Consider the following 230,686-nt stretch of genomic DNA (forward strand, 5'->3'; position numbering starts at 1 on the left):
AAATATAATCGAATCTAGTTCAGCAATAATGAAAGAAGCCAAAAACAAGCGCTGGATTTCTCCACCTGAAAGACTCGGTACTTGCCTTGATAGTGACAAATGATACAGACCGATGTCGACCAAACATTGAAGTTTAGTCACGATCTCCCGTATCAAATGCTGTCCTGATACATTTTGCAGCTGATTTAGTAAAAATGAGAGAAGATCCTTAATGTACATTTGCTCAAGGTCCGTGATCGTTTTGCCGCCTATCCGCGTATGCATTGCTTGTTCGCCAAGACAGCTGCCTCCGCATTTGGGACAGGTGATATGCTCCGCCTTGATTCCCCATAAAATAATTTCTTTATCTTCCGAGTTATGCCGCATGTTCTTACTTGTATAGTGCTTATGCATTTCATGAAAAAAAACGACCGCCCCGACAAATCCGGATTTCCGGCAGCCGTACTTAAACACCGTCAGCTGTTCCTCAGAAAGTGAGCCGATGGCTTGGTCAACATCGATATGATGCAGGTCGCAGAACTTCTTGAAACTGCTCCGGTGATGCCGGTGTTTCATCAAAAAACCATCGAACAGATCCCGGATCGGCATATCCGGCCGAACGATCGCTTCCTCGTCAATCAGATGGTAACGCCCCGTACCCAGACATTTAACGCACATGCCCTTAGGCGAATTCTTCTGGAACATTTCCATCGTCAAAGGGAGATTATCATCGTATTCGCTTTCCCTTTGACCGCAGGATGCAAACAAAACGGCCAGCATATTGCTAATCTTGGTCCGGGTTCCAACCGTGCTTCTTGGATTCGACTGCCGGATGACCCGCTGTTCTACCGCCACGGTTGGAGAAAGGCCGGTAATGCTTTCGAAACCCGGGGATGCCTCGACCATAAACTGCGCTTCCGAAAACAATAAATACCTGCGCTTCCCTTCTTCATATAACGTATCAAAGGCAAGGCTGGATTTTCCGCTTCCCGAAACTCCTGTGATCACCGTGAGTTTGTTGCGGGGAATGCGGATGTCAATATTTTTCAAATTATGGATGTTGGCGCCTTTAATTTCTATGTATTCGCTCATGACTCCCTCCAAAGGGTTGTATCAAGCACATAGGGGCATTCATTGGTCATAATCTTTTCATAAACAATACCCGATCTCCTCCCTTGCCATCATAATCAAGATGTATATCAACGCCATCCACGATTTTATCTCCCTTTTCGATCACAAACCCCATTTTCTTGTGGTAAGCTATCGAGCTCTTATTGACTGGAGAAGTTACGCAGCGGATGTTTTCAACACCCCTAATCTTTACCGCGTTAAAAAAAGTTTCATAAAGTCTTCGACCAACCCCATGCTCACGATACTGCGGGTGCACGCCAACAAAATGAATATAAGCTTCTTTGTTTCGCGATTGGGATATAAAACCAATAAGAAAGCCTATTACTTCTTTGTTATCTTCGACGATATAACTGGTATCTTGAAAATGATCAAAAAACAGCTTCGGTAACATATCAGCCATTTGGCGGCCATTCCACCAATCATTGAGGACCGAAATTATCAGTTTATAGTCCGAAGATTGCACATTCCTTATATTCATCCTAGATCACCTCTTCATTTCATCATTGACCTAATTACGATAAATAAATTTTGCATTTCCCCCCAGCATATAATCGTATTCAAACAATTGAATCGTCCGGTCTCTCAATCTATGTTTAATTGCGGACTGCATGTTAATTAGGCCCTGGGATCCGATATTGTTGAGGGAATTCCCCTGAAAAGTCTCTTGCACAAAATCGGATTCTTTCAAGTGATACTGAAGCCAGCCTTTTTGGGATTCAATCAGTAACTTTTTCTCTTTTGGATTCAGTTTGGCCAGCAGTTTTTTGTAGATTGCATTTAATTCTTTATCCCATAGGTCGGCATATTTTCCCTCTAATTGAATCCCTTTGTGCGTTGAATAATTTGGGGAATCATAAACCTCATCCGCTTCTTTATTATAAGCGCGGTCAATAGGATTGGATTGGATGAGCTTCGTAAATTCATTCGATAAGTCGTACGAGCCATAGCTTTCCCTTGAATCAACATACGAATAATTCTCTTTACTTTCAATCTTATTGTTCTTTGATGCGGTAATGTTCGAATTGGAGGAAACTTTTTTAGTCTGTTGTACTTTATTATGAATTTGCGGTGAAGAAATTTCCGTTGTATCCTCGTTTGCCGTATTTGTGCATCCAACCAGTGCTGTCATGATTAGAGTCGATAACATGATTTTTGTTTTCATCATTTCATTTCTCCCTATCAACTTATAAATTTTCCTTCATAATCGCCTTAAGCCGTTTGATTACCGAGTGAACCGTAAGTCTATGAAAAGTAACCAGCTGCCGTTTATAAATAACCCCAAAAATTCCATACGGAGTCGGGGATAATTCCATTAATTCTTCTTTGCTTTTCAGATCCATGATTTTAACATCAAGACCTAGTTCCTTGGCACCTTCCAAAACATTCTCTGTCGCTATGTCCACGAATGGGCACTGGTTCGTGCGTAATATTGTTAGTTCATTGGATGCTTTCAATCTTTCCTCCCAATCATTTGGAAAAAAAGGAGACGGAGCAGCAGCCTCCAATTTATGTACTAACAGCTCAAATCCATGCGGAGCTTCTTGAATGGTAGAAAAACCATTTTTCAAAAAAATATCTTTGCTTGGGAGCCAGGATGTACCTTGATTAGTAACTACCGCAACACCATATTTATTTTGCTTTCTTGCATCTTCAATGCATTTATTTAGAAGTGCCGTTCCATAACCCTTTCCGGCAATATTTACCCATAAACAATGGATGATCAGGTAATTGTCTGCATAAATCACTCTGGATGAAGTTTCTGAGGCTGTATACTCTATGAATCCGGCTTGCTTTCCATTCTCCAAAAGTTTTATATATTTTAATCCGTATTCCATCTGGTCTTTTAACCAATTGTTTTTATTTTTATATCCATCTGCATGAGGTTTACTCCTTAAGCAATATCCGCTAAGTTCTTCAATATTTTCATGATTCAGCTCAGTCAATTGAATGGTTTGCATGATTCAGGCACTCCTCACTTTAAAAACAATCATATGAATTTAAGGGATTCGTAAAGTGTCTCGTTGAATTGAGTCTGATCCTCTAAATAGTTTTCCGGTGCCGTAGCCTGAATTGCCCCGCTTTTAAAATGATGCTGCCCTTCGTACCATTCCGTTACAATCTTATTGTCTTGAATCACTATTACCGATGATGCTGAAGCGCCATATTTGGCTTGGGCCTCTTTGGTATAAGAAATCAAAGAAGCAAATTTATTGTTAAGAGCGATCGGCCAGTCCAAAAGTTTCATCTCCCTATTTTTTGAATTACAAAAGAGCTTTTACCTAATCCCATATTTGATCTAATTTGTCTGAGTAAAATTCGATAGCTTTCTTATATGACTGAATCCCTGTATCATTGCTTGTTTCAGCTAGCAGCCTTAATAAAATTTCCATAGCATTGTTGTATTCTTTAAGGTTATATTGGGCCATTGCCAATAAGACTTGATATTCTCTTTTTTCCGGAGATTCATTCATTGCCTCTTCTAATATTTCCTTGGATTCTATGTACATGCCTAAAGTGCGATAAGTGCTTCCCAGCCCTAATAATGCGCCTTGTCTTTCTTCTCCTTGCAGCCCTAATTCCAATGATTTTTTGTAAAAAGGGATCGCTTCGCTTTCTTGTCCCATAGCGTCATGCACCCATGCACATTGGTACCAAACGGATGGATTTTGAGGATCCTGTTCAGTCAAAGCCAGCAGCAATGTCTGGGCTTCTTCAAGTTTTCCGGTTTCTCTAAGTTTAATGGCCTTGGCTAATTCGTTCATCGGTCTCATCCTTTTGCGATTTGCATATTTTATTATCTGATAATCTAATAAGTTTATTATTATATACATTCAACCTGGCTTCAAAAGCATCTCTCTTATTTTCAAAATCTTTTGTCCATCTATACATCATTTTCAACATTTCCATATCGGGTTTATAGTTACATTTCTCAATACCAAGATTTTGTTTAATGAACCGGGTAAAAATCCTTATTCTACGCTTCCATAAAGGTGGATCTAGAAAAATGACGGTATCTGCCATATCAAAAAGACATCGGTACGACCCTCTATCTGTTCCTTCAAATATCCATTGCCCCTTACTGTCGATTTCTCTAATAACCGCAACTTGCTCTTCTGGTGTACGTTTATTTCTTCCTTCTGCTGTTTGATGATGCACTATGCTGTCCAGTTCATACCATGGTATATTCATCTTTTTTGATAATTGTCTCGCCAGAGTCGTTTTACCACTAGCTACAATGCCAGTGATGTAGATTTTCTTCATGCCGAGCTTCACCTATCCAATCCGTTCTAATAATCAAGAATAATCCCCCCTATTTCCCTCCTAGAAATTAGAGAGGTTTTGTCCTGTACGAGATACTTGATCTTCTCAGCTTTTATTAACTCTTATTTTATGTCCAAAAAGTTTAAGGCAGCGTCGGTTAATCTTACTTGTTGCACAAATTCATCCTATATACTCCTCCTTCACCAAGAAAATCGTTTCTCGACAATCCTTCTTCTCCAAGTATTATTCGATAATTTGTTATTGTTCCATCATGAGAAATAACAAAAATTCTTTTGTATTTATCTTCGATCCAATCTATAAGTTGCCTTGCATACTCCTCAAATATATCTTGATCAATTTTATTAATTCCGTTTTCCCAGCAATTCAAATTTAGATCAAGAATCATTACGTTCCCATACAAATCCTTGATCTCAACTTTTGAATAGATTTGATCACAATTTAAAAAGGGAGCCCCAGCAGACTGAGGGAACATTCTTGGACCAACAAGCGGAGTAATTATGAAGTTGATATTATCCGTAAGCATCATTGCAGTTTCTATTGTTCTCTTTGTTGGACTTACAAGAATCAAGTCGTCAGCACTAAATGTTATTTGTTCACGTAGTTGATGGACCTGCATTTTACCGTATTCTGTAAGTCCAGGATGCGAAGTATTTAACTGATTTGGATAGTCGAGGAGATGTTCTCCATGCCCATGCCGAATAAATATGAATTCCATTGAAACCACCTCCAAACCAAAATAACTAACATGCCTTTAGGTCTCTTCTTGAGTACCAAAAGCAAAGCCTACAGCTTACATACGATTTTATAAGATGTCAGATCCTTCTTCGTATTCTTACTATGTTGTTTCCATATAATTCTTCTCTTTTAAATATTCCTCAATATCATTTTTGGTTTTCTCAAAATATGTGTTTTCATGCCTTCCATAATTAAAAAAACCATGTTCCATATTTTCATAAATCAGAAATCGAATTTCATTCCCAACTTCCTGCATTTGTTTAATAAAATCTTTATTCTGTTCGTACAGCTCATCTTCTGTCCCACACATCCAAAGCGTGGGTGGCAAACAATGTTTGATATTATGTTTAGGTGAGATCGTTGCTGACATCTGTACTAATTTAGGATAAAGTCTAGTCATAATATCAATTGCATCCATTCCCGCTGCAAAAATAATAAGTTCACTCACGTTATAGTCATTTGTTGCATTTACCTCATCTTCAATCTCAGGGAACATGAATGCAGATATGGTAATATATCCTCCAGCCGATGCACCGCAAACAATAATTCGATTAGGATCTATCCCCAATTCAAGATAATGATCCTTTACCCAACGTATACTTGACTTAACATCGCATATTGCTTGTATCGGTGTAAAATCATTATCAGATCCATTCCGATAATCAACACAAATGCTTACAATTCCTTTGCCCGAAAAGTAATTGGCTTGATGTTGAAATTGAATCGGGGTTATCGGATTTTTTTTAAAACTCCCACCATTAAAAAATAATAAAGCTGGTCGATGCTTCGCTTCTGCATCTCGATCAAAAACATATAAATATAAATCCCTATGTGTCTTCTTATAGACTCTTTCCAAGACTGGAAAATCAAATTTACAATTTTTCATTTATCCTCCCAAAGAATATAAGTTGGCCTCTCGCATTCACAACGCGAGCCAGCCTTGGATAGCTTCTATCTTAGGCTGGCTCGGTGCTCTGAGTATCTTCCATGATTATACATCTAACAGTCAAAGGGTGAAAGCAGGTTTGGTTGTTCGCCTGACTCCACTTCTCTGAGCTTCCACTTCTTTTAAATTACAAAATATATCTCTTAATTACTTCTTCACCCCATATTTGAACTTCAATGTATCTTTCCGGTCCTTGATCCCCCATCTTATTCCAATCTTGCGGAAATCCAAATTCCTCTATAATCTTTCTAATTTCTTTTTTGGTATATACCTGTTTTCGATATGGCTTGTTGTCCGGATATCTCATTGTGGGAAACAAATCCCCATATGTAAAACTAATAGATTCATCAAAAAATTCATTCCATTCAATTGCGAGACTACTAGGTTTTTTATACCAAGTCTTAAGCCAATCACAGGATTCTAAAGTCATGTAGTGAGGAAAAGAATTTGTTGGTTTCCCACCTTTTTCAATGAATTTATTACGGGCGACCTCCTCTAATTCTCTTCTTATCATTAAATAATCATCAGATCTTTTGCTGGCAAAAGTATTTCCTTCGTATTTAATTTGATTTGAAATTTTAGATGCTTCTTCGATTGTTAAACTAGAAAGATTCCTGAACGGTCCCATTTCTTCTTCAAAATAGTGATATAAATAATATGTCATACTTATATTCCTTTTTTTTGGGGATTTGATCTAGAGTTTTCATGTTCAAAACACTTGATATGTTTTAATGTCGTCAGTCACGATAGCGGTGGATTTGGCAGTATCACGTTCCAAAGAAAAATGGGTCTGCAATCGTTTCTTTATCCCATAATCTTATTGCCATTCTATACATAGCTTTCGCATGTATACGATCATGCCATATAAATCTTCGAAGCACTTTTCTTAAAGACCATTCCTCACCATAACTTCCCCTGTATACTGGATTAGCTAAATATCCGTCCATCGATTCAATTGCCTTGAATGCATTCTTTCTATTGTTCGCAATATTACTAATGTTATTTAAAGCTACTTTGATTTCACCAACATAATAACTTGTGACATTGTTCGTGTGCTCATACATCTCTTTTGCAGTTCTGGGAATGGCTCCATAGAATGTCTTTCTTTCATCCAAAGAAGTTATGTCTTTGTTCGGTATCGATTCATACATACACAAAAAATCTTGCGCTGATTTTATTCCGAGTAATTTTAATTTTATGTATTCGTCTTCAGATAAAGGTTCTTTTTCAGTTTCAAAAATAACATCGGAATCAGCATCGCATATTCTTAGACTGCTCTTTTTTTTCTGAACAATTTTATCTCCCAGGTTATAATTAGCAATTTGAATGCCAGCCCATTTACAGTATTTTTTAATTTCTTGCGGAAACTTTGAAAGTGCTTCATCCCGGGTCCGACCCCTTACAAACGCTCCAGGAAAACTGTTGGAATAGATTAAATACCCCTCATCATTAAATTCCATTACGAGATCATTTCTCATAAAGATAAACTTCCTTCTCATTTAGGATCAAAAAAAGGTAGGTTGTCTACTGAAACACCATCAGTCGCTTCTTCGCTACTGCAATGCCTCGAACCCTCTTCTATATAAGTTGAACCAATGATTATGAACGAAGGAGGCAGCCGGTTGAAATGTTCTTTCGATCGCTGCCCGCTCCCAGATTCCTATGATTTGAGCCTATCAATGGTAGAAATCCACTCACAAAGCGAATGCTTACGATGCTAGCTTTCCTGTGGAAAGCATTTAGGCGAACGAAGCATATGCTTCCGAAGCAGCTTTTTTTCAAAAAGCTTTCAGCCTCTCCGTAAATCTTTCTCCCTCTTGCCTATCCCTTTTCATTTTTTTAGTTCAACTTATATAGTTTCCCCCGAAGCGTGATCTTTCGGTTTCAACATCCGGATAATACACTTTCAGTTATCAGATGTCATGTGCCTTCCTTTGCCTAACTTTATAGATGTTTCCACCATATACCTGCACACTCTGGAACAGTCGACCATTGATTAACCGAGATCTTCTCTGCAATATCATCTCCAAAGAAAAAAGCGGTGTTTTCCCTCGCCTCTTCCACACTATTGAATTTATAGTCTGTTCGTATCCATTTCTTATTAAATCCATATTTCTCTTGAAGTGCTTTATAATAGTCGGTTAGAAACTCAGGCGGATTGGGTGATTCGGTACCAGTGCCTAGGGTCTCAATAATCACAATCGTACCAGCCGGCTTTAAAACCCGGTTCATTTCAGAAATAATAATTTCTAAATTTTCTTCCCAATTCATATTGCCCGAATTAGTTAGATAACTAATACTCCATCCGGAAACGACAAGATCAAATGCTTCATCTGATATTGGCAATTGTTTATGATCTGCAATTACAGTCTTCCAATTACGGGCTATTCCTTGTCCCATTAACTTATTATTTAATAGAGCAAGCATAGAAGAAGAAATATCGGTGCAAACCAATGATTTTGCTTCCTTGGCAAGAAAAACTGACAATCTCCCTGATCCTGCCCCCAAATCCAGAATATCCAAGCCGTGAAGTGGCCTTATTTCACCAATAAATTCAGATAAATCTGGTTGTTTACTGATCATAAATTCGTATGCGTCTGCTTGATTTAAATAAATCTGCTCATGAGTAGCCAAAATAATGCTCCTCCTTTTCTGTTGGTTAATGTTTTGCACGTGATTTTTGATAACATTCTTTATACTCACGAACCCGAGAACTTTTTTACCAAAATATTAATCCATTTGATGCAACTCGCCATCCTTGACTTGTATGTTCAAAATCAAGAATCGGGGATCCGTCTATAATGACACCATCAAGTTCATAATGAAATTGGATCTTGACCTTTGCCGTACTTCCATTCTGTTGAATTGTTACATCTTGAATGGAATCTTCTGATTTTGAATTGTATCCTCCATCAAACAACTCGACAAGGACACCTTCTTGATCATTATGTATATTAAATTGTTCTATCATTTCGTCCATATATCGCTGAGTGAAATATGGTTTAAGTTTATTTGTTATATCAGTGCTTGTTGTTGCATCACAAATATAAGAGTAATAATGATCATTTGAATTAATCCCTCCGCATTGATCATGAATCTCTTTTGTGGGATCCAATCGACCGAAAACTACAATAGAAGATAATTGGTTCTCACCTTCAATAGCTAGTCTAACAGCTTCTTCCTTCGTTAATTCATTTACAACAACTTCAGAATTGTTCCCTGTCAATAATGTTTGAAATAACGTTATTAGAATCATTATTAGTGCCTTCAAATTAATCCCCCACGTATTTTTGTATTTTTGTTGTGATGGTTCATATAACGTTGGTGCAATCACAAATCCTTGCTTGGCTTAAGCTTCCAACCGTACAGCACAATGTTCGTCAGCAGGGTTGGAGTCTTGATCAGTGCAAGATTGTCTCTTTGAACTTACTACTTTACTCCCCCCTGGAACCAAGGGCCCTGTTAACCTTCCGAAACTACATATAGATGCTCTTATCTTAGGCTGAGTTATTTGTTGCCTGAGCTTTCTTCCACGATTATACATCTGACAACCAAGAGGTGTAAGCCCTGGTGCGTAAATACACTGTTATATTAAGTTCGGGTATATAAGGTCAACTTGGACTGAAAGATAATTATTCTATCTTTGTTGCTATAATACATGCTTCTCTTTGAGTTAATAATATTTCATTAGCAAACATCTTGGGATGGTTCAACCAATAATCTCTTACTGGATCTGGCCTTCCCTTCCATTCATCTGGCCAATATTCTTCTGGTGTTAAGTCATCAATGAGTAAGAGCCCTCTTGATTCGATAAGGTTATATAGTAATTCTGCTTCTTCTTGTTTTGCACTCTTTACATCAACGAAAACAAGTTTAAAAGGTCCCTTATCGAGGACAGCCTTCCAATCATCACATATGAAGTGTACGTTTGATTGGTCTATCACACCTCTTACATTGTCAATTTGCTCATTACTTATATCAATTGAATATAAATCCACCTCAGATGATAAGGCTGAAATTATCCAAGCTGTACCCACTCCATAACCTGTTCCAATCTCCAATATATTGCCATGAGTAATTTGACCAACTAATGTACATAAAAGTTTTCCAAAATGATCTGTACAAGAATTAATAAAATTATTCTCTTCAGCTAATTTCTTACATAAGATGACCAGATTAGGAATGTATGAGTTTGAGCTATATTTTTCTGCCATTATCTCTAACCCTTTCATAATTTATTTTGATTCAACTTGAGCAGACCGAGAAGCGGCAGAGACTCTGCGTTAATGTGATGTTATCCATGATCAATATGCATCATTAAATCCCCCTAACTAAGTATATTACATGAATTCCCAATTAGGTTTAGGTATTCACGAAACAACCCAGCCTTAGATAGCTCTTATCTTAGACTGGGTCGTTTGTTGTCTGAGCCTCTCCGATTATACATCCGGCAAGCAAGGGTCGATAGCCTTGCAATGTGAATAGGTTGTTAAAGGATATCACTCTTCAAAGTTAATATCTTAAAGAGTAGGACACGTGTAGGGGCTCAGCTTGTACCAATGTTGGCTGAGCCCCGATGGTATAGTCTGGTATGCTTAAGGAAACTAAGTTCGTTGATTCCCCGGTTCCCTACATATAATATATGAATTCCCTGCTCATGCTCGACATCAGCATAAAAAGCGTGCTGCAGAAGCAGCTTAATTGTTTTCTGCTTTGGATCGCTTACTCCATTTCATACGGCTTTAATGACTGTGCCGTAAAGTGGTAAAACGCCATGGCATCCTCCCCATTGGCAAAACCGGCCTGTGCCAGCTTGTCGCTGCCTCCGCCTTTGCCGCGATAATCGGCTAGATGCTGCTTAAAAAAAGCACCGCAGGCAAGTTCGCTCTCTTCTCCTCTGGCGAGGAGCACTTTGTTGTCCGCATTGGACGCGAAGAGTACGATAACGTCAGCTTTGTCGGTGAGCTTGACTGCCAGGTTCTGCATATCCTTCAGCGGCTTATCCGCAAATGAGTGCTTGATCAGGCTGCCCTGACGGTCCGCCAACAGCTTCTCAACTAGGTACGCGTCATTCTCGGCCTTCACGGCGTTCAATTCAGCCTGAAGCTGTTTCTGCTCCTGATCCCATTTCGCAATCCGGTCCATAATCTCTTCCTTTGCGGTATTGAACCTGGCCGACAGGCTGCCGAGAATGTCCATTCCAGTGTTAAATTCTTTTAACGCACGATAGCCGCATTTAAAATAAATACGCGTATGTCCCTTCTGCTTCTCTGCCCTCAACAGTTTGATCATTCCGATCTCACCCGTTGCGGAGACATGTGTGCCGCCGCAGGCGTTGTATTCGATACCTTCGATTTCAACGATCCGGATATCTTCGGTTACCTTCGGCTGCTTCACCAGCGGCAGGACGGCAGCCTGCTCCCGGCTCACAAAGTAATTCGTTACCTTTCGGTTAAGGTAAATCTGATCATTTACTTCCAGCTCCAACATCATCAGCTCGTCCTGAGGCAGATCAGATCGTGCGATATCAATGGTGGCATAATCCTGACCCAGGTGGAAGCTGAGCGTTTCCGCCCGGCATGCCTCCAGACACATGGCTGACAGCAGATGTTGGCCGCTATGATGCTGCATATGGTCGAACCTCCTACCCCAATCCAAACGGCAGCCAACCTCTTCCTTCTCAGGAGAACGCTCGACTTTATGCAGAATTTCTCCTTCTTCCTGAACGACATCGAGAACGGGAATTTTATCGATCCACCCCAGATCACAGGGCTGCCCTCCGCCGTGCGGATAAAAGGCTGTCTCCTCCATTACCAGATATGTTCCGTCCTCCCGCTCCAGTTTGCGTGTGATTCGTGTCTCCCACTCCCGGATATAAGCGGATTCGTAATATAATTTCTTCGTCATCTTCATGTCCTCACTGTTCCAGGTTAAATTTTCTTTAATCTAGCTTACTACAAAACAGTTCCACAGCGCCAAATGCACCTGAATGAAAAAGACCGCCTGCCAGCGATGCGAACAGCACGGTCTTCGTGAACAATGGGTAATACCCAATAGTGTCATTCCTCTTCTCAATATGAATGATAGCTCCTGATGTTGACGACACGTCCCAGCTTAGATAGCTCCTATTTTAGGTTGGATCGCGAAAAATCTCTTTGAAAACAACCGTATGTTACGTAGCAATCACATGCTGCATGTCTTCGCTGCTTTCTAAAAAGCCTGACCGCTCCACATAATACAAATCATAGCTGTGTTGCGTATTATTTATCGATTTATATACTTGCTGTTTTATATCATTTCCTAATTTGACGTACTGTAGTTTTTCTACCGCTTTCTTCGATCGAATATTTTGTTTTCGAACTTTCAAATATATCGTTTCGATATGATGTTCAAGAAACAGTTCGGCAAAAAAAGATTCCTTCGCTCGTTGGTTATAACCTTTTCCAAAATAAGGAGCCCCAATCCATGTGGCCAAGAAGCCCGTTTGATTATCAATATTATATAGATCAATGGTACCGATGGGATGTCCCATCTCATTAAGAATTGTTCTAGAGATACATGTCCCTTGTTCTTCTTCAACGATCAGCTGCTTGGTCATAAATAAATATTCTTCGTAAGATTGGCATTTATAGCGGACATAAGGAAAAACTACAGGATCCATCATTAAGTTATACAGTGAATGGCATTCATGCAAATCACGTTTTTTTATCATTTTAATCGCCACCTAGTCCTTTTGATTTGCGACATCAAACATTTTAAGTATATAAAAGGACTTGGGGGATTATATGAATTCTACATTTTCTTAGTGTAAAATGCATCTTTGAAACTAAAAGTTTGATTCACTTATTTCTTGCCAAATTCACCGATCATGTAATCCTTTTCCATCGAGAATTTGCCGAATACATTTTTCAACCCTCGACTCCCGAGCTTTGGATTGCTTAGGTGCAGAAAAATATATAGCGTATGCTCTTTGCCGCCCCGGCGTCAATGCGTAAAAGGCTGTTTTCAAGGCAGGATTTTCATCTAATTTATCTTGAAATTCTTCAGGAATATCGAGTTCTGTATTTTTGATTTCTACTTTCAAACCGGCTTTTTCCACTTCAATGGCTTCATCAATATAGGCTCTTAATACGGGTTCCATCTGAACGATTTCTTCGGTATTGTTAAACCGAATCTGGCGTCCTACTTTCGTATTCTCCCCCGTTTTGACTAGAATGCCATGGGGATCAGTCAACAAAGCACCTTTGAAAAACAGAAGCGCAAAATATTCTTTAAATCCTTGTATGATCACGATGTTACTATCCTGGAACGTGTAACAAGGTTTACCCCATTTCAATTCTTCGGTCAGCTGACAGTCAAGCAGGATCGTTCTCAATTTCTCCATTTCTTCATGCCACTTTGTGGCTCTACCTACAACTGCGTCAACCTTGGGATTCATTTTATTACTCACTGTCATGTTAGTTCTCCTAATTGTTTGATATCGTGATGACTAAGTGTACATAAATAATTGTTTACAGAAAATCGTTTTATGAATTGCGTCTGCCTTCAATTAGTTATCTTTAAATTCAGCTGTTCATACAGTTCTTCCATTCTCTCACTTGCAATTACATAAATTTCTTTATTCTTTAATATTATTTCGATGCCCTTGTTCCCTTTAACCATTAAGCCTACTTTCTGTCCATTAAATCTTAAGCCCCAGCCGCCAAATTCTAGTAGGGGGTTAATTGATACAACTTTACAACTTCCAATTTCATCCAACCTAATTTTCTTTTTATAAAAAGGCAATAAACCTATAAGTAATCTTTCACTATTTAATTCAATTTTATATTTGATCGAGTAAAATGCTGCCGGAAAAATAATTCCGAATATAACCCACAATATCAGTAGTGTAATATCATTGGCTGGTTTTGAACCAAAAGGTTTTCCCATAATGATCTGAGTAAAGGCGCCAACCCACATGAGGATAGAAATTGGTGCTATGATCAGCCATATCCAGTAGCTGAATCTTTTAACTTCTTTATAAGTTATAAATACATCATCTGACTTAACCACGAAATATGCTCCTTTTTATTAATCTTGCAGATGATTTCACCTAACGTTATTGTATTCATGACGTCCTACGACTTAAGGCGATGAAGTTTCTTTAAATCTGTCCTGATATGTCCGGATGAATACTCTTCCCTGTAACTGAGCTGTATCTCCGAATCCCGCTTCTAACTCTGCCGGACCGTGGACCAAATTTAAACTATCCTCTCTGAAATCCACCCTCTGAGTGAATGATTTGTCCTGTGACCCATTCAGCTTCTTCACTTGCAAGGAAAGAAATTAATTTCGCCGCATCTTGAGGTAATCCAACTCTTCCCTTTGGAGATTTAGTCAAAATATGAGCTTTGATCTCATCATTCATCCAACCCGTATCCGTTGGACCAGGATTCACCGCGTTTACAGTAATACCTTTAGATGCGACTTCAGCGGATAGTGTTAATGTAAAGGCATCAACTGCACCTTTGGTGGAGGCATAAGCAATATTCCCCGCCATCGGCCCAAGTGATTGTCCCGACGTTAGATTTATTATTCTGCCTCCCCTAGAGCGGTCAAAACGACGGGCAAATTCTGCACTTAATAACATCGTTCCCTGGATATTAATTTGATAATGTTTAGTAAGTATCTCAGCCGATAAATCTTCATAACTGACATCAATAGAATAGGTCGCATTATTGATTAAAATAGAAGGCTTCCCAAGCCTTTCTTCAACCGAATTCATCAAATTAACAGGTGAATTTGAGTCTGAAAGGTCAATTTCCAGCTTCTCACAACGTACTCCGTATTTTTGTATCATTTCTTGTAAAATAGCGGGTTCATCCGTGTTCATACCCCATGGCATTTCCATATCGTATGCGCTCCAATAAGTAAAAAATACATCAACACCTTTACATGCAAGTTCTTTACATATCGCTGCCCCAATACCATTGAGCCTTGACGCTCCAGTTACTATAGCTATTTTATTGTTACTAGACAATTCTGTCATCTATATACACACTCCTTAAAAATAAACACAATTAAATTCTTGAACGAAGTAAAGAAAGAAGCTCTTCATATATACCAGGATTTGCACAAACCATTTCTTCTCCGTATAATTCAGGCGGATAACCCGTAGGTACTATTCCGACATGGCCAGTCATTGCTCCAGCTTCACGCGCGATGAGACCTGCTGCTGCGACATCCCATGGAGCTAGACTTTCTGTATGTGCGTCTAGATGTCCGGATGCTACATAACAGATATCTACTGTTGGAGCAGCGAAACGACGGATGTCCCTACAGTGTGTAGTTAAGAGATTGACTCTGGCAAGAGCCGAATGTACTTTTGCTTTATCGTGCGGGAAACCAGTACCGATTATCGAATCTGACAAGGAGCCGATTCGAGGAACCTGAAGCTTTACACCATTACATAAAGCTCCTTCTCCTCGAATGCCTACATAGGTAACACCCAAATTTGGAGCATGCACAACCCCTGCCCAAACTATGCCATCAACGGCTATGGCCACGGAAATAGCAAAATGAGGAAGTCGATGTGCATAGTTTACCGTTCCGTCCAAAGGATCAATAATCCAAAGAGGACCTTCGAAGAGATCTTCAGTCAAAACTCCATCGGTGGTTTCTTCCGAAAGAATACCATGATCCGGATAAGCGCTAGTAATTGCCTCACGAATAATCTGGTCAGAGGCAAAATCTGCCGAAGTTACAAGTTCTCCGGCGTTTTTATATGTAACTTCTATATGAGACTCTGTTTGTAGTTCGGTGATTTTTTTTCCGGCTAAGCGAACTGCCTTATCTGCGAAATTTGCCCATTCAAGTGCTTTATCTTTCATTCGTTCATTACCCCTCCCTATTTTATTTATGCCTCTCTTACAAGCAATCATTGATTTTCCTATAGCGTCCCCGCATCTATGACGCGCCCCAACCTTAGATAGCACTGTCTTAGGTCGGGGCTTGTGTTAGCCCCATGTCCACATTCAATTTCTCTAAATTAAGTCTGTATTGTATAAGTTGGTTGTCTATTCCTAAGTATTCTTCACTACCAATTCTACTAACCTCTTTGAATCCTATTTTCTCGAGCATTTTTCTGGATCTAATATTCGATTCGTGTGTTTCTGCGTCAAAAACAGTAATCCCTAAATTCTTTGAAGCGTAGTCTATCATAGAGTTGGCTGAATGAAATCCAAGTCCCTTTCCCCACAACGTACTCTCACCAATTGCAATCCCTAACTCAGCAGAATTACCTTTAATACAGGCCAGGTCAGCATATCCAATTAACTTCTCGTTGAATTCTATTCCCATTCGAATAAAATCTTCAGACATATTATTTACGCAATTCAGCCACCATTTATATAATTCACTGGGGCTTCTATTTTTCTCCCATCCATTTGCTGAACAAAAAGAGTCATCCTTGCTCCAAATTAGGACATCGTTATAATCATCTTCAGTTAATTGTCTTAGTTTAATTGAGGCTGGAATGTTATTTGTTTCCACCTAGTTTCACCTAACTTTCTACAGTTACAAGCTCTAATTTATTACGTTTTCATATGTGTCGGGATTTTCTTGGATTTTCTCAGCCAATCCCCAAATAACGAAGGGCGGCCGCGATGCGGTTAGGTAGAGGGATGTTTCCGGCTGATTGCGCTTCCAAATTGATTAATCTAGTTTCCCTTTACATTCCATACAGACTCTAGTTCAATGTTCAAAGTACAATTATTCATATCATTCATCATAAATATTTCACCTTCTGAAACCACTGTTCCTATTTTGTACATCCGATAAAAAGCTTTGTTTTCCCTTATTTCGACAATCAGCCTATCTATAGAATCTAAATCAAAATGTTTTTTATTTTCTTCCAATTCTCCGAACCGAATCACTAATGATTCATACGTCCCATATTGTTGAGTATGTTTAAATATTTCATCATGAATATCATCCATAAATTTGTTATAACTTTCCCTATCTCTCCATATTCCAAAAATGTGAGCCTTCAGAAAACTGTTTGTGCGTTCCCAACCCCCAAATTGTGCAACCAAACCAGAAACATGAGAAAGTAATTCCCACCTAGATTGACTGGTCGAAAAAACGTCTTCTTTTGCTTTATCCACATTGCATTCTACCCATTTGAAATACATGTGTCACCTCAAATAAACTTTGATCTGCAACTATTTCTTCTAACTCTTATTCTAGGAATCTCGCAATATTTCCTTTATCCGGAGAAACTTACAAGACATTCACAATACCCATCTAATATTGACAGAATATAGTTCGTGGAATTATAATCCATACTAATCCATGTATATTACTGAGATTTAGAATTTTACATAAACGCCAACTCACACGGAAAAGGAGCGTAATCATATGCCAAATGTTCAAACTTTCAAAGCCACTGCAAATGAAAATGCTGAATCCGTAACCAAATAAAAAGCGGGCTGCAAAAGTTATATAAAACTAATTTTGCAGCCCTATCATTTCATTTTGCTTAGTCATTTATCGTTTTCCGACAAGGAATCCCCTTAATCTCTTGCCTCCCAAGGGAGTTTCGTATCGCCCCACAATTCGAAGGACCAATCAACATCCTTGAATACTTTATTAACGACCGTACGTGTTAAAGTCAACTTGGAGGGAACATGGTCCATTCCGCGAATGTAAAACTCTGAATCGTGAATGATGGTCATGTTTCCGGCTGACGCTGGATTATAGCTCATCGACTGAATCGATACGGGGTATTCCTGCCCTTTTTCATCAACAGCTACCCACGTTTCATTTTCGACTTGATTTGCATATATTCCATCTGACTTCAGAGTTAATTCTTTGGTGCCTGGGGAATTTGATGCCTTAAGCTCATAGCCCGAGAATATCACCTTGTCACCCTCTCCTATAAAGACCGCCGGTTCTGTTATCAGCTGAGAAGGTTTAATGACAACGGAATCCTTTTTATTAATCGGTAAAGAGTATCCGTCGAGTACAAAACGAATGTCCTTGCTTTCCGGCGACATAACGAGGGGCTGAATCAAATCGGTAAAATTCTTCTCTTTGGTGCCCTCATTCATTTCTGCTGCTTTTATTAACGGCTCAATCGCCCCCGTTTTACCAAAGTCAAATTCCTCCTTCTCCCCTTGCGCATTCATCGTTTCCAAATGATAAAAGATACCTATTTGCTTACCGGACGGATCCGCAGCAAGTTTGGATAGCTTGTCATCCATTGAAGCAGCGTAATCGAGCCTGATCCCGTTTGGCGTTCGGATTACGTTTTTGGCTGTGATCGACAGACCATCCGGTGAAGTATATTGCTGATTCACATTTTTTTCAACGGACCATTTTTTCGCTTCCCGCATATCAAGATCGAATTGAAAATGCCAATTGACCTTCATAGGTTCTCGGGTCGGATTCTTCTCTGTAAAAATTTCAATTTGATCTATGTCACTTCTTACAACGATGGTGTCAGGCACAGGTCCTGTGAATAAATACGTATATTCTTGTATCCCTGGATAGGAGTTTCCCAAAGCATTTACTCTTCGGGCCACTTCATTCCCCTGAAAGTCCGTAATATGGAAGTCATCACCTTCCCGCAAGGGCGACTGCAATCTGCTTCCGTCCGGAGCCGTCTGCCGCGTCGAAATCACGATCCGCGAACGGTCGAAAAGCACATTCTCAATTTGAAATGTATAACCTTTGTCCTCAACTTTAATGCCCGGAGTGTCTATCAACCCAAGCGGTTTCGATATATTATAGTCGTTGTACCAAACCCAATCCTCCATTCCAGGCGGATTCTTTTCTTCAGCTGTCTTCGGCTTTGGTTGAAACACACTCATAGCCTGATCCTGGAACTGAGTCTGCCATATCGCCGAAACTCCCGCCAAGATGATTACTGCCGCGGTTGTCCCCGCAATCCATCCCCTTATTCTGCGCTTGCTTCGTGCTGCTGTAATATGATCAAATATCTGCGCTTCATCCGTGCCGCGTACCATCTCGACGTTCTCCAGTTTCTGCATGACCTGGCTTGTGAAATCGGCATCCGGGCCTTCAGCGAATAAGACATCGCTCCAAGTCTGTTCTTCTTGATCAGAAAAAGATTTCATATGCCAACTCTCCTTTGTTTTCCAACTCTTTCTTCAGACGCCGCTTGCCGCGATGCAGCGCATTCCGGACTTGTCCCATGCTGAATCCGGTTATTTTTATAATCTCCTCATAAGATAATTCATTTGTATACTTGAGAAGCAGGACCAATCGGTAGTTTTCAGGCAAACATTTTAAATGACGATAAATATCCCGCTTCATTTCTTTTTCCAAAACACTCTGCTCCGGTGTAATTCCTTTATCCGTTTCTTCCATTCCTTCCACTACATCAACCGGGATAGGCCTGCGTTTTCGCAAAAAATCTTTTGTTACATTAACTGCTATAGTGTATACCCAAGCGCTTAAGCTGCTTCCCTCCTGGTAACGGGGGAGAAACCTGTACATACGTATGAATGTTTCCTGCGCTAAATCCTGTGCATCCTGATGATCGGCCCCCATCCCGCGGATCACTCCATAGACCTTATGTTTATAACGATCTACGAGCGCGGAAAACAACTGCTTATCATGATCGATGATGCGCCGGATCAAATCCGCCTCTTGTTGTGAATCCATACTTTTCCTCCTGACTTGTTGTTCATCTCAATCTAATAACTCCACAAGTCTCTTATACTTCTCACTTTGCGTTAATTATTTTTGGATTTTAGTATACGGAAGCGATCCGGAAGCCTAATTGATGCGCTTCATTAACTTCCAGCTCAAAGCAGACCAAACGGTATTGTTATATCGGCAGTTAACCTGCTTTTAGTAATGCCTTGAAGTATTTCGTAATCCGGTCAAAGAAAAATGCATCCAAATTTTAGAGTATCTTAAAGATTAATTAAGGTTCCTTTCAGGTTGGCTGTTTACAATATGACTAGGCTGAAACCCTTACCTCCCGTAACGATCGCATATGACAAGCACTAAAAATTAGGAAAAGAGGATTTTAACCATGAACATAAAGCGAGTGATGATTGTCGGAACGATGGTAGTTATTATGTCTTTCGGAAGCACCGCGTTAAGCGGCTCCATCACAAGCGCAAGTCCTGCAACAAAGTTTTCTTCGACTGGCATTGCAGACAAAGATAAAGATGATCTGTTGGAAGCACTTAATCAATCGTCCGATGAGGAATTATATGAATCCTTGTATGAAGGCAAGTCCCTGAATGACATTGCGTCCGAACAGGGCGGAAACATCGCGAGTGTCATCCAAATCCAGATGGCTCAGCTTACGCAGCAGTTGGATGAACGTCTGCGCAGTGGCAACATTACCGCTGAACAGTATGCCGCACATAAGGAGGAACTCAGAGAAATCGTTGAACAGAGCGTCTTCACTTCCTTCGGTTAACAGAAGGTACATAAAGACGAAAACCTTTCATATTAGAAACTGTATGTTCAAACTCTCATCAAAAGGATAGAAAAAGGACTTTCCCTGCATTCGTATGCATCTTGGCCAATCGGCCTGACCCGGGGAGAGTCCTTTTTGATGTAAATGCTTCTTCTAATCTAGACTAAAAGTCCATGCCAAGCCGGTTTCCAAACGGATCTTCAAATATTCCGCTGCTCATCCATGTTTTGCTCTGATACGGACTGAGTAATCGGATTGTTAATAGGTATTAACTATAACATCTATATTTTATATATATTTTATTAATAAGATCAAATGAAGGATAATGGTCGTAATACCGATAACGGGAGTGATGATGATGAGTTCGATCAATCAATGGCAGCCGGAAGTTTATGACCAAAAGCTTGGATTCGTTTCGGAGTATGGCAAAGAGATCGTTACGTTACTTAATCCTCAAAAGAATGAGCTAATATTGGATCTTGGCTGCGGTACGGGTGACCTTACCTATGAAATTTCCTTATCGGGTGCCAAGGTCCATGGTGTGGACGCATCCGCGGATATGATCCGCAAAGCACAAGATAAATACCCTTCCCTTCATTTCGATATTGCAGATGGGCAGCAGTTTCATACCGAAGTGCTTTATGATGCCGTATTTTCGAATGCTGCGCTTCATTGGATGAAGGATGCTAATGGGGTGATCCAGAGTGTATGTCATGCGTTAAGGCCCGGGGGGCGATTTGTTGCGGAGTTCGGAGGAAAAGATAATGTAAAAACGATTGTTGACGCTATGATCGATGTACTTACAGAGGAATATGGGATCGACGCCGCAGCGCGAAACCCATGGTATTTTCCAAGTATCGGCGAATACTGCGCGCTGCTTGAACGCCAGGGATTCACGGTGCGTCTGGCCCATTATTTCGACAGACCCACGAAACTTCAGGACGGCGAACAAGGTCTGCTCAGTTGGTTGGCTCAATTCGGGGATGATTTTTTTCAGGGATTTACAGCCGGAGAAATCAGTCATATCTGCCGTATCGTGAGCCGGAGGGTTAATTCAAAGCTATGGCATGATGATGCTGTATATGCCGACTACAAGCGAATTCGCGTTATTGCCGAGAAACCCATCCACGCGACATAGAGGATTTCCCCAAGTTTCCTCGAATACATGAAAATATACGTTTAAATAGCCGCCCCGCTCATGGGACGGCTTCGCAATTTCTATTTTGACGATCGCTTGGAAGGATGAATCGTATCGATGAACAGCAGGCCGTCATATTGATCGCGGATGATCATTTTTTCCTCCAACTTCCCCCATGCTTTAGCGATTCTGGGTGTAAACATCCATGACGTTGACGGTTCCAACTTGGCCCCGCTCAAGTCGATGAATTGGAACGGATGTCCCCCCGCCTTTAAAATATCCTCCATGCTGCCTGTTTGGTGAGGTAAAGAAACGGACTCGACTTTTTGATTGTTCAAATTGGAGCTTCCCTGATATGCATATAACCCGATGACGTAATGTTCTTTTTTCAGCGAAAACGGCAGCATCTCCCCCATCGTCGGATAAGGATGATTGTTAAAATCAAAACCGTCATGTTCGGTAATCATCGTGGAGTTATGTTTCCGCACATGGTAATTATGTCCCCAAAAGATGATTTTTTTATCCGGATATAAACGTTCGGCGAGCCAAGCCGCATTATTGGCCATCTGCTGATCACGAATATAACTGGCTTCTTTGATTTGATTTTCCGGTTCTATCTGAGCAAACAGCTTTACCATATGTATTATATACGTATCCACCATATCGATCCGGTTCTGCAGGACGCGTTCGAGCGACGGAACCAATTCCGGATTCGCCGGGTAGGCTTGCTGCAGCTTCGTTTCATTTTCTTTAACGAATTGCTGGATCAAGCGATATTTTTCGATTAGCTGCGTTTGTTCGCGGTTGAATTGCTTCAGATCAGTGTACGAGTGCATTTTTACATACCAGCGTTCCGCTTCTCCAAAATCTGCGGCCTTCCCTTGATCTATACTTGAAAACCATTTCTCTACGAAGGTTATAAACGAATTGGATGTCCCCTGCACATCCACTCCGGTTAAAATCAGCGGATGCTTTGATTTGCTTTGCTCAGCTATATATTCGAATAGCGGCAAATTTTCCTGTACATGCCATACGCCAAAAATCGATTTTTCCATTGTATCTTGCGGTTTATCATGATTAATTTGCGCATACGCAGTAGATGCATCCGCCAAATTGGATTCAAAGGCCAGTACACTGTACCCCATTTGTTCATGCAAAAATTTCACCAAACGCACCTTGGCCAAATTATATTCCGATGCGCCATGCGATGCTTCGCCAAGACTGATCATCCGCTTATCCTTCAGAAGGGACTTAAGAAATTGCAAATCAGGATAGGAATCCGCTGAGCTGTTCCGATTGCCGGTCAACTCCGGTTTTGCGGCGATGGCAATGGCCTTCGCATTTTTCTTGACCCACTGCTTCCACAAGTCGATGTTTCCTTGGTCCGTTACAGATGCTTTATTACTGTTACCGGTGTTGCTCCCTGCAGCCCCCGCAACCCCTGACAATAATGAGGATACAATAACCAGTGCAGCTGCACTCATCACAAATTTCCTTTTCCAACCGATCATTTGATTCACCTTCCATGAATGTCTTGTTATCTTCATAGTTTCAGCATACTAGGTGAACTTTAATATGTGGGGAGATTTCGTTTAAAGTTTGTTTAAAGTTTATTTTGAAAATGTAATTAAGTTGGTGAAGCAGCAAAAAGCCGCCGAGGTACTTAGCGGCAGCTTAGTAATTAAACTTGATAATTTAGACTATCCCTCAAACTCACCCGGAAGATTCGCAATAAAACCAAAGTGGTGTGCAAGGATTTCGACAATACGCCTTGATGCTTGTCCGTCCCCAAAGGGATTACCTGCATTTGCCATCCTATTGTATAAACTTGAATCATTAAGAAGCCGAGCGGTTATGTCATAAATAGAAGACTCCTCCGTTCCCGCTAAATATACAGCATTAGCCGTAACAGCCTCCGGTCTTTCCGTCGTATCGCGCATCAACACAAGCGGCTTTTTAAAAACCGGAGTTTCTTCCTGAAGACCGCCAGAGTCGCTTAAGATAAGATGGGATCGCGAAATCAGGTTAATCATGTCAGGGTATTCAATCGGATCAAGCAAATGTATTCTGTCATGACCTGAAAGCTTTTTGAATGCAATCTCACGCACAGTTGGGCTTAAATGAACCGGGTAAATGACGGAGACATCGGGGTGCTCATCGGCAATGCGCCGTATGGCAGCAAACATTTTTTCCATTGGCAATCCATAATTTTCTCTGCGGTGTGCTGTTACCGTGATGATTTTCCCTTCATGTTGGATCAAGCTGTTCAGTTTCGTTTCATTAAATTCGTAGTCCGGCTTGCTGGTGTATATGGCAGCATCTACGGCAGTTTGCCCTGTGATAAAGATATGTTCGCTATTATAGCCTTCTTTGATTAGATTATCCTTGCCTACTGATGTAGGTGCGAATAATAAATCGGTTACGACATCAACGAATGAATGCTTCAGGTAAATTAGCCGTCCTACTAAAATAACCCCACAAAGAGTATCGGAAAGAAGTCCGGCGCCTCTTACAGAGGGGCGCTTTTGCCAAGCAAAAGTACTGAGTGACGTGTAGCCTTTGAAGCTTATTCCGATTACTTTGCTGGGACCCCGGAAGTTTATACTGATATGTTAAAAAAAGCCGCGGTACACGCAGCTTCTAATGTCTATTCGAATCAAAGTTCATCCGCGATCCCAAGCAGCGCAATCCCGATAATTACTAGGACAATCACCGCATACTGCGTCCTGGTTAGTCTCTCTTTGAGGAAAATACGGGATAAGATCACCGAAAAGATACTGTAGGAAGCAATCAGAGGCGCTGCTATAATGGCGTTGCTGAACATCGCAAATACGTAGAAAAACTGTCCGATCGTCTCGCAAACCGCAGCATACCCTTTGACGCGTTCTTTGAAGAGATGAAACGACTGTTTTTTGACGAATTTCAGGTATGTATATGCCAGCACGGCACACAAGAAAAAGGTGAATTCATATGCGAGCAGGGCCGAATCTTGGCTGATCAGCTTAAGCTCATCCAAATAAATCCCATCGGCAAAAGTCCCAAGCCCATCAATGATGCAGTACAAAATCGGAAACATGATCGCCATCATGCCGATTTGATATTTTTTATCGATTTGTTCGGAACTCGCTTTTAGGGCTCGTTGTTCAGCAGCTTTCTCCAGGATGGCGATTCCAATCACGCCCAAAGTGATAATCGTCACGCCCAACACTTCAACGACGCCAAGTTTATGGGTGAAAAATATGAACAACAGGATCGACGTCACTGCTCCGGAGGAATTTTGCACAGGCGAAGCGATGGATAATTCCATATACCTTAAACCTATATATCCGATCGTCATCGATAAAATATAAAGTGCGGATACGGGCGAATAACGCAATAAATCGATAGGATCGAAGCTTATTCCTTTGACGAGCATATAAACCGTGGCATGAATCCCCATTACCAGACCTACCATAATGACGATTTTAATATGGCTGAACCTGTCGTCGCTGTCGCTGCCTTTTTTGTAAAATAGATCCGCACCTCCCCAAGCAAAAGCGGTCAGTAAAGCAAACATAAACCACATGTCAGTACTCCTTGCTGAAATTTATTGCCTAAAGCTTTATTATTATAGGCGATGCAAGATACTGGATGTCAACCACAGGATTCATTGCATGTAGGATTAAATTGCGTCATCAAGCATGAATATGAACAAAAAAAACAGCGGCCCTCATCCCTTCAATCCGTCATATCCGACCCGCCTACAACCCCGTTTTCCATAAAACAAGTGATGCCAATGCAAAAAAATGACCTCTTATGTAACGTAACAGAAGTCATTTTTATAACTCAGCATTATTTTAGGAACGATCTATCGACCAAGGTCCTACAGCGAAATCAAATCACGAGACAGCTTGTTCAGCCGCTCGCAGCCGTTATCCGTAACAAGCACCATATCTTCGATCATAATGGCGCCAATGCCATAGCCGTAATATGGCGTCTCCAAACAGATAACCATCCCCGGATGAAAAACGCCCTCCTCCGATGGGCTCAAGAACGGGGCTTCTTCGGCCGCGAGACTCAAACCTGCGCTATGTCCCAGATGACCGCGGTTGTAATTGGGAAGGCCTGAGCTGCGGATCACATGCATGGCTTCGTCAAATGCTCGCTTCATCGGCTGGCCCGGTTCGATGAGTTCCAATAATCGGTCATGTCCGGCCCGCAGTGCGCCGTAAATACGCTTCACCGTGTCAGAGGGAGATCCAAGCACGAAAGTGCGGGCGATATCCGAACCGTAACCGGCAACATCGACGCCGACATCGAATTTGATCAAGTCGCCGGGTTCCCCCGGACGAGTATCAAAAATATGCGCCGGAGCGAAATTTCCACCGACGGAAATCATGTGGAACCGGGATGGTGCCCCATCCGCATGGGTCAGCAAAGCAAGCCGGAAAGCGTCGGCAATCTCGGCCGCCGAGCTGCCGGTACGGATTCCCTTGATCGTTTCGGCGATGCCGATTTCGGCAAAAGCACAGCTTTGGCGCAGCTGATCGATTTCCCAAGGCGTCTTGCGCGCCCGCAGCTCAGTCAGAACCAAGCCGGCTTCCGTCAGTTCAAGTCCCGGAACGGCTTCACGCAGCGCATTTACGGCAGGGCACCTCATGGAGCTTAGCTCCACGGCTACCTTGCCGCTGGTAATTCCATGCTCAGCCAGAACCTCGCTCAGCAGCCCGAACATCTCATGGATTTGATGTTTATCAGGCCGTTTGCCTTCGTATCTCGCGCCTCGGAGTCCGAACGGATCGTCAACGTCGACCCAGGTCGGGTACGTTCGCAGCTCGCATCCGGGCAAATCTGCCGATATGCCCGCAGCCTCGAATTCATTCATGATGATCACCGTGCTGCGGGATGGATCTCGAAACATGACCGCAAGGGCAACCTCACTCATGCGCAATGTATACATAAACGTACTCGGGTGCCCAGACAAGTAATAGAAATTTTCGCAGCTTGATGCCACGATCGCTTCTATGTTCTCCCGCTCCATGATCATTCGGGCACGTTCCGCAACATTTTTCAAATGCTTCTTCTTATCGTAAACCATTTTGTCAACTCCTTCGAAGCGCATTTGCTATTCCGCTTCCGGTTCGCTCGCGAGCTGCCGCAAAAATTTGCGGGCCCGTTCCGTCTGCGGCTGATCGAAAAACCGCTCCGGCGAACTTTCTTCCTGAATTTTTCCTTCGCTCATAAAAATAACCCGATTCGCCACTTCACGCGCGAATTTCATTTCATGGGTGACGATGATCATCGTCATCCCTTCCCTGGCCAACTTCTTCATGACCGCAAGCACTTCTCCCGTCAGTTCGGGATCCAGCGCCGATGTGGGTTCGTCGAACAGCATGATTTGCGGCTGCATGGCGAGAGCCCGGGCAATCGCGACCCGCTGCTGCTGGCCGCCGGATAACCGGGAGGGGTATTCATCCTTTTTATTCAGCAGCCCGACTTTGGTGAGAAGCGATTCTCCGATTTCGACTGCCTCGGCTTTATTCATATTTTTCACCATCATCGGCGCCATAGTGACGTTCTCCAGTACGGTCATATGGGGAAATAAATTAAACGACTGGAACACCATGCCGGTTAAGGTCCGTACTCGCCGCACCGCCGCCTTTTTGGCTGCCTCGCTCATCGAAGCGTCCCAAGAGGCATCCCCAATCCGGATCGATCCTGCATCCGGGACCTCCAGCCCGTTTAAGCAGCGCAGCAGCGTGCTTTTGCCGGAACCGCTCGGTCCGACCAGAACCAGGATTTCACCGGAATCGATATGCAGGTTGATATCGCTGAATACAGTTAGTTCACCGAAACTTTTGCCGAGATTGTTTACCTCAATCATGTATATCACACGTCCTTAATATGCTTTTGCTAAACGGGCCTCGATACGGTTCAGAATGAAAGAGAAAGACACGCTCATGACCCAGTACATCAGAGCAATAGCCACAAAAAAAGGCATGGCGACATAATATTGGGCAACGAGCAGTTGTGCGGAGCGCAGCAGTTCGGTTACGGTAACGATGGATACAAGCGACGTCTCCTTCAGCATCCCGATGAACGTATTGCCCATCGGCGGGATCGCAACGCGGGCCGCCTGCGGCAGCACAACCCGGCGCATCGTTTGCCATGGCGTCAAGCCCAGGGAAAAAGCAGCCTCTGACTGTCCATTAGGCACTGATAAAATGGCACCGCGGAACGTCTCGGACAAATACGCCCCGACGTTAATGCTTAGTGAAATGAAGGCCGCCGTGAGCGGTCCAAGCGTTATTCCGAAATCAGGCAGTCCGTAATAGACAATGAAAATTTGCACCAGAATTGGCGTACCCCGAATCAGAGAGACGTAACCTTTAGCCAGATTGCGAACGAGCACATTTCCTTTTAAACGGGCGATCGCAACGATGATTCCGATAATGAGTCCGAAAAACATGGGAACCACCGTAAGCAGCAGTGTGTAATACGCACCCGTCAAAAGAAATTGGAAGTTCTTGAAAACCAGTTCCATTGCCAGAATCCTCCCGCCTCTTACTCTTTAGATGTTAGGATCGACATCAAACCATTTATGGAAAATCTCTTTGAATGTGCCGTCGGTTTTCATCTCGTCGAGCGCTTTATTGATGGCATCCAGCAGTTCAGGGTTATTTTTGCGAATTGCGATGCCGGCAAAATCTTCTTTAATCGGCTCTCCGACCGCCTTTACCGTAAAGTGATTTTTTTCAATCAGCGGCTTGATAGCGAAAACGTTATTAATGGTTGCATCGATGCGGCCGACGTTCAGATCCTTCAGAGAGGTGATGACATCGTTATACGTGGCAATGTTGAAATTGCCGACCTTTGGCATCACGACGTCGCGCAAATATTTCTCATCGTTGGTTCCAAGCCCAACGCCAATCTTTTTACCCTTGAAATCATCGATGCTTTTAATCGCCGTGTTATCACTTTTCACGATTACGTTCACGGCATTTTTCACGTAAGGCGTCGAAAAGTCCATCGTTTTTTTCCGGTCATCGGTAATCGTTACCTGGCTGACAAGCGCATCGTATTTATCCTTTTGAAGTCCTTCGATCAGCCCGGAAAATTCACCGGTTATGAATTCCACCTTCACGCCGAGACGTTTGGCCACTTCTTTGGCAACATCCGCATCGAAACCGTCGACTTCATGTTTTTCATTCAGAAAGTTATACGGAGCATAGGTGCCCATAAGCCCGATTCTGATCGTTCCGGCCTTTTTGATTTTCTCAAGCGAATTCGCGCCATCTTGGGCCGTCTTGCTTCCGCATGCAGCGAGTACAAGGGAGAGAACAGTGAGCAGCAAAGTGGCTTTGACGAATTTTTGCAGTTTAACAGACATTGATAGCATCCTCCATTTGTGTATGACCATGTATAGGTCTTCATTAAATTAAGTAAATTATCCGAGCAGTCCCCGGAATTCGAACTTCGCCGTTTCTTCAGCTATTTCAGACGGAGCATAGACAGACTTGAAATCAACATCATTCATCGGTCCAAACAGCCATTTGGATAATACGCCCGTAATTAAACAGACAAGTATGTTAGCCCGAAGCGGCAGATCATTCGTGCGGGGAAGCATGCCTAGCTCCATCGCCCGTTGAATGTTGCTTTTGAACGCATCTTCGAAAGCAATCCATGTTTGCGAGACGGCTTCCCGTATTGGAGTATCGGCGCCTTGTCCTTTGATGAGAAGCAGAGCCATCAGCTCCCGGTTTCGGTCGGCGAATGTGAACAAATGCGTGAGCAGCCGCGATGACGACCTCACCATATCGTCTTCCGTACCTGCATGTTTGCGGTAGCCTTGTGCTATGACTTCTATTAGCTTCTCTTTTCCGTCTTCAATTAATTCCAAAACGAGCTGTTCTTTGCTCTGAAAATACCAGTAGAAGGTTCCTTGCGACACGCCTGCAGCTTTGACCACATCGGATATTTTCGTGCTGTGGTATCCTTTGCAGGCTAATATCTTCAGAGCAGCTTCGATAAGTTGAATCCGGCGTTCCGGATCTTGTTTGGGTGTGGCAGCCAGCACTCATCGCCCCTCTCACTTGACTGACGAGTCAGTTAATTATAATTCCGATGGGATTACTATATTTTAAAGTCGGCTTTGTGTCAAGCAGCAAAATTCCCGATGCAGAGCCGTTATTTGAAAAACTCAAATAAAGTCGGAGTATTTAGTGGGTGCTTATATTAACGCGTTTTTCTGCAAGGATTCGCTGCGGCAATTCTATGTACGGCTGGATTAGCATTACTGGCGGAAGTTTTCCCGCAAGAAGAGAGAGGAAAAGCAATGGGGATGGCAATGTCGGGTCAAACTGGAGGGCATGTTTAGTCTAGAGTAAAGAGGGCAGAGAATTTCTGCCCCTCCTTATCAAATCGTACTTGAGGTTTTCCCCCATACGGCTTTCCGTGTTTGTCATTCATGTGCATACAAATTATAATAGCGTTTTGAGTCCACATTGACTCGTCAATTAGCGTTATCTCCTGGACCGTACCCTTTGAAAAGAAAAAACCTCTACATATTGCGGCGGTATTGCCCGCCCACCTCGTACAGCGCATTCGTGATCTGTCCCAAGGAAGCGACCCGCACCGTTTCCATCAGTTCCTCGAAAATGTTCCCACCCTTAAGCGCAACCTGCTTCAAGCGATCGAGCGCACCGGCGCATTCGTTTTGGTGCTTCGACCAGAATTCGCGAAGGCTGGCAATCTGGGTCTCTTTTTCCTCTTCCGTCGATCGGGCCAGTTCGATTTCGTAGGACGTTTCGTCGGCATGCGGATTGACGAACGTGTTCACGCCGATGATCGGCAGTTCGCCGGAATGCTTCTTGTGTTCATAATAGAGCGATTCCTCTTGGATTTTGCCGCGCTGATACTGGGTTTCCATCGCTCCCAATACGCCTCCGCGCTCATGAATGCGCTGGAATTCGCGGAGCACGCTCTCCTCTACAAGGTCGGTGAGCTCATCGATAATGAAGGAACCTTGCAGCGAATTTTCGTTTTTCGCGAGCCCGAGCTCCTTATTGATGATCATCTGGATGGCCATAGCCCGCCGTACCGACCCCTCTGTCGGCGTCGTGATCGCTTCATCGTAAGCGTTCGTATGCAGGGAGTTACAGTTGTCGTAGATCGCCATCAGCGCCTGCAGCGTCGTCCTTATATCGTTGAAGTCCATCTCTTGCGCGTGCAGAGAGCGGCCAGACGTTTGAATATGGTACTTCAGCTTCTGGCTTCGCTCGTTGCCGCCGTACTTATCCTTAATGACCGTCGACCAGATCCGGCGCGCAACCCGCCCCATAACGGTATACTCCGGATCGAGGCCATTGCTGAAAAAGAACGACAGATTCGGCGCAAAGCTATCGATGTGCATGCCGCGACTTAAATAATACTCCACGAACGTAAAGCCGTTAGCGAGCGTAAAAGCCAGCTGGGATATCGGATTCGCTCCTGCCTCGGCAATATGATAGCCGCTGATGCTGACTGAATAGTAATTGCGCACCTGATGGTCGACAAAGTACTGCTGGATGTCCCCCATCATTTTTAAGGCGAATTCAGTTGAGAAAATGCAAGTGTTCTGCCCCTGATCCTCCTTGAGAATATCCGCTTGAACTGTACCGCGCACCGTCTGCAGCGTGTAGGCTTTAATCGATGCGTACTCTGTGGCGCTCGGCTGCCGCCCGTTTTTCGCGGCGAACGCTTCAATCTGCTGATCGATCGCTGTGCCCAGGAACATCGCCAAAATCATCGGCGCAGGGCCGTTGATCGTCATTGATACGCTCGTGGAAGGATGGCACAGATCGAAGCCGGCAAACAATTTCTTCATATCGTCGAGCGTGCATACGCTGACGCCGCTGTTGCCGATCTTTCCGTAAATATCGGGACGGTAATCCGGGTCTTGTCCGTACAGCGTGACGCTGTCGAAGGCGGTAGACAGTCGCTTGGCTTCGTCGTTTTGGCATAAGTAATGGAAGCGGCGGTTCGTTCGCTCCGGCGTTCCTTCCCCGGCAAACTGGCGCTTCGGATCTTCACTTGTCCGCTTGAACGGGAATACGCCCGCCGTATAGGGGAAGCTGCCGGGCAGGTTCTCTTTGAGGAGCCAGCGCAGGATTTCTCCGTCATCCTCGTATTGCGGCAAGCTGACGCGCGGAATTTTATTGCCGGACAACGTTTCGGTGTACAGCTCGGTGACGATTTCTTGATCCCGAATCTTGGTGACGAGCTGGTCCTGCTGGTACGCTTCGCGGAGCCTCGGCCACTCTTCCAGCTTGGCCCGGCATTCCGGAAGAAGCTTGGTTTCATACAAGGCGATCATCGCATCCAGCTTCGTGATAAAATCGGCCGCCTCCGCTTGCGGCAGCAAGCTCCCGTTTTCCGACTCTGCCAATCTCTTCGTGCCCCTCAGTTGAAATAGCTTGCGGGCGATCGAAACTTGCTTTTCCATGTCCTTTTTATATTGGCGGACCGTCTGTACGATTTCGCCCAAGTAACCGGTGCGCTCCGGCGGGATGATCATGTTTTTCTTCGTGACCTTTTGAACCTTATCAGGGTATCCTGCTAACCAGCTGCCGCCGGTTTTGCGCTCGACGATGTGCATCAGATTCGCGAACAGCACGTTCGTGCCCGGGTCGTTGAATTGGCTCGCGATCGTCCCGAACACCGGAAGCTCTTCGTCCGGCACGTCGAACAGCTCCCTGCTGCGCTTGAATTGTTTCCGTACGTCACGCATCGCGTCTTCCGAACCGCGACGATCGAACTTGTTGATGACGATCAAGTCGGCATAGTCGATCATATCGATTTTTTCCAACTGCGTAGCCGCTCCGAACTCGCTTGTCATCACATACATTGACACATCGCCAAGCTCGACGATGCCGGAGTCGCCCTGTCCGATGCCGCTCGTTTCGACGATGACGAAATCGTAACCGGCAGCCTTCACGATGGCGACCGCTTCCTTCGTGGCCGAGCTGAGCTCGGTCTTCGATCCGCGCGTCGCTAAGCTCCGCATGTATACGCGAGGGTTATTAATCGCGTTCATACGGATACGGTCGCCGAGCAGTGCGCCCCCAGTCTTCATCTTGGAAGGGTCGATCGAGATGATGGCGACCGATCGTTCGGGGAACTGCTCGAGAAAACGCCTTACAAGCTCATCGGTGAGCGAGCTTTTACCCGCTCCGCCGGTTCCCGTGATGCCGAGCACAGGAACTTTCGGGATGTCCGCTTGCAATTGCTTCATAATCGACGTAAAGGATGAATCCGCATCCAGGCGGGACTTATCCGCGCTGTCCTCCGCAAGAGTGATCAACTTCGCGATCGCTCCCCAGTTTTTACGCTTCAAGCCTTCCTGTATGCTATCCATCTGTTTCGGCGTCTTGAAGTCAGACTCCCGCAGCATATGGTTGATCATGCCCTGCAATCCCAGCTTGCGTCCGTCATCCGGAGAGAAAATTTTGGCGATGCCGTATTCCATCAATTCTTTGATCTCCGAGGGGATAATGACACCTCCACCGCCGGCAAAAATTTTAATATGGCCCGCTTCCTCTTTCTGAAGCAAGTCGTACATGTACTTCAAATACTCGACGTGGCCGCCCTGATACGAGCTGATGGCAATCGCCTGCACATCTTCCTGAATCGCCGCATTCACGACCTCGTCGACGGAACGGTTATGGCCTAAGTGGATGACTTCCGCGCCGGATGCTTGAAGTATGCGTCTCATGATGTTAATCGACGCGTCATGTCCGTCGAACAAACCGGCGGCCGTAACGAAACGCACCTTGCAAACAGGGCGGTAAACCTGAGTTTCCACGTGCATTCCCCCTAATCCTTAAGTAAATATCCGGATATGACCAGACGTTGAATCTCATTCGTGCCTTCGTAGATTTGCGTAATTTTCGCATCCCGCATAAAACGCTCCACCGGATATTCGCGCGTGTATCCGTAGCCTCCAAACACTTGAACCGCTTCAACCGTCACCTCCATCGCAATATCGCTGGCGAACAGTTTCGACATGGCCGATTGTAAGCCGTAGGATACGCCCTGGTCCTCGCGCCACGCAGCCTGATATGTCAGCAATCGCGCAGCTTCGATTTTCGTCGCCATATCCGCCAGCTTGAATTGGATCGCCTGCAGCTTGCTGATCGGCTTGCCGAACTGCACGCGCTGCTTCGCATATGCGGTCGCGTGATCCAATGCCCCTTGCGCGATGCCGAGCGCCTGCGCCGCAATCCCGTTTCGGCCGCCATCGAGCGTCATCATGGCGATTTTGAACCCTTCGCCGACCTTACCGAGCAGATTCTCCTTCGGTACGCGGCAACCGTCGAAAATGACTTCCGTCGTCGAGGACGAACGGATGCCCAGCTTCTTCTCCTTCTTCCCCACGGAGAATCCCGGGAAGCTTTTTTCTACGATAAAAGCGGCGATCCCTTTGTGCAGGAGTTCCGGATTCGTCTGAGCGAACACGATAAAAATGTCGGCATAACCGCCGTTCGTAATAAAAATTTTGGAACCGCTCAGCACCCATTCGTCGCCTTCCAGCGCCGCCGTCGTCTTCATGCCGGCGGCATCGGACCCGGAGCCCGGCTCGGTTAAGCAGTATGCGCCCATACTTTTTCCGGTGGCCATCGCACGCAAATATTTCTGTTTTTGTTCCTCCGTGCCGAACTTATACACCGGCCATCCGGCCAATGACGTATGGGCGGACAGCGTGACCCCGATGGACGCATCCACGCGGGACAGCTCTTCCACTGCGATCACATAGCTCAAGTAGTCCGCTCCCGCGCCGCCGTATTTCTCCGGCCAAGGGATGCCGCAAATGCCGAGCTCGGTCATTTTATGCCAAATGCCCATATCAAAGGACTCGTCTTCGTCGCGCTGCGCAGCCGAAGGGCCGCATTCGTTCTCGGCAAATTCCTTCAGCATGTTTTGCATCATTTGATGTTCTTCCGATAATTGAAAATGCATGTTTTACAATCCCCCTTCTTACTCGCCGAGAACATGCTTCGAAATCACGATTCTTTGAATTTCGTTTGTTCCCTCATAGATCTGCGTCGCTTTCGCATCACGGAACAGCCTCTCGACCGGGTATTCCCGTGAATATCCGTAGCCTCCATGGATCTGAACCGCCTCAATAGCCGCCTCCATTGCGGTATCCGTACTAAAGCGCTTCGCCATAGACGCTTCTTTGGAGCATTTGAGCCCGCGCGATCTTAAATCGGCGGCTTGGTAGACGAGCAATCTCGCTGCTTCGATCTGCGTGGCCATGTCCGCTATCTTGAATGCAATCGCCTGATTGTCCGCAATCGGCTTGCCGAATTGATGGCGCATTTTCGCATAGCTGACCGAGCTTTCTAGAGCGGCCTCCGCGATTCCCAGCGCCTGGGCGGCGATGCCGATTCGTCCCGCATCGAGATTGCCCATGGCAATCATGAGCCCTTCCCCTTCGCGGCCCAACAAATGTTCTGCAGGCACTTCGGCATTCTCGAATATCAATTCCGTCGTGCTGGACCCGTTCAGGCCCATTTTTTTCTCTTTTTTGCCAATCGTTAAGCCGGGGGTACCCTTCTCCACGATAAAGGCCGATATTCCTTTCGTTCCTTGGCTGGGATCCGTCACGGCAAACGTCATGTATACGTCGGCGTATCCGCCGCTCGTGATGAACATTTTCGACCCGTTCAAAATATACCGGTCGCCGCGCTTCTCGGCTGATGTGCGGATGCCTGCAGGATTCGAGCCTGCGCCCGGCTCCGTCAGAGCAAATGCTCCCAGATACTCTCCGGAAGCGAGCTTCGGGATGAATGCCCGCCTCTGTTCATCGCTGCCGAAATAAAGAATCGGGTTCGTTCCTAAGGAGGAATGCACCGATAAAACAACGCCTACCGCTGCGCTTACTTTTGAAATTTCATGGATGGCGATAATGTATGAAGTAAAGTCGCTGCCCGCTCCGCCCCATTCCTCCGGGATCGGAATGCCCATCAGACCTTGCGCGCCCATTTTTCGCACGATCTCCAAAGGGAATTCGTCATGCTCTTCCATCCGTTCAATAAAAGGCGCAATCTCTTGCCGGGCGAAATCTCGCACCATTTGGCGGATCATGCTTTGCTCGTCTCTCAGATGCTGACCCACGTTAGCTCCTCCTTTATGAGGTTGTTCAAAAAGTCCCGCTTTTGATAAGAAAAACGTCTATTGACGTACTGTCACAGCAGACAGACCACCTTTTGCTGTAGTTTTTCTTGCGATATCAGGATGCAAATTCCTTTGAAGTTTATACTTTCTGATATCTAAAGAAAAACGTCTATTGACGTACTGTCACAGCAGACAGACCACCTTTTGCTGTAGTTTTTCTTGCGATATCAGGATGCAAATCCCTTTGAAGTTTATACTTTCTGATATCTAAAGAAAACCAATCGAGGCCAATTAAGGATGAAGGGCCGCGATTCAAAGGTAGGTTTTCTTGCGATATAGAATTTCATCAGCGTAGCTAGATAACGAATAAAATTCTATATCTAACACGAAGTAAATCGGGAAGCTGGCTCGACATCGAATCTTGAATTCAGCCGGGCCTAAGCAGATGCTTACGAAGTATGTTTCCTCCGGAAACATTTCAGGTGCTCACGTACCCACTACAGGCAGCTGCTTACGAAGTCGTTTTCTACGAAACCGTGTAGCTCTGCTCCTTGCGTCCCTGGCTTCATCCAACTGAAGCGTTTTGAAAAAACGCACATCGGAAGCAAATGCTCTGGTGCTGAAAACCGTCCTTTTTGAACACGCACTTTATGACTTATTCATAGATGTAAAAGCCGCGACCGGATTTACGCCCGAGCCAGCCCGCTTTGACGTATTTGCGGAGCAGCGGGCATGGCCGGTATTTCGAATCGCCCAGTCCTTCATGCAGCACTTGCATGATATACAAACACGTATCCAATCCGATAAAATCGGCCAGCGTCAACGGCCCCATCGGATGGTTCATTCCCAGCTTCATCACTTCGTCAACCGCTTCAGGCGTGGCGACTCCCTCGAACACGCAATAGATCGCCTCATTGATCATCGGCATGAGAACACGATTGGAGACGAAGCCGGGAAAATCGTTCACTTCAACCGGGGTCTTGCCCATTTTTCTCGAGAGGTCATCCACTATCGCATACGTGCTATCTGCGGTTGCCAAGCCACGGATGACCTCGATCAGCTTCATGACCGGCACCGGATTCATAAAATGCATGCCGATTACTTTAGCCGGACGGTTCGTAACGGCGGCAAGCTCCGTAATCGGCAGCGAAGACGTGTTGCTTGCCAAAATGGCGTGCGGCGGACAGATTTCATCCAGCTTGCGGAAAACGCCCGATTTCAACTGCATATTCTCGGTGATCGCTTCTATGACAAAATCCACGTCGCCTGCGTCCGCCAAGTCTGTAGACTGTGTGATACAGGAAATAATCGCGTCCATCTCTTCCCGACTTTTGCGGCCTTTTTCCACATCACGGGCAAGGTTCTTCCGTATAGTCTGAAAGCCTTTTTCAACAAATTCCGGTTTCGTATCGTTCAGCACAACTTGCAGGCCTGCAGCAGCCGCAGCTTGCGCGATGCCACTGCCCATTTGTCCCGCTCCTATTACCATAAGCTTATGAATCGACATAATTCCCTCTCACTCCCCTAATCAACCTGGACCAATATCGCATCGCCTTGCGCAGCCCCGCTGCAAATCGCGGCGATGCCGAGTCCTCCGCCACGCCGGCGCAGCTCGTATATGAGAGTCATCAAAATGCGTGCTCCGCTCGCCCCGATCGGATGGCCAAGGGCAATGGCCCCGCCGTTGACATTTACCTTTTCAGGATTCCAACCTACGAGTTTGCCGCTGGTCAGCGTAACCGCCGCAAACGCTTCATTGACTTCAAACAAATCGATATCCTGCAAGGCATACCCCGTCTTCTTCAATAGTTTCTGGATCGCTAAGCCCGATGCTACGGCTATATAGGGCGCCTCCATCGCAATGGCCGCATGCCCGATAATCGTAGCCAGCCATGGTTTGCCTATCTCCCGAGCCTTCTCTTCCGACATCAGCACAAGCGCGCCCGCTCCGTCGTTGACGCCTGGCGCATTGCCTGCCGTCACAGTGCCGTCCTTTACGAATACGGGGGGCAATTGCGCCAGCGCTTCGATGGTGGAATCTTTCCGTGGCGCTTCGTCCGTATCAACATTGATCGGGTCTCCTTTGCGCTGCGGAATCGAAACGGAGACAACCTCGTCTTTCATTCTACCGGCCTCAATCGCTTCGATCGCTCTCTGGTGGCTTCTCAGCGCCCAAGCATCTTGGTCGGCTCGATGAATGTGGTATTCCGCTGCAACCGTACTGCCGTGAACGGCCATATGCACGTTGTTGAACGCGCATGTCAGCCCATCGTGCACCATCAGATCCTTCATTGCAGTGTCACCCATACGTGCTCCCCATCTGGCGTTCGGCATCGCGTAGGGGGCGTTGCTCATGCTTTCCATCCCTCCTGCTACGATGATGTCGCTATCTCCCGCGCGGATGATCTGATCCGCCAGCGTAACGGCACGCATCCCGGATGCGCAAACCTTGTTAATCGTTTCTGTAGGCACCTCCCACGGCAAGCCTGCTAGACGCGCTGCTTGGCGGGAAGGGATTTGACCGGCGCCCGCCTGCAAAACCATGCCCATGATGACTTCGTCCACCTGGCTCGGCTGAAGCCCGGCCCGGGACACCGCTTCGCGAATCGCGATGCCGCCGAGCTGAACGGCCTGCATGTCTTTCAAGGAGCCTCCGAATTTCCCGAAAGGTGTTCTGGCGGCGCTGACGATAACCGTTTTGTTTTTGGACATCCTCTTAGGCCCCCTTTCTTTTAATACAGCTTTGTATCTCCACTGTAGCTTTCAATTTTTGACTTCACGCTTTGCAGGAAACGGCCGCAAATGAGACCGTCAAGCACCCGATGATCCAATGAAAGGCAAATATTCATCATATCGCGGATAGCGAACATGTCGCCATGGGCGACGGGCCGTTTTTCGATAGTTTCAAAGCTCAGGATGGCGGCTTGCGGCTGGTTAATAATCGGCGCAGAGAGGACGGACCCGAAGGAACCGGTGTTATTGACCGTAAACGTCCCGCCCGAGATATCCTCCATCGTCAGCTTGCCTGCTCTGCTTTTGACGGCTAAATGATCCACCGCCTTGGCTAATCCTAATATGCTCTTCTGGTCGGCGTCCTTGATGACCGGGACGAATAGGGCGTCTTCCGAAGCCACTGCGATCGAGACGTGAATCGCCTTCTTCACGATGATGCAGTCGCCCGCCCACTGCGAGTTCATGAGCGGAAACTCCTTGATCGCTTCTACAACCGCCTTGATAAAAAACGGCATAAACGTAAGAGCGACGCCTTCCTGCTTCTTAAAATCATCCTTGATTTGATTGCGGAACCGAACGAGATTCGTCACGTCGCACGAGACCATCATCCATGCATGCGGCGCGTCATGCTTGCTCTGGACCATCCGGTTCGCAATCGTTCTACGTACGGACGTGATCGGAATAACTTTATCATCCTGTTCTACTTGATTAGGCTGGTTAACGACGTTTTTCGGACTCGATGGACCCGACGGAACTGACGGACTCGGTGGACTCGATGGACTTGGCGCTGAATCGGCTAGAGGCTTCATCTTTTGAACCGCTGTCTCTGGCACAGGGGGTCTCTGCTCCTTGTTCTTGTTTTCCACAAACTCCAGAACGTCCAGTCGGGTAATCCGGCCCCCGGCTCCCGTGCCTCGGAGCAGGGAAAGGTCAATGCCGTACTCCTGGGCCAGCTTCATTACGGCAGGCGAGAAGCGCTGCTTCGTTTCCGCCGGGGCTGTTGCAGCGGCTGCTTCCCTAACCGGCGGCAATTGCGCTGCCGGAACCGACTCCTTCGGCGCTCCAGACGCCGCCGTTTCCGCCGGCGCCGCTTCCTCATCCGTCGCAATGTAGCAAATCAGGCTCTGCACCGCGACGGTTTCGCCTTCCTGCACGACAATCTCCGCAATTGTCCCTGCGGCCACGGAGGGCACCTCGGCAACGACTTTGTCCGTCGTCACCTCACAGATCGAGTCATACTTCTTGACCCGATCCCCAACCTTAACCAGCCACTTGGAAACGGTGCCTTCCGTTACGCTCTCCCCAAGTTGGGGCATAACCACTGGCTCTGCCATGATTGCCTCCTTTACTTACTTTATGAGGTAGTTCAAACAATCCGCTTTTGATAAGAAAAACGTCTACTGACGTACTACCACAGCAGACAGACACCTTTAGCTGTAGTTAGTTTTTCTTGCGATTTCAGGATGCAGATTCCTTTGATGTTAATACTTTCATTCATAAGCGGTGCCACGAAACGGCATGATTGTCTGATATCTTAAGAAAACCTTTATCGAAGCCACTTCAAGGATGAGCGACCGCGATGAATAGGTAGGTTTTTATTGCGGTATAGAATTTCATCAGCGTAAACAAGTTAAGTTGAACCAATGATTTTACCAAGGATGAAGGCATCTGAGTAAAAGTTTCTTTCGATCGCTGTTGCTCCCGGATTTATATGCTCATCCATGTTTGAAAGCCGCTCACAAAGCAAATACTTACGATGCTAACGGACACCACGACCGCTAAGTGGCTAAAAATAGCCGTTTTTACATTCTAACGGACACCACAGCGCTTAACTGCCCATAAACACCATCAAAAGCGAGCTTTTTCACTAAATAACTGTAGCTGTGTCCGTTAGAATCAAACATGGCCTGACGGTCACCACCATATATGAAAAATGGGACTTGCGTTCTTGCCCACTTTTTGAGGTACTTAAGATAGATGGATCAGAGGTCGGTTATATTTTGGAGACACACTCCGTGTTAGAATCGGACCCATTGCAACCACGAGAATCGCCGATTGTTACTACGAGTACGCGTATAAAGTGTCATCTTGTACAAGGTTGCATGATCTGTCTGTACAAATCTTGAAACCTCGAAAGGAGTTGTTCCTCTTGGATGCAATTTTGGAACGATGTGCCGGTCTAGATGTTCATCAGGATAACATCGTAGTCTGCTTGCTCTCCGGTCCGCTGGAGAAAAAGCCATCGAAAGAAATTCAAACATTCGGGACGACCACGAAAGAATTGCTGCAATTGCAAGAGTGGCTTCTGGCTCGGGAATGCACACATGTAGCTATGGAGAGCACAGGCGTGTACTGGAAACCCATATGGAACGTTTTGGAGGACACGTGTGAGTTGACCTTAGCCAACCCAACGCGTATCAAGAATGTTCCAGGCCGGAAGACCGACTACAACGATGCGGAATGGATCGCTCGGTTGCATCGCAGCGGATTAATCGAGAAGAGTTTTGTACCTCATAAAGACATTCGCGATTTGCGTGACTTGACTCGTTATCGGCGCAAGCTCCTCCAGAATGTGACCCAAGAGAAGAACCGGGTTCACAAGATCTTGCAAGATGCGAATTTGAAACTCACCACCTTTATGAGCGACATTTTTGGGGTTTCCGGTCGAGCGTTGCTTGAATCCATTGTCAATGGCGAGGTGCTCGATGAGAAGCAAGTTCGAGACATGGTCAAGTCGACACTAAAGCGTAAGGTCCCCAAACTCATGGAGTCGTTGAATGGACGATTACGCATCCATCACCGTAATATGATCCGAAGACATCTGGAGCATATTGTGTATCTCGAGAAGGAGATTGTGGAACTGGAAGCGGAAATCGATTCTCTGCTTACGCCTCATCACTTGGAAATGGAATTGCTGGACACCATTCCTGGGATCAACCATGATGCAGCGGCGAGCATCGTGGCCGAATTGGGTACAGATATGTCTCAATTTCCATCCGATGGGCACGTTTCTTCATGGGCCGGGGTATGCCCAGCCAATCATGAAAGTAACGGTAAAAAAAAAGAAAAAAGAACCAACGAGGAAGTAGAGGGCTAAAATCGGTTCTCTGCCAATGTAGTTGGGCAGCGATACGTAAGAAAGACTCACGGATCGCTGCGGTGTACTACAGGCTGGTCAAACGTATGGGCAAACAAAAGGCCATTATGGCGGTTTCACATTTACTCTTACGCATGATCTACGTCGTCCTTCGCGACAAAGTGCCTTACGAGGAACTGGGTGCAGACTATTTGGGTAAACGCGAGAAGACTATTGAGTACTGGATTCGTAAAATCAACCAGATGGGCTATAAAGTTGAGATTCATGAGCTGAATCTAACATAGACCCATATTTTGGAAGTTCAATCAAACAGAAACCTTTTTTTGCTTTGGCGCGCTTTCACACTTTAATGCGCGAAGTTATTTTTCGTATAAAATCATAATGGTTGAAATTGCACACAATAGCGGCTGCTGTGTCCGTTAGAATGTTGTGTAACTTTGCAATGGGTCCGTTGTGCTCGTCAGCATCGCGTCATAGAGTACATCTGTAACGTGTACACTTCATTGTTTTGTAGACCTAGCCCCGACAGTTACCTCAATTATTTTTATACGAAAATGTGCTTTTGCGTTTTGAGACAAAACCCATAACATTTTCATCGTTGGTGGTGACCTTGAGGTCATGTGGGCTTCTAACGGACACCACGATTTCGTATAAATTTTCAACCCTCTTGCCTATTCCTTAGCCCTTTCTTTAGTTCAACTTATATAGCTGACTTAGAAAGTCTATATCTATCGCGAAGCAAATCAAGAAGTAACCAAGGCATCGAATCTTGAATTCAGCTGGGCCAAGTATATGCTTACGAAGTATGGTTCCTTCGGAAACATAGGCTAAAGCGGTTTGATAAAACGCACTTCGGAAGCATAGGCTTTAGTGCTGAAAACCGGCCTTTTTGAATACGCACTTTGTGAATACGCACTGTGTGAATACGCAGTCTATTTAAAATTCAGCCAGTTCTTTCATCGCTTCGTAAACTTTGTCCGGATTCAGCATGAAGAACTTTTCCATCCCTCCGTTATAAGGCATGGCAGGAACATCGGGACTGCCTAGGCGCCTGATCGGCGCATCGAGGTCGAACAGGCACTCCTCCGCTATGACGGCCGACACTTCCCCTCCGAGGCCGCCTTCTTTATTATCCTCGTGCACGATCAGCACTTTTCCCGTCTTTTGCGCCGCTTCTATGATCGATTCCTTATCAAGCGGATAGAGCGTACGCAAATCAAGAACATGGGCGCTATATCCGTCTTCCTCTTGCAACCGTTCCGCCGCCTGCAGAGCAAAATGCAGCGTCATCCCGTACGAGATCACCGTCAAATGTTTGCCTTCGCGCTTGATATCCGCTTTTCCGATCGGCACGACATAATCGCTTTCCGGCACCTCACCTTTAATCATGCGGTAACAGCGTTTGTGTTCGAAGAACAGCACCGGATCTTCATCGCGTATCGCCGCTTTCAACAAGCCTTTTACGTCATACGGAGTGGAGGGAGCTACGACCTTTAAGCCGGGCACGTTGCAAAACATCGCCTCCACGGATTGCGAATGATAGAGCGCGCCGTGAATGCCGCCCCCGTATGGCGCCCGGATGACCAGCGGGCAGTTCCAATCGCCGTTCGAACGATAACGCATTTTGGCGGCTTCGCTCACGATCTGGTTAACGGCCGGCATGATGAAATCCGCGAACTGCATCTCCGCCACAGGCCGGAATCCGTAAGCCGCAGCACCGATCGCCACGCCGGCTATCGCCGATTCGGCAAGAGGTGTATCCAGCACGCGCTCCTTCCCGAATTGTTCATACAGCCCTTGCGTTGCTTTAAACACGCCGCCCTTAAAGCCTACGTCCTCGCCCAACACGAACACCTTCGGATCCCGAGACATTTCCTCGCGAAGCGCTGAATTTACCGCATCGATATATGAAATGACCGCCATCGTTTCTCCTCCTTATTCGGCATAAACGTGCTTCAGCGTCGATTCCGGCGCCGGAGACGGTGCGTTCTCAGCATATTCCGTCGCCTCATCCACTTCCTTCGCGACCCAATCATGAATTTCGTTCTCGATGGAATCGTTCAGCACTCCGGCTTCTCTCAAATAACGGGTAAAAAGAAGAACGGGATCTTTCTTCTTCTCTTCCTCCACTTCGCCTTTCGGCCGATAATGGCGATCGTCGTCATCCGAGGAGTGCGGCGTAAAGCGGGCGCAGCGCGCTTCGATCAGCGTCGGTCCCTCGCCTCTTCTCGCCCGGGCTACCGCCTCTTTCATAGCCGCGTACACTTCAAGCGGATCGCTCCCGTCGACACTGACGCCTGGAAAGCCGTACGAGGCGGCACGGTCGGCAATGCTTTTGCAAGCGACCTGCTTGTCATATGGGACGGAAATGGCGTATCGGTTATTTTCACAAAAGAAGATGACAGGTAGCTTGTAAACCCCGGCGAAGTTCGCGCCTTCGTGGAAATCGCCCTGATTGCTGGAGCCCTCGCCGAACGAAGTGAACACGACGAGATCCCTGCCTTCCATCCTCCCTGCAAGCGCCAGGCCTACGGCATGAGGCACTTGGGTCGTTACCGGGCTGGACCCCGATAGGATCCGATATTTTTTCCCGCCGTAATGGCCTGGCATCTGCCTGCCTCCACTATTTGGATCCTCCGCCCGGGCGAATGCATTAAGCATCAGATCCCGCGCCGTCATCCCGAATGGAATAACTACACCCATATCCCGGTAATAGGGGCACAAGTAATCTTTCTTTCTATCCATGGCATAGGCCGCACCGACTTGGGCCGCCTCCTGTCCCTGGCAAGAGACGACGAACGGAAGCTTGCCGGCACGATTAAGGATCCATGACCGTTCATCGATTTTTCGCGCCAGCAACATGTCCCGGTACATGCCAAGCGCCTGCTGGTCCGTCAAACCCAAAGCGTGATGCCTGTTCAACATTCCTTTCTCCATCGCAATGCCCTCCTTCATTTTCTTGACCTCTATACATGAATGGCTCGTTTATCGACAGCCAGAGCCGCTTCCCAGACGATTTCCGCGAGCGATGGATGCGGATGGATCGTGCGGGCGATTTCCCATGGTGTTGCATCAAGCACTTTAGCGAGTGCGCCTTCTGCGATTAAATCCGACACATGCGGGCCGATCATATGAACGCCGAGCAGGTCGTCCGTCGCTTCATTGACGACAAGCTTCACAAAGCCATCGTTCTCCCCGTAAATCAACGCTTTTCCGAGCGCTTTGAACGGGAACGTGCCTGTTTTCACGGAAAATCCCGCTTCCTTCGCTGCTTGTTCCGTCCAACCGATACTAGAGATTTCCGGTCGGCTATACGTCGCTTTCGGAACTTGCGTATAATCGACCGGAAGCGGGGCGAGACCAGACATATGCTCAACGGCGGATATACCCTCAGAAACCGCCACATGCGCCAGTTGCAAGCCTCCAATCACGTCTCCTATGGCATAAATATGATTTTCAGCCGTTTGAAAATGCGCATTCACCTGAATCGTGCCACGTTCAACGACTACCTCCGTGTTCTCGAGGCCAATGTTCTCAACGTTCGCCGCACGACCAACCGCAACCAGTATTTTTTCCGCCTGCAATTCGATCGGTCCTCCGTCACGCTCGGCTTGAATCGTTACTAAATCCCCTACTTTCCGAAGCGTATCCGGCAGCACTTTTGCGCCTGTGTGAATGGCGATTTTGCGTTTTTTGAAGAGGCGCGCCATCTCTTTGCTGATGTCGGCATCCTCCAGTGGAAGTATGCGCTCCGCGAACTCGACGATCTGCACCTCCACGCCCAAATCGCTCAAAAGGGAAGCCCATTCGATGCCGATCGTTCCGCCGCCGATCACAAGTACCGAGCGGGGCAGCCGTTCCAACTGCAGCGCTTCATCGCTCGTCAGCACGTGCATGCCGTCCGCTTCCAGCCCGGGAAGCTGGCGGGGCCTCGAACCCGTTGCGATAAGCAGGTGCTTCGGCACCAAAATATCGGACTCTCCATCCGCACAAGTGACCGCCACCGCACCGGCAAGCGGGGAAAAGATCGACGGTCCCATAATCCGGCCTTCACCATGGAACACCTCGATGTTTCCTTTTTTCATCAAATGTTGAACGCCTTTATACAGTTGATCCACGATGCGTTGTTTCCGTTCCTGCATACGCGTAAAATCAATCGAAAAATCGCTCACCTTCACGCCGAATGCATGACTTTGGGCAACGGTGTGGAGCACCTCCGCCGAACGAAGCAGCGCTTTGCTCGGTATACAACCCCGATGAAGGCAAGTTCCGCCGAGTTTGTCTTTTTCAATCACGGCTACTCGCATACCCAATTGACTCGCGCGAATAGCGGCTACATAACCGCCCATCCCCCCGCCTAATACAACCAAATCAAACTCGTTCCCTGCCATCGCTACGTTCCTTTCATCTATGTTCAGTTGTTTAAATTTGTAAGCGCTGTCACATTTTTATGGTATCACTATAAAAAAACTTTATAAAATACCCGTTTTATATGCGGAACCATGCTATTTAGGTATGCATATTAGCATATTAGGAAATGGCATGGACGGTGCCGATGGGACATGGAACTCTATACTCCAAAATAACCCTACAAAGTGGAGCCTATGCTTCGATGCTTATTCCAAATACTTTGCGGGGACCCCAAAAAGCTTATTAATTCTACAATGTAAAAAAGACCACTGTATGAGTGGTCTCAGATTGTCGAGAAACCCCGTCCATTTTTATAGGTACAGGGTTTCTCGCATTTTTAAGGTGTGCATAAATTTAAGAAAAAAGGGTGTCACCCCCCGTTTTTCGAGGCGATCCAGGCGGATCGCGATCTTTTCGTTTCTGCAAGCCTTTACAGATTGGTGAAGTTAAATAACCAGAATAACCAGAATCAAGTACAACTACTTCTACTTTAAAGCCAAATCTTTCCTGTTGGCGATCCAAACATGACAAATACGGCGTGGAATCATGTACATTTCCTGGGTTAACATGTACATCTGTAATCATATTGTACTTCGGATCAACCGTACGGTGATCCAAATAAAAGAATCCCTCCGGCTTTCCGTCTCGAATCATAATCGTATCTCTATCGTATCTCTATCGTATCTCTATCGTATCTCTATCGTATCTCTATTGTATTTCTATCGTATCTCTATTGTATCTCCAGTATCTCTAACGAAACTACAGATCGCTATTGCTTCAAAAATAAAAGCAAGTCGATTTTAACGAAACTACATATCGTTATTTGGGATAAAAACAGCCATAAAGGCGATTATTTAGCTCAATAGCGATACCCTGTTTCGTTAAAATTTTCAGTGACCGTTTTTGGCGCTAATAGCGATACCTCGTTTCGTTAGAGATGATTTATATACTTGCCTATATTGGCGATCTATACGGTATCTCCCTCGTCTCTCTATCATATCTTATGTATTCTACCGTATCTCCAGTATCTCTAACGAAACTACAGATCGCTATTGCTTCAAAAACAAAAGCAAGTCGATTTTAACGAAACTACATATCGTTATTTGGATAAAAGCGGCCATAAAGGCGATTTATTTAGCTCAATAGCGATACCTTGTTTCGTTAAAATTTTCAGTGACCGTTTTTGGCGCTAATAGCGATACCCTGTTTCGTTAAAATTTTCAATGGCCGTCTTTGGCGCTAATAGCGATACCTCGTTTCGTTAGAAATGGTTTATTGGCTTAGAGATGGTTTATTGGCTTTCATAACAGTCTGAGACCACTCTATGAGTGGTCTCAGTAGTCTTCGTTTGCCCTCGAAGGTCGATTTGTGGCGACGGAGTGTGAACATATAGGTTTCCTGCGAGATGTTTGAGCTTAGGAAACCTATATGTCACACGGGAGTTCGCTATCACTGAGTTTCGAGGCAGTTACAGACTGCTCCTAGAGCGGTCTAAACGTATCGATAAGTGCTTGCGCGCTTTTAGAAAGGTAGCGGTTCTTCAGCCAGACGATGCCGACCTCGGATTGAAAAGAAGTGTCCGGGAGATCGAGCATTCTAATTTCTGATATCGGGAAAGAGGACATGACGGACTTCGGCAAAATCGTTGCGCCGATGCCTGCGACGACAAGCGCGATAATAATGGCCACGCTGGAGCATTCACAGATCGTATTCGGCTCGAACCCGAAGCGCCTGCACTCGTCTACGATTCTTTCATGCAATCGGATCGTCTTATCGCTTTTTAAGGCCAGCAGCGGCATGTCTGCAAGCCCCTTCATCGGAAGGGAGGTTTGCGCATTGTAAGCCTCCCACTGCCTGGGCATCACGACGACGAACGGATCCGAAGGCAGCGGCAGAACCGAATATTTGCCGGGATCGTAGTTCGACTCGAACGGAAGGCGCGTAATGACGAGCTCGATGCTCCGGTTTTCCAAATATTCACCGAGCGTGTAATGGTCGCCCTCCAATATCTTAAAATGGACGCGCGGATACTTCTCGCGAAAGTCGCCGATTTTTTGCGGAATCAATGAAATACAGGAAAAAACGGAGCCGATGGATAATGTTCCTTGCAGCCCGTTTTCAATATCCTTCACTTCATTGATCGTTTCGTTGAAATAATGCAGCAGGCTTTCCGCTCTCCGCTGCAAGCTTTCTCCGGCCGGAGTCAGCTTCATCTGCTTGCCGTTGCGGTCAAACAGCGTGACGCCGAGCTCCTGCTCCATGAGTTTAAGCTGCCGGCTCAAAGGCGGCTGCTCCATATTTAACGCTTTGGCGGCGCGTGTAATTTGCTCTTCTTTGGCAATGACGAGAAAATAGCTCAACTGTCGAATGTCCATGATATCGTCCCCTTTCAAACTGTGTCAGAAAGAGATGCTTATCGCCGGGCGTTCATACGGCTGGATATCTGGGCTGAGCTTAAGCTTGAACGATTTGCCGCGAACGGATGCGGTTCTCGGCGAGGCGATCCGCCGCCAAGTACGATGGTATCCCTTCGTGTCTCGTGATATCGAAAATTTGCGTGAGGGTATTGTAAATCTCTTTTACTTTAAGAAAGGCCCGCTCCCGGTCGTAACCATGCCATTCTTCCGCAATATTAATGACGCCTCCTGCATTGATGACATAGTCTGGTGCATACACAATGCCCATGCTATGAAGCTGTTCACCGTGCCGCGCTTCCTTTAACTGATTGTTCGCAGACCCGGCAATCACCTTCGCCCGCAGCCGAACGATCGTATCATCATTTATTGTGGCACCCAGCGCACATGGGGCGTATATATCACAAGGGACGTCATAAATCTCGTTCGGATCGACGGCCTTGGCGCCAAATTGCTCGACGGCTCTCATAACCGCCTCTTTATTAATGTCGGTCACGATCAACTGCGCTCCTTCTTCATGAAGGTGCTTACATAAATGGAAGGCAACATTGCCTACGCCTTGGACGGCTACCGTTTTCCCCTCTAGTGAGTCGGAACCGAACGCTTCTTTGGCGGCGGATTTCATGCCGTGATAGACTCCGAAAGCGGTTGCAGGTGAAGGATTCCCGGAAGAACCCTGGCCCGATTTGCCCGCTACATACTTCGTTTCTCTAGCTATGGTGTCCATGTCTTCGACCGTCGTACCGACATCCTCCGCAGTAATATACCGACCGTTCAGGCTCTGTACAAAACGACCGAATGCGAGAAGACTGCCTTCGCTTTTGTCTTTTTTCGGATCGCCGATGATGACGCTCTTCCCTCCGCCAAAGTTCAGCGAAGATACGGCATGCTTATAGGTCATCCCTTTGGCCAAGCGCATCGCGTCTTCGATGGCGGCGTCTTCCGATACATAATTCCACATCCTTGCGCCGCCCAGCGCAGGCCCAAGCGTCGTATCGTGTATCGCGATGATCGCTTTGAGTCCCGTCTTCTTGTCCTGGCAAAAAACAAGCTGCTCGTATCCGTCCAGCGTCATCGTTTGAAAAAGTTCCACGTCGATTCCCCCTCTTTAAAAATAACCGCTCTTGCGATTTCCAAGAAACTTACCAAAGGTCAATTTAAGCTTATGCAAAAAAGCGTTCACTCCTAGTATAACTTTTAATCGCGGGGAGGTAAATGATGGAAACGACTTGGCAAACGCTTCGGAACCACTCAGCAGCAGGCGGCGGTCAGCCATTTGAGATGCGCAACATTGAGATAGTTGGTCGGCTCGTTTGAGCAGCAGCGCATCCGGCTCCTCCAGCAGCAGCTTACCGAGCAGCAGATTCGTGCGCTGCCCATCGATGAGCTTTGCGACGTCGCTCATGCGGTTTCACGCAAAAAAAGAAGGACGCTCCCCTCGTCTCAGGTCCTTGAGGAGCGTCCTTCTTTGGCAGCATTTTAAATTCTAGAATGATCTATCTCGAAGCGGCAGATGAAACGTCGTCTGCTCCAACCCCGGATAAAAACCAAGGCGGTAATATAAAGCTTCTGCCGAGTTCCCAATAGTGACGAAAAGACGAATAACATCATATTTCTCCTTTAATACCGTTACAGCCTTCTTTAATAACTTTGTCGCGAGCTGCCTGCTGCGGTATTGGGGCATGACGGCAATATTCGATACTAACGGAAGATCTTCCCATAACGATATCAAACACACCGCAACGATGTTGTTATGCTGCTTGTCATAAATAATGGTGGACGCCGATTTCAAAATCTCATCTTGGTTATGTACAAAGTAATATTCAAGTGCGGTCCTCTGACTGTCGATAGTATTATCTCCAGGATAACCGATGCGATCGATGTCTGAATAGGATTCATGCAGCATTTCAGCAATTCGATCGATCTGATCCATGCCGGGTGCGACAGCTTCAAATTCCTCTCCCCACTCTTGCGGCTCAAATATTTCCGTGGGTCTGATCATAACGCGCCTTGATTCTGAAGGCAAAAAGCCCAAACGCAAAAAATGCTCAGTTTCATACGGCAGTATCCCGAATGCTTCTATTGGCTTGCTCGGATCAGAGCAGTGGATCAGAAACTTTTTTAATGGAATCAAAACCCGCAATATATCCTGAAAAGGCGTTTCCAAGAAAAAAGACGATAATAAGTTGGGTTCGATGCATACCCCACCGATCCGACGGTTCTTGAATGTAATCCAATAGCAAGGAGCATCCTCAGCGAAAATCGATATCCGCCTTTCCCAGCTCTGTCTGAAAAATATATTTTCCCGATATATAGTATAGTGGATTGCAAATTCTTTTAAGTCGGCTTTTACGATCTCGATCTCGTTATCTAATACGTAATGTGAATTCAGAGCCACAGTAAATATTCCTCCCCAGTCTCGTTCAAGTCAAGTTGATTATAGCAGGATGCATTCAATTGATCTGGGTAGAGTTTATTTCCTAATAGAATTTGTGTGTAAAAAATCCGTTTTATTCATCCAGCTGATTGATTATAATCTTGTCATGATGATCTTTGGAAGGACTGCTGCCTATGAAAAAGCATACCCGCTTCACTTCATTCCCGCTAATCTCGGTTTTGGACCTTTTTTCGCCCGAAGACCGGGTTTGGTATAAGAAAAAAAGAAACATTTTTCGGATCGCAATAGTCCTGATGTGCCTGGTTGGTATGCTGGTCACCTTTTTGAAGTATACATCCGGCGAACGAGAATATTTATGGATCAGTACTGCTGGCTACTGCGGCGTTCTGCTCGTATTCAGCTATATTTTTACATATGTAGTTAGCAGAATGCGCCTAAGGAAATTAGGCATGACCAAAATGGATTCGATGTTCCTCATCTTCCTCGTCTTATTGTCCCTATTTCCGCTGATCATGCTCGGCAAAGTCACGGCGGATATAGCCCAAGGCCCGATCGATAGAGTAGTCAAAATTGTGGACATGTGGGATCCCAAAAGGGGAGGAGATCGAGTCAGCACAAGCGAAGGCAAGGAATACGAGATCGCAAGTCGGGAAGTGGTCATCAGAGTAGGGCACACCTATCGCATCAAAGTGCTGGAACATTCCAAGTTAATCCTAGAGGCAGAGGAACAGCGTTAGAGCCCCTGAGTCGTTTACTCTTTCACTATCGAACCAATCATTCGTCAAGATGCTATTTTGCGCCGGATCCAGGCGGCCATCAACAGCAGAATCGGAAAAAGAAACAAGAAGCAAATGGAGTATCCCGCCCCTCCCGTCGGAAAAAATTGCAGCATCTGCTGAAAATTTTTCGCGACCCATATGCTGAATCCGCCGATCAGCAAACCGACCGGAAACACAAGCAAACGGTAGTCCTTAAGCTTGAGCCATTGTGACGTACTTTGCACAAGCGTGAAATACCACATGGAAATTTGGACGAATCCGCCCAATATCCATAACGCCATCACAATGGCCTCCACATGCGAAAAAAAATCCGAGATATTGATGTAACGCGACGCAGATAGAAAAGGAAACGTCAAATTGGCTGTCGCTTCCCCGTACATAAACAAACACGTAAAGTTCGTAAGCGCCATCGTCAGCATCATGAACAAAACAGCAAACATGCCCGCTTTCAGGCCGTTATCTTCTTTTCGCACGAGCGGATAGAATGAGGAAATAAACCAAAACTCCATAAACCATAATGAAGGCTCCAAAGAACCTTTTAATGCAGGGTTGATCCCTCTGCCGAAAACCGGAAGAATATTCGAAAAGCGATACTCCGGCATTAAAAACAGGAAAATGGCCAGCACAAACAAAAAGAAAATCGGCCCGAAAATAAGCGCGAACCTGCCGATCACTTCCACGCCTGACCGCACGGCGAACGAACATGTCAGCACAATGCTGGCAATGATCATCACCAGCGGCGTTTGGGACAAAAAAGCTTGTACGATAAATTCGGCGTACTCCCGGGTAATTAATCCGATGGCGTCGATTTGAAAGAAGATAATAATAGCGCAAATAACGTTTCCCAATACGCGGCCGAATACGCCTTTTACCTGCTGTATCCATGTTTTGCCCGGATGCATGCGATGAATCCGCCATGCTATCCATACATTAACTACACCGAAAATGGATCCGAGTATCGGCGAAATCCACATATCCTGGCCTGCAAACATGGCTGTAAACGAGGGTACGACAAGGATTGAGGTGCCTCCAACCATCAGGTACATCATCAACCCTAATTGCACGCTTGAAATTTGCTCTTTATTCATCCCGGCTGCCCCCTATTCCACAAATTTAAACATCGACCAGATCGGCCGGAACACGTCATTGATCAGTTCAGTCGGCCCAGGCAAGCCGGGGACAAACATCAGCAGAAGAGCAAGTCCCCATCCCGCCGAGGCAACCACCGTAAATACGGCCTTCTCCTTCATTTTCCCGGATTTCATTCGCGGAAATTCATATAGGAACATTACCGCGACCAACAACGTGACCAATATTATTTTTAATACGATCATTGATCTTCCCTCATTTAAAGCTTTTTCCGGAAAAACCGGGCCATAATATTTTTACGTTTGCTTCAGCATGTATGTCGATCTCCGAAAAAATCTCGTTCCAGCGTTTTTGCTCCTTGGTCCATTGTTTCGGGTATTTTCTCCAAAAGGCATCCGCTACCCCGAATACATCGGCTTTGGCTTCTCTTTGAATCAAACGAAATGCCGATTCGATCCGCTGGCCGATTTCCTGATTGAGCTGCGCTTCCAAACGCGGCAGTTCTGCCGGCTTCATTACATTCGCACGGGATGCGTTCTGCAGCACGCCACCTTCCCCTTCTACGCGCACGGTAACGCTCCAGCGGTTTCTGTCGATCCGGGGGATGAGTTTTGTGCGGCACTTGACGACACGTACGGACATCAGTCCGTCCTCCCGGCCTTTGTTTTCTTTCACTGGAAACGTAACGTTGAACACTTTCAGCTCACCACGGATCAGCTGCGTCTCCCGCTTCAACATGTCGCTAAATTGAGCCGTCAGTTTCCCTCCCTTTAGCACGGCTGCTCCGGATATATAGGGAAAAACATTGCCGCCCGGTCCCTCTTTCTTTTCGATGAGCGGAACCATTGCGGCTTTGGCTCTACCTGTAAGCATATCGTTCAAGTCCCTGAGCGAAACGCCGGTTCCAACCGAAAGGGTGGCCATTTCGCGAAGCGTCTCGGCGCTGTCCCGTTCAATCCGCGTATTCATGCTCAGAATATCCTTGGCTTTTCCTTTACTGATGAAGACATATGCCCGCTCGCGGGGCTGCGGATGGCGGAAGAGGAAATCCATCTGGTCGATGATACCTTTTTTAGCAAGCTGTTCACCGAAAACAAATACTTCGCCATGGCCCCAGAAAACTTTGCGCGGCAGCAGCTCTTGCAGCCTTGAAGATGCATCGGCAAAATCGGTTCCGCTCGCGCTCTGGACAATAAACGTGTCGCTGCCAGAATCGCTGCTATTTATGCCTGATCCCCCTCCGCTCGTTTGGTTCGGCGTAAATACCTGCACCGATAGCTCAATGGTTCCGTTTTTACCGGCATCAAGACTAGCTGCCATAATCAAAGCCAGATCATTTACTTCCGTGCGGTCCCAGCAGCCTCCGAGCAGTGGGATCATCAGAAGCAGGATAGCCGTCCGAATAAGTTTTCCGATCCGCTTCATGAGTTGCGTCCTCTCCGATCCGGCCCAGGGCGTTGGCCTGAACTCTGACGTTGCCGGTTCCAGTATCCCGTTCTCGGTCTTATGTTCATTTTCCAGAAGGGAGCACGAACCAGAACATCTTTCAGTTGATTGACATGCGTAAAACTGGTCACCGTGACATACGGTACTCCAAATGACCGCAACGCAAACAGATGAGTGAGGATAAGCGTAATGCCGATCATCAATCCAAAAAATCCCAAAAATCCTGCCAGCAGCATCATGGGGAATCTTAGCAGGCGGATGGCGATTCCAAAATCAAAATGCGGGATCAAAAAAGAAGCGATGCCTGTAATCGCCACGACCATCACCATAGGCGACGAAACAAGTCCCGCCGAGATCGCGGCTTGTCCTATCACCAGCGCTCCCACAATGCTTACAGCCGAGCCGATTTGTTTCGGCAGCCTTACCCCAGCCTCGCGCAAAGCCTCAAACATAATTTCCATCAATAAAGCTTCCACGAGCGCAGGAAACGGGATTTGCTCCCTGGATTTTGCCATGTTGAGCAGGAGAGTTGTCGGGATCATTTCTTGGTGAAATGTAACGATGGCAACATAAAAGGACGGGCCAATCAGGGCGAGGAAAGCAAAGAAATACCGGAGCCAACGGATAGCCGATCCGATGAAGTAGCGCTGATAATAATCTTCGGGAGAATGCAAAAACGAAAATATGGTTGTAGGCGCAATCAAAGCAATTGGCGTTCCCTCGATCAGAATGGCTGCCTTCCCCTGCAAAAGATTAGCCGCAACTACATCCGGACGTTCCGTCGTCTGCATCTGGGGAAAGGGTGAATAAGGATTGTCTTCGATCAGCTCTTCAATATTTCCGCTCTCCAGAATACCATCCACGTCAATGCGGCCCAGCCTTTCTGTAATTTCCGAAATCAGCGCCGGATTAACAACCCCTTGTATATAAGCAATCACGACCTCGGTTTGGGAGTACCGCCCAATCTGCATGGATTTCATCTTTAAAGAGGGGGATCTAAGCTTCCGGCGAACCATGGACGCATTAACAAGCAGCGTCTCGATGAATCCTTCACGCGGACCACGTACCACGGACTCTGCTTCCGGTTCCGTAATCGAACGTTTCTCCCATTTGGACAAACAAAGCGATACCGCCTTGTCCTCTCCATCCATCAGCAGCACAGGGTTTCCGTCTCCAATTTCAGCAATTGCCTGCTCAATGGTTTTCACTTGATAAAAGGACGAGATGGACAATCGTGCACACAAGCTATCAAGTCCACCGCCTTCGTCCGCCGTCTCGCGCAAGGCCGGTTCAAGAACATGTTGATTCATTGCTTCGGTATCTGTCATCCCGACTGTGTAAACTACTACCGAAGGAGTTCTGACGTAATTGAAATCATGAAATACAACGTCAAAGCAATCTTCATATTTTTCCTGAAGTCGCTCCATATTTTCACTTAGCCGGGTAGAAAGGGCTGTTTCTTTGTTGTTTTGCATCGGGCACTCCCCTCCGTAGCAGCTACATCAAAAACTTTGGCTTCAAGGTTGGATATGACCCACCCATCTGCCGATAATACTTTAGTATGTTCTAAAAAAAATGGAAAATTCGGTATATTTTCAATATTTTTCTGTTCCATAGACTGTTTCGCCAGCAATACATCCCTTGTGTAAGTCAAAGGAAAACGTCTTTCGGCCTAACGATATCGCAAAAAAGGGAACTGCAGCATGGTTGCATACAGTCCCCCGGAATCACTGCAAAAAGTTAATATCCAGCGCAAATAACATCCCTCTGACGGTAGAAATCGCCAAGTTGGTCCTGTTCATAAGCGTAACCGGCTCGGATCAGCAGATCTTCCCTACCCCTAGCGGCTACCAATTGCAAGCCAACGGGGAGGCCCTCGCTAGTTAGGCCGCATGGAATGGATATGGCAGGCGTTTCCGCCATGTTAAAAATACCGGTATATCGGGTCATCGCATCGAAAATGCTCTCGGTGTATGAGCCAAAATGCACCTCGTTGACGCCAATTTTTCTTGCCGGAAGCGGGATCGTAGGCGTAGCCAACACATCAATGCTTTCCCTGAACAACCTGTCGAAGGCATTTATATACATTTCTTTTTTCTTCAAAGCCTCTATATACCGCAAAGCTGTTATTTTCAGCGAGGATTCCAGAAGAGCCCTTGCATCCTCCCCATACTGGGACAAACAGCATGCCATCCGGCTCTTGTGAATAAAACCCGCTTCCGATGCGGCAATGGTTAGGGAAACATCGGCGTTGCCTGCGATAAAGGAAACGTCCGTATCGATCAGAATCGCGCCAAGCGACTCCAGGGCCTCCAAAGAATCTCGATACAACAAGTAGGTCTCCGGATCGATATGCTCGTTGAAATAACTGGTCGGCACGCCAACGCGCAGACCGCGAATATCCCGTTTCAACTCCTGCAGATATGATTGCTTCGTCATAACCCCGGCAATAATCGCCATATCCGTCATATTGGCCGTAAGCGGACCTACATGATCCAATGTCCATGACACATAAAACACACCTGCGGTCGAAACTTTGTTGTAGGTTGGTTTCAGACCGATAATGCCGCAGGAGGCTGCCGGAATCCGTACGGAACCGCCGGTATCCGTGCCGATTGAGGCAACGGTTAAATCGGCCGCTACGGCGGCTGCAGATCCTCCGCTTGAGCCGCCGGGCGTATATTGCGGATTCCAGGGATTATGGACAGGACCATAATGAGGATTGTTGGAGGTGATCCCAAGCGCGTACTCGTGCAGGTTGTTTTTACCCAACAGAATGGAATCTTGGAGGAGAAGCTGCTGTACGATCGCCGCATTTTTATGTGGAATATGCTGCGCATCGATCGATGAGCCGTTTGTCGTACGAATGCCTTTGGTCGCAATATTGTCTTTATAGGAAAGGGGAATGCCGTACAGAAGTCCGATCTGTTCACCTGCTTTCGCCTTCGCTTCCACGATTTTTGCCTCATTAAGCGCTCGTTTTTTTGCGACTGTAATATATGAATTCAGCACAGGGTCTTTGGATCGAATCCGTTTCAAATAGTTTTTAGTGACTTCATACGGAGTAAACCAATGTTTAGAATAACCGGCTTGAAGCTCCATAATTGATTTTCTGCCCACTACCATCTCTCCTTTCTAATCCGGAAAAGCCGGGGGATTCAACGCGAAACATTCTCCCAGCCATTCTCTCATTCACTTTATGCGGAAAATGATAGATTGGTATGGTCAGACTTCCTCCGAAATGAAATTGGATATATTGATAGAGAAATCAGAATTAAAAAAAGACCGCCCAAATATTCAAAAGGGCAGCCCAGGTATTGCAGCTATGTAAAATGACTATTTTAAGGAGTCCAGCATTTTCTCGAATTTGCCGGGGCTCATGATTTCATGGGTCACAAACTTTCCGTTATAAAACATGCTGAATGTAGTCCATATCGCTGGCGATTCCTGCGCTTCTTCCCTTGTGCTTATGCGCTTGGTACGAAAAGGAATTTCTCTGTGATCTGCAACACGTCGGAGATCATCCAGCACTCCTGCGGCAAACGGACATTGCGCCGTATAATAAATGCAAATCCCCTCATTCAATGCCGGTTGGGGTTGGGCTGAACGTATAAACGCTGGATCGGCGCCATTTTCATTCCATTTCTGGACGAGCAATACGAAATAAGGATCGGCTTGATCCGCCACAGTAAATCCCATATGTTCAAAGTAGCGTTTATCGCTCAGGTAAGGCATCTTTTTCGAGCTCGCAATATGAACGATTCCATCCATTCCCAGCGATTCTGCATCTTTCCTGCATTGTTCGAGCAATTTTTTGCTGTGACCGCTGCCCTTGTGACGCCCGCTAACCCAGAGACAATTGATATACATGTAATTTGGAGCATTAATCGGCACCCATGCCTTATCGGCAGGCAAATATTCGATAAAAACCTTGGCGCGTTCGTCAAGCCGGTGAAATTTTAATCCCTCCTCCATCCGCTCGCATAACCACTGTTTCTTTTCCTGTACAGCCTGCTCATATTGTTTGGCCCCGAGAGCGCAGCAGATATGTTCATGTCCGATGTTTTCTTTTGTAATTTCCAGGTATGCCATATGTATGCTTGTCCTTTCTAGATATATTTTTTCAGTGCAATCGCCTATGACTACCCCTTTATTATAACAATATAAATTTGTATTTTATGGGATAAGAGTCATATCCTCCTTAAAATTTGCGTACATTACATTGAATTCTAGCAAAAAAGATATAATACGATGTATAAATTACTATATACCATATATTCCCTTCCTATCCTATCCATTCTTTAAAATAAAAATCAAACGCGGATGTTCGAAGAGCCATTCATTGTGTACAGACGAGACGATTATACCCTTGTTTGCGAATTTCGATTTTTTTTAAAAGAGAGGTGAATAATTGTGGTTTACGATGCGATTGTCGTAGGGGCCGGACTTGCGGGTCTAGTGGCAACAGCTGAGATGGCGGATGCCGGCAAAAAAGTATTGTTATTGGACCAAGAACCCGAAGCCTCATTGGGAGGACAAGCATGGTGGTCTTTCGGAGGGCTGTTCCTGGTGAATTCCCCCGAACAACGCCGGCTGGGCATCAAGGATTCCAAAGAACTGGCATGGCAGGATTGGATAGGATCAGCGGGATTTGACCGGGATGATGAAGACTATTGGGGGAAGCAATGGGCCAAAGCTTATGTTGAGTTTGCTTCCGGCGAAAAACGCGAATGGCTGCGCAGTCTCGGTGTTCGTTTTTTTCCGGTGGTAGGATGGGCGGAACGTGGAGGATATCTTGCGGAAGGACATGGCAATTCCGTACCGAGATTTCATATTGTTTGGGGAACCGGTCCCGGGTTAGTTCGACCATTTGAATATAAAGTGCGTGCAGCGATTGAAAAAGGTTTGGTTGATTACCGGCCGCGCCACCGCGTTGATGAACTGTTGACTGTTGGCGGCTCGGTCGTCGGCGTTCGCGGTTCTATGCTTGAACCAAGCAAGGCTGAACGTGGTGAAAAAAGCTCACGCGTGGAAATTGGCAACTTCGAATTCCATTCCGAAGCTACGCTCGTATCGAGCGGCGGCATTGGCGCTAATTTCGATCTTATTCGCGATCATTGGCCTTCGCGTCTCGGCGCGCCACCTAAGCATATGATCTCCGGCGTTCCCGAGCATGTAGATGGAAGAATGCTGGCGATTACGGAAAGGGCCGGAGGCCTGATCGTGAATCGGGATCGGATGTGGCATTATACGGAAGGACTTAAAAATTGGAATCCGGTCTGGGCCAATCATGCCATACGGATCATTCCCGGACCTTCCTCGCTATGGTTTGATGCCAAGGGCCGGCGTTTTCCCGCTCCTAATTTTCCCGGGTTTGACACGCTCGGCACGCTTGAGGCCATCCAACGGACGGGCTACGATTATTCCTGGTTCATTCTGACGCAGAAAATCATAGAAAAAGAATTTGCTCTTTCCGGCAGCGAACAAAATCTTGATATTACGAATAAAAGCATCAGGCAAGTGCTATCCCGGATATTGCCCGGCCCCCCTCCCGCTGTGCAGGCTTTTATGGATCAAGGCGAAGATTTTGTTATTGCCCATCAACTTCAGGATCTTGTTGCCGGAATGAACAAGCTTACCGGTGACCATTTGCTTCATTTTGAAGAAATCGAAAGACAAATCATCGCAAGAGACCGGGAAATGGAGAACAAGTTTACGAAAGACCTGCAAATCACGGCCCTGCGCGGAGCCAGGAAGTATGTCGGCGATAAGCTTATTAGAGTTGCCGCGCCTCATAGGTTTTTAGATGCCAAAAATGGTCCGTTAATCGCTGTCCGCCTAAATATTCTTACCCGCAAAACGCTCGGCGGCCTGCAAACCAATTTATCCGGCCAGGTATTGAATTCCGCTGGTTCTCCCGTCAAAGGCCTATATGCTGCAGGAGAAGTATCCGGTTTTGGAGGCGGCGGCGTTCATGGATACCGTTCCCTTGAAGGCACATTTCTTGGCGGCTGTTTATTTACCGGCAGAGTGGCTGGCAGAGCCATAGTTAACGACCGAAGATAAAGTATAGACGCTTCCCTGCAAGAGTTGAGCAGCCTATCCCCATTTATATATACGCTCAAAGATAACTTCAAGCAAACAAAGAAATCGCTCCTTGCCTAACGGCCGGCATTTCAGCAGCCAGTTCAGCAAAGAACGATTTATTTTTTACTTTATCTGAGCAAATTAGCTTAAGCATTTCCAGCTTTCATCCGCTAATCGCCTTTAATCGATCCAGGGTTTAAAACGCCCAGTTTCCATTCCGGAATATCGCTTCTTTTCGGCCATCCTGCGTAATTCCGTCAATGGAAAGCTCTGCGGAACCGATCATAAAATCGACATGAGTCAGACTTTTATTGACCCCATGCTTCGCCAGTTCCTCTCCATCCATGTCGGTACCGCCCTCAAGGGTTACAGGATAAGCTTGGCCAAGCGCAAGGTGGCAGGAAGCATTCTCATCGAATAAAGTATTGTAAAAAATGACATTCGAGTTTGAAATCGGGGAATCATGAGGAACCAGTGCTACCTCACCAAGATATTTTGCCCCGTCATCGGTATCCAAAAGTTTTTGCAGCGCTTCGGCTCCCTTGTCAGCGCTAAAGTCAACGACTTTGCCATCCTTGAACGTCAGTGAGAATCCATCGATAATGACGCCGTTATTGTTAAGCGGTTTCGTGCTGCGCACGGTCCCGTTTACGCCGTCTTTGTGCGGGAGCGTATAGACTTCTTCTGTCGGAATATTAGGATTAAACCAAACTCCGCGCGTATTCTCTTTGGCTCCGCCAAGCCAGAGATGTCCTTCCGGCAGATCAATCGTCAGCGATGTGCCCGGAGCTTCATATTGCAGCTGCTTATAACGTTTGTCATTCAGGAAAGCTACCATTTCGCTCAGCTTCGCATTATGCTTGCCCCATGCATCAACCGGATTTTCCCGGTCAATCCGCGTTGCATCGATAATGCGTTCCCACAATTTCTGTATCGCCGTTTCCTGGCTTTCGCCCGGGAACACCTTGCTTGCCCATTCAGGGGTAGCATAGGAAATCAAAGTCCAGGCATTGTGGTGGGACATCAGATAACTGCGGTATTTGTTTAATGCGGCGGCGGCCGTTTTGGCAGCGGTCGCAATCCGCGACGGATCCGCTTCATTCAGCAAATCCGGATCAGGCGAATAAATTTGGATAAAAGCAGCGCCTTTCTCCGCGTATTCCTCCATCGCTTTGGCACGCCACTCCGGATATTCGGAGAACACTTCTTCCGGTGCATGCAGGTATTTAATCTTGGACAACTGATCATCGTTGTATTCCACATGGACATTATGGGCGCCTACCTTGTAAGCATGCAGAGTAATTTGCCGGATCAGGTCGGCTGCTGCGATCGGTCCCATCACGACCACGGTCTGGCCGGGCTGTACATTTACACCTACCTTGACGGCGAGCTCCGCATAATTTTCCAACTGCTGTTTTGTAGGATACATTTTTATTCCCCCAATTCGGTAAAAGTAGCTACTTTATTATATTCCTTACCAAGTGGTGACTTCCACATTTATTCGCTTTCCAGGAATGTATGCTCAAAATACGCTTTGAAATTCAGATCGAGCCAATTAACCTTTTCCTTTTTCTTCTTTAGGTTCAGGGATGCATATGCTGAACACCTCACTTAATGGATTTTATCAAGCCAGATTCCCTTAGGTCAATTTAGCAACAATCTATACGAAAACAGCGTTATTTTAAGACAAATTATGAATAGAAATTCAAAATAACCCTACAAAGTGACGTGAAGCCTTTAAAGCTTATTCCGATTACTTTGCTTGGACCCCGGAAGTGTATACTTTCGATATGTCAAAAAAAATCCGCGCTTGGGCGCGGACTGTAAGTAGAAATATGAACCTGGTTGTGGTCTTAGGCTTTTAATTGCAAATCCGCAGCCGCCGGAAGCGTGACAAGGGCGGTAGTTCCCTCTCCTTTGACGCTCTGAAACTCCAAACTTCCGCCAACCGCCTGGATAATCCGAAAGGTCACCATCAGTCCGAGCCCGGTTCCATTCAACTTGGTCGAATAAAATGGGTTTCCCAATATCGACAGTTGTTCGGGCGACATGCCTACTCCGTTATCTCGGATTCGGATGCACACATGATGAAAATGCCGATAGGCAGCGATGGAAATTCGTCCTTTTGACGCTGAAGTCGCGTCGATAGAATTCCTGATGATATGGGTCAGTGCTTGTTTTATTTTGGACCGATCTGCCTGAATCCATAAATCATCTTCTGCTAACATCTCCAAATCCACATGGTTCGCCTGCGCGGCAGGTTCTATTTCTTCTTTGATTTGGCCCAAAATAACGGACACCGGGAACACTTCAATCGTCTCCAGCTGCGGTTTGGCGTAATTCAGGAAATCATTAATGATGTATTCCATACGGTTCAATTCCATCATCGATATTTCCAGATACTTTTTGTTTTTCCCTTCCGCGTTCCGCATCGATAGCTGCAGGAAGCCTTTGATCGAAGTTAGCGGAGAACGAATTTCATGCGCTACGGATGCCGCCAATTGGCTGGTTACGTTCAACTTTTCAGTCCGGATAATTTGTTCTTGCATGCAGATCGCTTTAATGGTCACTTCCATTAAAAAAACAGCCAAACTCATCGTAACCAATTGCAGTAAGAAAACCTGCAGCATAAAGAAGCCGGAATAAGACTCGTTCATTTGTTTTGTCAAGATGAATCCGCCCCAAGAAACGATAAAAGCAGCAGTAGTTAACAAGATGCTAGTAATAAATCGGAATTGCGGAGATTTTTGGTTAAAACGGGCGGCAAAAGGATACGCAGCAGCGCAGATCAAGAGTGAGGCTATGAAACCGATAAAAAAATCATCCAAACCAATCAAAAAACGGCACATAACAAAAGAAATAAAGGAAATGATGCCGCCCACATTACCCCCATACAAAACAGCAATGATTAACGGTATGCTTCTGAGATCGCCGTCAAAATCATTCGTAATATTCGATGGGAAAAGCATGGATAACACAATTGCGATTCCGCAGCATAGCCCCAGAAGCATCTGCCGCCGCTGATCTTTTTTAGGATATAAGAGTTTATAAGCTTCAAAAGCCCATTTCCTTATATCTCGAGAAAAACTACCATCAGCCGCGGCCGGTCTTCTTTCAGGATATGTCGATGGATGTTCGTTCTTATAGAAGTTATGGTTTGTAATGCAGATCAATTGGTATAACAATAATGGAATCAAGATATCAAGTATATCCAGCAGCAGATCTTTTATCATAACCTCCCTCCCAAGTTCATTTATTCGACTTCAGGAGGCTTTTTCCCTTTTATTGTAAAGAAAAGAGACGGCCGCATGTTTTAACAGACCGATATTTAAAAAACCCACCTTTTCCAAGATGGGTTCAAACGAGAGGATAGATAGAAACCTGCATGCGTAAAAATAAAATTCTGAAAAAAACTGCTATTACGACTCCAGTACCTCTTCCTTCGGTTCCGGAGTCATCTTCTTAGCCAAAAATACGGCTACGACAATCGCCGTAATTCCGCCGACCAGCTTCCCGACAATCATCGGGAAAATCATTTCCTTCGCAACCCCGGCCGTAAAGCCAAGATGATCGCCGAATACAAACGCGGCCGACACCGCAAAGGCGACGTTGATGACCTTGCCCCGCGCATCCATGTCTTTCATCATGCCAAACATCGGAATGACGTTGGCAAGCGTAGCAACCAGGCCGGCTGCCGCAATCTCATTCATGCCGAGCAGCTTGCCCAGCTTCATCAGCGGTTTATTAAACACTTTCGTAATCACAAATACCATAGCAAAAGCGCCGGCGAGTACAATGGCAATATCACCAACGATTTTGATTCCGTCTTCAACCGGAGCAAGCCCCGGAATGATGGTAATCCCTGTCAACTGCTGCGTGATGCCCGCTGCGAGTCCCAAGGTCGCTACAATGACGATGAATTGCCCAAAGATCGTAAACCCTTTGATCATGCCTTGCGGGAACTTCCACAATCCAAGCACAATCAGTACAGCAAACAAAATGATTGGAACCAGGTTGGACAAAATCATTGTGATCGAGTAACCGGCAACCAAACCGCCGATCAAGCAGCCGAGCGGGATGGTTACGATACCAGCCAGAACGCCGGTAGCCAAATATTTCTGGTCTTCCTTTTTGATAATGCCAAGCGCGACCGGAATGATAAATACAATCGTAGGGCCAAGCATAGCCCCCAGAATCGTACCCGCGAATAAACCCGCTTCCGGACTCTGCGCCAGTTCTTGGGCTAGCGAGAAGCCGCCCATGTCATTCGCCAGCAGCGTTGTCGCAAACATGGCAGGGTCTGCTCCCAATGCGCTGTATACAGGAACGACGATCGGACTTAGCACTTTAGCCAGGACCGGAGACAGGCAGATGATTCCCACCATGGCGAGCGTAAGCGACCCCATGGCCATAATCCCTTCATCGAATTGATGCCCCAATCCGAACTTGTACCCAATGCACTTATCAATCGCACCGAGAATCATGAAAATAACCATGCCGTAAATGATAATTTCATTAATCTCCACGTACATGCTCCCCCATTCTTTCGCTATATGATCCAAAGCAAACGATTATCTTACTGCTCTGGAAACTCCCTACCGGAAGTGTTGTATGATTTCCTCGGACGGGGAACGAAGCACCGTATGATGAATAATCCGCTTTGGATCCATGGAGGATACAAACACTTTCATCCCCTGCTCGACATCGCTGACACTTCCCGTGAACACGGCGAGGAATTTGCCGCCAATCGCCATGCCTAAATTCATTTTTTTCACATGAATGTCGCATTGCTTCAAAGCTTCGTTTAACGCAAAAATCCCGGAAGACACCGTCGCTGTTTCCACAATTCCAAGCGCATCCACAGGCTGGGAAGATGAACGGCGTTTCAATCCATCGATAATATCGGTATGAACGCCATGCAGTTCAAAGTCGCTGATCCGGAACTCGCCGGCTTCCGTCTTAGCCGTCTCCATCGCAGCCTGCACATCTGCAGTATCGCCGCTCATGATGATCAGAAACTTTCCCGGACAGATCGGCTTCATATGATGCACTTCAACAGGCGAAGTCTTCAGCATACGATCCGCCGTCTCGTAGCCTTTGCTAATGCTGCGCATCTCAACAACACCTATTGCACTAATCATGTGTCACCTCGATTGAATCGACGATTCCCACGATGACCGCATCAACGGGTACGTCTGAATTGGCAAACGATGTCCGTGCCGCACTTCCGGTCGTAACCAGCACCGTATCCCCTATGCCTGCCCCGGCATTGTCCGCAGCGACAAAATATTCGCCTGTGACGGATTCATTGGCATATGATAACGGTTTGACCACGAGAAAGGCCATCCCGTTCAGCTTATTATCCTTGCGGGTAGCCCACAGGCTTCCCATAACTTGTCCCATGATCATAGTTTCACCTCGCCCGTTATCTTCTTCGTACCTGCATCCGCTGCATGCGCAAGTAATCCTGAGCAAGCGGCGTAATGATACTATGCCGGTCTATCACGATTTCTGTCCGGTTCTGCAGACGGTACTTTTTCACTTCCGCTTCGGTAATGACCCTGCGGTTCAATACTTCCGGATCATCCGGCACTTTATCGGATTTGGAATGAGGATCAGCCTGCATGTCCATAGGCCGGCCTTCGTCCATACAAGCCGAAAGCAGTTCCGCTTCTTTGGCCATCCGGATTCCGTAATTGCTCAGCTTGTCCGCAAATTCATCGTACATCTTGTACAGCAAAACAGGCGCCGTTGACTTGTATTTGCGGTAAAGCAAACCTTCTTCGAGCGCAATTACCTTTCGTCCTTTCAGCAGCATCGTCAGCACGAACCGTTCACGCGGGCCAGCGCTTATGCCGTTCGCAAGGTGGGATAAAAGCTGAATGCATATGGTAGGAATAATCAGCACATCGCAATCTCTGAGCGCCTCATCGTAATAATGCACCTCATAATATGGCTTCAGCTTTTTTTCCAGTTCCGGCAGCGGTTCCGCAGTCAGAAGTACTGCTTGCTTTTTGGATGCCATCGGCTTCCCCTCCGCCAGTCCCAGCCGTTTCATCACCTCGGCCGTTACGGCTTCGATAATCGCGGCCCGATCCAGAGCTTCTATGTTCATTTTTTCACGCTCCTAAACCTGGATGCCCTACTTCAAAATTTTCCCTTTCGTGCCTTTCGTAAAGCCGCATGCATTTGCTTCGTCATAGTCGATATGCATGTAAGTTTCATAGTTCGGGCTCACTCGTACCAACACATCGTCAAAAATAAGCGGACGTTTGCCATACACTTTTACCTGTACGATTTCACCGTTTTTCACGTTGTATTTCTCCGCGTCTTCCGCTTTAACGTGAATATGGCGCTGTGCTGCGATAAGTCCCCGTTCCAGCCGAATCATATTGCTGCCGGAAGCGACGACGATTCCCGGGGTTCCTTCAAGCTTGCCGCTTTCTCTCACCGGCGCGGGTATTCCGAGCACGACCGAATCCGTGAGCGATACCTCTACTTGCGATTCTTTACGTTCCGGCCCAAGCACGACGACATTATGCAAAGAGCCCTTTGGCCCGATCAGCGTCACGCGTTCTTTGCAGGCATATTGCCCCGGCTGGGAAAGATCCTTGGCTTTCGTCAGTTGATATCCCGTGCCGAACAAGGCATCGATCGTTTCCCGGCTCAAATGGACATGTTTGCCGGATGCTTCGATTTCGAAGCAGGTTTCATCCTGTACCCGCTTGACTACTTCATTAATGATGCTCTCTACCAGTTGGTTATCCACCTTAGTCACCTCATCAGTTGTACTCTCCAACACGGATGCGGAACATAATAATCCAGAACAAGGAAGACAGCCTGTTCAGTGAACGAATGATATCTTCGCGCTCTGCATCTCCGTGTTCCTTCTTAAAGGCTTGATAAGCCAGCAGTTCCGTCTCCCTCGTCAATGTGCGCAACGCATTTATGACAACAACCGCTTCGCCCATATCATAGCTGGGTTGAAAATGTTCCAGTCCAAAGTATTTCTTGGGAAAATGGGATTGCTCCCTGAGTTCCTTGGGATTCAGCCCAAGCAAATGAAACTCCTCAATGCTTTCGCTCAGCACTTCGCACCGTACGATCCGCCTGACGAATTGCAAAATCTCTTCCAAATCCTTGACTAGCTTGGTCATATTCAGCTTGAAGCAGCTGATTTGCGCTTCCAATATTTTCGTTTCCAATGAGTCCAGCTTGCCGCGGAATAATATCCGTGGGTGATCCTTAAAAACAAGCATATTTCCATATAAATGAGTCATATGCTCAGGCTTCGCTTCCAAAAATCCGCCGTACAGCGTCCGAAATCGCTTTTTCCCGCCGGTTGCCGGTTCAACATCAAGGTTGGTCGTAATTTGAAGCTTAACTTCCTTTTGCGGCGTCGGTTCTTGCGCTGGTACCGATGCCGGTACCGGATCATTCGCTGTATCCTTATCCGTCTCGGAAGCTTTCACATACCGCAGTTCAATCTGATGATCGGTTAAAAAGCTTTTGGCCGATGGTGTCAGTATTGTTCCAACAGCTGCCTCATAAACCGCAACATCCTTCAAATTCCGATATCGAAAATGCTTTCGCAGCTCGCTTTCCGTAATCACAGCCATGTTTTCACATCCTTCTAAGGCGAATGCGTGATCATATTCCCTTACGCGATCGTCCGAACCGTTCCAAGCCGTGGCAATTCGCCTTCGCCAGAAGCGGAATGCGGGCTCTTACGCCCGCATTCTGCTGTCTTCCTCATCCGGCTTGTCCGGGTTAGTTTTATTCTGCCTTTGTCTTCGGCAGGATTGCGTCCACTTCGGCATGCGGTCTTGGAATCACGTGCACCGACAGCAATTCGCCAACACGTTCTGCCGCTGCTGCGCCTGCGTCGGTTGCTGCCTTGACTGCGCCCACATCGCCGCGAACCATAACCGTTACGAGACCTGCACCGATTTGCTCTTTGCCGATCAACGTAACATTCGCTGCTTTCACCATTGCGTCTGCCGCTTCGATTGCTCCTACCAAACCTTTCGTTTCTACCATTCCCAATGCGTTTGCGTTTGCCATGATAAAATTCCTCCTAATAATTTGTAGTTATATTGAATTTTGGGGTTACCTATAATGGGTTGTTCGTCTTGCCAATGAAGACTGCGAAAACTTACAATTTTTCAAGAATGCGTGCCACAATCATGTCGATAAGCTGCTCTTTGTCTTGAGGAAGGCTGCATCCCGTTTTCGGCTGCGATTCTTCCTTCTCCTCCGCCAAATCTTCCATCTCCATCAGTCCATAAGCAACTCTGCGGATGTTGAGCAGATTCAGCGGGCTGATGTTGTCGGATGTGGAGCTTCCGCCTACCGCGCCGCATCCCAGCGTAAGCGCCGGCGCAAGTGCTGTCGTTGCGCCGATACCGCCAAGCGTGCCCGGCGTATTGACGAGCAAACGGGATACCGGTTTTTTCAGGGCGAACTGTCGTACAATCTCTTCATTTTCGGAGTGAATGCACATCGTATGGCCCGCGCCTTCTCCATTCAGAATTTCGATGCAGCGTTCGCATGCAGCTTCCCAGCTGTCTTCGGTGTAGAAGGCCAGAATTGGGGCCAGCTTCTCGCGCGAGTAAGGTACATTGCGTCCTACGCGGGTTTCTTCTGCGATCAGCACGCGAGCTCTAGCAGGAATATTCAGTTTTGCCAGCTTGGCGATATGCTCTACGCTGCGACCCACGATTTGCGGGTTCATGGTGCCATTGGCCCGCATAATGAATTTGCCAAGCTGTTCGGCTTCCTCTGCGGAAAGGAAATAAGCGCCTTGCTTTTTGAATTCGGCCACAACCGCTTCCTTGCTGCATGCTTCGACGACGACGGATTGCTCCGATGCGCAGATCGTGCCGTTATCGAAAGTTTTGGAGTCCATAATGCGTTTAACGGCAAGCGGAATATTCGCGCTTTTCTCGATAAAAGCAGGGCCGTTGCCCGGACCGACGCCAATAGCTGGCGTACCGGACGAATATGCGGCCTTAACCATCGCCGTTCCGCCTGTTGCAAGGATCAAGGCGACATCGTTATGCTTCATCAATTGATCCGTTCCTTGAATTGTCGGAACCGTCATGACGCCGATGGCTCCTTCCGGACATCCAGCTTGTACGGCGGCCTCGCCGATAACCTTCACCGTTTCCAAAATGCATTTCAGCGCATTCGGATGCGGGGAGAATACGATGCTGTTTCCAGCTTTAAGCGCGATAAGCGTTTTGTATATCACCGTCGAAGTCGGGTTGGTGGACGGAATCAGACCGGCGATGACGCCGACCGGAACGGCTACCTCCATCAACTTGTTCTCTTTGTCATCTTTCAAAATGCCAACAGTTTTCATGTCCTTGATGGACTCGTAAACTTGCCGTGAAGCAAAAGCATTTTTGATGATCTTGTCCTGCCAACGGCCGAAGCCTGTTTCCTCATTAGCCATTTTCGCCAGCTTCTCGCGATTCTCGTAACCGGCATCGGCAATCGCCTTGACGATCGCGTCGATTTGCTCTTGCGTCATGGCGGCGAGCTTAACTTGCGCATCCTTGGCTTTCTTGATCAGATCACGGACTTCTTGAATGGATCTCAGGTCTTTATCCAATGTTTCCATCAATATTCCTTCTCCCTACTGCATTTTTACATCGATAGATGCTATCTGTTTTCAATTGTGTCAGTTTTATTCTGCATGCTCCGATTTACGAGCTTGCTTTTTTGGACTTCTTTCCGGATTTGGCTGCCGATACCTGCTTCTTCTGCACGTGTGGTTTACTGTCGTTACGCTTGCTTTTAAGCGTTTCGGCCTGTTTTTTATCCGGTATTGTTGTCTTATCAACGGCATCCTTCCGTTCGGGAACCAGGTTCACCGCGGCTTTTATAGCTTCTGTTTCCTTGAAGGCGGATGCGGATTTCTCCTCCGGTTGGGTTTGAATCCTCTCCGTTGATGAAGGTTTCTGCTCCGGCTTGGCTTCAGCAGCATTCGCTGCATTTGGTTTCAGTACCTGGGGCCGAGCCGCATTTGCCGCTGTGAGGTCTTCAGCACTTGCCCCTCCTTCGGATACTACCAAGTCTTTAGAAGCAGCAGCTTCTTTCAAAGCCTGGTGTATGGCCTCATCGGCAGCGCCGTCTGACGCTGCGATTTGTTTAGCATCGTCGTCAGCTGTTTTCGCAATTGGTTTCTGCTCCTGTACATCCATAATTGCGACTGCTTGACGCGGACTTTCGTCAGCATCATCTTGTCCTTCGACCATAGCTGCCGTTTCCTCATGCATTCTGGCAATCACATGGCGGGTCAGCAGCACATTTAATTGCTTTGCCATCTCCGCTCCCGCTTCAACGGCGGCTTGCACAGCTCCAACATCACCATCCAGCTTGACTGTCACCAATCCGCCCTGAATGATCTCCACGCCGATGCAGGTAACGCTTGCCGCCTTTAAAGCGGCATCCGCTGCGGCGACTGCACCCAAATACCCTCTGACCTCGACTAGCCCTAATGCGCTATGTCTCATGGGCTGTTACCTCAATAACTCGTCGGGTTGTCCGCGACGAACTGGACAGCGTCCGCAAAGGCATCGCATGCCGCTTTGCAGGCCGATTGGCTTCCTGTCAGAAGTCCGCCGGCAAAGTTGGTTTCGGAAGGCGGGCCGAAGAAGGCGGCAATCGTAACATCGGCGGCCTTCAGCGCAGCATCGAGGGCATACATCGCTTCCAGCGGCGGAGCGATCAGGTATGCCAGCGCCTCCCCTTCCTGTATACCTGCTGTCTCGGATAAATAAGAGCCTGTGCGGGATACGCAATGAGCGAAATAAGTGATGCTGCCATCGTCGTTTGCGCTAACGAAATAAGCTCCGCTTTCGATAAAATCAACGACGGCATTTAATCCGCTCCGCACTTCCTCCGGATTTGGCCCGGCCAAAATCCCGATGACTTCGCCCGCCAGCTTCGTCGAAGCATTGGCTGATCCGGCATACATGCTTCTTGCATACACAACATCTACAGCGGCTGCTTTTGTCGCTTCATCCAGGGCTGCATAAGTTACATCGTCAATATCAGCAGTAATGATACCTAAACTCTTATGGTGCGGCTTCAACTCAAGCTTGTTTGCCATATCCAGGCTTACGTTGGAAATGAGCTTCACGCCAAGCACCTGTGCATGAATCGGATCGTTTCTCATACGTACCTCCTAGCCCTTCCCTATAATTTCAGGTCGATCCCCGATGCTTTACGGTCAATCATTGTCTTGATCAGTTCGGCAATATGCGCCCCTGCTTCTACCGCAGGCGTACCGCCGGAATGAATGTTGGAGATAACGGTACGTCTTGCTTCGGGCATGCCTACTGTCGGTTTATAGGCAATGTAGGCGCTCATGGACTCTGCCGTCACAAGTCCAGGACGCTCGCCGACGAGCAGACATACGACATCCGCTTCCGTTACATCGCCGATCACGTCCATCGAAGGAACCCGGCAATGCTTGACGAATAAAATATTGCCTGCGTCAATCCCGTACATTTTGAGACCTTGAGTAATGGAAGGAATGATATCGCGCAAGTTGGCTTCGATTGCTGCCGAACTCAATCCATCCCCAACCATAATTTGTACCTTTGCCTGTTTGGTTGTATGCTGCTTAATGTACTCGATGGTTTCTGCCGAGAACTGGCGTCCCAGGTCCGGGCGCGTAATGTATTCGTCTTTATCCCGGCACATCGTAACAATCGGCACAAGGTTCATTTCCTTTACAAAATCCTCGGATACATAGGAGAATACGGCATCTTGGGCTGCGGCATGGTCAGCGCGGAAACGCAGCGATGTAATCGTCTTATACCGCGGGCCTGCACGCCATACGCCCAGACGGGCTGGTGTCTTTGCTTTCATTTTCATATATCCTTCGCGGTCCTCCGGATCAGGCACAAGCAGCAGCTTGCGAAGGTTAATTTCCGTAATATCGTCCAGGCATTCGCCGTCGTCAACCTGTACCTCTTCAGGCACATTCGCTTCTTTGGCATCTGCTTTCGGCTCCACGTTGTTTTCATGTTCCGGTGATCCGGCTGCCACTGCTGCTGCAGGCGTCGCCGTTTCTTGCTCTGCCTTGTTTCCAACCATCTCATTCAAAATCGATTCAATCATCGATTTCAGATCTTTTTCGTTCATATGAGCTTCCTCCTTTCCTTACTTGAGAAATACTGACGCGTCCCCGGCTTTTTTGGTCAGTTTGCCGTTTTCGATAAAGCCCATTTTCTCCATCCACTGTTCGAACTCCCGAATTGGACGCAAGCCCAGCAATTCGCGCAGCGTTGCCGTTTCATGATATCCGGTCGTTTGATAGTTGAGCATGACATCGTCGCCATGCGGGATGCCCATGAAGAAGTTGCAGCCTGCAGTAGACAGAAGAACCGCCAGATTTTCCAAATCATTCTGATCCGCCTTCATATGGTTCGTATAACAAGCGTCACAACCCATCGAGATGCCTGTCAGCTTGCCCATGAAGTGATCTTCGAGGCCGGCACGGATAACTTGCTTCGCATCGTACAAATATTCAGGTCCGATGAATCCGACGACAGTATTGACGAGGAACGGATTGTACCGCTTCGCGAAGCCGTAGCAGCGCGCTTCCATCGTCACCTGGTCGATGCCGTGATGGGCTTCCGAAGATAGCTCGGAACCTTGCCCCGTTTCGAAATACATGACGTTCGGCCCAACGACCTGGCCTTGTTGCAGCACAAGCTGCTGTGCTTCTTCGATCGTGGCCGCATTGAAACCAAACGCTTCATTCCCTTTCTGCGAACCTGCGATCGATTGGAAAATAAGTCCTGTTGGCGCACCGCGCTTAACAGCTTCCATCTGGGTGGTAACGTGAGCGAGCACGCAGGTTTGCGTAGGAATTTCCCACTTCTGCCGGAACTCCTCGAACCGTTTCAAGACACGCGTCACGCTTTCCACGGAGTCGTCGACCGGGTTGAGGCCAAGCACTGCATCCCCGATCCCGAAAGTCAAGCCTTCCATCAGAGAAGCCATGATACCGTCGGGATCATCCGTTGGGTGATTCGGCTGCAGCCGTGCCGATAGCGTGCCCGGACGCCCGATCGTCGTATTGGCATGCGCCGTAACCCGGATTTTCTTGGCCCCGTAAATCAGGTCAAGATTCGTCATGATTTTCGCAACCGCAGCGATCATTTCCGCTGTCAGTGCACGGGAGATGCGCTTGATGTCGCCTTCCGTTGTATTCTCGTTCAAAATCCACTCCCGCAGCTCTTCTACGGTCCAGTTCTGAATTTCACTGTAAATGCGCTCGTTCACGGCATCCTGAATGATGCGGGTTACTTCGTCCTCTTCGTATGGAACCGCCGGATTATTGCGCAGGTCCGACAATTTGATCTGGGAAAGAACCACCTTGGCGGCTACGCGTTCTTCTGACGAAGCAGCTCCCAATCCGGCCAGCGTATCCCCCGATTTTTCTTCGTTGGCTTTTGCCATCACTTCCATGAGCGTTTTGAATTGATAGACTCGGCCAAACAGTTTCGTTTTTAAAATCACAAAAGCTCCTCCTTCCAAATGCAGCTCGAATTGATGAAACTCGAATCGTTAATGTGAGACTTTTAGTGAAAAACAAGCGTTTTAATAACGACAGGCAGTACCTTGCCATCCGCAATCGGCTTGCCGATGTCGATATAATCGCCGTTGTCCACCTGTACGCTGTCGATGCAGATGACATCTTTCTTGTAATCCAGCAGCCTGTAAAGGGTTTGCCCCAACACCTTCGCCAGATCGTAATGAACAATTACGATCAGCGGATACTCCCGCTCCAGCAGTTCAGACATCCCTTTGTGCAAACCCTGGGCGTATTTCTGAACCTCCTGAAAGCTCGCATTTTTCTTTCCTTCAATCGCAATGGCCACCCGCTGCAAATCACTGTTCAGCTTGAACCACTCCAGCTTGTCGGCGATGGCTTTCGCCAACTGCTCGCTGCTTCCCGACTCGTCGGCTGCAGCAAGCTTCAGGATCGGTATATTTTTGATCGGGAAGCTTTCATCCGTATAGGTAATCGTACTCCCGCTGATCTCAGTTGTATGGGATCCAGCTCCGACAACGGTTGCCCGGATGGTTTCGGTTGAACGGGCAACGGTAAGCTGCTGGGTAAGCGAGGAAGCGGCGATTGCTCTTCCAAGCAAAATACCAATGTCTCCGAATTCGAATACGTCTCCGGTGGCTTCATGATAAATGTAGTCCGCAACCCCTCCGGAGAAGGAAATGCATGGGATCGGAAGGTCCAGCTTCAGGCCTTTGTTTGTGACGATGGTGTCATAAAAGTCTCCGGGTGGTCTGATGCCGACGCTTTCTTCGAGCAGCTTGACCATTTCGCCGATAATCGGCTGGAGATCATCCGGGGTGACCCGCTGACCTATAGTTAGACGGAATCCCCTACGCTCGGCAAGTTGCTTGATCTTAGGCGCGATATACGTGATTTCATGCGTACTTTGATCCACCTTGATCAACCGCCCCCCAATATCCAGGCAGCCCGTATCCAGCAGATCGCCATCGTCGAATAATGCCAAATTGCTTGTGCCGCCGCCAATGTCGATGTTGACGATGGAAGTGGAATGCTCTTTGGAATACGTATGGGCACCTGCTCCTTTGGCGGCAATAATGCTCTCCAAATCCGGCCCTGCAGTTGCGACCACGAAATCGCCGGCAAAGCCGCTAAGCGACAAGACCGCTTCATTGGCATTTTCTTTGCGTGCAGTCTCGCCCGTGATGATGACCGCTCCTGTCTGAATATCGTCCTTGCAGATACCTGCCTTCTCGTATTGCTCCTGTATGAAGGACTGAATCTTCAACATATCGATCCGGTTATCTTCCAGCACGGGCGTAAAGCAAATGTCGCTTCGATAGACGACTTCTTTATCCGTGATAACCAGACGCGGCACCGAAAACGAAGAAGCCATGTTTTGAATATGAAGCTTCGACAGCACTAGCTGGGTCGTCGAAGTTCCCATATCGATGCCAACGCTGAGCAACTGCTCTTCCATTTTGTTCACCCCCTGGCTTGATTCTGATCAATCGGACTACAACTTAAAGTGCGTGTTCAAAAAGGTCGGTTTTCAGCACCGAAGCTTATGCTTCCGATGTGCGTTTTTTCAAAACGCTTCAGTTGAATGAAGATAGGGACGCAAGGAGCGTACATTGGGGTACGTGAGCACCTGAAATGTTTCCGGAGGAAACATACTTCGTAAGCATCTGCTTAGGCCCTGCTGAATTCAAGATACGATGCCGAGCCCGCTTCCTGATTTACTTCGTGTTAGATATAGAATTTATTCGTTATCAGCGGATGCTGATGAAATTCTATATCGCAAGAAAACCTACCATTGAATCGCGGTCGCTCATCCTTGGATCGACCTCGATTGGTTTTCTTATCAAAAGCGGACTTTTTGAACAACCTCTTAAAGAATGCAAAAAGGCTTAAAGTGACAACCTCCCGGATATACCGGTAAGGTTTACTTTAAGCCTCATCGCTTTAAAGACTACGCCCTTGTAGTCCAATTGATTATTTTTTGAACGTAAAAGTCACTGTTGTACCCGTGTCGCCGGATACGATCGAGAGCTTTCCTTTCAGCTTGTCTTTGACATAGCTGCGGACAATCGACAGCCCCAAGCTTTTATGCGAAGCTTCCAAGGCAATGAACCCGGCTCCGTCATCCGCTACGACGACCGTCACCAGCCCGCCTTCAACTTTTGTCTTGACGGTGATTTTCCCCTCCGAACAATTGCCAAACGCATGCTCATAACTGTTATGCAGCAGTTCGCTAACAATTAATGCGACGGTTACGGTCCGATCGCTGTCCAAGCAGATGCTTTGCTCCGAAGCGATTTCCATCTTGATGGCATGGCAATCAACAAAACAGCGCTCGATATTGGATGCAATCAAACGGATCACATCCATGAGATCCACTTCCGCTTGGATCTCCGTCGATAACAATTCATGGGTTGCCGCGATCGCGAGTACCCGGCTGACGCTGTCATCAAGGCATTTCTTTGCCTCGGGGCTTTTGCACTGCCGTCCCTGAATACGCAGCAAAGACGCTACCATCTGCAAATTATTTTTTACCCGGTGATGAATTTCGCGGATGGCAACCGATTTGGAAACGATCTCCGCTTCCTTGTTTTTAATCTCGGTCATGTCATGCAAAATAACGCCTACGCATAAATCCTTTTCCTCAATGAACAAGCGTTTCACCTGATAGTAACGTCCGGCGGCTTTCACTTCCACCGTAAGCGGACAACATGGCGAGGATGAATGCTGACTCATGACCTCGGAGAACATTGTCTGATCAAGCGACAAATTATCGTAATGCAGACCTTGGATATCTTCCAAATAACCGAGTTGCCTGTAATATACATCCGCCCGTTCATTTTTCAATTTCAAAAATCCATATTTGTCGAACACCAGAACGGCGTCCTCCAATTGATTGATAATCGAATCCTTGAACTGCAGCATTGCCGCCAGCATGGAAGACATTTCCCCATCCACCAATGACGTCCGCTGCATATTGAAGTGGGCTTGTATATTGTCCCTGATATCTTTTTCATAGATCAGGACGGCAATGACACCTGATTGATTTTTAATAGGATATACCGTTTGCCTAACCAGATGGTTCTCCTGAGTATTAGCAACGAGCCCTTGCGACATAATGCCTGTTTCCAGCGTCCGCAGAACGCCAGGTTCATTCTCGCGCAGCGCCCTTTCTCCCGTTACCGGAAACTGATACACCGATCTGCCTTGGCACGGGCTGCGATGATAGACTACGACGGCTTCGTTCGCCACGCAGGACAAAACGTCGATGAACACATCATCTTCCACCTCGGTCATTTCAAATGACTCCGCTATTTCGCAGATCCGGGCTATATCCCCATCCGACAATCCGGTATGAAGGCTGCACAACTGCCTGATCCGCTCTTTGAAATCAATCATAGGAGATGACGATGGTGCTTGCAATTTCAATCATTGGACATCGCCGATCCATGCTTAGTTTGCGCAGGGTTTGATAGGCTTCCTCTTCCGTATAGCCGTTTTCTCTCATTAATATGCCTTTTGCTTTCTCGACCGCTTTGCGCTCTTCCATCTTCTGCGTCAGCTTTGAGAGATCCTGTTCCAGCTTCCGGATTTCCTTGCCTTTGGCTATCGTCACTTCCACCATAGGAATGAACGACTTTTCATCAAGCGGCTTTACCAGATAACCAAGCGCACCGACAGAGGATGCTTTTTCAATCGTCTGTTTGTCGCTGTAGGCGGTTAAAAGGATGATCCCGCCCGCCAGCTGCTCTGAAAGAATTCGTTTACCCGCCTTGAGCCCATCCAAAATGGGCATTTGAACATCCATGATGACGAGGTCGGGCAGATGCTTCTTGCATAATTCGATAGCTTCAAAGCCATCGGAAGCTTCGCCTACTACATTGTAGTCCGCCTCCTCGAGCATCTCACGAATATCCATTCTTGTAATAGGTTCGTCATCGACTATTACAATTTTTCCATTCATGCGTCATGCACCTCATTGTATGTCGTTATTTGCTTGTCTGATAAAGCCTGTACTATAATCCCAGTCGTCTACCCCTTCAAATAATCTTGAAGGGCATCCACTCCCACATTCTCGATCGTCGAGACTTCAAAAATCCGCTCCACGCCTGCCGCCACTAAATGTGCTCTGGCCTGCGCGAGTTCCTCTTGCGACTTGGCCAGTTCGACTTTCGTGACCACTCCGATAACCGGCTTGGCGAAAACCGTCGCAAAGGCCGGCGGGAAATAGCTGTCTTCTTTCGTGCAATCCTGAACAAGCCCGATGACATCGGCATCTACGCTGGAAACTAACAGCATTTTGTATAAATACCGGTTCTCGATGCATTCTCCCGGCGTATCAATCGCCTGGTCGAATGTTTCGACGGCTTGCGTCTTTTTGTAGGCAATTTCCTCGCCGTGCAGCCATTGGCACAACGTGGTTTTGCCCGATCCTGTACTCCCGGCAAAAATGATTTTCTTCATAAGCTTCTCCTACGTTTTTGTAATATTCGTATTAGCCGAGAAGCCCAATATATTCTGCAATCCCAGCAGCACTTCACTGATTGCAGATTCTACTGATGATACATCGCCCGTAATGACGAGTGAACCGCTGAATCGGTCGACAAAACCGATTTGGACACCGGCCGCCTTTGTTGCGATATCCGCTGCAATGATGGAAGCTTCGCTTGGCGTTATCGTCATGACGCCGATGGACTGATGTTCTTCGTTTCCGAGTCCCAGCTTCTTGTAGATATCCGGGTTCGGGTTTGCAATAATGTGAGCCAAAGTGACCTGTTTGCCAGGTACATACTCCTGAATCACACGTTGTTTCTCGGCTCCTTGTTCCATACTCCTCATCTCACTCTCTATCAAAAACACTAAAAGAGGTTGTTAAGAAAAACGTCTATCGACGTATTTTCATAGAAGACAGACCGCGCTTAGCGGATGTTTTTCTTGCGATTATAGAATTGTTCAGCTTCGCTGAAAATTTATAAATTCTATAATCTTCAAAAAGTCACTGCAAAAAACAATAAAAGCCCCTTAAAAGTCCACGCGGAATTTTTAAGAAGCCACTTTGCTTTGATTTGTATGCAACACGCCGTTGTGTTACTTTTACTATATTTGAATATTGCAAGCGATGTCAATACGAAATCCGTCAAAATTCGACTCGGTTTTAGAATTGAAACATTTTGTTCAAAATTTGAAGCACATCCTCTGCCGTAGGAACGCGTGGATTTGTTGCAGTACATCCGTCTTTCAGCGCGCCTTCGGCGATCGAAACTCTCATTTCCTCAAGCAAAGCTTGATCCACGCCACATTCCCGCAGCGTTTGCGGCATATTCAATTGTTTCTGCAGCTGTTTGATCGCCTGCACCAGACTCCGGACGCCGCTCTTCGCATTTGGTGCGGATAACCCCAAGCTTTTGGCAATATCGGCATACCGAACCGCTGCTCTATTGCTATCCTCCTTACCGTAACCCGGCTTGTAATCGGCATTAAATTCGATGACATGCGGAAGGAGAATCGCATTCATGCGTCCGTGGGCAATTTTGAATTTGGCCCCTGCCACATGCGCAATCCCATGATTCAGCCCAAGCGACGCAATATTGAACGCCATCCCAGCGATGCAGGAGGCATTATGCATTTTTTCGCGCGCCACAAGATCATTTCCGTCCTTATAAGCACGCGGCAAATAAGCAAAGACCAGCTTCATCGCTTTCTCGGCCAGCGCATCGGATATATCATTGGCTTTGGTGGATACATACGCTTCAATCGCATGCGTCAGCACATCCATGCCGGTATCCGCCGTGATGAAATCCGGCACGCTTTTGACGAGTTCGGGATCCAGAATCGCTTCTTGCGGCAGCATGTCATCGGATACAAGCGGATACTTGATGTTTTTCTGTTTGTCGCTAATAACGGAAAATGAAGTAACTTCCGAGCCCGTTCCGCTTGTTGTCGGGATAGCAATGAACGGGATATCGCGCTGGTCAAGCAGCTTTTGCGCGAACAGCTTCATCGCTTTAGCCGCATCAATGGCCGAACCGCCGCCAATGGCAATGATCAGATCGGTGTTGAAGGAGCGGAGTGCCTCGACGCCTTCCGTGACGACTTCGATCGGCGGATCCGGGACAATATTGCTGAAAATATACTGCTCGTTGCTGCTGTGCAGGCGATCAAACACCATGTTGATCATTCCCGACTTCATCATAAACGGATCCGTGACGATGAACATTCGTTTATTTCGCCATTCCGATAGGCGATCCATTGCGCCTTGCCCCATATAGAGGTCGGCTTTAATCGAAAGTTTATCCATGTAAAGCACCTCCAAGAAGTAATTGCAACAAAAAAAGAGGCCGTTCAAAGGGAATTCCCCTTCAAAAGCCTCTTTGCTTGTTATCATGTGTGCACGCCATTGTGCAGCTTCGTATGATTAAATTTTGCATTTATACTGTACACCGTCATTCCGATCTTCGTCAACCGCTTCCGGAACTTGTCCTTAGATCAGACACAATAACGGCAAAAATTCTATAAATTAAAAAAAGGGACATGCACCCCATTGTGCATATGATTCTTCGTCACTGGAGAATCCCCCCGTTTGCGGGCAATACCTCATTGTACATGTTCGGTTTGGCGAACACCCGGCTGTGGCCAACAACATTGTCGGCAGCCTTTGCAGCAAATAAAAAAGCCTAGCGAGGCGGATCGTCACTAGACTTGTAAACCAGCCACTTTCGCCTCGAAATGACTGGTCTCTCCAAAGTTACTAGACAAAAGACCTGACTTAAGACCGATCATTCGGTCTATCACAGTGGCGGGACCGCGTTGGATTTGCACCAAACTTCCATTGCCTATAACTTTTTCTATTGTACATGACGTGAATGGAAGCCCATTCGACATCATTATAGCATAAACGACTCGTTTGGCAATATAAAATTAGAAAAATAATACGCAAAATAACGCAATCAATCAATTCCCTGCGCTTTCATATTTACTCAGCCCCTTTTTAAATATCCATCCTGCCAAAATAACCGTGTATACGGCTACCAGAGGGGTCAACATGCCCCAATAAGCCCAGCTCCCTTTGCCGAACAAGTAAGAGGCCGGGAAAAAGCTGATAAAAGCAAATGGAACAATGATCGTAATCAGCAGCTGCACCCCAATGTTGTAGATACTGATCGGATACTGCGCCAGTTGGCCGAGGGTATGGATGGTGTGGGCAAAGGAAGTATTCGAGCTTCCGGTCCAGAAGGTTTGACAGTTGGCCGCAAACAAGATGGAAACACGTATGACGACGGCAGACGCTAAAAATAAGAGGCTTATAAGCACCTTGCTGAGCGTCCAATCCAAATGAATATGCTGCAGCGATTGAACCATAATAACTCCGCCGACGATGATAGAACCCATGCCGCCAATCCCGATATTTGACGTAAACACCTGCAGAATCGGCGAGATAGGTCTAAATAAAATACGGTCCATTTCGCCTTTATTGACCAAACCTCCTAATACCCACATACCATTTAAAAATAGTGACTGAACGCCTTCAATAAAAAAGACGGCGGCATAAACAAAAGCAACTTCCCAAAACTCCCAGCCTTGAATATTCGGGATCTTTTGATACACGACCCAGAGAAAGACGATACCTAATAACTGCGTGACCGTTCCCGCAAACAAAGATATAACAAAATCCGCCTGGTATGATACGATCGCTTTGATTTGTTGGCTCATAAGCCGGTAATAGATATATAACGACCTAGCTCGCCGCATTTATTTCCTCCCCCCAATTATCCCCCGTTTATCGTAACTTGGCGTACCGCCCAGACCCACAGCCATTTTCCCAAGGTCCATAAAACAATTCCCCAAAAGATCTGTATGCCGATCTGTCCCCAGGCTTCAAGTCCGATCGCCTTGCCCAGATAAATCGATGCCGGGATGTGTACAATCCCTTGAAAAGGCAATAGTCTGCTGATTCCCGCGAGCCACTCCGGGAAAAATGCAAACGGTATCAAAGCTCCCGAGAAAAAATTGGTTAGTGCCGCCCTCATCCAGGCCACACCTATTCCGTTCGCTGTCCAAAAACAGAACAGACTGGCCAAATATATAATGCCAAACTTAATAAATACGGACAGGGCCAGGCTCAAAATAAACAAAACTCCGGATTGAAGCGAATCAGGCATCACCAGGCTTTTCGTACTTAGCAGCAGCGCTGCGATCATGATTGCCGCAATGCATCCTTCCATCAAACTTGCGCCAGCCGTTTCGGCGATCCGCGCTTTTTGAAAATCCAGGGGCTTGAGCAGATCCATCGCTACGTCGCCTTTAATTATCTTTCGTGAAATGCTCGTTTCCGAATACCAGGAGATCAGGGAGTTCGTAAGGTATGTAATAAAAATATAAGCTTTCATTTGCTCCCAAGTAAATCCGGAAAGCTGCTCCCTTTGATCGAAGATCGCCTGCCATAAATAAAACATTGCAATAACAAAAATCAAACTTCCAAGCAAACTGATAAAGTATGTAAAACGGTAAGCGATTACATTTTGCATCGAAACTTGGGCTAGTTTGATGTATTTTTTTGAGGCCATCATGCCCACCTGCCCTCGTTAATGACGAGCTCGCCATCGTATAGCTTGCGGATCACATGATCAATCTTAGGTTCATCGATATGAAAGTCGCTTACATTCCCGTTCTGCATCATATAGCCTGCAATTTCCCCCGCTGAAATCTGAAACCTGTTAAAACGGACCGAAAAACTTGTTCCTTCATCATTTTCGAGAATAACGCCAGGCAGTTTGGATATTACGCTTTGCAAATCCTTGATCGGTTCGTCAACCTGAAAATGGATCGTTCTTTCTTGGGCAAACAGATCCTTCATCTCCTGAAGCTCTCCGTCATAAATGATCCGTCCATGGTCGATGATAATCAGGCGTCTGCATATTTCTTCGATATCCTCAAGGTCATGCGTTGTAAGCATAATGGTTGTGCCTTGCTCCCTGTTCATTTCTTTTACGAAACGGCGTATGCGTTCTTTGACTGCAATGTCCAGCCCGATGGTCGGCTCGTCGAGATAAACAATTTGGGGATTATGTAAAAGGGCGGCAGCCAAGTCGGCGCGCATTCTTTGCCCAAGCGAGATTTTTCTGGCGGATAGGTGCAGGAATTCGTTTAGTCCGAGTAATTCTACGAAGCGGTCCAGGTTCTGCCGGTACATAGGAGCCGGAATCTCATAAATATCCTTGATCAATGAAAAAGATTCTATTACAGGGAGATCCCACCACAGCTGCGTTCGTTGACCGAAGACAACTCCGATGTTTTTGGCATTTTCAATCCGGTGTTTGCTTGGGGAATTCCCGTTGACCATGACTTTGCCGGATGTGGGAACTAAAATGCCTGTGAGCATTTTGATTGTTGTAGATTTCCCGGCCCCGTTGGGGCCGACGTACGCTACGGACTCACCGCTCTCAATGTTCAGATTGATTTGTTCGACGGCTGTTTTTTCGCGGTAGGCTGGACGAAATAAATGTTTAATGGCACCTTTTAAGCCCGGTTCTTTGATTGGCACTTTGAATTTTTTGGTTAGCGACTCAACTTCAATCAAACTCATGAACCTTCAGCCTCCTCAATTTTTAATTTCTGTTTCGCATGTTTGAAAGCACCTTTTTCGCAGCCATTCTCCCATTCGGCATTCCGTTTTGCGATACCTCTACCAACTTGTCATAAGCCGGTAAATATCTATGGTATCCCAAAATCTCGCAAGCCCTTTCTTGCACATACATATCTTCATCATCCAGAAACGGAATTAAAGTATCCAGTTGATTGGCGGGGGTTAAAGCCATGATGGAGAACATCATCTGACATCTGGGGTCATCATTCGGTTGATCGGAAAACAGCCACTGATTCAGTTCTTGAATGCATTGTACGTCTGCATCGATATCCTGAGGATTTGCTTCAGATCCTGTCGGGTAGTCTTTTGTCAGCTCATCCCAATCCAGATCCGCATTTTGCTCAAGCGCTGCAATAAATGTATGTAAACTTCTAAAGGCCGGAGACAGGTCGGTTTCTTCATGGCTGACATAACAAACTCTATATTTAATCGGTCCCTGATAATAAAATCCAACATAATTGGAGTTATCATCAGTCCATAGCGGAATAATATTCTGAAACTCTTCAATATCAGACATAAATTCCATAAGTTCGGTAATCTCGTCTGTATTCATGATTCTCAAATAAAAGTCATTGTCCTGCTGCTTTATGACATGCGATTTCAGGGCATCGATTATATCGTCAGGTAAATCCGCATTCCATTTTTTCAAAAGATTTTTAATTTCCATGATCTGCTCCTCCCATCTAGCGTTAGATTGTCATCAATATTCCATGACCCAATATTTCTCCCCATCCTTCTCTTCTTCCACTACCTTCTTCCAGCCATTTTTCTCGTAGAATTTCAACGCTTTGTGATTCTCGGACACGCATTTCAAACGCGCGGGCCGATTCATTTTCTCGATCGAGGCAGACAGCAGTTCTTTGCCGACACCTTGGCCGGAAACCTCGGGATGAACAAATAGCAGATGGATGAAATCATCGGGCAAATATAAAGATGAGAAACCAAGAATTCGACCATCATCTTCTGCCAAAATGATGTATTCATCCGCGGTCTGTTTATCGAAATCTTCCAAAGCCATGCCTTCCTGATTCGCCCAATAGAAACTTTGTCGCCGGGATGCAAGGAATACGTTTCTAAGTTCAGGATAATCAGATTGATTTGCTTGTCGTATTTGCAAAATTTCTCACGCTCGCCTTCTAAGTTAATTGAAATGATAATGAAGTTACACAGTATTGTAACAGAGTGGAATAAGCAGATGTAGCGCAAAATGAAAAAATCTTTTGAGCAAAAGGAAAACCGCCTTCGCAGGCGGCTCCTAGAATGAATTTTTCTCGCTTGTATCAGATTCCTTGAGATGCTTAAGGGCATACGCTGTCGTCATCGTGATTTTGTCAGGCATGTCGTTGATCGGAAACCACCGCACGTCGCCAAGTGCATGAGGTTCTTTATTTTGCACGTCTCCGGCTATAATATGGGCCAAAAATGTTGGCGCCACGTAATGCGTATCTTCCGATGGAATGATATGATTGGTAACGCAAAGCAATTGATCAAGTCCGATTTCGACGTCTAATTCTTCTTTAATTTCGCGTATTACCGCATTTTCTATCGTTTCCATGTAATCAACTTTGCCCCCGGGCAAGCTCCAGTACCCCGCCTCAGGCGCTCTTTTCCTCAGCACGAGCAAAATGCGTCCATGCTCATCTTTAACAACGGCTCCAACGCCGACTTTTGGCGCTCTTTCAGTATTCAATGTCTATATCTGTCCTTTCAAAAGCTATTCATCCGACAAACTATAAAAGTTGAACTAATGATTAAACGGATGAAGGCAGTTCAAAATAACTTCCTCGCTAATTCGCGGCTTCACGGCCAAAAACTTCGATTTGGCTCAAAGCCGGGAACGGAGAAGGATCATCCGACTTGATAAGTTCTTTTATGGTTACCCGCTCCACTTTTCGTGGCGCAAGCTTAAAAGTTTGCTTCAGATGGGTTTTTACCAAATCCAGCGTTTCCTTACTGCCGTCCGAGAAAGCTAACGTAACCCGCTCCCAATAATTATCATGTGGAAAATCCGCCCGGATCGTCAATGCAACTTTATCGATTTCTACGGTTCTGCCAAAATCCACGGTCATTTCCGCATCGTCTCTTTGGTTGATGCCCCAAGATTCAAACGGCCATTTTCCGTGGGAGAAGTTTACGCAGTTCCCGTTGATTGCATTTCGGGCTGCGAATACGGATTCGCCGCGAGTTTCCACGTTGGCGAAAGCATGAGGGTAACAAGTCGCGTTTTCATGCTGATCATATACATTAAGCGCCAAGTTTCTATAAGCATTGATTTCGTCTTCTGTGGCTAAACGTGCAGTAAGCGTATGTAAATCACCCATAAATGTTTTTGGGGAATAAGATATCTTTTTTTCATCAAAAGGAATGACGAACCGGAACTCTTTTCCAGCCAAAAAAACAAATGCAGGATCCATTGCATCATCAAGCTGTATAACCAGATATGAGTTTTCATTTCCGCTTTTCAAAACAATCTGGTCCCCAGGCTCATAAGCCTTCTCATACACCAGGTGAGCTTGTCCCTGATCCGAGGCGGTTGCCTGTACCGTACCATTCGCGCTTTGAACTTCGAGCGTAAGTTGAGTCATGTAGCATTCTCCTAATCTAGTAATATATTTGGATTGCATCTCCATCTTATCGCATATCATCGCCATTAAGCCAGCTAAAACATGTATTCGCTTTATTTTTTTAGATAAGGCTGCTTGCAACCGAAGGATTGACAGCATTAAAATCTTCTCGCTCTGTAGGCGCCTGTTCGTTACGTTTACTGAAAGGCAGTATTAGACTATAACAACATACATAACAAAAAGTAAGGAGGAAAGCCATGAGCAGGCAAGTCATTATCAATGCGGATGATTTCGGCCTATCGCCCGCCGTCAACAGCGGAATTGTGAAAGCCTACCAGGCTGGCGGCATTACCAGTACTTCCATGATGGTCAACATGCCGGGCTTCGGGGATGCCTTGCGACTTGCCCGCTTACTGCCGGGCCTCGGGGTTGGTTTGCATTTTAACCTGACCTATGGGGTTCCCGTTTCCGATCCCGGAAGCGTACCTTCGCTAGTCAGACCGGACGGCTCATTCCATGACGTAAAAAGCATATGCAACCGGGATGTCGCCGATGTTGAAAAAGAGCTCGAAGCGCAGTGGCAGCGGTTTGTGGAAACCAGTCTTTTCCCCACTCATTTGGATTCCCATCACTTACTTCACCAAAATGATCCTTTTATTTATAAGGTCATGGCCACAAAAGCAGTGAAGGAAAACGTTCCGCTCCGAAGATCGCAAATTGTTCATCCATTCCCGGATCTGGCATCCCCGCGGATGACCGATTCAATCCTCCTTGATACCTACGGAGATGCCAAAGCCATGGAGCGGTTATTTCATTATTTGCGTTCTCTTCCAGAGGGCATTACCGAGATTGTATGCCATCCTGGACACGTAGACGAAATTCTGCGAACGATCTCCGAGTGGACGGACATTCGCGAACGGGAGCTATCGGTGTTCGCCGATCAGGAAGTTGTACGAGTAATCAAAGCCTTTGATATCATCCCGATCAACTTCAAAGCGCTCAAGATCAAACCATTCCTATCCGAAGATCATCAGCAGCGTGCATCACGTCCGGAAAAAAGCTTAACGCGTCTGCGCCATCACGACTCTATAGGCCGACATTCTGCATTTGCACAGGATAGCAGAACTATATCCAAAAAGCGGGGATCTACGCTTCATTCTTCAGCCCGAAACCGAAAACGAATATAATCGAAAAAAAGGCGCTCCCAAAAATTCGGTGCCAGTTGATTAACAGCCTCATTCCCCGGCAACAATAACGAAAACAATTATAAAATGAGGTTAAATAAGTGAAGACCAAAATCGCAGATTTCATCAGAAATAACGGTATTGTATGGAAAATGCCGCTTGCTGCAGCACTGTCATGGGAAGCTGCCAAATGGGCAGGATCTAACCATCCCTACTTGGCTCCGCTCACAGCCATTTTGTGTATTCAGATAACGGTCAGCAAGTCCATTCAATTTGCCTGGCAGCGCGTTATCGGAACGATAGCCGGCGTTCTGGTGACTTCGTACATAGCGCCTTATATCGGCTTAAACGGATGGAGTATTGGTCTTCTTATGCTGCTTGGATCCATCATCGTGTGGCGGATGAACTTGGATCATGCTGTTACGATCCAAGTTGCCATCAGCATTTTATTGGTGCTGTATTTTCAAAGCAAAATGCCAAGCTATCCGTATGACCGCATTCGCGATACTGTAATCGGCGCCGTTGTTGCAGTTCTGATTCACATACTGCTGTTCCCTCCCGATTCCATAAATACGGCCAAACAAAAAATGATCCGTTTTGCGGATCATTTAACCGTTCTTTTTTTTAAGACTGCAGAGTGGGTAGAAGACGGCTGCTCTACGAGTAAGGCTCCGACAATCGAGAAGGAATTGCAAACCTTATTTCAGAAACTTCATCAAGCGACTACCGACTTAGATAAGGCTAACCAAAGTTTGCGTTACAACCTGCTAGCTCAGAAAAAACGCGCTGCCATCGATGAGCTGACCCGTCAAATGGACCAGCTTCGTTCAAGTTTTGCGAATCTTTCGGACATGATTCGTATATTCATCAAATGGTCCAAAAGCGGCAATTTTTCGAAAGAAGATGGGCGGATTTGGGGGGATCACTTGAATACGTTAGGCTTGCTCGTCAAAAATTGGAAAACCATGTTGGATGATTCCAAGCAGACAATGTTCGAACCAACTTCGGCCTCTTTGGCGATCAAAGCACCTGCGCATATGGCGAACGAACAATACCCCCTTGCTTTGTATATGAATGCGGAACAAGTCGTTCAAGATTTCCAAAAAAACATTTTTTTCAATAAAAACTCATAATCCTTCTCTGTATCCACATCCAAAAACAAGTCCGGGTTATTGAAGTCGATGCAAATTCCCGGACTATCCTTGCGGATTAAACGCCTTGCTCCCTCATCACCTTGTAACCGAAGAAGATCCGGAAACATTCGATGATTAAATATTACCGGCGGTTTTGCCAAACCATCCGCACCTGCAGCTGCGTAATGAATGCTGTCCTGCAGCTGCTGCTTATGATAACGATCGAGCAATTCATCGATCATCCCCGTTGTCATCAAAGGCTGATCCGCCAGAAGAACCATCGCTGCTTCTGTTCCCATTGCCATTGCAGCCCGTATGCCGCACCGCAGGGAGCTAGATTGCCCTGATTGAGCATCAGGGCAGTAGATCAATGACCATTTGCGAAAGATCTGATTCTCATAAAATGAGTCGTCGACCCAACCCGCCTGGGCCTCACCGGAAATGACCAAAATATAATCTAATTTAGAATGAAGTGCCGCAGCCAGACCGTAATTCCCTAAACGCATAGGCCCCAGCGGCAGCCCAAGCTTATCCGAACCCATTCGTGTACTTCGGCCTGCAGCCAAATAGATACCGATAACCGAGTATTGGCTCATAAGCTGCAGCGACTCTTTCTTTGGGTTCTATACCTCTGAATGACTTCCGCAAGAATGCTTACGGCAATTTCTTCCGGTCCGTCTGCCCCAATCGGCATTCCTACGGGAGAGTGCACAAACTGCGGAATCGCCCTGCCGTCAAACAAAAGTTCCGTTCTGCGCTTCGAACCCAAAATACCGAGGTAACCAAGCGGCAGCTCGGACAGGATACGGATCAGCTGCCGGTCTCTCCTAAGATTATGGGTCATGACAACCACGAAATCGCTCGCTGTAATGTGAAACATACCCGCCGTTTCTTCCGGAAATCCCAGTATAAGCGCTTCCGCATCCGGAAAATAACTTCGGGCGCATAAAAGCGGCCTCCAATCGGTAACAGTTACGGAGAAACCCGTGGCTGCGGCAAACGATGCAAGCGGCCTGGCATCCCGCCCCGCACCGAAAATGATCAATCTCGGTTTCGGCGCATACGTATGGAGGAATATTTCCTCTTCCAACGATGAGAGCGCCTTCATCCCGCTTTTCCCCATACCGCCGGAAGCCGCCATGGCTGAAAGATCCTCCTCAGGAACATCACCTTTCCATTCGCCAAACAGATAGCGGTCGTCGGTCAAGAAGCCATACCCGGAAACCGAACGGTCCGGGTTGATTTTTTTGATGAGAATGACCTCATGTTGCCGATCCAAGCATTCCTTCAATTTACGCAAATGAGTGCCGAAAACGTCATTGACCGGTTCCATCGCTACGTGAACGATACCGCCGCAGCCCGTTGCTTCGCCCCATGATAATGGGTCGGAAGATTGCATGTCGAATTCATAAATGCGGGATTCGCCCGTTTCCAATATTTCCGGCACTCGCTCTGCTAGATCGGCTTCAAGACAGCCTGTGCTGAGCATCCCAATTTGCGATCCGTCTTCAAAAAACAGCATGGAAGCCCCTTCTTTGCGGTAGGCGCTGCCATTCACATGGATAATGGTTGCCAGCACGCTTCGCTGATCGTTACGCTCCATGGCTTCCAGTATGCGATGAATGTCTTCCAACCCCATCCTCCTTCCCGAGCTTGCCGGGTACCAGTTTCTCTGCGTTTTCGGACGTAAAAGCGGACATGACCGCTTCATGAATTTCTTCATAGGACGTGCATCTGCAAATATTCGATTCAAGCCATAACCGGATCGTTTCATCATCTGCACCTGGATGGGCATCCAGCAATCCTTGGCAGTTCATAATAAAGCCGGGCGTGCAATAACCGCATTGGAAAGCTTGTTTTTGAACAAAAGCTTGCTGTACGGGTGAATCGACCAGGCCTTCGGCGGTGGTGATGTTCTGTCCCTCAGCTTCCACCGCAAGCATAATGCAGGATTTGAACGGCAATCCGTTCATGATAATCGTGCATGCCCCGCAATCGCCATTCTCGCAGCCGGGTTTGCATCCGGTTAATCCAAGGTGATCCCGAAGAGTATGTAATAAAGTTTCGGACGCACGGACCCTTATCGTTTTCTTTTCGCCGTTTATTCGCATTTCGACTGAATACAGACTCTTAACGTTCTCAGGCATGCTTCACCTCCCTCCCAATGTATCCAAGGCTTCTTCCAGCGTTAGTTTCAGCACAAATTCCCGGTACGCGGCGGATCCTTCGGCATTCGACACAACCTGCGCCGGGAGCTTTGCGACGGCCCGATCCATTTTTTCCTTTAGCGACAGCGTCGGGTCGTTCAACACCTGCTCAATTGCGGCGGAACGGAAAGGAAAGGCGCAAACGCCGCTAAACGCCACGCGAATCTGATCATCTTTCCTCAAAGCAGCCAACGTAACGAGGGGATAAGCGACGTTGCCGATCAGCCGTTTTTTGGCATGAAAGTACGGCAAGGATACATACACCCGGTCCGTTTTGATTTGCACAAGAAATTCCCCGCTATTTAGCTTTAAATGTTCTTTGAACACCTCATGAATAGATACCTCTTTCATTCCCTCCTGACCCGCTATGAGCACGTGACTGTCGGCCAACAATAACGGGAGAACGGCCTCGCGATAATGAATGATCCCCGAGATGTTCCCCCCGATCGTAATTTTATTTCGCGCCGTTTGGTCGGCGACACCCTGTGAAGCTTCGCTGAGCAGCGGAAACGGATTTGCCGCGGATAAGACCGACAACGTGACGCAGGATCCAACAACCAGCTGATCTTTATGGAATTCCATTACGCCGCATTCCGGTATGGACTTCAAATCAACTACCGCTCGAGGTTGAATTAAATTCCTTCGGGCCCGCGTGATAATTTCCGTTCCCCCCGAATAATAGACAGGACTCTTTCCTTGTGTATGCAGATGCTGGAATAATTCCACTGCCTCCATGACGGAAGCCGGCCGATAATATTCGAAATCAAATGGGATCATGAACCTTCCTCCAGATTCTTTCCGGCGTTAGGGGCAGCTCGTTAAGTTCGGTGCCGGCGGCGGCGGACAAGGCACTCGCCAATGCCGCTGGCATGCCGATAATGCCGTGCTCGCCGATTCCGCGCAGTCCATATGGCGCTTCCAAATGCGGGGTCTCGACAAAATCAACGAAATACGCCGGCTGCTCCCCGTACCGGATCAGCTTATAGATTCGCAGCTGCGTATTTGAGACGATGCCTTTATCGTTGAACAGAAACGTTTCCCTGCTGGCCAAACTGAGCCCCATGCTCATGCCTCCTGTTAATTGACCGCGCGCCATCACCGGATTGATCACTTTCCCGGCATCAATGACCGTAACCGCTTTGATGATCCGGTAGGTAAAATCCCTTGTATTCAATTCCACTTCAACCGCCTGTGCGCCCACGGTCCACTCCGGTCCGGGATTCCCTCTACCCGTTTCAGGATCCAGTTCTGTAATATCGCGCATCGTATAGCTTCCCCGGCCGATGACCTGGCTTCCTACCGTTCCTCCTTCCGGAAGCTTGTATCCGTGGGCGATCGTTTCAATGTCAATCCCGATGTCATGCGCATCCTTGCAATAGACCCTTCCGCCTCCAACTTCCAATTCTTCCGCCGGGCGCTTCAGCGCAAATGAAGCCGTACTCTTCAGCTGTTCGATCGCATCGTCAGCCGCCTTCATCAGCGCGTTGCCAACCAGAAAGGTACTTCGGCTCGCCACGGTTTTCCAAAGCTGGGGTTCGGTTTCGGTATTTACGTCGGTTGAAATATGGATCTTTCGCTCATCCATTCGCAGCCGTTCGGCCAGCATTTGCGTGAGCGCCGTTCGGGTGCCTTGACCGATCTCAACGGCTCCGCACAGCAAATTCACGCTTCCGTCGGCATTAAATATTACGACAGCCCCTGCCCCGGCATCCGCCGGCGTATTCGAGTTTTTCCAGAAGCAGGACACTCCCATCGCCTTGATGAGATAGCCTTTGGATTCCACGATGCTCCTGTCATCCCACTGGATGATTTCATGCAATTTTGCTATGCACCTGGGCAAATCGCCCACCTTGCTTCGGTTCAACAAAGTTTGCGTCGGGGTCGTATCTCCTGGCCCAATCGCGTTATGAAAACGAAACTCCAAAGGGTCCATCTGCGCTTTTTGGGCCAAGGCATCCATGGCTCTTTCCATCGCGAACGTTAGCTCCAAATGTCCGAATCCCCGAAAGGAGGTTGAATAAGGGTGATTGGTATACATGCATAACGAGTCGCAATGGAGGTTATCGATACGGTAAGGCCCTGTGCAATCGGTGGCTCCCGCCCGACTCATAATAACTCCGCGGTCCGAATAAGCTCCGCCGTCAAACAAATGCATAATTTCAGCGGCGGCAATTTTGCCGTCCCGGGTGCAGCCCAGCCTGATTCTGGATTCGAGCCCGATATGAACCGGAGACGAGACCATATCCTGCTCCCTGGAATTCACCAGTTTTACAGGTCTGCCGTTAGCGGCCCTCGAAGCCAAAAGGGCGAGAAACTCCAATTGGATTGCAGCCTTTCCACCGAATCCTCCTCCGACCAACGGGGTATGGACATTGATTTTGTGAAGCGGGATACGAAAATAATGGCTGATTTGCTTCCGGATGATATAGGGGGATTGCGAAGCGGAATGGATATTCACAGTTCCATCAGGCAGGATTTCCGCGATGCTGCACCTCGTTTCCATGGCGGCATGATCGGACTGCGGCAAACGGACATGAACTTCGACGGTGTGTACGCTTTGCTTCCAGCCTTCATCCATATTTCCTTTGCGGATCCTGGTGCGGTTGGCGATGTTCGTGCCCGGCTCGGGGTAGACTGCTTCTTCTCCATGGTATGTAGCGAGATGTTCATGAATAAGGGGGGCATTTTTCTGATAAGCTTCGCTGGGGGAATGCACGATCGGCAGCGGTTCGTATTCGACTTTGATTCGGAAAGCGGCCATTTCTGCAATATATTCCGAATCGGCGACGACTACAGCGACAGGCTCGCCATAGTATCTCACTTTGTCGATGGCGATCGGCGGCCTGTCTTCCAGCGGGGACCCCGTCAATACCGGAAAATATTGCCCCGTAATAATCGCTCTTACTCCGGGAATGTTCCAAGCCTGCGAGGAATCAATCGATTTGATTTTGGCGTGAGCATGCGGGCTGGCCGCGAGTTTGGCATACAGTAACCCTGGCCTTGTGATATCGTCCACATAGCAGGCCGTTCCGGTCACTTTTTGCCATGATTCCTTCCTCGGAACGCTTTTTCCGACTGATGAACGGTCCATGGCTCCCTCCTTGGATCTTGAATTAAACAGATCAATTCAATTACTCCTCAGACTATTAATATGGGGGAACGATTTGTCCTTATTAACCAAAATACAATACAAGCGCAAAAAGAAACCGTTCTTTGGAAATGAATGCCCATCCAAAGGAACGGTTTTTTTTGCACTTTCAATATTCATGGATGACATTGCACCCTATGAATTTAGAAAAACATTATTGGTGCGAATCGGTAAAAATTTGCCAGGTAACGCCAAACTTATCGATTACAATGGCGTAAGCAGGACTAAAAAACGTCTCTTGTAGAGGCATTTCAACTTGTCCGCCTTCTTTCAAGGCTTGGAAGAACTGGGATGACTGTTCTTTGTCGTTGGATGAAATACAAATGGTGACCTGGTTTCCGGATTGATGTGGTTGACCGGGAAATGTATCGGAAAACATAATGACATCTTCCCCGATTTGTATCGTTGCATGTGATACGAGGCTTTTGGCTTCCGCCGGTAAAGGCATTTCAGGGTTTTCCGGCATTTCTCCAAACGTTTGTTTAAAAGCAACTTTGGCACCTAATGTCTTTTCATAAAATTGAATCGCTTCAGTTGCATTACCGTTCATAACGAAATATGGTATCAGTTTAACAGCCACAGCCAAACAACCTCCTATGTTCCCAATATATTTTCGCTTCTACTTTCTCAAATCAAGACCTAGTATAACACTCGATTGTAAAATCAATACCAAGATAGTTGAAGAAAAACCTTATGACAAATTCAGTTTTTGTGATTATCCAAATCCATTTTCGGAAATGACTGTATAAGGAATCATTTGCGCATATGGAGATGAATCATGGATAGCATTTGGGAATACTCTGTTAGGACCTTATTAAGTTTTGTGATTTTGCTGATATTAACCAGGCTTTCTGGAAAAAAGCAATTAAGTCATATGACGTTTTTCACCTATATTACAGGCATTGCGCTTGGCAATATAGCCGGTGATACGATCGTCCATAAAGATATACCGATCTATGCCGGTATTACCGGAATGACATTGTGGACTATACTGACGATTTTCATAGAGAAAATATGCCTTAAATCGCCTTGGCTTAGGGATATACTCGATGGGGAACCGGCAATCGTCATCCAGAAAGGCAAAATACAAACCAAAGCCATGGCTTTGAGCAAATTAAATATGGACGATTTAAGCATGCTGCTTAGGGAAAAGGACATTTTTTCCATTCGGGAAGTTGACTATGCGATTCTGGAACCCAACGGACAACTCAGTGTCTTAAAGAAGCAGGAAAACGACTATCCAACCAAAAAGGATATGAAAATCCCTACCCAAGAGCGCTTATATCTCCCTACTAAGCTTATTGTCGATGGCAAAATCATGGAGCAGAACCTAAAGAATCTGCATTTCGATCACGATTGGCTTGATCAGCAAATTAAAAAGTTAGGGGCGAATTCCGTTCAGGAAGTATTTTTTGCCGAGCTGCAAAGCGACGGAAGCGTTTATCTGGATAAAAAACAAGAGCAGCAAAACGGATAGCGCAAGGCTGCAAAAAAAGGGCGCAAGCTCTAGCCATGCGTGTCAACTTTTTTTCGCGCCCTGTCTTTTTGATCGACTAAGCGATATAAAATATGCTTTTACCCGCTAAAAAAGGATTGCAGTAATTGGCGCATAGCCGTGGCATCCGTTCACGCATCCAGGCATGCACGGATTCATTCTCCATCTGAAAGGCATAATATCCGATGATCGCAACCAGCATAAAACCTTCAATCAATACCCTGTCGTCTGTATGCATGCCGCTGTGCCCGTAATATCCTTCAAGAAAGATGTCCCGATGGTCGGCAGGAATCATTTGCGCACCCATAGCGGCATCCAATAAATAATACCCTGTACCGAAAAAGCCAAAATCAATAAAGCTCATTTCTCCTTCAGCAGTCACGATCACATTGCCCATACCCAGATCGCCATGAATAAGTCCCCATGTTTCGGCCGTTTTTCCTTTTTCCTCAAGCCGGGAGTTAATCAGCCTAATCGTTTGTTCAATGATCGCAACATCCGCAGACGTAAATAATCCCCGCTCCAGCCCCTTATGAATAATTTTGACCATCTGATTGTTATAGGGGATCCCTTGGCTAGGTCGCTTCTCCAAACCGTCATGTGGATACTCGCGGAAAAATGAATGGAGCTCACCAAGCTGATGACCAAGTTTTCTGACCACTTCACGTTCGATCAAGTCTTCCTTGTTCAGATCCCTTCCTTTCAGCCACGTCAACAGTGAGCAATTTAAACGGACTCCATTCTGTTCGATGACTGTAATCAACTCTCCATCAAGATTGCGCAGCGGCTGCTGAGCCGTAACACCGCTTCGGGATGCCAATTGTTCAAGCATTTGCAGTTCCCCGTGCAGTCCGTCGTATGTATGCTGTAACCCTGCCATCCCATCTTTGACCGGCTGGTGAATCCGCAGCAAATAAGAGTTCCCTTCAGCGTCATCCACCCTGTATGTTCGATTCTCGTTATGCCTCAGAAAATTTAACACAGGCTGATGAAGATCATACCTGTTTAAAATACCGTAAATGTCTTCATCTTTCATTGAAAGCATCCTTTCTTGCCCATTCCGACTTCAAAATCCCATATTGATATTCATCCACCCATTGGCCTTTCGACATATAGTTTTGCAATAAATGCCCTTCCCTTCTCATACCCACACGTTCAAGCACGGCAGCGGATTTGCGGTTCCGGACGTCCGTAAAGGCGATGATTTTATGTTTTGAAAGTGAATCAAAAAGATAATGCAGAAGCATGCGGACAGCTTCAGTCGCATAACCCTGCCCCTGATACTCTGGCGCAAGTGTAAAGCCGATTTCAACGATGCGTGGTTCATCCAACGTATGAAGCGCACAATCTCCTATGAGTTGATCAGTCTCGTTTAAAGCGATCGCAAACTGGAACCAGCTTCCGGGAATATCCGGCTGATGTTGGATCTGTTCCTTTACAAACGCTTCCGCTTCGTCGTATTGGTAATTCTCCCATGACTGGAACTTGGCGACTTCCGGATTCGAACGGTACAGATAAAAAGGCTGCGTATCATCCATTCGAAATCTCCTTAACATTAAACGGCTTGATTTTGCAAAAACTTGATCGTCATTTTCCAACGTTTTAACCTCCGGCTCTTGAATATATTTGCGATTCAACCATTTGAACATATGTTCATTCTAACTGTTATGCGTATTCAAAGGGAAGACCGCTTTGAGCCGTAATCACTCAGCGGCCTGGCCGGCATGCGCAAGCGACAACAATATGAGCACTAATCCCTGCCCATATAACGTCGGATAGCACGGAATTTGATTATAGGCCGGAATATTCGGCATTACAGGCGTTCCTCCGGAAACGCCTTGCACTGTTCCTTCCAGATCGATGTACTTCTTCACGCCTTGCAGCGTATTCCGAACAGCTTCTTTATACGTATGATCCAACCAGCCCTTTCGAATACCGGCTAACCATCCCGCCGCAATCCCCGCACTGCCGGACGTTTCCTCGGCAAATTCGGGTTGATCCAATACAGTATTCCATAAACCGCTTTCTCTTTGGTATTGCCTCAAGCCTGCTGCTAGTTGTTGATAGCGCTCTAAGATTTCCTCAGACAGTTGGGTCAGATCATTGATTTCTTCGGCAATCCAGGGGCTAGCCAGGAGAACCCATGCATTGGCGCGTGCCCAACGGGCGGCAGACATATGATTCCCTTCGGCGCCATTCCAACCGTGAAACAGCACACCCGTCTCCGGATCCTGAAGCAGCCGCAAATGGACGAGCAATTGGAATTCCGCTTCTTTGGCGTATTTGCTGTCTCCGGTCAACCTTGCAAGTCTGGCCAAAAAGATGACCGCCATAAATAAGGTGTCCGCCCATGCTTGTTCGGAAAATTGGGCCTCCTCCGTAACGGTATGCTCAAAGGCGCCTTCACGGGTGCGGGGCGCTTCCGACAGCATCCAATCTCCGATCTTCGTTGCGGATTCCAAATACCATCGTTCCCCGGTGATCCGGTACAATGCCGGAAAGATCGCATACGGCGCCATCGAATTGATGACTTTTACCTGATCGCTTTTATGCCTGTTGCGCTCCGTCCACTGCCGCAAATAATCAATCGCTTTGGGATCGCCTGCCAATTGCCCGTAGGCAAGGATTGAAATAACTCCGACCCCCGGTACCCAGTCCCATTTTTCAATATCCATTCCCCAGTCGCTTGCCGGGGCATCGATCATCCGGTGAAATACGCGTTCCGCCAATTCCTTGAATTGATTTTTCATACTCATTTGCCCACTCCCTAACCAAGATTAACTACCTAATGCGCTTCAATTAATGGCGCCTGATTTAAATGTAAAGGATTTGATCCTGCCAGGCTTGGTTTCTTGTACAGAAATTATGGGGATTTTTCCATAAACTCGGGAGAGCTTTCGCATAAAACATGATAAAATTTACTTACTCCCAGCAAGTGAGATTTGAAGCGCCGCACGATGCCGGTTCACCATGTCTATCATCTTATTTTGGGAACAGGAGACTTCATATCATGGACTCAAGTTATATCCCTACTGACTATCGAATGGATGACGAAACAAATCGCTTTCTGGATCATTTTCCTGTCCATTGTTTTTTTCGCAGCGGTATGATCGGCCAAAATAAGATGCATGCCCATCGGGGCTATGAGCTCTATTTTTGCATGGAGGGTTATGGCAAGCTGCTGGTCACAGATCGCATGTACTCATTGCTTCCAGGCGCCGTTGCCATTATCAAGCCGTATGTTCTGCATCGGCCATCTGTTGTCGGAACGAAACCTCTGCACCGAGTCGTGCTTGCGCTGGATGAACATTATGTACAGACATTCGACCCGTTGCCGGGAATGAAGCGCTGCGTTGACATGGTGTTCGCCGAACCGCAGCCCTTCTGGCAATTAAGTGATGAGAAAATGTTGGCAGCAAGAAGGATTCTGCAGCAGCTTGCCCGGGAGATTACCGAACGGCCGGATTTTTACGAAACAGCTATGCTTTCTCTGCTTGCCGAATTATTCGTCATGCTGGCAAGAGAACAGCATTCCACTTCCAGTGCGAACGATCATGAGGACACCGCGTTTCATTTAACTGAGCGCATTTTAAGTTATTTATCCGCTCATTATGCCGACCCGATTGAGGTCAGCCGTTTGCATGAACGCTTTAATGTCTCGAGGTCGCATATGTACGAACAATTCAAGCAGTCAACCGGCTACTCCTTAAACCGTTATCTAACGATATATCGTATCAATCAGGCCAAAAGGCTTCTTGTAGATACACCACTCCCTGTGACCGAGGTTGCTTCCGCCGCCGGTTTTGGCGATCTCTCGCATTTCTTCCATACGTTCAAAAGCGAAACGGGCATAACGCCAAGCACGTTTCGCAAGCAAAATCGGAACGAATGATACCCGCATTATTAAACGGATTGCCTAGGGCATTCGGGGAGTTTTTCATGCTTCGCGCAAGATTTCCTGAATGTGAGCCGGATGCGCAATGCATGCCCCAAGGAAACAAAAAAAGCCTTGTCTCCTGAAAATCCAGATGACAAGGCTTTTTCGCAGCAATCAATATGTTATTTTGCTATCGCTTTTTCGCTGCCAAGCGAATTCCTCTGCAATCGTGGAATCAGGGCATAGGCAAACGTAAATATCGGACTTAGCCACAAAAAGGTTGCATAAGGTATATATTCGACAACCGGTACCCCAAGGGTCGCAGCAAAAAAGGCGCCGCTCACGCCCCATGGAATCAGCGGGTTCACCAGCGTGCCGCAGTCTTCCAACGTCCGTGATAATGTCTTCGCCGGAAGAGTTCTGCGGGCATATTCATCCTTAAACATTTGGCCAGGCAGCAGGATTGAAAGATACTGCTCGCCTGTCATGGCGTTGACCGCGATCGATGACGCGCCTGTCATCAGGACGATGCTGCTGCTCCGCTTCAACGGCTCGACGAGTTTACGGAAAAAAGCTTCGATAACGCCGCAATGCTGCAGCAAACCTCCCAGTGATAACGCAATGAGGATCAGGGATACGGACCACATCATCGATTGCAACCCGCCACGGTTAACGATGGAAGCTACCGTTTCGTTTGCAATCGTGCTTTTGTAACCATTCTGCATCACGTTAAACCAGACGTCGACGGCCGTCTGATGCTGAATAAGCGCGGTCACGAGGAGTCCGGTAACGATTCCGGTAATCAGTGTCGGCAGAATCGGAATCCGCTTGAAGGAACAAGCAATAACGGCAAACGGCGACAACAAAGTCAGCCAGTGGATATGGAAGCCGCCTTGCAAAGCAAGTTTGATCTGATCGATTGAAGTTAGATCGACGTTATCGGCCTTGGGCGCAAACAAGAAAAAGACGGTGGTTGCGACAAGCGCCGGCACGGTTGTGTACATCATGTTGCGGATATGAGTGTAAATGGAAACGCCTGCCACAGCAGGGGCAAAATTCGTCGTATCGGATAAAGGCGACATTTTATCGCCAAAACAAGCTCCGCATGCGATCGCTCCGGCTGCCAAGGTCGGCGAAACGCCCGTCGTCATGGCAATTCCCATAAAAGCGACACCAACGGTGCTGACGGTTGTAAACGAGCTGCCGGTAAACATCGACACAACGATGGTGACATATAACGCGCTGATTGCAAAATAATGCGGTTCAATATAATCCAATCCGTAATATAAAATCGTCGGCACCGTTCCGCTCATCATCCATACGGCGATCAGAATCCCGATAAGCGAAAGGATGAGAATCGGCATAATGGCCGTTTGGATGCCTTGAATAATTGCTGATTCAAGCTTCTTCCACGGAAATCCATAGATGCGCAGCAAAGCGGCCGTACCAACGGTCGTTGCCAGCAACGGGAGATGCGGCTGTGCTTTTAATAGAAAGATGGATAGAAACAAAAATGCCAGAATAAAAACGATGAGAATGATACTTTTGGTAAAACTAAGCTGTCGTTCCATGATGAAAAAAGACTCCCTTATGCATTGTTTTGCGGATGCAGCTATATATCCTCGATCCGCTAATGAAAATAAGATGATGCTTCATATTTGCTTTTTGGCTTTTTCGCTTTTTGGCGTAGAAGCACAGGGGTACTATATACGATACGAACCAATGAGTCAATGTTATAAGTTTACATATATGGTGTTTTTACATGCTGAAGAAATGAATACACATAGCGAAAACCGGGCTGTCCCCAAAGTAGGTTAGTAGTTTGCTGATCAGACGAATTAGAAACGGTTGGGTAACCCAAAAGTGACGAGCAGAGCTTGTTCTGCATCGACGCATTGCGAAGTCACACAACACTCTAACGGACACAGCTGACGCTATTGTAGGCAATTTCGACCATTGTGATTTCTAACGGACACAGCTGCAGTTATTTAGTGAAAAAACTCGCTTTTGATGGTGTTTATGGGCAGTTAAGCGCTGTGGTGTCCGTTACATTTTTAAAATAGCTGTTTTTAGCCATTTAGCGGTCGTGGTGTCCGTTAGAATCGGAAGCGTAGGCGGAGGCCGCAGTTCATACTGTCCCAAAATGATGCTCAAAGTGATCCTTTACGTTTACCCGCAAATGGTTTACTTTTGCCGTGGCATCGAAAAGCTGCTGCAAGAAAACCTCCTAGGGCAACAGTCATTCCGGAGTTTCTCCTTGCGAGGGCCAGAGAAGGTCCACGCCGAGTTTGGGATTGTGGCTTTGGCCCACAATCTACCGAAGGTGGCGGGCATCCGCACCGCTGCTTTCCTGCAAAAGCGACAGAACAAAAAAAGTTGGACGGAAAACATGACGTTTTCCCGACCAACTTTTTATTTGGGGGACTTATTGGACAGCCCCTTAAAATGAATCTATCATTTTATTTAACGTAGTAATGAAGCGGATAAGTGCGGTATGCCGCCGGAGGCATTTTCTCGGAAGTGTAAAAACCTGCCGGTGCCTGAAGCAAATCCGGAATGCGGTTGACGACCGTTGCGCAGGTCAGCTCTACTGTTGCCGGCTGCGTAATGTTCACGACGGTTTCAGGTTCGCCTTTAATGACCCAATCGTTGTGGTCCACTTCGTCCTCGGCATATACTTTACCGATACATTCCGTGACGATCACCGGTCCCTGATGGGTAACGGTAGTAACCACTGCGGACATGCCTGTAGCATCGCCGGCCGGAATCGTTTTGCCAAGCGTAGCCGAATCGAGATCCTTTTCATGCGTCATCGGAACCAGCTGTTGATCCATCGATTTGATGGTCCAGCCGAACTGGGAACACAGCCATTCGTTGGCGTTTCTCATAAAGGACGGAAGATCGTTGTTGCTGGCAATCTTTTCGTCGAATTCCTTCAGCGTCAGACCCGCTCCATGAACTTCCGCAAGCGCGATGCCATACTCTTCGACGTTGTAGCTGGATTTGCCTTCGATTCTCGTAATTTGATGCGTTGCTCCCGCCAGTGCGGTAATCAAATTGCCCCAGAATACATCTTGATACCCCGAACCGCTCAAAGTGCAGTTATTGTCTTTGGCTAGCCGGTCCAAGCGATTTGTCAGCGCCGGGGAGGTCGTCCAAGGATAAAATGCTTCTTCGCATGTGCTGATTGCGTTGACGCCGTGACGGGCAGCCAATTCAAAAGCGCTGTACGTATCCGTCATCAAACTGGTGGTCGAGATGATACATACGTGCGCGTCGCATTCCTTGAATACTTGCTCGGCATCGGAACGGACGGGAACGTTCAACTTCATGCCCAGTCCTGCCACTTCGCCTACGTCTTTGCCGACAACACTCGGATTCATATCAATTGCCCCTACGATTTCCGCGCCTTTTTCATGCAAATATTTCAGGAAAACCTGACCCATTTTACCGCAGCCATACTGAATCACTCTAATTCTTTCATTCATGTGGACAACCTCCTAGATTGTTATTTATTTCACATACTATGTCTTTGATGAATCTTGGGAGCTCCTATGTCCTTATCATAAACTCTATAGTAACTATAGAGTCAAGCCTTTTTGACCGGTACTTGCAGTTTCATAAACATGTTGCGTTCATCATGATGAAAAATCGGCAGTTCCACCACTACTTCGCAAATATAATCCCCGATGATTTCATAGCCATGCTCATGCACGTAATCGAATAATTTATGCGCATACTCACGTTCGCGAAAGAAGCTGTCGCAGTATATGCACAAATAGTCATGCTCAGGGATGATCTCAACGCCAGACTGCATATCAAAATCGTCGTCTACGAACAGGAAAACCTCTGTCGATTCAAACAGCCCCTGCTCCATCGTCTTCTGACGGATAATGGAACCGACATTGCAAAAATAAGCCATTGGCAAATGATTAACGATTGCTTGGGACCGCAGCTCCCGCAGTATATACTCATACGTTTCGAGCGTATTTTCATAAATATTGACTTTGCTGTCGTAGCAATAAATTTTACGCGCGGGAATATGCTGCGAGGTGATTAACCCGTCCTCCGGCGCATTCATGTAAGTATCGTAATTTTTAATGCTGACCTGGACCGCCTTTTTCATCTGATCCAGTTCCGTCATTTTTCGTTCAATGAGGTCCGCTTGCTGACGCAGCATTTCAGGGATCGATTCCACGTCCTCCTTGTCGAACCAATCTTTGATACGGTCCAAGGACATGCCTAAATATTTCATATAATTAATCATGTCCAGCCTCGCGCATTGCTTGATTCCATAATAGCGGTATCCCGTATTTTCATCGACATATTCAGGTTGTAATAGCCCAAGCTTCGCATAATAACGCAGCGTCTGCACAGAGGTATGGTTCAATTCAGCCATGCGTCCGATCGATAATTTCTCCATATCAATAAATCCTTTCATTTCTGACATGTTGATTCTATGTATGCCCGGGCGAAGTCGGATGTTTCGCCAAAAAATCAAGGACAAGCCTGTTAATTTCTTCTTTTTGTTCGATACTTAAAAAATGCCCTGCCCTAGGGACCGTTGCGGTCGTAATATCGGGAATACGGCTTGCTTTTGCCAGAACATCCGGGATAGCTTCACGGTAAATGACCTCATCTTCCCCGACGATGAACAAGGTAGGCACCTTTAGTTGTGACAGTTCTTCATCCGAATAGACAGTCGGAAGCAGCCCAAGCTTCGGCTTGCAATTTTTGTAACTGGCCGTAATCAAAGCTCTGTAGGACATAGGCAGCAGATTCAGGTTATGATGCGGAGACATGCACCAAGTAAACGCGCGATCGATCATATACTTGGTCGGGAACATGACGGCCGGGATCATATGGAAATAAAACATCCTGGACAGCGGCGCAAAAGAACTTGCGGGTGCAAGCAGCCCAAGCGAACGTAACCGTTTCGGATAGGCCATCGCAAAATTCAAAGCCAAAAAACCACCCATTGAATGTCCCAATAGATGAAAGTCATTGAGCTGCAGCTCCGCAGCCAGTTCCTGAAGCCACTCTGCGGCTGCTTCGTTGCTTGACATCTGCTTCAAGAGCATGCTTTTGCCAAAATCCCCCGGTACCTCAATGCAGTTCACGTAATAATAGGCAGACCACTCTGCGATATTGGGACTCCACATCAGCGAAGTCGCGGTCATGCCATGAATGAGCAGCAAAGGCGGTTTCGACACATCCCCGGATTTGATGATATGAGTCATGCCAAAACTGGTTGTGACAAAGCAGGATTCATAAGGAACCGGCCATTCGGTAAGCGCCTGGTCATAAGCGGCTGTAAAGCGAGCTTTATTCTCATCGTTTTTAAATATAGATAACACCTTCGTATCCATTGCTTCACTCCTTTACGAAACGGGTATCCGTGAACATTCTCAAAATTTGCCCGATTTGCGGAAATCGTTCCAGCGACGGATACGTCAAGCGGGTAAAGACTACACCGTTCAGCAGCGAGGAATACATCAATGCTTGCCCCATCGGATCTTCCTGAATGAATTCGCCAAGCTTCTGACCTTCCTGAAACAGATCTTTCAGCAAATCCAAAGTTTTGGCCGAATATTCCCTCGAAATCGCTAAAGCTTCCTCCGGTACCGTCTTGGATGTATTGGTCTGCAGCGCAATCAGAAAGAAATGACCGCTTTCCCTTGGGGTCGCAAAAATCCCTTCCGTCATGGCTTTTAATCGTTCATATGGACTGCCGCTGCTCTGCACAGCGCGCCGAATCGTTTCATAGGAGGTCATAAAAGCAGTCTTCGCCAACTCGATATAAATGTCTTCTTTGGAAGAAAAATAATGATAAATCAAACCGTGGCTGAGCTCGGCCTCCCCTACGATATCGCTGATTTTCGTACCCGCATAACCTCGTTCCCCAAACACTTTCGCTCCGGCTGCCAGCAATTGCTGTTTGCGTCGATCCCGAATCTGTTGATTCTGTTCGTCAACTCTGGGAGACATATTGCACATCCTCCTTGTGGTCAATGCTATGTATAAGGCAATCTTATTGATTATTGATTAAAAAGTCAATCTAAAAAGTGAATGTCTTCTATTCACCTATACCCCTTCATTGCCATGATTTTGAAAGTGTAGTAATGTTGAGTCGTTGCACATACATCTTTGCAAACGAAATCATAAGTTGGGGGTTGTTATCCTATGGCGAAAACATCTTATATACCTGCTTCTGTCGAAAAATTAACGATCATGAATGAACCGCAGCATTGGAGTGTGGCGGAAGATGATCTGCTCGTTCGGACGCAATCCGAAACGGATTTCTGGCTAAAGACCCATTACGGCTTCGAAGTCATGAACGGACATGTCTTTTATGAAACGACTGAAACAGACTTCGCAGCAGAAGTTTCCCTTAGTATGACACCCCGGTCAACCTATGACCAGGCCGGATTGTTTGTTATTGTGTCGGAGAACTGTTGGCTTAAAACATCGCTTGAATACATACCGGATGGACCATCGCATTTGGGGGCGGTCGTTACGAATCATGGTTATTCGGATTGGTCCACGCAAAATTACGACAACGCGCATGTCTTGAAACCTTTGGCATTCCGGATCGAACGCAAGCAAGGCGATTATACCGTATTGGCCAAGACACTCCGTAATCCTGACGAATGGGAACAGATCCGAATCGCCCATTTGCATGAAGATTTTGATGCTGCTCCCGTTAAAGTGGGCATTTATTGCTGCAGCCCCACCCAGGATGGCGGTTTCGAAACACGTTTTCACTCTTTTTCTATCGAGAAAAGATAGCTAGCAGCTATCCACTATGCCAAACACCAAAAACGCTGGCGCCCAAACTTTTGGGTGAACAGCGTTTTTTGCAGTGTATTTTTTATAACAGCGGTGAGATCAACCGCATTAGGGATTCCAATATCCGTTTGAGAATGCTTCGTTTCTGGAAGGAGTCCCATGTGATGCGTACGGAGTCGTTGAAGTCTTGTTCAAAATCGCGTTTAATATCCAAAACCGTTTCGGATTCATACAGTACCGCCGCCAGTTCGTAGTTCAGCTCAAAGCTGCGGATATCCATATTGGCTGTGCCGATTGTGGCGATTTCATCATCAACCAGCACGATTTTGGCATGCATAAACCCATCCTTATAATGATAGATAGAGGCCCCTGCCTTGAGGAGCGGCGTAAAATAGGATTGAGAAGCCTGGTCGCTGATCACGCTGTCGCTTTTTCCCGGATATAAAATACGGACATCGATTCCGGCCGCTGCAGATAACCGCAGCAAAGTTAATGTTTCCTGATCCGGTATAAAATATGGCGTCGCGATCCAGAGAGACTTTTTCGCAGATGTCATAACGGCTAACAGGGCATTGCGGATGCTCGTATCATCCGAGCTTGGGCCGCTGGCCACGATCTGAACGGCACCTTCTGTTTGTACCCCATGATCCGGAAAATAGGATCTGTTCATATAACCATCCCAGGAATAATTGCTATTGCCGCTTGTCGCATAAAGCCAGTCTTCCAGAAAAATAGCCTGCAGTTTATAGAGTGCTTTCCCTTCGATTTTCAAGTGACTGTCGCGCCATACAGGAAATTTTTTGGAACGGCCGAGATATTCATCGCCAACGTTAAGGCCGCCTGTAAAACCAATCACACCATCAACAATGACGATTTTGCGGTGGTTACGGTAATTAACCGTTTCGAGAAGCCAAGGCGAAAAAATGGGATCAAACTCGACTACTTCGATTCCGGCGTCTTTCATCGGCTGCAAGAAACGTTTGCGCAGTTTATTGCTTCCGAGGCCGTCAAAGAGAAAACGCACGATCACGCCAGATTCCGCTTTTTGTATCAATGCGTCCCGAATAGCTGTACCGATCTGGTCTGAACGATAGATATAATATTGGATATGGATATGATGCGTGGCATTTTCAATGGCTTGCAAAATTTCTGAAAAGGTCTTGTCGCCGTTGGTCAAGAGCTCGGTTTTTGTATCCGTTGCAACCGGACCGCCGCCGAATCTTTGGATAACCTTGGTTAAATAGTCCGACTTCTCGCTTAATAAAGATGATGGAGCCAAATTCAAACGCCTTCCCGCCAAAATCTCCCGGAATAACTTCCTCTGTTCTTCCGCCCGGTGCAAATGCTTTTTTCGTCTCCAGCGGCTTCTTCCAAAAAGCAGATACAACAGAACCCCGATCGCCGGCAGAAACGCTAATATTAAAAACCATGCCAATGTGCTTTGCGGCGAACGGTTCTCCATAAAAATGATGAAACCAATGCCTATAAGGGATAGCGGCCACAATATACCTATGAGCGTTGACAAGCGTATCACGGATCTGTTCATGGCAAAAAGACCGAGCAGCACAATGATAACCACTATTACGATTTGAAGGACGCGATTTTTCATCTGTAGTAAAATCCACCTTATTCTCGATCTATATTTCGTTCATGCTGTCAGCCCCGCGGGAATCAGTGGCATAAGCAGAGTCATAGCTGGCCCGCGACTCTACAACTTGATCATAATTCACTCTTCCCCACTGCCTTAGCTCTTTCATCGGCTGAAGCAGCGTTTCCCCGAGTGGGGTTAGCGAATATTCGACGCTTGGAGGAACTGTTGGGGTTATGTGTCGTTGAACCAGCCCATCGCGCTCCAGCTTGCGTACCGTCTGGGTCAGCATTTTTTTGGAAATCCCCTCGACCCTCCGGAGTACTTCTCCATATCGGATTTTCCCGTTTTCCATGGCATAAATAACAAGTGCGGTCCACTTATTGGAGATAATGTCAAGAACTTTGCTATAACCGCAATTGGATAACGAAATATCGGGTTTTCTTGCTTTCGATGAAGATGGCAATTGTTTCCCTCCCGTGCGCCTTAGAGTATCCAGGACACCTTAAAGTGCCTACTTATATCATTCTAATTTTTGTATTAAGGTATGTCTATACCAGCATAGCAGCAGCTTGCGCAAGATCTGCCATGGCAAAGGCACCGCCGAGGGGCGATCCGGACGTTCCAAGAGCGGGAAGACACGCACCCGATAAGGGTTATCGTGTACTAGATTTAATCGATGGGAAGGTAATGAAACATGACGAGTATAATTAAAACGCGTCCCAAATTGTATGTATTGGATAACGGCCGAATGAGCATGGATAAAAACTGGATCATCGCCATGCATAATCCGGCTACAATAAATAATCCGAACGTCCCGACGCAATTCGTGGAATTTCCGATCTATACGGTATTGATCGATCATCCTGAAGGAAAAATCTTGTTTGATACAGCCTGCAATCCAAATTCCATGGGCGACCAAGGACGCTGGGCCCAATCGACTCAACTGTCGTCTCCTTGGGTAGCAAGCGAAGAATGCTACTTGCATAATCGGCTTGAACAGCTGCATGTAAGGCCTGAGGATATTAAATACGTCGTTGCCTCCCACTTGCATCTGGACCATGCAGGATGCCTCGAAATGTTCACAAACGCGACCATTATCGTCCATGAGGATGAATTTAACGGAACGCTGCAATCCTACGCCCGTAATGAAAAAGAAGGCGCCTACGTTTGGGCAGACATCGATGCATGGATCAAAAATCGGCTGCAGTGGAAAACGGTCAAACCTGGCGAAGATAATCTGGATCTGGTGGATGGCATCAAAATCTTGAATTTTGGAAGCGGCCATGCCTGGGGAATGTTAGGCCTCCATATTGAAATGCCGGAAACGGGCGGGATCATCCTCGCTTCCGATGCCATTTATACGGCGGAGAGTTACGGTCCTCCAGTTAAGCCTCCCGGCATTATTTATGATACGATCGGCTACCGGAACGCGGTTGAGAAAATCCGGGCTTTGGCAACCCGCACGAATTCCCAAGTGTGGTTCGGGCATGATGCGGATCAATTCAGCCATTTGAGAAAATCGACTGAAGGATATTATGAATAGACAGATCATCTATCGTTTATAGCGAAAGCTACGTTTGAAAAAGCAAGAAGACCGCCAGAAATTTGGCGGTTTTCTCATTTATTTTACTTGGAATGAAACGCAGCACCCTCTTCCAACTCGATCACTTCGCTCTGTACATGAATTGAAAGCGCCATGAAAAAGGCCGCAAATGAAATACATTCATCTACGGCCGGCAAATCAAACGTATGCATTTTGCAAATTGCTCTTCCCAATGCCCTAAGTTTTCTTCATCCAATCCTTATTTCGCCACAATATAACCTTCCGCTTTAAGCAGTTCAGCGATCAGAACGGCTCCGCCTGCTGCCCCGCGCAATGTGTTATGGGACAATCCCACGAATTTATAATCGTATAATGAATCCTCGCGCAGTCTGCCTACCGAAACCCCCATGCCGCGCTCAATGTCGCGATCCAGTTTGGTTTGCGGTCTGTTTTCTTCTTCAAAATACGTAATAAACTGCTTCGGTGCGCTTGGCAGACCCAATTCCTGCGGACGGCCCGCAAATTGGCGCCAACGCTCAATGATTTCTTCTTTCGAAGGTTTATTTTCGAACGATACGAAAACGGTAGCCAAATGACCATCCGTAACAGGGACGCGAATGCATTGAGTCGTAATCAGCGGCGAGCTGGCTTTGACGATTTCCCCGCCTGAAACATGGCCCCAAATGCGCAGCGGCTCCTGTTCGCTTTTCTCTTCCTCCCCGCCGATATACGGGATGACATTATCCAGCATTTCAGGCCAATCGGTGAAGTTTTTGCCTGCTCCCGAAATGGCTTGATAAGTGGATGCAACTACTTGCGTCGGCTTGAAATCAAGCAGTGCATTCAGCGCAGGCACGTAGCTTTGGATGGAGCAGTTCGGCTTCACGGCGATAAAACCGGTTTTGGTTCCGAGACGTTTTCTTTGTGCGGCGATGACTTCAATATGCTCCGGATTGATTTCCGGAATGACCATCGGAACGTCAGGCGTCCAGCGATGAGCCGAATTGTTGGAAATAACAGGCGTGCCCGTTTTGGCATAAGCTTCTTCCAAGGCCCGGATCTCATCTTTTTTCATATCCACGGCGCAAAATACGAAATCGACGTCAGCCGCAACTTCCTCTACCTTCGCGGCATCCTGAACGATAATATTTTTAACTTTCTCCGGAATCGGGCCAGACATTTTCCATCTATTTTGGACGGATTCTTCATAAGTTTTGCCTGCCGATTTGCTGCTGGCCGCAATGCTTACCACTTCAAACCATGGATGTTCATCCAACAGCTGCACGAAGCGCTGCCCAACCATGCCTGTTCCTCCGATAATACCCGCTTTAAGCTTTTCTGACATGTTAGCTCCAATCCTTTCGTTGATGGCATCTCATTTTGTTTGCATCCGCCCATACGGGCCAATGGCCAAAACCTTCTCTGTAGATAACTATTCAAACCATTAGAAATGGGTGTACCTAAATTCAATTATAACGCACATTTTTGATCATATAAAAAAATCCCACCCCCAAGACCGTAGCCTCAGGGACGAGATCTGCATTCTCGTGGTACCACCCCGGATTCGCCAATATGTCGCCATACCAGCCTCTTCAAGTACAGCATTCAGATAGCATATACTTTAGCTCTGTAACAGGAGCTCCTGGCACATCATCCCCTTTATAAATCGGTTCCGATGTGCTGCTCAGAGTCTTTTTTCGATAAAACATTCTTTGCTCCTTTTCAGCGTAGGGGAGCTCTCTGGAAAAGAACGCATTTACCTACTCTTCTCTTCATCGCATTTGATATTAATGATTATAATAATAAAAAATCACCCGGAGGTAAATATATTTTTTCATGCTTTGCGTTCAACGTACTTATGAAATCAGTCATGAATTGTTGACAATCTCCTTTTATCCAACTTTACTAGCTTTATAGCGTTATATAACACAGGAGGTGCAAAGATGAAAAAAAGCTCACAAGCCATATTATTTTGCTTATGTGCCGTTATTTGGTTGTTCCCGGCAATCAACATCGCCTCGGCCGAGACCGGTCCGGAACCCAAAGTCGTCATCAACAACTTCCCATTAGCTGCGGCGGATGTAATATCCCAAAACAATCAGGTGTACTTTAGCCTTACCGAAGCCAAAAGACTCGGTAACCTGACCATAACGTGGAAAAATGCCTCAAAGCAAATATTTATCAAAGATGGTAATACCAATTTATTGCTGACCATCAATCAAGTGACGGCTCACAAGAACGGCGAGACCATCAAACTGGGCGCTGCGCCATTTATCCATAACGGAAGAACCATGGTTCCGCTGCGTTTTGTTTCGGAAGCGTTTGACAGCTCGGTGTTTTGGAATACTTCCACGCACACCGTCTTTATTGCAAAGGCAAGCCCTAAGCTCATTTCGGATGTTCAAAGCGGATCGCTCAGCATCGCCAGAAGCGCAGCCATTAATCTGCCACGTGTATCCCAACTGACAAAAAGTCTTGAGCCGTCTTGGGAAGCGGCAAGCATGCAATATTATTTTCCCAAAGGAGCCTATGATCGTTTTATTGAGGTGAACAATAACTCCATCGGTTATTACCAGGTTTCGAAAAACATCGCTTTCCTGAAATGGCAGGCCTTGATCGGAGATGAGACAAGCACCGAAAATAATCCTTATTTTATTAAAAGAAACCTCATCAACGAAACAGGAGTGCTTCCTTCATTCGATAGTACGGAATTCGCCTCTTTCCGCTATATGCCACAAGCCGGCTCAACCGGATACAGCCTGATTCAGAAGGACAATTGGGAAAACGCCATTTTCAAAGATGCATCCCTGCCGCAGGCAAGAGTGAATCAAAACTACATTATTGTGAACATTCCGGAAGAATAAAACAAGATATACAGCTATTGAAATAACCCCACAAAGTGACGTGTAGCCTTTGAAGCTTATTCCGATTACTTTGCGGGGACCCCGGAAGTTTATCTTTGATATGCTGAACAAGCCGCATTGGATGATCCAACGCGGCTTGTTAGGCAGTCACTTATTGGTCAAACTACGCTGTGCGCGTTTCAGGATGCGCATGGTTTCTTTCGTTCGGGATTCTTCCTCCCATGTCCGGCAAACTTGGAGAACCCATTCTGGCTGCGATTTCCCGGCATCGTTCAACCAGTTTCCAACCGAATCCTGAACGTATTTCGACGGATCGGATTTGACTATCTCAAGCAGCGGCAGCGCCATCTCCGGATTTTCTTTCAGTGCTGCGATATGTTTGGCCCACACTCCTTGCGGGCGCGTCACTTCAATGGCGAATCTTCGAATATTGGCGTTATCGTCACGGGCCCAATCGGATAGTATTCGAATGGACTCCTTGATCTCTTTCGCAACGGATTCCCTGACAGCCATCCATCCGATTTCACGCACGCCAAAATGTTCATCGGCAGCAAAAAAACGGATTCTTTGCAATTTCTGATCTAATGTAAGTTGATCCAAACCTACAATGTAGGCAGCCCAGCATCTGACGCTATCCGAACGATGAGTAGAGAGCACGTCCATAATCTCGGTTCGTTTGGGCTCTGGCATTTGGTACAGCAGTCGAAGCCATTCACTCGCAATCGCCGGGATGGTTTTCATGATCTTCGCGGGAATATTCTCCAATTCGGCTAACATGGTCTCTGAATGCTGTTGTAGCCCGAGCTCGTTCAGGACATGGAGCAGCAGGGTGATATGGTCGATTGCCAGCCATTCAGTCAGGTTTACCGTTTCGAGCCGTCCTTGCTGCAGTAATTGAAGTAATTCTTCAGGAATGTCGCTAACCTTTTTCGCTCCTTTTCTGCCTATGTATGCACATGAGTCGGGAAGCGATTGATTTTTATCGATGGTGATGCACCTGCCTTCTGCATTGGTATATTAACGGCACTGCAGCCTGGCCTGCTGCCAAGCCTATTTCTTTTCCAAAGAATACCCGCTTTCCATATAAAAAGATGTAATGTGAATAACAACTTATTGATGCTCCATGTTCAATTGCTCGCAGTGTATATAAATCGTTCGGAAATCAGTCTTGATCGCTTTCGCTTCCGCAAGTTCCTGTAATGCAAGCGTGACGGCTTCCCTTGATGCACCAACAAGGTGGGCGATCTCTTGATGGGATAATGGGATATCGATCTTATAGTAATCGCCATCGAGTTGGTCACGCTGGACGCCAAATTGGCGGGAAAGCTTTTGAAATACATGCATGATTTTATCATGAAGCCGCCCGAGCGCCAGATTTTGAGCGAGACTGCTCATATGCGCCAAACGTTCGCTTAAAACTTTAAGCATATTCAACATAAAACGCGGATGTTCGACCAGGAAATTTTCGAATCGTTTTTGATCGATCATGCAGATATCGGATTCTACAATTGTTTCGATAAATACGTTCCGGGTTCCTAGCGAGATGCCGTTTAGTTCCCCAAAAACATTGCCTTCGCTCAATAGATCAAGCGTAAATTGCTTCCCTTCGGGATTGATTCGGTATAGACGGACCTTCCCTTTTTTGACGAAGTACAACTTTTCACGAAAAGATTCCGGGGTTTGAATAAACGTCTTTTTCGGATATGTCGTTATTGAGGTGAGTTCATCCATTACGATTAAATCTTCCTCAGATAATGCATGCAGCAAGTTAAACTGCGATAAGTATTGGATTTTGTCCATTTTCCCCTCCAGGAATGAGATCAACCCCAGTATAATACACATGTATTTTATCATAAGCGGCTAGCCGGAATTTAGGGAGAAACGATAAATCAAACCAGTTCATATTGAGTTCATAAACATCATGTAATCTTGGTTTCATTCCACTAAAGACTAGAAAGAAATGAGGGAATTTGGAGTGAAATCGAAACACAATAAACTAATTCTAACAGGTCTCATCATCGGCCTCATCTTTGCCGAATTGGATGAAACGGTTGTGTCAACGGCGATGCCGACCATCATCCGGGACTTGCATGGGCTCGCTTTATACGGATGGGTGGCCGGCGTTTATATGCTGGCGGCAACCATCTTCATGCCGATCCTTGGGAAGCTGGCCGATATATACGGCCGTAAGATCATTTATTTAACTTGTATGGGGCTTTTTATCACGGGGTCGATCATCTGCGGGCTTGCACCATCGATGACCGTGCTGCTTATCGGTAGAGGCATTCAGGGGATTGGGGCTGGCGGGCTTATGCCGCTTGCCATGGTTATCATAGGCGATGCTTACCCGCTTGAACAGAGGGCCAAAATCCAAAGCTTGTTTGGACCGATGATGATCCTGCCGCAGCTGCTTGGGCCTACGGTGGGCGGTTATCTGGTCGGCCATGTCAACTGGCATTGGGTATTCCTGATTAACATACCTGTCGGTTTGATTGCCGCTCTCGTGCTTGGCATTGGGATGCGTGAATCCCGCAGCGATGAGAAAAAATCCATTGATTGGCTTGGTTCTTCCGTCCTGACTCTGAGTTTGCTGTCGCTGCTGATGTCGCCCGTCATGGTGGATAATCAAGGGTTGGCTTGGTCTTCCCCGCTGATCGTTGGCATGCTGATTCTAGGTGTTCTGCTGCTTGGGCTGTTCATCTGGATTGAAACGCGCGTGAAAGAACCGATCATTCCGCTGCATTTGTTCCGGAACCGGAATGTGGCCGTGATGTCGCTGATCGTATTTATTCTGATGCTCGGACTGATGGGCGGCATTGCGACATTCCCGTTTTTTGCCCAGAACGTGATGGGCTTAACTCCGACAGAATCGGGTTATCTAATGCTTGCTTTTATGGCGGGAGCCATTCCGTCAAGCATCGTTAACGGTTTTCTGATTACCAAAGTGCCGTACCGCAATCTGTTTATCATCTGCTTCATCCTGCCGGTGATCGGGATCATCATGCTGACTCAGCTCAGCGTCCATGTATCCGTCGTCTATATCGTTGCTGCGTTTTTCATTCTCGGTTTGGGGCTAGGCGTGTTGTTTGGCGGGGACAACCTGATCATTCAGGAATCCGTCTCCAAGGACAACAGCGGAATAGCGATCAGTACGGTGGGCCTGGTTCAATCCCTTGGGACAACCATCGGACTGAGCATTTTCGGCAGCATGCTGGCCAAACATGTGAAAGATGGCGTGTCGTCTGTCGCTGACCTGCTGCCTGCAGGAAGCGCCGAGCATATGGCCACGGGCGGCATTCCGAAAGGCCTGGCGCCGGAGCTTCTGCTAAAGGTACAGACGGTCTTTGTGGACGCATTCCACAATATATTCCTGATTGCTTGCGGATTTATTGTTGCCGCATTCTTCATCTGCTGGTTTCTGAAAAAAGGAGTACTCGGCAGCAAAGAACAGCTGCCAGAGGTTTCGCAAGGATAAGGCGTAGAAATTGTTTGCGCCGCCTGTTAGTTCACGGAGGATTCTAAACATTCCTGTGTAGGCTAAGAAAATGGTCTTTGAAAAAAAAAGGAGCGCCTCGTATGATAGGGGTGAGACGGGTCAAATGCCCTAAAAACCTATCAGGAGGCGCCTACTATGAAGTTTACTCGAATTGAAGTTACAAATCAACGGATTGAACGAATTACCACCCAGCACGCTATCGTGGGGATCGACATCGCCAAAGAGAAGCACGTCGCTCAAGTGACCAACTTCCGCGGTATCGTACTCACGCGTCGGCATCTGACCTTTGCAAATACGCTCGAAGGCTTTGAGAGGCTGATGCGCTTTACCCAAGAAGTACAGAAGAAGCAGGGATTGACATCGGTTATCGTCGGCCTCGAGCCGACCGGACACTACTGGTTTAATCTAGCCCATTGGCTGCGGAAACAAGGAATCGAGGTCGTCCTGGTGAACCCAGTCGTGACGCATCGCAACAAGGAGAACCGTGACAATAGCCCGTCCAAAAACGATGCCAAGGATGCCCTAACCATTGCCGATGCGGTCAGCCGCGGCTTCTATACCGAGTTTACCCCGCAAGCAGGCCAATTGGAGCAACTCAAGACGCTGATGAGCGATCGGGAATTCTGGGTGAAATATGCTATCAGTTTGGGTAATCGCATCGTCCGCTGGATCGACATGTACTTTCCGGAGTTCCAGCTTGTTTTTAAAGACTGGAAGGCCGAGCGCTCGTTGGCTTCCCTGCGGGCTTTTCCTTTACCGTGCGAGTTGCAGGACCTGAACGCCGATGAAGTCATCCAGCGCTGGCACGAACAAGGCATGAGACGCCCGGGTGGAGTTACCGGGAAAGCGAAGGCGGTCCAACTCATCCAGGCGGCCAAACGCAGCATTGGCCGTACCGAGGGATTGGAGCAGGCAAGGCGAGATCTGCAGCGCCTGCTGACGGCGTACGACCAGATTACAAGCCACCTGCAAGAGATGAAGGAAGAAGTCGAAGCGCTGCTAGGGAAGATCCCCATGGCCAAACAGTTGCAGAGCATCCCCGGGATGGGCCCGACCACGATCGCAGCCTTGCTGGGATTCGCCGGCGATCTTGGTCACTATGCCCATGGACGGCAGCTCTTGCGCCGCGCCGGGCTCAATCTGGCTGAACGAACCTCCGGCAAGTACAAAGGTCAGATCAAGCTCTCCAAACGCGGAGACAGTGCGCTGCGCAAATATTTCTTTTTGGCTATGCTCACCTTGGTGCGTGAAAACCCGGACTTCAAACGGTGGCATGAACACAACTTGAACAAGGGCATGAAGAAGATGGCTTCGTTATTCAAATTAATCGGCAAGCTGGCCCGGATCGTCATCGGGATGGTCCAGCGTGGAGAAACGTATCGCCCTGAGATCGGTGTGAAGCAGGCCGCCTAACCCCGAGGATTCCTATCGATCCCGTAGCACCTGTCGCCCCGTCGTATTACGAATATTGTCTTATTCGCAGGATCTCTAATATGCACAGAGAACCGAGTGCCAGTTTCGCAAGGGCATAGACCCGTCACCTAAACGCTATCGGTCTCCACGCCTTGGGTAGGTATGACGAAGGAATGGAAGGACAATGATCCGTTGAGACATGGGAGGGTGAACCTCCAAGGGCCAAGTGGAGCGTGCAGTATACCAGCACCCACGAAGTGCGTATAAGCGTAGCTTCTGTTCTTGCACGCCCGTTTGTCGAAAAAAGCGGTGTCTACTTCTTCATTCCGGCTCTCGTTCTGTTTTACAAGGCGAAGGAATTCTGCGAATAAGTGAGTATTCATGAGAAAACACCTTAAATACGAGGGACGAAACTGGGTATCGCTATTTAGCCAAAATAACCGTGATTGAGCCATATTTCGGCCTAATAACGATATGTAGTTTCGTTAGATTTGATTTGGCCTCGTTTTTGCGATTATAGCGTGTCACAGTTTCGTTAGCGTTACCTTTGATGAGCATACTTCCACAGAAAAAATAATGAAACCAAACCTCATAGAAGGTGGTTTTCGATTGCTCATGCTTCTACTTTGCACTAACACTTAAAACCCCCATCCAAACCACATCATAGAAGTGATTTGGATGGGGGCTTCTGTTATGCCATGTGGATGATGAACCCTTGTCATCCACCTAGCCGAACCCTTATTTCATCCGTGCGTCCTAACCTTTACATCTGTTTATCTACATCCCTTTACAGCCATTTATCTATCTACATCTGCCCAGACGACGCCTATTGTTTCGCAATTAACTCGACGCTTTGCGTATCCATCACCGGAATCCAGTATTTTTCCAACCTGATGGTAAGGGGCTGCGGATAATCAAGCGCATCCTTGCCGAAATTATAAGTTTTTTCGTCTTTGAAGGTATCCTTTGATCTAGTTAATCCGCCATGACTTACGTTTTCCGACGGTAACCTTTTATGTGTCTCTCCGTTGGCATCCGTGAAGCTGTCATCCAGCGACATGTCGAAGCTTTCCGCGGCCTGCACATGTTCAAGCTTGCGCTCCAGAAAAATTTCTCCCGCCCCCGATTTTTCACCAGGCTCAGGCGCAATGATGCGCAGTAGATCATCCGGCGCTTCTACAATCTCTTTTTTCTGCAAATCAATCACCAGTTTTAATTGATCCTTGTTCACGGCGGAAATGCCAAAAACCTTTAACGAAGCCTTGTCCGGCTGCTCAAGCCGGCTGCGCTTGTAAAGCAGCGTCGTTTGGGATTTATCCTTTAAAATCTCCGTTGGATAATAGATCTTTTCGCTTTGATCTCCGCTTTTCCCGATCAGAACCGGATTGATCAAGTTAAAAACCTGCTTCTCATTTGCCGGATCGTATTCCAGATCGACATAAGTTTGAAGCGGTGTATAAAGCAGTTGGCGCACCTTGATATTTTGCCCTGCGATCGTTAGCGTTCGGTCCGGATAATAGGCTCTTTCCTTATCTTTCAGCATGTTGGTGTCAAAATCAAAGGTAACATCAAACTCCTCTTGGTTTTTGTCTGTCGCGGTGTCCCATATTTTAATGCTGAGCTTCGCGTCTTTATTGTACTTGGCGGTCGGCAATAGATGTGTTGCGTATACATAGTAGCCTGTATCCCCCGCTGGGGTTTCATTACCAATATAGTGATTACCATTATAGCGATTTAGGGTAGCAATCGACTTTGCCCATTCAGACGGTGCTTTCACACCCCCGAATTCAAGCGATTTTTCAATAGGAATGGCAGCACTTTTCGTATGATTTTGTAAACTATACAAAATATATGCAGTTCGCCCATCCGCAACGGCGCCCGCTACGTCGATGCGGTAACCGTTTTTTTCCACGCCAAGTTTGACGGGCTTCACAAGACCTTGCTCCAGCGCGGCCGCAAACCCCTGGTCTCTAGCAGCGGCCTGGCGGAACAATTCAATATCGGTAACGCTTTTGGGACTGGCCGTTTGCACCATTTTTTCATTCCCGCCCGCATCCGGAAATCCCGTAAAAGAAAATACAATGAACACCGCGGCTGCCGCAGCCGCTATAGCTGCTGCCCCATATGAATAAATTCGCCTCATTTCACGCTTCCTCCCCTTCGAAATCCCAGCCCTTACGGCATTAGCAAGCTTCATATCCCGAATCTCTCCGGCTTGTTTTTTGACCCTATCGGAATCCGTCATCAGAACGCGTTCTTCTTTGTCCAACATCATTCGCACGCCTCCTTTAACCTACATATATTTACGAAGCTGCTTCAGGCCTTCCCGCAGCCATGTTTTAATCGTTCCTTCCGGCTTCTGAAGCACCTTGGCGATTTCCGCCGTCGTCATATCCTGGTAATATTTCAGCATCACAACATGCCTGTATTTCTTTTTCATCCGCTCCATCGCCCGTTCAAGGTCGATCCGATCGCCGCTTTTCATCTCTTGTACTGCTTCTTCTTTTATCTTTTCCGAAGGCTGCACGCGTTTTTTGCGCCGGAGCTCGTCCATGCAGCAGTTGATGGTAATCCGGATCAGCCAGGACGTAAAAGCCTGCTCGTTTTTTAGCTTTTTGCGTTTCATCCAGGCTCTGCAGGACGCTTCCTGCACAGCTTCCAATGCGTCCGTCTCATTCCGCAGATAACTGAAGGCAATCGAATACAATCTGCGCTGTTCAGCCGACAAGTATCTGAAAAAAGTCTCTTCATCCATCTGGCTTGTATCGGCAACATGAACGTCCGCCATCGTCTGATCCATCCCCCCGCCCCCTTTCTTGATGTCAATTCGGTCATGGAATCCATGTTCTTCAATAGCTATTTTCATAAGTAAGACGTGGCTCACCGTAAAATAGATTGAAATTTTTTTATTGGAAATTAATAACTCGAATAAAACCCTGTCGGATTGCTGTTTTGCAGCAAGAAAAAAGCAATACGCCAGCTAATGACCAGCTTATTGCTTTTTTAATTTACCATGATTGCGGCCAAAACTAAAAATTCTGCGCCTCATGCATGGCTACAGTTTTTCTATCGACTGTAAAATCCACGGTGCCATCAGTTCGCCAGTTTGATTCAGTATCGGTAGATGCTTTTCGCCGGGAACGATTTGGGTAAAAGACTTTCGGCTCACCTTGGTCGCCAGTTTGGAAAATTCAACTATTTTGGGCGCATCCATAATTTCATCGTCAGCTCCAATCCAAAGTCCAAAGGGCCTGTCGATTTCCGCGACTTCCTTCGAAGGTTTCGTCGGGTTTAATGCCAATGCCATGTTAACGCTGTTGGTTTGAACAAGCCCCAAACCGGAGTTCATCTGCTCTTCCGAATAATTGTAGCGGACAGCTGTCGCATGCCCTTTTAACAAGCCGGCGGTAAGTTTATGGGCAACAATCGCTTTGACGCACACGGTTGCGAAGTTCCCTTTGTCCTCTTTCATCGTTTTGGAGCTCGGGCCAAAGTCCGGCGCAACAAATAGATAGCCTTTTACATTTTGGTGATTCGGGGAATGAATATAGTTGACTACCAGTCCAGCCCCGGCGGAGTGGCCTCCCAAAAAAACGGGCACTCCTGGAAATTGGCGATGCGCGTCATCGATCATCCGGCTGACATCATCATAAACTTGTTGTTCGCTTGGCGCATCCCCGCGAGTCCCCGCAGACAAACCATGCCCTCTGATATCCGGTAAAAACGTCGCTATTCCGTATTGTTGAAGCTGCTGCCCGATAGGCTCATAACCGGCTCCGCTGTTTGCTCCCGATCCGTGGTAAAAAATGACCACTGCTTTGAGATTGGCAGGAACATATCTACGATAAGCCAGACGTAAATGATCTGTTGCTTCCACATATTGAACATGATCCGACGTTAGTCGGTTTCCCGTGCCGGAATCGGACGGTCCAACGCCTTCCGATGAAATATTGGCAACGACGTTGGAAGAAAATTTACACGTTGATAACGGGGTCGCGGCATAGGTGAATACGCCACCTACTAGAATGATCATGATGGCCAGAATCATTAACACTATTCGCTTGGCTATTTTCATATAAGCCCTCCTTTTTGCACAATGCCGCTTTCGTCCTGATGTCGGCGAAGGCAAGAATTTTTCCCGGTAGCGTCAAATGCAAAAACCAATCTCCGCGGACTTTATTTTGTACGGAAAGCTGCCTACTTAAAACTCAATATCTCTCCCAGAGATATAATGTCACTTTGTACGGCCGTTGTCAAATTATTTAATATTAAATTTAAATGATTTCTTTCATAATTACTGGCACATTCCCGCAAAAAAAAGAGAGGTTGAGCCCCCCCTCCTGGCTATTCATTCTGCTTTGAATTTTGCCATATATCAATTTCCACCCTGCGTTTCTTCACTGGATTTTCCCTTTGGTACGCCAGCGAGACCATACACCTGATCATAGGCGTCAAACATTTTGCGGGCGATCGGCGCGGCGCTGTAAGATCCAAAACCACCTTCAGGAATGACAACCGCGATTGCCAGAACCGGATCTTCTTTAGGCGCAAACGCAATAAATACCCCGTTATCGATCATTTTACCCCCAACGCTTTGTTGGGATGTACCTGTCTTGCGGGCAAAGCTGTACGGAAAGCCTTCAAATGAGGATACGGATGTTTTCATTCCGCGTTTGATGACATCCCAGTAGGTTTTATCAAAGTTGACCGTACTTAACACTTCCGGCCCGAATGTTTTAATGATTCTCCCCTGATGATCGGTAATCTTGCTCACGAGCTGCGGCTTCAGACGTTTGCCTTCATTCGCCAGCATGACGGCATATTGGGCCAGTTGAAGGGTCGTATATTTCCCCTGCTGCCCAAAGGAAGCATAAGCCATGGCAGATTGAACGCTGCCCGCTTGCTTCACGTTAATGTATTCCTTGCGTCCCTTCCATTCTCCAGGCAGGCCGCTGCCTGTGCTAATGCCCAGGCCAAATGAAGTCATGTAACGATCCCAAACATCAATACTCTTGGAGCCGTATTTTTGATATAACTTTAATCCAATCTCGTCGATCATAAACACATTGGAGGATTTCTCGAGCGCACGCGCGGGATCCATTCCACCGTAAGCATGGCCTTGTGCGTTCTGCACGCGAGTCTTGTGCCCTTCCTTGCCAAAGTATGTCGCGCCAGTATCCGTGTAATACGTATTGGGTCCTATTAATTTTTCCTCCAGCCCAATCAATACGCTGAGCGGTTTGATAACCGAACCTAACAATACGACGGATTCAGGATGGCTTCCTTGCTTACCTGGATTAAATGAACGGATCGCGCCATTCTGATAGATGTTTTGAATCTGCTTCCAGTTTGCCGGCGTTACGCTCCCGGTCTCCCAAATGTTAGGATCATAATCAGGCATGCTGGCCATGGCCACAACGTTCCCCGTCTTCACTTCCATCGCGACTGCAAAACCAGTCGTTGCATTCGGATGAGTGCCGCCTGCAACCGGATGGGTCTGGAGCCAGTTCAACTGCTCGGTAATTGCTTGTTCGGTCTTTAGCTGGATCTCCTTGTTGATCGTGGAATGAATGTCGTAACCTTTCTCAGGTGGAATGATATCCTCGATTTCTTCCGGCATATTGCGGGGATTTATCGTGACTTTTTTATAACCGTTTTTACCGCGCAATTCATCTTGGTACATCAGTTCGAGGCCGTCATAACCAACAAATTCAGGCTCCGAGTAGATCAGTCCCGGATCCTGCGTTTGATCGCTCCGCTCTGATTCATCGATTTTTCCGTACTTATCCAAACTTATGGACCCGCTATACGTTCGAATATATCCAACCGTTTGTACGGCAACAGTATCCGGGTCATAGCGGCGCACGCTTTCTTCCTCAATGGCTATACCGGGAAAATCCGATCTATGCTCTGAAAAGTAGGCGATTTCCTGATCCGTCAGATCCATCTTGATCCGGCGGGGCATGTAACCTGCATACTTCTTGAAATCCAAATCCATAGCGTTGATCAGTTCTTCCTTTGTCAATTTCTCATGATCCGGACTGCCGGATTTATTAAATACCGCCAAAAGTTCATCGGCGATTTTCTCGGCTTCTGGCCGGTTTTTCATCCCATTTTTCTGGCTGTAATCCTTCATAAGTGTTATGTACAGGGAATGAGTAGGCTCAGAGTAAGCAAGTTTGACTCCCGCAGCGTCATAAATCGTTCCGCGATTCGGCGGAAGCGGCACATTTTTAACGATGTTGCTGGCTTCCTTTTCCGTTAACGTCGGCCCCTCAACAAACTGCAAAACGGCAAGCCTGATAATCATGACGCAGAAAAGTATAAACGTGCTGAAGAAAAATAGATTTATTCTTAGACGTGAGTTCTTTTTCTTGTTCTCTTCTTCTTCCTGTGTGTGTTCCGACTTGTAATCGCTCATGTATAATCCTCCTTCCTGCCTGTAACCCAGCATTGGAGTAAATAATATAATTTACTGTAAAGACAAACAATGGAATAAATCTGATGAAATTATCATGATGTTGCTAGATATAACCCCACAACCGGAAATTTTTAAGTTCTTATATAGCAAAAAAAGCCGCGATTTAACGCGGCCTAACGAGAGTTATGATCACTTGATCCATGCTTTTGACAATCAATCCTATTGAATTTTCAGCGACATTAAAAAAGCGGCGAAAAGTATGCAGCCCCCTGCAAAGAAATGGCGCAAACCTCGTCCGCCTGCTTCCTGATCGATTCTACCATATGTGTAAACGCCCAAGTAAAGAGTACACGATTATCTTTCTTTTGTTTCGTTGTCCTTTGTTTCCGTTTTAATATATTGGATCGGATAATACTCCGTGCCAAGCAGCATTCTCCGTCCCTGGAACTCATCGTACAGATTCACGCGAATGTTTCCGCCTGCAAGTTTTTGGTAAAGGCTGTTTTTTAGCGTTGTGTTATATGATTTATTATTCCCGATGGTCCAATCTGTCCCAGGCGTCAAAGTGATCTCGGTCGACTGGTCAAGCGGATCGATGAATTCCAAAACAATTTTATGCTCATACGTTCCGGTTTCGAAATCCCCGTTTTTGGTCAATGTATACCGAATCAGCGTTTCCACGACATCCTCACCTTCATTTAATGTTGATTCCGCTTTGTTGATCGAGAGACTATAAGGGAACAAATCTACGTTTTTCAGGTTTGAAACCGGAGGTTTGCCCGAAGGGCTAAGCGACAATCCAAACGCATCGACATACCCGGTTATTGTTCCTTCTGCCTCTGCCAATTTCCCTTCTTCAATGCCCGCGCCTAGATAAAGCACAAGTTTTGATGTATCTACGCTGAGCGGAAGTTTGCTCCAGACGGTAATCAGGTTTTTGCCTTTAGGACTCACGATATTGGATGACTGGCTCACGGTAGCCTCATAGTACTGATTATCATGTGTTTTGTAGAAAGCGACCAGCCGGACCGGTTTGGATTGGCGTGCCTCTTCGCTCGTCATTTCAAGCTCTGTATATATCAAATTCGAATTGCTTTCGCCATAAACGGTTGACTTGCGTTCGCGGATCTCCGCTTTTTTACCCGCTGTCTGAATATGATAGGTACTGCCGGCTGGAGCGGTATTTATCTTACTGCTTAGGGAATGAGCATTCAAGGCAAGGAACGGTTTCGCTTCATCCCCGATGGTTTCTTGCAGAATGATTCTTAACTGATCGACACCCAATGAATAAGGCACATTCGCAAGCACATACATCTCCGCCGTTTCATTCGGAGCGAGAGAAACCGGCCCATTCTGCCCTAACATTTTTGCCGATCCGCTAAGATCATTCATTTCCGTTTTGATTAACGCTTTCAGTGAAGGCATTTGCACCGTACGGGACGATGCATTGCGGATTGCGACTTTGGCTGTGATTTGATCGCCGTCCTCCCAAGGCACGCGCTGATAAGAGCTGAGCTTGACCGCGAATGTCCCATGACTGTTTTCAAACAAGGTTTCAACCCCCGGCACGCTGCTGTTTTCCCGGGAATAAGGAATAGCGTAACGGGCTGCCGGAAAAATGATTTTATCCTGCGCCGGAGGTTCGCTCATTTGCAGCTGCAGCGACCCTTGGTTCAGCTTTAACGGTACATCCGCGCCGAGATCAATGATTTTCTCGTCCAGCGGCTTTAAAGCCAGATTGGCAAGCGCCTTTGCGTCCACCGGAATGCTGTATCCTTCGGCGGTTTTGACGGCAAACTCGTAAGCGGGAAGCGTTACCGGTTTATTTCCAAGATTTTTAAAGCGAAATTGCAGGCTCCATTTGGCGGAACCATTTTCCGCATACATAGTGGCGCCCTTCAGCTGAGTTTCAACCGCATTACCCGCAATCATCAATTTCTTGACGGCGTAATTAGGCACCGTTGAATCCAAAACGGTTACCGCAGGGAGATGAAAGGATTTCACAGGCAGATTTACTTTCAAAACTTCATCTTCCAGCGCCCACTGCAGCTGCATATTGTCCGTTTTCATATAAGAAGGCATCTCCGTCAAATAGTAGATGGTTTTCTTTTCTTGGGGTTGTACTTTAAAGTTGCTGCTGTCATCAGTAAGCGAGAGAGCGAATACTGAACCGCCGGACGACTTTAGGTATGCTTTATAACCGGGATCGCTAAGCGCCTTTGCACCTTGATTGACAAGACTGATGCCCGCCTTGAGATAGGTTTTTCCGTTCATTTGGATTTTTTGCAGGCTTTCCGCTTTCGCCATTACAGGCAGGCCGTTCATCATGATCTTCTGACTCTGCCCCTTGGGAACGACCGTTGAATATTTGTCTGGAACCGTGAATACGCCCAGCCTTTTCTGATAATCGGTGCTGCTGAAATCCCACCCGAATATGGACACTTTTACTCCATCTACTTTGGCCGCCTTGCCAATGTTCGCGTAATAGGTGATGGACTGGCTGCTATGAGCGGGTATCCTTTTTATGGACGAGTCGCTCGTAACCGGTTTACCCTGTACCACCGTCCCCCCTGACGTGGTTATCCTGGAAAAATAATCGATGAGAGCCACACTGCTGCCGCTGTCATTGTTGTAGCGAAGCGTATAGGTCAAAATATTGCCGCTTGGCTGTGCAAAAATATCTATATCCGTCAGCTTTACGCTGACTTTGCTCTTTAAAGCAACCGATCCAAGGCGATCAAGTGTAAATGCGGCTGCCGCAGTTAATTTTGGAGCGGACAACGCTGGTGCTGCATAAGCGCCATATCCGAAAGATTGGCCTAACAATAGTGTGCTAACCAGAATTACTGCATAGGTCTTAACAGGTTTGTACATCAAATCTCCTCCTTGCTCCATCTTCCAAAAAGAAGCAGCACACGCGAGCGGGCTGCTTCTTCACATTTGCGCCATCCTATTCGTTGATAAAAGTTGTTGTCCGGTTCTGGATCAGCTTCGCGACTTCCTCGGCGGACTTTTGACCGCCAAAGAAGGACGCAGACTCTTCCCCGACAATGGAAATCACTTTGCCGTCCAGACCCGCATATTGATCCGCATCTTGAACGATCTGCTTAAACTTCGTAAACGCTTCGTCCGGTACCTTGGCCTCCTTACCTGTTGGCAGTTTGTAACTTCCGCTTTTCACCTTTTCCTGAAGTTCGTCCAGTTTCTTGTTGTTTACGGATGTGAGCAACGAGAAGCCTTCCCTCTCATTCAGCGACTGGGCTTCGTCAGATAACATAAACGAAATGAACTTCCAGGCTTCTTCTTTTACCGGGGATTTAGCCTGAATCCCAAACTGGGATGTTGGAATGATCCGTATGCCTCCAGATTGTCCCGAATGTGGTTTTTGCAGCAGCACCGGATTTTCGAAAGCTGAATACGGGCCGTCAATCAAGTCAGACGGCGACATGATCACGGAGGAATAAAACAATTGATTGCCCATTTTCGCTTCATCGGAAGTGATGACTTTTGCATCATACATTTTTTTGACCTGCTGCAGCAGTTCTATGAATGCCGGCGAGTCAAACTGTACCTTTTTGGCTTCGCGATTCACAAATTCCGAATAACTGTCCACGACCATTTCCTGAAGCGTGACTTCCGGCGGATTATTCGCCAAGGCGTACAACTGCTTTTTGCCGCCCTTATTCGCCTGCTGTATAAGCTGCCTTGATATTTCATCAAAAGTCTTCCAGTTCCAGGTCTTATCATCGATTTTCACGCTGGAATTTTGAATGGCATTTCCGTCACCGACGAAAGGTCTCATGAAATAACCGGAAGGAACTGTGTATAACCCGCCTTTTAATTTCAACGCATCTAAGATACTCATTTTCAAATCATTTTTATTTAACGTTTGATCTTGCTGCATGTAATCGTTCATGTTCAAAAGCAGCTGCTTGCTTACATATTGTTCGTACTCTTCGTTTGGCAGGCTTCCCAAATCGTAGATATCCGCACCTTTGCCTGACAGCAGGGCCGTATTCATCGTTTTTTTGTATTTTTCATAATCGCCCGGATCCCATTTTTCGCCCGCGTTTTTATAGGATTGGATTTGCAGGTCAATATCTGGATATTTTTCTTCGAACTTTTTCTTCAGAGCCTCGTAGAACGGACCTGGCTCCTGAATGGATAATGTAACGACGGTTTTCCCCTCTTTGTTGGTCTGCTTCTCCTTGGCCTGCTCTTTTCCATTGCTTCCTGCATCGCTTCCCGATCCGCATGCCGTTGCGGTTGTCATGATTGCCCCCATCAATAGCATCAAAAGCCATTTTTTCATCGTATGATTTCCTCCCATGTTTTTTGGCTCAATACTGAAATTAGTCCTTGACATTGTGCGAGGTGACCGCTGCGGTTACGGATCGTTCTTCCGATCGCTGCCCATCTCCAAATTTCTTGAATTTTATTTTTCAAAAAGGTAGAAATTCGGAGACAAAGCGTATGCTTCCGATGCTAGCTTTCCTTCGGAAAGCTTTTAGGCGAACGCTCCCGCTTCGTAAGAATCGATTCCGTCCCCTCCGCTACTTTCGCTTTATGGCAAGCACTAATTATGATATTGAACCAATTTTGTTTATAACTGCCTATTGCAATCGAACGCGGTCCCCGTCCTGCAAAGGTTCGCTGCTCTCCAAGATGATGACGTCATCATCATAAATGCTGGCCTGCGTAATCATCGTTTCTTTATCGTTTTTGCCGCCAGTCTCAACTTTGACTTTACGTGCGATAAACGCATTGCCGAGTGCCCCCCGCTGTTCCTCTACCTTGAACACATACTTGCCCTCACGATCCTCATGGACCGCTTTGTTGGAAACAAGCAATCCATCATCAAGCGTGTTTTTCTCGAATTTGACCGACGCCTGCTCGCCGCCTTTTAGCCCGGGATCAGTCACCTTGATGCGAAGTGTTTTTTGCGGGATCATTTCAGCTTTCACTGTCTCTTCGCCGGATGAGTCCTCATAACGTGCATCTGCACTGACGATGTCCTCGATCACACCGGATATGGTTTCGGATTGCTGACTTTTTGCCTTATCGACATCGACATCGATCTCTTCACCGACCTTTATCCCTAAGCTGAGCAATAACTTGGCATCTGCGGATATTTTCAACCGGTATCCCAGACTGCTGTTGATCATAACGACATCCGGATCTCCCGCTGGGGCAAAGCCTTCCATAGCATTCACTTTTGTAACGATTCCGTCGAACGGAGCGGTAAGCTGGTTTTTACTGGCTAGACTCGTCTTCATCTCGTCGATTTTCCGCTCCTGCGCCGCGATATCAAGTTTTCCCTTTTCGATTTCACGTTTAGCGTTCCGGAGTTTGAGTTCGTCCTCTTCCAGCGCTGATTCAATGTATCGGTCTTGCGTGTTTTGCTGTTCGACTTTTTGCTTTTCCAAATTGGTGATCTCGGCATTCAGCTCCTGCTCTGCTGTCATGCTGTCATACAGGATAAGCTTCTGTCCCTTCTTCACATGGTCTCCTTCTTTTACAAAGACCTTTTTGACCTTCCACCCCGTCGTATTCATCAGTTTGACTTCAGATACGGGCGTAAGGACGCCGCTGCCTTCAACCGTAACAGCAATGCTTCCTTTCTCCGGTTTCTCCGTCCCCACTTTCGGTAAAGTCAACGATTGCAGCGTGTTGCTGAAAAAAGTAAAAAACAGCAGCAACCCCACAAAAAAAGCGAATACGAGCAATATGATTCGTTTGCGTTTTTGGTCTGCCTGTTCTTTTCCAAGCTCCATATCCCGTCTTTCTCCTCCTAAAACCTCACGATTAACCCTTAATGCCGGACAATTGAATCCCTTCGATGAAATACGATTCCGCATACAGGAACAGCAGCACCATCGGGGTCATGTACAGCATGGAAGCCGCAAATGCGATTCCCCGCTCCCCGTCATTGATTCTGGATAAATAAACCGATAGCGGCTGCTTGAACGGGTCATCCAAAAAAATAAGCGGCTGCTCGACCATATTCCAATAATCGACGAACAATAAAATAATGAGCGCAGCCAATCCCGGCTTGATCATCGGCAGAATGATTCTAAGAAAGATCCGCCCATGTCCGGCCCCGTCTATTTTCGCAGCTTCAATATAGACATAGGGAATATCCAGCATGAACTGTCTGAGCATAAACACGCCGAATGCCGCAAAAATCCCCGGCAAAACAACCGCATTGGCACTGTTCAGAATCCCAAGCTTATCCGCCATAATATAATTGGGCACAAGCGTTACCTGAAACGGCATCAGCATCGTTAACACATAGATCAGAAATAGAGGATCCCTGCCGCGGAACTTCAGTTTGGCAAAAGCATATGCGGCAAGCGCACTGACCACCGTCTGACCGGCAATAATCGGCACCACGAGCAGTACGGAGTTCCAAAACATCGTGAGATATTTGGGATTGTCCACAAACACCTTGCCATATTGCTCTAAGGACACTTTATCCGGCAGCAATTTCAAATTGACGAATGGAGCCGTTCTATCGGCAGACGCTTCGTTTATTTTCCCAATAGGCCCGTAATTGATTTCGATTTCCTTTGCTGTCGTCAGCGAATTCGTGAACGTAATCACAATAGGAAATAATAACAGGATCGCAATTACGCTCATCACGAGTGTTAATGCGCTTTTTCGAAGCACATTGGCAAGTGGCATTTGATTTCACCCCCTATTCCATGTAGCGTCGATGCTGGCGTTCCAGTGTGAACAAGATGATCACGACCAGCAAAATGCAGCAAAACATCAAGTTTGCCGCCGCAGTCAGCTTCTGTATGTCCAGCGACATGAACATGTTGTTCATGTAGTGCTGCATCATATAAATGCTGTCATGCGGATAATCGCCTGCGATCAAATACGTCTCCCGGAACACTTTAAACGAGTTGATGATCGACATGATGACGACAAAAAACATGGTGGAGGTTAAATAAACCAGCGTAATGCTCCTGAACTGGCGTAATCGTCCCGCTCCTTCGATCTGTGCTGTTTCATAGTAGTCTTTCGGGATTTGCTGTAATCCGGCCAAAAACAAAATGACGTTATAGCCAATGTTCTTCCATAAGTACACGACAACCACCACAACCCGGGCAGCATCCGTCTTCATCCAATCCACGCGGGCAATCCCGAAGTGGCTGAGCCAAGCATTTAAAGATCCGTTCCAATCAAACAGCATCTGCCAGATCATGATAATCGACGCAACGGGTACAACCAGCGGCATCACATAGGCAGTCCGCAGCCATTTCCGAAGATATGTACTTTGGTTCAAGAGCAGCGCCAATCCTAATGACAGGGCAAGCATCAGCGGAACGCTAACCGCGCTGAAATAAAACGTGTTGGACGCCGCTTTGCGGAAGGATTCGCTCGCCAGCAGCTCGCGGTAATTGTTAAGCCCGACAAAATGCCCGCCTACTGTATTGTCCATAAAGGAATAAAATGCGCCCATAACGAACGGGATCAGGTAAAACATCGCGAATCCGACGCCGCTGGGCAAGAGGAACATCATTGCCGCTGATGCATCCTTACGGAGCCAGTATTTCATGGTTGTCCATCCTTTCACTACCTGATGCTAAGGTGTATACAATTTATAAAAATTCCAGTCTATCCAAACCTCCTTCTCAAAGCTCTGCAACCTTTCTACATGCTTAAGAATAAAAAATACTATTTAAATAGATGTGGGGTAAATATTAAATAATCCTTAAATTTCAGACGGGGGAAAGTATCTTTTTAACCAAATCTTTTTAATATGGATAGAAAAAAAAGAAACCCCATACCTTTTTCAAGGTCAGAGTTTCTAAGGGGATATCCTCAAATCTTCTCGCCCGATATAACGCAATCTTCAAGCACAAGCCAGAAATTTTTTTCATCATAACCCGTTACGGTTCCTTCGATTCGATAATCCGGATATAAGAAATTCCATGGCGTACGCTTTCTAAGCTCTTCGTCATCGGTAACTGCATAAGTCTGTTCGTTGATGCGGATGATGATTCCTTGAGGATAAAACATGGCAATCGCTCCGCTGACCCGGTTCCCCGGCGCATATTGCTGCTTGGTGATCTTCCATGGTGCACGATTAGGTTCGGTAGCCTGCCTCCAAATGCTCTCAAATGCTTCTGCATCTATTTCCACGTCACCGTCGTACATCGTCACTTCTTGATCGCTCAACATAAAATCGGGGGTAGTGGAAATCTGGCAGCTGTTCTCGCCCGTAACGACAATTTGGCGGTAGGCGGTTCCCTTTTCATCAATTTCAAAATAATACCATTCATCTTCTTCAATCCCGCGCGCTTGAATATACTTCATTGCCTAATGTTCTCCCCCTTTCCATGTTGATCCGAACGATAATCTCAATACATGATTGATTCCCTGCAAAAAAACAACTACATGCAGATGCGAATCGACGACTCGGCTTCATGATCAGAATTGAACCGAAAACCCGTTAAAACGGTGTATGCCTGTACCGAAACGAACCAAGTTTTTCTCCCGCAATTCCTTTACCGCTTCTTTCACCACGTCCAGCAGTACCGGATCCAGACCAAGGCGGTTATGGCCGCCGTAAATTTTCCCCACTCCGGCAATTCCCGTGATTCTTTCTAGCGAATTTACGAGATCTCCCGGACTGGTGGTCGGATAAAAGGCATATACCGGCGTCTCATCATACAGCAGATCGCCTGTAAATAAGTACCCCCTGCTCGTATCATGGACTGCGATATGCCCTGGAGAATGGCCGGGAGTATGATAGATGACTAATTTCCGCGAGCCAAGTTCGATCTCATCCCCGTCGCGGAGCAAGCCGGTTGGCTTTCCTTGATAGGGGGTATAAGTTGAAGGATGAAATGAAGCTGGTACAGGTCTTGTGATATCACGCGATATATCCTTGCGGATTTGCTCGATCGACAGCTTTTTGATCCCGTTTACCAGCCAATCCTCTTCAGCCTCATGCACATATATTTCATCGTATTGGCCATGGCTCCCAATATGATCAGCATGGACATGCGTTGTCAGTACCATAATGGGCAGATCGGTCAACTGGTCCGTCATGCGTCTCATATTATCAATGCCGAGCCCGGTGTCAATCAGGGCAGCGCGCTCTTCCCCTATGAGCAAATACGAATGCACCTTTTCCCAATGTCCGTATTCGCTGATCGCAAATGAGCTTTCATCAAGCTTTGATACGGTAAACCAAGCATCATCAATGATGATCGGGTGTGGATTGTTTTGTTGCATATGTATTCCCTCCAAAATATTCAAATTCATTAATTGGTAATGTTCTCGTCATCATCCTGAAACGCAATCAAGGACAAGTAGTAACCTTTTTCTTCTACTGATTCTTGAGAATCAGCGGTTTCACTCGTCTGAATTGTGAAATGCTTGTTCATAAGCTGGCGGAATTCCTCCACAAAAGCATGGAAGCTTTCCTCGGTTGCATGAAAACGATAAGTCGAGGCGATATTTTTTCGCCTGGTCTCATTCCTGCTGTCCAAGGCAAAAGATTCGGCCGGCGCGTTTTCGATTTTGGTACGAGTCGCCTCAAGCGTCTCCATAAATACCTGCCGCGATGTTTCCACCAAATCCGCGCTTGGCAGCAAATGATCTTCCGGTATGAACCGGCCGGCTACCGCGCGATAATACTTCTGAACGATTCCGTTTTTCTCTTCCTTGCGTACCACTTGAATGATGCCATGCTTCTCCAGCTCTTTTAAGTGGAAATAAATATTGTTGCGCTGGATACCCAGCATTTCGGCCAACTGCTGTCCGGTGTAAGCTTCCTTTACCAGTTTCATTAGTATTTTCGTGCGGAGAGGATCGGCAATGGCTTTGAGCTGATCATGCGTTTTGATTTTGTAGACACCAGTCATATTCATTTTAACATCTCCATATTTTTTACCGGTAAAATATATTTTACCGTGATATTTTAGAGAGTATCACAACCCTTTTTAATGGTCAATCTTTCCATTCGGGATTGGCTTATCGTTTCCCTGCACTTTCCCAAAAAAGTAAAACAAACGGGGCGACATATACCGTTTATACGTATCTCACTCCTATTTTGCATGATGTTCTAGCAGTCCCTGACCGGTATATCAGTCTCGTATTTTTGCTTTACGGCGTCGTCTCCGTCTTCAGCACGTTTATTGGCGGCAAAATCGCGGCCAATAACGGAATCGGCAAACTACGTTTCATGTTTCTCGTTCAAGCCGTCATTTTGGCTTCGTTATATGTCTCTTCCCGTTCGCTCGCAGGGGCATTAGTCAGCATCTCTTTGATTACTTTGCTCGTTTACGTGATGAATTCCACCATGCAATTGTATTTCATTGATTTGGCCGATAAGCATGTTCCGTCTGCCAGAGATTTGGCATCGTCATTAACGCCCGTGTCCGTCAACGTAGGTATTGCGTTGGGTTCGGCTCTCGGCGGTTTCGTCACGACAAGCAAACAATTGATCGATGTCTCCTGGACCGGCGGACTCGTAGCGGTAGCTGCCGCTGTTCTGACCTGGATCAGCTATCGTTTGGATCATAAAACCCAGCATTCCTATCAACAAAAAGTCATCTTGTTCGGGAGAAGCGATTAAGTGATACAGCATTATACTTCATGATCCTCTTTCCACCCATTTACAGCCGAAATATTGTATGGTAAATTTGTAGTATCTCATATGTCGATACTTAGTTTCACTGTACGAAACAAAAATGTTAAATGAAGTAGATGGGAGGATACGTCCATGGAAAACTCAATCAAAAATCAGGTGCAACAGCAATTCGCCAGAAATGCGGAGAAATACGTCAAGAGCAGCGGCCATGCCAAAGGAGAGGATTTGGCATGGCTTGTTACATGTTCCAAAGCGGATGAAACTATGGATGTACTCGATATTGCAACGGGCGGCGGACATGTAGCCAATGCTCTTGCCCCACTCGTTCGCCATGTGACAGCCCTTGATCTGACCGAGGAGATGCTGAATATAGCAGCCGCATTTATACGGGGGAACGGCCATACTAACGTCGGTTACATCGCAGGCGATGCGGAACGATTACCTTTTTCCGATGCTTCTTTCGATCTGGTTACATGCAGAATTGCCGCTCATCATTTTCCGGATATTCCCGCTTTTGTTCACGAAGCATTCCGTGTTGTCAAACCTGGCGGCAAACTGCTCCTTATTGATAATGTGGCCCCGGAAAACGAAAGCTTGGATCAATTTTACAATGCCATCGAAAAGCATAGAGATCCGAGCCACGTCCGGGCATGGAAAAAGACGGAATGGATCAGCCTTTTGGAGCAAACGGGTTTTCATGTGGAGATGATGGTTTCGTTTCCGAAAACATTTGAATTCCAAGATTGGTGTGAACGCTCAGCCCTCCCTGAAAAAGAAGCAGCAATTCTGGAGAAGAACATGCTTGAGGCTTCGATGGAAATTAGAGATTTCTTCCGCATTCGGACCCATGAAGCCGGCGGAATGTTCAGTTTTTCAGGCGAATCGGTTTATGTGCAAGCAATCCGTCCGATTTAGGAGTGAGTATGCCTGAATACATGATCGAATGTTAATTTTCACAGTAAAAACCGCCAATCGATGATAAACTGCCTCTCAGATGTTAGACACGATCTAACATTGGAGGTGCAGTCCATCGCATGATTGACGGTTTTTTATGCTGCTCTATTTTATTCAGGCTGTGAATCCAATTCAGTAATAGTAACTCGAATCGAAAATTCAGCCCCTTTTACTCCACTCCATCACAAACTCCTGTTGGCCCGTATCTTCATCAACGCCTTCTTCAACTACTTGAAAGCCATTGTAATGATAAAACCCGGTGGCCGCCGTGTTTTTCTTATAGACCCGAAGTTGAATCGTTTTATGTTTTTCTTTTATGTAGTCTAATAATAACTTTCCGTATCCTTTCTTCTGATAGGCTTCATCTACGAATAATGCCGCCAGATAATCGTCAACCATCGATACAAAACCGGCGATCACGCCATTTTGCTCAATAACGTATGACCGCGACATTGGCAGGTATTTCTCGGCCATCTCTTTTTTACCCGACATCCAGTACTCCGGATCAATAAAATCATGGGCTCTCAGTGAACCGGAAATCCAGATTTCCACTAATCTTTGAATCTCATCTGTTTTGGCTGGTCTAATGATCATCTTTTTTTGTCCTCCTGTGTTGTCCGTCAATCTATTAATTATATTTCTTTCCTATGCCTTTGACAGTAGGAACTCCTTTCTAAATGGCCAGTTACTTCACAATCGCTTCAAGAGAAATGAACAATTACGGGTGATTACACAGTGGAATTATGAATTGATTCTTGAAGTCGTTTTTTGGATTTTAGTAAAATCCTATATACAAAAATGACTGGCTGTTCCATCTGGAAAATTGCAAAAGTGCATCTATTTTAGCGCTCCAGGCTACTATGGCTAGAAAGCTTGCAAAAGTGCATCTTTTCCACAGCTTTTAGACATAAACAGACGATTCATGATCAAATTGATGCACTTTCGCAACAATTTTCCATTTCACGCGATAAAATTCCTGAAAAGGATGCACTCTCGCAACATTTTCCCTTTTCACAGGATCAGCTTTCTGAAAAAGCTTGCGCCCTGAATCCATTTCATAATGGATTGATAGTATTTGAACCTAGATGATTAAACTATTGACAAAAAATATGTGTTCCATTTAAAATAAATGATAATGATTATCATTATCGAGTCTGCCCTATCGGGCAAATTATGATCATCATTCAAAATACATAGCCTATGCTAAGGGAGAGTCATATGAAAAAGTATTTTTCTTTGCCAGTTCTACTGCTTGTTTTATTGCTAAGCGCCTGCGGCGGCGGTCAAACGAATGACGCCAAAAACGCGGACCAGATTTCCGGGGAGGCATCCGCTTCAAATTCCGCTGCGAAATCCGACACCTTTACATACCAATCCGAAAACGGGCCGGTCGAAGTGCCAAAAAATCCGCAGCGTGTCGTTGTGCTGACGAGATTTTTGACAGGCAACGTGATGGCGCTTGGGGTCCCGGTCGTGGGCGCAGATGAAATGTCGATCGAAAACCCAAGGTTTCAGGATAAACTAAAAGATGTCGAGGCGGTTTCCGACGAAAGCGTCGAAAAAATCATCGAGCTGAATCCCGATCTCATCGTTGGATTATCCAACATTAAAAACATTGACAAGTTGAAGCAAATCGCCCCTACCGTAACCTTTACATACGGCAAGGTCGATTATTTAACGCAGCAGATTGAAATCGGCAAATTGCTGAATAAGGAAAAAGAAGCTAAGGCATGGGTCGATGATTTTAAAGCACGTGCCCAAAAAGCCGGCGAAGAAATCAAAGCGAAAATAGGCAGCGATGCAACCGTATCAGTTGTTGAAACATTTAATAAGCAGCTTTATGTCTACGGTTATAATTTCGGGCGCGGCACCGAGATTCTCTATAATGAATTTAAGCTTGGCATGCCGGAAAAGGTTAAGGAAGCGACGGCAAAAGACGGTTACTTGGCCCTGTCGACCGAGGTCTTGAAGGACTATTTTGGCGACTACGTGATCTTAAGCAAAAATGCGGATGAGGACAGCTCCTTCCAAAAAACTGAAACATATAAAAACATTCCGGCCGTCAAAAACAATCATGTTTTTGAAGTCGATGCGAAGTCGTTTTATTTCAACGATCCACTCAGTCTGGACTATCAATTGGATTTCTTCATCAAAAGTTTTCTTGGCAAGTAATCCATTGGCGCTTAAATGATATTGTTCGAAATGTGGAAAACGGTGGTTTGCCTATGACGGCGCCGCCGTTTTTTCATTCATTTTATCCAATGATTTTGATATGATGATTTCAAATGTCCAAAATGAGAATAACTCTTTTCTTAACGAAATTGTTCCGGAGGAGGGGGATGTGGTTCTCTTAACATCTGATGAGCCCGCGGCCAATGGAATCCCAATCGCATAGCCCCCCTTTCATTAGGGGATTCGATGCAAAAGAAAGCAGGCTGTCGGAGCCTGCTTTTTCTTCTGTCATATATTCTTTTGTCCATTTATTCTTTTGTCCAGTTATATCTTCAAGGCATATTTTTCCCGCGAAATCCGCGTCGCTTCAACCATGTTGCGCAAGGATTCCACTGTCTCTTCCTTACCGCGTGTTTTCAACCCGCAGTCCGGGTTAATCCAGAAAAGCTTCGGATCCAGCACGCGCAAAGCACGGTCGACCATGCCGGTCATCTCCTTTACTTCCGGAACGCGTGGGCTGTGGATGTCATATACGCCTAGACCGATACCCAGCTTGTAGGTATTTTGCTCAAAGCTGTGGATCAGTTCGCCATGGCTGCGCGATGTCTCGATCGAGATCACGTCCGCATCCATTGCTTCGATCGAATCGATCATATCATGGAATTCACAGTAGCACATATGCGTGTGAATCTGCGTTGTATCTTGAACTGTGCATGTGGTCATGCGGAATGCTTTGACGGCCCATGCCAGATATTCCGCCTGCTCTTCTTCCTTCAGCGGCAGCCCTTCGCGAACCGCAGGCTCATCCACTTGAATCATGCCGATACCTGCTTGTTCAAGCGCCTCCACTTCCTGACGAAGCGCATATGCCAGCTGGTAAGCGATTTGCTCGCGAGGGATATCGTCACGAACGAAGGACCAGTTCATAATCGTGATCGGTCCCGTCAGCATACCCTTTACAGGCCGCCGGGTCTTCGATTGGGCATACTTTGTTTCCTCGACGGTCATCGCTTTCTCAAACGCCACATCCCCGAAGATAATCGGAGGTTTCACGCAGCGGGAACCGTATGATTGAACCCAGCCAAACTGGGTGAAGGCAAAACCCGCAAGTTTCTCGCCGAAAAATTCGACCATGTCCGTCCGTTCAAATTCGCCATGCACCAGCACGTCCAGACCGATATCTTCCTGCAGCTTGATCCAGAGATCGATTTGCTCACGAATGAAACTCTCATACTGCTCTTCGGTCCATTCGCCTTTACGCCACAATTGACGGGCCTTGCGCACTTCTGCGGATTGCGGAAAGCTTCCGATCGTCGTTGTCGGCAAAATCGGCAGCTGCCATTTCTGCTGCTGAACAACATGGCGCTCGGAGAATGGCAAATGGCGTTCCGGTTGCTGGCTGCTGATCGCAGCGACCGTGACTTGAACGTCTTTGCGATTGCGTTCGGCGGATTCCTTAAGCGCCTGCAAATCGCGCTCGTTTGCCGCTAGTTCGTCTGCGATTGCATCTTTCCCCGAAGAAACGGCTTTTGTCAGATTGACGATCTCGTCCAACTTTTCATCCGCGAAAGCCAGTGCATTCTTAAGTTCGGTTATAAGTTTCGTTTCGTTCTTAACCGTAACCGGAACATGCAGCAAACTGCAGGATGACTGCACGATGAGCCTATCGTCCGTTACGAATTGGGTCAATCCTTCCAACAGTCCCAGCTTCTCGTTCAACGAAGCCTTCCAGATGCCGCGCCCATCGACGATGCCCGCACCCAGAACTTTGTCTGCCGGGAAACCATGCTCTTTGACCGACTGCAAATTTCCGGAGAATCCGTGTACGAAATCCAGCCCGATTCCTTTGACAGGCAGCTGAATGATTTCACTGTAATTTTCCACCGACTCAAAATACGTCTGCAGCATAATGTTCAGACCCGGCACTGCTGTGGAGAATTCATCATAAATGGTCTTCAGCCGCCCGCGGTCGGCATCGCTTAATTTCGTAACGAGTACCGGTTCATCCAGCTGCACCCACTTAACGCTTTCCCGCGCAAGATCCTGAAGAACTTGTATATACAACGGCAGCAGGCGGTTCAGCCAAGCGTCCGTTTCCTCTGGAGCAAACCCTTTCGACAGCTTGAGGAAAGTAAGCGGGCCTACGATCACCGGCTTCCCTTCGATCCCGAGCTTTTCTTTCGCTTCGCGGTAAGCCGCCAACGGCTTGTTTTCGGTAATCACCGGTTCCGCCCCGTCCAGTTCCGGAACGATGTAATGGTAGTTCGTGTTAAACCATTTGGTCATCTCGCAAGCCGTTGCTTCTTTCGTCCCCCGCGCCATACCGTAATATACGGACAGGGGCACAATACCGCCTTTGTATGCAAAACGTTTCGGAATCAGCCCGAACATCGCCGCCGTATCCAAAACATGATCATAATAACTGAATTCATTCACCGGAATCAGATCAATGCCTTTTGCCTGCTGTTTGCGTAAATGATCCAAGCGGATTTCCTGAAGACGCCCGTGAAACTCTGCTTCTTCGAGCTTTCCGGCCCAAAATGCTTCGAGCGCTTTCTTCCATTCACGTTCCGCACCAATACGTGGATACCCAAGAACACTGCTAATCGCCATCCTTGTAACAACTCCTTCATCATTCTGTTACAAGAAAGATAACATGTATTCCGAGATATAGTGTAACTGTAATAAACTATATCCAGCTATAGCTGAAGGCTATAGCTGGATTTTCATGGAGATGCTATCGTATTTACCTAGACGGATTCATCCTCCACCACGAAATTCAAGTGCCGTTCGTCCAGCAAAGCCGTACTTCCGAGGTCCGGCTGGTCAACCAGCGTAATGATCGCCTCTTCCGGCGTGCCGTGAAGCTCGAACAGGATAATTTCATTACGCCCTTTATGGAGCAATGGCCCAGGAATATACAAAGCTTGCTGCGGACCGGCCTCCCAATAACGACCTAGGTTAAATCCATTCACCCAAGCGACGCCTTTTTTCCAGCCGTCAACTCTCAAGAACGTATCCCCGATTCTTTCCACATCGACATAACCCCGGTAAAACGCCGGACCTTGAACTTGCTCCCCGCCTTCGGTAAAACTCAACTCAGACAGGGAAGCAGGCTCCAGCGGAAGCGTTCTGATCGTCCATCCGTATTGGAACTGGTTATCGACGCGCACGCCTTCCATGATTCCTTTCGGATCCCGGAGAAATGGTCCGTAGTTTACCCGGCCCATGTTTTCAACGAGAATGTCAAGTCTAGCACCCTCTTTCGACACTGAAATATCCAGTGGCTGCGGATTCCAGCGTTCCACCACGCCAAGCAGCTTTCCGTCCAAGAAAACCTGAGCCCGGTCGCGGACATCCTGAATATAAAGCTTTTGCCCCTTGCGCGGACCTTTAACCCAAGTTGAATACAGGATAAACCCGTAAGATTGTCCGAATTTCTCCATTGGTTGAATATAAGCCTGCTTTACCGGTGTCGACAATGTGTCCAGCTCATCAAACAACGGACTGCATTCCGACAAGGTCACCTGTCCATACGTACATTTGGAAATCGGATCAGGCAGGGAACATCCCGGTTTGATGCCATGTTTCTCGAACACTTCCCTTACGGCTTCATACTTGCTTGTTAAATCTCCCCATTCGGTCAGCATCGCATCATAATCATAGCTTGTCACCGTCGGTTCGTATTTTTCCGGATGATTCGCCCCGTTGTAGAACCCGAAGTTGGTACCGCCATGGAACATGTACATGTTGATTGAAGATCCTGCCTTCAGCATGTCATCCAGCACCTGGCCAACATCAGAAGCCTCCCGGACATGATGGGGTTCCATCCAATGATCGAACCAGCCATTCCAGTATTCCATAACCATTAGCGGATCATGCTCTCTATGCTCCCGGAACTTGGCAAAGGATTCGGCAACGCGGGATCCGAAATTCACCGTCGCATGCACGCCGTCTATCGTACCGCCAATCAGCATTTCATCGGTTGGACCGTCGGAGGTAAAGAGCAGTACATCCACACCTCTTGCAACCAGACCATCGCGAAGATATTCAAGGTAAGAAGTGTCATTACCAAAACTTCCGTATTCATTTTCGACTTGAACAGCCAAAATCGGCCCGCCGTTGGTCGATAGCAGAGGAACCAGCTTAGGAATCAGCACATCATAATACCGGTCCACCTTGGCTAAATAAGCCGGATCATAACACCGCAGGCCCATGTCGCTGTTCTGCAGCAGCCAGGCCGGAAGCCCGCCGAACTCCCATTCTGCGCAAATGTATGGGCTTGGCCTTACAATCACATAAAGTCCCATTTCATGCGCCAGTTGGATAAACGAAGCGACATCGGCCATGCCGTCAAACACAAATTCGCCTTCCTTAGGTTCATGAAAGTTCCAGGGAATATAAGTCTCAACCGTATTAAAACCGCAGGCCTTCAGCTTTTGCAGACGATCTTTCCAATATTCCGGAACGACACGGAAATAATGAATCGCTCCCGACAGAATCCGGAAAGGCTGCCCGTCCAAAACATATTGTCCATCCTTGATTTCCAGCAAAGTCATTTTAGCTCACTCCTGAGTATGTTGTGGTAAAGAAAAAAAGAGCTTTAAAGAGCCATGGCGGACTCTTCAAAGCTCATCAATTTCATATTGCTTTGTTTCTAGCCTTACTTGGATTCTTTTTCGTTAATAATTTTCGTTGCTTCATCGACCATCCATTTTTGCACTTGATCGATCGGTTCGTTGCTAAGCATAAACTTACTGAAACCGTCATCAATGACTTTGGTAAGGTCCGAACCGCTAGTTGTAACCACTTTGGAAGCATCCAAATATTTGATATCTGGGCCAAACAGAGTATTTTTCAAAGATTCCACATCATATTTATCCGTGTTTTTGCCGATCAAGCGGTCGAGCAATTTGTTTTGATCCGCTTTTTTCCAGCCGGAGAACTCTTGTCTTGCATCCGAGTCGTTTGTCGTCATAAAGCGCATCAGTTTAAATGCTTCTTCTTTATGTTTGGATGTTGCGCCCATTGCAAGCTGTCCGCCGCCTACAAAATATTTTCCGCCTTCGTAATCTTTAGGCAGAGCGTTTTGCGGAGGAAGAGGTACCGGTGCGAATGCTGTTTTGAAATCATGCGGGTACTGCTCGACATTGCCCGGATCCGGAATCATGAAGCTTCCTGTAAGAAGCATTGCCGCGCTGCCGCTGAAGAATTCGCTTCGGTAGTTCAGCTTGGCCGCCAGCGTATCCGCATATGTTTTTGCCGACTTGTCCACGGTCTCCATATCCTTGCGGAGTTGGAAGAAATATTTGTAGGTCGGGTCGGACAAGATCGTTGTTCCGTCATCATAGCGATACGGATCTTTCATGACAGTCTGTGCCGGAGCGTTCACGTATAGCTCCCAAGTGTGGAAATAGGTTCCGTACCGTTTGTCGGTACCTTCGCCTTTGGTCAGCTTCTTCGCGTACTCGCGGAAGTCATCCCAGGTCCAGCCGAACTTTGGTACAGCCAATCCGGCTTCATCCAGAGCATCTTTATTGAGCAGGATGAATTGATAGCCGGCCGTCATTTGCATGCCGTAATATTTGTCATCGACCTTAGGGTTGACATAATATTCATCTTCCGGCTTCAGGCCTTCTTTGTCGTAAAATTCATTCAATGGAGCAAATGCGCCTCTTGCTGCTCTTTCGACTACGCCACCTGCGCTTGGCAAGTTAACGACGTCGATGGCTTCACCCGAAGAAATCAAAAAGTCCAATTTTTTCATCATTTCGACGGAATTACCCGGAACAAGCACGACATGCTCAACTTTGATGCCCGGGTTTTGCGCTTCGAACTCCTTCAGCATGGCATCTGTGTTTCCTTCTTGATCCGCATTATCCCAGTTGTAATACTTCAGGGTGATTTGGTCCCCTGATTTCCCTGCATCATCGCTTGACTTGCTTGCAGAATCGGAGTTGCCGCCGCATCCGCTCAGCACTGTGAACAAAGATAACAGCAGACACGTCGAAGCCAAGAAATTGCGTTTGCTTTTCTTTCTCATTTTTCTGCCCCCTACATGGAAGTTGTCCTCGCTTGCAATCTCAGTATAATAATTGGGCACTGCTTGGACGTGCATAATTTTGAGGTAAAAAGATAACTTTTTTGACCTTTTGCGTCTTAGCCTTTTACGCCGCCAAGCGCAATACCGTTGATAACCTGTTTCTGCAGAACAACGAACACAATCAGCAGCGGAATTATGGCGGAAAGCGATGCCATCATCATAATCGCGTCGTTGGTCGTATAGTCATCCCGGAACAGCGTCATGCCGAGCGGTATCGTATACAATTCCTTGGTTTGCAGGAAGATCAGCGGGTTTTGGTAGTCGTTCCAGGACCAAATGAATTTGATGATGGCTACGGTTGCCAGCACAGGCCGGCAGAGCGGAACGATGACCGAGAAAAACGTTCTTAAATGACCCGCGCCGTCGATTTTTGCCGCCTCAATAAATTCGTCGCTGATGCCAACCATGAATTGGCGCAGCAAAAAGGTGAAGTAGATCGAGAACATACTCATCAAAATCAACGCGACATGGGTATCATATAGGCCCAACCAGCGGATCAGCATAAAGCGCGGAATGAGCGTAGCCTGATCCGGAATGATCATAAAAGCAAGCAGTGCCGTAAAGACGATGTTTCTCCCGCGGAATTTCAGCTTCGTGAACGAATATGCCGCCATCGTCGACACAAGCAATGTAACGAAAGTCACGATTATAGCGACTTTGATGGAGTTCATGTATATATGTATAAAAGGTACTTTCCCCATCCAAACCGCTTTGAAATTGTACACCACATTGATGGATTTGGGAATCCACTCAATCGGGAACCGCATGACGTCCTTTTCGAATTTAAAGGCTGACGACAGCATCCATATAAACGGAATCAAGAAGAAAATGGACAATACAGCCATTAAAATTGTAGTGATTATTTTCGTGAAGTTTTTACGGATAAACAGCATAATGTCATCTCCTCCCTTAAGAATCCTCTCTTCTCATTTTCCATGTTGCTGCCGTAATGATCCCGATAATGGCAAACAACAACCAGGATATAGCGGATGCATAACCCATGTTATAGTTCACGAATCCTTCCTCGTAAATCCGGAACACGATTACCGTCGAAGAATTATCCGGTCCGCCTTCTGTCAGGTAGGAGATAATATCGAATACTTTAAATGAACCGATCAGCATCGTTATCAGCAAGAAAAAGGTCGTAGAGCGAAGCAAAGGAACCGTGATTTTGAAAAATTTCGTCAACCCGGTCGCGCCGTCGATCTCCGCAGCTTCATAAAGCTCGCTTGAGATGTTCGTCAGACCGGCCAAATAAATGATAATCGTATATCCGAGTCCTGCCCACGCGCTTATGATCGCGATCGCGATCAGAGACGTCTTCGGATCCACGAGCCATTTCGGCGGATTGGAAATTCCGATGTCCATCAGGAACTGGTTAATCGGTCCAAGCGATGGATGGAATAATGCGCTCCATACGGCTGCAACCGCAATGATAGACGAAATATAAGGGATAAAAAATACGACTTTAAAATAATCCTTAAAAAATACTTTGTTGTGAATGATTACGGCCAGGACGAGTGCGATCGCAATTGGCACAGGCACTGTCAGCACCGTGTAGAGCAGGTTGTTTTTCAAGGCCTTCATAATCGTAGGATCCTGGAACATGTGAATGTAGTTTTCCAGTCCTGCGAATTTAATGCCCGACATCCCTGAAAGCAAATTCCAGGAAGTAAAACTCAAATACAGAGAAAAGCCGAGCGCAAATACATTGAGCAGCAGCATCCCGACAATTTCCGGGGCGAGAAATAACCAGCCGACTAATGCTTCCTTGCGTTTCGGAGTCCAAAATTTTCGAGGATTTTGAAGCTTCTCCGTCGGGTAACTCGGTTTAGCAGCTTCCACTTCGCATCACCTCAACATGAATTAGTTGACTTAATCATAAAGTAAACGAAGTTTCCACAAAGGACGGATTCTGACTTGATACGGGTAAAATTTTGACTTTTCTCTCCATAAAGTACGTGTTCAAAAAGGCCGGTTTTCAGCACCGAGAAGGTTGGATGAAGCTAAGGACTGAGGAGCGGAGCGTACGTAGTGGGTACGTGAGCACCGGAAGGCCTGGCTGAATTCAAGATTCGATGTCGTTCCAGCTTCCTGATTCACTTCGTGTTAGATATAGGATTTATAAGTTATCAGCTACGCTGATGAAATTCTATATCGCAAGAAAACCTACCTATGCATCGCGGTCGCTCATCCTTGAGTTACTTCGATTGGTTTTCTTATCAAAAGCGGACTTTTTGAACATCCTCTTAAAGAAAACGGGACCGTTCCCCTCAATCCTCAGATCGGATCGGAAGAAACGGCCCCGCATCAAATAATTGCCAAAGGCAATCTATCGGGCGTATTTGTTGACGGCATACTTTGTTTTATATTCACTTGGCGTCATGCCGATGTATTTCTTAAACACTTTGGAAAAATAAGTCCGATCCGAATACCCCAGCCCCATCGCAAGCGATTCGAGCGTCTGGCCCGAGGTTTTCATCATCTTCGCGGCGATGGTCATTTTGTATTGATGGACGTAATCCGTAAAATTGACGCCAGTCAAACGCTTAAAATAACGCGAAAAATAGCTGGAGTTCAGGTATAAATAACGCGCCATGTCAATGGACGTGATATTATCGGCTAAATGCTGATCGATAAACTGCTGGATCTGCTGCAATTTAGGCTCTTGTGCGGACGAGACGGCATTCCCTTGTTTATTTTGGGCAATAAAAACCAGCTGCCTTTCGGCAAGCTCAAGCACATCCTCCAAGGTTCTGGCTGCGGAAAGATAGCTGTATCTCGCTTCATCCGCTTTTCTTCCCGAAAACATCATAGCGACGCCGCGCAAAAAAAGAGTGACCTCTTGCACGAACTCATTTGGCTCAAACCGTTTCTCCCGGACTTTGGCGCCAATAGAAACTATCATATCGTGGATGCAATGGACGTCGTTTTTTAAGACCGCGCGTTCCAAGTCCGCTTTATAGGCATCCAATGACCCATGAGGAAACGGCAGGAATACACGCTGCATATGAAGCTGCATATCCGCCACCTTCTGATCGTCGCCCTCGTAGAACCCATGTTTGTGATGAATGATTTGATGGTAGCAGTTTCCGACAGCCCGCAAATCCATTTTATCGTTGACCGTCACGATGTTCAGCTGCAATTTTAAAAATTGCGCTGTTCTTGACCGCAGCTCATCCATATATCTTTGAAAATACGGGCAGACATTATCCGCCAGATTCAGCCGGTAGTTGTATAACACGATCAGGTTGTCCTGATCCAGGAACGGAGTGATTCCTTCATACGCTGCCGAAAGCTCCACCGCGATATTGTAAATGGCATAAGTGATCAGTGACAAATTGTTCCGGACGTACAACGTTTCGTACGAAGAATAGTGGAGATTGACCACTCCCAGCATAAACCAAGGGTATCCCCAGGAAATGCCGATCCCTGCGGCATACTCTACCGTTGACTCGGGATGCCCTCCGTCAATGACTCGCTGGATCAGACCCTGCTTGAATAGTTCTCTATTATAATGCGATGCTTTCTGCCCCATAGGGGCGGATTTCTTCTGCAAAAAGAGAATTGATTTATTTAAGCTTTGTTCCAGTTGGTCCGGCGTCAATTGATCTTTAAGCAAGTAGTCATCCGCATTCAGCTTAACCGCCTGTTGCGCGTAATGAAAGTCTTCGTGGCAGGTCAAAAAGATAACGCGGATATCGGGCTTCATGCTGCGAAAAGCCGCCGCCAGCTCGATTCCGTTTTTCTGCGGCAATCCGATATCCGTAATCACGATATCAGGCCATGTTTCTTTAAAAAGATGCAGCGCTTTGGCGCTGGAATAAGTCGTTCCAACAATGTTCAGCTGAAGCGCTTCCCACTCGATCATTTGCTGCAGTACTTTAAGCATCGGGACATCATCATCAATCAGCATTACTTTATGCATCACATTGCATTCCTCCTTGCAAAACTAACCCCACAAAGTGAACCGCGGCCTTCGAAGTTTATTCCGATTACTTTGCGGGGAGCCCCCTTATCATTAATAAATTCTTTATTGCAAAGAAAGCCTGGTCGAATGAATTGGAATTTGAATCCGGGCCGTGATTCCGTTATGCATATTTGTACCCAGCGAAAGCGTGGCCTCGGGGCCGAATGAAAGCTTGAGCCTTTGAGCGATATTGATCAGTCCGACCCTTTGGTATGAAGGATCCGGTTCGCGATCGCAGTTCAGCAGAAGATCATTTAACCGGCACAGCTGTTCTTCCTCCATGCCTTCACCATTATTTTCGATTTCGATCCGAATACAGTCGTCTTTCTTGTGGGCGGAAATCCAAACCTTCGCATCCGGGTGGTCCACGAATCCATGGACGATGGCGTTTTCAATTATGGGTTGGAGCATCAGTTTGGGAAGCTTCCAGGACTTCAAATCCGGTTCCAAATCGATTGTCAGCTGGACCGGAATTTCATTGCGGATCTTCATAATATCGATATAATGCCGCATCAATTCGCATTCTTCCTGCAATGTCGCTGTTTCATTAAACTTCATGTAGGCGCGGAGCAAACTCATCAAGGAGTCGATAATGCCGCTGTGAACATAATCCTTCTGCAAAATTAAACTGCATTTGATTGAATTCAGCGTATTGATCAGAAAATGGGGGCGGATTTGCATGAACAACGCCTCAAGTTCCATAACCCTTTTCTGTTCCTGCTCCCGCTCGATATCATGAATCAAGCCTTGAAGCTGGTCCAGCATCGTATTTAATGTACGGCTCAGTTCGGCGATATCATCCCGGCCCTTCACCTCAAGTCTCGCATCCAGATTGCCCATGCCGAATTGGCGAACGACCCGCTGCAGTTTTTGGATCGGCCTATGTAACCTTTTCGCAATAAACATCGAGGATATCGAGAAAATAATGAAAAACAGGATAACACCGCCGATCCCCATATAAAATGTTCTAGAAATTTTACCCGTAAAAGCCTCTTTGCTCGCTTCGTATACCAAAGTCCAATCGGTTTTGTCCAGCGTCATTTCCGAATGAAGGTTGGAGTGGGCATAGGCCGTGTTGGGCGGAGCAAGCTCCGTGCTTCCCGCAATCCTGCTGCCCTTGGCGTCAAAAAGAGCAACTTTGCCAAATTCGACCGGCTTCAGCAGTTTTTCAAAATAAGGCTCCGAGATGCCGATCAAGAGAACCGATAAATATTCTTTTTCATGGTCGTCGTAAATGATTCTGGCGATGTAATATGTTCCTTCTTTTCCAGGTTCATCACGCATCATTCCCAACCATTGCAGCGTTTCCGGCTGATTGAAATTGATTTTTTGATATAAAGCGTCCAAGCTTTTATGCATGGCTGACAGATCATCTTCGCCCGACGGAATAATGAAGCGCTTTCGATTCACAAGATACATGCGCGTATTGTTATTTAACGGTTTGGTGGTAATCAGGGAAAAGACGCCTTTAATCTGCGTAAAATTCGTATAATCATCGTATGTGCGCAGCCTGTCCGTATCCGCAAAGTTCTTCAAATAGGTTCTGAAGCTCGTATCGTTAACGATAAAATGGGAAGCAAACGTAACATCATCGATCGTTTTTCCGATTTCATCAATCATGACATTCAAAAAGTTCTCATTTGTTAATTGAAGCTTTTCTACCATCGTTTCTTTAATCAAAACAAAAGAGATCACCGATACGGTTATGATCGGAACAATGATGAACAATAGGAATGACAGCTGTATTCTCTTGTAGTAAGTCAATTTGAACACCCTAAGCTCAGCCTCTTTCTTGCTGTTATGATATTTATGCCTTCCTATCGTATATCGGCAGATCCTCTTTTGTCATTGACTTTATTCAAATAAATCCGTCTCAGAACTAAAAGAACCTTGCATTTTGCGAGGTGGTCGCTACGGTTACGGATCGTTCTTCCGATCGCTGTTGTCTCCAAATTTCTTGATTTTGTTTTTTATAGGTAGAAATTCGGAGACAAAGGCGAACGCTACCGCTTCTTCAGATCGATTCCGTCCCCTCCGCTACTTTCGCTTTTTTTCAAGCACTAATCATGATGTTGAGCCGCTATATTAGTTGAATAAATGAGTCTGCAATGCAGCTCGGAGAAATGTTCTTCCGATCGCTGTTCTCTCCGAATTTTTATGATTCAAGCGTATTCATGGTAGAAATTCGCTCACAAAGCGTATGCTTACGATGCTAGCTTTCCTACGGAAAGCTTTTAGGCGAACGCAGCTTATGCTTCCGAGGTAGCTTTTTTTCAAAAAGCTTTCAGCTTCTTCAGAATCATTTTCCTTAGGTTCAGTATTCTTACGTGGTTCTTCTTTAGAATATTGAACCCACTTGCTTGATCCTTTATCCTTCTGTTCAGTTCAACTTATTTAGATTCCCGCTCGTACCAGTATCCATGAATTCCTTTTTCCATCCGCATCAAAGCCTCCAGATAGAAATAGTCGCCCCAGATCATATAGTCGTCAGGCGATAAACCTCCGTGGACATAATACGATCCGTGCTTGAGCAGTCCTTCGGCATCATCTTCACCAATTGTGGAATACCGCTCAACCAGACTATTCATGGATTTCACAAGCATCTCTTCGAAATAGCTGCGGTCCGGGTCGCCGGCATCCAGATGGGATATCAATTCGACCAAACCTGCCACCACAATGGCGGAAGCCGAGCTGTCACGATAAGTGTCAGGACCTGCCGGAGCATTGAAATCCCAATACGCCACATGATCTTCCGGCAGATGTTCAAGGAAATAACGGGCAACCCGTTTCGATGTGTTCAGGAATAACGGATTTTTCGTATACCGGTATGAAAGGGCAAAGCCGTACACACCCCACGCTTGTCCTCTCGTCCATGTCGAACCGTTGGAAAAACCTTGATGCGTTGCCCCGCCAATCGGTTCACCCGTTTCAGGATTAAAAAAGAATGTATGGTAAGAGCTATCGTCTCCCCTAACCAGGTAACGCCGGGTTTGCTCCGCTTGCTTGATGGCGGCATACCGGTAGGACGGATCATCCGTTTGCTCGCTTGCCCAATATAGCAAAGGAAGATTCAGCAAACAGTCGATAATGATTCTTCCCGCTTCCTTGGGATCATCTTTTGCGCCCCAGGCCTGAATGTAACCTCCAGGTTCGCGCCAGCGTCTCAACAGCACATCTGCCGCTTCCAATGTAAGCTTCCGCGCCTGCTCGTCCTTAGTGACAATCCATTGCGCTTTCGAGGATAAAGAGTATAAAAATCCAATGTCATGATGATCCAGTACCACATGGTTATCCAGGCGTTTCCGGAAGTTCGCCACCGTGGCTTCGGCTGCTTGACGATACCGTTCATCCTGCGAATATTCGTAACATAACCAGAGCATGCCTGACCAGAAGCCGTTAGTCCAGTCCGTATTGTCGTTCAACTCGTATGTTCCGTTTTGACTCACATGAGGGAATTTTGCTCCGAACCTGTCGATATTTTTTAACGTTTTTGATAAAGCGTCTTCTATCGCCTTTGTCCAATCCACTCTAATTCCTCCCCATTTTTTCACCTTAGCGATCCTAAATTAACATCATCATATCGAAAAAAGGCAATCCTAATGGGTTTGAATTTTTGCAGTGATGTGCAATATTTTGACTTTTTTTGTTTCGAAACCGTACTTATTTTGCTTTTAATCCGATTCGGAAGACGCTGCCGGCCGGAATATTGAAACGATAGGTATGGTTCTCTGGATCAACCGGAATCGCTGCACCACGGAAATCGCGGAACTCAAGCGGTATTTCACTGTAAATCACGCATTCCTTTCCAAGCTGGGAAGCGATCTTGGCCTCATGCAGCCGCCCCTCCGACCATTGGATATCAACCGCAAAACCTCCCCTTGCACGCAATCCGGTCACCCGGCCGGCTGGCCATTCTTTCGGCAATGCGGGAAGAAGGCGAATTTCCCCGGCATGCGACTGCAGCAGCATCTCCTGAATGGCCGCGGCCCCGCCAAAATTGGCATCAATCTGAAATGGCGGATGATCGCCGAATAAGTTGGGATGGACGGCTTTACGCAAAAGATTTTGCAAGCTGCTGTATGCCTGGCCGCCATCGCCCAGCCTTGCCCAAAAATTCGCGATCCAAGCCTGGCTCCATCCCGTGTGCCCGCCGCCATGCGCCAATCTCCGCTCTAGCGTATGTCTTGCTGCAGCTCCTAGTTCCGGCATACGATGGGGAATGATCTGTTCTCCCGGATGCAGCGCAAACAGTTGCGAAATATGGCGGTGCCCCGGCTCCGCTTCTTCGTAGTCGACGGACCATTCCATGATCTGGCCGTACCGCCCGATTTGCGGTTTGGGAAGTCTGCTTCGGGCTTGCGTCCATTCCGTTTGAAGCGGTTGATCAAGTCCCAATTGCTCCGCAGCTTCGATACAGGCGCTAAATAGCGCATACACGATTTGAGAATCCATGGAGGGGCCGTAACATAATGAACCGGCTTCTCCTTGTTCCGTTATATAACGATTTTCCGGAGACAAAGAAGGTGATGTGATAAGCTGTCCGGATGAATCTTCCACCAAAAAGTCCAGGAAAAATAGAGCCGCTTCTTTTAGTACAGGATAGGCCCGGTCGCGCAAAAATGCGTCAGAACCGTTATATCGATAATGCTCCCATAAATGAAGCGCGATCCATGCGCCACCTGTCGGCCAAATGTTGGCGGATGTGAATGCCCCAAACACTCCGGTATCGGCCCATATATTGCTCATGGTATGGGCTGTAAATCCTCTCGCGCCGTATAAATCCCGGGCCGTTTTGCGTCCGTTCACGATCAGTCTGTCAATGAAATCAAAAAGCGGTTCATGGCATTCCGCCAAATTCGCCGTCTCCGCAATCCAATAATTCATCTGCAAATTAATGTTCAGATGGAAATCGGACTCCCAAGGCGGCGTAAAGCTTTCATTCCATATGCCCTGCAAATTGGCGGGCAGGCACCCGGGTCTGGAACTTGCGATCAGCAAATAGCGCCCATAATGGTAAAACAATTCTTCAAGCCCTCTGTCCGCCCCACCTTGCCGGTATTTCGCCAGACGTTCCGACGTTGGCAAGTGGCATTGCCCCATATCCTCTTCTTCTAATTCCAGATGAACCCGGTCAAATAATTGCCTATGATCATAAACATGTCTTTGCTTAAGCTCGGCATAAGGTATAGCAGCGGCAAGTTCAGCCTGTTGTACAGTTTCACGAAAAGGATCGCTGTGCCGGAATGATGTTTGAGCAGCAACAATTAACGTCACCGAGTCTGCTTGGCGGATATCCAGATAGTTACCGACCGCCACGGATTCCCCGCCTTCGGTTACGGCATGAATCACCGCGGCATACTGCACACCGTCAGGCCCGGATTGCCCCCTCATGCCAATACTGCTTGCGCTTCTAGTGACTTCGCCGTCAAATGGCCTCCGGCTTAACCTTGCAGTCAAAGAAAGCGCACCCGGTTTGGAAGCGGTGAGACGAATAATCAGCACTTGATCGGCCGCGCTCGCAAATGCTTCCCGGCTGTATTCCGTAGAACCCATCTTATAGGTGACCGCAGCAATACCGGTTTGAAGGTCGAGCTCACGCCGATATTCTGCGGCCTGCTCCTGCCCTTCCAAGCGAAGCAATACATCGCCCAAAGGCTGGTATGGGCCAAAATAATGCGGGGCGTTAGTCATATGTAAAAGAGCCAGCCGTTCGGCCTCCTGCGGTTTTCCTTCCAACAGCAGCTTTCTGATTTCCGGCAGCTTCCCGAGTGCGGCGGGGTTGTCGTTTCCTTTCGGACCGCCGTACCACAGGGAATCTTCATTCAATTGAATCCTTTCCGCCTGGGTTCCCCCGAAAATCATGCCGCCTAAGCGGCCGTTACCGATTGGAAATGCCTCCGTCCATATTTTTGCAGGCTCCAGTTCGATGAATTTACATGAATTACTGCCCATCTTCCTTCCCCCTTCTTTGGTTAAAGGTCACAATTCTTCAATAAACAAATGTGCGTCATTCTAATAAGGTATGATTTTTATGGATGATTTTAATTATAGTAGCATCGCTTTCACTTAAGATAGTGGATTGTTATGGTCATATGGGGGAGTATTTTGACGGGGAATGGGCGTAATTTTGACTATCAGCAAAAAATCCCCTTCATTCGAATTGCTTCGGAATAAAGAGGATGCATCATATCAGTGTTTAAATTTGTTTTACCTGCCAAAGTGCCGGAACATTAGGCGGCTCCCAACCCGGAAGCGATGTATGCGGCTGGCGGCAAATATAGGTTTTGCCTCCATACGCGACTTCATCATTTGCTTTATAGCTGACGTTTGCAGCCCAGCCTTGGGAGTTTCCGCCTCCTCCTGCATCGGTTGTCACGTTGATTGTGGTCCCAGTTGAAATGTTGCCCGCTGCATCCCTCGCTGTCACGGTAAACTGGTAGCTGGTGTTTGGCTCAAGCCCGCTAATCGTCGTATTTGTTCCCGATACATTAACGCTGCTCGCTCCATAAGTAATGGTGTAACCCGTAACGCCCACATTATCTGTCGATGCCGTCCAACTCAAGGAGACGCTGGTTGAGGATTTGGCTGTCACCGTGACATTCGTCGGTGCCGTTGGCGGCTGCGTATCCGGAACCGACGGACTTAGCGCATCCAAATAAGCACGATGACTGTCCGAAAATTCAAAATGGTTAAACTTATCCCAGTTAATGGACCATGTCATCAAGCCGCGGAAATTCGGGTATCCGCTTGCATTGCCGCGCATTTGGTAATTGGACAGCTGCTTGCCTTTGATCAAGGCGTCAAGCGCTTTTTGCACTTCGGCGACGGAAGTGAATCCCCCTCCCGCATTGGGACTGGCCGGCAAACCGAGCAGCACTTGATCCGGGCGGAGAGCCGGAAAGAAGCTATTCGGGTTTTTGGCGACCGGGAAGCCCGTCAACAGCATATCGGCCATCGCGACATGGAAATCGGCGGACCCCATATTATGGTATTGATCATCAAGCCCCGTGATCGGACCGGAGTTATAGTTCTGCACCTGCAGCCAATCGAGAATATCGCGTGTTGCATAGATGACCGGCAAATACGCGCCTGAGCGGTTGTCGCAGCTGATGCAGCTGCCGCCATAGAAAGAATATCCAAGCTGCACGAAAAAGGTCTCCGGCGCCATGGTCAGATAAAACTTATCCGTACCAAAGTGATCATTAATCGTCCGCAAAGCGGTAATCAAATTGACGATCACCGGAGTGGTCGGATTTTTGAAGTCGCTGTCCCCCGCATTCAAGTAAAGCGAATGCCCTTCGAAATCAACATCCAGTCCGTCGAAACCGTATTTCTCAATGATGGCCGTTACGGAGGAAACAAAATTGTCACGGGCCGCCGTACTGGCCAACTGGACTTGACCGTTTGCGCCTCCGATGGAGATGATGACTTTTTTCCCTTGGCTTTGCAGGTATGCAACGTCCGCCTTAAACTCCGCATCGGTGTAATTAAACGGAGTAAACCCGATGGCACCATTCGTAACGCCTGCCGTAGGCTCCGCAAAAGAAACGTTGATTACGTCAAATTTGGGCGACACGTCGCGCAGCTTAATAAAACCCGATCCGTTCTCAAAGTTATGCCAGTAGCCTACAATCGTTTTATTGGCTACCGCTGCATGCGCCTTCGGCGTGTTAAACGACCCGAATAAAAGCAGTGATAATATCAGGACCACAATAATGGAAATTGCCCTTGGCTTGCGAAATGTAAAATGATTAACGCCCATTCTTGGTTCCCCTCCTCATGATGGACAAGATGACAGCGCTTGCAAACTGATTCGAATCAAATAATCAGCGACTTCTCGCCCCCTTTCATGCACTGTGCCTGGTGGATATCTTGGAAGAACTGCTGGCATTTGGCCAAAATTACCGAATTCGTTAGCTGGAGCTATCAAGTTCGCTTAATGGCATTCCATCTTCGCTTGATGAAGATATCATGTTCGCTTGATGGTCATTTCATGTTCGCTTGTCGATGTCGATACCCCTTTCATTATCAAGAAAACGTTATTGGCACAAAAGGGGGAATATACAGTAATCGCGGGGGAAATTCCTCTAGAAGAGTGAGAGAATGTGTTTCGTTTGCTTAGTTCCTAATGAAAGTAATCGTTATTTGAGCAATAACGCGTCTATGCACTCTAACGAAACCACCAATCGCTATTGGAGCAAAATAATGCCTTGCAAAATCTTATCGAAACTAGGGAGCGCTATTCGACCAAAGTGAAGTTCAGAATGCCGGATTTCGACCTAATAACGATATGGTGTTTCGTTACGTTTTATTTCGCCTCGTTTTTGCCACAATAACGTTTTTCCGTTTCGTTAGAGGCGCTTTATCGACGTACTCTCTGGGAAGACAGACCGCGTTTAGGGGATGTTTTTTTTGCGATATCAGGATGCGTTTTCCCCGAAGTTATACTTTTTCATATTTTCAAAAAGGGAGCCGCATGGGCCCCTTTTAATTCCGCTTAAATTTTGACTGACTTTCGAAGTTTGTACACGTGATATTCCCTATTTTCAATTTCGATATCGTCTTGCGGTTCAAAACCGCATTTTTGCAGCACTTTATTTGACGGCTGGTTACGAGTTTGGGCGATTGCAATCAATTCCTGGACATTGGTATTTTCAAACAAATATTTAATTAGACCTTTGGCCGCTTGAGTCGTATAGCCCTTGTTTCTATGTGTTGTGTTCATTTGAGATTCCGTATTGAACCTCTCATGACTAAAGTCACGAGATTCTTGGGAAGAGAGCATACTTGATCGATCGTGGCATACACGACAATCAGCGGTTTCTCTTATTTACCAAGCTATCCCCGTAGTACCTACGGTTCTTTGTGTCTGGTCTATGATAGAGCTTGTATTCTCAATCCTTCAATCAAGATATTTTTGCTCGCATTGATATCACGGTCGTGATGGGTATGACAAATGGGGCAAGTCCATTCCCGAATGTGGAGCGGTTTCTTTCCATCTAGGTGTCCACATTCAGAACAAATCTGGCTTGAGGGAAACCATGGATCTACCTTTACAATTTGACGACCGTACCAGTCGGCTTTGTATTGTAACTTTTCTACAAAACTAGACCAGGATACGTCAGAGATGCTTTTCGCTAATTTACGATTACGCAACATACCTTTTGTGTTTAAGTCCTCTATACAGATCACATCGTGGTTTTTGATGATTTCTGTACTTAACTTATTTAGAAAATCGGTACGTTGATTCATCACTTTTTCGTGGAGTCTAGCGACTTTTCGCTTTTGTTTTTGGTAGTTCTCTGCTTGAAAAAGGTCGATTCCCTTCTTTTTAGCCAGGAAGGCACGACGTGACAACTTACGCTGTTCTCGTTTCAGTTTCTTTTCCATCTGGGCAGTGAATCTATGGTTATCTTTCTTCTGACTATCCGATAGAATTGCAAAATCTGTGATACCTAAGTCAATACCAATCGCGGAATTCACTTTCGGTAGTTCATCGATTTCTTCCTCACACAGGATGGAGACGAAGAATTTTCCACTCGCATTTTTACGAAGGGTAGCGTTAAGTATACGTCCTTTCGGTTCTCGGCTTTTAGCCAACTTTACGAATCCGAGTTTAGGTAGCTTCACGTAGCTTTCTTTGATTTCAATGCTTTGATTCACGTTCTTCGTAGTATAGCTTTGAACGGGATTCTTTTTACTTTTGAATTGAGGCCTTTTATTTTGTTTTTTGAAAAAACGAGAAAAAGAATCCGCTAAGTTTAAAAGAGAGGATTGGAGTGCGATGCTATCGACTTCTTTCAACCAATAAGTCTCAACGTCCTTCTTCATTTTGGGAAGCATAGCAGAACAAGAAGGGTAAGATAGACCTTTTCCTGTATTTGAATAAGCTGTATTCCACATATTTAGAAAGTGATTGTAGACAAATCTGGAACAACCGATAGTTTTAGCGATTAATATTTGCTGTTCTTGATTTGGATAGATCCGAAACTTATAAGCTTTATGTCGAAGCATGGCATTCACCTCACTTCTTATTCGTTTTAAGCTTAACATACGTCAGTTGATTAACATAGCTAAAGCTATGCCTCAACTGAAGCCGATTCATCTGCATGACTTAAGTCACGAGTATTCTCGGCTAATTAATAAATCTCCCTGTTTGGCGGCGACACTTTATCCAGTATTCCCGTACCGCAAACGCCGATAAATTCACCGCTATCTTTGGATATGATACCAAGCCGCAAACGCAATTCACCAATATTCCCATCTTTCGCAACAGCATCCAGGAAGCGTTTATTATCAGGTATTTCATAATCTAGAATCCATTCTTCCCGCTGCTCTTTTGATACGTTCCAATCCAACAAAAATTCATAAAAGTGCGGCTGCCACGTAAGGTGGAACAGATCGTCCAGATCTTCAAAGCGATACTCCCGCAAAATAATATCCTCACACTCGATCGTAAACAGGTTTGAATTGTGATTTTGTAATTGACTCATTTATATCCTCCTAATATATAGAAGGAATACAAAGCAAGGGACATCAAATTCCTGCTAATACGCAGCAAACCCCAAGGATTCACCGCATCATGCGATCCAGACACACTATGCCTTGCATCCTTGTAATTGTAAAATTCATATTCAGATCAAACCATTACAAAGTTGTAGGCACAGGTAGGCCTCCTTCCAAATATATCCTCGAAATTGTAGCAAATTCTACCCGTTAATTCAATAATGGAACTATATAAGTTGAACCAATGATTATGAACGGAAGGAGGCAGTCGGGTGAAATGTTCTTTCGATCACTGTTGCTCACAGATTTCTATGATTGGAACCTATCTTAGGTAGAAATCCGCTCACAAAGCATATGCTTACGATGTTAGCTTTCCTTTGGAAAGCTTTTAGGCGAACGCTCCGCTTCTCCGTAAATCTTTCCCCCTCTTGCCTTTCCCTTTTCATTTTCTTTAGTTCAACTTATATAGTCACTGTTTAAGATTAAAAACAACAAGTTGGGATGGAATATTGGCAAAATGCATTGCGATCAGTACGTACCCGCTGATGTGAAGCTGCCCTCTCCTTTCAAATAACTATCGAAAAATTCCAATATGATCCGATTCATCGTCTCAAGACATTTGTATTTATCAATCTTTGCCTTTCCACCCTGCAGCATATCGGCAAGCATCGGTGAAAATAGAGACAGATCCGTAAGACTCATATGTTTTGCTCCTCGAATATAAACTTTATAAACCTCACCGCCGCTTTCTTCAACCGTTTTGTTACCTGCATAAGTAGAGATGCTATCAAGCTGCGTCCAAACACTATCCGAGTATATATTCAGAAGCGGGATCTTGTAAGCTTGGTGAGTCGATTCAAAATTATTCTTCTCCTTGTTATAAACAATGTCACTGAACAGTGGACCATCAATATTGACAACCGCCGTAACATCATGACGTTCTCTGCCAAGCCACGCACTCGCCGCACCACCCATAGAATGACCGAATACACCTATTTTCTCAGGGTTCACAAGTTGATAGACCTTGTCACTATCGCTTTTCGCTTTTTCAAGAATCGTATCGATGACAAAATTCATGTCGTCTGTTCGCAGTTTCATCCATTTTTGACGGAGTCCGTAGAGTTGCTCCATCGTGTAAATGCCGTATTTGTTGGAATTATTGAATTCCTGCAAATATTCGCTATTAATCGTAGTAATCGTCCCATCATCTGAAGTAGTATAAAAGGAATGATAGGGATGGTCTATCGAGCACACGACATACCCATGACTTGCAAGCTCCTGATATGTAGAGGTGTTGCTAGATTTAATACCGTATGCTCCATGCGAAAATACCAATAACGGATAGGTTCCGTTTGCGTTTTCGGGATACCAAAACTCCACATTCACAAATCTGTTTGCTCCTGTATCTGTAAACTCTTCTTTTCTGTTTTTGTCTATGTAGGTGTATGTCTTCGTTGCGACCCCATACTCCCCTGTAACTTGAGGCAATCTATACTGTGGAAATACGATCGCGGGTGCAGCCGCAATGATGACCAAGATAAACATGATAACGGCACGTCCGATGACTCGACCCCACTTATAAACTTTGTGCTTCTCCTTGCGTCGTAATAACGTCCACAAACCAAGCAATGCCCAGATTAGCAGCAGAAAAGCAAGCGCTATCCACTGAAAACCCCACTCAATGACCGAAACAAGCGTGAAAATTACAAATACTGCAAACGCGCCTATCCTCACCATACCCCTGATTTTTTGCTGATTCGATTGCGTCCATATGCAAAATGCTGCAAAGACTACTTCAAAAACTGCTGCGATCATCACAATTAATATTCCCATTCCCATTCTGCGCCTCCTCTGCGTTTGCCTTGCAGCATCAGCATAACGAATCCTTTTTGCAGCGTAAATATGGTTCAGGGTATGTTGCAGTATGGGTACGGTAAGTTGTAAAAAAGACAGGGTAAGTTGCCCCCCACCTTATTGAACATGTTCTTTTAACTTTTTTAGTTGTTCATTGATTTCATTGGCGACTTTGAGGTCACTCTTCCAAACAAGCAGTTGGACAATGCCGAATATAATGGCAATTTCCAAGGCGAGGATCACATTCGCAGATACCCCTGTAACCCAACCCATCATGTTAGCGAAAACAATAATCACCGCTTCGACAATGATAAAATGAATCAGTATCCGTATCCGCATGCCCTTTTCGCTTGGGTTTGCAAAAAAATCAAAGATATGGCTCGGTAAAACTCCCACCAATGCACAAATCATGAACGCATAAATTTGACGGAAGCCGAGAGAAAATTTAGATGCATCCAGTTCATATATGAGTATATAAATCTGATTAAGCAAAACAATACATATGACAATACCAGCTAATACGAGCAAATAATCTCTTGCAAGTCTTTTTAAAAATTCGGATAATCTCATCCCACGCCCTCCTATTATATTCCCAACATCGTTTTGAGTACCGGCACATATTGACGCGAAACCATCACGCTTTCCCCATTATCCATTCTTGCTTCGAATCTGCCGCTAATGGAGGGCTTGATGTACGATATTTTGGCGATATTGATAATGCTGGATTTCGATGCGCGGAAAAATTTCCTTCCCTCGCATAACTCTTCGAGTTCATATAACTTCTGTTTCGATTCAAAGACCCGATCCCGGCAGTATACAAACACCTTGTTGTCCACCGATTCAAAATAGTACACATCGCTGAAATTGATTTGGTGGATGGTATCCTCATTAAAGCCGATAAGCATCTTGTTTTTAGCTTTGATCCGGCGCAAAAGGCTTAAAATCTCTTCATTGACCTCATGACATCGTATGATGATTTCTTCATCCTGCCTATTGTCGATTTCTTCTATAGATATCTTCATGTCTTAAGTACGACCGCCTTTTTTGTATCAGATCACGCCTTTATAGTGATTTGATGTTTCGAATTGCTTCACAATAACTTTTATCATGTTCATGGTTTGGTCGGGCATCTCATCCGGCTTGAAAAATCCAAAATCCGTAACTTCAACCTGATCCGGTTTTATTTTACCTTTGAATTGTTTTGTGTAATAAGTGATCGCAATATAATGTGTGTCGGCGCCTAGCTGGGATATATAAAATCTAGAATCAGAAAACACTTGAAAATGATTTAAATCATTAACATTGATCTTGATATCAAGCTCCTCGCGCAATTCTCTTTTTAATGCATCTTCCACTGATTCACCAGGTTCAAGCATCCCTCCTGGTAACCCCCATGTATTGTCATGATGTTTAACCATTAATATAGAACCTTCATCATTTAAGAGAATTAAAGTCGGGCGAACGATAATCAGCGGCAAATTTCCCGACCGGTTTCTTAGCTCTTCGATATACATGTTAATCTTTCACCCCCATAATCTCGTCACGTCTATTAATCTATCTTCATCAAATTCCATCCTGTAAATATCCGGTTTGGATGTCGTGAACAAAAACTCAACGTCATATTGGCTGTCAAAGTATCCCATCATTAATGTCATCACTGCTCCGTGAGTTCCTATCGCCACTTTTTGCCCTTTGTAATCTTTCAGGATTTTTTTCAATACGGCTACGGTCCGTTCCCGGCCAATCGTCATGGACTCTCCGCCAGGCAGCGAAGATTCAGGTTCAGCAAACATCTTTTTTACTAACGGATACACCTCGTGATCCTGCAATATTTTATCTTCTCCTGCAAAAACAATTTCTTTAAGATCTTCAATAACCAATACTTCTTTACCTGCAGACCGGGCTGCTTCCTCAATGGTTAAAACGGCTCGTCTATATGGACTTGAAATGTACGTATCGATTCCCTCATCTTTTAGCAGCTCAGTGATTATTTTGGCATCTTGCATCCCTTTATCAGTCAGCGCACGCGTTCTTTCATTTCCTTCGGTTTTTGGGGATTCTCCATGTCTGACCATGTAAATAACTGTTTGCATATAACCTCCGTTGTCATGATCCTGAGATACTCTCAAGAATATTCTTCATTTCTGTAAGCTCTCTAATTGAGACGTAAATTTATCAAATGTTTTGATAAAGTGCTTTTGGTCCTTGGTAAAAATAAATCCTCGTCGTTCGTAGAACCTGTGTGCATTAACTCTACTTGGGTGGGAAAATAATTTAATGCCGGAGTAGCCGTTATTCATCGCCCATTGCTCAAGGCTTTCCATCAGCATACCTCCTATGCCATGATTTCGATATTCTTCTTTAACGACAAAACCTAAGATGTTCACAAGAGAATCAGCAGTAAGCAGCTCATATGGACTTCCATGAATATAGCCGATCACTTTGTCGTTTTGCTCATAAACGAAAATAATATCTTTTGTCTTGCTGGTAATAATTTCGATTTTCTTTCTTACTTTTTCTTCCGAAAATGCATGTAGATTAGGATTAAAGTCCAGGTTCAGCATATAAATATCATGGTAATCCATGATCTGGATTTCCCTGATATTTGGTTGGTTCATGATCTAACACCTCAATTTCGCGAATATAAATAGAAACGCATCAAAACGATTTTAGGCAACATAAATATTTCGACACCGTGTTTGCATACTCCTTGCGTTCGGTATAATCTCATGCATTCAATCAAAGGGTTGCGGTAGCATAATGTCCCATCAATCCTTGAGACATCGGAACGTGTAAATTAAGCACTCTGTAATCCCCCCGTTTACCCAAGCTGGAGGGATTTTTCTTTTTGCAGCAAGAATACCACCCTTCAAAATCTATCGGGGCAAAAAATAAGGCTGCCCGCTGAAGTGCCGAGCAACCTTCTCATAAATTATTTCTTTTTCAGTCCTAATCCCGCCATATAAACTCCGTTAAAATACTCTTCGCCCCCGGTGGATTCCGTATACACATTCATATTCACTACAACGACACGCTGTCCGTCGCGTGAGGCCCTAACGCCATTTACCGATCCGAAAATGCCGCCGCTATGTCCCCATACCAGCTCGCCGTTCGGCATTTTCATCTGATAAATACCAAGCCCAAAATAAGGCACTTCGTCATACCCGGATTTTACCGTGGTGAACATTTGCTTCATTTGCTCCGGTTTCAACAATTTTCCGCCGAACAAAGCAGAAAAGAAGGTGCTCAGATCTCTTCCCGACGAAATCATCTCACCGGAAGCCCCGGCGATGGACGGGTTCAAATCCGTAACGTCAAATCTCTCATTATTGTGATATAAATATGCCTTGGAATGATTAGCCCCCGGTACAACCAGGTTTACGCCCGGACAGAACGTGTTGTTCAACTTCAACGGTTCAATGATGCGTCTTTCGATTTGCTGGGCGTAGGTCGATCCCGTGACTTTTTCAACAATGATGCCAAGCAAAACATAATTAGTATTGGTATACATCAGACCTTTACCCGGCTCAAACAATGGATCATTCTTCAGACCTTTCTTTACAAGCTCCTCCGGTGAATATGTCACCTGAATTCGTTTCAGTATATCCGCTCCTGAACCGTCAAACAGATCCATCGAATAATCATTCAACCCGCTTGTATGGTTCAATAACTGCCGAATCGTCACCTTATTCCCATCATAGCCGTTGCCCTGGACCAAGCCCGGAACCCATTTTTCAACCGGATCGTCAAGATTCAGCTTGTTTTCGCCAGCCAATTGCAGAACCACCGTCGCTATAAATGTCTTGGTCAAACTTCCGATCCGGTAGCGATAATCCGCCTCCATTTTACGTCCTGTGTTGACATCTGCGATGCCGGACGCGTATCCCTGATATTTACCATGGTCATATACATAAGCGATAGCGCCTTGTACATCCGGCCTTAGCAGCTTGTCCAATTCCTTCTGAACATTGGGGTTTGCCAATTCCTTTTGATTCTGAACAGCAGATTTTTGCTCCACTTTCGCATTCCCTCCTTTTGCGCTCGATCCTGCGATAGCGTGATCCGCCGTCGGAATGACCATCGCACTTGCCAGCAGCGCCGTACAACCCATCAAACCTATTTTTCTTCCAACCATCGTTTCCACTCCTTCAATACATAATGGCATCATGAGCGCTCAACGGATTTTATGTCTTCCGCATTGCACTTCCAGCCATTACGATAGCTGAGCGGGTCTCATTTTGACTAGTGATGATATGTCACAACTTCGTTTCAAAATATCATATGACAAAAAGTCACTGGTCAAAATGACATTCCCCCCCTAAACTAATAATGATGTATGGTCTTTTGCAGCAATGGATCCAAATGCAAGAAAGGAGCCCATCATGTTCAATTTTAAGAAGCAGTGGCATTGGTATCATTGGATATTATTTTTGATGCGCATTTTATGGTTAAGTCATATTATGATTCTCGCATGGCGCCAACCTGAGCTGTTTCATTCGCCAATAGGTTTGGTTGTTACATTATCTGTGTTAGTGTTTATCATACCGCTCCTGCTGCACCAGTTGTATCCCAAAGGGTATCTGCCGGCAGAAATCGGTCTTGCAGGTTCGTTTAGCATTTATTTAGCCGGACAAAACGCCGAATTTTCATGGCAATTTATCATTTTTGCCTGCATGATCGCTTTCTTTTGCCGCAATAAAACCACCCGCTGGGCAGCGCTTGCGCTTGTGTTAATGATTTCTGCCGCAATCGCTTGGGCCGCTAACGAGTCTCGGTATGATATCTGGTTTACTTATACGCTCAATCACGCAATCGCTTTTGCGCTGGGATACGGATGGCAGTTATTCGTGCTTCATCAGCGGCAGAACGAGATTATCCAGGAACAAAGCCGTGTGTTGGAGCAGCATCTGGCAAAAGTAGAACAACTCACACTAATTGAGGAACGTAATCGGCTGTCACATGAGCTTCATGACACCATTGGCCATACCCTCACTTCTATCATTGTTGGCGTTGAGTCATTGCGGCCGTCATGCCCTCAAGAATTGGATGCTCGCATGGAAACCATTGCAAATCTCGCTCGTTACGGGCTCGAGGATATCCGCAAACATTTGCATCATCTTTCGGAACCTCTTCCGAACATATTGACAGAATCACTGCAGCAGTTGGTTGAAGACTTTGCCCAATCCACCGGAGTAGCCGTGCATTTCCGAATTTTCGGGCATGAGGTGAAGGTTAGCAAGCGTATCAGCCTTTGTCTGCATCGCTGCCTGCAAGAATCACTGACGAATGCTGTCCGGCACGGCAAAGCAAACCTGATTCAAATCCATTTATTCTTTGATGAATATGAGCTGCGAATGCAGATCGAGGATAACGGCCAAGGCATGGAACAAATCGATCATGGTTTTGGATTGGACGGAATGAAGGAACGGCTCACAGAGCTTGCGGGCCATTTATCAATCCACTCCACGCCAAACATCGGCACTTTGGTTGTATGTACGATACCGCTCAGAAAAGAACCATCGAATCAGGAAATTTCGATCTTGCTTGTTGACGATCAACCGATCATTACCGAAAGCTTGCAGCGTATTCTTGAGCAGCAGCAAGGTTTTGCGGTCGTCGGTACAGCTGCACATGGTCAAGAAGCGATTAAGCAATGTGAGCTGCATCGCCCCGATGTCGTGCTTATGGATGTGCGGATGCCTGTCTTGGACGGGCTCGAGGCACTTCGTCAGATTAAACAAAATTGGCCGGAAATACGGGTCGTCATGCTTACCACTTTTGACGATATGCAGCAGGCTTCTCTTTCGCTTCAGTTGGGTGCGGAAGGATATTTGCTGAAGTCGGCCCATCCGCATGAATTATGCCAAGCATTAAAAGCCGTTTACAATGGGGGAACGTGGATCGATCAAGGCATGGCCGCTCAAGTGTTCAAGGAAATCAAGCAGCAGCAGAGGCAGCAGCAAAATTTGCAAGGCAGCAAGCCACAGAAAGAACAAGGGGAATATCCTTACGGATTATCGAAACGCGAGCTTGACATACTGCTTCATTTGACAAGCGGATTGCGTTACAAATCCATTGCGAACAAGATGTTTTTATCGGAGGGCACGGTCCGGAACTACTGCTCCAACCTTTACTCCAAGCTTGGCGTCCGAAATCGCGAAGACGCTATTGCGAAGGCAAGACAAGAACGATTGTGTGAAATCGACGGGGCTTAGTGATATCTGACGGAAGTGGAATTCAAAGAAAATAATTGTGCTAGCTTAGATCCCCCATGAACTGCCCCAACTTTTGGGGATCTAAGTGTCCGCTTGAACGAAGTCCGTGCTTATACGCATTGTTATCAGATAACGAATCATTTTTTCAAAAACTAAATAAATCTTTTTAATTCTCCTATATCCGTTATTTCTGCACTTGGATAAACCCCCATTTTGTTCATCAATTCAACATCTCCTTGATACGCAATAAAACGCACCCCAGCTTCTGTCGATGCCTTGCCGTCAATCCAAGAATCTCCGACTGATATCCATTCTTCCGCCAAAATATTCCCATACCGTTTCAATACATAAAGAAATCCATCAGGGGATGGCTTCATTAACTTCATCATTTCTCTGCCGACAACGCAATCGAAATAGTTCAGAATGCCATTATCTCTTAACGCAACTTCGGCAGCTTCAATCGAATTATTCGTAACAACTACCATGCAGAACCTATCATGTAATTCCTTAAGAAGTTCAGTAACTCCTGACTCAAGATCGGCATCTTTCATGCCAATAACTTCAAATCTCTTTGGAATTTCCCACATTTCCTTAATTAATTGATCCGTCATTAAGCCTGTTTTTGTGGCTTCCGCAATGATGGTTGATGATGTATGGTTAGTAATATCGAGATCAGCAGGGAGTATTCCCCGTGAAACCAGATATCCGAAAGTCTCTTTTTTCATCGATTCCAAATCAATTCTCGATTGCAATATTGTATTGTCCATGTCAAAAATGATCCCTTTAATCTTCTTCATATGCACCCTCACATTAAGTAGTTTTCATGATTTCATTACGTCCATACGTTCAATGAGACATACGGTCGGCAAAAAAATAAATGTCATTTATTTAACATCAACACAATACGCAGCTATTCTCTCGGATTGGATTCATGCGCATGAATTCAGTCTATTATCCATATTTGGGTTGACCGAGCCATACTTCCGTACTATACCTTACTGTGATTTGGCCATTGGACGCTATTTTATTAAAACGTTGTTTATGGGCTTCCTGAAATATCTCAAACCAGTCCTCGCTTTCGTCTGGCGCCTCCATGCCTGAAACTACCGCTCCCCAATATTCATCCCATGTCTCGTAATGCTCTTGCTTAAATAGAAATCTATGAGGCGCTGAATCTCCATAAAAATATGTAACTGGCTCCTGATGCCTTGTTGCTGCTAACCGTTCATTATATTGTGCAATGTTGCATACGAGCATTGTATCCCGAAAAAAATTGTGATCATCATAATAGGAAAATATCGCCAACCATCCTTGGGGCTTAAGGATTCTTGCAAATTCTTTGATTGCAGCCTCCGGGTTAAATCTATGATAGGCATTTGCCGCAACTATTAAATCAATGGACTGATCAGGCAGGCTAGTCTCCTCAGCTACTCCATCTATATATTCAATGCCTTCTCGTTGCTTCATTAGTTCATATGAAATCTTGCGCATTTCAAATTCGGGTTCGATTGCAAATACCTTCTCTACTTCACCTACAAAATGCTGTGTGAGAAGTCCGGTTCCCGAACCAATATCAGCTATTATTCCTTGACTAACGTTTGCCGTTTCAATGACAAATTTACTGGCTTCTATTGAATACGGCAGCCGATACCTGGCATATTGCAGAGCTTTATCACGTGTCATTGAATTCATTTTAAGTCTCCTTTGAATGGGAATTACATGCTTCGGACAGAAGGACTTATTTTAACAGGAGTTACTTACTGGTCAGGAAGCGGAATGCTCTCAGAATCTTAGATTTTATTCACATCCCAAATACGTCGGAATCATTTCGGTTTCCGTGACCTCATGATCAGTACAAGTAACTTGATAGGCCCTGGCCAGAGGCCTTGAGCTAACAACATCAAAAATCTGCTCATCCTGGTAATGAACCGCCACTCCATCATCCATGGCAATTCCGCCGTTGATTTCTTTGTTTTTTAATAGTCGATGGTAGCTGGTTCTGCGATCCGCTTCCCCATCATAATGAGGGCAACTGCTTCCCTTTAGGAACCCCAGGCACTCCAACCGCGTTAGTACACCCGGCAACGAATCCGTAACCCCTTCTTCAAACCAGCAGATCGCTCCCGCACTCAGTCCGGCTAATATGACGTGATTCTCCCAGGCTTTTTTTATGTATTGATCCAGGTTCCATTCCTGCCATAACACCAGCATATTTCTAGTATTCCCGCCGCCAACATACAGAATATCCTTTTCAAGAATATAGTCCTCAAGATCGTGGGGAGTGTTCTTAAACAAAGATAAATGCGAGGGCCGGCAAGGATGATTTTCAAATGAATGATAAAATCTCTGTATATATCCATCTGCATCTCCGCTAGCGGTTGGAATGAAACAAACTTTAGGACGATTGGATTGGGCTTGCTCTAATATATACTGATCTAATAAGGGATTCTCAGGCTCCATCGAAAAACCGCCGCCGCCCATGGCTATGATTTGTCTCATGATATGCAACTCCTAGAGTTTTTTATGGATTTAGAGAAGATGTAGAAGCATTATTAGCAAATCTGAAAATCAACTTGATTCCGTCATTTTTCGTTTCCGAGATCTCTTCGTAATAGGAGCCTTCCGTATAATGATTAATTGTCTTTCTCCAAAAAGCTTGTGCTCTTTTATTCGTTTCCTTCGGGTTCGTCTGCAGCTCCCAAGTGCCTGAATGTTGATTAAACACTTCAACTGCTGCCTTTTCAGCCACGTCCATGCCGCGATATGGTCTCAACACAAAATATTCATGTAAATAATAATCGCTGCCATGTGGCGTATATGGTGGCGTACCTACTAGCGCGAATCCCGCTGGAATATGATCTACTTTAATCAAATATGGGAACAGTACGGAGGGATTGGACCACCATATGTCAAAAACTTTATTTTGCTCACTCAACGTCGATGTTTCATCCTCTTCATAAACCCCATACTTATTCGGTTTCCATCCCCAAATCTCTGACAGATCATGCAAATACAATGGGTACAGATTATTGATAATAAATTTGGTACTTGGATCGGTCAGACTTACAGTGATTATCATTTTGTTCTCCGTTCGATTGTTTAACATTCCTCCATCTCCCTAATGAATAAAGAACGATTCATCTCTACATATTCAAATAAATTTTCAAAAATATTTCTGTCTTGGTTTAGATATAAATTCTCTGCTTCATCCAACACTTCATCAAAATCCAGTCCATGGATCATCTGACTGCTGGAGATTGTATATTCACTTTGGTTATTCAAATTAGCCCTTAACAAACTTGGATCAATGCCGCTGCTCATCAGAATCAGTTTAATATTATGAAGCGTTAAATAGTCTTGATCGGCACCGATCCGTTTCAGGCTGTCTATCGTTTCATCGAGATATTGACCCGAAGAGTTTTCGAGAAAGCCGATAATTCCGTTCATATTTAATTCCGTGTCAAAATCAATGATCAGTATAATATCCTGCAACCACATCGGGAGCTGCTCAAAATAAGTTCTCGCTTGAATGCCTCTGTCCGAATAAAGATTCATGCATATTTCGCTAACGATATCTTCGGCGGAGCCCTGATGTAATGTTTCCCAGGAAATGAGTTCATTTAAGATTTTATGGAGTTCCATTGGTTCACCCTCAAAATAGTATTTAAAGATTGCCCCGCTCATGCAACGCACTACCGTGCGCTGGAAGCTGCGCGATGGAGGCCCAACTGCGACTGCAAAACTTTAACGGACACAGCGGCCGCTATGAAGGTCGATTTCGCGCATTTTGATTTTTAACGGACACAGATGCTGCTATTTTATGAAAAATCATCATTTTGCGTTGTTTTGGAGCTATTAAGCGCTGTGGTGTCCGTTACATTTTTAATATAGCTGTTTTTAGCCAATTAGCGGTCGTGGTGTCCGTTAGAAAATGGTGTCGTTATGCGGCTGACAGGCCTTACTCGGCGTGTCCAAACACACCAGGATTTAAAAGCGACTTCTAAGAAACAATTTCATAATGTCACTTTTCAAATCCTCGTATCTACTCATTATGAAATGGATTCAACAAGCAATACAGAGTTTTGGAGTTCTTTTCTCAGAAGGTCATCATCATCATCATAATCAATCAGCATTAGTATGAGATTGGGTTTGGCATGGGTCAGCTTATTCATTTTCTGCGTGCTTCTTACAGTAGCGGTGACTTTAAGCGTTTCTACTATTATACATTTACAATATCGGGATATATAGATTAAGCCGCTTAAAATTGCAAAAAATGGACCTGGATAAAACCCAAGTCCATTTATATTTGAAGTATATGGCATCCTGAATGGTAAATTGCTATAGGAACTCCTTAAGCTGGCAGACAAGAAATCACTCTCTGCTTTTTACATCCAGATACTTTCTACAGCGCGGACAACATCCTGCTTTTTCTCGTTAACATTAAGCTGAAAGACATCCGGGCGGCTGTAATGACCCGTAACGTCAAAATCGAACCGGCTTTGCGGAACCTGATGAAGATCAAGCGTGGCAATCAGAACCCCCTCCTGATTGTAGAGCGGCTCAGCGACGTACTCCCCAAGCGGGCCGACGATGGCGCTTCCCCCACGGGATAAAATCTCATCATCCGCTTTGATGTCATCATAGCAAGCCAAATCTTCGGGATACGTTGCTTTGGTGGCGTATTGGTTGCAGGAAACCACGAAACAGCGGCCTTCGCAGGCAATATGGCGAATTGTCGACTGCCAAGTATCACGGGCATCCGCCGTAGGTGCGACATAGATGTCAATGCCTTTGGCATACATGGCCATACGGGCCAGCGGCATATAATTCTCCCAGCAGATCAGCCCGCCCACTCTACCAAATGGCGTATCGATGACCGTCAGCGTACTGCCGTCTCCTTGTCCCCACAGCAGCCGTTCGGAGGCTGTCGGAACAAGTTTTCTGTGTTTGCCAAGCAGCGTGCCGTCCGGCCCAACGTAAATGATCGTATTGTATAACGTTCCACGGCTGAATTCCTGATCTCGCTCGACTACGCCGACAACCAGATAGACGCCCAATTCCTCGGCTAATTCACCAAGTGTTTCGACCTCTTCACCCGGAATTACGATCGCATTTTGCCAATAACGTTCAAAATCCAGTCTTCCCTCGGCATTACGGCTTCCGACACGCGATCCAAAACACAAACCTCTTGGATATCCCGGCAAAAACACCTCTGGAAAAACGATCAACTGTGCGCCTTGCGCAGCTGCGTCTCTAGTCATCTTGTCGATTCTACTCATCGCGGACCGCTTATCGAATAAAATCGGCGCCGATTGAACAACGGCTACTTTAACCAGTCTTTTTTCCATTTTGTCCCTCCTCTCCAATGTAAGCGCATAATTTGAAATTCCTGCCGAATCCGGCTTGATCATAATCATAAACGAAAATAAATCAAAACAAACCATCCAATTCATGACCGCGGAAACCATCCATGTTCAATGAATGGATAAAGTTTTGTCAATATTAATATCATAATCGCTCCATTTTTTCTGAAAATTAATGCTATGATAAAAATCACTACAAACCATTTATTTGCTGTCAAGGAAGTGATTTTATGTGGAAGCCTGATCGTCAGAGCAAAAAACCACTATATGAACAAATTGCCGATCATCTGGAACAAAGAATTTCCTACGGCGAATTTCCGCCCGGCAGCCTGCTGCCTTCCGAACGCAAGCTTGCCGAACAATTGGGCGTGAACCGAAGTACGGTGATTTTAGCTTTTGCCGAGCTTAGGTCCCTGGGAATCATTGAAAGCCGTTCCGGCAGCGGAACGCGCGTAAGCCAATATAAATGGGGCGCTACCCCCAAACATACGCCGAACTGGAAAAGATATGCCGAAGGCGGCAGCTTTCTTCCGAATGTGCCTTTCCTGCGACGAATCCGGGAAGCCCTGAACCAGAACCCCACACTTGTTGATTTTGCGAGCGGCGAGCTTTCGGCGGATCTGGCTCCGATGGATGAAATTGCCTCGTTGATGCGCGGCCATCATTACACCTCCTATTTGGGCTATGACAATCCGCAAGGATATACTCCGCTGAGACAAGCGCTTGAAAAGTATCTCGTCAAATACCGTGATATCCAAACGACGGAATCGTCGATTTTGATCACGTCAGGATCGCAGCAATCATTATTTTTGATTACGCAGTGCCTGCTGTCTCCCGGAGATGCCGTGGCGATCGAAGACCCATCATATTGCTATTCCTTGCCCATGTTCCAATCGGCGGGGCTCCGGTTATTCAGGCTGCCTGTAGACCGTGATGGCGTTCAGCCGGAGGAAATACGCAACTTATACAAAAAACACCGCATCAAGATGATTTTTACGAACCCTAACTTTCAAAATCCAACGGGAACGGTGCTTAACGATGAGAGGCGGAACAAACTGCTGGAAATCGCCGCCGAATTGGGGCTCCCGATCGTCGAAGATGATCCGTACAGCTTGACGGATTACGCAGGTGTCCCCCGTCCTCCGCTCAAATCGATGGATACGACCGGGTCCATTATTTATATAGGTTCATTTTCCAAAATCGCCGCATCGGGCCTTCGGATCGGATGGATGGTAGCCCCGAATTCCATTGTGGAAAGATTGGCGGATGCCCGACAGCAGATGGATTTTGGGCTCAGCGTCATTCCGCAGCAGGTCGCGGGCCAGTTTTTAAAATCGGAACATTTTGAGCCTCATCTCGACCGTCTGCGGATGCAGCTCCTGTATAAGCGCGATCTTCTCATCGAAGCGCTGCAGAAAGAGCTTCCGGATCTGATTCAATTTAATATCCCGCAAGGGGGACATCATTTGTGGTGCAAGCTGGTTCCTGCGGTCAATGACGCCAAGCTGCTCGAAGAGTCCATCAAAAACGGGGTTGTTTTCGTGCCTGGCAGCGTTTACGGCTCGGATTCCGGTTTCGTAAGATTTACGTTTGCGCGCGCCAAAGCGGAGGATATCGGACCGGGCATTGCAGGCTTTGCCAAAGCCCTGCGGGAATTGATCCACTAACCTTATCCCGGAATCGTCTCTCAAAATACAAAAACAACCGTGAAGCAGAAATCTGCTTTCACGGTTATCTTTTTTATTTCATTCACATTTTCCAAACAACAATCATGATGACAGCCAGCACAACGATGCAGCCGACATAAATTCCGCTGAGGCGCGCCCAATTTTTCCCTGTAGACTTAAAATACGTTGGGTCCGTCTTTTTATTGCTTTTCGATTCTCCAATCATAATAGTGGCGACAAGACCGACCACTAACACGCCAATGGCCAGAATGAGTAACCCAAGCATGTTGTTCCCCCTCCTAAATGGGTTCCTAATCAAGCTCGTCTTATTATAATGAAAAGTCCACCTATATGTCACCATCCATTACCTTTTATTTCATACCATCCAATTTGATCTTTTGAAACCTGCAATCTCCCTGTCATCAGAAGTTAATATCCTATTTGGAAGAATTTAATATGCCATTGTCGGGAAAATGAAATATAATAGAAAGAACTTTCAAAAATATAACTGGGGGAACATCTATGACAACACCGCGAAAAAACCCAGCGGCGTCAGGAAAAAACGATCGTTTTTCTTCGGCAGGGTTTATTTTAGCCGCCATCGGAAGTTCCGTAGGACTTGGAAACATGTGGAAGTTTCCGTACATTACGGGCGAAAATGGCGGTGCAGCTTTTTTTCTGCTTTTTATCGTTTGTCTGATCATCATCGGTTTACCTGTGCTGCTGGCTGAATTGGCTATCGGGCGCGCAGGCAGAGGCAGCGCAGCCACAAGTTTCGTCAAAGCTGGCGGCTCCAAAATTTTCGGCCGGCTCGGTTTGCTTCAGGTCATCGCTCCTTTTCTCATCCTGACCTTTTACATCATTGTGGCGGGCTGGACGCTCCATTATGCGGTACAATCTTTCAGCGGACATTTGTACAGCAACGCGGATTTCAAAGGACAATTTAACAACTTTATCGGCGGCTATATGCCGATCGTCTGGCAGGCAGTTGCCGTTCTGATAACGGGCTTTGTCGTTATTAAAGGAATTTCCGGAGGCATCGAAAAATTCAACAAGATCGTCATTCCCGGCTTGATCATCCTTCTGATCGTCTTGATGATCCGTGCCGTTTCCTTGCCGGGGGCAGGTGAAGGTGTATCGTTTTTCCTGAAACCCGATTTCTCTAAGCTGAATGCGGAATCGGCCTTGGTCGCTCTTGGACATGCCTTCTTCTCCCTGTCTTTGGGCATGGGCATTTTGCTGACTTATGGAGCTTACGTGGACAAGCGCCAATCGCTCGGATCGGCGACGCTCGCCATCGGGGCCGGCGACTTGATTTATGCTTTTGTTGCCGGGCTCATCATTTTCCCGACAACCGCCTCCTTCGGGATCGCACCTGACTCGGGGCCAAGCCTCGTGTTTATCGCCCTGCCGGCGGCCTTTTCGGCCATGCCGTTCGGAGCGATTTTCGGCGGGTTGTTTTTTATCCTGCTCGCGATCGCTGCCCTTACTTCGTCGGTATCCCTGCTGGAAGTTCCCGTCTCCTTTACGATGGACCGCTGGGGCTGGAGCCGAACGAAATCTGTCCTGATCATCAGCGTATTGGTACTGCTCCTAGGCCTGCCATCCGCGCTGTCCTTCGGCATCGTACCGGCCTTTACGGATATGGGGGGCAAAAATTTCTTTGATTGGCTCGACTTTATTACCTCCAACATCCTGCTGCCGGTGGGCGGTTTCATCACCACCCTGTTTGCGGGTTACTTCTGGAAAGGTGCTGCGGAGGCGGCGGGCCTCAAGTCCGGATGGTTCCGGGTGTGGCTGTTTATGCTTCGATATGTCGCTCCGATTCTCGTTCTTCTTGTGCTTTTGCATACGACGGGAATCATTAAATTCAAATAAGAAAAACGTCTATCGACGTACTTTCTAAGAAGACAGACCGCGTTTAGCGGTAGTTTTCCTTACAATTATCGAATGCTCAAGCTCCGCTTAAGACCTATACATTCTATAATCTAAAAAAAAGGCAATCTCTTGGTCTGTCATGGACAGTTCCGTTAGAGATTGCCTTTTTTCCATATTCCTGTAACCGCCGATTATTTGACGCTGTTTTTCCAGTCGGCCGCAAATTTGGCAAGACCTTGGTCGGTCAGCGGATGTTTCGCAAGCTGCGCAATGACGGCGAACGGCACCGTGGCGATATGGGCGCCTGCCATCGCTACACGGGTCACGTGATCCGGATGACGGACCGATGCGGCAATAATTTGCGTATCCAGGTTATGCGTGCGGAACAGCTGCGCAATTTTGTCCACCAGAAGAACCCCGTCTTCCGAAATGTCATCCAGCCGCCCCAGGAAAGGCGATACGTATGTTGCACCTGCTCGGGCCGCAAGCAGCGCCTGGTTGACGGTAAAAATCAACGTGACATTCGTTTTGACCCCTTTACGGGACAAATAACGGCAGGCTTCCAACCCTGCAAGGGTCATCGGCAGCTTGATCGTAACTTTAGGATCATGGTTGTTGATCTTGATAAGTTCATCCGCTTGCGCAATCATCTCTTCCGCTGTTTCCGCATCCGGCGTCACTTCGGCGGAGACCGATTCGACTTCCGGAACCGCCTGCAAAATTTCGGCGATGCGATCCTCGAATTTAACGCCTTCTTTAGCGACCAGAGAAGGGTTTGTCGTCACGCCGGACAGAACCCCGATTTTATAGGCGGATTGAATATCATGAAGATTGGCGGTATCAATAAAAAATTTCATCAACAAAACCTCCTGTGACTTACTTTTCATATTTGCTGCATGATCTGAATCATGCAAGCTTAATCGTCAGCTGGCGGTGACATGCTCTACAGGCTGCTTTTCAACCTCTTCCGCATTTACCACACCCGGTGCGGCATATTCGGACGGTTCATCATCAAACCACCAGTGGAAACCGTCCCGGGCAAGCAGCTCATTTGCGGCTTCCGGCCCGTTTGAACCTGCTTCATACGAATACAGGGGCACTTCTTTTGCTGCAAAAGCTTCAAGGATCGGCTGAACCCACTGCCAGGACAGGTCGACTTCATCCCAATGAACGAAAAACGTCGAATCGCCGTTCAGCGCATCATGAATCAGCGTTTCATACGCCTCCTCTGCTTCCATTCGGTCCGGGAACATATCAATATGAACCTGCTTGAATTCTCCCTTATGATTCGGGTCATTTGTATTTAACAGAAGCGTAATTCCTTCATTCGGGCCAATCTCGAAAACAAGCAGGTTCGGCACGCTCGAATCCTTTGCAGGGGTGGAAGAGCCAAGCGGTTCTTTGAACTCGATCACGATCCGCGTATTTTTGGACTTCAGCCGTTTGCCTGTCCGGATGTAGAAAGGAACGCCCCGCCAGTTATAATTATCGATTTGCAGCTTGGCGGCGATAAACGTGTCGTTCATCGAATCAGGAGAGATGCCGGATTCGGAAGTATAACCTATGACCTCTTTCCCTTGAATCGCGCCTGCAGCATATTGCCCCCTCACGATATGGCGGTGTACATCTTGTCTTGCCAGAGGCTCCAATGATTCAAGCACGTTTTTTTTCTTCGATCTAATATTAACGGCTTTGGCGTTGCCATTCGACACATGGATCGACAGCATCATAAGCAGCTGAAGCATATGATTCTGGAACATATCCCGGACGGCCCCTGCTTGATCGTAATAACCGGCGCGTTCTTCCACGCCAACGGTTTCGTCGGCCGTAATCTGAACATTGGCGATATAACGGCTGCTCCACAGCGCCTGAATGACGGGGTTCGCCTGCTTGAGCGCTTCAAGCCGCTGGACCATCGGTTTGCCGAGATAATGGTCGATCCGGTAGATCTCGTCTTCAGTAAATGCCTGGCTGAGCTGGCTGTTGAGTTCCCGCGCCGAAACGAGATCATGCCCGAAAGGCTTCTCGATGACGAGTCTTTTCCAGCCCGTTACGCTGCCAAGTCCGCTTTGCTCGATTTGGGACGCGATCGTACCAAAGAAGTTTGGAGCGACGGATAAATAAAACATTCGGTTCGACGTTCCGCCCACTCCTTGTTCCCGGCGTTCCACCCGTTCTTTTAGCTGAACAAAGTCCGCTTGGCGATCAATGTGCAGAATGTTAAAACCGAACAAACCTAAAAAGGACTGCAGCGTTTCATCATCTTTTACCTCCAACCGGTAAAAATCATGCAAGGATTGCTTGACATGGGCCCGGAACGTCTCATCGGACAGTTCTTTTCGTCCGAGTCCGATCACGGCAAAAGACTCAGGCAGTTTTCCATGTATATATAAATGATATAAAGCAGGATATATTTTTCGTTTGGCCAAATCTCCTGTTGCTCCAAACAATACAAAAGTAGTATGATTCACTCCAATTTCTCCCTTCCTTCAGAGCTTCATTGCGAAAATGGTAGCTTCTTTCGATGATAACTCTGGTTTCTATGTCTTGGATTCACTATAATACAAATTAGTGCCATACACGTAATTAATATATTTCCGAGGAGATATAGACCATGTCTATGACTAATAATTATGAGCTGTATAAGGTTTTTTATTGGGCAGCCAAAGCAGGAAGCCTGACACAAGCAGCCAAGGCCTTGTACCTGACCCAACCCAGCGTCAGCCATGCCATCAAGCAGCTTGAAGACCGGATGGGCGTCACCCTTTTTTACCGCAATGCCAAAGGCGTAGCGCTGACTCAGGAAGGCAAAATTCTTTTTTCATATATTGAGCAGTCGCAGATCCTCATCACTTTAGCCGAAGAAAAAATGGAGGCGCTGAAAAATCTCGAAAGCGGCGAGCTGCGGATCGGCGGCAGCGATTCATTGTTCAAGCATTACCTGCTTCCGTTTTTGGAAGACTTCCACGTGCGGTATCCAAGCATTAAGCTGCATTTGAAGCATGGCACGACGCCTGAGGTCATCTCATACCTGAAGGAAGGGCGGATCGACCTGGGGGTCGTCCGTATGCCGATCGTGGACTCCCATCTGGAAGTCACCGAAAGCACCAGGATTCAGGATTGCTTCGTCGCCGGCGAGCGTTATGCGGAGCTTAAAGGGCAGACGATGACCATGGAAGAGCTGATGGAATATCCCATCATTTTGTTCTCGCGCAACAGTCGGGTGAGAATGGCAATCACGGAGCTTTTCGAAAAATACGGATATGAGCTGAAGCCGGATATCGAGGTGGGCAGCGTCGACCTTCTCATCGAGTTTGCACGGAGGGGGCTTGGCATATCCTTTGTCACACGCGAGTTCGTATCCAAGGAACTAAAGGAAGGCTCCTTATTCGAGATTGAACTGGATGTTGGGATTCCTGCCTCCAAGGTAGGCGTGATGAATATGCGCAATATGCCGCTCTCCACCGCAGCCACGAAATTCATGGAGTTGGTTCGTTGAACCGGTTACGATCAAGGTTGGCAATAAAAATGCCTTCCTGATTGTAGAGAAACAAAGCAGTGTGATCGGGGGCCCGCTCTCACTGCTCTTAGAAAGATCAAATATATGCAAAACAGCCCCCACCGTCTATAAAGACGGGGGAGCCGCTTCCGAAAAAATATATAAATTGCCTCTATGATATTTTCACCATATTACGGCGGTTTACGTTTCCACCATGTTGTACAGCATGATCCACATCGATCCGGCGACAATGACCACCAGAATCACCAGTCCTAGAATCAGCGAGATCAGATTATAACGCGGTTTCTTTTCCTCGCGCAGGTGCATGAAGAAGAACAGCTGCACGATGAACTGCAGCACCCCAAGCAGCATCAAAACGACGGCTTTCGCCGTTCCATGCAGCCATCCTCCGAGAATGATCGCTATCGGAATGATGGTCAGCACGATCGAGAAAAGATAACCGATGGTGTATGACTTCAATGACCCGTGGTTTTCCTCCACCGGATGTGTCCCATCAACATGCGCCATCTCAGTTCACCCCCATCAAATAAACAACCGTAAATACGAAAATCCAGACGACGTCCAAAAAGTGCCAGAACAAGCTGATCACATTCACCTTGCGTTTCGTTACCGGCGTAATTCCTTTGGAAGATAGCTGAATCATCAATGCGATCATCCAGACGAGTCCGATCGTCACATGCAGACCATGCGTGCCGACCAGCGTGTAGAATGCCGATAAAAACGCGCTGCGGCTGATCGTTGCTCCTTCATGGACCATATGGGCAAATTCGTTGATCTCAAGCCCGATAAAAATCGCGCCTAGAATCGCGGTAACGGCAAGCCAGCCAATCAAAGCCTGTTTTTTCCCTTTATTCATGGCCAGAACCGCTAAACCGCAGGTATAGCTGCTGGTCAAGAGCAAAAAGGTACTCAGGATCACACCATTAAGATCAAAAAGATCGGCTGGCCCCGGGCCGCCATTCGTATTATGCCGCAGAACGATATATGTCGCAAAAAATGTGCCGAAAATCATAATATCGGTCATCAAGTAAATCCAAAACCCGAACGTGCGCATCTCTTCCATATCGGGATGACTGTGACCGGAGTCCGTCTGATGCAGCTGTTTCGCTTTTAGGCTGGATGGATTCATGAAATAGTCACCTTCCTTAGAGCCGCTTCCGTCTCCTTGATTTCTTTGACAGGGATATAGTAATCCGTATCGTAGTTGAACGAATGGGCAAGCATGCAAATCGCAACCCCGGCAAGTCCCGGAATCGTAAGCCATAACCAGTGGAAAACGAAGCCGAAGCCCGCCAAGAACCAGCAGCCTGCCATAATGATCGGCATCCCTGAGTTTTTAGGCATATGGATCGGTTCCAGCTTTTCTTCAGCGATGTTATTCAATTGTTTATGCACTCCGCGCTGCTTCTTCTCCCACCAATCATCCAGTTCCTCAACCTGCGGCAGAACCGCAAAATTGTAGTGCGGCGCAGGCGAAGGAATCGACCATTCGAGAGTACGTCCGTCCCACGGATCTCCTGTCGTATCCAAATTTTTGCGGTAATGCTTCACGCCGTGGATAATTTGCCAAACTTGAAGCACAAAAGCGATCCCCATCAATGCAGCGCCAATGGTCGAGACGAAGTTTAAAGGCCACCAGCCTTTGTCCCAGCCGTACGAGACGACCCGCCGCGTCATGCCCATCAAACCGAGCACGTATTGCGGCATAAAACATGCATAGAACCCGATATTCCAAAACCAGAAGGCCCATTTTCCAATATGTTCGTTTAAGGTAAAACCAAACATTTTCGGCCACCAATAATAAAGTCCCGCAAAATAGCCGAATATAACGCCGCCGATAATAACCTGGTGAAAATGCGCGATCAAAAAGTAGCTGTTATGGAACTGGAAATCTGCAGGCGCTACCGATAAAAGCACCCCGGTAAGCCCCCCGACGATAAAGCAGGGAATGAAACCGATCGTCCAGAGCATCGGCGTTTTGACCGTGATCCTTCCGCGGAACATCGTAAACAGCCAGTTGAACACTTTGACGCCCGTCGGAATCGCGATCAGCATCGTCGATAGAGCGAAGAATGTGTTCACGCCCGCACCCGAACCCATGGTAAAGAAATGATGCGCCCAGACGAGAAACGACAAAACGCTGATAATGATCATGGCGTACACCATCGATTGGTATCCGAACAGTTTTTTGCGTGAAAAGGTCGATACGATTTCGGAAAAGATACCAAATGCAGGGAGCACGATAATATAGACCTCCGGATGCCCCCACATCCAAATCAAATTGATGTACATCATCGGGTTCCCGCCGCCGTCGAGCGTAAAGAAGTGCGCGCCCGCATAGCGGTCCAGAAACAGCAGCGCAAGCGTTGCCGTCAAAATCGGGAACGAGAAAATGATGGCTATGCAGCTGGACAATACGGACCAGGGAAACAATGGCATTTTCATCAGCTTCATTCCCGGAGCCCGCATTTTTAGAATCGTCACAAGGAAGTTAATGCCCGTCATCAAGCTCCCGATCCCGGATATTTGAATGCCCCAGATGTAGAAATCCTGACCTACGCCGGGATTATACATCAGCTCCGAATAAGGCGGATAGGCAAGCCAGCCGGCGTCCGGGGAGCCGCCGATAACAAACGACAAGTTGAACAGCATGGCACCGGCAAAAAACAGCCAGAAACTAAGCGAATTCAGAATCGGATACGCCACGTCTCTTGCCCCGATCTGCAGCGGTACGATGATATTAAACAAACCGAACATAAACGGCATCGCCATAAACAGAATCATGATGACGCCATGAGTCGTGAAAACTTCGTTATAGTGATCCGGCTGCAAGAAATCGGCGCCTGGAATAGCAAGCTGGGCACGCATCAAGAGGGCGTCAACCCCGCCCCGGAACATCATGAGAAACGCCGCAAGAATATACATAATGCCTATTTTTTTATGATCGACGCTGGTCAGCCATTCTCTCCAAAGCCACCGCCATTTTTTGAAATACGTCAACGTGAATATAATGGCTGCCGTGACCAGCAGAATGCTGACATCTGCCCCGTATATCAATGGATCGCCCGTAACAAAAAAGCCTGAAGCGAACTCTTTGATTTGATCGAACATGCTTTCCTCTCTCCTTTCCTATGAATCGCCCATATCCATTCCGGGCATATCTTCATCAGTCGAGCCGTGGTCGTGTGACTCGGACATATCTTCATCAGTCGAACCGTGGTCGTGCGATGCCGGCATATCTTCATGAGTCGAACCCGGGTCATGCGATGCAGGCATGTCTTTCATCTCTTTCTGGGACAAACCATGATGATGAGATGACGCATATTTGGTCACGGTCATTTCAAACAATCCTTTCGGAAAGGCGGAATACGTTTGGGTCTTCAGGGTCGAAGGCTGCGCCAACTCCTTGTATCCGTCCAGTGTTAGTTCGGGCGAGTCTGCCTTAACTTGTTTGACCCATTGGTCGAATTCATCCGTCCCAACGGCATCGACGTCAAAATACATTTTGGCAAAGTCTTTTCCGGTAAAATTGGCCCCTGATCCCCAATATTTCCCTTGCTCATCCGCCTGCAGGTAAAGCGTCATGGCCATGCCGGACATGGCATAGATTTGTCCCCCAAGCTGCGGAATCCAGAAGGAATTCATCGGAGAATCGGCCGTAACCTCGAAACGGATAGGGACGCCTTGAGGAATTTTTAATTCATTGACGGTCGCAATTCCCTGTTCAGGGTATTGAAACAGCCATTTCCAGTTGAGCGACGTCACTTGCACCGTGATCGGCTTGACATTTGACTCCAGCGGTTTGGAAGGCTCCAAAGCGTACGTCGCGTGGGCGGTAATCACTCCAAGCGTTGCTATAATGATGATCGGAATCCCCCACCATATCAATTCCAGTTTGGTGCTGTGAGCCCAATTAGGCGAATAACTTGCTTTTCTGCCCGGCTTATCCCGATACCGCCAAATGATAAAGGCCGTTAGAATAAGCACAGGAATAATGACCAAACAGCCAAGCACGGTGGAAATCAGCATCAAATCCCGCTGATGTTCAGCAATCGGCCCCTTGGGATTCAGTACAATGATTTTTTCCGAACATCCGGTGGAGGCCAGCAGCAGGCAAACCAGCATGGATAAGCTGGCCAGCCATCGCAGCTTTTTGGGCAGTTTCATGTTTTCTCACTCCTTGTATCGACTTTCTTACATACAATTTCTATCTGGACACCAGGATTAAGCGGCCTGCTTACTTCCTGCGATGCTTCCAGGAACGGATGGCGTTATCCGTCAAGAGGCTGAACAAAATGGTGACCAGCGTGTTATGAACGAGACTGGCAAAAAAGAACTCGTTTGCGTTCTGAAATGTAGTCGTGAGCCAGCCGCCGCTTACGATTTGCAAAATGACGCAGAACAACGTATACGCTGCTGCTTTGCTCATAACGTGTATGTTACTGCGCGATTCAAACCGGCGCATTTTGATGAACCAAACGAAAATGAGAATTAGCAATACGATAGCTGCTAACCGATGGGCAAACACCACCTCTGACGCCTTGGTGAAATCGGGAATGATTTTTCCGTTGCACAAAGGCCAACCGCGGCAGCCTCCCCCGACCTTTAAATGCCGGATATAAGCCCCTAGATAAACGACCACGTAGCAAAACAGCCAGATAAACCAAGCGAAAACGGCAAGACCAGGCGTGGATTGCACAGGCGGTGGGGTAAGCTTACGCGATCGGTGAAGCCAAACCACCAGCAGCATGCTGCTGGCAACGGCAAGCAGGGATATGCCGAAATGGAGCGCCAAGACGGCCGGCTGCTGCGGCCACATCACGGCTGCAGCGCCCATCAGCGCTTGAATGATTGTAAAGATAAGCGTGCCGGACGCATACGCGAAAGCTTCACGATACAGCTTACGGTACCGCCAAGTGCAAAAAAACGTAATGGTTACCAGCAGGCCGACTACACCAGTGATCATCCGGTGCGAATATTCGATCATGGACTCCAGCGTGTAAGCCGGAATAAACTTGCCGTTGCAGAGCGGCCAGTCGCTTCCGCAGCCTCTTCCCGAATCCGTCTGGGTCACGATCGCGCCGGCGATCAGGACAATAAACATACCGATAAATGAGGCCCACGCCAGGATCCGATAACGGGTCGATTTCAACTGCATCATCCCCTTTTCTGTCTTCATCATGAGCGCAAATTATTGGGCTGCTGTCCGCTCAGGAACAGCAACGACCCTGAGTTTGTGGATATCGGGATCTTCCGGCCCTTTTACAGGGAGCCCAACCTCGATATGCTGCTGGATATAATCCACAATCTCCGGAGTAATGAGCTGGCCCGGCACCAGGATCGGGATGCCCGGAGGATATACATAAACAAATTCGGAGATGACCCTGCCGCAGGATTCCCGTAACTCCACGCTTTCCGCAGATGCATAGAAGGCTTCTCTCGGCGTTAAAGAGAAAGAAGAAAAATCAGGGACAGCAGCAGGCTCTTGAGAAGATTTATTTTCCCGGCTCTTAAATGTCTCTGACAAGTGACGTAATGCCTTTAACAGCAGACCGGTTTCCCGCTCCGTGTCGCCCAGAGTGACCAGACATAAAATATTTTTCAAGTCGCTGAGCTCCACCTCGATCTTATGGTGCTGCCGCAGCCATTGTTCAGCAGCGAAGCCCGAGATATCCAGTCCGCCGAGATGAATACAGAGCTTGGTTGGATCATAAGCGAACACGCCCGATTCGCCGCAGATTTCCTCGCCAAAACAATACATGCCCGAAATCCCGTTAATTTGCCGCCGTGTATCAGCAGCCAGACGAATGGTCTGTTCAGCTAATGCTTTTCCATGAAGAGCAAGCTGTCTGCGGGCTGTGTCCAATGAAGCAAGCAGCAGATATGAAGTCGAGGTTGTCGTAAGCATGCTCATAAATGTGCGAACCCTCCGGATGTCCACCAGGTCTCCCTGGACATTCAGAACCGAGCTTTGCGTCATGGATCCACCCAACTTATGGACGCTGGTTGCGGCCATATCCGCCCCTGCCTGCATGGCCGACATCGGCAAATCGTCGTGAAAATGAAGCAGGGTTCCATGCGCCTCATCGACCAAAACCGGGATGCCGTAACTGTGGATCATCTCAACCATGTCAAGTAAATTTACGCTTGTCCCGTAATAGGTTGGATTGATCAGAAGGACCGCTTTTGCCGATGGATTGTTTTTCAAGGCTTGCCGAACCGAACTTAATGTAACCCCGTGATCGATGCCAAGCTGGTCATCCTTTTCCGGATTGACCCATACGGGAACCGCGCCAGCGAAAATGACGGCTGACATAATGGATTTGTGGGCGTTCCGGGGAAGAATGATCCGATCTCCGGGAGAACAAACCGACATGATCATGGTCATGATGGCTCCCGTCGTTCCTTGGACGGAAAAAAGCGTGTAATCCGCGGCAAAAGCGTCAGCTGCAAGTTGTTCGGCCTCCTGGATAACTCCTGCCGGTTGATGGAGGTCATCCAATGGAACGATGTTAATGAGGTCTATGGATAACGCGTTATCCCCAATAAAACTTCGGAACTGCGGATCCGCTCCCGCTCCTTTTTTATGCCCCGGAATATGGAACTGCACCGGATCGCTTTCCGCATGCTGCATTAATGCCGTAAATAACGGTGTATTGTGATGATTCATGATTAAATAGTCCTTTCCGTTATTCGTTTTCGTGGTTGGGTCCCCCCGTCTCCTCTCCTGAAGTCAAAGTCGAATATAACGGGTATCCACGAGCCCGTAACCATCCATTCACAATTTTCGCAAACCAACCAATTTAAAATTTGAAGCGGTTGACCCAATTTCCGTCCCAATTGGCTGGTTACATTTTTGAAAAAAAGCTATATATTTAGTCACAGTTTTTTCGACAACTTAGGAATGGAGTTGAAAACTATGCTGACATCACAGTCCCTAAACGGTGTTTTTGTCCCTGTCGTGACGCCTTTTGATAAAAACCGGAACTTGGATATTAGATCCTTCGATGAACTGACCCGGCGTTTGGTGGGCAAAGGAATACATGGATTGATCGTAAACGGAACCATCGGAGAAACGCCGCTAATGGATTCCGGGGAACTCGAAGCCCTGATCATGACAGCCCGGCAAGCCATCGATGCAACCCGCGCCATTCCGCTGATTGTTGGAACAGGTTCGAATAAGACCTCCTCAACTGTGAAAAGAACAGCTCAAGCCAAAGCCCTTGGCGCCGATGCTGCGCTTGTTGTCACTCCGCTTGACTCTTATTCTGATAAGGGCATTATTCAGCATTTTCGGGCCTTAGCCGAAGCTGAACTTCCGATAGTTCTTTGCGATCTTCCCCATCCCGGCAGAGGTTCCCTCGACCTCGGCACCATCAGGAGTATTATGGAAATGGATCACGTTATCGGGCTGAGAGAAAGCACCGGCAACCTCAGCCATGTTTTTAAACTTTCCCGTTCTATGTCCAAGCCGGTCCTGTGCGGAGAGGATGAGCTATTTTTCGCCTCCCTGTGCTGCGGAGCCCAGGGCGGAATTCTGGCTGGCGCCAATTTGGACAGTGACCAATTTGTACAGGTTTACGAATTATTTCAAGCCGGAAGCATCGAAGCGTCGCATCAGGCATTCGATCAACTGCTCCCGCTCATTGAGTTTTTGTTGTCTGAACCCAATCCGGCGCCGCTCAAGTGGCTCCTGGCCCAGCGCCGGCACATCCGTTCCGATCGTCTTCGTCTGCCGATATCGGAGCTTAACCATTTGACCGCGCGGAACGACGGTCATTTGATGACAGCTAATGAAACTTTATTGATGGTTTAATCCTTCTTCACATATTCATTGACAGACAAAAGGACCGCCTTTATGTGGCGGTCCTTGCATTTTTCAACTCAACATCAGATTTAAACTTAGAATCGCACATTGCCGATTCGGGCATTGATGTTCGGATTAGGGTTCTCGTGCATCGCTTCAAAGGCCTGCACCGCGCTATTAGCAACTTCGGCGTCTTGCACGCTGGTTCCACCGCTGACTCCAATTCCGCCTACGATATGGTCGCCTTTCTTTAATGGTATCCCCCCGCCGAGAATGACGATTCTGCCGTGATTGGTCGTGTTAATTCCGAAAGAAGGCCCTCCCGGCTGTGCGGCTTGCGTCAGATTCGTCGTTGGCATCTGCATGCTCACACTGGTCCAGGCCTTATCTTGGGATATGCGAATCCCGGCAATCCGGGCATGATCCATCCGCTGAAATGCGATCAAATTTCCTCCATCATCCACAATAGCAATATTGCTTGCAAGCCCCATTTGCCTGGATTTTTGTTCGGCCACAGCCAACAGGCGTTTTGCCGTTTCCAAAGATAGCTTTGCCAAATCCTCACTTCCTCTCCCTTTATGCTTACAGGATATGCAAACAAACGAAAAATGGGATATTCATCTATTGACAATTAACGATTTCCCATAAAAGCGGATAAAGGGCTTTTTCTTTTTTACATCGAAACCTCTGTATTCTCTGCCCGATCACGCGCCAAGCCCTCCATTTTTTTATAAATGGTCACAAAGGTAAACACAAACAGGCTGGTGATGAGAGTTGCAAGCGGAAGTGCGGGTACAACATCCGGAGGGAAGATGAACGGGAGCAGCGGGAAAGCGTAAATGGCGGGCATGCGTATCTTCATGATCCATTCCATTATCAACATGAAAAATAAACTGAGCAGAGTGACCATAATCCAAGAATTCAGGCCAAAAAACAGCAGCGTGCCAACGGTCGCGGATACCGTTAATGCAATACCTTGCTTCAGCGCTGCCTTTCCGCCGTAATTGGGTTTTTGCAGCGACTCGTAGGCAACCACAATGATGGGCGGAATTACCGCCGCTTGTTCAAAACCCGCCGCCCAGCAGATCCCCATCCAAAATAAGATTAGCGCCAGAAAAACAAAGCTGTATTTATAGCGGATCTCCACTCTCTTATCAAGTCCTGCATTCATGCGGAATACAAGCACGACAAGCATGAGCGTAAAGGTAGATATAAAGACGATCAAGACAAGCTTCCAATCATGCGCATTTGTGATCAATGGAAGCAGACCCGTGGCCAAAGACGGAGCGAAATTCGACTGAATCAGGCGTAGAAAGATCATAATGCATGCAAATGCGATGCCTGCTTTGCAGAGATAGGCGAAATGCAGATGATTTACCGTCAATCCAATAACGGAAGTAGCCGTCGGGGCAAAGCATATATGAAGGGGGCACCTGAGCCAATTCGGATCCCGGTATACCCACATGGCAATGACCATGGCGGCAATTTCCGGAAGGATGAACTCATGATTATCAAAGAGAACGCAGGCCACCACCATCATGGTGATCAATGCAAAAGCCATGATATAAGAAAACATCGTTCCTCTCTTGGCAATATTCATCGCTTCTCCTCTTGCTTACGCCTTTGCCAGCATTTCATAATGCGTGGTATCGCCATACAGCTCAATACACGGATGACTATCATGGATCGAAATTTTGCTTAAACTCGCCGGGGGAATGTCTGCCACTGCTCTCATCTCTTCCAGTGTTTTGCCGGAGTAGTAGTTCATAATCGTTTTCAAAGTCATTCGGTGGGTTACGATAAGAACGGTTCCACCGTTACAGGAAGAAATGATGCCTTCAATGCTGCGCACCGCCCGCTTTAATAACTCCTGATATGTTTCTCCCGTGCCTGTCGGCCGGTATAAATGAGGCTCTTCGATAAAATGTTTCATTTGATCGGGGTAGTCTCTTTGTATTTTGGATATGCTTTGTCCTTCCCAAAGCCCCATATGGATCTCCTTCAAATCATCAAGCTGCTGAATGCTCCCCTCCTGCCAATCTGAAACGATTTGGGCTGTCATGACGGCTCTCGGGCTGGTACTTGAAAAAACACCGTCAAACCGCGCATTTTTCAGCCGTTCCCGCAAACTAGCCGCTTGTGATCTGCCATCGAGAGTTAAAGGCGAATCCATATGGCCCTGCAGCTTCTGTTCCAAGTTCCATTCCGTTTGACCGTGCCGAACCAGATATAATGTAGTTTTTGTCATTTTGCATCCTCCTTTTCGTGTTCAGTTGAAGTATATAGCCGTTATGTATAAAATAAAAATATATGTTTTGCATAATATATCTATAAAATATATGGATGGTGATGGAATTGTCGATTAATCTGCATGCTTTGATGTTGTTTTATCATGTCGCCCTTGCCGGCAGTGTCACGGAAGCTTCCAAAAGACTGAATATCAGCCAACCCGCCATTTCAGCCCAAATTCGAAGCTTTGAGAAGCAGTATCAAGTGCTTTTATTCGAAAAAAAAGGCAGGAACCTTGTCCTGACCCCATTTGGCCAAAAGCTGTTAAAACCCGCCGAGCATTTATTCCAATTGGCGGAGCAAATCGAAATCATGATCGAAGATTATCATCGTCATCCCAAAGGGAAATTGCGGATCACGGGCAACTATCTGGCAACAAGCGTGCTGATCCCCAAATGGGCTTCATTGTTCAAACAGCAAAATCCCGAAGTGGAAGTGCAAATATCGACAGTCAATTCGCAGCTGGCACTTGATAAATTGATGAATTATGAAGCGGATGTCGCCATCATCGGCAATAGTGAAATATCCAAGCATGATTCACATTTCCTTCACTGCACAGCACTTTATAGGGACGAGTTCATATTCGTGTCGGCTCCAAATCACAAGTATGCGGAAAAGATCGTTTCTATGGAAGAGATGATGCAGGAGCCGTTTATTATGCGGGAAGAAGGAAGTACAACGAGAAAGAGGCTTTTGGAATTATGCCGCATCCATCAGATGAGTCCGCCAAACATAGAACTGCAATTTAATGGTCTAAACGAAACGATTCAGGCTGTGGTTGCCGGCTATGGGGTTAGCTATGTTTCTTCCCTCGTTGCAAGCCAGTATATCCGGCGCGGAGAACTTGTTATGGTAAACGTTGAAGGAGAGCCGTTGACCCATGAAATCGTGCTTTGTTCCCATCAACAAAATGAGCTTGAAGGGTTTGTCCGCGATTTTATTTCATTAGTGATCAAGGAAAAGCGTTCGCTGCTTTGACAATCCGGGATTCCACCGAAAAATAACAAAAGAGAGCATGCATTTACGCATGCCCTCCCCATTTACAACAATCCATCATCAAGATAAGTAATTGATGGTCATTTGTGCCACCTGCTTTTCCCAAGAATCGCTCCCCGATAGTTCAACCTTCAGATACTGGGTTCCTGCCGGCGGCAATTCCGTAGAGAAATATGTCTTTTTGTACCACTGACTCCCGGTATAGATGCCCGGTGTACTCGTATGAGCTAATTGGGTCCAATGTTCTTGGTCGGAGGAAACGTAAAATGCTACGCCATCCCAAACATTAAATTGGTACAGATCCGCTTTGAACGAAGTGATGTTCGGGAGATTATAAATAAAGCTTTCCGTTGTGCCGTCAAGGCGTTTAACCCTGGATGTATCACCATTGAAGTATCCGCTGTTGGTGGAATCCATTACAAGACCGTTCGTATGGGAAAATGTTTTGGACCAGTCATTCAAATCATCGTTGAGGGTTTGTTCTTGAGGAGTTGGCGCCGATCCGTTTTGGCCGACGAAAGTAACGACGCTTTTGGGAGGGATAACGGTTTGAAATTTGCCGTTGGTCGAAGATACAGCAGGTCCCTGGGCCAAATTCAGTTGGTCATTGGTGGTATAAGGCGTTAACGAACCGGCCGTAAAGCCGTTAGGCACCAGGTTGACTTCTGCGGTAGAGTCGCCGTTGTTGATCGCTACGATCGTAAACTTGCCTGTAGCCGGATCCTTGTAAGCTGAAGTATATACGCTTGCTTTAGGGTTCTCTGTCGCTCCAATCCGTACATATCCCGGTTTGATGAATTTGCTGAAATTTCCGAAAGTATAATAACGTTTCGTCATTTTGTAGGTGCTGGTATTTTTATCGACATTTATCAATCCTTCATCATTGTCCCCAGGGATCGCCCCCGTCCAGTACATCCAGGCATTGACGCCCGCCTTCGTCATGAAGTCATGGGTTTGTTTGGCGAATTTGAGACCAGAGTCCATGCCAGGATCATAGGAATCTACCTTAGAGACTTCGGTCATCCATACTTTTTTACCTTTGGATACGGACGTTGCGAACGGCGTTGTCGGAAGCTCCGTATTAATGATCGGGATCGGGTAATTATGGCCGGCAACAATATCAAGTCTCTCGGCCGAGGCCGGATCATTTAACGAATCCTTGATCAAATCTTCGGACCACCAAGATGATTCGCCGGCGATCACTTTGGTCGAAGCTGCTCCTTCATTGATCATGGCCTGCTTCAAATAATCTTTTAGAAACACCTGAAAATTCGTTGAGTTCCATTCGCATGAATCCCAAGATAAAAAGGTCATGGAGTTAGGTTCATTGGCAATGGAGACAGCGTATAGGTCAAGACCGAATTGCTGCTTATACTCCTTGATGAATTTGGACATGAGAAGCGCGTAATCACCGTAGTTTTCCCGCTTCAGATATCCGCCATGCGTGGTGGAGTTATTGGTTTTCATCCAGGCCGGCGGGCTCCAGGTACTTGCCATCAACTTGTCGACACCCCTCGCCTTGGCCTGCTGCATGACCCAAAGTTGGTCCGGTCTTGCCGTGAAATCAAATTGGCCCGGCGCGGGGTTGTATTCAGTGAATAAAGCGCCGCGGAGAATCGAAAGTCCGATCCCGGTATCCGGTGTAAATAATAAATCCATCACTTGACTTCTAGCCGGTTCCTGCAAATCATAAATCGCGCCGGACCACCCGGCCTGCGAGACCCCGAAACCGTCAATCTCCTGTTTCACGTCATTCCAGTTGATGCTGACATCCGCAGCAGCAAACGCGGTGAGAGGCACGGACAGAAACGTCAGAAGCAGTGCGCTCAATACGGTGCTCATCCGTTTTTTTATCATCTTTGTCCTCATAACAAAACCACCTTTGATTTAGGAATGGTCAATCCGTGAAAGGCCATAACTCCTTTCATTTTTGAGGCCTAGGTCTCCCCCTCTCTTTTTGTATGCATGCTTACGCGACGATTATAAACGGCAAAAAGATGCCCCGGCTACCAGTTTCATGACCGAATTCTCTTCTTTTGATGACTTATTGCTCTGGACGCCAGCTGACCAGACGATGTGGTTTATGTTTTAATGATCAAAATTGAAAACGAAGAATAGACAAGCTGACTGCAGGAAATGATAAATCCGGTAAACTTCAAATATAATGAATCGACCTGGAGGATAGCATATGAGCAGAATCAGATATATCGCATTGGCGGCATTCATCTTGGTAGCGGGATGTAATACCTATCATGCCGCTAACAATGTGACACCAAAGCAGGTAACCCATGACACAAAAATTCATACCCATACCTATAGGACCCATTCGACAGTTCCGCCTGCCATCGTAACGCAAGCTTCTTCCACATCGACCAAATGGAGCCGGCATTCCATGTCCGCCAAAAGCGCACAAGATCTTCCAGCGGATTTGCTTGACTTGATCCAAGCGCCGGGAGGTCGAACGCCGACGGGAACACCTACCGGAACACCAACGGGAACACCAACAGGAACGCCTACAGGAACACCTACAGGAACACCATCGGGTACACCTACCGGAACACCGACAGGAACACCAACGGGTACGCCTACTGGAACACCAACCGGGACGCCTACTGGCACGCCAACGGGTACGCCAACAAAAACCCCTGCGGGTACTACAGGACAAACGCCGGCCAGCGGCAAAGATTCCTCCCAATTCGCCCAGCAGGTGTTGGACCTCGTGAATAAGGAAAGATCTAATGCCGGATTAAACGCTCTAAGCATGAACGATGAATTATCAAACATGGCCATGGCCAAAGCAAAAGATATGTATGACAACAATTACTTTGACCATAACTCCCCTACGCACGGCTCCCCGTTCGATATGATGAAGGAGTACGGGATAAGTTATAATACGGCTGGTGAAAACATCGCCAAAGGTCAAACATCTCCAAGCCAGGTGATGAAAGATTGGATGAACAGCCCTGGACATAAAGCAAACATCCTGAATAAAAGCTATACTAAAATCGGGATCGCATTTTACAACAATGAGTGGGTACAGGAATTCACTGGCTAATACTCACCCCAAAAACTTTAAAATTCTATAATGCTAAAAAACAACCGCCTTCAAAACAGTTAATGTCTGTTTGAAGGCGGTTGCTTCTTAAACGGATACAAGCGGGTTTTGCATGCTTGTTTAGATATCCAGCTTATGTCCTTTTTCTAATCTTTGAATCTGTCTCTCGCCATTATCCGCCATTTCGCGGAATTGATTAATCGTATCGCGCATTTTCGGCAGAGCTTCCTGCTTGTAGGTGCTAATGGAATCCAGTGCCGACAGCACATCCGAAAATGCCTGCTTCATCGTATCCACCGAGATACTTGCCTCAAGCGCTTGTTTTTGAATCTCAGCCCCCTGGTTTTTCAGCATTCGGGAGGTACCGGCAATCAGCTCGTTGGACGTCTGGTTCAGCAATTCAATTTTCTTGAGCACGATCTTTTGATTATACAACGCACTCGCAACCGTAACGGCAATCTTAAGCGCCGAGACCGTAACGTTTTTCGCCCGGTCTACCCCGCGAATCAGTTCCTTGTTATTGCGGATGACGACTTCGATGGCCATAATCCCCTGCTGGTTCACGACCAGCATCTGCTGCAGATCCATCACGCGCTGACGCAGCGGAAACAGCACTTCTTCGGTAATAAAACGGATTTTGTCCGGATCTTCGTTACGCGCCTTGGCAGCATCAATTTGCGCTTCGATCGATGCATCCATCATGCCGCCAAGCTGAATTTCCTTTTGCAGCTTTTTCGTCAAATCGCGGAGCGTTTGCTGTTCAATCTCCAGCGTAGTATTGTCGTTCTTCAGCGTCTGCTTCCCTTTGTCCAGGGAAACGACCACATCTGCAATCACGCTGTCCGCTTTTTCGTATTTCAGGAAGTAAGCACGCAGCGGATTAAACAGCTTGCCCAGAAGTCCAGTTTTGGTAAAGTCAATGATGCTCGGGTCCAAATCTTTGAGCTGCGTATGCAGTTCAGCCAAACCTTTGGCTACCTGGCCGCCTTCGTCGCCTGTTTTGGAGAGCTGCCCTACCGAAACCTGGAGCATGTTGTTTTTGTCCGAGGACATTCGCATGGTGTTCAGGCCAAAATTATCGATGGATTGCAAAATTTCTTTTCTCTTCTCAAGCGAATCGATATCAAGCTCCATAATGGCCGAGACATTGGAATCCGCAAGCTCTTGCAGCTTGGCGACCTCCTCGGGCACCGGCTTCACTTCCTCTTCGATTGCTGCTTTAATTTCTTCCGGACTTGCTACTTCCATCGAAAACGACATATAAATCCCCCTTGAACCTTTAAGATGATTTTACATTTGAACGTTAAACAGATTTCCAATCTTGTAGACGACATCGTCCGTATCCGCATTTATGCTTGCCGCTTCATTGATGTTGGATATTTTCTCCAATTCCTCAATATTGGCGTTATAACCGATCGTATAAATCGGAACCTTGTAAGCTTCTATTAATCCTTTGATGTCTTTCAGCGTATGCCCTTCATTCGTTTCGCCGTCGCTAAGCACAAAAATGATCGGCTTGCTCGAAGGATTGACGGCCAATTCCTCCTGCAGCATTTTCAGCGCAATGACAATAGCGTCAAAGGTAGCCGTTCCTCCGTTGGCTTGCAGGCTGTTCACCGCTCCTACGAATAGCGACTGCTGATTGGTATCGTATTTTGCGATCGGCAAATTGATGGTGACATCATTGGAGTAGGATACGAGACCGATGCTGTTGTCTCTGCCCAGATACTTTTGGCCTTTAAGCAGGGATTCCTTCAAGCGGTTCAGCGGCTCGCCCGCCATGCTGCCCGATACGTCTGCCACGAATACGGCTGATATCGGTTTATTGCCGTTTTTCTTTTCTTTCCATACTTTTTGGGCCGCTGTCAGCGTACTTCCGTCCACGACCGGCGTCTCGGACTTATAATCATCAAGATTATTAAAGCCTTTTTTCTTTGCCGATTCTTGATATTTATCTTGTGCGACAAAATCCGCAAACTTCTTGATGATCTCCTGCTTGTTCTGCGGCAAATCTCCAACGGCATACAGCGGACTGTCATGTCTCACCCCAAATGGCGTGAACACGTACCCGCTCTTGAGATCCGGCGCATTCACGTATGTCTGGTACTCCAAAACAAATCCTTCAAGCATACCCGACTTGACCGCATCGCGCATCTGGATCGTCGTTGATGCCGTAAACGGAATATTGGCTTGGAATTTCTCGAATTCCTGAACCGCCTTTTCTCCGAGAAGATTGGACTTATCAAACGTATGAAGCGCCGTCACAAGAAAATTCAGGCCCGTCGAGCTGGCAAACGGATCGGTATATCCCATCGAAAATTCGTTGGCTGCGATTGCTTCAGTAACCGTTTTGACATTCACGGCCCCGTATTTTTGCACTAAAGCATCGTATTTTGTTTTGGATAAAATAATGCCCGGAACGTTGCCGACAAGTCGTTTGGATACAAGCTGCATTTTAATGCCGCCGGCTTTGACCATTTCCCCCCATAATTCATTGGAAGGCGTAAATGCATCCGGAATGTATTTTTTCGATTTAATAAAATCCACGCCGGTCCCGGAAGCAATATTGCGGATTTTCACCGATGCCGGTTTGCCATTGACCATAATATTGGCTTTGTTGAATTCGCTGGCCACATCCGTTAACCAGCCGTCCACGTCTGTTCCGGATTTTTCAGGCGAGGAGAAAATCTCTACGAATTGATCCGTCGTGTTGTTCACGGTAATCGGGAATTTGTCGATATCGGGCAAAGAGTCCGCCACATCGATCGGGTTCAGGTCAATCTGACCCTTGACCGGCGTATCGGTCCTTACCGCGATATTCGAAGATAATTTCTTTAGGCGCTTGGCAGCGTCCTCCGCAGATATCTGCAAATTGGTTTTTCCCAGGTTCGAGGTCAGGTTAACCCCGACATACACCAGGGCGAAAACGATAACCAAAATGATTCCGGATACAACAAAAAACTTACTTTTTTTCGCCATTCACTGCACCTCTCTCAGTACTTTTTCTCCGCAAATGCCCCCCTCTATAAGAGGCGTCGGACTTCTTTCGATACTCACTGTTTATATAATTTGGTTTGCTTGATCAAAGAATCAATTTCCTGCATGCACGGCATGTTATCGATGTCCCCCGGTTCAAAGCTGTCAAGGCGGGATATTTCAATCATAAGCTTATCCAGCTTAAGCAAAATTTCTTCATTTGTACCAAGCGAGCTTTTCATGAAAGACAGATAATCGTTATACAAATTCATTTTTTCCTGCAGAATCTCCTGGGAAAATTTTGACTGTTTCTTGCCCATAACGCTTAAGAACTCCGACTCGTCAAAAACGCTGATTCTGTTCAAGATGCTTTTAATGTTTAGATAAAACAACTTTTCGACTTCATAGGTGACGGAAGAAAACTTTTTGTAGCTTAACTCTTGCGCATCAAACCTTTGATTCAGCACATTCAGCAAGGTGGCTCTTTTCTTTAGCATCCGCTCCAGCTGTTCCAAAGCCAGATTGATGTACTCTTCAAGCGATTTGACATGTTTGTACCGATTCAAAGCCTCCACATAGTCCTCATGAGTCGCGATTTGCTTTACGGGCCGCACCTCAGGCTGCTTAAAAAACAAAACGTAACTCGCGTAGAGCAGAAGGATGGCACTGGCCACCAGCAATGTAACGCCAAAAGCCGTCGATAACGCGCTGCCTCCGATCTCAACTCCCAAAAAACCGGGAGAAAGAACCAGAATGTTTATCGCCAGTACCCCTAGAACCAACCCTAAAAATTTTATGTATCTCATTTGCTTTAATCATCCTCCTCCCCCGATATGATCTTTCAAAATAAATTTGAAACTTGGCGCCTATTTCCATGTCCCGGACCATTTTCTTCACCGGTGTCCATCGTTAATATACCTACGTTAAATGATGGATTCGGTTTCAAACGACATGAACCCCCACCTCAGGCATAAACCACTTGAACATGAAAATTGTACCATATGTTGGTGGCTGCTGTGACCATAAAACGATTAAAAAATAAATATCTCGAATCACTATACTATGAAACTGCGAAATGGAATATCAAAAAACAACCCTGCCGGCACAAGCCGACAGGGTTTCATCATTTAGTACAAGAACGCTCTGGTGATGATAACCAGAAGGATGAACAGAACCAGAATTGCTCCGATGTTTCCGCCTAAGCCGCCAACGCCGTAACCGTATCCTGCGCCAACTCCTCCGACAACTTCACTCATGTGCATGCCCTCCTTGGATATAAGATACATCACAGCATATGATTTTATTGGAGGTTGGTCAGGGCCATGCGGCAATCGATGAATGATTTGGGAACTCAATTGTTCACCGCAAACGAAAGAACCTTAGTCCGGCGGCGCCGAACCAAGGTTCTCGAACTCATTTGTTATTCTGTCAGTTTACAAATTCCCCGCTTGCCTATTCACCTGTTTTACTGATTTACTGGTTTACAGGAATAGTCATTTCCAGATCCTTCAGGTATGTCCGTTCTCCGAGACTGTCTTTACCTGAGCCAACGACAGACCAGTCCGCTTTCTTCATTGTCAATGTAAACGGCTTAATCGTAATGGATTTAGGCGTATCCTTAAATGGCGAATACAAATCATCCACATGATATTCCAGATCCGGTTCTCTGTGGAAATATCCGAACATATCCGGTTTCACTTCGCGTCCTTGGTCGTCCACGATCTCGTAGTATACCTTCGAAGCGGTATAATCTCCCGTTTGCTGAGGCGATTTTGGAACCGGACCTTTGCTGTCCAAAACAAGTCGCGTCGAAACCGGCGTGATGTTCAGCTCTTTGACCGTGTAAGTGAAATCGCCGCTTGTTTTGGTAGCGTTCGGCTTGAGCACGATCGCTTTATTATCGATCTTCACCGGAACCTTGAATTCAAACGGTTCATTGACCTTCGTCACCTTCGTTTGAATCGTCAGTTCAAATTCATCCGGCAGACCTTTGATGCCGTTGCTCAGTTCAACCTGATACGCACCTTCCCAATCGGGAAGATCCCCATAATGGCCAAATGCTTGAATTTGTTTGCCATTGACAAGGATTTTTGGTGTTTCAATATAACCCTTCAACTGGTCTTTTTCAGGTGTGCTTGCGGTTTTAGCGTATTCACTGTCCGTACCTTCGAGCTTTTCACCCTCTTTAAGATATGGAGAAGGCGTATTCGGCGGCATATTTTCCCCCTTGCGCTCTAATACAAAGGACAGCCGTGTGCCGTCGTAAAGCAGGTTGGCCAGTCGGAGCGTCACACCGTCATGGGTGATGCTTGTATCCGGTTCGCTTACGATACCTTGTTTAATAGCCGTTTGCAGAGCCTCTTCGCTGGTATTCTGATAAAGGATTCCAAGAAACGGAATTTTCTTCAACGTATCAGCCATAACCGGGGACACGAATCCCGTGCCGATCACGCCTACGCCAAGCACTGCTGCGGTGGTGGCGACGATTGCGGTCCTTTTCATAAAACTAGATTTCCCTTTAGTCCTCGTTCTTGTTCTTGACATTTCTCGCTCTCCGATCTTGTTCATGATTTGATAACTCAACATTTTCTTCGGCGGTGCCGATTCGCGGATCTGTTGCTCGATGGCATTCATTTCAGCGAGTTCCGTTTTGTCCGGCAAATGTCCCATTGGCGATCTCTCCTTTTTTGCTTCTTCGTTCCATCAGTTTTCGGCGTAAACGTTCATATTTTTTCCGTACGGTGGCAGCTTTGAGGTCCATAATTTCGCTTATTTCTTCAAAGGTATACTGTTCTACCGCCTTCAGGAGCAAAATGTGACGCTCTTCCGCAGTAAGGCAGGTTAATAGCTCATAAACTTCCGATTCTTGTCGGGGTAATTCCGCTGTGGGCTGATGCTCCTTATAATGTTCAATCAGCTTGAACCAGCGGCTTTGCTTCTTTTTCATATTGATCAAATGATGATAGGCCATCTTATATAACCAGGCTGAGAAAGACACCTGTCTGCTGTACTGATGTAGATGTTCATACGCACGGATAAAGATTTCCTGAACGGCATCTTCCGTTTCCGCGTGATTTTTCAAAATGTAATAGCAGTAGGTATACATTTGCCGTTCAAACTGGATAATAATCGCTTCATATGACTGCTTGTCTCCTGCCTTAACCTTCTCGACTACTTCTTCAATATAGTTTCTCTTTTCTTCCTTTTCCCCGGGGATGGTTGCTAGCAAGAGCTCACCTCCTTTGTTCTTTGTCTATATAACAATCCCGAAATGCGATTTTGTGACACGGGAATTTTTAAATTGAAAATTTATATGATATTTCCATAATATAAAAAAATCCCGCCAGCATCACTGTGGCAGGATTTTCTCACAAGCCTTCATTCCGATAGGAAACTCTAAATTCATTTCATATCAATAGTCATAAATCGGATACTGCTCTTCTTATTATAACTGACTTTGCTCCGCATGTTCTTCATTTTCGCTAGAAAAAATAACTTCGTCCAACCTTCGGGCAATCATTCCGGCGCTATGTTCTACATTAGCCAGAATATGGGCCCGCATCCTTGTTTTCGGATACACGGAAGAATGCATTTCAACTCCGGGATCACTGCCCATCACAAAATATTTGAATATTCTTTGCTGCTTGACTACAATCCAGACACCGTACCCGTAATGAATATGCTCATTTTGTTTTATTTGTGGCGACAGCAGTATTTCGGTGTAATCCCTGCTTAACAGACGGTATTCCATCAAAGCGCCCCAGAATCTGTTCATATCTTGCCCTGTCGTAAATGCGCCGCCATCCGCTCCGCCGATAACCGGTATGGAATAAATGTTTGTTTTCCACTCACCATCATTATCAATGTATCCATGTGCCGTTCGCTCGGGCAGCTGATCCAGACGGAAATATCCGGAATCCTTCATCCCGCTAACACGAAATATATTTTCTTCTACATATCTCTGAAAACTTATTCCTGTTACTTTTTCAATAATCAAACCTAACACGATATACCCTGCATTGCTGTACGAAAACCGCTCGCCGGGAGCAAATTTCATGCGCTTATCTTTAAATAACGGGAGAAAATGGGCTGGAGACGTAAAACCGTACATTGGCACTAATCTCCAAAGCTCGCCGTAATCGCTCATCGTCTCTTCATCGAAATAATCCGGTATCCCCGAACTGTGTGTCAGCAGATGATGGATAGTTATTGCCGGATCGAAATCCGGAAACGTACCTTCAAGGCAATCCTTTAATAAAGTATCGAAACGGAGAAGGCCTTTTTCCGCGAGTTGGCAAATGGCAACGGCAGTAAAAATCTTGCTCCCGGATGCCACACCAAATCTCGTAAGTGGAGTATTCCGAATCATTTCATTGCGGTTCGCGAAGCCGTAACCCATCTCAAAGCTTGCTTGCCCTCCACTCCCGATCCATATGGATCCGGAAAACGGCTGTTCGGGCTGGTTGACGATATCTTCTATATTAATGTTCATATCCGCTCATGCTCCTTGCTATTTTCTTTCAATTTCGCGCTAAACTCATCTTTGGTTAACCCAAACAAAATCGCATCTTTATACTCTCCGTTGATGTAGTAAATCTGGCGCCGTATTCCTTCCTGAACACATCCCAGCTTCAACATCATTTTGGCGGATGCCTCATTGCCTGCAAGCACATAATCATTGAATTTATTCAGCCTTCGTTCAAAAAAGGCATATTTTAAAAGGATGGTCATCGCGCGCGTACCCACGCCTTTTCCGCGAGAAGCTTTATCAATGCCAATCCCGATGCTAAATGTTCCATTCCTTTCATCGATGCTATTTAAATTGATCCCGCCCAAACTTTCCCCCCTTAAACTCTCAATGGTAAACATGATCCGGCCGTTCGTAGATTTAAAATCGGCATTCTCCTCTGCGAATGTCCGCGCGGCGGACATGGTGGGCGGGAGCTCCATTGCGCATTCCAGTTTCAGTCGTGCAGAGGTTTCGAACCCGCCCAAATATTGGCTTTCCCAGTCTTCCGGACGGATGCCCCGCAGCCGGATCATATCATCCTGCCAAAAATAATCGCTGTAATCTATTTCCTTCATAATGCTGATCCCCCCTATACTTTACATAAATTGAACCAATTGATTGTACGGATAAAGGCAGCCGGGTGAAATGTTCTTTCGATCGCTCTTGCTCCAAGGTTACAAGTCCCATTATAGAAGGAATGTCCGCCGCCAACGTGCCAAGAACAATTAGGAATTAAAAAAGACATGCCGGCCCTTAAAGCCGAACATGTCCTTGGTTTGTTTGCATATGTTGCTAACATACTATTTGGAATAGATGATTTTCCGAATGCTTTCATACGAAAGGTAAAAGCGGGCTGCCAGCTCACCGATCGAAGCTCCTACGGCATACTGCTCGCGGATCTGATCGTTTCTTTGCTGCAAAAGAGCACGATTTCCGTTCTTTTCTCCCCATTTCTTCCGGCTGCCTTTTGCCTTGGGAATATAAATCGTCTTACCGTGCACATATTTTTGGATTTCCTCCAACAGCTCGCTTGGAAAAATTTCATCAGCATTGATGTATTTCATCCGGGCTCACGCTCCTTAAAATGTTTGATTTTAAGGGAGCAAAGCCTAGACTATAAACAATGTCGATTAAAAAAATAAAATTGTCCTGCGGTTCTTCTTAATCCAGCTCCATGCAATATAAACCGCCATTGTTTATAATGTAGACTTTGCATGGAGCTTGCCGAGCAGAACATCAATAACCCAAACCAATGCGAACCCTCCTTTGCGATCCCAACCGGACTACACTCGTGATCAATCCCGGCTTGCCAGCTTCGACAGGAGACGAATAATCTCCACATAAAGCCATACGAGAGTAACCATCAAACCGAATGCGCCGTACCATTCCATATATTTCGGAGCGCCTTGCTGCGCCCCCTTCTCGATGAAGTTAAAATCCAGCACAAAATTCAAAGCGGCAATGATGACGATAACAACAGAGATGCCGATGCCAATCGGCGTGCTGTCATGCAAATAAGGTACCGTAATGCCAAACAGGCGCAATACCATGCTAATAAGATATACAAGCGCAACACCCGCCGTCGCTGCAAACATACCGCGCTTGAAACCTTCCGTAGCTTTGATCAATCCAGTCTTGTAGGCGATCAGAACGCCCATGAACACGCACATCGTCAGCAGGGCCGCCTGAAGCGTGATGCCGTAATATACGTATTCGTAATTGGCCGACAAAGCTCCGAGGAAAAAGCCTTCCGCAATCGCATAAATCGGGGTCAGAAACGGAGCTGTCGATGGTTTAAAACTGATGATCAATGCCAGAATCAAACCGCAGATCACTCCCCCGATCATGTAAGGGAACATGTCGTAATCGTTGAAGAACATCGTCCAAGAGACGATCGCCGACCCCACAAGCAGCGCAAGCGTGATGAATGATTTATTCACCGTACCGCCAACCGTCATCGTCTCCTGTCCATTATAATACTCATTGTTTTCGAACGTCTTCTCTTTGAGTGTGGGATTGCCACTGCGACCTATCAAATAAAGAACCTCCCTATATGTATTTGTCCTCCATTTTATCACATGTTAATATTTCCCTCCACCTCCATTTGAATGTATAAAACGGGTTGCTTGGGTGAAATTAACAAAGATTATGGATGGTATAATCGCCTTGGAAAAATATCCATGCATTATGATAATATCAGAATATGGCGGCATCATTACTAAACAAAATCACAATAGACATCAAAGGAGAGATCATTTAGTGACACCCATCGGAACCAATCGCCCTACGCGCGTCGTCATCATCGGCACCGGAGCCGTCGGCTCCACAACCGCTTATACCTTGTTCTTGCGGGAACGGGTTTCCGAGCTTGTATTAATCGACGCCAATCATGAAAAAGCGTTGGGCGAAGCGCTCGACATGAACCATGGCCTTCCGTTTACGGGGGGAGTTAAGCTATGGGCAGGCGACTACAGCGATTGCAAAGACGCGGATATCATCGTTATTGCCGCCGGTTCGAACCAGCGTCCAGGCGAAACCCGCATCGATTTATTAAAGCGGAATACCGCGATTTTTGATGATATCATTCAAAACATCGTGAAATACAATAATCACGGGATTATTCTCGTCGCCTCGAATCCGGTTGATATTTTATCTTATGTTTCATACAAAAAAAGCGGTTTCCCCGTGAACCGGGTCATCGGATCGGGTACTCTGCTGGACAGCGCTCGTTTCCGTTATTTGATCGGTCAAAGCAAACAGATCAACCCGCGCAGCATCCATGCCCATATCATCGGCGAACATGGGGATTCGGAGCTTCCGCTTTGGAGTATCGCCAACGTGGCCGGAATCGGACTTGAATTCACCGATGAAGAGCGCGAAGATATTTTCAATCGGACGAAAAACGCCGCATATGAAATCATCAATGCCAAAGGTTCAACCAGTTATGCGATTGCACTGGCGCTTGACCGGATCATCGTTTCCATATTGCAAAATCAAGGTTCGGTTCTGAATGTCTCAACGCTGCTCCAAGACTATTGCGGCGTATCGGATGTTTATTTGGGCGTTCCATGTATTGTTGATCGCACCGGCGTTAGGAAAGTCCTTGATCTCAAACTGGATGACGGGGAATTGAAGCAGTTCCATGAATCGGCTAACAAACTTAAGGAAATCATTGCCGAACTCGTTTAACGAAAAAAGAGGCTTCCGGTGTTACGGAAGGCCTCTTTTTCTTATACAAGCTAGATAAGTTGAATCAATGATTTGTACCGGATAAAGGCAGCAGGTGAAATGTGATACTAGCCGCGTTTGCATCCTCAGCATTATTTTCGGATCGTGTCCTCCCGGACCGGAAGCTGCTTGACATAACGGTCTGATGCCTTCATCCATTTCTTAATATAATCGTAATCGGGTTTGTACTTCGAGATGTCTTTCATGCACTGTAAAGTGCGGATGGAGGTGGCAGTGCCGTCTTCGAATCCTTTTTTTCCAGGAATAAAAAAGACTTCGTCATTAAAAAACGCTCCAGTCGGCAAGTAATACCGCATTCCGATAATGTTGCGCTCCACATTCAACAGATCATGGCCAAAAGCCTTAAATCCTTCCGCTTCGAGATCAATCCCCATGATATTGGCAATGGTCGGCAAAAAATCGATCTGGCCTCCGACCCGGTCAACGACTTGCCCGCGAAGTTGTCCCGGCAAATGAATGATGAACGGAACATTAAATGTACTGATTTGCTTATGATAAGGAATGCCTAACGCCCGGCTGATTTTTTTGGGGTCATGCAGTTTCTTATTTAAGCCGAAATGGTCGCCATATACGACGAACACGCTTTTATCCCATAATCCGCTTTGTTTCAATCGATCGATAAACGTTCCCAAGGCATAATCCGAATAGTTGATCGCGGTCAGATAATGCCCAAGCAGTTTACCCTTCAAATGCTGGGGCAGATTCAACCGTTTCTTATCTTTCGGGACGATGAAAGGCGAATGGCTCGATACCGTCACGAACTGGCTAAAAAATTTTTGATGGCGTCGATCCATTTCTTGCATTGTATTTGCCCCAACGCGAAACAGTTCTTCATCCGAAGGGCCGAAACGGTTAAACTTTTCTCCGTCAAAATACGGCTTATCATAATACTTGTCAAACCCCAAAGCGGGATAGAGCTGATCCCGGTTCCAAAAGCTCACATCATTAACGTGAAAGGTACTCGCAACATATCCATTCCCCTGCATCAATTTTGCCAAACTGGATAGCTTACGGTTGCCGTACTTGTGGGACATCGGGGAAGAGCCAACCGGATAGATCGAGGTGTTGCTCACAAATTCGGCGTCCGATGTGTTGCCGGCTCCGATTTGCTGAAATACATGCGGGAAATACAGGCTTTGTTTGGACAATGCATTTAAAACCGGCGTAATCTGCTGATGATCGATAGATGTGTTTAACACGAAGTTTTGGAGCGATTCGAACTGGACCATAATCAGGTGATATCCATTACCCGCTGCAAAATGCGATTTGCGCTCCTGCCCCTGAATATGTTGGTCATGGGAAAATGCCTGGCTGGACGGCGCTCTGTTATCTGTTTTTTGCGTTTCCCCCGCAAATGCCCCCGCCGTACATATTACAGCCAGTCCAATGCCGGTGATCAGCGCTGAAAAGTAATATTTGCATCTTCGCATAAACTTCTGGGCCGCCTCCTATTCATCATTCTTGGCTGTTATACTGTCCAACGCAATGAAACTTCATGAATCAACTTGAAAATCAACTTTTTCCAATGATAAAAACAGGAGTCTTCTGTCGACTGCCGGATTCAAGCTCATCGTTTCTAAAATTAAACTTTGGAAATCTTATGCATTTTTATGTATAATGTCTTGGTATGTATCCCCCTATATACTCAAGATTAAATATGAATGGTGATTATCATGCTTTCATTTTCCAGATTATCTAAATGCAAACCCCCTATTCCGTAATTTTCGTGTAGACATCTGAGATTTTCAAAATTATAGGGGGAATTACGGTGAAAAGAAAAATCTCAACTCCGTCATTGTTATTGTTCATTATTCTTGTGGGTTTTCCGCAAATTAGCGAAACGATATATACGCCTTCTTTACCCGATATCGCCAAAAATATCCAAGCCAGCAGCAACATGATTCAACTGACGCTTAGCATTTATTTTCTCGGCTTTGCATTTGGCGTATTTTGCTGGGGAAGGCTCTCCGATTCTATCGGAAGGCGGCCGGCGATGCTGTGGGGAATTTTTGTTTATGGTTTGGGGAGCTTGGGTTGTTATTTGTCCGGTTCGGTCGAATGGCTGCTGGTAAGCCGGTTTATTCAGGCTTTTGGCGCCAGCACCGGTTCAGTGGTTACGCAGACGATTTTAAGGGAAAGCATTGACGGCCATAAACGCCATGCGGTGTTTGCCCAAATTTCGGCTGCTCTTGCCTTTACTCCGGCGCTTGGTCCCTTGATTGGTGGTTGGGTAGACCAAACGCTCGGTTTTAAGGCTGTGTTCCTCACGCTTGTTTTTATGAGCGTCGCTATTTTCATCCATGCCTTTACGTCTTTGCCTGAGACGAGAGTGGCTTCGAATGCAAGCATTAGTACGCTTTCTGTGGCCAAACGCTTCATGGCAGACGCACGAATTTGGGCTTTTTTATTTTTAATAGGCGCAACCAACGGTATATTGTTCAGTTATTATGCCGAAGCCCCGTTTATTTTTATCGAATTTTTCGGGATGACCCCGGGCATGTTTGGCTTTTTCGGGATCTTCGTGGCATTGTCCTCCATTCTCGGGGCGACGCTTTCGAAGAAACTGCTGCCCGTATTTCGGGCGGAAACCATCATTCTGATCGGCTCTATTGTAACCACGATTGGGGCGTTATCGCTTACCTGCTTTACGCTTTTAGGGATGACGCCATCCATGGCTTCATTGGTCTGTATGGTGGCTTCTATTTTCGTACTGCTGCTCGGCATCGGCATGATGATTCCGAACTGTCTGAGCCTGGCGCTTGTCGATTACGGCGATGTTCTTGGAACTGCAGGCGCTCTGCTCGGATTGGGCTACTATGTCGTAGTCAGCCTGATTACCAGCGGCATGAGCATCCTTCATAACGGTTCCTTAGTCGCCATGCCGGTTTATTTTCTAATCCTGGCCGCGCTCATGACACTTGTCAGCACACAGATTATTACCCGCCCTGGAGCGAAGTAGCCTCTCTTGGAACAATTAACAAAAGCCGGTTTTCTGTTTAAACAGAGAACCGGCTTCTTTTTATTTCTTGCTTGTACTTAATTGATACAAATCATTTTGCAGCCGAAGATGTGCGGAATCCGAATGCCTTATGACCACATCTGTAGCGAATGTGCCGGGAAGACGTCCGTCCGGGAACCAAGGACGATTCTTGTTCACGACAATCAGTGCTCCCCCCGCATCGCCCAAAGGCGCGAACTGTTGTCCATCTCCGCCCCACTCATTAAGCTGAAATGTGCCGATGAGATTGCGGACCGCTTCCGGAACATCTTCGACAGGAAGGCCGATTTCACTGATTCGGAGCAGATGCTCAGGACCAAACCCTTCATCCACCGCATGGTCTACCGTATGGTGGGCTATAAATTCGATCAGGTTGCCGTCCGGGTCATAGAAATAAAATGCCGTCGCATTCCAATTTTCAAAAAAGAACTCATCTTTGCCATCCTTGGAATATAACGCGACTCCCTTCTCCTTAACCCACTGCTTAGCTTCTTCGGACTTATTGGATGGAATCGCAAATGCGATGTGGTAGTACGCTTTTTCTTCTGCAGATGCCTTCGTAAACGAAAGCCTGGAACTGCCTGTCCGGAATGATATACCCGATAAACTATCCTCATATACATCCAAACCCAGCAAAGTTCCGTAGAACTGTTTGATCGCATCCGGTTGGTTGGTTTGCAGAATAACTTCTTCTAACTTCATATTCATTTCCTCCTCACTCATTGTTGCTGTTGCTTGATTCCATTATAGAATCACATTTATAATAGATCCATACTATTTATTCTATGTAAACGATAGTATGATTCTATAGATAGAATGAAAGGATTCTGCATATGGAAATCAGACAATTACAGTATTTCCTGATGTTATGCAATGAACTGCATTTTTCTGAAGCTGCAGCCAAATTAGGGATTTCCCAACCAACGCTAAGCCAGCAGATCAAGGTCATCGAAGATGAAGTGGGCGTTCCGCTATTTGACCGGATTGGAAAAAAGACTGTTAAGACCGAAGCTGGAGAGTTGCTGGAATGTTATGCACTGCAGATCATTCAGCAGCTTGACAATGCCAAAAAGGCAATTGCCGATCTTACGAGTCTGGATGCCGGGCATCTACGGATCGCGGTTTTGCCGTCGGATCTGGATTACCGGCTCACGTCTCTACTGATCGATTTTCATCGTGAATTCCCAAATACCAAAGTTCAGGTTATTCCATCCATCGATATTCTGGACAAAGTACTGGATAACGAGGTTGATATAGGGGTCGGATTGGCCATCCAACCGGATACGCGGCTCCATCGCATCCCTTTTTATACGGAAACGTACAGCCTTTATGTCCATGCGGAGCATGAATTGGCAGAGGCGGAAAGTGTTTCGGCTAAAGATATCGCTCATATTCCCCTCGTCATGTATCCCAAAGGTTTTTATGGGCGTGAGTTGATCGAAGACTGGTGCAGGGAACATAAAATTACGATCCGCACCATTATGGAGACGGGATCCGCGACATCCTTAATCCGATTAGTCCGCGAAGGGGTGGGGGCTACCATTCAACCAAGCCTGCTCATAGAAAGTTTGGAATCCCCACAAATCCGGGCCATTCCGATCCAGGACTCTCCGGTCAGGAAATTGGAAATGTTTTACCGCAGCGATAAATATGTAAGCCGGGCGGCCAAAACATTTATGGAGAGGCTGAGGACGTTTTTCTAGAACCGTCTTGCGCATGTGGTTCCCCGTTCTTGAATAAGACACGTATACAAAGGCAAAGCCGCCATTCTAGTTGGCGGCTTTTGCTTCCTACTCTTTTCAATTGAAAGTTTGGCATTCCATATCAGCCTGCTCTTCTTGCTGAAGCTGTGCATGGTATAGGGCATGATATCGCCCGCCAGCCGAGAGCAGCGCATGATGCGTGCCCTTTTCCACAAGCTCTCCGTTTTCCATTACCAGGATCAAATCGGCATTTTGGACCGTAGAGAGGCGGTGGGCAATGACCAGCGTCGTTCTGCCGACCATCAGCTTCGTCAGCGCGTCCTGTACAATCCTTTCGGACTCATTGTCCAGAGCAGCGGTAGCTTCATCCAGCAGCAAAATCGGCGCGTCGCGCAAGATCGCCCTGGCGATTGCGATTCTTTGTTTTTGTCCGCCGGAAAGCCGGGACCCGCGCTCGCCAATTTCGGTATCGAATCCTTGCGGCAGTTTCATAATAAAATCGTAAGCGTTGGCCTGTTTCGCAGCCGCTACGATTTCCTCCTCCCCCGCCGACCGGTTGCCGTCCAAAATATTGTCCCGGATCGTTCCCGACAACAAAACGGATTCCTGCGGAACCAAAGAGAAATAGTCCCGATATTCCCTTAAACCGAGCGTGTTTACATCTTTGCCGTCAATTTTGATCGAACCTGTCGTCGGAAGATATAGACCCAGGAGAAGTTTGAACAAGGTGGACTTGCCACCCCCGCTGGCGCCGACAATCGCAACCGTCTGTCCCGCATACACATGAAAACCGACATCATGAAGAGCCGGAGCATCAGCAGAGTCTGTATAGGAAAATCCGACGGAAGACATGGCGAGCTCACTAAAAGATGTTTTGGCGCGGCCTTCCGACGGGAGTTCTGCATATTCCTTGGGAGTATCGATCACCTGAAAAATCCGCTCCGCTCCTGCCAAAGCCTGCTGCATGCTGGACCATAACGACGGCAAGACTGAAAACGGATTGACCAAATAGTTCATCAGTTGAATAAATGCAAGCATAGCACCAACCTCCAAACTGCCTTTGGCCACAAAAAATCCGGCGAGCAATATTGCGATCATGATCGTGATGATTGCAATTCCACCCGACACCGCAGCTGCGGCACCTTGCGTCATCCCTTGACTGCGTTCAATCGCCGCAATTTCCGTGCTGTATTGCCGATACTGCTTCGAAATCTTTTTCTCCAGTCCAAAAATTTTGTACAACACACTGGCTCCAAGCACATCCTGCAAAAAGGAGGTTCCTTTGCTCATTGCTTCCTGCAGACGTGTGCCTTTCTTGCGCATCGACTCGCCAAACAGCTTGCCTACAAGAATCATCAGCGGTCCGACGCAGATCGTGATCAATGCTAGCGGCCAATGAATATTCAGCAGGTAGATAAATGCGCATAAGGCGAGCAGCGGATTTTTGAGCAATCCCATAATAATGTTGCCGGCCGCCTCACCAACGGCTTGATTGTCGCTGGTGAACCTAGCCAATAAATCCCCGGTATGAGTCTGGTCATAATAGGTCTGCGGAAACCGCAAAACATGGTCCATCGTATCCAGACGGATATCGTTTCTGACCTTAAGCGAAGCTTTTTGTTTCAGGTATGTATCAAAAAACGAGGTCAAGCTGCTGCCAACCAATATCACGGCACCCATCAGAATCAACATGGGCCAACGTTCAACTTCAAACTTTACGGCGGCATTTGTAATCAGCGATAAAAACCATGCAACTGAAAGCTCCAGCGCGATCCCCACCAGCATGGTCGTGATTAACCCGGCATAGAGCATTTTATATTTGCCCATATATTTTAACAGCCGGAAAAACGGACTCTCTTTCTTCATAAAACACCTCTCTCTGAATATCTGGAACCGCTTTCGTTTCAGCCTATAAAATGTCCCCCCTTTCCCTGCCCAGCAAGTATAAACGATCTGACCTTTCGTGTGAATATGTCGTTTTTAAGGCTGTCAGTGGCGTTATGCCCTGGTGTATTCAATGCTGCAGCAAAAATGACATATCCTTTTTTCGGTAAAATGCATGTAGCGATATTTGTCATAGTCCGGCATTGCGATAAAAATGATAATCTAAACTGATAAGATTTTTTTATAACTTAGGATATTGCAAAATATTCACCTAAAAAGAGAGAAAAGAAGGCCCGGGCCATGAATCAAAATCAACACTTACCTTTTATCAGTAATCCGATCAAATCGATATTCAAACCAATGCAGGAGGTCGGCGTCATTCTCTTTTCCTCCCTGCTTGTGGCCGCCGGTCTCAATTTATTCCTGATCCCCCATCAGCTTTTATCCGGCGGGGTTACGGGGGTTGCTTCCATCATTGGTTATATAACCGGATGGAATATTTCCATCGTTTATTTTTTGCTGAATGTTCCTCTTATCTTCTGGGGATGGAAGGCCATAGGAAGAAGATATATCGTCCTTAGCTGCGTCTCGGTCGTCAGCACCACTTGGTTTATGGCTTTAATTCCCGTCATCCGGGTAACCAAAGACCCTATTCTGGCCGCCGTATTCGGCGGCATCATTTCGGCGGCGGGAATCGGCTATTCGCTGCGGGTCGGCGGTTCTACCGGCGGCTTCGATATCCTCGGCTCCATCGTAACGCGCAAACGGGACGTTCCGATGGGAAATATCCTGTTCCTCATGAACGGCATAGTGATTTTGGCGCTTGGCTTTTTCCGGAGCTGGGACCTGGCGCTTTACTCCATGCTGTCTACGTTTGTGAAGGGAAAAGTGGTTGACATGATCCATGTCGGGCATATCAAAGTCACCTGTTTCATCATTACCAAGCAAAAAGATCAGATGCTTTGTCAGCTGCGAAAGCTGCACCATGGAATAACCTGCATTCATACCGAGGGCGGGTACAGCGAGCAAGAAAACTACACGCTTATGACGGTAACCACTCGTTATGAACTGGCAGCCGTCCGAAAAACGGTAGCCCAAACCGACCCTAATGCTTTCATGAATGTGGTTCTGTCCACGGAAATTCTCGGACGTTTTGCGAAACCGAAGCTTTAGCGGCTCTTCCTTTATCGGAGCTGCAGCTTCGTTAAGAATCAAATCGTTACATTTGCAACGCCTACAGAGAGGCGCCTTGATCAACATAATTTTCTCACGTTTAGATGTATTTTTCAGCATCCTGGCAGCCTCAAAATTCCCGCAGCTCGTGGAATGGCCGGAACAACACTTCGTCATCGATGTTGACGCCGGCGGATTCCAGCTGCTGTTTGGCGGTTTGCAGCAAATCGGCCAACACCATGTAAATTTCTTCGCGCTCAACCGTTTCGATAAAGCCGGTTCGCCGGTCCATTTTGTTGAAAGCTTCCGTATAATTCAAGACGGTCGATCGCAGCTCCTGCTTCAATCTCTCGATATCGGCTGCACCGCCTTGCGTTTGCTTTACGACGGAATGAATAGCGGCAATGGTCTTTTTGTAGACGTCAGCCGCTTTTTTCGCGTTGGCGGCGGTAATATGCTCCCGTCCGTCCCAGTCACGGAAAGGATTCAACAGATTTTCCCTTAACCACTCCGGCTTGCGTGGTTTGGTAATAGAAAGATCCAGGCCTTTGCCGATTTCTTTTTTATACTTTTCCTTAACCGCTTTGGCCGTATCCGCAGGCAGACTGGTCAACCATAACCAGGTCAATTGCGGGAATTGATCGGGTTCAGGAAACTGTTCGCCGGTAAATCCAAAGAGGTCGAATGTGCTGAAATATTTCAGCCCGACAAGTTGGGCAAGGCTCTCCATATTCGTGACCATTCCCGGCTTTCCCCACAGGCGCAATTCGTTAAGAGCCGGGTAGCATTGTACGATTTGCCGCATATCCAGCTCTTGGATGCCATTCAAATGGAGGGCGCCAAGTCGTTCAAGGCCGCGGCCGAAAGGTTTTCCTTCAGAAAAGTTGGCCGTCATCCATCGTCCGCCTTCATAGGCGTAAATCGTTAATCCGGCTGAATCAGAACCATATAAAGAAAGCTGGCCGGCGTTTGGATTCAGATGCAATTCTTCTAGCAATTCAACCTGCAACATGATTCTCTCCAAATTACTGCTCTTTACATCGATGACCCTACATCCATGATTCTCCCATTGCAGTTCGTTAATGAACGGATTACGGTTCACGAACGACAACAGGGAATCATAAGGTTTTTTGGCTATGATCCGGGTCAAACATGGCAGCTTGTCCAGCTCTGACCAATCATCAAGTCCCTGCAAAACTTCATCGTCAATGAAGTGGGTCGATCTTTGCAGACTCCGTCCTCCCACTTCGACCATCGAATTGTCATTGGCTGCTTCCTTAAACGCCTTTCGGCGTTCTTCCGGGATAGCTTCCCATCTCAGCTGCCTGTATATGCTGTCCCCGACGTTCCATGTTCCGTAACTATTCGTTTTGCCATCTGTAATCGGAGGAATATTGCCGACTTTTATATAATTCTTCGGCACGTTTCCTCCAACATAGCTGAGTTCCAAATTTTTGTCCCAAAAAAAGAAATCGCCATACAATGGCTGCATCTTCCCCAGTTCGTCTTCGCGAGGCAGCTCTTCCCCGGTCCAATCCAGTTCCAAGAGCGCCACCAGGTCATGCGATTTGGACTTCCCCTCCGCTTTAACCCCCGTAATCTGGCAAGCGGTATACTGGCGCAGTTTTTCGATGTATACACAATAAACGTCCCCAACGTTCGGCTTCATCCCATCACCCTTTCGCTGCATGCGTAACGTATAAGATCCACTGTACAGCGAACTTTTTGAGAGGACAATCAGTCAGAAGTACGAATTGGAAATTCGAGGGCTGTTATTTGCTTGTTAAAACAAAACGAAAGCGGGCAGTATAATTCGCCAGCTTTCGTTTATTCCTGTTCCTTTATGATCGACGGATGATTTCTCCAACCTTCATCAATATGCCGGACATGGATTCGGGATCATGCACATCATAATCATCGATATTTAAGCGCAGTACCGGACATGCATCAAATTCATGAATCCAGGCCGAATATCTCTCATACATCCGTTCCCAGTACGAAACGTCCGTCTGAATTTCCATCTCGCGGCCGCGTTCCTTGATCCGGTTCAAAATCGACGGCAGGCTGCCTTCAAGATAAATCAGCACGTCAGGATGCGGGAAATACGGAGTCATCACCATGGCTTTAAAAAGACTAGTGTAGGTTTCAAAATCCGTTTCCGACATGGTGCCTTGATCCGCATGCATTTTGGCGAAGATACCGGTATCTTCATAAATGGAGCGGTCTTGAACAAATCCGCCGCCCAATTCAAAAATCCTTTTCTGTTCTTTAAACCGTTCCGCCAGGAAAAAAATTTGCAGATGGAAACTCCATCTTTCAAAATCATGATAAAACTTTTCCAGATACGGATTATGTTCAACCTGCTCCAGCGAAGTTTTGAAGCCCAGCCGGTCCGCCAAAGCAGCCGTTAAGGTTGATTTGCCGACGCCGACAGTGCCTGCCACCGTAATAATGGCATTCTCCGGGATATGATATTGGTTCATTCCATATGCTCCTTCAGTTGAGAGACGATCTCTTCAAATTGTTTTTTGTTTTCGACAAAATCGACTGCGTTTCCGTCAATCGCAATGATAACGGTGGAAGGCTCGCGCGTTGCAAGGTCTGCCATTGCGGCATCATAATCCTCTATCAACTGCTGCAGATAACCCGGATCCATCCCATCTTCGAAAGTCCGCCCCCGTTTGGCAATCCTTTGCTGAAGCGTATCCAGGCTGGCCTTGATATAGAAAATGATATTCGGCTTTGGCAGGTCATCCGTCAGGACATGATATATTTGCCGGTATTTTTCCCTCTCAATACCGCTTAAGGTCCTGTTGCTGAATATGAGATTTTTATAAATATGATAGTCGGAAATAACAGGTTTTCCTTGATTGATATATTCGCTTGCGGTTTCTTTCAACTGCTTGTACCGATTGCAGAGAAAAAACATCTCGAGCTGGAAACTCCAATCATCCATGTTCCGATAGAATTTATCGATGAACGGGTTTTCCTCTACGATTTCCTTGATGATCGGCAGTTTGATTCTCTCCGCCAGCATCGAAGCCAGCGTCGTTTTCCCCGCTCCGATCGGACCTTCAACAGCAATAAATGGCGTTCGTTTCATGTATGATGCCTTCCTCCCCAATCACGGTCATGCTTCTCCAAAATCAACTTATCTATTGTATCACAGCCAAGGCGGTTTGCTCAGAGAAACTTTTTTGGGCGGGTAAGAAATATCCATACATTATTTGTGCTAAAATAACAGGAAAAAGTTGAATAACCATTGGTCCGGGTTCGCCCGGATTATTGGTCTAATAGTTACTTTCAGGTAGCTCTGAGTCATTCTCTACCGAAACAGGGTATAGTTTTAGAGATTTGTTGAGAAGTTTCAGAGGTTTATTGTGAGTCCCATGCCGGTTCACTCAGAGAATATGAAATTTGTAACGTAAGTCTTTTTTTATAAACCTCAGTAACTTTTAGCAAGCAAAACCGTCTATGTAATTTGAAACGACATCAATGAACCAATATATGGTTTTCGGGAGGACTTGGACATGCACAAATATTATAATTCTTCTACAGCTATTAGACATCGCTCAGCTGCGGTTTTGATTGCCGGTTTGGCAATATTTGCAGGAGGAACTTCCTTATCCGCAGCAGGTGCTCTGCCTGTTAATGATGTTTTTTCCACTACTTCTGCAGATTCTTCCGTTACTTCTTCGGGATCGGCAGCATCCGCTTCCATTCGTCAATCCACTGCCGGAACCGCATTTATTCAAGTAACAGCCGGCACTTACTATTCTGTCGGATTGAGGGCAGACGGAAGCGTATGGACATGGGGACGCAACCTCCTTGGTGAACTTGGCCTGCCGGATGCAGCAGTCGCAAGCATAAGCGCCCCTGTACGATTGAACCATCTCACAGACATTGTATCGATTGCAACCAGCGGCTCCGGTTACCAGCTTGCGGTGAAGCAAGACGGAACCGTGTGGGAATGGGGAAAAAAATCTGATAGTTCTACAGAAACGCAAACCCCCCGCCAAATTCCCGCTTTAACGGATGTTTCCCAGGTTTCGGCTATGGGGAGCGTTAACTATGCCTTGAAACGTGATGGTACAGTATGGGCATGGACACGAAATCAAGAAACATACGAGCCCGGCACGCCGGTGAGAGTGCAAGGATTAGCGAAGATTACAAGCATCAGTGTCGCTGATAATAAGGTTTATGCTCTTGATTCGGCAGGTGTTCTCTGGATTTTTTCCAATAAATTCGAAGATAACAAGTTGAAATTATCACCTCCTGCCCGACTTGCCGGCATTCCGGCATTTAAACAGATCTCCACTGCCTCTAACGGTCAAATGTATGGAATTGATGCCGCCGGAACGGCCTGGAAATGCACACTCGACATGTCTTCATCGGTCTTGAAACTATCTGCCAAACCTTCCAAAATATTTCCAGAACTAAAGGTAAAGCAAATCCAGGCTGCGGACGGCTATGCCGTACTGCTTACCACACGGGGCGATGTATGGACATATGGGAAGAAACCTGCAGGTAAGGAAGGGAAAGTTAACGGCTTGAGAGGAATCAACTCCATTGCCGCCGGAGAATACCACAGCTTGGCGATTGATTCCACCGGGCAAGTGTGGGGCTGGGGAGGGAATAAATGGTATGAGGTCGGCGTGCCACAAAACAAAACCGATGGGATGGTGTATTTACCCGAAAAGGTCAGAACGCCGGTTACAGTAAAAGTCAACGGCAATTTGCTCGTTTCCTCTTTTCCCGCCATCATGGATAAGAATCTAGTCAGCATACCGGTTAAAGACATTGCAAAAGCGCTTGATGCCGATCTTGTAGTCACCTCTTCCGCATACGGAAGCACGTATTGTCTCAAATATAAGCAAGTCACTGTGGCTTTCAAGTCATCACAAACTGAAGCTGAAATGAATGGAAGGAGTATTACTTTGCCCATGCCTGTTTACACGGAGAACGGTGCAACTATGATCCCCGCTTCCCTGCTCAAAGAAATGGGCTTTGACGTAAAATGGGATTCCACGCGCTCCGAACTGAACATTCAAAGCCGATAAGCATGATACTGCAAAATATCAACGAATATCCCCGGTACGTTCCCAATTCGTCCGGCATATATTGAAAATGGGTAGTAAGACATGGCAAGCTTTCCGAAATAAATGCAATTTACACTTGACAAGATTCAAAATTAGGATTAAGCTTGCGAAGTAATTTAATAGTCCTCGTTAGGTGAGGCTCCTATATAAACACAGGCCACTGCCCAGAAATATCGAAAGATGCCCATGGGTAGAACAGGGATTGCCGGATTAAGGCTTTTCATAAAGTGGCTAAGAGATGAAAGCATCTCTTTACGTTGTATAGTGCCAAAACTCGACCAGGGGGAAAACGTCAATGTTTTTTGTGTGCGCGTTTATTCGATCCCTCCAGGTCTTTCGGGGGGATTTTTTAGTTGTAATCATAAAGGGGGGAACATGTTCAATGGATAGTGGACCGAGTCATAGTATATTTTCGAAAAATCTGATTCCTGTAACTATACAGAGAGAGCGCCGTATGCTTTCGCTCATGCATGTTCCCCATACTTTCGATTCTAGCCTACCAATCGGGCTGTATTTAAGTATGCTTATTTGACATGCCCGCCCTTTGCCTACGGTTCGGACGAAACGCTCTCTCTGGTTGCGGGGAGAGCGTTTTTTGCGTCCACTTCACTTCACTTTAATGCAAAATGAATCAGGCAGCTATCACAAGTGAAGTTTTGCCGAACCGGGAGGTATTACCCATGATGAAACCTAAAAAAAACATTGAAAAATTCAACAAAGAAATCGCCGAACGTCTGATCCAGGCATCGATCACATTCGAGGAAGATCTGATGGATGATCTGGCCTCAAGCCCGGAAGGACTGAGCGAAACGGAAGCAAAAAAGAGACTGCTCCAGCACGGCAAAAACGAAATCGCCCACGAAAAAACGCCGGCCTGGTATATCCAGCTTCTTTCCAGCTTCAAAAATCCGTTTATTCTTATTTTGCTGTCGCTTGCGGTTTTCTCATATGTCGTCGATCATGATATTGAAGCCGTATCGATTATCTCAACCATGGTTGCCGTCAGCACCATCATCACATTTACGCAAGAGTATCGCTCGGCCCGGACCGCCGAGAAGCTCAAAGCGATGGTCAAAGCAACGGCGACGGTAAGCCGCCGCAATCCCAATGGGATCACGGAAAAAAAGGAAATCGATATGGAACTGCTCGTGCCCGGCGATATCATCCATCTGTCTGCGGGAGACATGGTTCCGGCAGACATGCGCCTCATATCCTCTAAGGATCTTCATGTTGGGGAATCGGCATTAACCGGAGAAGCCATGCCCGTAGAAAAAATGGACACATTGCCGCGCGGGATCCAGCAAATGAGCCGGAGACGTTTGCATACGAAACCTGCCAATGCGCTTGAACTGAGCAACGTATGTTATATGGGAACCAACATCATCAGCGGGTCGGCTACGGGTGTAGCTCTTTCGACCGGAGCAAATACCTACTTCGGATCGATGGCCAGCACGCTCCTCTCCAAACCGCCATTGACCAGCTTCGACAAGGGCGTTAAGAGCATTACGTTTCTGCTGATCCGTTTCATGCTGATCATGGTTCCAATCATCTTCTTGATCAACGGCTTCACCAAGGGGGATTGGTGGGACGCCCTGCTCTTCGGTCTTTCCGTTGCCGTTGGTCTTACGCCGGAAATGCTGCCGGTTATCGTCGCCGGCAATCTCGCCAAAGGCGCAGCCAGCATGGCCCGTGACAAAGTGGTGGTCAAACGTCTTAGCGCCATTCAAAACTTAGGGGCAATGGATATTTTATGTACAGACAAAACCGGAACATTAACACAGGACAAAATCGTGCTGCATAAAAGCTTCGATATTCATGGCCGTGATCATGAACGTGCTTTGACTCTGGCTTATTTGAACAGCTTCTATCAAACAGGACTAAAAAACCTGCTGGATGTCGCCGTTTTGGAACAAGCCGCTTCTTCGGATACGCTGCGCAGGGCCGATAAAAAGTACAGCAAGATCGATGAAATTCCGTTCGATTTCAACCGGCGCCGAATGTCCGTCATCCTGAAGCAGCAGGATGGCTCACATTTGCTTATCTGCAAAGGCGCCATCGAAGAAATGATCAGCATCTGCTCCCATGTCGAGGATAACGGACAAATCGCACCCATGACATCTGATATTTCGGAAGAAGCCTTGGGTCTAGTGAACAAAATGAATGCGGACGGTCTACGCGTCATCGCTGTCGCCGTGAAGCAGTTGACGGATCACCAAGATCATTACGGCGTCTCGGATGAACAAGATCTTGTGCTTGCCGGTTATATCGGTTTTCTCGACCCGCCAAAAGATACGGCCAAGGAAGCCATCCGCGCATTAAAGGAAATTGGCGTAAACGTTAAAATCATAACGGGTGATAATGCGGCAGTTACCTTGAAAGTGTGCAGGGATGTCGGCATAAGCGCCAATCAGATGATACTTGGAAACGACATCGAAGCGTTAAGCGATAAGCAGCTGGCCGATGCGGCCGAGAGATTCCACGTCTTCGCCAAAGTGAACCCGATGCAAAAAGCGAGAATCGTCCGCGCGCTTAAGAGCAATGGCCATACGGTCGGATTTATGGGCGACGGCATCAATGACGCGATTTCGCTCAAAGAAGCCGATGTTGGCATTTCCGTTGACACGGCGGTGGATATTTCCAAGGAATCCGCGGATATCATTTTGCTCGAGAAGAGTTTGATGGTACTCGAAAAAGGCGTTATGGAAGGCCGCAAGATTTTCGGCAACATGATCAAATATATCAAAATGACGGCAAGTTCGAATTTCGGCAATATGTTCAGCGTGCTCGTCGCCAGCGCTTTTCTCCCTTTTCTGCCTATGCTTTCGATTCATCTGCTCATTCAGAACCTGCTGTATGATATTTCACAGCTTTCGATTCCATGGGACCGGATGGATAAAGAATATCTAAGCACGCCGAAAAAATGGGACGCCAGATCCGTCCGCCGCTTTATGCTGTTCATCGGGCCAATCAGCTCGATTTTCGATATCGCTACTTTCGCCTTGATGTGGTATATTTTCTCGGCCAATTCCATGGATTCACAGGGGCTGTTCCAGTCAGGCTGGTTTATTGAAGGATTGCTGTCACAGACGCTGATCGTTCACATGATTCGCACGGAGAAAATTCCGTTTATTCAAAGCACGGCCAGCACCCCTGTCGTTATGCTGACCAGTCTGATTATGGCAATCGGCATCTGCATCCCGTTCTCGCCGCTCGGAACGAGCGTGGGATTGCAGCCGCTGCCGCTGGCATATTTTCCATGGTTGATCGCGATACTGCTAGGCTACTGTCTGATGACTCAAGTCGTGAAAAAATTGTATATCCGCAAGTTCGGAGATTGGCTGTAAAATTTGAAAATGACCGCTGCCCGGAATGTTCCGGGTGCGGTCAAAAACATCCGCTAAATGCGGTCTGTCTTCTTCAAGAGTATGTCGTTAGACGCTTTCTAATGCCGGTCCGCGGGGATCTCCCACATCTCCTGTAGACTACTGGATAACGCCCGTACTAATGACGGAAACTTGGACTTTCGTATGAAATTGAACGTCGCGGTAATCTTTCGCCCAATTTTTTTGCTTCCATACATGATTATGATATGCGATCAGATGTCTGCCCACGCCAAATATATCACAGTTCGCCTTCTGGATCTTCCGTATTACATCTTGGGCTTCTTTTGTCAGAATGTCGGACAGTTCCTTATTCACCCTCGAAATTGCCTTATCATTCAGCGGGGTTGCCCCGGTATATTCCTCGACAATGGCTTTGAGTTTAATGCTCAAGTTGACATGCACGTCTCCGTTTTTGGATACGTACACCTTAAATTTCCGTTTGATCTTTTTCTTGCCGACATTAAAGCTGATTTCGCCGTGAGTCGAATCGGAAGGATTGATATCGATTTTTTTGGTTAAGCGTGCACTGTCTCCCCTGCGCCCTTTAAGCAATACAAGAACGATGGATTCATCCGTATTCAGCGAGCCGCTGTAAAACTGATCATGGAATAAAGCCACGCCTTTGGCAATGATCTCTTCCCCTTTCTTGGTGATGTAAGGAAGCGCGAAATCCTGTCCCGGATCCAATAAGGCTCTGTACACCGAATCCACCGTCTCCGGCGGATAAAAAAGGCTCATTTTTTCCAAACTATTGATTTTTTGCGTAAGAAAATCCCCTATTTTAAGCACGCCGACTTTTTTTTGATTAATGATTTCGCCTGCTTCATGTTCGGTAACAACCATACGCACATTGGCGATCGGGTTGCCGGGATCTCTGAAATTCACGTCCATTGGAGCCATGATGCCATCAAGGGCCAAACTTTTGCTAATCAGTTGAATCCCGTTTTTGAGAACACGCATATTGCCCCGGACCCGGCTCCGTATTTCGTTGCTGGCGCCCCGCGAAGTAAGCCCAACACCGCTATGGATTTCATTTTTGGTGGCGGTCTGCTCTGATTCAGGGGGAATGATCAGCTCGACCGTTTCCTTTATTTTATGGTCCTTCGTAAGATCAAAGCCTATGCTGTAGGCAAGATTCAAATCCTTCAAATATTCGCGGTCCCAACACCCCGTCAGCATGGCAATCACAATGATCATCGACAGTGCAGCGTTTGGCCGTTTCATACGGTTCCTCCTTCTTTCCTTCTGACAAAAAGCGAGCCGATCATCAATACCAGCGGAATCATGCCAATAAACAGATAAGCTGCATATTCCGCGATCGTATCCAGAAGGCGGATTGCAATTGGAGTGACCGGAATCAGAGCGATGATATACATCGCTATTTTGACGTATGGCGTAAACAAACGGTGATCTTGCTGTTTAAACAATTGAGTCAGGCCCACGGAAGCGGCATACGTATAACTGGCGATCGAGCACACAATCGTGATCGACCAAATCGGAAGAAACAGCACGTCCGCACGATCTACGACATAAAAGTTAAGCGACTTGACCAAATAGATGACGGGTTCAGGGATGACCCGAAGCTGACCGGGATTAAAAACCATAAGGCATGTAACGACGACAAATGTGTAAAAAAGCGTGACGAACAGATTCGACATGCTTACCACGAACAGCTTCTTTTTGTCCGAAGCGTCAATCAACGGAAAAATGATAAGAATGATCTCAAATCCGTACATGGAAATCGTCGCATCTTTCGTTGCTTTCAGAATATTCCAGATACCTGCCTCGAAAAGCGGAAACATGTACTCGGGATGGGGTTGCGTTAAGCCATAACTTACAAATATGAACAGAGGAATGAACAACATGGACGACAAGGTAAAAAACCGGGCCAGCACGGTCAGCTTTTCCTTCGCCAGGTACAATGTCGCGATGGCAAACAACAACAGTAAAACCCATTTCGGAGTAGCCTCCATCATCCAGCGCTCCAGTATTTCTACTGCGCTAAGCATAACGTTGGCCCCAAGCAAGGTAAAATATCCAATGTAGCAGGCGATGGCCAGATTGCCAATGAATGGACCGCAGAGCCGGAGACAGATTTGAAACAGATTAAGCCCGGGAAATTTCTTGAGCAGCGTCCAAAATATAAAGATAATGATTTGGGTGATGACCCCCGTTACTAAGACTGTGATGCCTTCGCCGCCCCTCGCGCTTTCGGCAAGTTTGAAAGGCAACGAGAGAACCCCCACTCCGATTTGGGCTTGTATCATAAATAAAAACAGCTGCCTGAGTGATATCTTTTTTGCTTGAACCATGAGGGCCCTCCCTTCATCATGATCGGTCCATCAGTTATTTTTTTCAGATCCCTGCTTTTTTTTGCGAATACTCCAGATCGGAAAGCGCAGGAACGTATCTTTGAACCCCCCGATCCTTAACGGGGCGATCGGATAAATATACGGCTTGCCGAAGGATTCAAGTTTGCACAGATGAATAAACAACATGGCCAATCCAAACGATATTCCGATAAAACCGAACAATGCCGATGCGACCATTAGCGGGAATCTGACCATTCGAATCGCCGAGCTCATCTCAATGGACGGAATAAGGAACGAAGATATGGCCGTTAATGCTACGACAATCGTCATCGTGAAAGATACGAGTCCCGCCTTGACGATCGCGTCTCCAATGACCAAACCTCCAACGATCCCGATTGTCTGGCCGACGCGGCTGGGCAGACGAAGCCCTGCCTCCCGCAGAAGCTCGAAAATCAGCTCCAAAAATAAAGCTTCCACCAGCGGCGGGTATGGAATCCGGGTTAACGTACCTTGGACCGTAAAAAACAATTGAATTGGAAGCACGTTTGAGTGGAAAGAAACGACCGCGATATAGATCGCAGGCAGCAAAGACGCCGTGATAAAGCTGATAAGCCTAATAAATCTCACAAAGGAGGCGATCATCCATCGGTTGTTGTAATCATCCGGCGTTTGGTAGAATGTAAAGAAACAAGCCGGGACGACGAGAGCGGTCGGATCGCCATCCAGCATTAAAACGACATGCCCATCAAGCAGGTAAGAGCTTGTATGGTCAGGACGTTCCGTATTCAAATGCTGCGGGAAGATCGTATAGGGATTATCCTCCATCAATTCCTGAATAAACCCGGTTGACATGCAGGTGTCAATTGAAATATCGGTAAGCCTTTTTTCAACCTTCTTAACCAACTCGGGATCTGAGAGCCCCTGCATATAGACCATCGCAATCTGTCTTGGGACTGTATTGCCGACACTGTAATACCGTACCGTTAGTTCGGGCACATTATTCTGCTGCCGGAGCAAGTGCAGGTTTACGGTCAAATTTTCAATAAAACCGTAATGTGGGCCGCGAATGATCCCTTCGTTATCCGGTTCGGATATGTTTCTGTTATATTGTGACGGTGTTTTGAGAGTATAGAGCTTATCCTCGCCCTCGATAATATACAAGCAGTTCCCCTGCAGAAGTCCCTCAATTGCTTTGTTCAGTTCCTGGATTTCCTCCATCTGGAGCGTCGTTATAAGCTCGGTAATACTTTTGCCTTTGCCGAAGCTGATGGGGGTGATGATATTCCGCTCGATTAACATCGGATCGACAAGAGATTCCAAATACACTAACGCCGCCGGTGTCTCTTCGAACGGGAAATATCGAACCTTCATATCATGGGAATGAAACAAAGCATTTTGCACGAATCCTATATTTTGATCTAAACGGGGAAAAAGCGTCTGAGATGGTTTATTCATGAGAAATCGCCTGTCTTTCCGAATTATTATTGGTAATTTTCCCATTTGAAGTAAAAATATTCTCGATTGCCTTTCTGAAGGAGAAGTACTCATAAGTCGTTGAAATGAAAAATCAAAACCACCCGTATAACGGGTGGTTTGCTCTGCGGCTGAAAGCCTTTGGTACTGGCCAGCCCTTAAAGGGCATAGAATGATTCGCCAACTGCACTACTTTTCCGGCTACCCCTAAAGGGGCTCTTCTATTTCTTCTTCTTTCGATTCTCTTTGGTTTCTTCTCCTGTAAATGGATCAATGTATTCCATCATCGTTATCTGTTCCGCGACGATATCTTCCTGTAATTGATTTCGGATATACTCTTCAATTACTTTCTTGTTCCTTCCGACGGTATCCACGTAAAAACCTTTGCACCAAAATTTCCGATTTCCATACCGATACTTTAAATGCGCATGTCGATCAAATATCATTAAGCTACTTTTCCCTTTTAAATATCCGATAAATGCGGACACGCTTAACTTGGGTGGAACACTCACTAACATGTGAATATGATCCTTGCACGCCTCTGCTTCAATGATTTCTACGTTTTTTCTTTCGCATAATTGCCTCAATATTTTTCCGATATCTTGTTTTAACTTCCCATAGATCACCTGGCGTCTATACTTTGGGGCAAACACAATGTGATACTTACAATTCCATTTTGTATGTGCTAAACTGTTCACATCAGATGTCATCTGTATTCCTCCTTATGTTCGATAAATTCGGTTGGCGAACCAAATTTATTGTAACATTGGGAGGAATTTTTTTTGATACATCGCTTGAAGCTCTCCTGAACCATACGCATAGCGTATGGTTTTCTTTTCACAAGAAAAACCCGATTCTTATGGCAAGAACGGGTTTCCCGGTAATCCTTAGCCGCAAACCTGCGGCTCTTTTTTATTTTTGAAGCATATGCATCTGCGGCTCAGAGGCGCTTTCTTCTCTTTTCATGTATACGCCTTTTTTATAGACGGACTTGATGACAAAGCCGAATTCTAATTTTTTGTTGGTCCGGTAAATCAGCGAATTCACTTCATCGACTCCGACCAGCTCGGCATCTTCAATGCAGCGTTCAGGCCACACATACTGCATGATTTCCTCTTTGGTCACAAAATGGTCCAGGCGGCTGTGCAGCAGCTTAAAAAGCTGATATTCCTTTTTTGATAATGTCACATGTTCACGCCCCACCTGAATGCTTTGCAGATGATCATGCAGCTGCACCTCACGGTCGAGGAGCTCCGAAATCTTGTATTCCCGCGTCTCTTCGAAGTCGCTTTCGCTTTCCAACTGCAATCCGACAAGCCCGCTCACAAGTGTCAGCCGGTCTTCGGTTGTCAGCGGATATTTTTGATGCGGAATCAGACGCTGGCCGTTAAGTTCGGTACCGTTTTTGCTGCCCAAGTCCTCCACATAAAGTTCGTTATGTATGCGGTAAATGCAGCAGTGCCGTTTGGATACGAGCTGGTTATAAATAGTCAAAACATCCTGTCCCGCGCCTGCGTGTCTGCCAATCGTAATCCGCTTGCCCGGCTCCAGGTAAAGAAACGAACCATGGCCTTTCTGGCCGGCAGTATCTACGATAACTTTTATGATTTCCGGCAAATTCAATCTCCCACTTTCCTTATCCTGTTATCAATAATGATAAAATCATCAGATTTGCTCCATTGTTTGCCCTTCAGGCAGGTTTTATAGTCAAAGAGTAAAGTTTTCTCTCCAACATATACTATCAGTCTGTGAAAGATTTTTCAAAGCGAGGTTTTAACAGTGAAGCGAACTCAAACGATAATGTACGGTCTGATGTCGGTTTTGGCTGCGAGCGTACTTGCCATGTATGTATATTTTTTTGATCGTCTGGAAGAAAAGCCGGAGGCGGTCGTCGAGAATTATTTTCTGCATTTGAAGGATCAGGATTTTGATCGGCTGTATAACCTGATGTCCATCGAATCATTGGAGCAATCCGGTATGACCCGCGAACAATTCGTACAAAAATATAAATCCGCGTTCGTAGGCATGGGCGTCTCCCACATTGAAATTAACGCCGGAACACCGATTTATATGGAATCAACATCGGATTATTCGGTAGACTATACCGCTGAGGTGCACACTGTTGCCGGAGAACTGCAGGAAAATGATAAACTTATACTTATTCAGGAAAATAGCGGAGACAGGAAAGTATGGAGAATCCGGTGGGAGCCGAATCTGCTTCTACCAAATGGAGTGAACCTGAATTCAAAAGCCGTTGAAAAGTGAGATGGCAAGTCTGCTCGTTTGATTCCGACGGAGATATAGGGAACTCTTTTTGATTCACCTGATTGTCGTTTTTTGATATAATCAACTCGATTTATGTGTTATATATCTTATTGCAGGAAAAGAGGAAATGAATGTGTCTAAAATCATCAAGACCTTAACGATTGCAGGCAGCGACTCGAGTGGAGGAGCGGGCATTCAAGCCGACCTCAAAACTTTTGAGGAGTATGGTACATACGGCTTCAGCGCTTTAACCACTATTGTCACGATGGATCCGGACAACGGCTGGCATCACAACGTGTATCCGGTTGACGCCGCGCTTGTTGCGGAACAGCTCAAGACGGTTTTCGCAGGCGGCCCTGTCGATGCGATGAAAACCGGGATGCTCGGCAGCGTGGATATCGTTCGCGTAGCGGAACAAGCGATCAAAGACAACAAGCAGACCAACGTCGTGATCGATCCGGTCATGGTCTGCAAAGGCGAAGATGAAGTGCTTAATCCTGAAAGTGCCGAAGCAATCCGCGACTTGCTTCTTCCGCTGGCAACCGTCATTACGCCTAACCTGTTTGAAGCAGGGGTGCTTTCCGGTCTTGGCAAGCTTGCATCTATCGAGGATATGAAGGAAGCTGCCCGCCGAATTCATGAGCTTGGTGCCCAAAATGTCGTCGTCAAAGGCGGGAAAGCCTTGGACGGCGAGCAGGCGATTGACGTATTTTTTGACGGTACAGACTTTACGGTGCTTGAATCCGCAAAGATCGAGCCTGCCCATAACCACGGTGCGGGTTGTACATTTGCCGCAGCCATTGCAGGCGGTTTGGCTAACGGTTTATCTGTCCGTGAAGCTGTTGCCAAAGCGAAAGATTTCGTATCGGCGGCGATTCGCAACGGATATCCGTTCAACGAATATGTCGGACCTGTATTTCATGGCGGTTATCGCCTAGAACAAAACAAAGCGTAAAGGTGATTGTTTGTTCCGGTCTTCCCGATGAACGATTAAAGCCTCCTTCCCATACCCTGGACGGAGGCTTCATCTTGTTCCTTTTTTACTGTTAACCATTTAGCGATTGATTGCCGGGCAAGGCCTGTTTGTATCGCTCGGACAAAAACGCAAGGTATTTTTTCAAACCTACCCAGGAAAAGTATGCGATACCTCCGATAATCGCCCCCACAACCAGAGCAAATACCATGCTGAATTCCCTCGGCACTTCCATGCCCGGTGCGATCATCATATTGATCCAGGGTACGCCCAATGTACGTAAGACACCGGCAATTCCGATCAAAATCGCGCAAAATCCGAAACCATAAGCGACGGTTGCCAGCACTGGAATCACCATGACGCTCAGCAGCCCGGTAGTGCAATAAAAACCAATGATCGTGAACAGTTCTTTAATCGATTTGACTCCCTTTAGTCCATTCATATGTTCGCTCCGGTATGCCCTTGCCAACTTGCGGGGATCGCCAAGACGGGCAAGGATAACCCTTTCCGGCTGACCATTGGCTATACCCTCTGCGATGTGGCTTTCGATTTCCATGACGGCATCCAACCTTTCTTCATCCGGCAGCTTCTCCAAATATTTGTTTAATTTCTCTAGATAATCCCTTCCATATGAGCTGATCATAACTTCTCTCCCTCAAATAATTGAATTTGATTGACGCTGCTGCTGATTTTATTCCATTCTACCGACATCATATCCATCAATGAGCGTCCGGAATTGGTGAGACAGTAATACTTTCTCGGCGGTCCGGACTCTGATTCCTTCCAAAACGATTCTATGTATTTGTCTTTTAGCAGCCTGCGCAAAAGCGGGTACAGTGTTCCTTCCGTTACAGAAAGCGGCTCCCATTGGTCGAGCAGGGTCACCAGTTCATATCCGTATCTAGGCTCCCGGCCGATAAGCTGCAGGATGCAAAACTCTAATATGCCCCTGCGAACCTGAGAGGTCCACTCCGTCATTTCCATGCAACTGTCCCCTCCTTTCGCTATTATAATATCACATAGTACTGTGCATTGCAAGGTACTAGGCAAAATACAGTCCATGAAGCTCGTATAACAGACCAAAGCAAACATGAAAGAATTGCAGTTAACTTTAAAGACGATAAAATTCCATCTCTAGTATAAAAAGTTGCGAAAATACATCCTTTCTCGGGCAAAGTGATCAACCATAAGAAAAACGTCTATCGACGTACTTTCACAGAAGACAGACCGCTTATGAAATGGATTCTTGAATTCGCTTTTTGGATTTAGCAAAATCCTACATACAAAAATGACGGGCTGTTCCATCTGAAAAGTTGCAAAAGTGCAGCTATTTTATCGTTCCAGGCAATGATGGCTAGAAAGCTTGCAAAAGTGCATCTTTTCCCCAGCTTTTAGGCTTAAACAGACGATTCATAGTCAAATTGATGCACTTTCGCAATAATTTTCCATTTCACGCTATAAAATGCCTGAAAAAGATGCACTTTCGCAACATTTTCCTGATCACATGATCAACTGTGGTAGCGTCAAGAAGTTTGTGTAAGCACGCAGCAGGTAAACTTAGGAAACGACAACACCAGGGAAGAAAATGAAAAAAGCTGCCTTCAAGGATGATGCCGAAGATTGCAGCTCATCCAAAAAGCAGCTCTTAAATTACTTTCAAAATTATTTAATTATTTCCACCACTCGTCAAATGGCGTCACGGGAAGCTCGCGTTTATGTTGGGTATTTTTATAACGTTTTTCAATTTTCTCCTGGTCTTCCGGATTCACTTGATCGCCAACAAGATATTCGTCGATGACGTTATAATTCATGCCTAATTCCGTCTCATCCGCCTGCTGCGGTTTATTATCGAGCAAATCTGCGGTCGGCGTTTTCAAATACAGACGCTGTGCGGCGTTTAATTCCTTCAGCAGCTCACGTCCTTGTCCCTTGGTCAACCCGGTAAGCGGAATGATATCCGCTCCGCCGTCCCCGAATTTGGTAAAGAAACCTGTAATGGCTTCGGCGGCATGATCCGTTCCAACAACCAGGCATTGGCGTTCCCCGGCGATGGCATATTGGGCGATCATCCGCATTCTGGCCTTCACATTGCCTTTATGGTAATCGGAGAGCGTCTCTCCCGTTGAATCAAGATACGTATTTGCCAGCGCTTTGACCGAGCTTTCGATATTAAAAACCAATGACTGGTCCGGCTTGATAAAAGCCAAAGCTTCCTGCGCATCGTCTTCATCTTGTTGAACGCCAAACGGCAAACGGACGGCATAAAAGGTTGCGTCGTATCCCTCTGCCCGAAGCTCTTCCGCAGCCAGCTGCGACAGACGTCCGGCAAGCGTGGAATCCTGCCCCCCGCTTATTCCGAGGACATAACCTTTGGCTCCGGATTTTTTGCAATAGGCTTTAAGAAAATCAATCCGCTTCCGGATTTCCTCCTTCGGATCGACGGTTCGTTTGACATTCAAATCTTGCATGATTTGTTCCTGTGTGCTCATGATCACTCATTCCCCTTTATCTGTATAGTCGATTGGCTTGGATGTAGTCATAGCAGCGATCGGGCATCAGGTATCTCGGCTCGCCGCCTCTTTTAAACTCGTCCCGTATATAACTTGAACTGATCTCCATGGCGAGTCCTTTATCGATGAGATGGAACGTATGCCCATCGTCCGCATTCCGCAGGATGGGCGATCTGCTGATCGCGGCCAGCATGTTGATCCCATCCCGCGCCATAACGATAAATTTATTTTCCTGAATCAGCTCTTCGGATTTTTTCCATTTGCCTTCGCCGATATCAAGCAGCAGATCGGCTCCCATTATAAAATAGATTTCATCATCCGGAAACCTCATTTTGAAATGCTGTAGCGTCAAATACGTTGCGATCTCCCATCCGGCTTGCTTCATCTCATAATCATCGGCAGTGAATTTAGCATTGCCCTCGATCGCCATTTCAATCATATTCCAGCGGTGCTCATCGCTGATACTCATGGTCTTGTCGGGCCTCTTACTGGAGCAGGGCAGGAAAATCACCCGATCCAGCTTGCAGCGATGGGCAACCGTGCTTGCTGTCCAAAGATGAACGTTCGTAATAGGATCAAAGGATGAACCGTATATTCCGATTTTCGCCATCTTCTCCTCCTTAGGATTGAACCTGCCGGCTTACTTTTTCCTGGATTTCCCCGATCAGCTTCATTTTATTGTCCCAGCATGCTTGGCTCAAATTGACCGGATATTCGGCAGGATTCAAAATACGCTTGTATTCCTCCCATAACACATCCAGGTTTTCTTTAACAAAAGTTTGGATTTCCTTTAGCGCCGGCATCTCGTACACCAATTCGCCATCCTCGAAAATGGCATGATGCAGTTCACGGGCTTCAAAATTGGTTACGAATTTGGCAATGTAAGTATGAACCGGATGGAACATTTTAAGCCGGTCCTGATCTTGCGGTTCTTCCCGCTCCAATGCGATGTAATCCCCTTCGGATTTGCCGCTTAATTTATTGATGATACGGAACACTCTTTTCCGGCCGGGTGTCGTAATCTTTTCGGGATTCGAGCTGATCTTGATCGTATCGGTCATTTCCCCGTTTTCATTTTCAATCGAAATCAATTTATAAACCGCGCCAAGCGCCGGTTGATCATAGGCCGTGATCAGTTTGGTCCCGATCCCCCATACGTCTATTTTGGCGCCTTGCGCCTTTAAATTCAATATGGTGTGTTCGTCAAGATCATTGGAGGCATAAATTTTTGCGTCAGTAAATCCGGCCTTGTCGAGCAATTTCCGGGCCTCTTTCGACAAATACGCCAAATCCCCGCTGTCCAAACGGATACCCCGGAAATTGATCCGGTCGCCCATTTCCTTGGCAACGCGAATGGCCGTCGGAACGCCGGAGCGAAGCGTATCGTACGTATCCACGAGGAATACGCAATCCTGATGGCATTCGGCATACTTGCGGAAAGCGGTGTATTCGTCGCGGTATGCTTGCACCATGGCATGGGCATGCGTACCTGCGGACGGAATGCCAAACAGTTTCCCGGCTCGAACATTCGAGGTCGCATCAAATCCGGCTATATATGCGGCCCGCGTCCCCCAAATGGCCGCATCCATTTCCTGCGCGCGGCGGGAGCCGAATTCCATCGTGACTTCATCCCGTACCACCTGCTTGATGCGAGAAGCTTTCGTCGCGATCAGGGTTTGAAAGTTAATGATATTCAGAATCGCCGTTTCGATCAGCTGCGCTTCCGCGAGCGGTGCTTCAATCCGCATGATCGGCTCATTGGCAAATACCAGTTCCCCTTCGCGCATCGAACGAACCGTGCCGGTAAACCGGAGCGATGCCAAATACTCGAGATATTCTTCACTGTAGCCGTCCTCCTTTAAAAAAGCCAGATCGCTCTCGGAAAAGCGGAAATCGTGAAGATAGCGGATCACCCGCTCCAATCCCGCAAACACGGCATAACCGTTTTGAAACGGGATTTTCCGGAAATAGACTTCAAACACTGCTTTACGCTGGTGAATTTGGTCCCTCCAGTAAACTTCGGTCATATTGATTTG

209 protein-coding genes, 2 pseudogenes, 2 riboswitches and 1 other annotated feature (2 of these 214 running past the window's edge) are annotated in these 230,686 nt (G+C 46.6%); of the genes and pseudogenes, 34 read left to right on the forward strand and 177 right to left on the reverse strand.

Features of this window, described 5'->3' with window-relative positions:
- From L6442_RS17330 to L6442_RS17445, 24 genes are all read right to left on the reverse strand, one after another.
- A protein-coding gene (locus tag L6442_RS17330) for an excinuclease ABC subunit UvrA (protein WP_212981012.1) crosses the window boundary here: on the reverse strand, nucleotides 1-1,071 show its beginning. It extends 1,329 nt beyond the left edge of the window; 1,071 of the gene's 2,400 nt are visible here — the first part of the coding sequence; its start codon is at nucleotides 1,069-1,071; the stop codon falls past the left edge of the window.
- Between the two features lie 46 nt (nucleotides 1,072-1,117).
- Complete coding sequence (locus L6442_RS17335) at nucleotides 1,118-1,588, reverse strand: GNAT family N-acetyltransferase (protein ID WP_212981011.1); 471 nt, start codon at nucleotides 1,586-1,588, stop codon at nucleotides 1,118-1,120.
- Between the two features lie 30 nt (nucleotides 1,589-1,618).
- Nucleotides 1,619-2,275 (reverse strand): lysozyme inhibitor LprI family protein, encoded by a 657-nt coding sequence (locus L6442_RS17340; protein WP_212981010.1) that lies wholly within the window; start codon nucleotides 2,273-2,275, stop codon nucleotides 1,619-1,621.
- 19 nt (nucleotides 2,276-2,294) lie between these two features.
- Nucleotides 2,295-3,068, reverse strand: coding sequence for a GNAT family N-acetyltransferase (locus L6442_RS17345; protein ID WP_212981009.1), 774 nt, complete (start codon nucleotides 3,066-3,068; stop codon nucleotides 2,295-2,297).
- A gap of 29 nt (nucleotides 3,069-3,097) precedes the next feature.
- Nucleotides 3,098-3,346 carry a hypothetical protein gene (locus tag L6442_RS17350; protein ID WP_212981008.1) on the reverse strand — a complete coding sequence of 83 codons (249 nt, stop codon included), beginning with the start codon at nucleotides 3,344-3,346 and terminating at the stop codon, nucleotides 3,098-3,100.
- 43 nt (nucleotides 3,347-3,389) lie between these two features.
- Nucleotides 3,390-3,872: a tetratricopeptide repeat protein gene (locus tag L6442_RS17355; RefSeq protein WP_212981007.1), complete on the reverse strand. Its 483-nt coding sequence runs from the start codon at nucleotides 3,870-3,872 to the stop codon at nucleotides 3,390-3,392.
- Nucleotides 3,847-4,371: a P-loop NTPase family protein gene (locus tag L6442_RS17360; protein WP_212981006.1), complete on the reverse strand. Its 525-nt coding sequence runs from the start codon at nucleotides 4,369-4,371 to the stop codon at nucleotides 3,847-3,849. Before L6442_RS17360 ends, L6442_RS17355 begins: the two co-directional genes overlap by 26 nt.
- A 163-nt stretch (nucleotides 4,372-4,534) precedes the next feature.
- Nucleotides 4,535-5,107, reverse strand: coding sequence for a phosphoglycerate mutase family protein (locus L6442_RS17365; protein WP_212981005.1), 573 nt, complete (start codon nucleotides 5,105-5,107; stop codon nucleotides 4,535-4,537).
- Nucleotides 5,108-5,227: 120 nt separating this feature from the next.
- A complete protein-coding gene (locus L6442_RS17370) occupies nucleotides 5,228-6,013 on the reverse strand; it encodes an alpha/beta hydrolase (RefSeq protein WP_212981004.1) in 786 nt (261 codons plus the stop codon).
- Between the two features lie 187 nt (nucleotides 6,014-6,200).
- The gene (locus L6442_RS17375; RefSeq protein ID WP_212981003.1) at nucleotides 6,201-6,737 is read right to left on the reverse strand and encodes a hypothetical protein; all 537 of its coding nucleotides are present in this window, start codon (nucleotides 6,735-6,737) and stop codon (nucleotides 6,201-6,203) included.
- A gap of 103 nt (nucleotides 6,738-6,840) precedes the next feature.
- On the reverse strand, nucleotides 6,841-7,551 hold the full coding sequence (locus L6442_RS17380) for a hypothetical protein (protein WP_212981002.1): 711 nt from the start codon (nucleotides 7,549-7,551) through the stop codon (nucleotides 6,841-6,843).
- Nucleotides 7,552-8,017: 466 nt separating this feature from the next.
- A complete protein-coding gene (locus tag L6442_RS17385) occupies nucleotides 8,018-8,707 on the reverse strand; it encodes a class I SAM-dependent methyltransferase (protein ID WP_212981001.1) in 690 nt (229 codons plus the stop codon).
- 85 nt (nucleotides 8,708-8,792) lie between these two features.
- Nucleotides 8,793-9,329, reverse strand: coding sequence for a DL-endopeptidase inhibitor IseA family protein (locus L6442_RS17390; protein WP_237099959.1), 537 nt, complete (start codon nucleotides 9,327-9,329; stop codon nucleotides 8,793-8,795).
- A gap of 376 nt (nucleotides 9,330-9,705) precedes the next feature.
- Nucleotides 9,706-10,287, reverse strand: a complete 582-nt coding sequence (locus tag L6442_RS17395; RefSeq protein WP_212980999.1) for an O-methyltransferase — start codon at nucleotides 10,285-10,287, stop codon at nucleotides 9,706-9,708.
- A gap of 508 nt (nucleotides 10,288-10,795) precedes the next feature.
- Nucleotides 10,796-11,980, reverse strand: a complete 1,185-nt coding sequence (locus L6442_RS17400; RefSeq protein WP_212980998.1) for an alanyl-tRNA editing protein — start codon at nucleotides 11,978-11,980, stop codon at nucleotides 10,796-10,798.
- 265 nt (nucleotides 11,981-12,245) lie between these two features.
- Complete coding sequence (locus L6442_RS17405) at nucleotides 12,246-12,785, reverse strand: GNAT family N-acetyltransferase (protein ID WP_212980997.1); 540 nt, start codon at nucleotides 12,783-12,785, stop codon at nucleotides 12,246-12,248.
- 147 nt (nucleotides 12,786-12,932) lie between these two features.
- Nucleotides 12,933-13,529, reverse strand: a complete 597-nt coding sequence (locus L6442_RS17410) for a YdeI/OmpD-associated family protein (protein ID WP_212980996.1) — start codon at nucleotides 13,527-13,529, stop codon at nucleotides 12,933-12,935.
- Between the two features lie 89 nt (nucleotides 13,530-13,618).
- Entirely contained in the window at nucleotides 13,619-14,125 is a 507-nt protein-coding gene (locus tag L6442_RS17415; RefSeq protein ID WP_212980995.1) for a DUF6141 family protein, read from the reverse strand.
- A gap of 193 nt (nucleotides 14,126-14,318) precedes the next feature.
- Nucleotides 14,319-15,101: an SDR family oxidoreductase gene (locus L6442_RS17420; RefSeq protein ID WP_212980994.1), complete on the reverse strand. Its 783-nt coding sequence runs from the start codon at nucleotides 15,099-15,101 to the stop codon at nucleotides 14,319-14,321.
- A 31-nt stretch (nucleotides 15,102-15,132) separates the two neighbouring features.
- Nucleotides 15,133-15,942 carry an inositol monophosphatase family protein gene (locus L6442_RS17425; protein ID WP_212980993.1) on the reverse strand — a complete coding sequence of 270 codons (810 nt, stop codon included), beginning with the start codon at nucleotides 15,940-15,942 and terminating at the stop codon, nucleotides 15,133-15,135.
- A gap of 109 nt (nucleotides 15,943-16,051) precedes the next feature.
- Nucleotides 16,052-16,603, reverse strand: coding sequence for a GNAT family N-acetyltransferase (locus L6442_RS17430; RefSeq protein ID WP_212980992.1), 552 nt, complete (start codon nucleotides 16,601-16,603; stop codon nucleotides 16,052-16,054).
- 167 nt (nucleotides 16,604-16,770) lie between these two features.
- The gene (locus L6442_RS17435) at nucleotides 16,771-17,244 is read right to left on the reverse strand and encodes a DUF4937 domain-containing protein (protein ID WP_272880265.1); all 474 of its coding nucleotides are present in this window, start codon (nucleotides 17,242-17,244) and stop codon (nucleotides 16,771-16,773) included.
- Nucleotides 17,245-17,625: 381 nt separating this feature from the next.
- On the reverse strand, nucleotides 17,626-19,191 hold the full coding sequence (locus tag L6442_RS17440; RefSeq protein WP_212980990.1) for a DUF4179 domain-containing protein: 1,566 nt from the start codon (nucleotides 19,189-19,191) through the stop codon (nucleotides 17,626-17,628).
- The gene (locus L6442_RS17445; RefSeq protein WP_212980989.1) at nucleotides 19,175-19,741 is read right to left on the reverse strand and encodes an RNA polymerase sigma factor; all 567 of its coding nucleotides are present in this window, start codon (nucleotides 19,739-19,741) and stop codon (nucleotides 19,175-19,177) included. The genes L6442_RS17440 and L6442_RS17445 overlap by 17 nt, the downstream gene beginning before the upstream one ends.
- 376 nt (nucleotides 19,742-20,117) lie before the next feature.
- On the opposite strand from L6442_RS17445, the gene L6442_RS17450 reads away from it, so the two are divergent.
- Both L6442_RS17450 and L6442_RS17455 read left to right on the forward strand, forming a co-directional pair.
- Nucleotides 20,118-20,513, forward strand: a complete 396-nt coding sequence (locus tag L6442_RS17450; protein WP_212980988.1) for a hypothetical protein — start codon at nucleotides 20,118-20,120, stop codon at nucleotides 20,511-20,513.
- A gap of 358 nt (nucleotides 20,514-20,871) precedes the next feature.
- Nucleotides 20,872-21,651 (forward strand): class I SAM-dependent methyltransferase, encoded by a 780-nt coding sequence (locus tag L6442_RS17455; RefSeq protein ID WP_212980987.1) that lies wholly within the window; start codon nucleotides 20,872-20,874, stop codon nucleotides 21,649-21,651.
- An 80-nt stretch (nucleotides 21,652-21,731) separates the two neighbouring features.
- Here the strand turns inward: L6442_RS17455 and L6442_RS17460 are convergent, their stop codons facing one another.
- The 8 genes from L6442_RS17460 to L6442_RS17495 all read right to left on the reverse strand — a co-directional run bounded on the left by L6442_RS17460 (nucleotide 21,732) and on the right by L6442_RS17495 (nucleotide 29,659).
- Nucleotides 21,732-23,135, reverse strand: coding sequence for an erythromycin esterase family protein (locus L6442_RS17460; RefSeq protein WP_212980986.1), 1,404 nt, complete (start codon nucleotides 23,133-23,135; stop codon nucleotides 21,732-21,734).
- Between the two features lie 216 nt (nucleotides 23,136-23,351).
- Nucleotides 23,352-24,260, reverse strand: a complete 909-nt coding sequence (gene wecB, locus L6442_RS17465) for a non-hydrolyzing UDP-N-acetylglucosamine 2-epimerase (protein WP_212981033.1) — start codon at nucleotides 24,258-24,260, stop codon at nucleotides 23,352-23,354.
- A gap of 47 nt (nucleotides 24,261-24,307) precedes the next feature.
- Nucleotides 24,308-25,216 carry an EamA family transporter gene (locus L6442_RS17470; RefSeq protein WP_212980985.1) on the reverse strand — a complete coding sequence of 303 codons (909 nt, stop codon included), beginning with the start codon at nucleotides 25,214-25,216 and terminating at the stop codon, nucleotides 24,308-24,310.
- A gap of 297 nt (nucleotides 25,217-25,513) precedes the next feature.
- Entirely contained in the window at nucleotides 25,514-26,728 is a 1,215-nt protein-coding gene (locus tag L6442_RS17475) for a M24 family metallopeptidase (RefSeq protein ID WP_212980984.1), read from the reverse strand.
- Nucleotides 26,729-26,755: 27 nt separating this feature from the next.
- On the reverse strand, nucleotides 26,756-27,514 hold the full coding sequence (locus tag L6442_RS17480) for an amino acid ABC transporter ATP-binding protein (protein WP_212980983.1): 759 nt from the start codon (nucleotides 27,512-27,514) through the stop codon (nucleotides 26,756-26,758).
- A gap of 15 nt (nucleotides 27,515-27,529) precedes the next feature.
- Nucleotides 27,530-28,174 (reverse strand): amino acid ABC transporter permease, encoded by a 645-nt coding sequence (locus tag L6442_RS17485; protein WP_212980982.1) that lies wholly within the window; start codon nucleotides 28,172-28,174, stop codon nucleotides 27,530-27,532.
- A 27-nt stretch (nucleotides 28,175-28,201) separates the two neighbouring features.
- Nucleotides 28,202-29,020 carry a transporter substrate-binding domain-containing protein gene (locus tag L6442_RS17490; RefSeq protein WP_212980981.1) on the reverse strand — a complete coding sequence of 273 codons (819 nt, stop codon included), beginning with the start codon at nucleotides 29,018-29,020 and terminating at the stop codon, nucleotides 28,202-28,204.
- Between the two features lie 57 nt (nucleotides 29,021-29,077).
- A complete protein-coding gene (locus L6442_RS17495) occupies nucleotides 29,078-29,659 on the reverse strand; it encodes a TetR/AcrR family transcriptional regulator (RefSeq protein WP_212981032.1) in 582 nt (193 codons plus the stop codon).
- Nucleotides 29,660-29,926: 267 nt separating this feature from the next.
- On the opposite strand from L6442_RS17495, the gene L6442_RS17500 reads away from it, so the two are divergent.
- Entirely contained in the window at nucleotides 29,927-30,007 is an 81-nt protein-coding gene (locus L6442_RS17500) for a hypothetical protein (protein WP_237100398.1), read from the forward strand.
- A 183-nt stretch (nucleotides 30,008-30,190) separates the two neighbouring features.
- On the opposite strand, the gene icmF is transcribed toward L6442_RS17500, so the two are convergent.
- From icmF to L6442_RS17530, 6 genes are all read right to left on the reverse strand, one after another.
- Nucleotides 30,191-33,472 (reverse strand): fused isobutyryl-CoA mutase/GTPase IcmF, encoded by a 3,282-nt coding sequence (gene icmF, locus L6442_RS17505; RefSeq protein WP_212980980.1) that lies wholly within the window; start codon nucleotides 33,470-33,472, stop codon nucleotides 30,191-30,193.
- A gap of 11 nt (nucleotides 33,473-33,483) precedes the next feature.
- Nucleotides 33,484-34,626, reverse strand: a complete 1,143-nt coding sequence (locus tag L6442_RS17510; RefSeq protein WP_212980979.1) for an acyl-CoA dehydrogenase — start codon at nucleotides 34,624-34,626, stop codon at nucleotides 33,484-33,486.
- Nucleotides 34,627-34,644: 18 nt separating this feature from the next.
- Complete coding sequence (locus tag L6442_RS17515) at nucleotides 34,645-35,757, reverse strand: acyl-CoA dehydrogenase (RefSeq protein ID WP_212981031.1); 1,113 nt, start codon at nucleotides 35,755-35,757, stop codon at nucleotides 34,645-34,647.
- 685 nt (nucleotides 35,758-36,442) lie between these two features.
- Nucleotides 36,443-37,294: a 3-hydroxybutyryl-CoA dehydrogenase gene (locus tag L6442_RS17520; RefSeq protein ID WP_212980978.1), complete on the reverse strand. Its 852-nt coding sequence runs from the start codon at nucleotides 37,292-37,294 to the stop codon at nucleotides 36,443-36,445.
- A 17-nt stretch (nucleotides 37,295-37,311) separates the two neighbouring features.
- A complete protein-coding gene (locus L6442_RS17525) occupies nucleotides 37,312-38,499 on the reverse strand; it encodes an acetyl-CoA C-acetyltransferase (RefSeq protein WP_212980977.1) in 1,188 nt (395 codons plus the stop codon).
- A gap of 20 nt (nucleotides 38,500-38,519) precedes the next feature.
- Nucleotides 38,520-39,854, reverse strand: coding sequence for a dihydrolipoamide acetyltransferase family protein (locus L6442_RS17530; RefSeq protein WP_272880267.1), 1,335 nt, complete (start codon nucleotides 39,852-39,854; stop codon nucleotides 38,520-38,522).
- Nucleotides 39,855-40,669: 815 nt separating this feature from the next.
- Here L6442_RS17530 and L6442_RS17535 point away from each other — a divergent pair.
- Nucleotides 40,670-41,617: an IS110 family RNA-guided transposase gene (locus tag L6442_RS17535; protein WP_237099960.1), complete on the forward strand. Its 948-nt coding sequence runs from the start codon at nucleotides 40,670-40,672 to the stop codon at nucleotides 41,615-41,617.
- Between the two features lie 62 nt (nucleotides 41,618-41,679).
- Nucleotides 41,680-41,901: a hypothetical protein gene (locus L6442_RS17540; RefSeq protein ID WP_237099961.1), complete on the forward strand. Its 222-nt coding sequence runs from the start codon at nucleotides 41,680-41,682 to the stop codon at nucleotides 41,899-41,901.
- A gap of 652 nt (nucleotides 41,902-42,553) precedes the next feature.
- On the opposite strand, the gene L6442_RS17545 is transcribed toward L6442_RS17540, so the two are convergent.
- The 8 genes and pseudogenes from L6442_RS17545 to L6442_RS17580 form a co-directional block, all read right to left on the reverse strand.
- The gene (locus L6442_RS17545; protein WP_212980661.1) at nucleotides 42,554-43,540 is read right to left on the reverse strand and encodes an alpha-ketoacid dehydrogenase subunit beta; all 987 of its coding nucleotides are present in this window, start codon (nucleotides 43,538-43,540) and stop codon (nucleotides 42,554-42,556) included.
- Between the two features lie 12 nt (nucleotides 43,541-43,552).
- Nucleotides 43,553-44,554 (reverse strand): thiamine pyrophosphate-dependent dehydrogenase E1 component subunit alpha, encoded by a 1,002-nt coding sequence (locus L6442_RS17550; protein WP_194231510.1) that lies wholly within the window; start codon nucleotides 44,552-44,554, stop codon nucleotides 43,553-43,555.
- A gap of 29 nt (nucleotides 44,555-44,583) precedes the next feature.
- Nucleotides 44,584-46,008, reverse strand: a complete 1,425-nt coding sequence (lpdA, locus tag L6442_RS17555; protein WP_212980660.1) for a dihydrolipoyl dehydrogenase — start codon at nucleotides 46,006-46,008, stop codon at nucleotides 44,584-44,586.
- A 433-nt stretch (nucleotides 46,009-46,441) separates the two neighbouring features.
- A pseudogene (locus L6442_RS17560) lies at nucleotides 46,442-46,696 on the reverse strand (transposase); the annotation flags it as partial.
- Between the two features lie 812 nt (nucleotides 46,697-47,508).
- Complete coding sequence (locus L6442_RS17565) at nucleotides 47,509-48,402, reverse strand: LysR family transcriptional regulator (RefSeq protein ID WP_212980659.1); 894 nt, start codon at nucleotides 48,400-48,402, stop codon at nucleotides 47,509-47,511.
- A 79-nt stretch (nucleotides 48,403-48,481) separates the two neighbouring features.
- Nucleotides 48,482-49,540, reverse strand: a complete 1,059-nt coding sequence (locus tag L6442_RS17570) for a Leu/Phe/Val dehydrogenase (protein ID WP_373871851.1) — start codon at nucleotides 49,538-49,540, stop codon at nucleotides 48,482-48,484.
- A 9-nt stretch (nucleotides 49,541-49,549) separates the two neighbouring features.
- Nucleotides 49,550-49,846: a hypothetical protein gene (locus L6442_RS17575; RefSeq protein ID WP_212980671.1), complete on the reverse strand. Its 297-nt coding sequence runs from the start codon at nucleotides 49,844-49,846 to the stop codon at nucleotides 49,550-49,552.
- An 81-nt stretch (nucleotides 49,847-49,927) separates the two neighbouring features.
- A complete protein-coding gene (locus L6442_RS17580) occupies nucleotides 49,928-50,839 on the reverse strand; it encodes a GNAT family N-acetyltransferase (protein ID WP_237099962.1) in 912 nt (303 codons plus the stop codon).
- A 173-nt stretch (nucleotides 50,840-51,012) separates the two neighbouring features.
- On the opposite strand from L6442_RS17580, the gene L6442_RS17585 reads away from it, so the two are divergent.
- On the forward strand, nucleotides 51,013-51,576 hold the full coding sequence (locus L6442_RS17585) for a hypothetical protein (protein ID WP_212980657.1): 564 nt from the start codon (nucleotides 51,013-51,015) through the stop codon (nucleotides 51,574-51,576).
- Between the two features lie 44 nt (nucleotides 51,577-51,620).
- Here the strand turns inward: L6442_RS17585 and L6442_RS17590 are convergent, their stop codons facing one another.
- From L6442_RS17590 to L6442_RS33140, 7 genes and pseudogenes are all read right to left on the reverse strand, one after another.
- Nucleotides 51,621-52,706: a GerAB/ArcD/ProY family transporter gene (locus L6442_RS17590; RefSeq protein WP_212980656.1), complete on the reverse strand. Its 1,086-nt coding sequence runs from the start codon at nucleotides 52,704-52,706 to the stop codon at nucleotides 51,621-51,623.
- Between the two features lie 12 nt (nucleotides 52,707-52,718).
- A complete protein-coding gene (locus L6442_RS17595) occupies nucleotides 52,719-52,952 on the reverse strand; it encodes a hypothetical protein (RefSeq protein WP_212980655.1) in 234 nt (77 codons plus the stop codon).
- Between the two features lie 10 nt (nucleotides 52,953-52,962).
- Nucleotides 52,963-54,132 (reverse strand): Ger(x)C family spore germination protein, encoded by a 1,170-nt coding sequence (locus L6442_RS17600; RefSeq protein WP_212980654.1) that lies wholly within the window; start codon nucleotides 54,130-54,132, stop codon nucleotides 52,963-52,965.
- Nucleotides 54,129-55,628, reverse strand: coding sequence for a spore germination protein (locus L6442_RS17605; protein ID WP_212980653.1), 1,500 nt, complete (start codon nucleotides 55,626-55,628; stop codon nucleotides 54,129-54,131). The genes L6442_RS17600 and L6442_RS17605 overlap by 4 nt, the downstream gene beginning before the upstream one ends.
- A gap of 265 nt (nucleotides 55,629-55,893) precedes the next feature.
- Nucleotides 55,894-57,273: an amidase gene (locus tag L6442_RS17610; protein WP_237099963.1), complete on the reverse strand. Its 1,380-nt coding sequence runs from the start codon at nucleotides 57,271-57,273 to the stop codon at nucleotides 55,894-55,896.
- 216 nt (nucleotides 57,274-57,489) lie between these two features.
- Entirely contained in the window at nucleotides 57,490-58,245 is a 756-nt protein-coding gene (locus L6442_RS17615; protein ID WP_212980652.1) for a GNAT family N-acetyltransferase, read from the reverse strand.
- Nucleotides 58,246-58,443: 198 nt separating this feature from the next.
- A pseudogene (locus tag L6442_RS33140) lies at nucleotides 58,444-58,524 on the reverse strand (hypothetical protein); the annotation flags it as partial.
- Between the two features lie 42 nt (nucleotides 58,525-58,566).
- Here L6442_RS33140 and L6442_RS17620 point away from each other — a divergent pair.
- Nucleotides 58,567-60,219 carry an FAD-binding dehydrogenase gene (locus L6442_RS17620; RefSeq protein WP_212980651.1) on the forward strand — a complete coding sequence of 551 codons (1,653 nt, stop codon included), beginning with the start codon at nucleotides 58,567-58,569 and terminating at the stop codon, nucleotides 60,217-60,219.
- 217 nt (nucleotides 60,220-60,436) lie between these two features.
- Here the strand turns inward: L6442_RS17620 and L6442_RS17625 are convergent, their stop codons facing one another.
- The 27 genes from L6442_RS17625 to L6442_RS17755 all read right to left on the reverse strand — a co-directional run bounded on the left by L6442_RS17625 (nucleotide 60,437) and on the right by L6442_RS17755 (nucleotide 86,044).
- Complete coding sequence (locus tag L6442_RS17625) at nucleotides 60,437-61,669, reverse strand: aminopeptidase (protein ID WP_212980650.1); 1,233 nt, start codon at nucleotides 61,667-61,669, stop codon at nucleotides 60,437-60,439.
- Between the two features lie 424 nt (nucleotides 61,670-62,093).
- Nucleotides 62,094-63,473 (reverse strand): ATP-binding protein, encoded by a 1,380-nt coding sequence (locus tag L6442_RS17630; RefSeq protein WP_212980649.1) that lies wholly within the window; start codon nucleotides 63,471-63,473, stop codon nucleotides 62,094-62,096.
- A 186-nt stretch (nucleotides 63,474-63,659) separates the two neighbouring features.
- Nucleotides 63,660-64,766, reverse strand: coding sequence for an ethanolamine utilization protein EutH (gene eutH / locus L6442_RS17635; RefSeq protein ID WP_212980648.1), 1,107 nt, complete (start codon nucleotides 64,764-64,766; stop codon nucleotides 63,660-63,662).
- Nucleotides 64,767-64,835: 69 nt separating this feature from the next.
- Nucleotides 64,836-65,381 carry a BMC domain-containing protein gene (locus L6442_RS17640; protein ID WP_212980647.1) on the reverse strand — a complete coding sequence of 182 codons (546 nt, stop codon included), beginning with the start codon at nucleotides 65,379-65,381 and terminating at the stop codon, nucleotides 64,836-64,838.
- The gene (locus tag L6442_RS17645) at nucleotides 65,374-65,649 is read right to left on the reverse strand and encodes a EutN/CcmL family microcompartment protein (protein ID WP_212980646.1); all 276 of its coding nucleotides are present in this window, start codon (nucleotides 65,647-65,649) and stop codon (nucleotides 65,374-65,376) included. Before L6442_RS17645 ends, L6442_RS17640 begins: the two co-directional genes overlap by 8 nt.
- A 16-nt stretch (nucleotides 65,650-65,665) precedes the next feature.
- Complete coding sequence (locus L6442_RS17650; RefSeq protein WP_212980645.1) at nucleotides 65,666-66,355, reverse strand: ethanolamine utilization protein; 690 nt, start codon at nucleotides 66,353-66,355, stop codon at nucleotides 65,666-65,668.
- 27 nt (nucleotides 66,356-66,382) lie between these two features.
- Complete coding sequence (eutD, locus tag L6442_RS17655; protein ID WP_212980644.1) at nucleotides 66,383-67,009, reverse strand: ethanolamine utilization phosphate acetyltransferase EutD; 627 nt, start codon at nucleotides 67,007-67,009, stop codon at nucleotides 66,383-66,385.
- 13 nt (nucleotides 67,010-67,022) lie between these two features.
- The gene (locus L6442_RS17660; RefSeq protein ID WP_212980643.1) at nucleotides 67,023-67,859 is read right to left on the reverse strand and encodes a cobalamin adenosyltransferase; all 837 of its coding nucleotides are present in this window, start codon (nucleotides 67,857-67,859) and stop codon (nucleotides 67,023-67,025) included.
- Between the two features lie 157 nt (nucleotides 67,860-68,016).
- On the reverse strand, nucleotides 68,017-68,304 hold the full coding sequence (locus L6442_RS17665; protein WP_098747751.1) for a BMC domain-containing protein: 288 nt from the start codon (nucleotides 68,302-68,304) through the stop codon (nucleotides 68,017-68,019).
- A 91-nt stretch (nucleotides 68,305-68,395) separates the two neighbouring features.
- Nucleotides 68,396-69,865 (reverse strand): acetaldehyde dehydrogenase (acetylating), encoded by a 1,470-nt coding sequence (locus L6442_RS17670; RefSeq protein WP_212980667.1) that lies wholly within the window; start codon nucleotides 69,863-69,865, stop codon nucleotides 68,396-68,398.
- Between the two features lie 85 nt (nucleotides 69,866-69,950).
- A complete protein-coding gene (locus L6442_RS17675) occupies nucleotides 69,951-70,760 on the reverse strand; it encodes a BMC domain-containing protein (protein WP_212980642.1) in 810 nt (269 codons plus the stop codon).
- Nucleotides 70,761-70,771: 11 nt separating this feature from the next.
- Complete coding sequence (gene eutL / locus L6442_RS17680; protein ID WP_212980641.1) at nucleotides 70,772-71,425, reverse strand: ethanolamine utilization microcompartment protein EutL; 654 nt, start codon at nucleotides 71,423-71,425, stop codon at nucleotides 70,772-70,774.
- A gap of 20 nt (nucleotides 71,426-71,445) precedes the next feature.
- Nucleotides 71,446-72,399 (reverse strand): ethanolamine ammonia-lyase subunit EutC, encoded by a 954-nt coding sequence (eutC, locus tag L6442_RS17685; protein WP_212980640.1) that lies wholly within the window; start codon nucleotides 72,397-72,399, stop codon nucleotides 71,446-71,448.
- 18 nt (nucleotides 72,400-72,417) lie between these two features.
- Nucleotides 72,418-73,782 carry an ethanolamine ammonia-lyase subunit EutB gene (locus tag L6442_RS17690; RefSeq protein ID WP_212980639.1) on the reverse strand — a complete coding sequence of 455 codons (1,365 nt, stop codon included), beginning with the start codon at nucleotides 73,780-73,782 and terminating at the stop codon, nucleotides 72,418-72,420.
- A 62-nt stretch (nucleotides 73,783-73,844) separates the two neighbouring features.
- Nucleotides 73,845-75,275: an ethanolamine ammonia-lyase reactivating factor EutA gene (gene eutA / locus L6442_RS17695; RefSeq protein ID WP_212980638.1), complete on the reverse strand. Its 1,431-nt coding sequence runs from the start codon at nucleotides 75,273-75,275 to the stop codon at nucleotides 73,845-73,847.
- A 515-nt stretch (nucleotides 75,276-75,790) separates the two neighbouring features.
- A complete protein-coding gene (locus L6442_RS17700) occupies nucleotides 75,791-77,215 on the reverse strand; it encodes a sensor histidine kinase (RefSeq protein WP_212980666.1) in 1,425 nt (474 codons plus the stop codon).
- Complete coding sequence (locus L6442_RS17705; protein WP_194231537.1) at nucleotides 77,208-77,780, reverse strand: ANTAR domain-containing response regulator; 573 nt, start codon at nucleotides 77,778-77,780, stop codon at nucleotides 77,208-77,210. The genes L6442_RS17700 and L6442_RS17705 overlap by 8 nt, the downstream gene beginning before the upstream one ends.
- 68 nt (nucleotides 77,781-77,848) lie before the next feature.
- Nucleotides 77,849-78,280, reverse strand: a complete 432-nt coding sequence (locus tag L6442_RS17710; RefSeq protein ID WP_212980637.1) for a EutP/PduV family microcompartment system protein — start codon at nucleotides 78,278-78,280, stop codon at nucleotides 77,849-77,851.
- A gap of 9 nt (nucleotides 78,281-78,289) precedes the next feature.
- A complete protein-coding gene (locus L6442_RS17715) occupies nucleotides 78,290-78,646 on the reverse strand; it encodes a BMC domain-containing protein (RefSeq protein ID WP_194231582.1) in 357 nt (118 codons plus the stop codon).
- 325 nt (nucleotides 78,647-78,971) lie between these two features.
- Nucleotides 78,972-80,114 carry a 1-propanol dehydrogenase PduQ gene (locus tag L6442_RS17720; RefSeq protein ID WP_212980636.1) on the reverse strand — a complete coding sequence of 381 codons (1,143 nt, stop codon included), beginning with the start codon at nucleotides 80,112-80,114 and terminating at the stop codon, nucleotides 78,972-78,974.
- A 402-nt stretch (nucleotides 80,115-80,516) separates the two neighbouring features.
- Nucleotides 80,517-80,670, reverse strand: a riboswitch (adenosylcobalamin (AdoCbl) riboswitch).
- A 97-nt stretch (nucleotides 80,671-80,767) separates the two neighbouring features.
- Complete coding sequence (locus L6442_RS17725) at nucleotides 80,768-81,565, reverse strand: ABC transporter permease (RefSeq protein WP_212980635.1); 798 nt, start codon at nucleotides 81,563-81,565, stop codon at nucleotides 80,768-80,770.
- Nucleotides 81,566-81,582: 17 nt separating this feature from the next.
- Entirely contained in the window at nucleotides 81,583-82,383 is an 801-nt protein-coding gene (locus L6442_RS17730; RefSeq protein WP_237099964.1) for an ABC transporter permease, read from the reverse strand.
- Complete coding sequence (locus L6442_RS17735) at nucleotides 82,380-83,399, reverse strand: ABC transporter ATP-binding protein (protein WP_212980634.1); 1,020 nt, start codon at nucleotides 83,397-83,399, stop codon at nucleotides 82,380-82,382. Before L6442_RS17735 ends, L6442_RS17730 begins: the two co-directional genes overlap by 4 nt.
- Before the next feature lie 22 nt (nucleotides 83,400-83,421).
- Nucleotides 83,422-84,126, reverse strand: a complete 705-nt coding sequence (locus L6442_RS17740; RefSeq protein WP_212980633.1) for an SMI1/KNR4 family protein — start codon at nucleotides 84,124-84,126, stop codon at nucleotides 83,422-83,424.
- 33 nt (nucleotides 84,127-84,159) lie between these two features.
- Nucleotides 84,160-84,576, reverse strand: coding sequence for a GNAT family N-acetyltransferase (locus L6442_RS17745; RefSeq protein WP_212980632.1), 417 nt, complete (start codon nucleotides 84,574-84,576; stop codon nucleotides 84,160-84,162).
- A gap of 138 nt (nucleotides 84,577-84,714) precedes the next feature.
- Nucleotides 84,715-85,149 (reverse strand): NUDIX domain-containing protein, encoded by a 435-nt coding sequence (locus L6442_RS17750; protein WP_194231543.1) that lies wholly within the window; start codon nucleotides 85,147-85,149, stop codon nucleotides 84,715-84,717.
- Nucleotides 85,150-85,246: 97 nt separating this feature from the next.
- Nucleotides 85,247-86,044, reverse strand: coding sequence for a carbohydrate-binding protein (locus tag L6442_RS17755; protein WP_212980631.1), 798 nt, complete (start codon nucleotides 86,042-86,044; stop codon nucleotides 85,247-85,249).
- Between the two features lie 236 nt (nucleotides 86,045-86,280).
- On the opposite strand from L6442_RS17755, the gene L6442_RS17760 reads away from it, so the two are divergent.
- Together L6442_RS17760 and L6442_RS17765 are read left to right on the forward strand one after the other, a co-directional pair.
- Nucleotides 86,281-87,210, forward strand: coding sequence for a carbohydrate deacetylase (locus tag L6442_RS17760; protein WP_212980630.1), 930 nt, complete (start codon nucleotides 86,281-86,283; stop codon nucleotides 87,208-87,210).
- 98 nt (nucleotides 87,211-87,308) lie between these two features.
- The gene (locus L6442_RS17765) at nucleotides 87,309-88,340 is read left to right on the forward strand and encodes an FUSC family protein (protein WP_212980629.1); all 1,032 of its coding nucleotides are present in this window, start codon (nucleotides 87,309-87,311) and stop codon (nucleotides 88,338-88,340) included.
- On the opposite strand, the gene L6442_RS17770 is transcribed toward L6442_RS17765, so the two are convergent.
- The 6 genes from L6442_RS17770 to L6442_RS17795 form a co-directional block, all read right to left on the reverse strand.
- Entirely contained in the window at nucleotides 88,298-88,936 is a 639-nt protein-coding gene (locus L6442_RS17770; protein ID WP_212980628.1) for a nucleotidyltransferase family protein, read from the reverse strand. The two genes, L6442_RS17765 and L6442_RS17770, sit on opposite strands and share 43 nt — an antisense overlap.
- Nucleotides 88,933-89,973: an XdhC family protein gene (locus L6442_RS17775; RefSeq protein WP_212980627.1), complete on the reverse strand. Its 1,041-nt coding sequence runs from the start codon at nucleotides 89,971-89,973 to the stop codon at nucleotides 88,933-88,935. Before L6442_RS17775 ends, L6442_RS17770 begins: the two co-directional genes overlap by 4 nt.
- Nucleotides 89,933-90,451, reverse strand: a complete 519-nt coding sequence (locus L6442_RS17780; protein WP_373871850.1) for a (2Fe-2S)-binding protein — start codon at nucleotides 90,449-90,451, stop codon at nucleotides 89,933-89,935. The genes L6442_RS17775 and L6442_RS17780 overlap by 41 nt, the downstream gene beginning before the upstream one ends.
- A gap of 39 nt (nucleotides 90,452-90,490) precedes the next feature.
- Nucleotides 90,491-91,324, reverse strand: coding sequence for an FAD binding domain-containing protein (locus tag L6442_RS17785; RefSeq protein WP_212980625.1), 834 nt, complete (start codon nucleotides 91,322-91,324; stop codon nucleotides 90,491-90,493).
- Nucleotides 91,311-93,638 (reverse strand): xanthine dehydrogenase family protein molybdopterin-binding subunit, encoded by a 2,328-nt coding sequence (locus L6442_RS17790; RefSeq protein ID WP_212980624.1) that lies wholly within the window; start codon nucleotides 93,636-93,638, stop codon nucleotides 91,311-91,313. Before L6442_RS17790 ends, L6442_RS17785 begins: the two co-directional genes overlap by 14 nt.
- Before the next feature lie 211 nt (nucleotides 93,639-93,849).
- The gene (locus L6442_RS17795) at nucleotides 93,850-94,275 is read right to left on the reverse strand and encodes a VOC family protein (protein WP_212980623.1); all 426 of its coding nucleotides are present in this window, start codon (nucleotides 94,273-94,275) and stop codon (nucleotides 93,850-93,852) included.
- A 198-nt stretch (nucleotides 94,276-94,473) separates the two neighbouring features.
- Here L6442_RS17795 and L6442_RS17800 point away from each other — a divergent pair, with 198 nt between their 5' ends.
- On the forward strand, nucleotides 94,474-95,172 hold the full coding sequence (locus tag L6442_RS17800; RefSeq protein ID WP_212980622.1) for a YetF domain-containing protein: 699 nt from the start codon (nucleotides 94,474-94,476) through the stop codon (nucleotides 95,170-95,172).
- Between the two features lie 76 nt (nucleotides 95,173-95,248).
- On the opposite strand, the gene L6442_RS17805 is transcribed toward L6442_RS17800, so the two are convergent.
- The 3 genes from L6442_RS17805 to L6442_RS17815 all read right to left on the reverse strand — a co-directional run bounded on the left by L6442_RS17805 (nucleotide 95,249) and on the right by L6442_RS17815 (nucleotide 97,946).
- Entirely contained in the window at nucleotides 95,249-96,226 is a 978-nt protein-coding gene (locus tag L6442_RS17805) for a phosphotransferase enzyme family protein (protein WP_212980621.1), read from the reverse strand.
- Nucleotides 96,216-96,788: a GNAT family N-acetyltransferase gene (locus L6442_RS17810; protein WP_212980620.1), complete on the reverse strand. Its 573-nt coding sequence runs from the start codon at nucleotides 96,786-96,788 to the stop codon at nucleotides 96,216-96,218. The genes L6442_RS17805 and L6442_RS17810 overlap by 11 nt, the downstream gene beginning before the upstream one ends.
- A 105-nt stretch (nucleotides 96,789-96,893) precedes the next feature.
- Nucleotides 96,894-97,946: a glycoside hydrolase family 88/105 protein gene (locus L6442_RS17815; RefSeq protein WP_237099966.1), complete on the reverse strand. Its 1,053-nt coding sequence runs from the start codon at nucleotides 97,944-97,946 to the stop codon at nucleotides 96,894-96,896.
- Nucleotides 97,947-98,200: 254 nt separating this feature from the next.
- On the opposite strand from L6442_RS17815, the gene L6442_RS17820 reads away from it, so the two are divergent.
- Nucleotides 98,201-99,082, forward strand: a complete 882-nt coding sequence (locus tag L6442_RS17820; RefSeq protein ID WP_212980619.1) for an AraC family transcriptional regulator — start codon at nucleotides 98,201-98,203, stop codon at nucleotides 99,080-99,082.
- A gap of 167 nt (nucleotides 99,083-99,249) precedes the next feature.
- Here L6442_RS17820 and nhaC read toward each other — a convergent pair whose 3' ends face one another.
- The 5 genes from nhaC to L6442_RS17845 all read right to left on the reverse strand — a co-directional run bounded on the left by nhaC (nucleotide 99,250) and on the right by L6442_RS17845 (nucleotide 105,055).
- Nucleotides 99,250-100,638 (reverse strand): Na+/H+ antiporter NhaC, encoded by a 1,389-nt coding sequence (gene nhaC, locus L6442_RS17825; RefSeq protein WP_212980618.1) that lies wholly within the window; start codon nucleotides 100,636-100,638, stop codon nucleotides 99,250-99,252.
- 888 nt (nucleotides 100,639-101,526) lie between these two features.
- A complete protein-coding gene (locus L6442_RS17830) occupies nucleotides 101,527-102,555 on the reverse strand; it encodes an NAD(P)H-dependent amine dehydrogenase family protein (RefSeq protein ID WP_212980617.1) in 1,029 nt (342 codons plus the stop codon).
- 101 nt (nucleotides 102,556-102,656) lie between these two features.
- Nucleotides 102,657-103,490 carry a MerR family transcriptional regulator gene (locus L6442_RS17835; protein WP_212980616.1) on the reverse strand — a complete coding sequence of 278 codons (834 nt, stop codon included), beginning with the start codon at nucleotides 103,488-103,490 and terminating at the stop codon, nucleotides 102,657-102,659.
- Between the two features lie 34 nt (nucleotides 103,491-103,524).
- Nucleotides 103,525-104,436 carry an alpha/beta fold hydrolase gene (locus L6442_RS17840; RefSeq protein WP_212980615.1) on the reverse strand — a complete coding sequence of 304 codons (912 nt, stop codon included), beginning with the start codon at nucleotides 104,434-104,436 and terminating at the stop codon, nucleotides 103,525-103,527.
- 4 nt (nucleotides 104,437-104,440) lie between these two features.
- A complete protein-coding gene (locus tag L6442_RS17845) occupies nucleotides 104,441-105,055 on the reverse strand; it encodes a TetR/AcrR family transcriptional regulator (protein ID WP_194231559.1) in 615 nt (204 codons plus the stop codon).
- A 195-nt stretch (nucleotides 105,056-105,250) separates the two neighbouring features.
- On the opposite strand from L6442_RS17845, the gene L6442_RS17850 reads away from it, so the two are divergent.
- Complete coding sequence (locus L6442_RS17850) at nucleotides 105,251-105,856, forward strand: DUF1349 domain-containing protein (protein WP_212980614.1); 606 nt, start codon at nucleotides 105,251-105,253, stop codon at nucleotides 105,854-105,856.
- A gap of 82 nt (nucleotides 105,857-105,938) precedes the next feature.
- On the opposite strand, the gene L6442_RS17855 is transcribed toward L6442_RS17850, so the two are convergent.
- On the reverse strand, nucleotides 105,939-107,465 hold the full coding sequence (locus L6442_RS17855; RefSeq protein WP_212980613.1) for a cardiolipin synthase: 1,527 nt from the start codon (nucleotides 107,463-107,465) through the stop codon (nucleotides 105,939-105,941).
- A gap of 28 nt (nucleotides 107,466-107,493) precedes the next feature.
- Nucleotides 107,494-107,910: a winged helix-turn-helix transcriptional regulator gene (locus tag L6442_RS17860; protein ID WP_237099967.1), complete on the reverse strand. Its 417-nt coding sequence runs from the start codon at nucleotides 107,908-107,910 to the stop codon at nucleotides 107,494-107,496.
- A 231-nt stretch (nucleotides 107,911-108,141) separates the two neighbouring features.
- Here L6442_RS17860 and ahlS point away from each other — a divergent pair, with 231 nt between their 5' ends.
- Nucleotides 108,142-108,990 (forward strand): AhlS family quorum-quenching N-acyl homoserine lactonase, encoded by an 849-nt coding sequence (ahlS, locus tag L6442_RS17865; RefSeq protein WP_212980612.1) that lies wholly within the window; start codon nucleotides 108,142-108,144, stop codon nucleotides 108,988-108,990.
- A 259-nt stretch (nucleotides 108,991-109,249) separates the two neighbouring features.
- On the opposite strand, the gene asd is transcribed toward ahlS, so the two are convergent.
- Complete coding sequence (gene asd, locus L6442_RS17870; protein WP_212980611.1) at nucleotides 109,250-110,335, reverse strand: aspartate-semialdehyde dehydrogenase; 1,086 nt, start codon at nucleotides 110,333-110,335, stop codon at nucleotides 109,250-109,252.
- Nucleotides 110,336-110,513: 178 nt separating this feature from the next.
- Nucleotides 110,514-110,775 (reverse strand) — a binding site (T-box leader).
- A 158-nt stretch (nucleotides 110,776-110,933) separates the two neighbouring features.
- Between asd and L6442_RS17875 the strand changes: the two genes are divergently transcribed.
- Nucleotides 110,934-111,854 (forward strand): copper amine oxidase N-terminal domain-containing protein, encoded by a 921-nt coding sequence (locus L6442_RS17875; RefSeq protein WP_212980610.1) that lies wholly within the window; start codon nucleotides 110,934-110,936, stop codon nucleotides 111,852-111,854.
- Nucleotides 111,855-112,001: 147 nt separating this feature from the next.
- Here the strand turns inward: L6442_RS17875 and L6442_RS17880 are convergent, their stop codons facing one another.
- Nucleotides 112,002-112,841: a DNA alkylation repair protein gene (locus tag L6442_RS17880; RefSeq protein ID WP_212980662.1), complete on the reverse strand. Its 840-nt coding sequence runs from the start codon at nucleotides 112,839-112,841 to the stop codon at nucleotides 112,002-112,004.
- A gap of 123 nt (nucleotides 112,842-112,964) precedes the next feature.
- The gene (locus L6442_RS17885) at nucleotides 112,965-113,654 is read right to left on the reverse strand and encodes a Crp/Fnr family transcriptional regulator (RefSeq protein ID WP_212980609.1); all 690 of its coding nucleotides are present in this window, start codon (nucleotides 113,652-113,654) and stop codon (nucleotides 112,965-112,967) included.
- A 175-nt stretch (nucleotides 113,655-113,829) separates the two neighbouring features.
- Between L6442_RS17885 and L6442_RS17890 the strand changes: the two genes are divergently transcribed.
- Nucleotides 113,830-115,329 carry an MDR family MFS transporter gene (locus tag L6442_RS17890; RefSeq protein ID WP_237099968.1) on the forward strand — a complete coding sequence of 500 codons (1,500 nt, stop codon included), beginning with the start codon at nucleotides 113,830-113,832 and terminating at the stop codon, nucleotides 115,327-115,329.
- A 156-nt stretch (nucleotides 115,330-115,485) separates the two neighbouring features.
- On the forward strand, nucleotides 115,486-116,763 hold the full coding sequence (locus L6442_RS17895) for an IS110 family RNA-guided transposase (protein WP_237099969.1): 1,278 nt from the start codon (nucleotides 115,486-115,488) through the stop codon (nucleotides 116,761-116,763).
- Nucleotides 116,764-117,589: 826 nt separating this feature from the next.
- Here the strand turns inward: L6442_RS17895 and L6442_RS17900 are convergent.
- The 12 genes from L6442_RS17900 to L6442_RS17955 all read right to left on the reverse strand — a co-directional run bounded on the left by L6442_RS17900 (nucleotide 117,590) and on the right by L6442_RS17955 (nucleotide 133,071).
- Nucleotides 117,590-119,038: a DUF4179 domain-containing protein gene (locus L6442_RS17900; RefSeq protein WP_212976469.1), complete on the reverse strand. Its 1,449-nt coding sequence runs from the start codon at nucleotides 119,036-119,038 to the stop codon at nucleotides 117,590-117,592.
- Nucleotides 119,039-119,056: 18 nt separating this feature from the next.
- Nucleotides 119,057-119,563 (reverse strand): RNA polymerase sigma factor, encoded by a 507-nt coding sequence (locus tag L6442_RS17905; RefSeq protein WP_237099970.1) that lies wholly within the window; start codon nucleotides 119,561-119,563, stop codon nucleotides 119,057-119,059.
- 255 nt (nucleotides 119,564-119,818) lie between these two features.
- Nucleotides 119,819-120,838, reverse strand: coding sequence for an alpha/beta fold hydrolase (locus tag L6442_RS17910; RefSeq protein WP_212976470.1), 1,020 nt, complete (start codon nucleotides 120,836-120,838; stop codon nucleotides 119,819-119,821).
- 300 nt (nucleotides 120,839-121,138) lie between these two features.
- The gene (locus tag L6442_RS17915; RefSeq protein WP_212976471.1) at nucleotides 121,139-123,184 is read right to left on the reverse strand and encodes a peptidoglycan D,D-transpeptidase FtsI family protein; all 2,046 of its coding nucleotides are present in this window, start codon (nucleotides 123,182-123,184) and stop codon (nucleotides 121,139-121,141) included.
- Nucleotides 123,185-123,538: 354 nt separating this feature from the next.
- Nucleotides 123,539-126,058, reverse strand: a complete 2,520-nt coding sequence (locus L6442_RS17920; RefSeq protein WP_212976472.1) for a hypothetical protein — start codon at nucleotides 126,056-126,058, stop codon at nucleotides 123,539-123,541.
- Nucleotides 126,059-126,134: 76 nt separating this feature from the next.
- Nucleotides 126,135-127,496, reverse strand: a complete 1,362-nt coding sequence (locus tag L6442_RS17925; RefSeq protein ID WP_212976473.1) for an ABC transporter substrate-binding protein — start codon at nucleotides 127,494-127,496, stop codon at nucleotides 126,135-126,137.
- Between the two features lie 301 nt (nucleotides 127,497-127,797).
- On the reverse strand, nucleotides 127,798-128,958 hold the full coding sequence (locus L6442_RS17930) for an efflux RND transporter periplasmic adaptor subunit (protein WP_212976474.1): 1,161 nt from the start codon (nucleotides 128,956-128,958) through the stop codon (nucleotides 127,798-127,800).
- A 31-nt stretch (nucleotides 128,959-128,989) separates the two neighbouring features.
- Nucleotides 128,990-129,868 (reverse strand): carbohydrate ABC transporter permease, encoded by an 879-nt coding sequence (locus L6442_RS17935; protein WP_212976475.1) that lies wholly within the window; start codon nucleotides 129,866-129,868, stop codon nucleotides 128,990-128,992.
- A 13-nt stretch (nucleotides 129,869-129,881) separates the two neighbouring features.
- A complete protein-coding gene (locus L6442_RS17940; RefSeq protein WP_194232162.1) occupies nucleotides 129,882-130,748 on the reverse strand; it encodes a carbohydrate ABC transporter permease in 867 nt (288 codons plus the stop codon).
- A 266-nt stretch (nucleotides 130,749-131,014) separates the two neighbouring features.
- A complete protein-coding gene (locus tag L6442_RS17945) occupies nucleotides 131,015-131,509 on the reverse strand; it encodes a hypothetical protein (RefSeq protein ID WP_212976476.1) in 495 nt (164 codons plus the stop codon).
- A gap of 114 nt (nucleotides 131,510-131,623) precedes the next feature.
- The gene (locus L6442_RS17950; RefSeq protein ID WP_212976477.1) at nucleotides 131,624-132,433 is read right to left on the reverse strand and encodes an MBL fold metallo-hydrolase; all 810 of its coding nucleotides are present in this window, start codon (nucleotides 132,431-132,433) and stop codon (nucleotides 131,624-131,626) included.
- Nucleotides 132,434-132,462: 29 nt separating this feature from the next.
- Nucleotides 132,463-133,071 carry an ArsR/SmtB family transcription factor gene (locus L6442_RS17955; protein ID WP_373871775.1) on the reverse strand — a complete coding sequence of 203 codons (609 nt, stop codon included), beginning with the start codon at nucleotides 133,069-133,071 and terminating at the stop codon, nucleotides 132,463-132,465.
- A 98-nt stretch (nucleotides 133,072-133,169) separates the two neighbouring features.
- Here L6442_RS17955 and L6442_RS17960 point away from each other — a divergent pair, with 98 nt between their 5' ends.
- Together L6442_RS17960 and L6442_RS17965 are read left to right on the forward strand one after the other, a co-directional pair.
- Nucleotides 133,170-133,778 (forward strand): MFS transporter, encoded by a 609-nt coding sequence (locus tag L6442_RS17960; RefSeq protein ID WP_237099971.1) that lies wholly within the window; start codon nucleotides 133,170-133,172, stop codon nucleotides 133,776-133,778.
- Nucleotides 133,779-133,925: 147 nt separating this feature from the next.
- Nucleotides 133,926-134,708: a class I SAM-dependent methyltransferase gene (locus tag L6442_RS17965; protein ID WP_212976478.1), complete on the forward strand. Its 783-nt coding sequence runs from the start codon at nucleotides 133,926-133,928 to the stop codon at nucleotides 134,706-134,708.
- Nucleotides 134,709-134,906: 198 nt separating this feature from the next.
- Here the strand turns inward: L6442_RS17965 and L6442_RS17970 are convergent, their stop codons facing one another.
- Nucleotides 134,907-135,341, reverse strand: a complete 435-nt coding sequence (locus L6442_RS17970) for an N-acetyltransferase (RefSeq protein WP_212976479.1) — start codon at nucleotides 135,339-135,341, stop codon at nucleotides 134,907-134,909.
- A 624-nt stretch (nucleotides 135,342-135,965) separates the two neighbouring features.
- Here L6442_RS17970 and L6442_RS17975 point away from each other — a divergent pair.
- Nucleotides 135,966-136,919 carry an iron-hydroxamate ABC transporter substrate-binding protein gene (locus tag L6442_RS17975; protein ID WP_212976480.1) on the forward strand — a complete coding sequence of 318 codons (954 nt, stop codon included), beginning with the start codon at nucleotides 135,966-135,968 and terminating at the stop codon, nucleotides 136,917-136,919.
- A 324-nt stretch (nucleotides 136,920-137,243) separates the two neighbouring features.
- On the opposite strand, the gene metE is transcribed toward L6442_RS17975, so the two are convergent.
- From metE to L6442_RS18075, 20 genes are all read right to left on the reverse strand, one after another.
- Nucleotides 137,244-139,532 carry a 5-methyltetrahydropteroyltriglutamate--homocysteine S-methyltransferase gene (metE, locus tag L6442_RS17980; RefSeq protein WP_212976481.1) on the reverse strand — a complete coding sequence of 763 codons (2,289 nt, stop codon included), beginning with the start codon at nucleotides 139,530-139,532 and terminating at the stop codon, nucleotides 137,244-137,246.
- 137 nt (nucleotides 139,533-139,669) lie between these two features.
- The gene (locus L6442_RS17985; RefSeq protein ID WP_212976482.1) at nucleotides 139,670-141,478 is read right to left on the reverse strand and encodes a glycoside hydrolase family 35 protein; all 1,809 of its coding nucleotides are present in this window, start codon (nucleotides 141,476-141,478) and stop codon (nucleotides 139,670-139,672) included.
- A gap of 104 nt (nucleotides 141,479-141,582) precedes the next feature.
- A complete protein-coding gene (locus L6442_RS17990) occupies nucleotides 141,583-142,962 on the reverse strand; it encodes an ABC transporter substrate-binding protein (protein WP_194232172.1) in 1,380 nt (459 codons plus the stop codon).
- Nucleotides 142,963-143,078: 116 nt separating this feature from the next.
- Nucleotides 143,079-143,915 carry a carbohydrate ABC transporter permease gene (locus L6442_RS17995; protein WP_212976483.1) on the reverse strand — a complete coding sequence of 279 codons (837 nt, stop codon included), beginning with the start codon at nucleotides 143,913-143,915 and terminating at the stop codon, nucleotides 143,079-143,081.
- Between the two features lie 16 nt (nucleotides 143,916-143,931).
- A complete protein-coding gene (locus tag L6442_RS18000; protein ID WP_212976484.1) occupies nucleotides 143,932-144,867 on the reverse strand; it encodes a carbohydrate ABC transporter permease in 936 nt (311 codons plus the stop codon).
- A 487-nt stretch (nucleotides 144,868-145,354) separates the two neighbouring features.
- Nucleotides 145,355-146,950 carry a response regulator transcription factor gene (locus tag L6442_RS18005; protein WP_212976844.1) on the reverse strand — a complete coding sequence of 532 codons (1,596 nt, stop codon included), beginning with the start codon at nucleotides 146,948-146,950 and terminating at the stop codon, nucleotides 145,355-145,357.
- A gap of 105 nt (nucleotides 146,951-147,055) precedes the next feature.
- Nucleotides 147,056-148,765 (reverse strand): sensor histidine kinase, encoded by a 1,710-nt coding sequence (locus tag L6442_RS18010; RefSeq protein ID WP_212976485.1) that lies wholly within the window; start codon nucleotides 148,763-148,765, stop codon nucleotides 147,056-147,058.
- Between the two features lie 617 nt (nucleotides 148,766-149,382).
- Nucleotides 149,383-150,525 carry a glycoside hydrolase family 88 protein gene (locus L6442_RS18015; protein ID WP_373871778.1) on the reverse strand — a complete coding sequence of 381 codons (1,143 nt, stop codon included), beginning with the start codon at nucleotides 150,523-150,525 and terminating at the stop codon, nucleotides 149,383-149,385.
- Nucleotides 150,526-150,652: 127 nt separating this feature from the next.
- Nucleotides 150,653-152,944: a glycoside hydrolase family 95 protein gene (locus L6442_RS18020; protein ID WP_212976487.1), complete on the reverse strand. Its 2,292-nt coding sequence runs from the start codon at nucleotides 152,942-152,944 to the stop codon at nucleotides 150,653-150,655.
- Between the two features lie 244 nt (nucleotides 152,945-153,188).
- Entirely contained in the window at nucleotides 153,189-154,754 is a 1,566-nt protein-coding gene (locus L6442_RS18025; RefSeq protein ID WP_212976488.1) for a carbohydrate-binding protein, read from the reverse strand.
- A 735-nt stretch (nucleotides 154,755-155,489) separates the two neighbouring features.
- Nucleotides 155,490-155,777: a GNAT family N-acetyltransferase gene (locus L6442_RS18030; protein WP_212976489.1), complete on the reverse strand. Its 288-nt coding sequence runs from the start codon at nucleotides 155,775-155,777 to the stop codon at nucleotides 155,490-155,492.
- A gap of 89 nt (nucleotides 155,778-155,866) precedes the next feature.
- Entirely contained in the window at nucleotides 155,867-157,006 is a 1,140-nt protein-coding gene (tnpB, locus tag L6442_RS18035; protein ID WP_237099973.1) for an IS200/IS605 family element RNA-guided endonuclease TnpB, read from the reverse strand.
- 125 nt (nucleotides 157,007-157,131) lie between these two features.
- Entirely contained in the window at nucleotides 157,132-157,485 is a 354-nt protein-coding gene (locus L6442_RS18040; RefSeq protein WP_212976491.1) for a GNAT family N-acetyltransferase, read from the reverse strand.
- 541 nt (nucleotides 157,486-158,026) lie between these two features.
- Entirely contained in the window at nucleotides 158,027-159,337 is a 1,311-nt protein-coding gene (locus tag L6442_RS18045; protein WP_237099974.1) for an alpha/beta hydrolase family protein, read from the reverse strand.
- Nucleotides 159,338-159,469: 132 nt separating this feature from the next.
- The gene (locus L6442_RS18050; RefSeq protein ID WP_212976492.1) at nucleotides 159,470-159,922 is read right to left on the reverse strand and encodes a DUF3021 family protein; all 453 of its coding nucleotides are present in this window, start codon (nucleotides 159,920-159,922) and stop codon (nucleotides 159,470-159,472) included.
- 14 nt (nucleotides 159,923-159,936) lie between these two features.
- Nucleotides 159,937-160,374: a LytTR family DNA-binding domain-containing protein gene (locus tag L6442_RS18055; RefSeq protein ID WP_212976493.1), complete on the reverse strand. Its 438-nt coding sequence runs from the start codon at nucleotides 160,372-160,374 to the stop codon at nucleotides 159,937-159,939.
- Nucleotides 160,375-160,401: 27 nt separating this feature from the next.
- Nucleotides 160,402-160,866, reverse strand: a complete 465-nt coding sequence (locus L6442_RS18060; RefSeq protein WP_212976494.1) for an NUDIX domain-containing protein — start codon at nucleotides 160,864-160,866, stop codon at nucleotides 160,402-160,404.
- 9 nt (nucleotides 160,867-160,875) lie between these two features.
- Nucleotides 160,876-161,445, reverse strand: coding sequence for a histidine phosphatase family protein (locus L6442_RS18065; RefSeq protein ID WP_212976495.1), 570 nt, complete (start codon nucleotides 161,443-161,445; stop codon nucleotides 160,876-160,878).
- 45 nt (nucleotides 161,446-161,490) lie between these two features.
- Nucleotides 161,491-161,970, reverse strand: coding sequence for a GNAT family N-acetyltransferase (locus L6442_RS18070; protein ID WP_212976496.1), 480 nt, complete (start codon nucleotides 161,968-161,970; stop codon nucleotides 161,491-161,493).
- Between the two features lie 314 nt (nucleotides 161,971-162,284).
- Nucleotides 162,285-163,487, reverse strand: coding sequence for a serine hydrolase domain-containing protein (locus L6442_RS18075; RefSeq protein ID WP_212976497.1), 1,203 nt, complete (start codon nucleotides 163,485-163,487; stop codon nucleotides 162,285-162,287).
- A gap of 247 nt (nucleotides 163,488-163,734) precedes the next feature.
- On the opposite strand from L6442_RS18075, the gene L6442_RS18080 reads away from it, so the two are divergent.
- Nucleotides 163,735-165,567: a helix-turn-helix transcriptional regulator gene (locus L6442_RS18080; protein WP_212976498.1), complete on the forward strand. Its 1,833-nt coding sequence runs from the start codon at nucleotides 163,735-163,737 to the stop codon at nucleotides 165,565-165,567.
- Nucleotides 165,568-165,719: 152 nt separating this feature from the next.
- Here L6442_RS18080 and L6442_RS18085 read toward each other — a convergent pair whose 3' ends face one another.
- The 6 genes from L6442_RS18085 to L6442_RS18110 form a co-directional block, all read right to left on the reverse strand.
- The gene (locus L6442_RS18085) at nucleotides 165,720-166,364 is read right to left on the reverse strand and encodes an HAD family hydrolase (RefSeq protein ID WP_212976499.1); all 645 of its coding nucleotides are present in this window, start codon (nucleotides 166,362-166,364) and stop codon (nucleotides 165,720-165,722) included.
- A gap of 154 nt (nucleotides 166,365-166,518) precedes the next feature.
- The gene (locus L6442_RS18090; protein ID WP_212976500.1) at nucleotides 166,519-167,259 is read right to left on the reverse strand and encodes a class I SAM-dependent methyltransferase; all 741 of its coding nucleotides are present in this window, start codon (nucleotides 167,257-167,259) and stop codon (nucleotides 166,519-166,521) included.
- Between the two features lie 105 nt (nucleotides 167,260-167,364).
- Nucleotides 167,365-168,066: a Type 1 glutamine amidotransferase-like domain-containing protein gene (locus L6442_RS18095; protein WP_212976501.1), complete on the reverse strand. Its 702-nt coding sequence runs from the start codon at nucleotides 168,064-168,066 to the stop codon at nucleotides 167,365-167,367.
- 22 nt (nucleotides 168,067-168,088) lie between these two features.
- Nucleotides 168,089-168,646: a GNAT family N-acetyltransferase gene (locus L6442_RS18100; protein ID WP_212976846.1), complete on the reverse strand. Its 558-nt coding sequence runs from the start codon at nucleotides 168,644-168,646 to the stop codon at nucleotides 168,089-168,091.
- Between the two features lie 20 nt (nucleotides 168,647-168,666).
- Nucleotides 168,667-169,209, reverse strand: coding sequence for a DMP19 family protein (locus L6442_RS18105; protein WP_212976502.1), 543 nt, complete (start codon nucleotides 169,207-169,209; stop codon nucleotides 168,667-168,669).
- Nucleotides 169,210-169,952: 743 nt separating this feature from the next.
- The gene (locus L6442_RS18110) at nucleotides 169,953-170,915 is read right to left on the reverse strand and encodes a carbon-nitrogen hydrolase family protein (protein WP_212976503.1); all 963 of its coding nucleotides are present in this window, start codon (nucleotides 170,913-170,915) and stop codon (nucleotides 169,953-169,955) included.
- A 245-nt stretch (nucleotides 170,916-171,160) separates the two neighbouring features.
- On the opposite strand from L6442_RS18110, the gene pdxR reads away from it, so the two are divergent.
- A complete protein-coding gene (gene pdxR / locus L6442_RS18115; protein ID WP_212976504.1) occupies nucleotides 171,161-172,597 on the forward strand; it encodes a MocR-like pyridoxine biosynthesis transcription factor PdxR in 1,437 nt (478 codons plus the stop codon).
- 82 nt (nucleotides 172,598-172,679) lie between these two features.
- On the opposite strand, the gene L6442_RS18120 is transcribed toward pdxR, so the two are convergent.
- Nucleotides 172,680-172,883, reverse strand: coding sequence for a hypothetical protein (locus tag L6442_RS18120; protein WP_194232196.1), 204 nt, complete (start codon nucleotides 172,881-172,883; stop codon nucleotides 172,680-172,682).
- Nucleotides 172,884-173,119: 236 nt separating this feature from the next.
- Between L6442_RS18120 and L6442_RS18125 the strand changes: the two genes are divergently transcribed.
- Nucleotides 173,120-174,475, forward strand: a complete 1,356-nt coding sequence (locus L6442_RS18125; protein WP_212976505.1) for a sodium-dependent transporter — start codon at nucleotides 173,120-173,122, stop codon at nucleotides 174,473-174,475.
- Between the two features lie 191 nt (nucleotides 174,476-174,666).
- On the opposite strand, the gene fsa is transcribed toward L6442_RS18125, so the two are convergent.
- Both fsa and zwf read right to left on the reverse strand, forming a co-directional pair.
- Complete coding sequence (gene fsa, locus L6442_RS18130; RefSeq protein ID WP_194232198.1) at nucleotides 174,667-175,332, reverse strand: fructose-6-phosphate aldolase; 666 nt, start codon at nucleotides 175,330-175,332, stop codon at nucleotides 174,667-174,669.
- Nucleotides 175,333-175,398: 66 nt separating this feature from the next.
- Entirely contained in the window at nucleotides 175,399-176,946 is a 1,548-nt protein-coding gene (gene zwf / locus L6442_RS18135) for a glucose-6-phosphate dehydrogenase (RefSeq protein WP_212976506.1), read from the reverse strand.
- A 149-nt stretch (nucleotides 176,947-177,095) separates the two neighbouring features.
- Between zwf and L6442_RS18140 the strand changes: the two genes are divergently transcribed.
- A complete protein-coding gene (locus L6442_RS18140) occupies nucleotides 177,096-177,974 on the forward strand; it encodes a LysR family transcriptional regulator (RefSeq protein WP_212976847.1) in 879 nt (292 codons plus the stop codon).
- A 201-nt stretch (nucleotides 177,975-178,175) separates the two neighbouring features.
- Here the strand turns inward: L6442_RS18140 and cyoD are convergent, their stop codons facing one another.
- From cyoD to L6442_RS18170, 6 genes are all read right to left on the reverse strand, one after another.
- Nucleotides 178,176-178,502, reverse strand: a complete 327-nt coding sequence (cyoD, locus tag L6442_RS18145; RefSeq protein WP_212976507.1) for a cytochrome o ubiquinol oxidase subunit IV — start codon at nucleotides 178,500-178,502, stop codon at nucleotides 178,176-178,178.
- 1 nt (nucleotide 178,503) lies between these two features.
- Nucleotides 178,504-179,124: a cytochrome o ubiquinol oxidase subunit III gene (gene cyoC, locus L6442_RS18150; RefSeq protein WP_212976508.1), complete on the reverse strand. Its 621-nt coding sequence runs from the start codon at nucleotides 179,122-179,124 to the stop codon at nucleotides 178,504-178,506.
- On the reverse strand, nucleotides 179,121-181,106 hold the full coding sequence (locus tag L6442_RS18155; protein ID WP_212976509.1) for a cbb3-type cytochrome c oxidase subunit I: 1,986 nt from the start codon (nucleotides 181,104-181,106) through the stop codon (nucleotides 179,121-179,123). Before L6442_RS18155 ends, cyoC begins: the two co-directional genes overlap by 4 nt.
- An 18-nt stretch (nucleotides 181,107-181,124) precedes the next feature.
- Complete coding sequence (gene cyoA / locus L6442_RS18160; protein WP_212976510.1) at nucleotides 181,125-182,162, reverse strand: ubiquinol oxidase subunit II; 1,038 nt, start codon at nucleotides 182,160-182,162, stop codon at nucleotides 181,125-181,127.
- Between the two features lie 70 nt (nucleotides 182,163-182,232).
- On the reverse strand, nucleotides 182,233-183,153 hold the full coding sequence (locus L6442_RS18165; RefSeq protein WP_306436658.1) for a COX15/CtaA family protein: 921 nt from the start codon (nucleotides 183,151-183,153) through the stop codon (nucleotides 182,233-182,235).
- A gap of 33 nt (nucleotides 183,154-183,186) precedes the next feature.
- Nucleotides 183,187-184,665 carry an aminotransferase class I/II-fold pyridoxal phosphate-dependent enzyme gene (locus L6442_RS18170; protein ID WP_212976512.1) on the reverse strand — a complete coding sequence of 493 codons (1,479 nt, stop codon included), beginning with the start codon at nucleotides 184,663-184,665 and terminating at the stop codon, nucleotides 183,187-183,189.
- A gap of 249 nt (nucleotides 184,666-184,914) precedes the next feature.
- Here L6442_RS18170 and L6442_RS18175 point away from each other — a divergent pair, with 249 nt between their 5' ends.
- Nucleotides 184,915-185,811, forward strand: coding sequence for a dihydrodipicolinate synthase family protein (locus L6442_RS18175; RefSeq protein ID WP_212976513.1), 897 nt, complete (start codon nucleotides 184,915-184,917; stop codon nucleotides 185,809-185,811).
- Nucleotides 185,812-185,897: 86 nt separating this feature from the next.
- On the opposite strand, the gene L6442_RS18180 is transcribed toward L6442_RS18175, so the two are convergent.
- The 3 genes from L6442_RS18180 to L6442_RS18190 form a co-directional block, all read right to left on the reverse strand.
- Nucleotides 185,898-186,359 carry a GlcG/HbpS family heme-binding protein gene (locus L6442_RS18180; RefSeq protein ID WP_212976514.1) on the reverse strand — a complete coding sequence of 154 codons (462 nt, stop codon included), beginning with the start codon at nucleotides 186,357-186,359 and terminating at the stop codon, nucleotides 185,898-185,900.
- Between the two features lie 116 nt (nucleotides 186,360-186,475).
- A complete protein-coding gene (locus L6442_RS18185) occupies nucleotides 186,476-187,402 on the reverse strand; it encodes a hypothetical protein (protein WP_212976515.1) in 927 nt (308 codons plus the stop codon).
- Between the two features lie 15 nt (nucleotides 187,403-187,417).
- The gene (locus L6442_RS18190; RefSeq protein ID WP_212976516.1) at nucleotides 187,418-188,050 is read right to left on the reverse strand and encodes a histidine phosphatase family protein; all 633 of its coding nucleotides are present in this window, start codon (nucleotides 188,048-188,050) and stop codon (nucleotides 187,418-187,420) included.
- 107 nt (nucleotides 188,051-188,157) lie between these two features.
- On the opposite strand from L6442_RS18190, the gene L6442_RS18195 reads away from it, so the two are divergent.
- On the forward strand, nucleotides 188,158-189,069 hold the full coding sequence (locus L6442_RS18195; protein ID WP_237099975.1) for a LysR family transcriptional regulator: 912 nt from the start codon (nucleotides 188,158-188,160) through the stop codon (nucleotides 189,067-189,069).
- 78 nt (nucleotides 189,070-189,147) lie between these two features.
- On the opposite strand, the gene L6442_RS18200 is transcribed toward L6442_RS18195, so the two are convergent.
- On the reverse strand, nucleotides 189,148-190,956 hold the full coding sequence (locus tag L6442_RS18200; RefSeq protein WP_212976517.1) for a glycoside hydrolase family 30 protein: 1,809 nt from the start codon (nucleotides 190,954-190,956) through the stop codon (nucleotides 189,148-189,150).
- Between the two features lie 319 nt (nucleotides 190,957-191,275).
- Between L6442_RS18200 and L6442_RS18205 the strand changes: the two genes are divergently transcribed.
- Entirely contained in the window at nucleotides 191,276-192,142 is an 867-nt protein-coding gene (locus L6442_RS18205; protein ID WP_212976518.1) for a CAP domain-containing protein, read from the forward strand.
- A 120-nt stretch (nucleotides 192,143-192,262) separates the two neighbouring features.
- On the opposite strand, the gene L6442_RS18210 is transcribed toward L6442_RS18205, so the two are convergent.
- From L6442_RS18210 to L6442_RS18255, 10 genes are all read right to left on the reverse strand, one after another.
- Nucleotides 192,263-193,402, reverse strand: a complete 1,140-nt coding sequence (locus L6442_RS18210) for a toxic anion resistance protein (RefSeq protein WP_212976519.1) — start codon at nucleotides 193,400-193,402, stop codon at nucleotides 192,263-192,265.
- Nucleotides 193,403-193,432: 30 nt separating this feature from the next.
- Entirely contained in the window at nucleotides 193,433-195,121 is a 1,689-nt protein-coding gene (locus tag L6442_RS18215) for a vWA domain-containing protein (protein ID WP_212976520.1), read from the reverse strand.
- A gap of 74 nt (nucleotides 195,122-195,195) precedes the next feature.
- Nucleotides 195,196-195,924, reverse strand: coding sequence for a hypothetical protein (locus L6442_RS18220; RefSeq protein ID WP_212976521.1), 729 nt, complete (start codon nucleotides 195,922-195,924; stop codon nucleotides 195,196-195,198).
- A gap of 321 nt (nucleotides 195,925-196,245) precedes the next feature.
- Nucleotides 196,246-196,374 carry a sporulation protein YjcZ gene (locus tag L6442_RS18225; protein ID WP_194232220.1) on the reverse strand — a complete coding sequence of 43 codons (129 nt, stop codon included), beginning with the start codon at nucleotides 196,372-196,374 and terminating at the stop codon, nucleotides 196,246-196,248.
- A gap of 217 nt (nucleotides 196,375-196,591) precedes the next feature.
- Complete coding sequence (locus L6442_RS18230; protein ID WP_212976522.1) at nucleotides 196,592-197,788, reverse strand: DUF4179 domain-containing protein; 1,197 nt, start codon at nucleotides 197,786-197,788, stop codon at nucleotides 196,592-196,594.
- Nucleotides 197,754-198,347, reverse strand: coding sequence for an RNA polymerase sigma factor (locus tag L6442_RS18235; protein ID WP_194232222.1), 594 nt, complete (start codon nucleotides 198,345-198,347; stop codon nucleotides 197,754-197,756). The genes L6442_RS18230 and L6442_RS18235 overlap by 35 nt, the downstream gene beginning before the upstream one ends.
- 216 nt (nucleotides 198,348-198,563) lie before the next feature.
- Nucleotides 198,564-199,610 (reverse strand): serine hydrolase domain-containing protein, encoded by a 1,047-nt coding sequence (locus tag L6442_RS18240; RefSeq protein WP_212976523.1) that lies wholly within the window; start codon nucleotides 199,608-199,610, stop codon nucleotides 198,564-198,566.
- A complete protein-coding gene (locus L6442_RS18245; RefSeq protein ID WP_212976524.1) occupies nucleotides 199,607-200,203 on the reverse strand; it encodes a GNAT family N-acetyltransferase in 597 nt (198 codons plus the stop codon). Before L6442_RS18245 ends, L6442_RS18240 begins: the two co-directional genes overlap by 4 nt.
- 225 nt (nucleotides 200,204-200,428) lie before the next feature.
- A complete protein-coding gene (locus L6442_RS18250) occupies nucleotides 200,429-200,692 on the reverse strand; it encodes a CD3324 family protein (protein WP_212976525.1) in 264 nt (87 codons plus the stop codon).
- A gap of 231 nt (nucleotides 200,693-200,923) precedes the next feature.
- Complete coding sequence (locus L6442_RS18255) at nucleotides 200,924-201,664, reverse strand: Bax inhibitor-1/YccA family protein (RefSeq protein ID WP_212976526.1); 741 nt, start codon at nucleotides 201,662-201,664, stop codon at nucleotides 200,924-200,926.
- 223 nt (nucleotides 201,665-201,887) lie between these two features.
- Here L6442_RS18255 and L6442_RS18260 point away from each other — a divergent pair, with 223 nt between their 5' ends.
- A complete protein-coding gene (locus L6442_RS18260; protein ID WP_237099976.1) occupies nucleotides 201,888-202,817 on the forward strand; it encodes an L-lactate dehydrogenase in 930 nt (309 codons plus the stop codon).
- Nucleotides 202,818-202,948: 131 nt separating this feature from the next.
- Here the strand turns inward: L6442_RS18260 and L6442_RS18265 are convergent, their stop codons facing one another.
- The gene (locus L6442_RS18265; RefSeq protein WP_212976527.1) at nucleotides 202,949-204,307 is read right to left on the reverse strand and encodes an LTA synthase family protein; all 1,359 of its coding nucleotides are present in this window, start codon (nucleotides 204,305-204,307) and stop codon (nucleotides 202,949-202,951) included.
- Between the two features lie 338 nt (nucleotides 204,308-204,645).
- Here L6442_RS18265 and L6442_RS18270 point away from each other — a divergent pair, with 338 nt between their 5' ends.
- Nucleotides 204,646-205,836 carry a multidrug effflux MFS transporter gene (locus L6442_RS18270; RefSeq protein ID WP_212976528.1) on the forward strand — a complete coding sequence of 397 codons (1,191 nt, stop codon included), beginning with the start codon at nucleotides 204,646-204,648 and terminating at the stop codon, nucleotides 205,834-205,836.
- Between the two features lie 60 nt (nucleotides 205,837-205,896).
- On the opposite strand, the gene L6442_RS18275 is transcribed toward L6442_RS18270, so the two are convergent.
- A complete protein-coding gene (locus tag L6442_RS18275) occupies nucleotides 205,897-206,577 on the reverse strand; it encodes a VOC family protein (protein ID WP_212976529.1) in 681 nt (226 codons plus the stop codon).
- 131 nt (nucleotides 206,578-206,708) lie between these two features.
- Between L6442_RS18275 and L6442_RS18280 the strand changes: the two genes are divergently transcribed.
- The gene (locus tag L6442_RS18280) at nucleotides 206,709-207,578 is read left to right on the forward strand and encodes a LysR substrate-binding domain-containing protein (RefSeq protein ID WP_212976530.1); all 870 of its coding nucleotides are present in this window, start codon (nucleotides 206,709-206,711) and stop codon (nucleotides 207,576-207,578) included.
- Between the two features lie 96 nt (nucleotides 207,579-207,674).
- Here L6442_RS18280 and L6442_RS18285 read toward each other — a convergent pair whose 3' ends face one another.
- Nucleotides 207,675-209,444: an ABC transporter ATP-binding protein gene (locus L6442_RS18285; RefSeq protein WP_212976531.1), complete on the reverse strand. Its 1,770-nt coding sequence runs from the start codon at nucleotides 209,442-209,444 to the stop codon at nucleotides 207,675-207,677.
- Between the two features lie 318 nt (nucleotides 209,445-209,762).
- On the opposite strand from L6442_RS18285, the gene L6442_RS18290 reads away from it, so the two are divergent.
- Nucleotides 209,763-210,635 carry a YitT family protein gene (locus tag L6442_RS18290; RefSeq protein WP_212976532.1) on the forward strand — a complete coding sequence of 291 codons (873 nt, stop codon included), beginning with the start codon at nucleotides 209,763-209,765 and terminating at the stop codon, nucleotides 210,633-210,635.
- A 130-nt stretch (nucleotides 210,636-210,765) separates the two neighbouring features.
- On the opposite strand, the gene L6442_RS18295 is transcribed toward L6442_RS18290, so the two are convergent.
- The 3 genes from L6442_RS18295 to L6442_RS18305 form a co-directional block, all read right to left on the reverse strand.
- Complete coding sequence (locus tag L6442_RS18295) at nucleotides 210,766-212,304, reverse strand: hypothetical protein (RefSeq protein WP_212976533.1); 1,539 nt, start codon at nucleotides 212,302-212,304, stop codon at nucleotides 210,766-210,768.
- A gap of 172 nt (nucleotides 212,305-212,476) precedes the next feature.
- Nucleotides 212,477-213,118 carry a deoxynucleoside kinase gene (locus L6442_RS18300; protein WP_212976534.1) on the reverse strand — a complete coding sequence of 214 codons (642 nt, stop codon included), beginning with the start codon at nucleotides 213,116-213,118 and terminating at the stop codon, nucleotides 212,477-212,479.
- Nucleotides 213,115-213,738 (reverse strand): deoxynucleoside kinase, encoded by a 624-nt coding sequence (locus L6442_RS18305; RefSeq protein ID WP_212976535.1) that lies wholly within the window; start codon nucleotides 213,736-213,738, stop codon nucleotides 213,115-213,117. The genes L6442_RS18300 and L6442_RS18305 overlap by 4 nt, the downstream gene beginning before the upstream one ends.
- Before the next feature lie 427 nt (nucleotides 213,739-214,165).
- On the opposite strand from L6442_RS18305, the gene L6442_RS18310 reads away from it, so the two are divergent.
- Together L6442_RS18310 and mgtA are read left to right on the forward strand one after the other, a co-directional pair.
- Nucleotides 214,166-215,695: a stalk domain-containing protein gene (locus L6442_RS18310; RefSeq protein ID WP_212976536.1), complete on the forward strand. Its 1,530-nt coding sequence runs from the start codon at nucleotides 214,166-214,168 to the stop codon at nucleotides 215,693-215,695.
- Nucleotides 215,696-215,852: 157 nt separating this feature from the next.
- Nucleotides 215,853-216,026, forward strand: a riboswitch (M-box (ykoK) riboswitch).
- A 388-nt stretch (nucleotides 216,027-216,414) separates the two neighbouring features.
- A complete protein-coding gene (gene mgtA / locus L6442_RS18315) occupies nucleotides 216,415-219,078 on the forward strand; it encodes a magnesium-translocating P-type ATPase (RefSeq protein ID WP_237099977.1) in 2,664 nt (887 codons plus the stop codon).
- Between the two features lie 138 nt (nucleotides 219,079-219,216).
- Here mgtA and L6442_RS18320 read toward each other — a convergent pair whose 3' ends face one another.
- The 5 genes from L6442_RS18320 to L6442_RS18340 form a co-directional block, all read right to left on the reverse strand.
- The gene (locus tag L6442_RS18320; RefSeq protein ID WP_212976538.1) at nucleotides 219,217-220,341 is read right to left on the reverse strand and encodes a Ger(x)C family spore germination protein; all 1,125 of its coding nucleotides are present in this window, start codon (nucleotides 220,339-220,341) and stop codon (nucleotides 219,217-219,219) included.
- Entirely contained in the window at nucleotides 220,338-221,429 is a 1,092-nt protein-coding gene (locus L6442_RS18325; protein WP_212976539.1) for a GerAB/ArcD/ProY family transporter, read from the reverse strand. Before L6442_RS18325 ends, L6442_RS18320 begins: the two co-directional genes overlap by 4 nt.
- A 30-nt stretch (nucleotides 221,430-221,459) precedes the next feature.
- A complete protein-coding gene (locus tag L6442_RS18330) occupies nucleotides 221,460-222,884 on the reverse strand; it encodes a spore germination protein (protein WP_212976540.1) in 1,425 nt (474 codons plus the stop codon).
- A gap of 239 nt (nucleotides 222,885-223,123) precedes the next feature.
- A complete protein-coding gene (gene tnpA, locus L6442_RS18335; protein WP_212976541.1) occupies nucleotides 223,124-223,612 on the reverse strand; it encodes an IS200/IS605 family transposase in 489 nt (162 codons plus the stop codon).
- 202 nt (nucleotides 223,613-223,814) lie between these two features.
- Nucleotides 223,815-224,519 (reverse strand): FHA domain-containing protein, encoded by a 705-nt coding sequence (locus L6442_RS18340; RefSeq protein ID WP_194232242.1) that lies wholly within the window; start codon nucleotides 224,517-224,519, stop codon nucleotides 223,815-223,817.
- A 162-nt stretch (nucleotides 224,520-224,681) separates the two neighbouring features.
- On the opposite strand from L6442_RS18340, the gene L6442_RS18345 reads away from it, so the two are divergent.
- Entirely contained in the window at nucleotides 224,682-225,167 is a 486-nt protein-coding gene (locus L6442_RS18345; protein WP_212976542.1) for an NTF2-like N-terminal transpeptidase domain-containing protein, read from the forward strand.
- A gap of 127 nt (nucleotides 225,168-225,294) precedes the next feature.
- Nucleotides 225,295-226,122, forward strand: a complete 828-nt coding sequence (gene pdxK / locus L6442_RS18350) for a pyridoxine/pyridoxal/pyridoxamine kinase (protein WP_212976543.1) — start codon at nucleotides 225,295-225,297, stop codon at nucleotides 226,120-226,122.
- A 91-nt stretch (nucleotides 226,123-226,213) separates the two neighbouring features.
- Here pdxK and L6442_RS18355 read toward each other — a convergent pair whose 3' ends face one another.
- From L6442_RS18355 to L6442_RS18375, 5 genes are all read right to left on the reverse strand, one after another.
- A complete protein-coding gene (locus L6442_RS18355; protein ID WP_194232245.1) occupies nucleotides 226,214-226,783 on the reverse strand; it encodes a DUF1700 domain-containing protein in 570 nt (189 codons plus the stop codon).
- On the reverse strand, nucleotides 226,780-227,124 hold the full coding sequence (locus tag L6442_RS18360) for a PadR family transcriptional regulator (protein WP_212976544.1): 345 nt from the start codon (nucleotides 227,122-227,124) through the stop codon (nucleotides 226,780-226,782). Before L6442_RS18360 ends, L6442_RS18355 begins: the two co-directional genes overlap by 4 nt.
- A 686-nt stretch (nucleotides 227,125-227,810) precedes the next feature.
- Nucleotides 227,811-228,629: an ammonia-dependent NAD(+) synthetase gene (nadE, locus tag L6442_RS18365; RefSeq protein ID WP_194232247.1), complete on the reverse strand. Its 819-nt coding sequence runs from the start codon at nucleotides 228,627-228,629 to the stop codon at nucleotides 227,811-227,813.
- Nucleotides 228,630-228,645: 16 nt separating this feature from the next.
- Nucleotides 228,646-229,260: a nicotinate (nicotinamide) nucleotide adenylyltransferase gene (gene nadD, locus L6442_RS18370; protein ID WP_194232248.1), complete on the reverse strand. Its 615-nt coding sequence runs from the start codon at nucleotides 229,258-229,260 to the stop codon at nucleotides 228,646-228,648.
- Between the two features lie 10 nt (nucleotides 229,261-229,270).
- Nucleotides 229,271-230,686, reverse strand: partial view of a nicotinate phosphoribosyltransferase gene (locus tag L6442_RS18375; protein ID WP_212976545.1) — the 3' portion only. It continues 75 nt past the right edge of the window; the window shows 1,416 of its 1,491 coding nt (coding positions 76-1,491); its start codon lies off the right edge, out of view; the stop codon is at nucleotides 229,271-229,273.

Source organism: Paenibacillus azoreducens (assembly GCF_021654775.1).
Classification (GTDB): domain Bacteria; phylum Bacillota; class Bacilli; order Paenibacillales; family Paenibacillaceae; genus Paenibacillus_AQ; species Paenibacillus_AQ azoreducens.

Excerpts from the sequence above, each read along its gene's own strand:
- L6442_RS17335 (WP_212981011.1), bottom strand. The coding sequence starts at position 1,588 with ATGAATATAAGGAATGTGCAATCTTCGGACTATAAACTGATAATTTCG.
- L6442_RS17340 (WP_212981010.1), bottom strand. The coding sequence starts at position 2,275 with ATGATGAAAACAAAAATCATGTTATCGACTCTAATCATGACAGCACTG.
- L6442_RS17345 (WP_212981009.1), bottom strand. The coding sequence starts at position 3,068 with ATGCAAACCATTCAATTGACTGAGCTGAATCATGAAAATATTGAAGAA.
- L6442_RS17355 (WP_212981007.1), bottom strand. The coding sequence starts at position 3,872 with ATGAACGAATTAGCCAAGGCCATTAAACTTAGAGAAACCGGAAAACTT.
- L6442_RS17360 (WP_212981006.1), bottom strand. The coding sequence starts at position 4,371 with ATGAAGAAAATCTACATCACTGGCATTGTAGCTAGTGGTAAAACGACT.
- L6442_RS17365 (WP_212981005.1), bottom strand. The coding sequence starts at position 5,107 with ATGGAATTCATATTTATTCGGCATGGGCATGGAGAACATCTCCTCGAC.
- L6442_RS17370 (WP_212981004.1), bottom strand. The coding sequence starts at position 6,013 with ATGAAAAATTGTAAATTTGATTTTCCAGTCTTGGAAAGAGTCTATAAG.
- L6442_RS17375 (WP_212981003.1), bottom strand. The coding sequence starts at position 6,737 with ATGACATATTATTTATATCACTATTTTGAAGAAGAAATGGGACCGTTC.
- L6442_RS17380 (WP_212981002.1), bottom strand. The coding sequence starts at position 7,551 with ATGAGAAATGATCTCGTAATGGAATTTAATGATGAGGGGTATTTAATC.
- L6442_RS17390 (WP_237099959.1), bottom strand. The coding sequence starts at position 9,329 with ATGATTCTAATAACGTTATTTCAAACATTATTGACAGGGAACAATTCT.
- L6442_RS17395 (WP_212980999.1), bottom strand. The coding sequence starts at position 10,287 with ATGGCAGAAAAATATAGCTCAAACTCATACATTCCTAATCTGGTCATC.
- L6442_RS17400 (WP_212980998.1), bottom strand. The coding sequence starts at position 11,980 with ATGACGAAGAAATTATATTACGAATCCGCTTATATCCGGGAGTGGGAG.
- L6442_RS17405 (WP_212980997.1), bottom strand. The coding sequence starts at position 12,785 with ATGATAAAAAAACGTGATTTGCATGAATGCCATTCACTGTATAACTTA.
- L6442_RS17410 (WP_212980996.1), bottom strand. The coding sequence starts at position 13,529 with ATGACAGTGAGTAATAAAATGAATCCCAAGGTTGACGCAGTTGTAGGT.
- L6442_RS17420 (WP_212980994.1), bottom strand. The coding sequence starts at position 15,101 with ATGACAGAATTGTCTAGTAACAATAAAATAGCTATAGTAACTGGAGCG.
- L6442_RS17425 (WP_212980993.1), bottom strand. The coding sequence starts at position 15,942 with ATGAAAGATAAAGCACTTGAATGGGCAAATTTCGCAGATAAGGCAGTT.
- L6442_RS17435 (WP_272880265.1), bottom strand. The coding sequence starts at position 17,244 with ATGTATTTCAAATGGGTAGAATGCAATGTGGATAAAGCAAAAGAAGAC.
- L6442_RS17440 (WP_212980990.1), bottom strand. The coding sequence starts at position 19,191 with ATGAAATCTTTTTCTGATCAAGAAGAACAGACTTGGAGCGATGTCTTA.
- L6442_RS17445 (WP_212980989.1), bottom strand. The coding sequence starts at position 19,741 with ATGGATTCACAACAAGAGGCGGATTTGATCCGGCGCATCATCGATCAT.
- L6442_RS17450 (WP_212980988.1), top strand. The coding sequence starts at position 20,118 with ATGAACATAAAGCGAGTGATGATTGTCGGAACGATGGTAGTTATTATG.
- L6442_RS17455 (WP_212980987.1), top strand. The coding sequence starts at position 20,872 with ATGAGTTCGATCAATCAATGGCAGCCGGAAGTTTATGACCAAAAGCTT.
- L6442_RS17460 (WP_212980986.1), bottom strand. The coding sequence starts at position 23,135 with ATGAGTGCAGCTGCACTGGTTATTGTATCCTCATTATTGTCAGGGGTT.
- L6442_RS17470 (WP_212980985.1), bottom strand. The coding sequence starts at position 25,216 with ATGTGGTTTATGTTTGCTTTACTGACCGCTTTTGCTTGGGGAGGTGCG.
- L6442_RS17475 (WP_212980984.1), bottom strand. The coding sequence starts at position 26,728 with ATGGTTTACGATAAGAAGAAGCATTTGAAAAATGTTGCGGAACGTGCC.
- L6442_RS17480 (WP_212980983.1), bottom strand. The coding sequence starts at position 27,514 with ATGATTGAGGTAAACAATCTCGGCAAAAGTTTCGGTGAACTAACTGTA.
- L6442_RS17485 (WP_212980982.1), bottom strand. The coding sequence starts at position 28,174 with ATGGAACTGGTTTTCAAGAACTTCCAATTTCTTTTGACGGGTGCGTAT.
- L6442_RS17490 (WP_212980981.1), bottom strand. The coding sequence starts at position 29,020 with ATGTCTGTTAAACTGCAAAAATTCGTCAAAGCCACTTTGCTGCTCACT.
- L6442_RS17510 (WP_212980979.1), bottom strand. The coding sequence starts at position 34,626 with ATGCATTTTCAATTATCGGAAGAACATCAAATGATGCAAAACATGCTG.
- L6442_RS17515 (WP_212981031.1), bottom strand. The coding sequence starts at position 35,757 with ATGATCCGCCAAATGGTGCGAGATTTCGCCCGGCAAGAGATTGCGCCT.
- L6442_RS17520 (WP_212980978.1), bottom strand. The coding sequence starts at position 37,294 with ATGTCGATTCATAAGCTTATGGTAATAGGAGCGGGACAAATGGGCAGT.
- L6442_RS17525 (WP_212980977.1), bottom strand. The coding sequence starts at position 38,499 with ATGTCCAAAAACAAAACGGTTATCGTCAGCGCCGCCAGAACACCTTTC.
- L6442_RS17530 (WP_272880267.1), bottom strand. The coding sequence starts at position 39,854 with ATGGCAGAGCCAGTGGTTATGCCCCAACTTGGGGAGAGCGTAACGGAA.
- L6442_RS17545 (WP_212980661.1), bottom strand. The coding sequence starts at position 43,540 with ATGGCGGTCATTTCATATATCGATGCGGTAAATTCAGCGCTTCGCGAG.
- L6442_RS17550 (WP_194231510.1), bottom strand. The coding sequence starts at position 44,554 with ATGGAGAAAGGAATGTTGAACAGGCATCACGCTTTGGGTTTGACGGAC.
- lpdA (WP_212980660.1), bottom strand. The coding sequence starts at position 46,008 with ATGGCAGGGAACGAGTTTGATTTGGTTGTATTAGGCGGGGGGATGGGC.
- L6442_RS17565 (WP_212980659.1), bottom strand. The coding sequence starts at position 48,402 with ATGGACATTCGACAGTTGAGCTATTTTCTCGTCATTGCCAAAGAAGAG.
- L6442_RS17575 (WP_212980671.1), bottom strand. The coding sequence starts at position 49,846 with ATGAGCGACGTCGCAAAGCTCATCGATGGGCAGCGCACGAATCTGCTG.
- L6442_RS17585 (WP_212980657.1), top strand. The coding sequence starts at position 51,013 with ATGAAAAAGCATACCCGCTTCACTTCATTCCCGCTAATCTCGGTTTTG.
- L6442_RS17590 (WP_212980656.1), bottom strand. The coding sequence starts at position 52,706 with ATGAATAAAGAGCAAATTTCAAGCGTGCAATTAGGGTTGATGATGTAC.
- L6442_RS17595 (WP_212980655.1), bottom strand. The coding sequence starts at position 52,952 with ATGATCGTATTAAAAATAATATTGGTCACGTTGTTGGTCGCGGTAATG.
- L6442_RS17600 (WP_212980654.1), bottom strand. The coding sequence starts at position 54,132 with ATGAAGCGGATCGGAAAACTTATTCGGACGGCTATCCTGCTTCTGATG.
- L6442_RS17605 (WP_212980653.1), bottom strand. The coding sequence starts at position 55,628 with ATGCAAAACAACAAAGAAACAGCCCTTTCTACCCGGCTAAGTGAAAAT.
- L6442_RS17615 (WP_212980652.1), bottom strand. The coding sequence starts at position 58,245 with ATGGCATACCTGGAAATTACAAAAGAAAACATCGGACATGAACATATC.
- L6442_RS17625 (WP_212980650.1), bottom strand. The coding sequence starts at position 61,669 with ATGTATCCTACAAAACAGCAGTTGGAAAATTATGCGGAGCTCGCCGTC.
- L6442_RS17630 (WP_212980649.1), bottom strand. The coding sequence starts at position 63,473 with ATGATAAAAGATCTGCTGCTGGATATACTTGATATCTTGATTCCATTA.
- L6442_RS17640 (WP_212980647.1), bottom strand. The coding sequence starts at position 65,381 with ATGATTAGTGCAATAGGTGTTGTTGAGATGCGCAGCATTAGCAAAGGC.
- L6442_RS17645 (WP_212980646.1), bottom strand. The coding sequence starts at position 65,649 with ATGATCATGGGACAAGTTATGGGAAGCCTGTGGGCTACCCGCAAGGAT.
- L6442_RS17650 (WP_212980645.1), bottom strand. The coding sequence starts at position 66,355 with ATGAACATAGAAGCTCTGGATCGGGCCGCGATTATCGAAGCCGTAACG.
- L6442_RS17660 (WP_212980643.1), bottom strand. The coding sequence starts at position 67,859 with ATGGCTGTGATTACGGAAAGCGAGCTGCGAAAGCATTTTCGATATCGG.
- L6442_RS17665 (WP_098747751.1), bottom strand. The coding sequence starts at position 68,304 with ATGGCAAACGCAAACGCATTGGGAATGGTAGAAACGAAAGGTTTGGTA.
- L6442_RS17670 (WP_212980667.1), bottom strand. The coding sequence starts at position 69,865 with ATGGAAACATTGGATAAAGACCTGAGATCCATTCAAGAAGTCCGTGAT.
- L6442_RS17675 (WP_212980642.1), bottom strand. The coding sequence starts at position 70,760 with ATGAGACATAGCGCATTAGGGCTAGTCGAGGTCAGAGGGTATTTGGGT.
- eutL (WP_212980641.1), bottom strand. The coding sequence starts at position 71,425 with ATGAGAAACGATCCGATTCATGCACAGGTGCTTGGCGTGAAGCTCATT.
- eutC (WP_212980640.1), bottom strand. The coding sequence starts at position 72,399 with ATGAACGAAAAAGATCTGAAATCGATGATTGAATCGATTTTGAATGAG.
- eutA (WP_212980638.1), bottom strand. The coding sequence starts at position 75,275 with ATGGAAGAGCAGTTGCTCAGCGTTGGCATCGATATGGGAACTTCGACG.
- L6442_RS17700 (WP_212980666.1), bottom strand. The coding sequence starts at position 77,215 with ATGATTGATTTCAAAGAGCGGATCAGGCAGTTGTGCAGCCTTCATACC.
- L6442_RS17705 (WP_194231537.1), bottom strand. The coding sequence starts at position 77,780 with ATGAATGGAAAAATTGTAATAGTCGATGACGAACCTATTACAAGAATG.
- L6442_RS17710 (WP_212980637.1), bottom strand. The coding sequence starts at position 78,280 with ATGAAGAAAATCATTTTTGCCGGGAGTACAGGATCGGGCAAAACCACG.
- L6442_RS17715 (WP_194231582.1), bottom strand. The coding sequence starts at position 78,646 with ATGGAACAAGGAGCCGAGAAACAACGTGTGATTCAGGAGTATGTACCT.
- L6442_RS17720 (WP_212980636.1), bottom strand. The coding sequence starts at position 80,114 with ATGGATAAACTTTCGATTAAAGCCGACCTCTATATGGGGCAAGGCGCA.
- L6442_RS17725 (WP_212980635.1), bottom strand. The coding sequence starts at position 81,565 with ATGCGGCGAGCTAGGTCGTTATATATCTATTACCGGCTTATGAGCCAA.
- L6442_RS17730 (WP_237099964.1), bottom strand. The coding sequence starts at position 82,383 with ATGATGGCCTCAAAAAAATACATCAAACTAGCCCAAGTTTCGATGCAA.
- L6442_RS17735 (WP_212980634.1), bottom strand. The coding sequence starts at position 83,399 with ATGAGTTTGATTGAAGTTGAGTCGCTAACCAAAAAATTCAAAGTGCCA.
- L6442_RS17740 (WP_212980633.1), bottom strand. The coding sequence starts at position 84,126 with ATGGAAATTAAAAATCTTTTGAAAAAATGGAATGCGGATTTACCTGAC.
- L6442_RS17755 (WP_212980631.1), bottom strand. The coding sequence starts at position 86,044 with ATGACTCAACTTACGCTCGAAGTTCAAAGCGCGAATGGTACGGTACAG.
- L6442_RS17760 (WP_212980630.1), top strand. The coding sequence starts at position 86,281 with ATGAGCAGGCAAGTCATTATCAATGCGGATGATTTCGGCCTATCGCCC.
- L6442_RS17770 (WP_212980628.1), bottom strand. The coding sequence starts at position 88,936 with ATGAGCCAATACTCGGTTATCGGTATCTATTTGGCTGCAGGCCGAAGT.
- L6442_RS17780 (WP_373871850.1), bottom strand. The coding sequence starts at position 90,451 with ATGCGAATAAACGGCGAAAAGAAAACGATAAGGGTCCGTGCGTCCGAA.
- L6442_RS17785 (WP_212980625.1), bottom strand. The coding sequence starts at position 91,324 with ATGATCCCATTTGATTTCGAATATTATCGGCCGGCTTCCGTCATGGAG.
- L6442_RS17790 (WP_212980624.1), bottom strand. The coding sequence starts at position 93,638 with ATGGACCGTTCATCAGTCGGAAAAAGCGTTCCGAGGAAGGAATCATGG.
- L6442_RS17800 (WP_212980622.1), top strand. The coding sequence starts at position 94,474 with ATGGATAGCATTTGGGAATACTCTGTTAGGACCTTATTAAGTTTTGTG.
- L6442_RS17805 (WP_212980621.1), bottom strand. The coding sequence starts at position 96,226 with ATGAAAGATGAAGACATTTACGGTATTTTAAACAGGTATGATCTTCAT.
- L6442_RS17815 (WP_237099966.1), bottom strand. The coding sequence starts at position 97,946 with ATGAGTATGAAAAATCAATTCAAGGAATTGGCGGAACGCGTATTTCAC.
- L6442_RS17820 (WP_212980619.1), top strand. The coding sequence starts at position 98,201 with ATGGACTCAAGTTATATCCCTACTGACTATCGAATGGATGACGAAACA.
- nhaC (WP_212980618.1), bottom strand. The coding sequence starts at position 100,638 with ATGGAACGACAGCTTAGTTTTACCAAAAGTATCATTCTCATCGTTTTT.
- L6442_RS17830 (WP_212980617.1), bottom strand. The coding sequence starts at position 102,555 with ATGAATGAAAGAATTAGAGTGATTCAGTATGGCTGCGGTAAAATGGGT.
- L6442_RS17835 (WP_212980616.1), bottom strand. The coding sequence starts at position 103,490 with ATGGAGAAATTATCGATCGGACGCATGGCTGAATTGAACCATACCTCT.
- L6442_RS17840 (WP_212980615.1), bottom strand. The coding sequence starts at position 104,436 with ATGGATACGAAGGTGTTATCTATATTTAAAAACGATGAGAATAAAGCT.
- L6442_RS17845 (WP_194231559.1), bottom strand. The coding sequence starts at position 105,055 with ATGTCTCCCAGAGTTGACGAACAGAATCAACAGATTCGGGATCGACGC.
- L6442_RS17850 (WP_212980614.1), top strand. The coding sequence starts at position 105,251 with ATGGCGAAAACATCTTATATACCTGCTTCTGTCGAAAAATTAACGATC.
- L6442_RS17855 (WP_212980613.1), bottom strand. The coding sequence starts at position 107,465 with ATGAAAAATCGCGTCCTTCAAATCGTAATAGTGGTTATCATTGTGCTG.
- ahlS (WP_212980612.1), top strand. The coding sequence starts at position 108,142 with ATGACGAGTATAATTAAAACGCGTCCCAAATTGTATGTATTGGATAAC.
- asd (WP_212980611.1), bottom strand. The coding sequence starts at position 110,335 with ATGTCAGAAAAGCTTAAAGCGGGTATTATCGGAGGAACAGGCATGGTT.
- L6442_RS17875 (WP_212980610.1), top strand. The coding sequence starts at position 110,934 with ATGAAAAAAAGCTCACAAGCCATATTATTTTGCTTATGTGCCGTTATT.
- L6442_RS17885 (WP_212980609.1), bottom strand. The coding sequence starts at position 113,654 with ATGGACAAAATCCAATACTTATCGCAGTTTAACTTGCTGCATGCATTA.
- L6442_RS17895 (WP_237099969.1), top strand. The coding sequence starts at position 115,486 with ATGAAGTTTACTCGAATTGAAGTTACAAATCAACGGATTGAACGAATT.
- L6442_RS17900 (WP_212976469.1), bottom strand. The coding sequence starts at position 119,038 with ATGATGTTGGACAAAGAAGAACGCGTTCTGATGACGGATTCCGATAGG.
- L6442_RS17905 (WP_237099970.1), bottom strand. The coding sequence starts at position 119,563 with ATGGATCAGACGATGGCGGACGTTCATGTTGCCGATACAAGCCAGATG.
- L6442_RS17910 (WP_212976470.1), bottom strand. The coding sequence starts at position 120,838 with ATGAAAATAGCCAAGCGAATAGTGTTAATGATTCTGGCCATCATGATC.
- L6442_RS17915 (WP_212976471.1), bottom strand. The coding sequence starts at position 123,184 with ATGAGCGATTACAAGTCGGAACACACACAGGAAGAAGAAGAGAACAAG.
- L6442_RS17920 (WP_212976472.1), bottom strand. The coding sequence starts at position 126,058 with ATGTACAAACCTGTTAAGACCTATGCAGTAATTCTGGTTAGCACACTA.
- L6442_RS17925 (WP_212976473.1), bottom strand. The coding sequence starts at position 127,496 with ATGAAAAAATGGCTTTTGATGCTATTGATGGGGGCAATCATGACAACC.
- L6442_RS17930 (WP_212976474.1), bottom strand. The coding sequence starts at position 128,958 with ATGGAGCTTGGAAAAGAACAGGCAGACCAAAAACGCAAACGAATCATA.
- L6442_RS17935 (WP_212976475.1), bottom strand. The coding sequence starts at position 129,868 with ATGCCACTTGCCAATGTGCTTCGAAAAAGCGCATTAACACTCGTGATG.
- L6442_RS17940 (WP_194232162.1), bottom strand. The coding sequence starts at position 130,748 with ATGAAATACTGGCTCCGTAAGGATGCATCAGCGGCAATGATGTTCCTC.
- L6442_RS17945 (WP_212976476.1), bottom strand. The coding sequence starts at position 131,509 with ATGAAGTATATTCAAGCGCGCGGGATTGAAGAAGATGAATGGTATTAT.
- L6442_RS17950 (WP_212976477.1), bottom strand. The coding sequence starts at position 132,433 with ATGCAACAAAACAATCCACACCCGATCATCATTGATGATGCTTGGTTT.
- L6442_RS17955 (WP_373871775.1), bottom strand. The coding sequence starts at position 133,071 with ATGAATATGACTGGTGTCTACAAAATCAAAACGCATGATCAGCTCAAA.
- L6442_RS17965 (WP_212976478.1), top strand. The coding sequence starts at position 133,926 with ATGGAAAACTCAATCAAAAATCAGGTGCAACAGCAATTCGCCAGAAAT.
- L6442_RS17970 (WP_212976479.1), bottom strand. The coding sequence starts at position 135,341 with ATGATCATTAGACCAGCCAAAACAGATGAGATTCAAAGATTAGTGGAA.
- L6442_RS17975 (WP_212976480.1), top strand. The coding sequence starts at position 135,966 with ATGAAAAAGTATTTTTCTTTGCCAGTTCTACTGCTTGTTTTATTGCTA.
- metE (WP_212976481.1), bottom strand. The coding sequence starts at position 139,532 with ATGGCGATTAGCAGTGTTCTTGGGTATCCACGTATTGGTGCGGAACGT.
- L6442_RS17985 (WP_212976482.1), bottom strand. The coding sequence starts at position 141,478 with ATGACTTTGCTGGAAATCAAGGATGGACAATATGTTTTGGACGGGCAG.
- L6442_RS17990 (WP_194232172.1), bottom strand. The coding sequence starts at position 142,962 with ATGAGAAAGAAAAGCAAACGCAATTTCTTGGCTTCGACGTGTCTGCTG.
- L6442_RS17995 (WP_212976483.1), bottom strand. The coding sequence starts at position 143,915 with ATGCTGTTTATCCGTAAAAACTTCACGAAAATAATCACTACAATTTTA.
- L6442_RS18005 (WP_212976844.1), bottom strand. The coding sequence starts at position 146,950 with ATGCATAAAGTAATGCTGATTGATGATGATGTCCCGATGCTTAAAGTA.
- L6442_RS18020 (WP_212976487.1), bottom strand. The coding sequence starts at position 152,944 with ATGGGCAGTAATTCATGTAAATTCATCGAACTGGAGCCTGCAAAAATA.
- L6442_RS18025 (WP_212976488.1), bottom strand. The coding sequence starts at position 154,754 with ATGGGCGTTAATCATTTTACATTTCGCAAGCCAAGGGCAATTTCCATT.
- L6442_RS18030 (WP_212976489.1), bottom strand. The coding sequence starts at position 155,777 with ATGCTCTCTTCCCAAGAATCTCGTGACTTTAGTCATGAGAGGTTCAAT.
- tnpB (WP_237099973.1), bottom strand. The coding sequence starts at position 157,006 with ATGCTTCGACATAAAGCTTATAAGTTTCGGATCTATCCAAATCAAGAA.
- L6442_RS18040 (WP_212976491.1), bottom strand. The coding sequence starts at position 157,485 with ATGAGTCAATTACAAAATCACAATTCAAACCTGTTTACGATCGAGTGT.
- L6442_RS18045 (WP_237099974.1), bottom strand. The coding sequence starts at position 159,337 with ATGGGAATGGGAATATTAATTGTGATGATCGCAGCAGTTTTTGAAGTA.
- L6442_RS18050 (WP_212976492.1), bottom strand. The coding sequence starts at position 159,922 with ATGAGATTATCCGAATTTTTAAAAAGACTTGCAAGAGATTATTTGCTC.
- L6442_RS18055 (WP_212976493.1), bottom strand. The coding sequence starts at position 160,374 with ATGAAGATATCTATAGAAGAAATCGACAATAGGCAGGATGAAGAAATC.
- L6442_RS18060 (WP_212976494.1), bottom strand. The coding sequence starts at position 160,866 with ATGTATATCGAAGAGCTAAGAAACCGGTCGGGAAATTTGCCGCTGATT.
- L6442_RS18065 (WP_212976495.1), bottom strand. The coding sequence starts at position 161,445 with ATGCAAACAGTTATTTACATGGTCAGACATGGAGAATCCCCAAAAACC.
- L6442_RS18070 (WP_212976496.1), bottom strand. The coding sequence starts at position 161,970 with ATGAACCAACCAAATATCAGGGAAATCCAGATCATGGATTACCATGAT.
- L6442_RS18075 (WP_212976497.1), bottom strand. The coding sequence starts at position 163,487 with ATGGTTGGAAGAAAAATAGGTTTGATGGGTTGTACGGCGCTGCTGGCA.
- L6442_RS18080 (WP_212976498.1), top strand. The coding sequence starts at position 163,735 with ATGTTCAATTTTAAGAAGCAGTGGCATTGGTATCATTGGATATTATTT.
- L6442_RS18085 (WP_212976499.1), bottom strand. The coding sequence starts at position 166,364 with ATGAAGAAGATTAAAGGGATCATTTTTGACATGGACAATACAATATTG.
- L6442_RS18090 (WP_212976500.1), bottom strand. The coding sequence starts at position 167,259 with ATGAATTCAATGACACGTGATAAAGCTCTGCAATATGCCAGGTATCGG.
- L6442_RS18095 (WP_212976501.1), bottom strand. The coding sequence starts at position 168,066 with ATGAGACAAATCATAGCCATGGGCGGCGGCGGTTTTTCGATGGAGCCT.
- L6442_RS18100 (WP_212976846.1), bottom strand. The coding sequence starts at position 168,646 with ATGATAATCACTGTAAGTCTGACCGATCCAAGTACCAAATTTATTATC.
- L6442_RS18105 (WP_212976502.1), bottom strand. The coding sequence starts at position 169,209 with ATGGAACTCCATAAAATCTTAAATGAACTCATTTCCTGGGAAACATTA.
- L6442_RS18110 (WP_212976503.1), bottom strand. The coding sequence starts at position 170,915 with ATGGAAAAAAGACTGGTTAAAGTAGCCGTTGTTCAATCGGCGCCGATT.
- pdxR (WP_212976504.1), top strand. The coding sequence starts at position 171,161 with ATGTGGAAGCCTGATCGTCAGAGCAAAAAACCACTATATGAACAAATT.
- L6442_RS18120 (WP_194232196.1), bottom strand. The coding sequence starts at position 172,883 with ATGCTTGGGTTACTCATTCTGGCCATTGGCGTGTTAGTGGTCGGTCTT.
- L6442_RS18125 (WP_212976505.1), top strand. The coding sequence starts at position 173,120 with ATGACAACACCGCGAAAAAACCCAGCGGCGTCAGGAAAAAACGATCGT.
- fsa (WP_194232198.1), bottom strand. The coding sequence starts at position 175,332 with ATGAAATTTTTTATTGATACCGCCAATCTTCATGATATTCAATCCGCC.
- L6442_RS18140 (WP_212976847.1), top strand. The coding sequence starts at position 177,096 with ATGACTAATAATTATGAGCTGTATAAGGTTTTTTATTGGGCAGCCAAA.
- cyoD (WP_212976507.1), bottom strand. The coding sequence starts at position 178,502 with ATGGCGCATGTTGATGGGACACATCCGGTGGAGGAAAACCACGGGTCA.
- cyoC (WP_212976508.1), bottom strand. The coding sequence starts at position 179,124 with ATGAATCCATCCAGCCTAAAAGCGAAACAGCTGCATCAGACGGACTCC.
- L6442_RS18155 (WP_212976509.1), bottom strand. The coding sequence starts at position 181,106 with ATGTTCGATCAAATCAAAGAGTTCGCTTCAGGCTTTTTTGTTACGGGC.
- cyoA (WP_212976510.1), bottom strand. The coding sequence starts at position 182,162 with ATGAAACTGCCCAAAAAGCTGCGATGGCTGGCCAGCTTATCCATGCTG.
- L6442_RS18165 (WP_306436658.1), bottom strand. The coding sequence starts at position 183,153 with ATGCAGTTGAAATCGACCCGTTATCGGATCCTGGCGTGGGCCTCATTT.
- L6442_RS18170 (WP_212976512.1), bottom strand. The coding sequence starts at position 184,665 with ATGAATCATCACAATACACCGTTATTTACGGCATTAATGCAGCATGCG.
- L6442_RS18175 (WP_212976513.1), top strand. The coding sequence starts at position 184,915 with ATGCTGACATCACAGTCCCTAAACGGTGTTTTTGTCCCTGTCGTGACG.
- L6442_RS18185 (WP_212976515.1), bottom strand. The coding sequence starts at position 187,402 with ATGAATATTGCCAAGAGAGGAACGATGTTTTCTTATATCATGGCTTTT.
- L6442_RS18190 (WP_212976516.1), bottom strand. The coding sequence starts at position 188,050 with ATGACAAAAACTACATTATATCTGGTTCGGCACGGTCAAACGGAATGG.
- L6442_RS18200 (WP_212976517.1), bottom strand. The coding sequence starts at position 190,956 with ATGAGGACAAAGATGATAAAAAAACGGATGAGCACCGTATTGAGCGCA.
- L6442_RS18205 (WP_212976518.1), top strand. The coding sequence starts at position 191,276 with ATGAGCAGAATCAGATATATCGCATTGGCGGCATTCATCTTGGTAGCG.
- L6442_RS18210 (WP_212976519.1), bottom strand. The coding sequence starts at position 193,402 with ATGTCGTTTTCGATGGAAGTAGCAAGTCCGGAAGAAATTAAAGCAGCA.
- L6442_RS18215 (WP_212976520.1), bottom strand. The coding sequence starts at position 195,121 with ATGGCGAAAAAAAGTAAGTTTTTTGTTGTATCCGGAATCATTTTGGTT.
- L6442_RS18220 (WP_212976521.1), bottom strand. The coding sequence starts at position 195,924 with ATGAGATACATAAAATTTTTAGGGTTGGTTCTAGGGGTACTGGCGATA.
- L6442_RS18225 (WP_194232220.1), bottom strand. The coding sequence starts at position 196,374 with ATGAGTGAAGTTGTCGGAGGAGTTGGCGCAGGATACGGTTACGGCGTT.
- L6442_RS18230 (WP_212976522.1), bottom strand. The coding sequence starts at position 197,788 with ATGGGACATTTGCCGGACAAAACGGAACTCGCTGAAATGAATGCCATC.
- L6442_RS18240 (WP_212976523.1), bottom strand. The coding sequence starts at position 199,610 with ATGAACATTAATATAGAAGATATCGTCAACCAGCCCGAACAGCCGTTT.
- L6442_RS18245 (WP_212976524.1), bottom strand. The coding sequence starts at position 200,203 with ATGAAGGAAATAGATTACAGCGATTATTTTTGGCAGGATGATATGATC.
- L6442_RS18250 (WP_212976525.1), bottom strand. The coding sequence starts at position 200,692 with ATGAAATACATCAATGCTGATGAAATTTTTCCAAGCGAGCTGTTGGAG.
- L6442_RS18265 (WP_212976527.1), bottom strand. The coding sequence starts at position 204,307 with ATGCGAAGATGCAAATATTACTTTTCAGCGCTGATCACCGGCATTGGA.
- L6442_RS18275 (WP_212976529.1), bottom strand. The coding sequence starts at position 206,577 with ATGAAGTTAGAAGAAGTTATTCTGCAAACCAACCAACCGGATGCGATC.
- L6442_RS18280 (WP_212976530.1), top strand. The coding sequence starts at position 206,709 with ATGGAAATCAGACAATTACAGTATTTCCTGATGTTATGCAATGAACTG.
- L6442_RS18285 (WP_212976531.1), bottom strand. The coding sequence starts at position 209,444 with ATGAAGAAAGAGAGTCCGTTTTTCCGGCTGTTAAAATATATGGGCAAA.
- L6442_RS18290 (WP_212976532.1), top strand. The coding sequence starts at position 209,763 with ATGAATCAAAATCAACACTTACCTTTTATCAGTAATCCGATCAAATCG.
- L6442_RS18295 (WP_212976533.1), bottom strand. The coding sequence starts at position 212,304 with ATGAAGCCGAACGTTGGGGACGTTTATTGTGTATACATCGAAAAACTG.
- L6442_RS18300 (WP_212976534.1), bottom strand. The coding sequence starts at position 213,118 with ATGAACCAATATCATATCCCGGAGAATGCCATTATTACGGTGGCAGGC.
- L6442_RS18305 (WP_212976535.1), bottom strand. The coding sequence starts at position 213,738 with ATGAAACGAACGCCATTTATTGCTGTTGAAGGTCCGATCGGAGCGGGG.
- L6442_RS18310 (WP_212976536.1), top strand. The coding sequence starts at position 214,166 with ATGCACAAATATTATAATTCTTCTACAGCTATTAGACATCGCTCAGCT.
- mgtA (WP_237099977.1), top strand. The coding sequence starts at position 216,415 with ATGATGAAACCTAAAAAAAACATTGAAAAATTCAACAAAGAAATCGCC.
- L6442_RS18320 (WP_212976538.1), bottom strand. The coding sequence starts at position 220,341 with ATGAAACGGCCAAACGCTGCACTGTCGATGATCATTGTGATTGCCATG.
- L6442_RS18325 (WP_212976539.1), bottom strand. The coding sequence starts at position 221,429 with ATGGTTCAAGCAAAAAAGATATCACTCAGGCAGCTGTTTTTATTTATG.
- L6442_RS18330 (WP_212976540.1), bottom strand. The coding sequence starts at position 222,884 with ATGAATAAACCATCTCAGACGCTTTTTCCCCGTTTAGATCAAAATATA.
- tnpA (WP_212976541.1), bottom strand. The coding sequence starts at position 223,612 with ATGACATCTGATGTGAACAGTTTAGCACATACAAAATGGAATTGTAAG.
- pdxK (WP_212976543.1), top strand. The coding sequence starts at position 225,295 with ATGAATGTGTCTAAAATCATCAAGACCTTAACGATTGCAGGCAGCGAC.
- L6442_RS18355 (WP_194232245.1), bottom strand. The coding sequence starts at position 226,783 with ATGATCAGCTCATATGGAAGGGATTATCTAGAGAAATTAAACAAATAT.
- L6442_RS18360 (WP_212976544.1), bottom strand. The coding sequence starts at position 227,124 with ATGGAAATGACGGAGTGGACCTCTCAGGTTCGCAGGGGCATATTAGAG.
- nadE (WP_194232247.1), bottom strand. The coding sequence starts at position 228,629 with ATGAGCACACAGGAACAAATCATGCAAGATTTGAATGTCAAACGAACC.
- nadD (WP_194232248.1), bottom strand. The coding sequence starts at position 229,260 with ATGGCGAAAATCGGAATATACGGTTCATCCTTTGATCCTATTACGAAC.